The 230,686-nt window shown below is 45.6% G+C and carries 192 protein-coding genes, 3 tRNA genes, 1 pseudogene and 1 riboswitch (2 of these 197 cut by a window edge); of the genes and pseudogenes, 106 read left to right on the forward strand and 90 right to left on the reverse strand.

The window, feature by feature from the left end:
• The 3 genes in view from ASG33_RS01100 to ASG33_RS01110 are tightly spaced (each overlapping or abutting the next) and all read left to right on the forward strand, a layout consistent with a single transcriptional unit that may run on beyond the window.
• Window positions 1–2,747, forward strand: the 3' portion of a protein-coding gene (locus ASG33_RS01100; protein WP_056279435.1) for a Z1 domain-containing protein. The gene continues 19 nt to the left of window position 1, outside the view; the window shows 2,747 of its 2,766 coding nt (coding positions 20–2,766); its start codon lies beyond the left edge, outside the window; it ends in the stop codon at window positions 2,745–2,747.
• Entirely contained in the window at window positions 2,737–3,753 is a 1,017-nt protein-coding gene (locus tag ASG33_RS01105) for a PD-(D/E)XK motif protein (RefSeq protein ID WP_162242715.1), read from the forward strand. The genes ASG33_RS01100 and ASG33_RS01105 overlap by 11 nt, the downstream gene beginning before the upstream one ends.
• Entirely contained in the window at window positions 3,750–5,792 is a 2,043-nt protein-coding gene (locus ASG33_RS01110; RefSeq protein WP_056279439.1) for an AIPR family protein, read from the forward strand. Before ASG33_RS01105 ends, ASG33_RS01110 begins: the two co-directional genes overlap by 4 nt.
• A gap of 44 nt (window positions 5,793–5,836) precedes the next feature.
• Here the strand turns inward: ASG33_RS01110 and ASG33_RS01115 are convergent, their stop codons facing one another.
• Window positions 5,837–7,648 carry a hypothetical protein gene (locus tag ASG33_RS01115; protein WP_056279441.1) on the reverse strand — a complete coding sequence of 604 codons (1,812 nt, stop codon included), beginning with the start codon at window positions 7,646–7,648 and terminating at the stop codon, window positions 5,837–5,839.
• A gap of 607 nt (window positions 7,649–8,255) precedes the next feature.
• On the opposite strand from ASG33_RS01115, the gene ASG33_RS01120 reads away from it, so the two are divergent.
• Both ASG33_RS01120 and ASG33_RS01125 read left to right on the forward strand, forming a co-directional pair.
• On the forward strand, window positions 8,256–9,296 hold the full coding sequence (locus ASG33_RS01120; protein WP_056279443.1) for an IS110 family transposase: 1,041 nt from the start codon (window positions 8,256–8,258) through the stop codon (window positions 9,294–9,296).
• Between the two features lie 974 nt (window positions 9,297–10,270).
• Window positions 10,271–11,443: a phage integrase central domain-containing protein gene (locus ASG33_RS01125; protein WP_229238523.1), complete on the forward strand. Its 1,173-nt coding sequence runs from the start codon at window positions 10,271–10,273 to the stop codon at window positions 11,441–11,443.
• 175 nt (window positions 11,444–11,618) lie between these two features.
• Here ASG33_RS01125 and ASG33_RS01130 read toward each other — a convergent pair whose 3' ends face one another.
• Window positions 11,619–14,051: an AAA family ATPase gene (locus ASG33_RS01130; RefSeq protein WP_162242716.1), complete on the reverse strand. Its 2,433-nt coding sequence runs from the start codon at window positions 14,049–14,051 to the stop codon at window positions 11,619–11,621.
• Window positions 14,052–14,487: 436 nt separating this feature from the next.
• Between ASG33_RS01130 and ASG33_RS01135 the strand changes: the two genes are divergently transcribed.
• From ASG33_RS01135 to ASG33_RS01150, 4 genes are all read left to right on the forward strand, one after another.
• Window positions 14,488–14,682 carry a helix-turn-helix domain-containing protein gene (locus ASG33_RS01135; RefSeq protein ID WP_056283095.1) on the forward strand — a complete coding sequence of 65 codons (195 nt, stop codon included), beginning with the start codon at window positions 14,488–14,490 and terminating at the stop codon, window positions 14,680–14,682.
• Between the two features lie 42 nt (window positions 14,683–14,724).
• Window positions 14,725–15,651: a toprim domain-containing protein gene (locus tag ASG33_RS01140; protein ID WP_056279451.1), complete on the forward strand. Its 927-nt coding sequence runs from the start codon at window positions 14,725–14,727 to the stop codon at window positions 15,649–15,651.
• 297 nt (window positions 15,652–15,948) lie between these two features.
• Entirely contained in the window at window positions 15,949–16,785 is an 837-nt protein-coding gene (locus tag ASG33_RS01145; protein WP_200942711.1) for an ArdC family protein, read from the forward strand.
• Window positions 16,786–17,016: 231 nt separating this feature from the next.
• A complete protein-coding gene (locus ASG33_RS01150; protein WP_056279453.1) occupies window positions 17,017–17,220 on the forward strand; it encodes a hypothetical protein in 204 nt (67 codons plus the stop codon).
• Window positions 17,221–17,255: 35 nt separating this feature from the next.
• On the opposite strand, the gene ASG33_RS01155 is transcribed toward ASG33_RS01150, so the two are convergent.
• Window positions 17,256–17,660 (reverse strand): hypothetical protein, encoded by a 405-nt coding sequence (locus ASG33_RS01155; RefSeq protein ID WP_157474504.1) that lies wholly within the window; start codon window positions 17,658–17,660, stop codon window positions 17,256–17,258.
• The gene (mobF, locus tag ASG33_RS01160; RefSeq protein ID WP_082489134.1) at window positions 17,644–20,376 is read right to left on the reverse strand and encodes a MobF family relaxase; all 2,733 of its coding nucleotides are present in this window, start codon (window positions 20,374–20,376) and stop codon (window positions 17,644–17,646) included. The genes ASG33_RS01155 and mobF overlap by 17 nt, the downstream gene beginning before the upstream one ends.
• A 340-nt stretch (window positions 20,377–20,716) precedes the next feature.
• Between mobF and ASG33_RS25680 the strand changes: the two genes are divergently transcribed.
• On the forward strand, window positions 20,717–20,863 hold the full coding sequence (locus tag ASG33_RS25680) for a hypothetical protein (protein ID WP_157474507.1): 147 nt from the start codon (window positions 20,717–20,719) through the stop codon (window positions 20,861–20,863).
• Window positions 20,864–21,101: 238 nt separating this feature from the next.
• Here ASG33_RS25680 and ASG33_RS01165 read toward each other — a convergent pair whose 3' ends face one another.
• The 3 genes from ASG33_RS01165 to ASG33_RS01175 form a co-directional block, all read right to left on the reverse strand.
• Window positions 21,102–21,386, reverse strand: a complete 285-nt coding sequence (locus tag ASG33_RS01165; RefSeq protein WP_157474510.1) for a hypothetical protein — start codon at window positions 21,384–21,386, stop codon at window positions 21,102–21,104.
• On the reverse strand, window positions 21,373–21,642 hold the full coding sequence (locus ASG33_RS01170; RefSeq protein WP_056279461.1) for a helix-turn-helix domain-containing protein: 270 nt from the start codon (window positions 21,640–21,642) through the stop codon (window positions 21,373–21,375). The genes ASG33_RS01165 and ASG33_RS01170 overlap by 14 nt, the downstream gene beginning before the upstream one ends.
• Window positions 21,643–21,732: 90 nt before the next feature.
• Window positions 21,733–23,004: a site-specific integrase gene (locus tag ASG33_RS01175; RefSeq protein ID WP_056279463.1), complete on the reverse strand. Its 1,272-nt coding sequence runs from the start codon at window positions 23,002–23,004 to the stop codon at window positions 21,733–21,735.
• A 155-nt stretch (window positions 23,005–23,159) separates the two neighbouring features.
• Between ASG33_RS01175 and ASG33_RS01180 the strand changes: the two genes are divergently transcribed.
• Window positions 23,160–23,227 (forward strand) — tRNA-Phe (locus tag ASG33_RS01180).
• A gap of 444 nt (window positions 23,228–23,671) precedes the next feature.
• On the opposite strand, the gene ASG33_RS01185 is transcribed toward ASG33_RS01180, so the two are convergent.
• The 3 genes from ASG33_RS01185 to ASG33_RS01195 all read right to left on the reverse strand — a co-directional run bounded on the left by ASG33_RS01185 (window position 23,672) and on the right by ASG33_RS01195 (window position 27,199).
• Window positions 23,672–25,726 carry a M48 family metalloprotease gene (locus tag ASG33_RS01185; RefSeq protein WP_056279465.1) on the reverse strand — a complete coding sequence of 685 codons (2,055 nt, stop codon included), beginning with the start codon at window positions 25,724–25,726 and terminating at the stop codon, window positions 23,672–23,674.
• A gap of 95 nt (window positions 25,727–25,821) precedes the next feature.
• A complete protein-coding gene (locus ASG33_RS01190) occupies window positions 25,822–26,394 on the reverse strand; it encodes a hypothetical protein (RefSeq protein WP_056279467.1) in 573 nt (190 codons plus the stop codon).
• On the reverse strand, window positions 26,384–27,199 hold the full coding sequence (locus tag ASG33_RS01195) for a hypothetical protein (protein WP_056279469.1): 816 nt from the start codon (window positions 27,197–27,199) through the stop codon (window positions 26,384–26,386). Before ASG33_RS01195 ends, ASG33_RS01190 begins: the two co-directional genes overlap by 11 nt.
• Window positions 27,200–27,352: 153 nt before the next feature.
• Here ASG33_RS01195 and ubiE point away from each other — a divergent pair, with 153 nt between their 5' ends.
• The 4 genes from ubiE (at window position 27,353) to ASG33_RS01215 (ending at window position 30,253) form a co-directional block, all read left to right on the forward strand.
• The gene (gene ubiE / locus ASG33_RS01200; RefSeq protein WP_056279471.1) at window positions 27,353–28,075 is read left to right on the forward strand and encodes a bifunctional demethylmenaquinone methyltransferase/2-methoxy-6-polyprenyl-1,4-benzoquinol methylase UbiE; all 723 of its coding nucleotides are present in this window, start codon (window positions 27,353–27,355) and stop codon (window positions 28,073–28,075) included.
• On the forward strand, window positions 28,024–28,758 hold the full coding sequence (locus ASG33_RS01205; RefSeq protein ID WP_056279473.1) for a porin family protein: 735 nt from the start codon (window positions 28,024–28,026) through the stop codon (window positions 28,756–28,758). The genes ubiE and ASG33_RS01205 overlap by 52 nt, the downstream gene beginning before the upstream one ends.
• Before the next feature lie 107 nt (window positions 28,759–28,865).
• Window positions 28,866–28,940, forward strand: a tRNA-Val gene (locus ASG33_RS01210).
• A 263-nt stretch (window positions 28,941–29,203) separates the two neighbouring features.
• On the forward strand, window positions 29,204–30,253 hold the full coding sequence (locus ASG33_RS01215) for an acyltransferase (RefSeq protein WP_056279475.1): 1,050 nt from the start codon (window positions 29,204–29,206) through the stop codon (window positions 30,251–30,253).
• Window positions 30,254–30,423: 170 nt separating this feature from the next.
• Here the strand turns inward: ASG33_RS01215 and ASG33_RS01220 are convergent, their stop codons facing one another.
• The gene (locus tag ASG33_RS01220) at window positions 30,424–31,329 is read right to left on the reverse strand and encodes a sugar phosphate isomerase/epimerase (protein ID WP_229238524.1); all 906 of its coding nucleotides are present in this window, start codon (window positions 31,327–31,329) and stop codon (window positions 30,424–30,426) included.
• Between the two features lie 11 nt (window positions 31,330–31,340).
• Window positions 31,341–32,498 carry a Gfo/Idh/MocA family protein gene (locus ASG33_RS01225; protein WP_056279478.1) on the reverse strand — a complete coding sequence of 386 codons (1,158 nt, stop codon included), beginning with the start codon at window positions 32,496–32,498 and terminating at the stop codon, window positions 31,341–31,343.
• Window positions 32,499–32,568: 70 nt separating this feature from the next.
• Here ASG33_RS01225 and ASG33_RS01230 point away from each other — a divergent pair, with 70 nt between their 5' ends.
• From ASG33_RS01230 to ASG33_RS01265, 7 genes are all read left to right on the forward strand, one after another.
• The gene (locus ASG33_RS01230) at window positions 32,569–34,671 is read left to right on the forward strand and encodes a bi-domain-containing oxidoreductase (RefSeq protein WP_056279480.1); all 2,103 of its coding nucleotides are present in this window, start codon (window positions 32,569–32,571) and stop codon (window positions 34,669–34,671) included.
• A 188-nt stretch (window positions 34,672–34,859) separates the two neighbouring features.
• Window positions 34,860–36,569: an alginate lyase family protein gene (locus ASG33_RS01235; RefSeq protein ID WP_162242717.1), complete on the forward strand. Its 1,710-nt coding sequence runs from the start codon at window positions 34,860–34,862 to the stop codon at window positions 36,567–36,569.
• Window positions 36,570–36,572: 3 nt separating this feature from the next.
• Window positions 36,573–37,817, forward strand: a complete 1,245-nt coding sequence (locus ASG33_RS01240) for a glycosyltransferase family 4 protein (protein WP_056279484.1) — start codon at window positions 36,573–36,575, stop codon at window positions 37,815–37,817.
• A gap of 277 nt (window positions 37,818–38,094) precedes the next feature.
• The coding region (locus ASG33_RS01245) for a 4Fe-4S binding protein (protein WP_229238603.1) at window positions 38,095–39,053 on the forward strand (959 nt) is incomplete at its 3' end.
• A 552-nt stretch (window positions 39,054–39,605) separates the two neighbouring features.
• Entirely contained in the window at window positions 39,606–40,127 is a 522-nt protein-coding gene (locus ASG33_RS01255; protein ID WP_056279490.1) for an NADH-quinone oxidoreductase subunit J, read from the forward strand.
• Window positions 40,124–40,435, forward strand: a complete 312-nt coding sequence (gene nuoK, locus ASG33_RS01260; RefSeq protein WP_056279492.1) for an NADH-quinone oxidoreductase subunit NuoK — start codon at window positions 40,124–40,126, stop codon at window positions 40,433–40,435. The genes ASG33_RS01255 and nuoK overlap by 4 nt, the downstream gene beginning before the upstream one ends.
• A gap of 38 nt (window positions 40,436–40,473) precedes the next feature.
• Window positions 40,474–40,920, forward strand: coding sequence for a DMT family transporter (locus tag ASG33_RS01265; RefSeq protein WP_056283106.1), 447 nt, complete (start codon window positions 40,474–40,476; stop codon window positions 40,918–40,920).
• Between the two features lie 53 nt (window positions 40,921–40,973).
• On the opposite strand, the gene ASG33_RS01270 is transcribed toward ASG33_RS01265, so the two are convergent.
• Together ASG33_RS01270 and ASG33_RS01275 are read right to left on the reverse strand one after the other, a co-directional pair.
• A complete protein-coding gene (locus ASG33_RS01270) occupies window positions 40,974–41,489 on the reverse strand; it encodes a DUF6265 family protein (RefSeq protein WP_229238525.1) in 516 nt (171 codons plus the stop codon).
• A gap of 102 nt (window positions 41,490–41,591) precedes the next feature.
• Window positions 41,592–43,484 carry an amidophosphoribosyltransferase gene (locus ASG33_RS01275; RefSeq protein ID WP_056279494.1) on the reverse strand — a complete coding sequence of 631 codons (1,893 nt, stop codon included), beginning with the start codon at window positions 43,482–43,484 and terminating at the stop codon, window positions 41,592–41,594.
• A 297-nt stretch (window positions 43,485–43,781) separates the two neighbouring features.
• On the opposite strand from ASG33_RS01275, the gene recO reads away from it, so the two are divergent.
• Together recO and ASG33_RS01285 are read left to right on the forward strand one after the other, a co-directional pair.
• On the forward strand, window positions 43,782–44,477 hold the full coding sequence (gene recO, locus ASG33_RS01280) for a DNA repair protein RecO (protein ID WP_056279496.1): 696 nt from the start codon (window positions 43,782–43,784) through the stop codon (window positions 44,475–44,477).
• Between the two features lie 73 nt (window positions 44,478–44,550).
• Window positions 44,551–45,270 carry a hypothetical protein gene (locus ASG33_RS01285; RefSeq protein ID WP_056279498.1) on the forward strand — a complete coding sequence of 240 codons (720 nt, stop codon included), beginning with the start codon at window positions 44,551–44,553 and terminating at the stop codon, window positions 45,268–45,270.
• A 351-nt stretch (window positions 45,271–45,621) separates the two neighbouring features.
• Here the strand turns inward: ASG33_RS01285 and lptB are convergent, their stop codons facing one another.
• Window positions 45,622–46,353: an LPS export ABC transporter ATP-binding protein gene (gene lptB / locus ASG33_RS01290; protein ID WP_056279500.1), complete on the reverse strand. Its 732-nt coding sequence runs from the start codon at window positions 46,351–46,353 to the stop codon at window positions 45,622–45,624.
• A gap of 10 nt (window positions 46,354–46,363) precedes the next feature.
• Window positions 46,364–48,094, reverse strand: coding sequence for a single-stranded-DNA-specific exonuclease RecJ (recJ, locus tag ASG33_RS01295; protein WP_056279503.1), 1,731 nt, complete (start codon window positions 48,092–48,094; stop codon window positions 46,364–46,366).
• Between the two features lie 115 nt (window positions 48,095–48,209).
• Between recJ and ruvX the strand changes: the two genes are divergently transcribed.
• The 3 genes from ruvX to ASG33_RS01310 are packed head-to-tail and all read left to right on the forward strand — an operon-like array spanning window position 48,210 to window position 50,071.
• Complete coding sequence (ruvX, locus tag ASG33_RS01300) at window positions 48,210–48,647, forward strand: Holliday junction resolvase RuvX (protein WP_056279505.1); 438 nt, start codon at window positions 48,210–48,212, stop codon at window positions 48,645–48,647.
• 12 nt (window positions 48,648–48,659) lie between these two features.
• Window positions 48,660–49,241, forward strand: a complete 582-nt coding sequence (def, locus tag ASG33_RS01305; RefSeq protein ID WP_056279506.1) for a peptide deformylase — start codon at window positions 48,660–48,662, stop codon at window positions 49,239–49,241.
• A gap of 38 nt (window positions 49,242–49,279) precedes the next feature.
• Window positions 49,280–50,071, forward strand: coding sequence for an amidohydrolase (locus ASG33_RS01310; RefSeq protein WP_056279508.1), 792 nt, complete (start codon window positions 49,280–49,282; stop codon window positions 50,069–50,071).
• A 6-nt stretch (window positions 50,072–50,077) separates the two neighbouring features.
• Here the strand turns inward: ASG33_RS01310 and gatC are convergent, their stop codons facing one another.
• Complete coding sequence (gatC, locus tag ASG33_RS01315; protein ID WP_056279510.1) at window positions 50,078–50,365, reverse strand: Asp-tRNA(Asn)/Glu-tRNA(Gln) amidotransferase subunit GatC; 288 nt, start codon at window positions 50,363–50,365, stop codon at window positions 50,078–50,080.
• Between the two features lie 625 nt (window positions 50,366–50,990).
• Between gatC and ASG33_RS01320 the strand changes: the two genes are divergently transcribed.
• The 6 genes from ASG33_RS01320 to ASG33_RS01350 all read left to right on the forward strand — a co-directional run bounded on the left by ASG33_RS01320 (window position 50,991) and on the right by ASG33_RS01350 (window position 57,002).
• Entirely contained in the window at window positions 50,991–51,830 is an 840-nt protein-coding gene (locus ASG33_RS01320) for a MotA/TolQ/ExbB proton channel family protein (RefSeq protein ID WP_056279512.1), read from the forward strand.
• A 64-nt stretch (window positions 51,831–51,894) separates the two neighbouring features.
• On the forward strand, window positions 51,895–52,509 hold the full coding sequence (locus ASG33_RS01325; protein WP_056279515.1) for a biopolymer transporter ExbD: 615 nt from the start codon (window positions 51,895–51,897) through the stop codon (window positions 52,507–52,509).
• A gap of 37 nt (window positions 52,510–52,546) precedes the next feature.
• The gene (locus ASG33_RS01330) at window positions 52,547–53,128 is read left to right on the forward strand and encodes a biopolymer transporter ExbD (RefSeq protein WP_056279516.1); all 582 of its coding nucleotides are present in this window, start codon (window positions 52,547–52,549) and stop codon (window positions 53,126–53,128) included.
• A 31-nt stretch (window positions 53,129–53,159) separates the two neighbouring features.
• A complete protein-coding gene (locus ASG33_RS01335) occupies window positions 53,160–53,984 on the forward strand; it encodes an energy transducer TonB (protein WP_056279518.1) in 825 nt (274 codons plus the stop codon).
• A gap of 221 nt (window positions 53,985–54,205) precedes the next feature.
• Complete coding sequence (locus ASG33_RS01345) at window positions 54,206–55,162, forward strand: substrate-binding domain-containing protein (protein ID WP_056279523.1); 957 nt, start codon at window positions 54,206–54,208, stop codon at window positions 55,160–55,162.
• 76 nt (window positions 55,163–55,238) lie between these two features.
• The gene (locus ASG33_RS01350) at window positions 55,239–57,002 is read left to right on the forward strand and encodes a tetratricopeptide repeat protein (RefSeq protein ID WP_056279525.1); all 1,764 of its coding nucleotides are present in this window, start codon (window positions 55,239–55,241) and stop codon (window positions 57,000–57,002) included.
• A 73-nt stretch (window positions 57,003–57,075) separates the two neighbouring features.
• Here the strand turns inward: ASG33_RS01350 and ASG33_RS26000 are convergent, their stop codons facing one another.
• A complete protein-coding gene (locus ASG33_RS26000; protein WP_031528945.1) occupies window positions 57,076–57,279 on the reverse strand; it encodes a hypothetical protein in 204 nt (67 codons plus the stop codon).
• A gap of 185 nt (window positions 57,280–57,464) precedes the next feature.
• On the opposite strand from ASG33_RS26000, the gene ASG33_RS01360 reads away from it, so the two are divergent.
• Both ASG33_RS01360 and aroC read left to right on the forward strand, forming a co-directional pair.
• Window positions 57,465–58,766, forward strand: a complete 1,302-nt coding sequence (locus ASG33_RS01360) for a BatD family protein (RefSeq protein WP_229238526.1) — start codon at window positions 57,465–57,467, stop codon at window positions 58,764–58,766.
• Between the two features lie 3 nt (window positions 58,767–58,769).
• Complete coding sequence (aroC, locus tag ASG33_RS01365) at window positions 58,770–59,849, forward strand: chorismate synthase (protein WP_056279529.1); 1,080 nt, start codon at window positions 58,770–58,772, stop codon at window positions 59,847–59,849.
• Between the two features lie 383 nt (window positions 59,850–60,232).
• On the opposite strand, the gene ASG33_RS01370 is transcribed toward aroC, so the two are convergent.
• Together ASG33_RS01370 and ASG33_RS01375 are read right to left on the reverse strand one after the other, a co-directional pair.
• Window positions 60,233–61,576, reverse strand: a complete 1,344-nt coding sequence (locus ASG33_RS01370; RefSeq protein ID WP_056279531.1) for a Gfo/Idh/MocA family protein — start codon at window positions 61,574–61,576, stop codon at window positions 60,233–60,235.
• 27 nt (window positions 61,577–61,603) lie between these two features.
• Window positions 61,604–62,590, reverse strand: a complete 987-nt coding sequence (locus ASG33_RS01375) for a formylglycine-generating enzyme family protein (RefSeq protein ID WP_056279533.1) — start codon at window positions 62,588–62,590, stop codon at window positions 61,604–61,606.
• Between the two features lie 139 nt (window positions 62,591–62,729).
• On the opposite strand from ASG33_RS01375, the gene ASG33_RS01380 reads away from it, so the two are divergent.
• Together ASG33_RS01380 and ASG33_RS01385 are read left to right on the forward strand one after the other, a co-directional pair.
• Complete coding sequence (locus tag ASG33_RS01380; RefSeq protein ID WP_056279534.1) at window positions 62,730–64,613, forward strand: ABC-F family ATP-binding cassette domain-containing protein; 1,884 nt, start codon at window positions 62,730–62,732, stop codon at window positions 64,611–64,613.
• A 51-nt stretch (window positions 64,614–64,664) separates the two neighbouring features.
• Window positions 64,665–65,300, forward strand: a complete 636-nt coding sequence (locus tag ASG33_RS01385; RefSeq protein WP_056279537.1) for a DedA family protein — start codon at window positions 64,665–64,667, stop codon at window positions 65,298–65,300.
• Here ASG33_RS01385 and ASG33_RS01390 read toward each other — a convergent pair.
• The gene (locus tag ASG33_RS01390) at window positions 65,297–65,818 is read right to left on the reverse strand and encodes a gamma carbonic anhydrase family protein (RefSeq protein ID WP_056283111.1); all 522 of its coding nucleotides are present in this window, start codon (window positions 65,816–65,818) and stop codon (window positions 65,297–65,299) included. The two genes, ASG33_RS01385 and ASG33_RS01390, sit on opposite strands and share 4 nt — an antisense overlap.
• Window positions 65,819–65,969: 151 nt before the next feature.
• Between ASG33_RS01390 and ASG33_RS01395 the strand changes: the two genes are divergently transcribed.
• Complete coding sequence (locus ASG33_RS01395) at window positions 65,970–66,530, forward strand: YqgE/AlgH family protein (protein ID WP_056279539.1); 561 nt, start codon at window positions 65,970–65,972, stop codon at window positions 66,528–66,530.
• On the opposite strand, the gene ASG33_RS01400 is transcribed toward ASG33_RS01395, so the two are convergent.
• Window positions 66,527–66,748, reverse strand: a complete 222-nt coding sequence (locus ASG33_RS01400; RefSeq protein ID WP_229238527.1) for a hypothetical protein — start codon at window positions 66,746–66,748, stop codon at window positions 66,527–66,529. The genes ASG33_RS01395 and ASG33_RS01400 overlap by 4 nt on opposite strands.
• Before the next feature lie 157 nt (window positions 66,749–66,905).
• On the opposite strand from ASG33_RS01400, the gene ASG33_RS01405 reads away from it, so the two are divergent.
• The 3 genes from ASG33_RS01405 to gcvP all read left to right on the forward strand — a co-directional run bounded on the left by ASG33_RS01405 (window position 66,906) and on the right by gcvP (window position 71,487).
• Window positions 66,906–68,162 (forward strand): metallophosphoesterase, encoded by a 1,257-nt coding sequence (locus tag ASG33_RS01405; protein ID WP_056279541.1) that lies wholly within the window; start codon window positions 66,906–66,908, stop codon window positions 68,160–68,162.
• A gap of 94 nt (window positions 68,163–68,256) precedes the next feature.
• The gene (locus ASG33_RS01410) at window positions 68,257–68,460 is read left to right on the forward strand and encodes a hypothetical protein (RefSeq protein WP_056279543.1); all 204 of its coding nucleotides are present in this window, start codon (window positions 68,257–68,259) and stop codon (window positions 68,458–68,460) included.
• A gap of 132 nt (window positions 68,461–68,592) precedes the next feature.
• Window positions 68,593–71,487 (forward strand): aminomethyl-transferring glycine dehydrogenase, encoded by a 2,895-nt coding sequence (gcvP, locus tag ASG33_RS01415; protein ID WP_056279545.1) that lies wholly within the window; start codon window positions 68,593–68,595, stop codon window positions 71,485–71,487.
• 72 nt (window positions 71,488–71,559) lie between these two features.
• Here the strand turns inward: gcvP and ASG33_RS01420 are convergent, their stop codons facing one another.
• The 15 genes from ASG33_RS01420 to ASG33_RS01495 all read right to left on the reverse strand — a co-directional run bounded on the left by ASG33_RS01420 (window position 71,560) and on the right by ASG33_RS01495 (window position 87,873).
• Entirely contained in the window at window positions 71,560–72,078 is a 519-nt protein-coding gene (locus ASG33_RS01420) for an NADH-quinone oxidoreductase subunit J (RefSeq protein WP_056279547.1), read from the reverse strand.
• A 33-nt stretch (window positions 72,079–72,111) separates the two neighbouring features.
• Entirely contained in the window at window positions 72,112–72,705 is a 594-nt protein-coding gene (locus ASG33_RS01425) for an NADH-quinone oxidoreductase subunit I (RefSeq protein ID WP_056279550.1), read from the reverse strand.
• Window positions 72,706–72,723: 18 nt separating this feature from the next.
• Window positions 72,724–73,803, reverse strand: a complete 1,080-nt coding sequence (nuoH, locus tag ASG33_RS01430) for an NADH-quinone oxidoreductase subunit NuoH (protein WP_056279552.1) — start codon at window positions 73,801–73,803, stop codon at window positions 72,724–72,726.
• A gap of 27 nt (window positions 73,804–73,830) precedes the next feature.
• Window positions 73,831–74,946 carry a 2Fe-2S iron-sulfur cluster-binding protein gene (locus ASG33_RS01435; RefSeq protein ID WP_056279553.1) on the reverse strand — a complete coding sequence of 372 codons (1,116 nt, stop codon included), beginning with the start codon at window positions 74,944–74,946 and terminating at the stop codon, window positions 73,831–73,833.
• Window positions 74,947–74,978: 32 nt separating this feature from the next.
• The gene (gene nuoF / locus ASG33_RS01440; RefSeq protein WP_056279555.1) at window positions 74,979–76,319 is read right to left on the reverse strand and encodes an NADH-quinone oxidoreductase subunit NuoF; all 1,341 of its coding nucleotides are present in this window, start codon (window positions 76,317–76,319) and stop codon (window positions 74,979–74,981) included.
• 27 nt (window positions 76,320–76,346) lie between these two features.
• On the reverse strand, window positions 76,347–76,844 hold the full coding sequence (nuoE, locus tag ASG33_RS01445; RefSeq protein ID WP_031528927.1) for an NAD(P)H-dependent oxidoreductase subunit E: 498 nt from the start codon (window positions 76,842–76,844) through the stop codon (window positions 76,347–76,349).
• Window positions 76,845–76,873: 29 nt separating this feature from the next.
• Window positions 76,874–78,100 (reverse strand): NADH dehydrogenase (quinone) subunit D, encoded by a 1,227-nt coding sequence (nuoD, locus tag ASG33_RS01450; protein ID WP_056279557.1) that lies wholly within the window; start codon window positions 78,098–78,100, stop codon window positions 76,874–76,876.
• Between the two features lie 18 nt (window positions 78,101–78,118).
• On the reverse strand, window positions 78,119–78,619 hold the full coding sequence (locus ASG33_RS01455) for an NADH-quinone oxidoreductase subunit C (protein ID WP_056279559.1): 501 nt from the start codon (window positions 78,617–78,619) through the stop codon (window positions 78,119–78,121).
• 5 nt (window positions 78,620–78,624) lie between these two features.
• Window positions 78,625–79,167 (reverse strand): NADH-quinone oxidoreductase subunit B, encoded by a 543-nt coding sequence (locus ASG33_RS01460; protein WP_056279561.1) that lies wholly within the window; start codon window positions 79,165–79,167, stop codon window positions 78,625–78,627.
• Window positions 79,168–79,193: 26 nt separating this feature from the next.
• Window positions 79,194–79,568 carry an NADH-quinone oxidoreductase subunit A gene (locus ASG33_RS01465; RefSeq protein WP_056279563.1) on the reverse strand — a complete coding sequence of 125 codons (375 nt, stop codon included), beginning with the start codon at window positions 79,566–79,568 and terminating at the stop codon, window positions 79,194–79,196.
• Window positions 79,569–79,762: 194 nt separating this feature from the next.
• A complete protein-coding gene (locus tag ASG33_RS01475) occupies window positions 79,763–81,898 on the reverse strand; it encodes a sialate O-acetylesterase (RefSeq protein ID WP_056279567.1) in 2,136 nt (711 codons plus the stop codon).
• 161 nt (window positions 81,899–82,059) lie between these two features.
• A complete protein-coding gene (locus ASG33_RS01480) occupies window positions 82,060–85,236 on the reverse strand; it encodes a sialate O-acetylesterase (protein ID WP_056279569.1) in 3,177 nt (1,058 codons plus the stop codon).
• Between the two features lie 75 nt (window positions 85,237–85,311).
• Window positions 85,312–86,319, reverse strand: coding sequence for a GTPase ObgE (gene obgE, locus ASG33_RS01485; protein ID WP_056279571.1), 1,008 nt, complete (start codon window positions 86,317–86,319; stop codon window positions 85,312–85,314).
• Between the two features lie 27 nt (window positions 86,320–86,346).
• On the reverse strand, window positions 86,347–86,922 hold the full coding sequence (locus tag ASG33_RS01490; RefSeq protein ID WP_056283117.1) for an adenylate kinase: 576 nt from the start codon (window positions 86,920–86,922) through the stop codon (window positions 86,347–86,349).
• Between the two features lie 150 nt (window positions 86,923–87,072).
• Entirely contained in the window at window positions 87,073–87,873 is an 801-nt protein-coding gene (locus tag ASG33_RS01495; protein WP_229238528.1) for a T9SS C-terminal target domain-containing protein, read from the reverse strand.
• Window positions 87,874–88,044: 171 nt separating this feature from the next.
• Here ASG33_RS01495 and ASG33_RS01500 point away from each other — a divergent pair, with 171 nt between their 5' ends.
• The 4 genes from ASG33_RS01500 (at window position 88,045) to ASG33_RS01515 (ending at window position 94,841) form a co-directional block, all read left to right on the forward strand.
• Window positions 88,045–89,862, forward strand: coding sequence for a HAMP domain-containing sensor histidine kinase (locus ASG33_RS01500; protein ID WP_056279573.1), 1,818 nt, complete (start codon window positions 88,045–88,047; stop codon window positions 89,860–89,862).
• 75 nt (window positions 89,863–89,937) lie between these two features.
• Window positions 89,938–92,580: a valine--tRNA ligase gene (locus ASG33_RS01505; protein WP_056279576.1), complete on the forward strand. Its 2,643-nt coding sequence runs from the start codon at window positions 89,938–89,940 to the stop codon at window positions 92,578–92,580.
• Window positions 92,581–92,691: 111 nt separating this feature from the next.
• Window positions 92,692–94,029, forward strand: a complete 1,338-nt coding sequence (locus ASG33_RS01510) for a DEAD/DEAH box helicase (protein ID WP_056279578.1) — start codon at window positions 92,692–92,694, stop codon at window positions 94,027–94,029.
• A 68-nt stretch (window positions 94,030–94,097) separates the two neighbouring features.
• Complete coding sequence (locus ASG33_RS01515) at window positions 94,098–94,841, forward strand: M48 family metallopeptidase (RefSeq protein WP_056279580.1); 744 nt, start codon at window positions 94,098–94,100, stop codon at window positions 94,839–94,841.
• Between the two features lie 75 nt (window positions 94,842–94,916).
• Here ASG33_RS01515 and ASG33_RS01520 read toward each other — a convergent pair whose 3' ends face one another.
• Window positions 94,917–95,993: a YncE family protein gene (locus ASG33_RS01520; RefSeq protein WP_229238529.1), complete on the reverse strand. Its 1,077-nt coding sequence runs from the start codon at window positions 95,991–95,993 to the stop codon at window positions 94,917–94,919.
• A 34-nt stretch (window positions 95,994–96,027) separates the two neighbouring features.
• Window positions 96,028–97,974, reverse strand: a complete 1,947-nt coding sequence (locus ASG33_RS01525; protein ID WP_229238530.1) for a TonB-dependent siderophore receptor — start codon at window positions 97,972–97,974, stop codon at window positions 96,028–96,030.
• A gap of 59 nt (window positions 97,975–98,033) precedes the next feature.
• A riboswitch (cobalamin riboswitch) is annotated at window positions 98,034–98,235 on the reverse strand.
• Window positions 98,236–98,297: 62 nt separating this feature from the next.
• On the opposite strand from ASG33_RS01525, the gene ASG33_RS01530 reads away from it, so the two are divergent.
• Both ASG33_RS01530 and ASG33_RS01535 read left to right on the forward strand, forming a co-directional pair.
• Window positions 98,298–99,221 (forward strand): DMT family transporter, encoded by a 924-nt coding sequence (locus ASG33_RS01530; RefSeq protein WP_229238531.1) that lies wholly within the window; start codon window positions 98,298–98,300, stop codon window positions 99,219–99,221.
• Between the two features lie 43 nt (window positions 99,222–99,264).
• Window positions 99,265–99,825 carry a DUF255 domain-containing protein gene (locus ASG33_RS01535; protein ID WP_056279584.1) on the forward strand — a complete coding sequence of 187 codons (561 nt, stop codon included), beginning with the start codon at window positions 99,265–99,267 and terminating at the stop codon, window positions 99,823–99,825.
• A 3-nt stretch (window positions 99,826–99,828) separates the two neighbouring features.
• Here ASG33_RS01535 and prfA read toward each other — a convergent pair whose 3' ends face one another.
• Window positions 99,829–100,902, reverse strand: coding sequence for a peptide chain release factor 1 (prfA, locus tag ASG33_RS01540; protein WP_056279586.1), 1,074 nt, complete (start codon window positions 100,900–100,902; stop codon window positions 99,829–99,831).
• Between the two features lie 117 nt (window positions 100,903–101,019).
• Here prfA and ASG33_RS01545 point away from each other — a divergent pair, with 117 nt between their 5' ends.
• Entirely contained in the window at window positions 101,020–101,601 is a 582-nt protein-coding gene (locus ASG33_RS01545; protein WP_056279588.1) for a hypothetical protein, read from the forward strand.
• A gap of 84 nt (window positions 101,602–101,685) precedes the next feature.
• On the opposite strand, the gene ASG33_RS01550 is transcribed toward ASG33_RS01545, so the two are convergent.
• Together ASG33_RS01550 and ASG33_RS01555 are read right to left on the reverse strand one after the other, a co-directional pair.
• Complete coding sequence (locus tag ASG33_RS01550; protein WP_056279590.1) at window positions 101,686–102,561, reverse strand: aldo/keto reductase family oxidoreductase; 876 nt, start codon at window positions 102,559–102,561, stop codon at window positions 101,686–101,688.
• 31 nt (window positions 102,562–102,592) lie between these two features.
• Window positions 102,593–102,952 (reverse strand): hypothetical protein, encoded by a 360-nt coding sequence (locus ASG33_RS01555; protein WP_056283125.1) that lies wholly within the window; start codon window positions 102,950–102,952, stop codon window positions 102,593–102,595.
• A gap of 233 nt (window positions 102,953–103,185) precedes the next feature.
• Here ASG33_RS01555 and ASG33_RS01560 point away from each other — a divergent pair, with 233 nt between their 5' ends.
• Window positions 103,186–103,521 carry a single-stranded DNA-binding protein gene (locus ASG33_RS01560; RefSeq protein ID WP_056279592.1) on the forward strand — a complete coding sequence of 112 codons (336 nt, stop codon included), beginning with the start codon at window positions 103,186–103,188 and terminating at the stop codon, window positions 103,519–103,521.
• A gap of 58 nt (window positions 103,522–103,579) precedes the next feature.
• On the opposite strand, the gene ASG33_RS01565 is transcribed toward ASG33_RS01560, so the two are convergent.
• Window positions 103,580–105,064, reverse strand: a complete 1,485-nt coding sequence (locus ASG33_RS01565; protein ID WP_056279594.1) for a xylulokinase — start codon at window positions 105,062–105,064, stop codon at window positions 103,580–103,582.
• A gap of 318 nt (window positions 105,065–105,382) precedes the next feature.
• Here ASG33_RS01565 and ASG33_RS01570 point away from each other — a divergent pair, with 318 nt between their 5' ends.
• The 3 genes from ASG33_RS01570 to ASG33_RS01580 all read left to right on the forward strand — a co-directional run bounded on the left by ASG33_RS01570 (window position 105,383) and on the right by ASG33_RS01580 (window position 108,358).
• Window positions 105,383–106,846 (forward strand): M28 family peptidase, encoded by a 1,464-nt coding sequence (locus ASG33_RS01570; RefSeq protein WP_056279596.1) that lies wholly within the window; start codon window positions 105,383–105,385, stop codon window positions 106,844–106,846.
• A gap of 10 nt (window positions 106,847–106,856) precedes the next feature.
• Window positions 106,857–107,666, forward strand: coding sequence for a 4-(cytidine 5'-diphospho)-2-C-methyl-D-erythritol kinase (ispE, locus tag ASG33_RS01575; protein ID WP_056279598.1), 810 nt, complete (start codon window positions 106,857–106,859; stop codon window positions 107,664–107,666).
• Between the two features lie 80 nt (window positions 107,667–107,746).
• A complete protein-coding gene (locus ASG33_RS01580) occupies window positions 107,747–108,358 on the forward strand; it encodes a hypothetical protein (protein WP_056279600.1) in 612 nt (203 codons plus the stop codon).
• On the opposite strand, the gene ASG33_RS01585 is transcribed toward ASG33_RS01580, so the two are convergent.
• From ASG33_RS01585 to ettA, 5 genes are all read right to left on the reverse strand, one after another.
• The gene (locus tag ASG33_RS01585) at window positions 108,352–109,569 is read right to left on the reverse strand and encodes a TCR/Tet family MFS transporter (RefSeq protein ID WP_056279602.1); all 1,218 of its coding nucleotides are present in this window, start codon (window positions 109,567–109,569) and stop codon (window positions 108,352–108,354) included. The genes ASG33_RS01580 and ASG33_RS01585 overlap by 7 nt on opposite strands.
• Before the next feature lie 51 nt (window positions 109,570–109,620).
• Entirely contained in the window at window positions 109,621–111,207 is a 1,587-nt protein-coding gene (locus ASG33_RS01590; RefSeq protein ID WP_056279604.1) for an OmpA family protein, read from the reverse strand.
• A gap of 14 nt (window positions 111,208–111,221) precedes the next feature.
• The gene (locus ASG33_RS01595) at window positions 111,222–111,818 is read right to left on the reverse strand and encodes a TIGR00730 family Rossman fold protein (RefSeq protein ID WP_056279606.1); all 597 of its coding nucleotides are present in this window, start codon (window positions 111,816–111,818) and stop codon (window positions 111,222–111,224) included.
• 17 nt (window positions 111,819–111,835) lie between these two features.
• Complete coding sequence (gene murC, locus ASG33_RS01600) at window positions 111,836–113,221, reverse strand: UDP-N-acetylmuramate--L-alanine ligase (RefSeq protein WP_056279608.1); 1,386 nt, start codon at window positions 113,219–113,221, stop codon at window positions 111,836–111,838.
• Between the two features lie 158 nt (window positions 113,222–113,379).
• Complete coding sequence (ettA, locus tag ASG33_RS01605) at window positions 113,380–115,047, reverse strand: energy-dependent translational throttle protein EttA (RefSeq protein WP_056283128.1); 1,668 nt, start codon at window positions 115,045–115,047, stop codon at window positions 113,380–113,382.
• Between the two features lie 71 nt (window positions 115,048–115,118).
• On the opposite strand from ettA, the gene ASG33_RS01610 reads away from it, so the two are divergent.
• On the forward strand, window positions 115,119–116,399 hold the full coding sequence (locus ASG33_RS01610) for a DUF349 domain-containing protein (RefSeq protein WP_056279610.1): 1,281 nt from the start codon (window positions 115,119–115,121) through the stop codon (window positions 116,397–116,399).
• 22 nt (window positions 116,400–116,421) lie between these two features.
• On the opposite strand, the gene ASG33_RS01615 is transcribed toward ASG33_RS01610, so the two are convergent.
• On the reverse strand, window positions 116,422–117,441 hold the full coding sequence (locus ASG33_RS01615; protein ID WP_056279612.1) for a LacI family DNA-binding transcriptional regulator: 1,020 nt from the start codon (window positions 117,439–117,441) through the stop codon (window positions 116,422–116,424).
• Window positions 117,442–117,719: 278 nt separating this feature from the next.
• Here ASG33_RS01615 and ASG33_RS01620 point away from each other — a divergent pair, with 278 nt between their 5' ends.
• From ASG33_RS01620 to ASG33_RS01640, 5 genes are all read left to right on the forward strand, one after another.
• Entirely contained in the window at window positions 117,720–118,331 is a 612-nt protein-coding gene (locus tag ASG33_RS01620) for an RNA polymerase sigma-70 factor (protein ID WP_056279613.1), read from the forward strand.
• Between the two features lie 152 nt (window positions 118,332–118,483).
• Window positions 118,484–119,677, forward strand: coding sequence for a mannonate dehydratase (uxuA, locus tag ASG33_RS01625; RefSeq protein WP_056279615.1), 1,194 nt, complete (start codon window positions 118,484–118,486; stop codon window positions 119,675–119,677).
• A gap of 53 nt (window positions 119,678–119,730) precedes the next feature.
• Window positions 119,731–121,155 (forward strand): glucuronate isomerase, encoded by a 1,425-nt coding sequence (gene uxaC / locus ASG33_RS01630; RefSeq protein ID WP_056279616.1) that lies wholly within the window; start codon window positions 119,731–119,733, stop codon window positions 121,153–121,155.
• A gap of 148 nt (window positions 121,156–121,303) precedes the next feature.
• On the forward strand, window positions 121,304–122,299 hold the full coding sequence (locus ASG33_RS01635; protein ID WP_056279619.1) for a sugar kinase: 996 nt from the start codon (window positions 121,304–121,306) through the stop codon (window positions 122,297–122,299).
• 39 nt (window positions 122,300–122,338) lie between these two features.
• Window positions 122,339–123,004, forward strand: a complete 666-nt coding sequence (locus ASG33_RS01640) for a bifunctional 4-hydroxy-2-oxoglutarate aldolase/2-dehydro-3-deoxy-phosphogluconate aldolase (RefSeq protein ID WP_056279621.1) — start codon at window positions 122,339–122,341, stop codon at window positions 123,002–123,004.
• A gap of 70 nt (window positions 123,005–123,074) precedes the next feature.
• On the opposite strand, the gene ASG33_RS01645 is transcribed toward ASG33_RS01640, so the two are convergent.
• From ASG33_RS01645 to ASG33_RS01675, 7 genes are all read right to left on the reverse strand, one after another.
• Window positions 123,075–124,571, reverse strand: coding sequence for a tagaturonate reductase (locus ASG33_RS01645; protein ID WP_056279624.1), 1,497 nt, complete (start codon window positions 124,569–124,571; stop codon window positions 123,075–123,077).
• A 111-nt stretch (window positions 124,572–124,682) separates the two neighbouring features.
• A complete protein-coding gene (lon, locus tag ASG33_RS01650; protein WP_200942712.1) occupies window positions 124,683–127,160 on the reverse strand; it encodes an endopeptidase La in 2,478 nt (825 codons plus the stop codon).
• A 164-nt stretch (window positions 127,161–127,324) separates the two neighbouring features.
• Window positions 127,325–127,888 (reverse strand): DUF6702 family protein, encoded by a 564-nt coding sequence (locus ASG33_RS01655; protein WP_229238533.1) that lies wholly within the window; start codon window positions 127,886–127,888, stop codon window positions 127,325–127,327.
• A complete protein-coding gene (gene rseP / locus ASG33_RS01660) occupies window positions 127,863–129,179 on the reverse strand; it encodes an RIP metalloprotease RseP (protein WP_056279630.1) in 1,317 nt (438 codons plus the stop codon). The genes ASG33_RS01655 and rseP overlap by 26 nt, the downstream gene beginning before the upstream one ends.
• 134 nt (window positions 129,180–129,313) lie before the next feature.
• On the reverse strand, window positions 129,314–131,143 hold the full coding sequence (locus tag ASG33_RS01665) for a MutS-related protein (RefSeq protein ID WP_056279632.1): 1,830 nt from the start codon (window positions 131,141–131,143) through the stop codon (window positions 129,314–129,316).
• Window positions 131,143–132,954 (reverse strand): ABC transporter ATP-binding protein, encoded by a 1,812-nt coding sequence (locus ASG33_RS01670; RefSeq protein ID WP_056279634.1) that lies wholly within the window; start codon window positions 132,952–132,954, stop codon window positions 131,143–131,145. The genes ASG33_RS01665 and ASG33_RS01670 overlap by 1 nt, the downstream gene beginning before the upstream one ends.
• Before the next feature lie 118 nt (window positions 132,955–133,072).
• On the reverse strand, window positions 133,073–134,158 hold the full coding sequence (locus ASG33_RS01675; protein ID WP_056279636.1) for an acyltransferase: 1,086 nt from the start codon (window positions 134,156–134,158) through the stop codon (window positions 133,073–133,075).
• 248 nt (window positions 134,159–134,406) lie between these two features.
• Between ASG33_RS01675 and ASG33_RS01680 the strand changes: the two genes are divergently transcribed.
• The 5 genes from ASG33_RS01680 to ASG33_RS01700 are packed head-to-tail and all read left to right on the forward strand — an operon-like array spanning window position 134,407 to window position 138,502.
• Window positions 134,407–134,976: an RNA polymerase sigma factor gene (locus ASG33_RS01680; RefSeq protein WP_056279638.1), complete on the forward strand. Its 570-nt coding sequence runs from the start codon at window positions 134,407–134,409 to the stop codon at window positions 134,974–134,976.
• Entirely contained in the window at window positions 134,957–136,459 is a 1,503-nt protein-coding gene (locus ASG33_RS01685) for a hypothetical protein (protein WP_056279640.1), read from the forward strand. The genes ASG33_RS01680 and ASG33_RS01685 overlap by 20 nt, the downstream gene beginning before the upstream one ends.
• A gap of 56 nt (window positions 136,460–136,515) precedes the next feature.
• On the forward strand, window positions 136,516–137,016 hold the full coding sequence (locus ASG33_RS01690; protein WP_056279642.1) for a ubiquinol-cytochrome c reductase iron-sulfur subunit: 501 nt from the start codon (window positions 136,516–136,518) through the stop codon (window positions 137,014–137,016).
• Window positions 137,017–137,029: 13 nt separating this feature from the next.
• Window positions 137,030–137,926, forward strand: coding sequence for a DUF5777 family beta-barrel protein (locus tag ASG33_RS01695; protein WP_056279644.1), 897 nt, complete (start codon window positions 137,030–137,032; stop codon window positions 137,924–137,926).
• A 6-nt stretch (window positions 137,927–137,932) separates the two neighbouring features.
• The gene (locus ASG33_RS01700; RefSeq protein WP_082489057.1) at window positions 137,933–138,502 is read left to right on the forward strand and encodes a YceI family protein; all 570 of its coding nucleotides are present in this window, start codon (window positions 137,933–137,935) and stop codon (window positions 138,500–138,502) included.
• Window positions 138,503–138,505: 3 nt separating this feature from the next.
• On the opposite strand, the gene ASG33_RS01705 is transcribed toward ASG33_RS01700, so the two are convergent.
• Complete coding sequence (locus ASG33_RS01705) at window positions 138,506–141,895, reverse strand: glycoside hydrolase family 2 TIM barrel-domain containing protein (protein ID WP_056279648.1); 3,390 nt, start codon at window positions 141,893–141,895, stop codon at window positions 138,506–138,508.
• A 169-nt stretch (window positions 141,896–142,064) separates the two neighbouring features.
• Between ASG33_RS01705 and ASG33_RS01710 the strand changes: the two genes are divergently transcribed.
• The gene (locus tag ASG33_RS01710; RefSeq protein ID WP_056279650.1) at window positions 142,065–142,832 is read left to right on the forward strand and encodes a type III pantothenate kinase; all 768 of its coding nucleotides are present in this window, start codon (window positions 142,065–142,067) and stop codon (window positions 142,830–142,832) included.
• On the opposite strand, the gene ASG33_RS01715 is transcribed toward ASG33_RS01710, so the two are convergent.
• Complete coding sequence (locus ASG33_RS01715) at window positions 142,829–143,221, reverse strand: gamma-glutamylcyclotransferase (RefSeq protein WP_056279652.1); 393 nt, start codon at window positions 143,219–143,221, stop codon at window positions 142,829–142,831. The genes ASG33_RS01710 and ASG33_RS01715 overlap by 4 nt on opposite strands.
• Before the next feature lie 148 nt (window positions 143,222–143,369).
• Here ASG33_RS01715 and ASG33_RS01720 point away from each other — a divergent pair, with 148 nt between their 5' ends.
• The 4 genes from ASG33_RS01720 (at window position 143,370) to ASG33_RS01735 (ending at window position 148,125) form a co-directional block, all read left to right on the forward strand.
• Window positions 143,370–144,830, forward strand: coding sequence for a hypothetical protein (locus ASG33_RS01720; RefSeq protein ID WP_056279654.1), 1,461 nt, complete (start codon window positions 143,370–143,372; stop codon window positions 144,828–144,830).
• Between the two features lie 52 nt (window positions 144,831–144,882).
• The gene (locus tag ASG33_RS01725; RefSeq protein ID WP_056279656.1) at window positions 144,883–146,205 is read left to right on the forward strand and encodes an Nramp family divalent metal transporter; all 1,323 of its coding nucleotides are present in this window, start codon (window positions 144,883–144,885) and stop codon (window positions 146,203–146,205) included.
• A 126-nt stretch (window positions 146,206–146,331) separates the two neighbouring features.
• Window positions 146,332–147,639, forward strand: coding sequence for a Gfo/Idh/MocA family protein (locus ASG33_RS01730; protein ID WP_056279658.1), 1,308 nt, complete (start codon window positions 146,332–146,334; stop codon window positions 147,637–147,639).
• Window positions 147,640–147,756: 117 nt separating this feature from the next.
• A complete protein-coding gene (locus tag ASG33_RS01735) occupies window positions 147,757–148,125 on the forward strand; it encodes a DUF5618 family protein (protein ID WP_056279660.1) in 369 nt (122 codons plus the stop codon).
• Window positions 148,126–148,196: 71 nt separating this feature from the next.
• Here the strand turns inward: ASG33_RS01735 and accC are convergent, their stop codons facing one another.
• The 9 genes from accC to ASG33_RS01775 all read right to left on the reverse strand — a co-directional run bounded on the left by accC (window position 148,197) and on the right by ASG33_RS01775 (window position 155,285).
• Window positions 148,197–149,540: an acetyl-CoA carboxylase biotin carboxylase subunit gene (gene accC, locus ASG33_RS01740; protein WP_056279663.1), complete on the reverse strand. Its 1,344-nt coding sequence runs from the start codon at window positions 149,538–149,540 to the stop codon at window positions 148,197–148,199.
• Window positions 149,541–149,574: 34 nt separating this feature from the next.
• Window positions 149,575–150,063, reverse strand: a complete 489-nt coding sequence (gene accB, locus ASG33_RS01745) for an acetyl-CoA carboxylase biotin carboxyl carrier protein (RefSeq protein WP_056279665.1) — start codon at window positions 150,061–150,063, stop codon at window positions 149,575–149,577.
• A 90-nt stretch (window positions 150,064–150,153) separates the two neighbouring features.
• Window positions 150,154–150,720 (reverse strand): elongation factor P, encoded by a 567-nt coding sequence (efp, locus tag ASG33_RS01750; protein ID WP_056279667.1) that lies wholly within the window; start codon window positions 150,718–150,720, stop codon window positions 150,154–150,156.
• A gap of 40 nt (window positions 150,721–150,760) precedes the next feature.
• Window positions 150,761–151,759, reverse strand: a complete 999-nt coding sequence (locus ASG33_RS01755) for a beta-ketoacyl-ACP synthase III (RefSeq protein ID WP_056279669.1) — start codon at window positions 151,757–151,759, stop codon at window positions 150,761–150,763.
• A gap of 75 nt (window positions 151,760–151,834) precedes the next feature.
• Window positions 151,835–152,773: a phosphate acyltransferase PlsX gene (gene plsX, locus ASG33_RS01760; protein ID WP_056279671.1), complete on the reverse strand. Its 939-nt coding sequence runs from the start codon at window positions 152,771–152,773 to the stop codon at window positions 151,835–151,837.
• A 132-nt stretch (window positions 152,774–152,905) separates the two neighbouring features.
• Window positions 152,906–153,100, reverse strand: a complete 195-nt coding sequence (rpmF, locus tag ASG33_RS25455) for a 50S ribosomal protein L32 (RefSeq protein ID WP_082489058.1) — start codon at window positions 153,098–153,100, stop codon at window positions 152,906–152,908.
• A gap of 174 nt (window positions 153,101–153,274) precedes the next feature.
• Entirely contained in the window at window positions 153,275–153,841 is a 567-nt protein-coding gene (locus ASG33_RS01765) for a DUF177 domain-containing protein (protein ID WP_229238534.1), read from the reverse strand.
• Window positions 153,842–153,898: 57 nt separating this feature from the next.
• Entirely contained in the window at window positions 153,899–154,531 is a 633-nt protein-coding gene (locus ASG33_RS01770) for a NeuD/PglB/VioB family sugar acetyltransferase (protein ID WP_056279673.1), read from the reverse strand.
• Between the two features lie 91 nt (window positions 154,532–154,622).
• Window positions 154,623–155,285, reverse strand: coding sequence for a hypothetical protein (locus ASG33_RS01775; protein WP_056279674.1), 663 nt, complete (start codon window positions 155,283–155,285; stop codon window positions 154,623–154,625).
• Window positions 155,286–155,393: 108 nt separating this feature from the next.
• On the opposite strand from ASG33_RS01775, the gene ASG33_RS01780 reads away from it, so the two are divergent.
• Window positions 155,394–156,872 (forward strand): M61 family metallopeptidase, encoded by a 1,479-nt coding sequence (locus tag ASG33_RS01780; RefSeq protein ID WP_056279677.1) that lies wholly within the window; start codon window positions 155,394–155,396, stop codon window positions 156,870–156,872.
• A 110-nt stretch (window positions 156,873–156,982) separates the two neighbouring features.
• On the opposite strand, the gene ASG33_RS01785 is transcribed toward ASG33_RS01780, so the two are convergent.
• Together ASG33_RS01785 and ASG33_RS01790 are read right to left on the reverse strand one after the other, a co-directional pair.
• On the reverse strand, window positions 156,983–157,891 hold the full coding sequence (locus tag ASG33_RS01785) for a TIGR01777 family oxidoreductase (protein WP_056279679.1): 909 nt from the start codon (window positions 157,889–157,891) through the stop codon (window positions 156,983–156,985).
• A gap of 19 nt (window positions 157,892–157,910) precedes the next feature.
• Window positions 157,911–158,735 carry a 1-acyl-sn-glycerol-3-phosphate acyltransferase gene (locus tag ASG33_RS01790; protein ID WP_056279682.1) on the reverse strand — a complete coding sequence of 275 codons (825 nt, stop codon included), beginning with the start codon at window positions 158,733–158,735 and terminating at the stop codon, window positions 157,911–157,913.
• Window positions 158,736–158,966: 231 nt separating this feature from the next.
• On the opposite strand from ASG33_RS01790, the gene ASG33_RS01795 reads away from it, so the two are divergent.
• The 8 genes from ASG33_RS01795 to ASG33_RS01830 all read left to right on the forward strand — a co-directional run bounded on the left by ASG33_RS01795 (window position 158,967) and on the right by ASG33_RS01830 (window position 169,281).
• The gene (locus ASG33_RS01795; RefSeq protein ID WP_056279684.1) at window positions 158,967–160,427 is read left to right on the forward strand and encodes a M48 family metalloprotease; all 1,461 of its coding nucleotides are present in this window, start codon (window positions 158,967–158,969) and stop codon (window positions 160,425–160,427) included.
• Between the two features lie 552 nt (window positions 160,428–160,979).
• The gene (locus ASG33_RS01800) at window positions 160,980–161,447 is read left to right on the forward strand and encodes a MarR family winged helix-turn-helix transcriptional regulator (protein ID WP_056279685.1); all 468 of its coding nucleotides are present in this window, start codon (window positions 160,980–160,982) and stop codon (window positions 161,445–161,447) included.
• Between the two features lie 83 nt (window positions 161,448–161,530).
• Complete coding sequence (locus ASG33_RS01805; RefSeq protein ID WP_056279687.1) at window positions 161,531–162,862, forward strand: TolC family protein; 1,332 nt, start codon at window positions 161,531–161,533, stop codon at window positions 162,860–162,862.
• Between the two features lie 134 nt (window positions 162,863–162,996).
• Window positions 162,997–164,049, forward strand: coding sequence for an efflux RND transporter periplasmic adaptor subunit (locus ASG33_RS01810; RefSeq protein WP_056279689.1), 1,053 nt, complete (start codon window positions 162,997–162,999; stop codon window positions 164,047–164,049).
• A 25-nt stretch (window positions 164,050–164,074) separates the two neighbouring features.
• Window positions 164,075–167,200: an efflux RND transporter permease subunit gene (locus ASG33_RS01815; protein WP_056279691.1), complete on the forward strand. Its 3,126-nt coding sequence runs from the start codon at window positions 164,075–164,077 to the stop codon at window positions 167,198–167,200.
• Between the two features lie 286 nt (window positions 167,201–167,486).
• Window positions 167,487–168,263 carry a hypothetical protein gene (locus ASG33_RS01820; protein WP_157474516.1) on the forward strand — a complete coding sequence of 259 codons (777 nt, stop codon included), beginning with the start codon at window positions 167,487–167,489 and terminating at the stop codon, window positions 168,261–168,263.
• 278 nt (window positions 168,264–168,541) lie between these two features.
• Window positions 168,542–168,874: a hypothetical protein gene (locus tag ASG33_RS25685; protein ID WP_162242718.1), complete on the forward strand. Its 333-nt coding sequence runs from the start codon at window positions 168,542–168,544 to the stop codon at window positions 168,872–168,874.
• A gap of 110 nt (window positions 168,875–168,984) precedes the next feature.
• Window positions 168,985–169,281 (forward strand): hypothetical protein, encoded by a 297-nt coding sequence (locus tag ASG33_RS01830; RefSeq protein ID WP_162242719.1) that lies wholly within the window; start codon window positions 168,985–168,987, stop codon window positions 169,279–169,281.
• A gap of 194 nt (window positions 169,282–169,475) precedes the next feature.
• Here ASG33_RS01830 and ASG33_RS01835 read toward each other — a convergent pair whose 3' ends face one another.
• Window positions 169,476–171,551, reverse strand: a complete 2,076-nt coding sequence (locus ASG33_RS01835; protein WP_056279699.1) for a protein-disulfide reductase DsbD — start codon at window positions 171,549–171,551, stop codon at window positions 169,476–169,478.
• Window positions 171,552–171,731: 180 nt separating this feature from the next.
• Between ASG33_RS01835 and argB the strand changes: the two genes are divergently transcribed.
• The 3 genes from argB (at window position 171,732) to ASG33_RS01850 (ending at window position 177,693) form a co-directional block, all read left to right on the forward strand.
• Window positions 171,732–172,517 carry an acetylglutamate kinase gene (argB, locus tag ASG33_RS01840; RefSeq protein WP_056279701.1) on the forward strand — a complete coding sequence of 262 codons (786 nt, stop codon included), beginning with the start codon at window positions 171,732–171,734 and terminating at the stop codon, window positions 172,515–172,517.
• Between the two features lie 223 nt (window positions 172,518–172,740).
• Window positions 172,741–176,067 carry a SusC/RagA family TonB-linked outer membrane protein gene (locus tag ASG33_RS01845; RefSeq protein ID WP_056279703.1) on the forward strand — a complete coding sequence of 1,109 codons (3,327 nt, stop codon included), beginning with the start codon at window positions 172,741–172,743 and terminating at the stop codon, window positions 176,065–176,067.
• 21 nt (window positions 176,068–176,088) lie between these two features.
• Window positions 176,089–177,693 (forward strand): SusD/RagB family nutrient-binding outer membrane lipoprotein, encoded by a 1,605-nt coding sequence (locus tag ASG33_RS01850; protein ID WP_056279705.1) that lies wholly within the window; start codon window positions 176,089–176,091, stop codon window positions 177,691–177,693.
• An 88-nt stretch (window positions 177,694–177,781) separates the two neighbouring features.
• On the opposite strand, the gene ASG33_RS01855 is transcribed toward ASG33_RS01850, so the two are convergent.
• Both ASG33_RS01855 and argH read right to left on the reverse strand, forming a co-directional pair.
• On the reverse strand, window positions 177,782–179,359 hold the full coding sequence (locus ASG33_RS01855) for a VCBS repeat-containing protein (RefSeq protein WP_056279706.1): 1,578 nt from the start codon (window positions 179,357–179,359) through the stop codon (window positions 177,782–177,784).
• Between the two features lie 6 nt (window positions 179,360–179,365).
• Entirely contained in the window at window positions 179,366–180,703 is a 1,338-nt protein-coding gene (gene argH, locus ASG33_RS01860; RefSeq protein ID WP_056279709.1) for an argininosuccinate lyase, read from the reverse strand.
• A gap of 173 nt (window positions 180,704–180,876) precedes the next feature.
• Here argH and tnpA point away from each other — a divergent pair, with 173 nt between their 5' ends.
• The gene (tnpA, locus tag ASG33_RS01865) at window positions 180,877–181,305 is read left to right on the forward strand and encodes an IS200/IS605 family transposase (protein WP_056279711.1); all 429 of its coding nucleotides are present in this window, start codon (window positions 180,877–180,879) and stop codon (window positions 181,303–181,305) included.
• 121 nt (window positions 181,306–181,426) lie between these two features.
• On the opposite strand, the gene ASG33_RS01870 is transcribed toward tnpA, so the two are convergent.
• The gene (locus ASG33_RS01870; RefSeq protein WP_056279713.1) at window positions 181,427–181,939 is read right to left on the reverse strand and encodes a C40 family peptidase; all 513 of its coding nucleotides are present in this window, start codon (window positions 181,937–181,939) and stop codon (window positions 181,427–181,429) included.
• 237 nt (window positions 181,940–182,176) lie between these two features.
• Here ASG33_RS01870 and ASG33_RS01875 point away from each other — a divergent pair, with 237 nt between their 5' ends.
• The 6 genes from ASG33_RS01875 to ASG33_RS01900 all read left to right on the forward strand — a co-directional run bounded on the left by ASG33_RS01875 (window position 182,177) and on the right by ASG33_RS01900 (window position 191,843).
• The gene (locus ASG33_RS01875; RefSeq protein WP_200942713.1) at window positions 182,177–183,355 is read left to right on the forward strand and encodes an AIR synthase related protein; all 1,179 of its coding nucleotides are present in this window, start codon (window positions 182,177–182,179) and stop codon (window positions 183,353–183,355) included.
• Between the two features lie 149 nt (window positions 183,356–183,504).
• On the forward strand, window positions 183,505–185,211 hold the full coding sequence (locus tag ASG33_RS01880) for a PQQ-dependent sugar dehydrogenase (protein ID WP_056279716.1): 1,707 nt from the start codon (window positions 183,505–183,507) through the stop codon (window positions 185,209–185,211).
• A gap of 456 nt (window positions 185,212–185,667) precedes the next feature.
• Window positions 185,668–186,807 carry a T9SS type A sorting domain-containing protein gene (locus ASG33_RS01885; RefSeq protein WP_056279718.1) on the forward strand — a complete coding sequence of 380 codons (1,140 nt, stop codon included), beginning with the start codon at window positions 185,668–185,670 and terminating at the stop codon, window positions 186,805–186,807.
• A 97-nt stretch (window positions 186,808–186,904) separates the two neighbouring features.
• A complete protein-coding gene (locus tag ASG33_RS01890) occupies window positions 186,905–188,119 on the forward strand; it encodes a serine hydrolase (RefSeq protein WP_056279721.1) in 1,215 nt (404 codons plus the stop codon).
• A gap of 61 nt (window positions 188,120–188,180) precedes the next feature.
• Window positions 188,181–190,142, forward strand: a complete 1,962-nt coding sequence (gene nuoL / locus ASG33_RS01895; protein ID WP_056279723.1) for an NADH-quinone oxidoreductase subunit L — start codon at window positions 188,181–188,183, stop codon at window positions 190,140–190,142.
• 30 nt (window positions 190,143–190,172) lie between these two features.
• On the forward strand, window positions 190,173–191,843 hold the full coding sequence (locus ASG33_RS01900) for a NuoM family protein (RefSeq protein ID WP_056279725.1): 1,671 nt from the start codon (window positions 190,173–190,175) through the stop codon (window positions 191,841–191,843).
• Between the two features lie 23 nt (window positions 191,844–191,866).
• Here the strand turns inward: ASG33_RS01900 and ASG33_RS01905 are convergent, their stop codons facing one another.
• On the reverse strand, window positions 191,867–192,277 hold the full coding sequence (locus tag ASG33_RS01905; RefSeq protein WP_229238535.1) for a hypothetical protein: 411 nt from the start codon (window positions 192,275–192,277) through the stop codon (window positions 191,867–191,869).
• 266 nt (window positions 192,278–192,543) lie between these two features.
• Between ASG33_RS01905 and ASG33_RS01910 the strand changes: the two genes are divergently transcribed.
• From ASG33_RS01910 to ASG33_RS01945, 8 genes are all read left to right on the forward strand, one after another.
• The gene (locus ASG33_RS01910) at window positions 192,544–193,659 is read left to right on the forward strand and encodes an acyltransferase family protein (RefSeq protein ID WP_056279726.1); all 1,116 of its coding nucleotides are present in this window, start codon (window positions 192,544–192,546) and stop codon (window positions 193,657–193,659) included.
• Window positions 193,660–193,757: 98 nt separating this feature from the next.
• A complete protein-coding gene (locus ASG33_RS01915; protein ID WP_056279728.1) occupies window positions 193,758–194,480 on the forward strand; it encodes an ATP-binding cassette domain-containing protein in 723 nt (240 codons plus the stop codon).
• Window positions 194,481–194,654: 174 nt separating this feature from the next.
• Window positions 194,655–197,714, forward strand: coding sequence for a glycoside hydrolase family 3 N-terminal domain-containing protein (locus tag ASG33_RS01920; RefSeq protein WP_056279730.1), 3,060 nt, complete (start codon window positions 194,655–194,657; stop codon window positions 197,712–197,714).
• Between the two features lie 79 nt (window positions 197,715–197,793).
• On the forward strand, window positions 197,794–201,996 hold the full coding sequence (locus ASG33_RS01925; protein ID WP_056279732.1) for a T9SS type A sorting domain-containing protein: 4,203 nt from the start codon (window positions 197,794–197,796) through the stop codon (window positions 201,994–201,996).
• A gap of 66 nt (window positions 201,997–202,062) precedes the next feature.
• Window positions 202,063–202,515: a nucleoside deaminase gene (locus ASG33_RS01930; RefSeq protein WP_200942714.1), complete on the forward strand. Its 453-nt coding sequence runs from the start codon at window positions 202,063–202,065 to the stop codon at window positions 202,513–202,515.
• A gap of 64 nt (window positions 202,516–202,579) precedes the next feature.
• Window positions 202,580–203,179: a superoxide dismutase gene (locus ASG33_RS01935; RefSeq protein WP_056279734.1), complete on the forward strand. Its 600-nt coding sequence runs from the start codon at window positions 202,580–202,582 to the stop codon at window positions 203,177–203,179.
• 103 nt (window positions 203,180–203,282) lie between these two features.
• A tRNA-His gene (locus tag ASG33_RS01940) sits at window positions 203,283–203,358 on the forward strand.
• Between the two features lie 248 nt (window positions 203,359–203,606).
• The gene (locus tag ASG33_RS01945; protein ID WP_056279735.1) at window positions 203,607–204,806 is read left to right on the forward strand and encodes a site-specific integrase; all 1,200 of its coding nucleotides are present in this window, start codon (window positions 203,607–203,609) and stop codon (window positions 204,804–204,806) included.
• Here ASG33_RS01945 and ASG33_RS01950 read toward each other — a convergent pair.
• Window positions 204,803–205,105, reverse strand: a complete 303-nt coding sequence (locus ASG33_RS01950) for a helix-turn-helix domain-containing protein (RefSeq protein ID WP_056279737.1) — start codon at window positions 205,103–205,105, stop codon at window positions 204,803–204,805. The genes ASG33_RS01945 and ASG33_RS01950 overlap by 4 nt on opposite strands.
• A gap of 172 nt (window positions 205,106–205,277) precedes the next feature.
• On the opposite strand from ASG33_RS01950, the gene ASG33_RS01955 reads away from it, so the two are divergent.
• Entirely contained in the window at window positions 205,278–205,484 is a 207-nt protein-coding gene (locus ASG33_RS01955; RefSeq protein ID WP_056279739.1) for a helix-turn-helix transcriptional regulator, read from the forward strand.
• A 990-nt stretch (window positions 205,485–206,474) separates the two neighbouring features.
• On the opposite strand, the gene ASG33_RS25690 is transcribed toward ASG33_RS01955, so the two are convergent.
• From ASG33_RS25690 to ASG33_RS01990, 5 genes are all read right to left on the reverse strand, one after another.
• The gene (locus ASG33_RS25690) at window positions 206,475–206,894 is read right to left on the reverse strand and encodes a lipocalin family protein (protein WP_157474522.1); all 420 of its coding nucleotides are present in this window, start codon (window positions 206,892–206,894) and stop codon (window positions 206,475–206,477) included.
• Window positions 206,895–207,194: 300 nt separating this feature from the next.
• Window positions 207,195–207,662 (reverse strand): hypothetical protein, encoded by a 468-nt coding sequence (locus ASG33_RS01975; RefSeq protein WP_056279748.1) that lies wholly within the window; start codon window positions 207,660–207,662, stop codon window positions 207,195–207,197.
• 152 nt (window positions 207,663–207,814) lie between these two features.
• Window positions 207,815–209,290: a DASS family sodium-coupled anion symporter gene (locus tag ASG33_RS01980; protein ID WP_162242720.1), complete on the reverse strand. Its 1,476-nt coding sequence runs from the start codon at window positions 209,288–209,290 to the stop codon at window positions 207,815–207,817.
• Between the two features lie 234 nt (window positions 209,291–209,524).
• On the reverse strand, window positions 209,525–210,214 hold the full coding sequence (locus ASG33_RS01985) for a hypothetical protein (RefSeq protein ID WP_157474525.1): 690 nt from the start codon (window positions 210,212–210,214) through the stop codon (window positions 209,525–209,527).
• Window positions 210,215–210,680: 466 nt separating this feature from the next.
• Complete coding sequence (locus ASG33_RS01990; RefSeq protein WP_229238536.1) at window positions 210,681–211,016, reverse strand: DUF3253 domain-containing protein; 336 nt, start codon at window positions 211,014–211,016, stop codon at window positions 210,681–210,683.
• A gap of 205 nt (window positions 211,017–211,221) precedes the next feature.
• Between ASG33_RS01990 and ASG33_RS01995 the strand changes: the two genes are divergently transcribed.
• From ASG33_RS01995 to ASG33_RS25465, 3 genes are read left to right on the forward strand one after another with little or no spacing between them, the layout of a single operon-like run.
• Entirely contained in the window at window positions 211,222–214,968 is a 3,747-nt protein-coding gene (locus ASG33_RS01995) for a choice-of-anchor Q domain-containing protein (RefSeq protein ID WP_056279752.1), read from the forward strand.
• 10 nt (window positions 214,969–214,978) lie between these two features.
• Window positions 214,979–215,284, forward strand: a complete 306-nt coding sequence (locus ASG33_RS26185) for a tail fiber protein (RefSeq protein ID WP_082489061.1) — start codon at window positions 214,979–214,981, stop codon at window positions 215,282–215,284.
• 35 nt (window positions 215,285–215,319) lie between these two features.
• Window positions 215,320–215,679: a phage tail protein gene (locus tag ASG33_RS25465; RefSeq protein ID WP_082489062.1), complete on the forward strand. Its 360-nt coding sequence runs from the start codon at window positions 215,320–215,322 to the stop codon at window positions 215,677–215,679.
• A 27-nt stretch (window positions 215,680–215,706) separates the two neighbouring features.
• Here the strand turns inward: ASG33_RS25465 and ASG33_RS02010 are convergent, their stop codons facing one another.
• Window positions 215,707–217,344, reverse strand: coding sequence for an ABC-F family ATP-binding cassette domain-containing protein (locus ASG33_RS02010; RefSeq protein WP_056279754.1), 1,638 nt, complete (start codon window positions 217,342–217,344; stop codon window positions 215,707–215,709).
• Window positions 217,345–217,476: 132 nt separating this feature from the next.
• On the opposite strand from ASG33_RS02010, the gene ASG33_RS02015 reads away from it, so the two are divergent.
• The 3 genes from ASG33_RS02015 to ASG33_RS02025 all read left to right on the forward strand — a co-directional run bounded on the left by ASG33_RS02015 (window position 217,477) and on the right by ASG33_RS02025 (window position 219,410).
• On the forward strand, window positions 217,477–217,725 hold the full coding sequence (locus ASG33_RS02015; RefSeq protein WP_056279755.1) for a hypothetical protein: 249 nt from the start codon (window positions 217,477–217,479) through the stop codon (window positions 217,723–217,725).
• Between the two features lie 106 nt (window positions 217,726–217,831).
• A complete protein-coding gene (locus ASG33_RS02020; RefSeq protein WP_200942715.1) occupies window positions 217,832–218,245 on the forward strand; it encodes a nuclear transport factor 2 family protein in 414 nt (137 codons plus the stop codon).
• 136 nt (window positions 218,246–218,381) lie between these two features.
• The gene (locus ASG33_RS02025; RefSeq protein WP_056279757.1) at window positions 218,382–219,410 is read left to right on the forward strand and encodes a toxin-antitoxin system YwqK family antitoxin; all 1,029 of its coding nucleotides are present in this window, start codon (window positions 218,382–218,384) and stop codon (window positions 219,408–219,410) included.
• A gap of 20 nt (window positions 219,411–219,430) precedes the next feature.
• On the opposite strand, the gene ASG33_RS02030 is transcribed toward ASG33_RS02025, so the two are convergent.
• From ASG33_RS02030 to ASG33_RS02040, 3 genes are all read right to left on the reverse strand, one after another.
• Window positions 219,431–219,850 carry a DUF2809 domain-containing protein gene (locus tag ASG33_RS02030; protein ID WP_056279759.1) on the reverse strand — a complete coding sequence of 140 codons (420 nt, stop codon included), beginning with the start codon at window positions 219,848–219,850 and terminating at the stop codon, window positions 219,431–219,433.
• Window positions 219,851–220,807: a hypothetical protein gene (locus ASG33_RS02035; protein WP_056279761.1), complete on the reverse strand. Its 957-nt coding sequence runs from the start codon at window positions 220,805–220,807 to the stop codon at window positions 219,851–219,853.
• A 111-nt stretch (window positions 220,808–220,918) separates the two neighbouring features.
• Window positions 220,919–221,206 carry a hypothetical protein gene (locus ASG33_RS02040; protein ID WP_056279763.1) on the reverse strand — a complete coding sequence of 96 codons (288 nt, stop codon included), beginning with the start codon at window positions 221,204–221,206 and terminating at the stop codon, window positions 220,919–220,921.
• 383 nt (window positions 221,207–221,589) lie between these two features.
• Between ASG33_RS02040 and ASG33_RS02045 the strand changes: the two genes are divergently transcribed.
• A complete protein-coding gene (locus ASG33_RS02045) occupies window positions 221,590–223,269 on the forward strand; it encodes a hypothetical protein (RefSeq protein ID WP_056279765.1) in 1,680 nt (559 codons plus the stop codon).
• A gap of 21 nt (window positions 223,270–223,290) precedes the next feature.
• Here the strand turns inward: ASG33_RS02045 and ASG33_RS26010 are convergent, their stop codons facing one another.
• From ASG33_RS26010 to ASG33_RS02055, 4 genes and pseudogenes are all read right to left on the reverse strand, one after another.
• Window positions 223,291–223,854 (reverse strand): PDDEXK nuclease domain-containing protein, encoded by a 564-nt coding sequence (locus ASG33_RS26010; RefSeq protein ID WP_229238604.1) that lies wholly within the window; start codon window positions 223,852–223,854, stop codon window positions 223,291–223,293.
• A 45-nt stretch (window positions 223,855–223,899) separates the two neighbouring features.
• Window positions 223,900–224,046, reverse strand: a pseudogene (locus ASG33_RS26015) (hypothetical protein); the annotation flags it as partial.
• Window positions 223,983–224,309 carry a DUF1016 N-terminal domain-containing protein gene (locus ASG33_RS26020; protein WP_229238537.1) on the reverse strand — a complete coding sequence of 109 codons (327 nt, stop codon included), beginning with the start codon at window positions 224,307–224,309 and terminating at the stop codon, window positions 223,983–223,985. The pseudogene ASG33_RS26015 and the gene ASG33_RS26020, both read right to left, overlap by 64 nt.
• Window positions 224,310–224,427: 118 nt before the next feature.
• Complete coding sequence (locus ASG33_RS02055; RefSeq protein WP_056279766.1) at window positions 224,428–226,887, reverse strand: ABC transporter permease; 2,460 nt, start codon at window positions 226,885–226,887, stop codon at window positions 224,428–224,430.
• Window positions 226,888–227,093: 206 nt separating this feature from the next.
• On the opposite strand from ASG33_RS02055, the gene ASG33_RS02060 reads away from it, so the two are divergent.
• The 3 genes from ASG33_RS02060 (at window position 227,094) to ASG33_RS02070 (ending at window position 228,909) form a co-directional block, all read left to right on the forward strand.
• Entirely contained in the window at window positions 227,094–227,627 is a 534-nt protein-coding gene (locus tag ASG33_RS02060; protein WP_056279768.1) for an antibiotic biosynthesis monooxygenase, read from the forward strand.
• Between the two features lie 50 nt (window positions 227,628–227,677).
• A complete protein-coding gene (locus ASG33_RS02065) occupies window positions 227,678–228,274 on the forward strand; it encodes a bifunctional 2-polyprenyl-6-hydroxyphenol methylase/3-demethylubiquinol 3-O-methyltransferase UbiG (RefSeq protein WP_056283149.1) in 597 nt (198 codons plus the stop codon).
• An 83-nt stretch (window positions 228,275–228,357) separates the two neighbouring features.
• The gene (locus ASG33_RS02070; protein ID WP_056279771.1) at window positions 228,358–228,909 is read left to right on the forward strand and encodes a dihydrofolate reductase family protein; all 552 of its coding nucleotides are present in this window, start codon (window positions 228,358–228,360) and stop codon (window positions 228,907–228,909) included.
• Here the strand turns inward: ASG33_RS02070 and ASG33_RS02075 are convergent.
• Window positions 228,891–230,054 carry a hypothetical protein gene (locus ASG33_RS02075; RefSeq protein WP_056279773.1) on the reverse strand — a complete coding sequence of 388 codons (1,164 nt, stop codon included), beginning with the start codon at window positions 230,052–230,054 and terminating at the stop codon, window positions 228,891–228,893. The two genes, ASG33_RS02070 and ASG33_RS02075, sit on opposite strands and share 19 nt — an antisense overlap.
• Before the next feature lie 76 nt (window positions 230,055–230,130).
• Window positions 230,131–230,686, reverse strand: the 3' end of a protein-coding gene (locus tag ASG33_RS02080; RefSeq protein ID WP_056279775.1) for an MFS transporter. 704 nt of this gene lie beyond the right edge of the window; 556 of the gene's 1,260 nt are visible here — the last part of the coding sequence; the start codon falls outside the window, past its right edge; its stop codon occupies window positions 230,131–230,133.

Genomic DNA, 230,686 nt, shown 5'->3' on the forward strand with positions numbered 1-230,686 from the left:
AAGTAAAAAAGCATGTGATAATATCCTTACGCGATAAACATGGTGCCAGTACTGAGCAAATAAAACAGCACATCACTGCCGTTTTACAAATGCAGCGCTCACTAGGTCGTAATGATGAGGTAAATGAAGATGGCCTTTTCCGAGATATTCAAGCTCATGTTAATACTTGGCAAGCGGAAGCTTCAGTTTTAAGAGATCCAAAACATATTAGATGGGTAACTGACCGAAAACTTACCATTCAATGGGACTTTTGGAAACGCTACCGCCAATATTTGGAAGAAGAAAAGGGAAGATCGTCTATAGTTACTGCGAGGTTGGACAAGATTACAGATGATATCCTAAGCGATATCGGAAATCCGGCTCAATCTGGGCAATGGGATCGAAGAGGAATGGTAGTAGGAGAAGTGCAATCAGGAAAAACAGCTAATTATACAGGGTTAATATGTAAGGCCGTTGATGCTGGCTATAAACTGATTATCGTTTTAGCTGGAATGACGAACGATCTTAGAAGTCAAACTCAGGCGCGTCTTGATGCCGAGTTTTTGGGATTTGAAAGTGAAGTAGGTAAGTTACATAACAACGGCAGCCGTATTGGCGTAGGACTGATTGATGCACCAGGGCAGCTGATTGCTCATCCACTGACTTATAGTTCAAAAGACGGTGATTTTCTTGCCAACAAGGCAACAAATTTACAGTTGGGTGGAAGCCCGCTACTGCTTGTTGTCAAGAAAAATGCGGCCGTTTTAAAGCGTATACTTACTTGGGTTGAAAGCCAGGGAAAGATCCACCCGGCAACAGGAAAAAGAATTCTTGATGGAGTGCCTTTATTGCTCTTAGACGATGAAGCTGATAATGCATCGGTCAATACAAAAAAGGAAGATGAAGATCCTACCCAAATTAACAAGGCTATTCGTCTGATATTAAATGCCTTTCAACAAAGATCTTATGTTGGCTACACAGCAACGCCGTTTGCGAATATATTCATTCTTCCAGACACAGAAGATAAGTCTAAATATGGCGACGATCTTTTTCCAAGAGGATTTATCTATTCAATTACTCCCCCAACTAATTACATTGGACCTGCACAGCTTTTTGGTCTGTCTGAGGATCTTGAGGGTGGAAATGAAATTAAAGAAGGCCTTCCACTTACCCGGAGTGCAATAGATGCAGAAGTGGTATTTCCTCAGGCACATAAGAAAGATCTTCAAGTAAATAATCTACCGGAGACGTTAATCTGTGCGATTCAATCATTCGTGATAAGTTGCGCTGCACGTCGGGTGCGAGGACAAAAGGATGTTGACAACTCAATGCTGATTCACGTGACGCGATTTAACATGGTTCAGCGTCAAGTAATGGAATTGGTTAGTAATGAGCTTGTTAATATGTTCCGAACTATTGAATACAATACCGGGATGCAGGCTGTAAAACTTTTTGAAGATCTCGAAAATCTCTGGATCGAAGATTACCTACCCACGATAAATGCTGTTGGTAAAGAAAACAATGATCCTCAATTAATTCCTATTGAATGGGAAGATGTTCGCAATGAACTATTAAATGCTATTTCCAAAATTGAAGTAAGAGGGATTAATGGAGACGTTGGGGGTGCTCTGGATTACGCTAATCATCCTAATGGACTTAATGTTATTGCTGTGGGTGGCGATAAGTTATCACGGGGTTTAACACTTGAAGGCCTATCTGTTAGTTACTATATTCGTCCATCCAAGAACTATGACACACTTCTTCAAATGGGCAGATGGTTCGGCTATCGACCCGGGTATGCAGATCTATGTCGACTTTATTCAACTGATGATATTATCGGATGGTATGAGCATATTGCTGTTGCAAATGAAGAACTGCGGCGAGAGTTTAATTTTATGGAACTAAGTCGCCGTACCCCTGAAGATTATGGTTTAAAAGTTAGAACGCACCCTGCGGGTCTCAGTGTAACAGCTGCCAATAAAATCCGTCACGGTAACCGAATGAGGGTGTCGTTTTCAGGGCATCTTTCTCAAACAACTATTTTTCAGAAGATAAATAATGTCTACCAGAATAACTTCAATATAACTGAGAGCTGGATAAAATCTTTATCTGAACCTGCAAGAAGAGAAAACAAGGGAGTAACGTGGACGAATGTAGCAGCAGCTCAAATTATCAAATTTTTAGAAAATTACTCATCACATCCACTGTCGCGTCAAACTGAGAGCGATCTGCTTATAAAATATATTAGGAAGCTTTACGCTCAAGGAGAGCTTGTGAACTGGACTGTGGGTTTAATTTCAAACAGCACTAAGAGAGAAGTAGATAAGGTAGACATTGGAGGTTATAGAGTTGGGCTGCTTCAGCGTACAGACGATACGCCTAATGACAAAGATCTCTATATGTTGAAAAGATCCAACATTCTTAGCCCGGGAGATGAGATGCTGGACCTTACCGAGGAGCAGTCGAGAATTGCACTGGAAGCAAATATCGCAGCGTGGAAAGCAGGCGAAGCTAGAGGCAAGAATGAACCCAAACGTCCAAGTGGCCCTTTCATCCGGAATATACGGGAACCACAAAATGCGTTACTACTTTTATACCCACTTGAAAACCCATTACAGAATGAAGAGCCTTCAGTAGAAACTCCAGTAATAGGTTTCGCAATCAGCTTTCCGAAGAGTAATCTTGGTGAAGCCAGTGCGATTGAATACCAGGTAAATACAAAGTATTGGAGAGATCGCTATGGGGAGGAGGATGAAGATGAAGCTTGACGATTTATGGTCGGAGCTTGAGGCTGAGGCTCGCCAGATAACTGAGGATGGAATCTTAAAGCGCTTACTTAATTCCAATTCTGCATGCACCATGTATGCAGGCGTTCAAAGGCCATCTCTTAATCGGCTTTTTTTAATGCAGGCGCCTCGTATACTGTTTCCGTCAAAAGAGCACATGCCTGAACTTCGTGGTTTTGACTTAAACGTTCACGTAACAGGGGAAGAACCGGAAACTCATGCTACAATCATTCTCAGTGCGAATGACCCTGTATTTAATGAAGTATTTTCTGTCATGCTAGTAAATCTTTATGAAAGCTTGCAGTCATGTTCAAGCGAACGACAAGCCATGCACACTTTTCTTCAAAAATTAGGACAATGGCGGGAATTTTTTGAGAGGAACAGTATCAATGGATTAAGTGAAATGGCACAAAGAGGGTTGTATGGCGAGCTTTATTTTCTGAAAAAATTTATTCTTACAAAAGAAGACTATTTTATTTCGGGAATTTTGGGATGGACGGGCTCGAAAAACAGACAGCACGATTTTCAGTTTGGGGACATCGCACTGGAAGTTAAAACGTGCATTACTAAACAGCATCAAAAAATGCAGATCGCGAATGAACAGCAGTTAGATGAAACTCTCGTAGCATATCTGTATTTATTCCATCTGTCACTGTCTGTCATTGAAAGTCATGTAAATACCTTGCCTGCCATTATCACGGATATACGTGAGATGATACAATCAGTTTATGGTGCGTTATCTCATTTTGAATCTGCCTTAATGGAAAGAGGGTATCTTGATATTCACAACGATCTATATCTGCCGAGAGGGTATGCTGTCAGGGAAGAAAACATTTTTAGAGTAGTTGACGGTTTCCCACGTCTCACAGAAAGAGATTTGCCAATAGGTGTAGGCGATCTTTCATATTCAATTAGTGTGGCGGAATGTAAAAAATTTACAGCGCCATTCGATGAAGTTATAGAACATATACGCAGGAATACGAAATGAGTGATCAGGATCAGCTTAATAACTTCTCAGACCAACTCTTACAGGAAGTTATCGCATCATCAGACAGTGAAGAACATGGTGAATTTCGTGTAAACGAATTTACACGCCTGGTTTCAGAATCTCTAATAGAGGCCGGAGAAATTGATGATATTAATGTTTGTTATTATAAATCTCGAGGCATGCATGTAAATGGCTATAATGTTAGTCAGGATGATACTTGCCTTGATATCTTCATTTCTGTTTTCAATCAACAGTGCCCTCCCGTAACTGTTACAAAAACACAGACCGAAACCGCGTTTCGACAAGCGGAAGGTATGCTTAAAAAGGCGCTGGGGGGACATTATACATCATTGGAGGAATCCTCAGAAGTATATGATATGTTCCTCAGAATACATGGTCTCCGTGACGAACTTGTACAAATTAGGATTTATCTCCTTACTGATGGTATTGTGAATGCAGGTACTTATGTGCCTGAAAGCACCTCAGGAATTACAGCTTCTTTCCACGTATGGGATATAGAAAGACTATATCGTTTCGTCAGTTCAGGAAGAAAGTTTGAAACTATTGAAATAAACTTCGAAGACGAATTTGGCACTACAATTCCATGTTTATCAATGGTCGATCCGCATTCTGACTATCAAGGTTACTTGGCAGTTATTCCTGGTGAGATACTTGCAGGAATTTATGAAAAATACGGCCCTAGACTTCTGGAACGAAATGTTCGTTCGTTTTTGCAGGCCAGAGGCAACGTTAATAAGGGAATCCGAAAAACCATTCTTGAAGAGCCTCATAGATTTTTTGCATACAACAACGGAATATCTGGTACCGCGGACGAAATTGAGTTTGCAGATAACAGTGAGAGTCATGCTCAAATTAGAAAAATTAGAAATCTGCAGATTGTTAACGGTGGACAGACTACTGCATCACTTTACCATACGGCAAAAAAGGACAAAACGGATCTCAAAGGAATTTATGTTCAAGCGAAATTATCTGTTATACCTTTCGAACAGATAGACGAGATTGTTCCTCTAATTTCTCGTTATGCTAACAGCCAGAATAAAGTTAATGATGCTGATTTTGATGCGAATGACCCATTCCATGTCAAAGTGGAAGAGTTTTCTCGGATTGTTTGGGCTCCTGCCATTGATGGCACGAATAGGCAGACAAGGTGGTTTTATGAACGAGCAAGAGGGCAGTATCTTGACGCTAAAAATCGAGAGTTAACGCCAGCCAAAAAGCGCCAATTTGAAGCCACAGCTCCAAACAAACAAAAGTTTACTAAGACGGATTTAGCAAAGTATGAAAATACTTGGATGCAACTCCCGCATATTGTCAGTTTGGGTGCGCAGAAATGTTTTACTCATTTTTCCCTGCATCTAAGGGAGCGAGGTCATGTTAACGTTGATGTTACATATTTTGAGCATCTTATTGCTAAGGCTATATTGTTTAAGAAAGCCGAAAAGGTCATAAGTGATCAAAAATTTGGAGGTTATCGGGCCAATATTGTGACATATACTATTGCATGGCTGTCTCACTATACATCTCAGCTCATTGATTTTGATAAAATTTGGCGTGAGCAGAATATTTCCATCATTCTTCAGGAAGCAATTAAGACCATTTCAATAGAAATACATAAAGCGATCGTCAATCCGCCTAACGCCAGAAATATAACTGAATGGTGCAAGCGAAAAGAATGTTGGGATCTTATAAAACAGCTAAGTGTAGAACTGCCTGTTAAGTTAGATGCAGAATTGATCAACTTGGATCTTGGTAGTAATCTGGTACAAGATAAAGGTATTGATGCTCCTAATAAAGAAGATCAAGCGCTAATATTGCATGTGTCTGGTGTTAAATCAGAAACGTGGTTTGAGATATCAAAATGGGCTAAAGAGACAAGTAATCTTCAAGCTTGGCAACGTAGTTTATCGTTTTCAATCGGCAAGATTTTGGCCAAGTCAGGAAACCTAAGTTACAAGCAAGCTAAACATGGCATTGCTATATTGGAGGAGATAACTAAGTTAGGATTTAAAATTGACTGAACGATTACATCATTGTTTAAATGCCAAAAAACTTGATTTTTTCGTTACAGGGTTTTAAACAAATCCATAAAACTATTTTTTTTCTTTACTAGTTGTCTTGAGCTCACTTCTTTTACAGCATTGAATTTCATGTATGCTGAAAAAGGTTCAGTGTAAAAAGATAACTCGTCCGTATGCTCGTAAATTCCCAAGTCAAATTGCTTTCTGATATTGTTTACCTGTCCATGATAAGAGTTTATACGGTTAGCAAGATAGGCGGTATCATCCCTTAATTCACTGTCAAACGTTATAAGTGTATCAATGTTGATAACAGTTAGAGGTCTTACATTAGATACTTCTAACCCGTTGACTTTCAGTTCCGCTAGGCGACGATTAAAGTCTTTTTGAAGATAATTATTAAACCCGGGAATTTCAAAATCACTTCTGGCAGTAACGAGAATTGGAAATATACTGAGCTTTCTTCTGTTATAGCCAGTATCAAAATGTTTTGGATTTGCTGCAGGATCAATAATTGCTTTAATGTTATTGATTATTTGCTTTAAACCGGCATCTTGGAAGAAAAGACTTTGTAAAGTATTTTCAATATCAGAAAAATTATTAGATGATTTAATTACTCCGGAAACCAAATTATCCTTATTTTCAAATAGAAATATATTGTTTCTATTTCTTACGTAGAAATCAGGCTCTCCTATGTAGTTAAGTTTGTCTCTGATAACTGTACCTGGAAGTTTTACAGTGAAATTCCTATGAAAGATCCTATCTAATGTTTTATAAAGAAGGGTATTTTCTGAGAACTCTGACGTATATATTCTTCTGAATTGACCAAGTAGATATCTTTTTATTTGATCATCTGGTCTTGGGTTGATTATCTGCTCTTCTGGCGTTTTAAGCTCTAGGTAAATGTCTCGAAATTCAAAATACAAGCTATTGTACAACCGTTGTGCGACGAATAATGGCTCCACTGCTAAATATGAACCGTCAGTATCCTTATACAGTGGATTTGCTCGAAGTGTGGCAAAGTCAGGCAAAGACTCTAATGTTGCATCGAAGCTGACAAACTGGTTGAGAAAATTTACTATCCTTACATTATCATCGTTATTCTGTACCCCAATTCTTACCGGAAAAGTTTCGTCTAGGTTTGGATTTGGGCTGATAATAGGTAGGACAAGAGGCAAATACAGGTTTATATAATCTTTGACTGTATCGCACTGGTATTTCTGCAGAAATAATCTTATTAAATTTGGCTCGGCTTTGGCAATGAAGTTAAAAAGCAATAATGCCTTTTTAAACTGAGTTAAAAATACGTCTGCAAGCCAATGTTTGCTCGAACGATTCGTCAATTCAAACTGAGCTAGCCCTTTTGCAAGTACCATCGCAGTAATTTTCTCATAAGCGGGATTTATCCCAGTAACACTTGTTTTTAGAGTCTCATCCAGGATATTTTCATCTCTATTAAATAGCAGGATAAGTTTAAACAGGTCCTGAGTGTTATTATTACCTACTAAATCCTCATCATTATCTTCTTTATTGTAAAAAGTGAACTCGTATAATTTCAGCAATGAGACTTTGTTAAGAATGGACCAATCCCAATGTGCTGTTGTTGGTTCATTTCTTAATCTAGCTTCAAATTGACTTAGAGAAGCTGCGACTTCATTTCTGAATTCTCTATCCTGAGTTGGATGGAATAAGTAATTCAATATTTCATGCGGGCTTTTATCTAAATTTGAATAGTTTGCTATATAAATACATGCCTCTAAAACATACTTTTTTGGCAATCTTCGGAGACAATTCTCTTTTGTGTCATTTTCGCTTACTTCGAAGATGTCGTTGAATTGAAGGAGATAACTGAAGTGCATCGTTTTCTTCTGTGAAGTTGAATTGCTAAGTTGGGAAGTTTCTCGTAAATGGCAATCAATTTATGATCAGTTTTTTAATGTGAGCTATTTCAGTGCTAAAAGTCTAATTCATCAATTTAAATATGATTTGTATGGCTGGTTTCTAAGGTGCCTGCATCCTTCACACTTATAACGTCTTCACCGATTTCAGTTCTTTTAGGGAACGCCAACCGAAATTATAGCTTATACAGCATTAACAGTGACTGGGGGCATAACTGGGGGGCGTTCAGATGAAGACTCAGTTTTAACGATCGTGAATTCAATCGCTTAGGAAGAAAATTGCGATTCGACATCTAAATCGTATATGCATGACATAGTAAGTGCCGACGCGGTTAACACGGTCATCCTTCCTGGGACTTATCTTGAGTTTCAGGAAGCAATTCGATGAAGTTCCGGCTGATAACGAAATGGATCTAGTAAGATAGGATTTAGCGACAATCACATTAACGGTCTCTGCCAAGATATCATTTATAACGGACTGGAATGAACTGCTAATAGTGAAGGCAGGATGTGGTTTAATTGCGATTCATTATTTATTTTAGCTTGTAATTAGCTGATATTTAGGCCTATGAAACGACTACCAAAACTTATTGCCGGTGTCGATATCTCAAAGCACACCTTAGATATAGCTCTGATTTCCGAGCGAAATGAAACGCTATCATATCATATTGCGAACTCAGTGGAGGATTTCCGCAACTTCGTGAAAGGACTAAAAACCCAGTTTAAGCTGAGAAATGCAGATCTGGCTTTCTGTGCCGAGAACATGGGTCTTTATGCCAAGTTCATGACGGACGTACTTCTCAAAATGCATATTCCAATTTATCTGGAGTCACCATTGCAGATCAAACGTTCGTTAGGACTTCAAAGAGGAAAGACTGACAAAAAGGATGCAATACGAATTGCTGACTATGCAAGAAAAAATTTCCCTACCCTCCGCGAATGGACACCTCCTCGACCCTGTATCATTGAGATGCAAAATCTCCTTACCATAAGGAAGCGCCTGTTGAAAGTGAAGATGATCTTGAAGGGTAACCTCAAGATGGAGCGCTACTATCTTGATTCGGTCGCCGCCGACAATCTCGCAGCTCATAGCGTCCGAAGCGTGGATGCAGTTACGCAGGATATTTTAGATGTTGAAAGACGTTTAATAGCGATTGTTAAATCCGATGAACGGCTCAGTCACTTGTTTGACTTGACAACCTCGGTGCGAGGGATCGGCAATGTTATCGGAATTCAGATAATTATACATACCAACGAGTTTAAGGATTTTTCCACCGCACGAAAATTTGCAAGCTTTTGCGGCGTAGCGCCATTTCCTTGGTCATCGGGGATAAGTGTATTAGGAAGAACAAAAGTATCGTTCTACGCCAATAAGGAGCTGAAAGCCTTACTTCATATGGCGGCGATGCTAAACATCAAAAAAACGGATAGCTCGTTGGCGATCTATTATCAGAGAAAAGTAAAAGAAGGCAAAAACAAGATGAGCATCATAAATGCCCTTCGTAATAAACTGATCCATCGGATTTTTTCATGCGTTATCCATGATAAAAAATATGAAGATTGGCCGACATTAAGCGGCCTTTCCCAAAGAATTGCTAGCAAACTGTAAAGGCTGGTTGCCTATCAGATGTCACAGCTTACCTTCGGGAGCAATGATGATGTGATGTGCCTTGAGAAGGACTAGAACGTTTCTACTGATGGTCTTGGCAATTGCTAGTTGCGGGCCGCTTAACATTAAGCTCATTTGATCTACCTAATTTCAAAATGGTTTCTAAACGTAAAGACGGCTAATGCCTATGAAACAGCAATACAAGTTAAGCGGCTTTGCCCAAAGAAATTACTAGCAATCGTTTGAGGCTTTTATGCCTATCAGATGTACAAGCGTACTTTTGGCAGCATTAATGGCAATATTTACCGGCCGAGCATCCAGGGACAACCTATTCTAAGTATTGGACATATTGTTTTGCGGCCGCTTAATTTTCAACATTTATTTTATGCCGACCGATATTAAGCGGCCTAGTCACTGAGGAATTTCTAATGCGCGTTTGAGGCTTCGAGCCTAAGGAAAGTACAAGTCTACCCTCAGGCGCAACGATGAAGTGATGCACCCTAGCCAGAATTAGGCATTACCTGGTTTGAGTTTTGGTGGTTACGGAGTTGCAGGCCGCTTAACAAACATATCTTTTTCACAATAATTAGTCCGTCCAGATCAGATTGTGGCGCAACGGATAAGTTGCACCACAATCTGAGATTTGATACACTGTCTGTACGGACGTTAGGTGTAATTGGGGGCATAGTTGGGGGCACTCAGAGAGATAATCCGTATAATTGACAATGAACTCAATCACTTACAAGGAAAAATGCGATGCGACATCCGGCACCACTCTTTTTTTTACTGACATTATTTGTTCTTACCAGAACGCGAAAAATTCAATTTTCGCAGCAGTTTAACGCTAAACTGACCTTATCAATATATTCCTATCATTCACCCATACTAACACAAAGTGGGGGCATGATTGGGGGCATGAAACTTGTAGCAATGCAGCAGATTTCTAGCTTCGCGAATCAGGGAGGTCGATAATAATGTTATCCAATCTAACCTGTCAGTCAGCAAAACCAAAAACAAAGCCGTACAAAATTTCAGATGGTGAAGGCCTATATCTGGAAGTCACTCCACACGGCACAAAATTTTGGCGATTAAAATACAGGCTTCACGGAAAAGAAAGGCGGATATCGATTGGCGCCTATCCTTCTGTTTCAGTTGCGGAAGCCCGTAATGCGAAAGAAGTAATCAAGAAGGACATACGCGACGGTATTGATCCTGTCTCTAAGCGTTTGCAAACAGCTCAAATGCAGGCTTTGACTGCACAACTCGATTTCAAATCGATGGCCATAGAATGGCATTCAAAGCAAACTTCTCTATGGAAACCAACACACGCCGCGATCGTCAAGCACCGTCTTGAAAAATACGTATTCCCTTCTTTGGCTAAATTTCCGCTTGCAGATATCAAGCCGCTGATAATGCTGAGCTGCCTGCAAAAAATAGAAAAGACTGCTCCCGATCTTTCGCGCCGAATGAAAGCGTTGTGCGGTCACATCTTTAAATACGCCATTGCGACAGGTCGTGCAGATAGTGATCCGACCTACGGGTTAGAGGCGGCCATGCGAAAATTTAAGCGAGGGCACTACGCCTCTATTTCTGTTGATGAGTTTCCTGAATTTCTAGCCTGTCTCAACAACTACGAAAGTAAGGTACACCGTCAAACCTTCATAGCTCTTAAATTACTACTTCTAACGTTTGTCCGTACGTGCGAACTTGTAGAAGCAAAATGGAACGAAATCGATTTTGATAAAGCCATGTGGGTTATACCTGCCGAGCGTATGAAAATGAAGCTTCCGCATGTTGTGCCGCTATCACGACAGGCGTTAGCTATGTTTGGCGAATTAAAGATCTTGCATTCAAATAATGAGTTCATTTTTCCGGGGTACTACGATACCGGGACACATATGTCTAAGAATACCATGCTGGTTGCCATTAAACGAATGGGTTACAGCGGAAAAATGACAGGACATGGATTCCGTTCATTAGCGCTCGGAATACTAAAGGAGAAGCTGGGATATGCGCACGATATTGCAGATCGACAGTTAGCACACGTCCCTAAAAATAGTATTGATCGTGCTTATGATCGAGCAAAATTTTTGCCGCAACGTGTAAGAATGATGCAGGATTATGCAGATTACATTGACCATAGCTAAGCAATCCGACTATCGCGCAATCAATAAGTTAGGCGTGAACTTCTCAACCGTTCTTTAGACGATAAACATTGTTTATTTTACAAAAAAACCAGTGTTAACCCAACGTTTCGGAAGCTGTCACCGCCAGAAGCTCATATTACGCTGCTATAAGAGAATAACAATGAAACGGTCACCCTTAAAGGTCATATTTTTTTATCATGGTTTCTAACCGACTCACATGCGGACTAATCTGTTGTTGAACAGGAGTTGCATATCCGACCTGTGTATGATGCGCAGGATCAGCAAAACTAATTGTGTCTTTCAACCCTGCATGTTCTTGTTGTGTTGTTCCTGGGATGGATTGAAAAAGTGCAAGTAATGGTTTAGCTGATGAGGTGTCCAGCGTGGACGGCACTGGTGCTGAATTAACTTTCTCATACAAACGGCGTATTAGTGCTTCTGCCAGTACTCTAATGCGATCCACTGCAAACTTCCTATTATCCTCGTTTCCTTTCATCGCATCTTTTATTTGGGAGAGCTTTTGAGCCATCTCAACTTGTTCTGTCAAAATAGGTCCCGTCTGCTCATACTTTTCAAAATGATAGACTCTAGTGGAACGGTGCTGATTGAGGGCATTAAGGCGCTCACTTATTTTCTTGGCATGGGATAAGATTATGACTTGCTTGTTATGGTCATCCAAAAGGTGAGGTACAATGTCGCTCATAAAGGATTCGGCATGAGCATCATCCATCGATTGGACAGGATCATCTAGAACTATAAAGCCAAACGGCGACACATTGCTATTTGCTCGCATCAAGAAAGTCGCCAATCCAAGACAATTGAGCTGACACTCGCTTAGCATCGAAGCTGCGTGCATAATTTTACCAAAACTGGATGCATGTAATTTAAGATTATCATTTCCTGGCTCCATTTTATGAAAGCCGACTTGCGCTCCAATATTTAGGCGATCATATAAATCTTTGACAATTGTGCCACGTTCATCCAAAAGTGATGTTTGCTCAGCCAGGATTTTACTCTCAACTTGACGAATTATATTCTGAGTATCGACGAGCAATTGGTTGTATCGAGTTATGAGTTTTATATAATTTATATTTTTTAGGCTCTTTCCAACAGAATCTATTTTGGCAATCTCTGTGTCTGATGCAATTATCTCCTGGAGTACAAGGTCAAATTGTAACCATGAGTTGATATAAGTTTTGTATGCGGTATTTACAGTTGAAGATGTAGTTTCGAACTGCAAGTTGAAGCTATTCAAGCTTTCAACCACTGTTAATACCCTCTGCGGGTCGGTGACTGCAACAGCTAAATCTGTGAGTGAATTTGTTATTTGTTCGAGTAAAGAATTTATTGTTGATTTTGCATTAACCCAATCATCATGAACTATTAGGAAATCCTGTAAAGCCAGTGATTGGCTTGGGAATAACGATACTAGCTTTGTTCTTTCATCAGGTGTTAGACCATTAATGCCAAGCCGTCCTATGTCGGATATAAGTCGTGTAGTTAAAGTAGATAAGCTGGAAATTGAAGAATTTAGTGCGGAATGTGCTGCAGTAGCCTCAGAAGATGCTTTGATCCTTCCATTTAATTCTTCCTGTTTAGACTTTGTCAGAGTATCTTGTTCACAAAGAGGACAGATTTCATCACTTGCAAAGCCTAGTCCCATTCGCCAAAAATTAAGTAGAGCAATATTGAAGGCTTTGACGCTCGCTTTCAAAACTTCTTGTATTTTGCCAATGGTATTTAGTAGCTCGACTTGCAGTTTACTAGCAGTGTCCCTGTACTGGCTAAAAGACTGCTCGTAATTTTGCAGTGGTTTTACAGTACTTGTATTAAGGACATTGTTTGCAATCGACTGACGTTTTGTTCGCAATGCAATTAAAGCGTTTTCAACATCAGGAGATTGTGTTTTTGACAAAGCGTTTGCGGCGGCCAACAGCGTTTTAATGTCAGTTGTAGATGATACCTGCATTGGACTCTGCTGCCATCGCTTGGCAAGATCTCTCGTTTCGTCAATTTGAGCTAAGCCACTAACAAAACCAGACAGTTCCTTGCGAGCTAAGATTACAGTATTCGGCGGTGTTCGCTGTAGTGACGATCTCGCACTTTCCAATGAACTCTTGAGATCAACTAATTCATCTAGTCCAAGCGCTGCGCAAACTGCATCTCTTCGATCCTTTGGACTTGAATGAATGATTGATTGTAGTCCATTTTGAGCAATGATAGGGTAGACCGCTTCAACCGGTGATAAACCGATGGAAGCAAACAGTGCTGGAATTCCGTCTACAAAGGTTATACTTGTTTCATTGGCTTCAAGTTTGCGCCTCAGCTTATAATCATTGCCTTGATAACTGACAGTTGCTTCAACATAGACATCGTCAATTGCATGAACATTCTTATAACTATCGGCGTGCTCTCTTTTACTATTTTTATCCCCTCGTTCACGTCTTTTTGTTGAACCATAGAAAAGCCATTCAATGGCCTCAGATATGCTCGTTTTGCCAAAGCCATTTGGTCCAAAAAAAAGTAGCAGATCTCCGTCGAAATTTATTGGTGAGGAACTTGATCCAAAACCTCGAAAATTGTGGATGCTAAGTTCACGAAGCCGCATCTGTGTCATTCTCGGTTAGTGATTTCTCCATTACTTCTCTTAATAAAGTTGGATAATCAGACTGGGAAAACGATTTGTCTCGCAATGAGTCAGCAAACCTCTCAAAAAGTAACTTAGATAATGGCGTTGATGCACTGGCAACAAGTTCGTCAATATAGGGTAAGGGTTTCATTTACTTCCAGGAGGTTAATAAGGTTGCATGTTACCAATATTCGGTCGAAATGCAAAGGTGATTTGATTATTCGGTGACTTTAGAGGCTTTTTCTTGGAAATAGGCAAAAATTTGAACTGAGGCCTCAAAGAGATTGCGCCTATTGTTTGTTATTAATCCTTCTTAACGTTTATCGTTTTCTGTTGGTAATAGGAATATATTCAGTGTATGATGTATATATTCCTATTAAGGGTTTTATGGGGTCACAACCGACAGGAGAATACAATGATCAAAACGCACTTAATCGAAACTTTGCTTGATCGAAAAGCAGCAGCACGCTACTTGGCCGTTTCACCAGGGACACTCGCCGTTTGGGATTGCACTAAACGCTACGATTTAAAGCCGATCAAAGTAGGGCGAGCCGTCCGTTATCGAAAGTCCGATTTGGATAAATTCTTAGACGATCGCTTGGTTCGCTAACCAACTCTGCGTTTCAAACAGCTACATTTTTAGGAGAATGACATGAACATCGATCATGCCAAAGCCATCTCTATGCCTGAAATTCTAGCGAGGCTAGACAGGCATCCGAGACGGATCAGTAGTGATAAGGCACTATATCTCTCACCACTCCGCAAGGAAAAGACACCGAGTTTTTGGGTCTATCTTAAAACTAATCGCTGGTACGACTACGGAGAGGCTGCTGGGGGAGATTTAATCGATTTTGTGCGCCTCTATCTGAAAGCCAACAAGGAGGACTATACAACCCCAGATGCATTACGCTGGATTAAAAATATGGCGACGAATGATATAATTATTCGGCCAATTCAGTTTCTGGATAAGCATGAAATCACCGATCCACAACTTGTCGTCAAATCGGCTAAACCGATCGAACATTTGGCGTTGATCCGATACTTAGGTCAGCGGAAAATTGACCTCAATCTTGCCAAGGAGCGTCTCCAAGAAGTTCAGGTCGAAAACAAGTCGACCGGTAAATTTTTCTTTGCGCTTGGGTTTAAGAATGAAGATGGGGGATACGAATTACGCAACCCATTCTTTAAAGGAAGCACCAAACCAAAGACCATAACTTTTGTTAGGGGGGCTAATCCACTGTCGCAACGCATACATGTGTTTGAAGGTTTCATGGATTATCTTTCCGCCGTCAGCCGACTTGGTAAAGACTATCTGGACGGTGACAGCATCATTCTCAATTCAATTTCCTGCTTATCCAAGGCCTTCCCATACATTCGCAATTACGGCTATCGCGTCGCTTATAGCTGGATGGACAATGACAAATCAGGAACGAACGCATCACGATTGCTAGCTGAATTCTTAAATACTCAACAGGACATTCAGCATATCCGCATGAATAATCTTTATGCACCACACAAAGACGTCAATGAATGGCATGTGGCGATGTCATCACATACCAAACCAATCATTCACCGATGAGTTTTGCGTCAGTGTTAATTCTCTCCGGAATCAGGGTTTAAGTCGCTGATGATATCCAGTGCCACTCACTGCACTAACAAGAATTTTCGCCTGGCTACGCCATTCCCCGCCCAACCAAAATTCTTGCCGTTTGTTCGCTTTTGCACCGGATGATTCCATCACCGAACCCTGACACCGGAGAAAATTAGAAAACTTCGAATTCTAAACTTACCATTTTGAATCATTGAAAAGGAGCATGCTTTGATCCAAGAGCCACAAATCCAAACTGACATCTATTCTCGTGTGACTAATAAAATCATGTCTGATCTTGAACAAGGAAACCTGACCTGGCGTCAACCCTGGAATTCACAGAACATGTCTGCAACGGTCAATCTGCCGCTTCGCTGGAATAATATCCCATATACAGGCATTAACACCATTCTGCTCTGGGCAACTGCTGCTGAAAAAAGCTATCCCTTGTCCCACTGGATGACGTTCAATCAGGCATTGGATATGAAAGGTTCAGTTATCAAAGGTGAGAAGGGAACCCAGATTGTCTATGCCGACCACTTAATCAGAGAAGAAGAGGGCAAGGATGGACAAACTGAGACCAGAAAGATCCCCTTCCTCAAAACCTACACTGTTTTCAACGCATCCCAAATAAATGGCTTGCCTGATCAGTTCTATGCTATACCAGAACCAAAATCGAACAATCGTCCGCAACGTATCGCCGAACTGGAAGAATTCTTTGCCAACACCAAAGCTGATATCTATACCGGACGCGAAGCATCTTATTCTCAACTATCCGACCGTATTCAAATGCCGCCCGTAGAGAGCTTCAATACGATTAAAGATTACTACGCAATTTTAGCGCATGAAGTAACTCACTGGACAAAACACCCAACCAGATTGAACCGGGATCTGGGACGTAAGCAATTTGGTGATGAAGGATATGCGAAAGAGGAACTAGTTGCAGAAATTGGAGCTTGCTTTCTGGCAGCATATCTTGGTTTTGAACCAATGCCAGAAGAACGTCATGCTGCTTATATTCAACATTGGCTTAAAGCATTGAAAGATGACAAACGGTTAATCTTTTCAGCTGCATCCCACGCGCAAAAGGCAGTTGAATTTGTCCGTAGCCTTCAACCTTCATAGGTGTAAGACTTGTTGGATATCTTTCGATAAATGATTTCAGTTTAGATCAAATCTGCTTTGTTTGGTCTGTCGATATATGCTGTCAGCATAGCGGAACGCCCGTGCTGGCGCTTATCCCTGATTTTTATTGCATAAAAATCATCTTCGACTCCGCTTCGCTCCGGGGAGCTGTCACGTTCTTATCCGCTATTTTTGCTTCCATCATCAACAACAAAACAAAGGAGATTATTGATGACAACTGAAAACCAAACCGAAAAGAAATTCCCAACTCACACTGTTTATTACTTAACAGATAAGAAGGGTTCTGATCAAAAAGACTGGAATAAAGCCGGTGCTGCATGGATACATGCGGACAATGACGGTATGAACCTGTCTTTAAATATCATGGGTCAACATATCCCTTTGGTTATTCGTAAAGCCAAACCAAGAGAATAATATCACTGCCGGGCAAAGCAATTTGCCCGGCTTCCTTAATTTTCTTGTTTCTCAATTTCAATTTTTACTACAATGCTTTCTTCTACCATTTCTTGTGGAATGTATCTTTCTTCAATCGCCGTAATGGTTTTTGGCACATGATCGAGCAGTTGCGCAAACAACGTTTCTAACCGATATCCTTCGAGTACAACATCCTGCGATGAAAAACCTAACCGGATTTTGTTCATCTCATCCCCAGGGATAAAGTCGGCAGATATAAGATACGCATAGTTGAAGAATGACTGACCTCCATCGGGCCAGACAAAGCATAAATTCCGTGCATTCCCAAATGAATGGATTGGCGGATCGCCATTAACCGGAATCTCTTCCAGTTCCGTCCCCGCGCTGGCCAGATTGTTCTCCCGCATCTGCTCGAAGCGTGATTTAAATCCCTGGTTCATAATCTATGCCTTTGGTTATTGGCTTGGATTTTTTGGAGGTGACTGGCGCTTTGAATTTCGGCTTTTGCAAATTTCGTCGAACGTTGTCACTGGCGAGTTCCTCAACCTGTTTCCGTTTACGCATCAATTCCAAGGCAGATTGTCTGTCACCAATCCGCTGTGCGTAGGAGAGCAGCTCTTCCTTGTCGTCAGTATAAATACGGGCACGGTCACGTCCACGCGAAACGGAGACGTAGAGCTGTTTGGCATCCGTTGCCGGAAACGTTGCAGCCGGTTGAGATATGAATACTTCATCAACTGTCTTACCCTGGCTGGCATGTGACGTAATGCAATAAGCATGGGCAACATGCCCAAAATCCTTGTTGATCTTGTATGTGGCTTTGCTGATAGTGTTTATTAATTCAATGTCACCGCTCTTTTTAACCGATGACACTTGCAGCAGCTGACCATTATTTAGCCTTTTCGTTTGATCATCAAAACCATTGCGTGTTATCCGCACAAGGTCGCCTCTAGCCAGGTCAAGCGATTTTTCCCGGTAAACATCGTAGAATGCGCTTTTGTTGGTCGGTAGCAATTGCGTTTCATTTTTACTACTGCGGATCAAAATATGGCGATCATTGCACTCCTCGACTTTCCAGCGGCTGCCGCGCTGGATGCCTTCCATATTCTGATTAAACTGGATAACATTGCCAACATTGATATTACGCCAGTCACTTCTTTCAGCTTCCGTGAGGTTTCGGTTTACTAGGCGTGTTGCCGTGATTTCTTTCTTTCCCAATACGCCAGCGTTTCGGAGGGCGTGCCGAATATCACCTGTGACTTCTTCGCTTTGGTGGTGGGTAGGAGAGATAATGAGAGCAGTCTTTCCCTTCTTTACCGTGTTAGTGAAATCTTTTACCAGCGCCTCATTGGGCTTCAGAGGGTCAATGTCTTGAATAGCTTCCATCCCGATAAGCTTCTCAAAGGCACCTTTCACATCGCCATTAGAAAGGTCTTCAACGGCCTTACGATAATTTTCATTTCGCTGTCGGTATATCTTGTTCACTTCGGCGGTTTTGATCTGGCCAACCGTATTAAGGATGCGCAACGCGTCACCGCGAATAACCGCTGAATGCTGTCTTGTATCACCACCAAGGATCAATCGGGCGTTTTGCCGGATTGACAACTCCAGCAAGGCTGTCATGTCCTGGGTGCCTAATAACCCGGCTTCGTCCACCCATAGCACTTGCCCGGCAAGTTCCTCCTGCATCTTTTGGTCAATTAATAACTTCGATACAGTTTCGGCACCTAGGAAGCCTTCGTCTTTCAGAACGCCTCGTGAGGCTTGCGAAGTAGGGGCGACAACTGTGACTGTCTTGCCAGCACTCTCGATGTGTTTGACAGCTTCCTGCATCAAGGTGGTTTTGCCAGAACCAGCGGCGCCACGAATGATTGAAACACGATTAGTGGTTGTCAGAACATATGAAACAGCCGCTGCTTGCTGGCCGTCCAGCTTAAGTTCCGGTGCTTTGATACACAAAGGGGTTAGTCTGCCTTGTCCCGATCTGGCTAACTTCACCATATAATGCTCTTCGGCTAGCACAGCCTCAGTCGTTAGTAAGGTTTGATCGTGATCTTTGACACCGATAATGCGGCTGTCATTGCTCAGAATGGTTGTTACAGCATCGAGGCTAATTGCCCTGTCGCCGATGCCTTGGCGATAGGCGCTTTCTAGCAACCGCCGGTCGCGTATGACTGATGCCCGTTCAAACCCATGCAAAATGGCATGGTCAACGCAATCTTTGGCATGCTTGGCTTCTTTGAGCTTTTCGGGTGCATAACGGATAGACCGCTCTGATTTGCCGTCTTCCTCTGATCCGAGTTCTTTAATCTGCCGCTTCCAGTCAGTTTTGAGCTCATCCATACCAACACCTTTTTGCTTTTTGGCGCGGGTGCGGGCACCCAGCGCACCGAGCTCATCTATATCTGTGACGGCCTTTTCCTTAGCAATCCGGCCGATCTCATCTGTCCGCTTTGAAAACAGGTTGATGACACGTTCGGGTACATTTTCGATTTCAAATGATTTTTCGGTACGCACGATGCCATAGCAAAGATCAATCAATTGGTCAGATAGATATTTATGAAAACGCGCCTGGTAGTAGGGCATGTCCCGCTTGATATCCCGGAACTGTCCGGCCTTTACCTTCTGTTCCTGTTCATCCCAAGTCTGGTTGAAGACAAAGCAATGGGCGTGAACGTGCGGGTCGGGAAAGTGTCCTTTAACTGGACGTGCGGTCTGATGGACAAAATCTGCCCATAGAAGCTCACCTGTCAGCCTGTCGTCATCTCGGCCGCCCTTGCGCACCCTCGTTTTGGCATCGGCTTCTATGTCCTTCATTGTGGCCTTAACGCTTGCCTCAAATGCTTTCAGTAGATGGTCATCCTTGGATAGGGCATGGAGGATGGACACTGATTTGGGACAATGGAAATTAATGTCATAGCCGGTAGTGCGCTCCTTCTTCGTTCGCGGAGTTAAATGCTCACCTGTGAACGGATGGACGTTTTCGCAGAGGGCGAAAAACGTCTCTTTCGTCGCTCTCCCGGCCAATCCCAATCGTTTTGCAAGTTTGCCCTGAATATGGCCATTCAACTCTTGATCATTAACGTAATAATCTGCTTTTGAAAGCGATTGCGAGAAATAGGCCTTCGCTTGGGCTGCGCTGTTGCTTTGGATCATTCGTATCATACCAATGATCTTACAGGAGGAGTTATATCACGGTCGTCTGTTTCTAAATGGCGTAAGAAAAAACCATCTTCATTAAACATCACCGTTAAAGATGCTGTGTTGACGAGATCGTATGAGCTGTGCAGGAGAAAAATTTAATCCGTTAAACAAACTTGTATCAGACGTCTTCCCTAAGCACAGCTTAGTGCGTCCAAAATAGAAAGGATTTTAAAATTGCAACACAGGTATCTTGAAATGCCGGAGAGGTTCGTTGATGAAGAGGATGAATTACTTGACCTGCAAAAAGTAAAAAATAATAGCGACTATATATTTGCACTAAAAAATATTCCCAATGACCGACGCGGCTCTAAAACTGGTAAAAGCTTACATGAAGCTCCCGGAAGAGATAAAGCTGGAATTCCTTAAAGAGTTGAGAAAGCTAGAAGCTATGGATGAGGAGGTAAAAAAGGACTACGAAAGGATATTGAAGTCGCTATGAATTCGATCCCGGGGTCATAATTTGATTTTTCTGCCAGATCATCTGCCTTCTTATTTGCGTAAAACTAAATAATATTTTATCGGCTTGTTTTATCAATACCATAACAGGAATAAGTGGAATTTTTGTCAAGGGTTTCGAGGCACGAGGAACTTGCGCAGCCCTTTACAATAATGAAGCGTTGACTACCTTTGTGTTGACCTAACAAGTCGCGCAAGCAAAGTGAGAATGCTTACTGTTGTCACAGTTCGTGGTCCGTTTGACGGTTTTTATCATCCAGCTTTGGAGTGATCCTCATCTTTTCCTCCCATTCCTTCAATTCATCACGCACAAGCTGCTGTTCCAGCTCATACTGTTTTTGGCCGTCAATCAGTGCTTTAACGTAGCTATTTGATATGTCGTCGGGTTTGGCGGCTATGATCGCTGCCGCCAATTCGGGTTCAACTTTGGATATAAAGTATCCCTGGTTAAATCCTTTAATGTACTCTGCTGTTGGATCTTCTTCTTCCATACTAGAATGTGTCACGTGAGTGGCGGTTTAGATATTGTTCAATTGAATCAGCATCGTAAAGAATAATCTTCTTCTCGGGTTGGGTAAATCGAATACTACCTTCGTCCCTGAGTTTCTGAAGGGTGGTTTTAGATGTGATCCGAAGCTTCTGCATTGCCTCGCTGCCTGATATCCATTTATCGGGCACACTCGATTGCTTTGACAGGACGCGTTCAACAACTTTTTCAATGAGTGCGTAAAACGCTGTATCATTGATACAGATAACTTCCATTTATTTGAGTTATTTCTGGTTACGTAATCAAACAAGTTAGAAAAAGCTGCCGTAATTTGAAAACAGCGCTATTTGATCAAAATATATAGGCTAGGATGCTTTCTCAGTTTTAATGGCTTTGCTCGCAGACGCTTTCTTCTTATTTGCCTTAGCCTTGCCGGGATTTAACACGGCGTCCAAGGCATCATCTGCGTCCTTATTGATAAATGCAGATTGATATCCCACCGTTGTTACGATGCTTGCATGCCGATAAAGCTTTTGCAGCATTTGGATATTCACTTTATCGCCAGCTTCCGTTGCAAATGAGTGACGGGCTATGTGCATTGTCAACGTTTTATCAATTTTGGCAACGGGGGCAACATCCTTTTTCAGGCACTTATCAATAGCGCTTGTTTTAAAAGCAATAGTCCTTTTAAAGACAAACTGGTCATTTGTATCGACACCTTTCAATTCAGGGAATACGAAATCATTATTGCTGGTCTTGAAAGGAAGATATTGTTCGAGGATTTTACTTGCTCTCTCAGGGACTTTCAAAGTTCCCGCCTTGTCATTCTTGCCCATCACGTAGAATAGCCGTCCGTCCTGAAAGTCGTTCCAACGTAGTCTTAGCACGTCTGAAACACGCATACCTGCGAAATAAAATGAGAAAAGCCATAAGTTACGGCAGTGGTTTGGGCGGTCAGGCAGCGTGACGGTTTCCAGTCTTTTAATCTCGTCCACATTCAAACCGATCTTTCCTGATTCCGGAAATTTGATAATCATTTTTCCCTTACCGAACGGAGAGTGCTCAGCTTTAATGATCTTGTCCTTTCGCGCAAAGCTGAATACCGAGCGCACCATTGACAGGTGATTCATTGCTGATCTTTCAGAAAGCTTCAAAGTGTTCTTTACATATGTTTTAAAGCCTTCAAGCGTTGAAACCTCGATTTCCTGGAATGGAACATCCCTTTTGAGATATTCTTTGAAATGTTTTACCCTTGGCTTGTCCGCTGTATACTGGTTGTACTTTCCTGCGTTTTTCAGGCCAGTAAGGTATAATTCGGCCTGAATGAAGAAAGTGGCGGCCTTTGCTTTTTTGGTACTCTTCTTGATGAAATTTGCTGTAACTTCTTGCTTATCTGTTTCTAGTTCAATGGCTTTTTCTCTTAGCTCAGATATCCGCTTGGCTATAAGAGCATTAAGGCGCACGGAATTAGGATAATTTTTGCGAACAAGTCCCTGGGCAGCATCCCATTGTTCTGATGTGGCGCTGTAACCAACCGGTTCGTAATTTGTCTTTCTATCCTTGGTTATTCGGATACAGATTGGGTAAGTGCCATCCTTCTTTTTGTCGGGCTTAATGACCGCTTTAATCGTTGCCATAGATTTTTTGTCTAACCGGTTCGCTTACAAATATAGGAAATTATATCGTAAACTATTGGTAAACAAAACGCGGTTTCATATGAATACAGATGAATTCACATCAAACCAAGGTCACTTTATATCGCTCATTATGAGATGATTATATTTCTGTCTGCGATTTGCTGTTAGGGTGAGCAAAGGACTGAAAATCCTTGTGTCGGCGGTTCGATTCCGTCCATCACCACAACTTAAAGCCGCTACGAGCAATCGCAGCGGCTTTTTTGTTAATATGCGATTGATACAGGGTTTGAAGTTTAGTAATGTTTTGTCCGGATCACGGGCGCATTTCGTTCTGCTTTTTTCGTGATTTACTTTTGATACAGATATTAAACTGCAAACACAACCCGCCCGTACATGAACTTAAAATCATCCTCCTCCAAGACAGGTCTGCCTGCACCGCGATTGTATTGAATCGACGAAGAGATTGTGCGCATTACCACATATGTTACCAACTCAGCTGGGACAGAGTTAATGTTGTAGAGGACCGTAAAGTTCTCAGATGCACAATCTGTTAAATGTTACATGCAAGATATTCGGAAACTTCGGCGGGTAAGATTGTGTCAGGATGCTTAGAAGAAGACAGGATTTGGTTAGATCAGCCTCAATCGAGAATGGGATGGAAAATGCATCACATCACTATTAGTGACGCCTGAAAATCCATTAAACGCTTTTTTGCATCGAAATGGGATTCTAGTAGCGCAGATTGGTAGTTACTGATGACGGAAAACAGAACCTCCACTTCATCCGATTTATATGTCTGATCGTAAAAATATGTATAATTCCCATCCGAATAACTTTTGAGGATCGCCCGAATTTCATCAGTCAGGTTGTGCTGAAAAATATCTTCTTCAAGCATTGATCTAACGTCCTTTTTAAATTCTACTTCAACTTCCTGGACTATTTTCAGATTCTCTTTTATCGTTTCGAAAGCGGTAGTCTGAAACATGAAGTTAGTGGCATTAACCATTTTTCCATACACTTGAAAACGGTTATCTAATGCAGCATCGATTTGAAAGAATGTTCGGTATAGTGAATTTAACTCCTCGTGACTACCTTGATTGTCAGCTAATTTTAAAAAGTAGTTATATATATATTTATCATTTCGGGAGATTGTGAGTCGCATTTCCTGCGATTTCTTTTCCAGTCTTTCTATCAATTCCTGACATTCAGAAAGCGTATATTTTGTGCCATCATAATCAAACGATTTAATCGAATAATTTCCTTCCGAAATCTGTCTGATCAGGTTAATATCACTTTCCAGGCTTGTAAATTCATAAACATATTCTACTATATCATTCCCAAATAAATCACCTAAAGCTGGTACCAATTCGTGTTTGACTTCTTCATTACTCAGAAGGTCAATAGGTGTTGGGTTTTTACTGTTGAAATAAGAATTATATATTTCGCTAAAAGAATTTTTCTGATGCTCTTTTATAAAGTCGTGAATAAATTGTTCTTTCGACTGGATTGTTGCTGGTGAATTATATTCTTCTGGAGAAAATATTTTTTCGGTTAGTTTACTTTCTAAAACTTCAATATTTCGGAAAATCTCAGAAGCTGGTTTAGTATCATTTTGAAGAGTTTTAAGGTTTAATCTTTCCAGTTGTTTAACCCTGTCTTCCGTACTTGGGTGTGACGCCCATTGATTTGTAATTACCAGTTTTGACTTGTTATACCTGTTAAGATGGGCCAAGCTGACCTGAGGAAGATTGTTTTCAATGGGCAATTGGCTTTTCTCAGCCAGGAAATTCATCACAAAAGCTTGCTGCGGATATATATTATTCGTCATCTCCAAATCGCTGACTTTTCTCTGATAATGTTGAAGAACAGCTTGATATGATTGGTCTGCAAGATCCATGCGCAGCAATGATGTAATAAGGGGGCGAGAGCCGGTCACATTAGCAGCAACTTCATCGGCATGAAATTCCATTTCCCGGGAAAGGCTCATGTAGCTTAGGTTGACAATGTTGTATACCTTTTGCAAAATCCATTGAAAGCCTCTGATAATTTTGACAGCAATAGCTACGAATATGGCGAAATAGGTGCTTTTTTCTGCCCATTTCTGAGCCATATTGTCGTAAGATTCATTATCATACAACATATTGTAAATGACCTGATTCGTATTATAAACATAACTTCCGACTTTCATGGTCCGTTGAGAAAAGTGGCCAAACTCATGGGCAAGAATAGCACGCAACTCAATTACAGAAACCGTGTTTATAAGACCAAGACCGATTTGAAGGTTTTTTCTAACCGGCAAAAACATACTCCAAAAACTTGAATCATAGAATACGGCAGCATTTACATCAGCTGACAGGTAAATCTTTTTTGGGAAGTCGGTATCCACTTCCTTAACAATTTCTTCGATCATCAAAAACAACTGAGGTTCCTGATCTCTCGTAATTTCGGTGAGATGCGTAAGGTCTGTCTTGTGTTTTTTAAAGATAAATTTTACCAGAAAGATAAGGATCAGGATACCCATACTTACCAAGCCGATGGCTAGCATAACCGTGTATCCATGAAAGCCGGAAGATACCAATGCATATCCGGCAAGTCCACAAAGAAGTGTTAACGTTATCGCAAAACAAATAAGAACGAAATAGGTGATGATAAAAAGTAGAATAGCACCAACAGCTTTAATTGTCATTTTTTTGAAATCCTCTGATACGGATATCTGCTTCATGTTTGTAGAGAGAGGTTATAATCGGTAAAATATTAGTTTAGTCTCCAAATGAAAAAAAGTGCGCTTTTTACTATTGATACTCAACCGTATTTTGTTCAACCTCCCAAAATTCGCTTATCAGTAACCGCCTCCCGGTGCGCTTCCAGGAATTCACAAAATGATTTTACCTGCATTTCTTGCAATGAAAGATCGAGCGCGTGATCGTATTCTTCCTGGTAAACCTGCTTGAAGTCGGTGATGATGTAGCGCAGGCTGCGTACTCCTTTGGCGCGTAATGCAGGCAGGTAAAAGTTCTGGTGGTTTTGTCCGTACTGGCCTGGTTTGTAGTTGCTTGTAGTTTTAATATCAGCCGCAAACATCTTGCCCAAAACATCCACATACCCGTAAAGCAGCACATTGTTCAGCTGGTACTCGCAGTAAAATTGGGTGCGGAGCATAGGTCTGGGAAGCAATGCGCGCACCTGGGAAAGTATCTCAGCGTCAAACATTTCCTCGTCTGTTCCTTTGATCACGGCTTCTTCAAACGAAACCCCTTTCCGCTGTGCTTCCGTTTGCGGCACGGGAACGCGGTTGATTCTGTTAATCAGCTCCTGTTCAGTGAGGTGCCCTTTTTCAAAGCGGTCAAAACAATTAAGAATAGAGGGATATAGCTTGTAGTTAATTGCCATTTTTAATGCGTTGCTTCTTTTTACCCGGTTTGCCGAAGTGGTAAGTAAGTGAAATTCCCAGAAAACTGAATTTATCATCCGGCGTGTCGCTGTAAGACTCGCTTTCCTCCGGATTGATCAGCCTCCGTCCCGATGTGGCGTCCATTTTGTCTGTTCTCACAAAATAAAAACGGTAATCGGCGCTTATTTTCAATGCAGGAAACAATGCAAATTCCAAAGAAGTGCCCAGCGGCAGCATACCTTCCCGTGTCTTTTTAATGCCCATAGGTCCGCTGGCTGGCCCCCAGCGTAGAAATAACGGATTCCGGGCACTCAGCTTGCTGTTGGTAAACCGTAGCAAATCTCCACTATCCAGGTCAAATGCATTGGCGCTGAAATACAGCTGCCCAATGCCGCCGTAGACAATTAAATGCAACGATCCGGGCTCAAAGGTGCTGAACTGCTCTGTAATATCCCATTTAGCCAGGAGTTCGATCGCGTTATATTCATTGACAAAATATGAGTTGAAAAACTCCGATTGTTCCCCACCAACTTTTCCCGCACTAAAATCCATTTCAACAGAAAATTCTTTGGTGAATGCTTTTCCGATGTGGACACCCAGCACACTTCGCATATCCTGCCCATTCAGCTCGCCGAAAAACTGCGTAAGTCCGCCGCTTACCCCAATGAAAATGTCGTTTTTCTGCTTTCTATCGTAACTTTTCCTTCCGCTTATTCCATTGGTAGAGTAGGGGTGTAAAGGTTTTTGCGCGTAAGCAGCCAGCTGCTGAAAGCATAAAGCCAGGATTAGATATAAATGCCGCATAGAAATGGTTTTGAAAGTGGAAAAACGCCGTCCCCATTTAGACGTCGGTTTACGCTTTTCGTCAGCCAGTTACCGTAAATACAGCCCGTTCGTCAACGCGAAACCGTAATTATCTGTTAGTTTTGTTCATAGTTGCATTTATCAGAAAAGAAAATGAGTGTAGTACCTTACAAGGACAAGGAGGGCAGCAAAAGAGAGCAGGTTGCCGAAATGTTCGACAACATCTCGCCGAAATACGATTTGCTTAACCACGTACTGAGTGCGGGCGTGGATATATATTGGAGAAAAAGGGCGATTAAGCTGTTGAGAAAACAGCAGCCAAAAGTGATACTGGACATTGCTACCGGCACCGGCGACTTCGCCATTGAAGCTCTTTCGCTGAATCCTGAGCGTATCATCGGGGTGGATATCTCGGAAGGGATGCTCGCCGTGGGGCGCGAAAAAATTGCTAAACTCGGTAAGCAGAATGTGATTACACTGCAGAAAGGCGACTCGGAAAGTTTGGCTTTTGAAAACAATTATTTCGACGCCATTATCGTTTCGTTTGGAGTACGCAATTTTCAGAATTTGCTGGCCGGGTTGACAGAAATGAACCGCGTGATGAAGCCGGGAGGAAATTGTGTGGTAGTAGAGTTTTCCAAACCGCGCAGCTTTCCTTTTAAGCAGTTTTATAATTTTTATTTCAAATACATATTACCAATCATAGGAAAGACCGTCTCAAAGGATAGTTCGGCTTACACATATCTGCCCGAATCGGTTCAGGCGTTTCCCGACGGAGAAGCTTTCCTGGAAATTTATAGAAAAGCAGGTTTTACTAATACCAAATGCATATCACTTACCTTCGGGATTTGTTCAATTTACATCGGGCAAAAGTAATATTAGGAATGCTCGTGCTGCTGATAGCGGCGCAGGACTGCATGGCGCAGGGTATTGGATACAGGCGAAAGCACCTGGAATATTACGACGATAAGCCCATTCACTATGGTATTTTGTTTGCCGTGCCGTTCACCCGCTTTAATATCAGGCACAATGATGATTTTTTGCAAAAAGATTCTGCATTTGTCATCCAGTCGCCTACGCAGGCATCCTTCCGCATGGGGTTCACCGTTAATGCGTTTCTGACAGATCATTTTGACCTTCGTACAACTCCATCGGTCTCTTTGTATGAGCGACAGGTTAAGTTCAGTTATCCAAATGCAGCAGACAGAGTAGAAAAGCGCGAATCAACCTGGATAGAAGTCCCATTGCTTTTGAAATACAAATCACTTCGCAGGGTAAACTCACGCATGTATATGCTCGCGGGGGTGACTTTTGGAGTTGAAACCAATGTCAAAAGAAATCGCGGAGGCGGCTCGGCAAAGCTGGATACAAAATCCACTGACTTCTCGATTGATTATGGAGTGGGTTATGAGCAGTTCTTTGAGTTCTTCAAATTCGCCCCGGAACTCCGTTTCTCGCATGGATTGACGAATATGTTACAGCCTTCAAAAAATTCTGTGGGATCGGGGATCAGCAAGATGTCAACTCACACAGTCACGCTTTATTTGAACTTTGAGTAGGTATATTGATTTTCAGTTGCTTGTAAATTTTTTTAATTTTTTTTCTAAAAAAGTTTGCAGACCTAGATTTAGTCGCACATATTTGCACTCCCAAACGACGGGAAAAAGGGAGTTTAGCTCAGTTGGTTCAGAGCATCTGCCTTACAAGCAGAGGGTCGGGGGTTCGAATCCCTCAACTCCCACGATTACAAAAAGGCGCTAGCAATAGCGCCTTTTTTTGTGTCTTGATTTCTGCATTTGCAACATCAGGGCCACATCTCCGCTTTGGTAATTCGCCCGATTACTTCTTCTCTCTCTCTCCACATCCTGAAACCTCAAAGTCAGGTCAGCCCCACCTGCATTTCACTTGTACAATCACCTGGACTTTTATGTAGTAATAGGTTTTGTAACTGATATTCAACTTATTTGATAACTTTGAAAAAAGAACCTCCATCAACAATAATGTATGCATAAATATCTACACTCGTTAGACTATCTGAGAGGTCTGGCAGCGCTTTCCGTATGCCTTTTTCACTTTACAGATAAAACCGATTTTTTGTCTGACACCAATGTGTTAAAGACGCTTTTCAAACACGGTCATTACGGCGTAGAAATCTTCTTTATCATATCCGGGCTTGTGATTCCGTATTCCATGGCGAAAGCCTCTTATACTTTTAGCCAGGCCTGGACTTTCCTGAAAAAGCGAATTATCAGGATCGAGCCGCCTTATCTGATTTGCGTTCTGCTGGCAGTATTTCTAAATTACCTGACTACCGCAACGTCCTTTTATGTTGGGAAAGCATTTTCAATCGACTATGCACAACTATTCGCCCATCTCGGTTATTTGAATGCCTTTATCGGCAAAGATTGGCTTAATCCGGTTTTCTGGACGCTGGCTATCGAGTTTCAGTATTACATTGTCATTGCATTGATCTTTCCATTGATCAGCAGCCGGATACCCGTGGTTTGGATTACTACATTAATCCTATTCAATTGCTTATCGTTTTATTTTGACAGAAACTACCTTTTTAACTTTTCCGTGTTTTTCAGTACCGGTATTGTAATCTACCGTTTACTTGTTGACAAGCTGACACTGAAAAACTTTGCGACTTGCATTGCAGTACTGATTGCATTTGGCTTTTACAGATATAGCTACCTCGAAGTGCTGGTAATCCTATCTACATCGATCCTAATTTTAGCACCACTTCGCCCGTCCTTACTCAGCTCTTTTTTCGGCAACATTTCTTATTCGCTTTATTTACTTCATTTCCCAATCGGTTTAAGGGTTGTTAATCTCACACAGCGCTTTGTGGATAATGAACTACTCAGGAGTGCTGCGGTTGTTGCAGCACTCCTGCTATCGATCTATGTCGCTTATATTTATTTCAGAGTAATTGAAAAGCCTTGTAAAGAAGCGTCTCAACGCATTAAATATCAAAAAGGGAAATCTATGAGCCCGGAGCAGGAGCTGGTAGAGTCAGCTATACCAGCAGAGGTATACGTTGCAAAGGTGTAAACTCATACCGACAAGCAGTGAATTCTTGGAAAAATTAATCACCTGAGGCACAATCCCGGGCTTACAGCCGAAAAACACATTGTAAGTTGCCGAGTTATTAATCACTCTGAAAACAATCGGCTGCTCTTTTTCATAGGTCTTCGCAAACCAGTGATCCAGCCACCCAGCTTCTACTTACGGTAGCTTTTCAAACCTTCCTGATCGCCAAGCTCACCTAATAGCTTTTTCAGTCCTTCTATATTCACCTTCAATCCGTCTTCTGCATCCGGGGCGAATTCTTCGTTGATAATGCCTATCGGACCGTTGTAGCTGCTTTCCCTGATGATCTGCATCATTTCCAGCTCCGCGTCGCCCTGGCCAACAGGTACTACTTTCACCGGGTTACCTGTTTTTAAGCCCGCCAGGTTAATTGCCAGTAAATGCGGCAGTATCCTGGGGTAAAAGGTTGGAAATGTTTCCAGATCAGCTTCTGCGTGGTGGAAGTTGTAAACAATCCCGATGTTCGGTTTATTGACATACCTGATCAATTGTAGCTGATTTTCGGGATCTCCGTACCAGCCTCCGTGGTTATACACGCCCACTTTGCAGCCAATCTCCGCCGCTTTGTCGGCTATATAGGCAAGTGGCTTCGCATGAGCCTCGATCTTTTCTTGCTGCGACATTTTATCCAGATCCTTGATGCCCGCAATCATGCACCAGATTTCTGTTTTGACCTGATGCCTTTTCAGCACTTCCAGAATGATCGGCAAAGTCTTATCGTTTTCCGGGTCCGGACCTGAATACAGCCAGAATGCCTGCAATTTGATATGGTGGCTTTTCAGCGACTCTATTTCCTTATCAAATTCTGGAATATGCTTCTCCCGCCAATCGTAAGCGAGCATTGTAATGCCAAGTTTATTGAGCATTTCTGATCGCTCGACAGGGCCGCGATTTTTGCTGTCAAATGGTACAATGCACCAGGCAATCAGGTTGTCTTTCCTGTAAATGCTCTTTTGGGCATACGCCGAACTCGTCAGCAATGCAATCAGAAGAATGCATTTAGCCGAAATTGAAATGCTTTGTTTGTACCCATTCATGTTCAGAAATTTTATAGATGAACTTGCTGACCCATTTCCGCCGACTGAATTCCCGCTTCCAATACCCGCATAATTTTCAACCCATCGGAGAAGTCGGGCTTAATCTCAGTTTTTTCGTCCACAGCTTTCAGGAAATCGACTACTGCGTGTACAAATGCATGTTCGTAGCCAATAATATGCCCCGCAGGCCACCAGTTACCTACATAGGGATGTGCAGATTCGGTTACAAGTATGTTCCGGAATCCTTGCGCAGTTTCATCGTCAGCAAGCGAGAAGTATTGCAGTTCATTCATTTTTTCCAAATCAAATACAAGACTTCCCTCGCTGCCATAGATTTCAAATGACAAACGATTTTTTCTCCCCGTCGCCAGTCTTGTCGCCTCGAATGAGCCCACAGCGCCATTTTTGAATCTTACCATCATCAAAGCGGCGTCTTCTACTGTTACCTCTCCCTTTTCAGTTGCATTGGCTTCTGCCGACAGGTTACCAGATGTTCCTTCATTTGCAAGCGGCCGTTCTTTGATGAAATTGGCTGTAAGGCAGGAAACCGAAGTGATATCACCTACGAGGAAATGCGCCAGGTCTACTGCATGCGAGTTAAGGTCCCATTGCGGTCCAGCCTGCGCGATTTCTTTTTGCAGCTGCCAGGTTAATGGAAAATTCGGGTCTACGATCCAGTCCTGCTGATAGCAGCACCGCCAGTGAAAAATCCGCCCGATTTTACCGGCTTCAATCATTTTCTTTGCTTGCGCTACTGCGGGTACGCGTCTGTAATTGTGGTTGAGATAATGCACAACTTTGTTGTCTTCGCACGCTTTCAGCATTTCTTCGGCTTGCCGGCTGCTCATTGAAAGGGGCTTTTCGCAAAATATGTGTTTGCCTGCCCTGGCTGCGGCAAGTGCAATTTCGTAGTGGAGGTTTTGAGGCAATGCAATGTCAATAATATCAATGTCGTCGCGCTCGATCAGCTTCTTCCAATCCGTCTCAGTCTCTTCCCAGCCCCATTTCTCTGCAAATTCCGTAACCGACGGCTGGTTTCTTCCGCATGCAGCTTTGAGGATAGGTTTCACGGAAATGTCAAAAAACTGAGGGGCTTTGAGCCACGCGTTGCTGTGTGCCCGGCCCATGAACTTATAACCAATAATACCGATATTGAGCGCTCTTGTCATTGCTAAAAAGGTCTGTTTACGAATTAAATGTGAGGCTGAAATTTAGGTAATAATTAACACACTATACACGATGAAACAACTTGCGCTTCACCTGCGCACGGGTAAAGTAATGCTTCACGAAGTCCCCGCGCCGCTTGTCCGCAAAGGATGCGTGCTGATCAGGACGCGAAAAAGCCTTGTTTCGGCAGGTACTGAAAAAATGCTTGTCAGTTTCGGCAAGGCCGGTTTGTTGTCAAAAGCAATGCGTGAGCCCGGGAAATTCAGACTGGCCTTGGCCAAAATCAAATCAGAAGGCATTACCAATGCAATCTCGCTGATCTCAAATCAACTCAGCCAGCTGATACCGCTCGGCTATGCGCAGGCGGGCGAAGTGATTGCAGTAGGTGCGGGTGTTGAGGGATTTTGTATAGGCGACCGGGTTGTAAGTAACGGCTGCCATGCCGAGGTGGTATGTGTGCCGGTAAACCTGGTCGCCAGAATTCCCGCGAATGTATCTGATGAAGAGGCTGCATTCACGGTTCTGGCTGCTGTGGGTCTGCAGTCAATCCGACTCCTGGCGCCGACATTAGGTGAGACAATCGTTGTTATGGGCCTTGGGTTGATCGGCTTACTTACAGCGGAGCTGCTGCGGATCAATGGTTGTCAGGTTATCTGCATTGAGCCGGATCAGCGAAGGCGGGAGCTTGCGGCGAAACGGGGTTTTAAGGTTTTTGACAATAGCCTTGCAGATCCTGAATCAGGTTTGTCTGCATTGAATGAGGGGCACGGCGCGGATGGTATCATCATTGCAACAGCGGGAAAGTCTGGCTTCATTATCAGCGAGGCAGCGCGCATTGCGCGGAAAAGGGGCAGGATTGTACTGGTAGGCACAGCCGGGCTGGATCTGGAAAGAAGTGAGTTTTACAAAAAAGAGTTGAGCTTTCAGGTTTCCTGCTCTTACGGACCTGGCCGTTATGATCAGATGTATGAAGAAGAAGGCATTGATTACCCTTTTCCCTATGTCCGCTGGACTGAAAACAGGAATTTTCAAGCGGTACTGCAACTCTTGCAAGAGGGAAGATTAGAAGTAAAATCATTGATTTCGGCGACGATCGCGTTGCAGGAGACTCCGGCTTTTTACAATCAGGAGGAGAAAGGAAATGTGGCTACACTTATCAATTATCCCACTCGCACAACTGAGGGGCGACAGGGAGATCTGAAAACTTTCAAATGCAAATCTTCCATTCCCATCATCGGCATAATCGGTGCGGGCAATTTCGTCAGAATGACGCTCTTGCCCAATCTAAAAGGAGCGGCCGTTAAATACATTGCAAGTGCTGGTGGGCTTAACGCTTATAATCTGGCCAGGCAATATAAAATCGCTCGTCCGGTATCAGACTACCATCAGATTTTAGATGATCCCGAAATCGATCTGGTGATTATTGCAACCCGGCATAATCAGCATGGAAAACTGGTCATAGAAGCATTAGAAGCAGGTAAACAGGTATTTGTTGAAAAGCCACTAACTATTTACCCGGAAGAGCTCGACGGGATTATTGAAGCGCAGCACAACGCGCGAATGCAACTTTCCATCGGATTTAACCGCCGGTACTCGCCGTATGTAAGCAAAATGCGCGAATTGCTGGCGGGTGCTCAGATGAATGTGACCGTCACGGTAAATGCAGGCAGCCTGCCTGCTGACTCCTGGTTGAAAGATCCGGCAATTGGTGGCGGAAGAATACTGGGAGAAGCCTGCCATTTTATTGATCTGGTTACTTGTCTTACACAGAGTCGCGTGACGGCTGTATGCAGTAATGCCATGCGAAACCAGACGGGGCAGGCTGATGAAAATGTAAGCATTCTGCTCGGGTATCTGAATGGATCGGCAGGAGTAGTTAACTATTTTTCTAACGGCAGCAGTAAGTATCAGAAGGAGCGGGTGGAAGTATTTTCCGGCGGTTGCACGTTAGTACTCGATGATTTCAAATTCCTGGTTGGTTATGGTTTTAAAAATTTCAATAAGCTGAGTGTAGGTAAGGACAAAGGCCATAAACGGCAATTTTCGCAATTCAGCCAGGATAAAAAAAACATAAATCTAGCCGAAATCAGCATAGCAGAAGTTGTGAATACGACGCGGGCCACATTTGCAGCAGTGGAGAGCTTGAAAACTGGCCATTGGATTGAAGTAAGATGAAAATACTACGCAACTTTCTTCACTATAAGCATTTTCTCCTAGAAATGGGGTTTAGCTACGTAGCTTTTCGTACTATCTACGAAATTTGCCGTAAGTTAAAAATTTTGCGGTGGCGTTTTCCTGATCAATACGTACTGGAGTCCTCTATCTCTCTGGTAGATTGGCGGCGATCAAATGTGCGCTTTTTTGTGCCGGTTAAAGCTGAAATGCCGCATACACACCATCGGATCTTAAAAGAAAGAGTAAACAGAATTGCGCAGGGGAAGCAGCTATTTTTCTCTAATGAATGGATCAGAGTAGATGATTGGCATACCAATCCCAAGACTCGGTTCAGGTACCCGAAAAATCAGCATTGGACGGGAATTGCAACCTTGTCTCCCGCAGCCGGAGATATCAAATATGTTTGGGAAAAGGCGAGATTCAGCTTTTTATACGACTTGATCCGCTTTGATTTTTACTCCGCAGTAAGCCAGTCGGATCAGGTTTTCTCCTGCATGGAAGATTGGATTGATCATAATCCTGTTAACCGCGGCCCGCACTGGGTTTGTAGTCAGGAAATTTCACTACGCGTGCTCAACTGGATCTTTGCGCTGCATTACTACCAGCATTCGCCAGCGTTGACTCCGGCTATTTTCAGTAAGATCATTTCTAGTATCTACGCCCAAATGCGGCGCGTATCCACCCATTTCAAGTATTCGCGGGTTATTCTGCACAATAATCACACACTTACCGAGGCAGTCGCATTGTATTCTGTTGGTTTACTGTTTCCCTTTTTCCCGGAAAGCAATACCTGGCGGCGGCAAGGTAAAAGGGAATTTGAAGCTGAAATTGCCTCTCAGATTTTTGAAGACGGGACTTACATTCAGTTTTCAATGAACTACCACCGCGTAGCAGTACAACTGCTGACCTGGGCGTTGCATTTAGGGGAGTTGAATAGCGATCGATTTAATAATGAAACTTACCGGAAAGCCCGGAAAACTGTTGCGTTTCTCCAAATGTGTCAGGATGAAAAAAGTGGACAACTGGCTAATCTGGGTAACAACGACGGTGCCCTGTTTTTTCCATTAACCGAATGCCATTTTCGCGATTTCCGTCCGCAGTTACATGCATTGGCAGCACTTTTAAATATGCCCGATCAATACGGCAGTGGCAGCTGGGATGAAGAGGCACATTGGTTTGGCATTGTTCGGCCGAAAGCGGAGCACAAATCTTCCTCTGTTATATCTCCTGGTGTGAAAGACTTCAAAGTTGGAGGTTATTATGTAGTCCGCGACGATCAAACTGTTACTTTACTTCGCTGTGCTGCTTATCGGAACCGCCCATTTCAGGCTGACAACCTTCATCTTGACATTTGGGTTGGAGGGAGGAACATTCTTCGTGATGCCGGGAGTTACTCTTACAATACGGAAGCAAACTGGGCGGGCTATTTCGCGGGCTCCGCTTCGCATAATACGGTTACGCTTGGGGAATGTGATCAAATGCAGAAAGGTCCGGGATTTACATGGTCTCATTGGGTGCGGGATGCAAATGGATCGGCTTTCTGTTGTGATGAAGAGGCTGTTTTGGAAGGACAATTCACAGGATTTACTTTTCTGGAAAAACCTGTTATCCACCGTAGGCGGGTGTCAAAGGCGATCGGCAGGCTGCATTGGATTGTTGAAGACTGGCTTGAAAACGTACCCGACAATAGGGTATTAAAACAGCATTGGCATCCGGACAATACATTTTTCGAAAATTACCGGATTACTGCGATTGATCACGAAAGCAAGTGCATTGTTCCCGAAAAGCTACCCGGCTACTTCTCCGAATATTACGGCAGCAAAACAGAATGCATTGCGCTGGTTTTTCCATTTAGCGGCAGCTACATCCGAACAGAAATCTCGCACATTAGCTTATAAAGTATGCATATCTTGTTGATACACCAGTTCTTTCTCAGAGACAATGAAGGGGGCGGGTCAAGGTGGAATGAAATGAGCAGGATATGGATCGGGCAGGGCCACCAGGTGACGGTACTTGCGGGAAATGTGCATTATATGAACTCAGAAAATGCGGCGGGAGAGAGGTGGTTTACTGATACTACCAATGCGGTTGGCGTGCGGGTAATTCGTTGTTTTGTTTCTGAAAAGTACCATTCCGGCTTCTCTGGCAGGTTAATAGGATACTTCTCCTTTGTCTTCTCAGCAATTTTTGGCGGCATTTTCTACGCGAGAGAGAGGTATGATGCAGTTTTGGTAACTTCTCCGCCGCTCTTCATTGGTTTTTCGGGCTGGCTGCTGGCTCGATTAAAAAGGATTTCATTCATTTTGGAGATCAGAGATTTGTGGCCTGAATCGGCGATAGGCGCCGGACTTCTTACGAGCAAGCGCTTGATCAAGGTTTCTTATGCTTTTGAGCAATTCTTATATAAGAGGGCTAAAATAATCAATGTACTTACTCCTGCATTCCGGGAGGTGTTAATCAATCAAAAGAATGTAGAAAGGGAGAGAATTTGCTTTATTCCAAATGCAGCCGACTTTTCATTGTCGGAGAAGATTAATTCAAACTTTGACAATGTTGCATTCAGGCAAAAGTTGGGGCTCAAAGATGCTTTTGTGCTGATTTATGTAGGCGCACACGGCGTTGCAAATGCGCTGATGCAGCTCATAGATGCGGCAGAGTTGCTTACCGATACCCACGCGCATTTCCTGCTGATAGGCGACGGCGCTGAAAAGCAGATGCTGATGAATGAGGTTGCAAGAAGAAGTTTGAAGAATGTGACTTTTGTTTCTCAAGTTTCAAAAGAGAAGGTATTTGAATACATTCTGGCGGCAGATGCAGGCTTGTCTGTATTAAAGCGTGCGGAAATTTTCAAGACTGTTTATAGTAACAAAACCTTCGATTACTTTTCTTGCAAAAAAACGGTGCTGATTGGTATTGACGGAATATCAAGGGAATTGGTTGAGCAGGCCGATGCGGGCACATTTGTTGAACCCGAGTGTCCGGAAGATCTTGCAGCAAAGGTGCGGTTTTATCTTAAAAACCCGGAACTTGCTGAGCAACAGGGAAACAATGGTTATTTATATGCCAGACAGCATTTCGACAGAACGCAACTGGCTGACAAATACCTCTCCCTTATTCAAAAATTGATTGAAGCGAATGATAGTTAAATGGCTGAATTGGCGATTTTTACATTCAAATGAGTGAACCGAAATCGTAATCAGCAAGTTGTATAAAGGTCTGTTTTCATTCACTTACTCTATCTTTGCAATAGGGTAGAATCCCAAAATCAAAAACGACTTGTCGACTTACTTTAAAAATATATCAGAAGGAATTACAACCACAATGACGGGATTGCGGCTGACGCTGCGGCATTTGTGGGGGGCGAGAAACAGGAGAAAGCTGGTTGATATCCGTTCTGATGATTTTTATAGTCAGAATGACGGGATGGTCACCATTCAGTATCCTCTTGAAACCATTCCAATTCCTGACAATGGGCGGTACCGGCTTCACAATGAAATAGACGATTGCATTGTCTGTGATAAATGTGTGAAAGTGTGCCCGGTCGATTGCATTGAAATTGAGCCTATCCGGGCTGTGGAAGAGGTTGGGCGCGCTTCCGACGGTTCGCCGATCCGACTGTATGCGGCTAAGTTTGACATTGATATGGCCAAATGTTGCTATTGCGGCCTTTGTACAACGGTTTGCCCTACGGAGTGTCTTACGATGACCAAAACGTTTGATTACAGTGAGTTTGATGTGCGGGATATGGTTTACAATTATTCCAATCTCACACCTGAGCAGGCCGACGAGAAACGTGCGCTTTTGGAACAGTTTCAAAAGGAAAAAGAAGCTGCAAAAGCTGCCAAACCGGTGGAGGCAAAACAGCCAACAGAGCCCACAGCACCACGTCCTGCATTCAAACCTACGATCAAGCCTAAACCACAAGTTGAAGAGAAGCCGGCAGAAGCAGCTGAGAATGCGAAAGAGTCGAAGCCAGCACGGCCGGTTTTCAAACCTAAAAAGCCTGTCGATAATAGTACAGCTACGGAGAATCCTGCTGCTGAACCCGTAGCGACACCAGATCCAAAACCTGCTTTTCGTCCTACACTAAAGCCGAAAGTAGTTCCTCAGGAAAACAGCGAAAAGCCGGTCTCAGAAACACCTGCGGAAGCTCCGGTACCAGCGAAACCTGCATTTAAACCCACAATGAAGCCAAAAGCTGTTGCTGACGAGAATGTGGAGAAGCCAGTTTCAGAAACACCCGCAGAAGCTCCGGCGCCAGCGAAGCCTGCATTTAAACCAACCATGAAGCCGAAGGCTGTTGCTGACGAAAATGTGGAAAAGCCGGTTTCTGAAACGCCTGCAGAAGCTCCGGTACCAGCGAAACCTGCATTTAAACCAACNACCATGAAGCCGAAGGCTGTTGCTGACGAAAATGTGGAAAAGCCGGTTTCTGAAACGCCTGCAGAAGCTCCGGTACCAGCGAAACCTGCATTTAAACCCACAATGAAGCCAAAAGCTGTTGCTGACGAAAAAGTAGAAAAGCCGGTTTCTGAAACACCCGCGGAAGCTCCGGCGCCAGCGAAACCTGCATTTAAACCAACCATGAAGCCGAAGGCTGTTGCTGACGAAAATGTGGAAAAGCCGGTTTCTGAAACGCCTGCAGAAGCTCCGGTACCAGCGAANTGCATTTAAACCAACCATGAAGCCGAAGGCTGTTGCTGACGAAAATGTGGAAAAGCCGGTTTCTGAAACGCCTGCAGAAGCTCCGGTACCAGCGAAACCTGCATTTAAACCAACCATGAAGCCGAAGGTTGTTGCGGACGAAAATGTGGAAAAGCCGGTTTCGGAAACGCCTGCGGGAGCTCCGGCACCAGCGAAGCCTGCATTCAGACCAACAATGAAACCTAAGCCGCCAAAAGAGTAGGTGCTGGTGATTTTTATATAATAATAACATGGAAGCAGCAGCATTTTACGCCTTTTCCCTTATTGCGATTTTGGCCGCGCTCTTTATTCTTTTTTCGAAGAACCTGATTTACGGCGCATTTGCGCTTTTTCTGGCATTCCTCGGAGTAGGTGCATTGTTTGTTCTTGCAGGCGCAGATTTTCTGGGCGTTTCGCAAATCATGATCTATGTGGGAGGAATTCTGGTGCTGCTGATCTTTGGTATCATGCTCACGCAAAAGGCTGTCAAAAACAGTGATCCTACCAGACATAACCGAGTTGAGGTACCAATATCCCGTAAAGTTGCGGGAGTAATTGCAGGTGTTGGCTGTGGATTGGTTTTACTTAGGATTATCTTCTCGGCCAACTTCAGAATGGCAGGCGAAGCTGTCGAAAACCGATCCACGATTAAAACTATCGGGGTGGAATTGATGACGAGCCATTTGTTACCTTTTGAAATTACGGCTATTTTGCTGCTGGTAGCGCTTGTTGGCGCCGCATATCTCGCTATGAACCGAAATCCTGCCAAATGACTTCCATCACAATCTACCATTACCTGATCGTAGGTGCGATTCTGTTCTCGGCCGGGCTGGGCATTGCTGTTACCAAGCGCCATTTTATCGGAATGCTCCTGGGTATTGAGTTAATGCTCAATGCAGTTAATGTTAATCTGGTGGCATTCAGCCGGTACGATGGGGAGCGTTTGAGTGGACAATTGTTTGCATTGTTCGTCATGGTAGTTGCTGCTGCGGAGGTAACGGTAGCACTCGCAATCATTCTGCGCGTGTACGGTCATTACAAAACCGTTGATCCCGACGATCTGGATGAGCTGCAACAATAGGTCGCTTGCTTAATAATATGTTTATCAAAACCTCGAAAATGAACTGGATTTTTCTGATCCTGGCATTCCTGATCGGCATTTCGAATGCGGTACAATCCGGTGTGAATGTGCAGTTGCGCGAGTCTATCAACAATCCGATCCTGGCGGCCATTATTTCATTTTTTGGAGGATTGGTAGTCCTGCTCATCGCCTACGCCTGCTTCAATCAAAACCCCGTTCCTTCATTCAGCGAGATCAAACAGGTTCCATGGACACGATTTATGGGCGGTGTACTGGGTGCCTTTTATGTATTGACGGTGATTATGATCATTCGTCATATTGGTTCCGCAAATATGATCTGCCTTGTGGTAGCCGGGCAAATGGCGGCGGTAATGACAATCGATCACTTTGGTTTGCAGGGCTTCGTTGTTCACCAGATTTCAATGCCCAGGATACTGGGAGCAGTTTTACTCGTTGCGGGCGTTTACCTGATCATCAAAAACTAAAAAAGGTGACAGCTGCGGGGCAACTATCACCTTTTTTATAGCTGTAAAGCTATTTATGGAATGCGGTTGAAAACAAAAAGGTCAACAAACTCCCATTTATTGTTCTCCATTTTTCCTCTCTGGATTACCAGCTGATTTTGTGAACGTCTTTCGTAAATGATCCTTACAGAAACGTCATCTTTCTCAAACAAAGCCTGGTTCTTTTTTGCTTCGATAAAGTTGTAGGTGTCCGACACATTCTTCTCTTCCAGTGCAATCAGACCGGGTTTGAAATGCTTCACTCTCGCAATCGGCCCTTTATCGCCTTGTTCAAATGCAAATACTTCGTACAAAGCAGGCTTATCATCCTTGATCATACGGATATAGCCCATAATGTTGTTGCCGGCAGGGGCTGTCCATGAAGCTTCGATGGGTCCGCCATTGTAAGTACCAAGCCAGTGACCTTCAAGAAAAGCAATGTCGTTTAAGGTTCCTGTGGTTGTTTGTGCTTTGGAGAATGTGCTCACGAGCGAGAGCGCAATTAGAAAAGAGAAGATCTTTACAGATCTGGTCAGGTTGAAATTCATCATTGGTTACAGGTTTATTTTAGCAGGCAATTTAGGCGAATGCGGCGTTTAAAAAAAATAAGCCGCCTTGTTTCCAAAGCGGCTTATTAGTAATGTGTTTATGAATTAATATGCTCTTTCCAGCTTTCCTTCGTAAGAATTGGCAAATGCTTTGTTTACCACCTTATTACCGCCTTGGGTTGGGTAGTTTCCGGTAAAGTACCAGTCTCCCAGGTGATCAGGGCAGGCTTTGTGCAGGTTTTCAACTGTTTGGAAAACTACTGAAAGCTCTGCATTCAAATCTTTCGGACGAATGCTTTCGGCGATTTTCTGAGATATTTCCTCGTCTGTAAAAGGCTCGTAAAGTGCTTTTACAAAGTTGGTGTGATATGGATTTTTAGTCGCAATGGAAGTTACACTCCGTGTGTAAACATCTTCCAGAAGATATTCGAGATCTCTTTCTTCCAACAGTTTGAGAACGGCACGGAATGCGACAAAGTCTTTCATTTTCGACATATCGATTCCGTAACAATCAGGGAAACGGATCTGCGGTGCTGAGGATGCGACTACTATTTTCTTTGGTTTCAAACGGTCAAGCATGGTTAATATGCTCTTTTCCAATGTTGTTCCACGTACAATGGAGTCGTCTATGATCACAACCGTGTCCACATTCTTACGAACTACCTCAAATGTGGTATCGTAAACGCTGGATACCATATCGTCTCTCAGTGCGTCGGCGGTAATGAAAGTTCTTGATTTTACATCTTTTGTTACCAGCTTCTCGATCCTCGGACGGAATGAGAGTACTTTTTCCAGGTCTTCTTCAAAAAGAATTCCCTCCATGATCGCCTGCTTGCGTTTTTTCGCAAGATATTCTTCCAAACCTTCAATCATTCCGAGGAATGCAGTTTCGGCGGTGTTGGGAATGTAGGAGAAAATGGTGTTTTCAAGATCATAATTGATCTCCTTCAATATTTGCGGTATCAGCAATTTACCAAGCTGCTTGCGCTCGTAATAAATATTCGGATCGGTTCCTCTTGAGAAATAAATCCGCTCAAAGCTGCACGACCGTTTTTCCAGACGTGGCAGGATCGGGAATTCATTGTACTCTCCGTTTTTGTCAATAATTAATGCAGATCCCGGTGTGATTTCGGTAATCTGATCGTAGTCTACATTGAAGGCAGCTTTAATAGCCTGCTTTTCGGAGGCTACAACAACAACTTCATCATCAGCATAATAGAATGCGGGACGGATACCGGCAGGATCGCGGATCACGAATGATGCGCCATAGCCTGTCAATCCGCACATCGCATAACCTCCGTCGAAATCGCGGCACGAGCGATATAATACGCGCTGCAGATCTATGTTGTCTTCTATTACATCGGAAAGTGTCGGATTTTCATAGATTCCTTTGAACCTTTCGAACACGCGCTGGTTTTCTTCATCCAGAAAATGTCCTATTTTCTCCATTACGGTAACGGTGTCCACTTTTTCTTTCGGATGCTGGCCAAGTGAGACCAGTTTTCCAAAAAGCTCGTCAACATTTGTCATGTTGAAGTTCCCGGCCATCACGAGGTTGCGGCTTCTCCAGTTGCTTTGACGAAGCATCGGGTGACAGTTTTCAACCTCATTGGTACCGTGCGTACCGTAACGAAGATGTCCCAGCCACACTTCTCCGGTAAATGCAAGATTCTCCTGAAGCCATTTGGCATCCATGGAGCGGTCTCTGTGATTCTTAAGACCTTTGCGAAATTTCTTGTGGATTTTGGAGAAAATATCCGTAAGTGGCTGAGGTTCTACGGATCTGTATCTGCTAATGTATCTTTTCCCGGGCGGTACTTCGATTTTAATGTTGGCTACTCCGGCTCCGTCTTGTCCCCGGTTTACCTGTTTTTCCATCATCACCGAAAGCTTGTGTACGGCGTACAGGGGCGTTTCGTATTTGTCGATGTAGTATTGATAGGGCTTTCTAAGACGGATAAGTGCTATGCCGCACTCATGCTTAATGGCGTCGCTCATAGGAAGAGGAATGCTTTACAAATATGAATGTTTGCAGCTACGCAAAGCGTATTACCTTAATGTTAACTTGAACGAATTTAAACCTTGGTTTAGTTCGCTTCTTCTTACAAAGGTACAAATCCTTTAGCTCAAAAAATTTCAAACATCGGCGATTTTTAGAGAGTTATTAACCCCTTCAAAACGGCGAACGGTTTATCACAATAACAACGGCAGATATTTATATTGGTGCGCCGCTGCGGCTGAGATGGAAACCTATCTAACAGAAAGATAAGTATTTTTGGTCAAAAAGAATCCGGTATGCTTCATAAAACCCGAGGAATTGCACTGAGCTACATTCGCTACCGGGAATCTTCCATTATCTCGAAGATCTATACGGAGGCATTTGGGATACAGACCTACATAGTGAACGGTGTAAGAAGTTCGAAGTCAAAGTCTAATAAAATTGCTTTGTTCCAGCCACTTACACTTTTGGATATGGTGGTGTATCATAAAAGCAAGGAGGATACTATTCACAGGTTGTCGGAGCTGAAATGCTATGCCCCGTTTCACAGTATCCCATTTGATGTGATCAAGTCGAGTCTTGCCTTGTTTGTTACTGAAATTCTTGGGAAAACTTTAAGAGAGGAAGAGCGGAATGAATTTTTGTTCCATTATATCGAAGAATCGGTTCTTTTTCTCGACAATGCGGAGGGTAGCTTTGAAAACTTCCACATTCAGTTCCTGTTGCAGCTCGCATCTTTTCTGGGATTTGGAATCGAAACAATCGAGGACCTGGAAAATGAGCTGAAAGAAAACAATTACCCGCATTCGGCTGATACGGCTGAGCATGCGGCTTCCGAGCATTTACTGTATTCAACCTTTGGCACGCGCATTGTATTGGACAGAAGTCGTCGGCTAAAAATTCTTGAGAAGCTTATTTTCTTTTACAAAATACATTTGGACGGACTTGGCGAAATCAAGTCGCTGGAAGTTCTGAAAGAAATCCTGAGATAGTGTAATCGCGGCTCAGGTGTAGACTTGGCATAATTTTGATGACGTATATACTACCAACAAATCCAGTCAAAAAATGAGACATATACTTACAACCACCCTGGCTTTGATTTCAATGATTGCTTTTGGGCAGGATAGCCTGTCGCAGGTACCCAAAGGCGCGTGGAAGTCACAGGAACCAACCGGAAGCGCATCGACTCTCATTGTCGCAGATAATTATATGGTAATTGCCTCTTACAGTGTAGGTAATAAATACTTCGAGCGCACCGAAGGCGGACCATTCACGATGAGCGGCGACCAGATGACCTACACACCTGAATTCAATTCGGCAGATACGGCCAAGATCGGGATTCCTATTGTTTTTACGGTCACTGTGAAAGACGATATCCTGACATTGAAATATGAGGAGGCGATGGTATGGATGCGTGTTGACGATGCCACGAATGTTCCTATGGCTGGCGCGTGGCATATCACCGAACGGGCAAATGGCGCGCAGGGAGAACTTGTGAAAATTCATCAGGAGGGAACGCGTAAAACCTTAAAACTGCTATCTGCAACGAGGTTCCAATGGTTTGCGATTGATCCTGCGGTAAAAGGTTTTTATGCAACCGGTGGTGGAACCTATACAGCCAAGAATGGTAAATACACCGAAAAGATCCAGTTCTTCTCGAAAGACAATAATCGGGTAGGGAGCTCATTGAGCTTCGATTTCAAGCTTGATAATGGAAGGTGGGACCACAGCGGGAAAAGCAGCGAAGGAAAACCTATTCATGAGATCTGGGAAAAAATTAAATAGCCAAATGAACTTATTTAGATTTGTTCAAAATAATTAAGCGTAAAAATTTGAATCATTCTAAATAGCTCTTACATTTGTCCGGGTTATAACTGTCAATGGGATGAGCGTTTTTGTTTTAAATGAATGCAGTATGGTGTCGGAGCAGAGTGATTTGTGGATGAAATCAATGATAGGAGAGTCTGAATGCGTCTTTAAAAAGTGCTGTGAGAAGTATAAGAAGAAAGGAAAGCACTGCAAAAAATGCCCCAAGAAATGATGAACAGTTAGCCTGACAGCTTGTAATACAGTTCATGGTGAATAATTATAAGAGAGGGAATGCCTGGTAGCGTTCCCTTTTCTATTTTCCGCCTGTCAGACTTTGCGCTTCAATTCAAAATGCTGGCCCAGGTAAACCCGTCGCACTACTTCATCTTCGGCAAGTTCTTCTGCCGTTCCCTGCTTCAAAATCTTGCCTTCAAATAGTAGATAAGCACGGTCCGTGATGGAAAGTGTCTCATTTACATTGTGATCAGTAATGAGGATACCGATGTTCTTATGTTTCAATCTGGCAACTATGCTCTGAATATCTTCCACGGCAATGGGGTCAACTCCCGCAAACGGTTCATCTAACAGAATAAACTTGGGATCTACGGCAAGTGAGCGGGCAATTTCGGTTCGCCTTCTTTCTCCACCCGACAATACCATTCCTTTGCTCTTTCGCACGTGCCCCAGGTGAAATTCTTCAATGAGCTCTTCAACTTTCAACTTCTGGTCATTGCGCGACAAATCAGTCATTTCGAGTACCGCCTTGATATTTTCCTCCACGGTAAGAGTCCGGAAAACGGAAGCTTCCTGCGCCAGATAACCCAGCCCGAGCCGTGCCCTCTTGTACATTGGCAGACTTGTAATGTCCTTATCATCAAGATATACTTTCCCGCTGTTGGGTTTAACCAGCCCCACCGCCATATAAAAGGAGGTAGTCTTGCCAGCACCATTTGGTCCGAGCAATCCTACGATTTCGCCTTGTTCTACCTGATAGCTTACATTATTATTGACGAGTCGCGCGCCATATTTTTTAACCAGGTTCTCGGTTTTCAGTATCATGTCCGTCAATTCAGATTACTGCATCGTTTTCGTGCAGCTTAATGTCTTTCAAAGAGAGTTGTAACGTTTTTTTGTCGCGAAAGTTATTTTCTTCCAGCGAATAGCAGATAGAAAACGGCTTACCCGAGACAAGATCCGGATAAAACTGGGCCAGCCCAAAACCGACTGCGGTATAAACCTGGGAATTGCCTTGTTTTACATCAAACTTGATGTGTTTTTCTTTCATAATGCTCGGTCTGCCTGCCAGAGTCACTAATCTGGATTCAAAAACGGGTGTCATATTCCCTGGACCGAACGGGCCCATTTGCCGGATGATATTGTAGAATTTCGGGGAGATCGCTTCAAGATGGAGCAATGTATCGATATTGATCATAGGCACCATTTGATCCGGAAGGATCCTGCTGCTCACAATTTCATTAAAGCGCGATCTGAATGCTTCCAGGTTGTGCAGCGGCAGGGTAAGTCCGGCGGCGAAAGTATGTCCGCCGTATTGTTCAAGCAGGTCTGCACATTCTTCTATCGCCTCGTACACATCAAAACCCGGCACTGACCTGGCTGATCCTGCAGCTTTTCCATGTGAATGGGTTAATATGATCGTAGGGCGGTGATATTTTTCAATGCAGCGGCTTGCTACGATCCCAATCACACCTTTGTGCCAGTCTTCCTTGTAGAGCACGGTGCTTTTGGCTGTGGAAAACCAATCGTCGTTTTCAATCATATAAAGAGCCTGCTCCGTAATGCTGGAATCGAATGTACGCCGCTCTGTATTATGCTTGTTGATTTCCATTGCAAATTCCATTGCCTCTTCATCCTGTTCGGAGAGAAGCAATCTTACCGCCTCTTTCGCGTGCTTGATCCGGCCGGCAGCATTGATCCGCGGACTCAATCCGAATACCACATTTGTGATATCCAAATGCCCGCTCATTCCAGAAACCTGGATCAGTGCTTTGATGCCAGTTCTGGGGGATGCATTGAGCCTTTTTAAACCATAAAATGCCAGTACCCTGTTTTCTCCGGTAATTGGCACGATATCAGCGGCAATGCTGACAACGAGCAAGTCCAGGTATTCAAACAACAATTCAATATCAATGTGCTGCTTTATACAAAAAGCCTGCAAAAGCTTAAAACCGACGCCGCAGCCGGTCAGTTCTTTGTAGGGATATTCGCAATCTTCTCTTTTTGGATCAAGTACAGCCACTGCTTTGGGCAGTTCCGCGCCGGGCCGATGGTGGTCACAAATAATGAAGTCAATGCCTTTTTCCGTAGCTGCTTCAACCTTATCAACTGATTTTACACCGCAGTCGAGAGTAACTATCAAAGAAAATCCATGCTCGCTTGCCCATTCAATGCTTTGCCACGAAACTCCGTAACCTTCTTCATAGCGATCGGGAATGTAGTAGTCAAGGTTTGAATAAAACCTTTTCAGAAAACCATAGAACAATGCTACCGAGGTGGTTCCGTCTACGTCATAATCTCCGTAAACCAAAATCTTCTCGCCGCGGTCAATCGCTTCGATGAGCCTTTCGACTGCCAGATCCATATCCTTCATCAGAAATGGATCGTGAATATGGGTAAGTTCAGGTCTGAAAAAGTTTCGGGATTGCTCAAAATCGAGTATGCCCCGGCGCACCAGTAAGGATGCCAGCGAAGGGTTCAGGTTCAGGGCAGCGGCAAGTTCTGCAACAGTCTGCTGCTGCTCAGATGTAAATTCAGGATGGTGTATCCAACGCTTGTCAATCATGCCGCAAATATAACTGGATTCTGTGACCCCTTTTCAAATCGGATTATCCGTTCGTACATCGGGAAAAGCTAGTTGAAAGGTCTTATCTTTGCAACCTGTTAACAATCTTTAAGAAATGGCGCGATTACTTGCAATTGATTATGGATCCAAACGCAGCGGAATAGCCGTAACAGATCCATTGCAGATCATCGCGACGGCGCTGGATACGGTACCTACGCACGATTTGAGAACCTTCCTGAAAAAATATACTTCACAGGAGCAAGTCGAGGCGTTTATAGTAGGTATGCCCAAAAAAATGGATAATACCGATAGTGAAAATGCCGCCAGGGTTCAGGCTTTTATTAAGTTGATCCAAAAAGACTTTCCTGAAATACCTGTTCATACGCACGATGAAAGATTTACCTCTTCCATGGCGCTGCAATCCATGATTTCAGCCGGATCCAAGAAGAGTGACAGGAGAGAGAAAGGAAATATAGATAAGGTAAGTGCCACTATCATTCTTCAGTCGTTTATGGAGAGCAGGGGCAATGCAAGAAATTTTAGTAGTCAATAAAGTTAAAAACCAATGATTTACCCGATTGTAGCTTACGGTGACCCGATTTTAAGAAAGCCAACCAGATTTATCGAGAAAGATGAAATGGACTTGAAGAAGCTTTCGGAAGATATGTTCGAAACAATGCATTCTGCGAATGGAGTTGGATTGGCTGCGCCGCAGATTGGTTTGAACGTGAGGGTTTTCGTAGTAGATGCAACCCCTTTTGCAGAGAAGGAAGATGAGGATGACGAGCCAGATTTGTCACTCGCTGATTTCAAGAAAACCTTCATTAATCCCGAAATCCTCGAAGAAACCGGAAAAGAATGGGCCTTTGAAGAAGGCTGTCTGAGCATTCCGGGAATACGCGGTGATGTGTACCGCCCTGAAACCGTGCGCATCAGATACCGTGATATCGAGTGGAATGAATATGAAGAAGTATATTCAGGTATGGCCGCGAGGGTAATACAGCATGAATACGATCACCTGCTTGGTAAGTTGTTTGTCGACTATCTTCCCACTCTGAAAAGACAGTTTATCAAAAAGAAACTGACCGACATTTCCAAAGGCAATGTGGACGCGGATTACAGAATGCGCTTTCCCGGACGTCGGTAGGTACATATATATATAGCCACTCTTAGCAGCAAGGTATTATGGCCGAGATTCATTCAGATTTGTTATCAGTAGCACTGGTCCAGACAAACTTGTACTGGGAGGATGTTACGGCGAATCTGGCTTCGCTCGAAGAAAAAATCGCCGTGATCCCCGAAACGGTAGATGTGATTGTGTTACCTGAAATGTTTAATACAGGTTTCACGATGAATACTGCTGTCGCAGAACCCGTCAATCTGACCACTACGCGATGGATGAAGCAGGTTGCGGCCCAGACTAATGCGTTGCTGATCGGAAGTTTTGCGGTGAATGAGGGCGGAAAATTTTATAACCGGGTATTTTGTGTAAAGCCTGACGGTTCGTTTGTTTACAGCGACAAGCGCCATCTTTTTACAATGGGGAAGGAAAACCTCTCTTATAAGGCAGGAAATACAAGGCTTACATTAACCTGGAAAGGCTGGAAGATTACACCGCTTATCTGTTATGATCTCCGGTTTCCGGTCTGGAGCAGAAACAATGTCGCGGATCCCTTTGATGTACTTATATATGTAGCAAATTGGCCAGCTAAGAGGGCGCACGCCTGGAATACTTTGTTGAAAGCACGGGCTATCGAGAACCAAAGCTACGTTGTAGGCGTGAACAGGGTAGGGGAAGATGCAAATGGTTTACAGTACCAGGGAGACTCTGTTGCGCTGGATTATCTGGGAGAGCCAGCCTGTATGCTCGGCGACAGGGAAGTGATCAAGGTCGTACATTTTTCAAAGAATGAGCTCCAAACTTACCGGAATGCTTTCCCTGCATTATCCGACGCCGATCCTTTTACCCTGCATTAACCAGGATTATTCAATCACTTTCGGCACCATAATATAGCGCTCATTTTTGAGGGGCGCATTTGCTAGAGCATCTTCTCTGGTCAGCGTATTAGCAGCTTCGTCGCTGCGCCAGTTATTCACTTCATCAAGAATGTGGGTCAGCGGCTCCACTCCCTCGGTATCAATCTCATTGAGCTGATCCATCCAGTTTAATACCGAATCCATACTCTTTAATGTCGCTTCCTCTTCTTCAGGACGTATTTCGAGGCGGGCCAGGTGGGCTACCTTGTAAAGTGCGTCGCGATCGATTTTCATGATATTATGAATTTGTTAAGTTGCTGTGGTACCTACTGGCAGAAAGTCAAAATTACCTCATTTTTGCCAAACCGCTACTGTGGCAGGATAATTAGGCATGTTTTTAGCTGACGGATTTGCTGAAAAATTCAGCTTCGGGTGATGTTGATTTTTGTCAATAATGACACAAACGGTGTCAACTCTGAAATGATAGTTTAAAAATTGTTGTTAAGACACTTAGTAGGGGAAAAATAATATTTGCTTTTCTAAGTTATTCTTGAAATATTTTGAAATGCAAAATGCTGGTTTAAAAAACATGTATGAAGACTTTCGCGCAAAGAGTACAATTAAGTTATGATGTTGAAAGATCGATATTTTGTTCTTAATCAGTACTAAACTCAGATTTTTTAAGAAAATAGTGAGCAATGCGATCTTTAAAATATTCAATTTTTCAGCATTCAGTTGAAATCAGGAATAAAAAATCTGACCAAAAGCTTGCTTTTTTTTAAAAGGAAAACTCATACTTTTGTAGATGTCGATAACTGAAAAAAGCAATCGAAATTTTATTTTACCAAAACCAGTTTTTACCAAAAATTTTATTTAATTCACAACCAAAATCTCAATTTAACCTTTAAAAGTAAGTCTGATGGAAAAGAAAGCTACAAGTCCGGCACCTGCTCCAAAGCCTGCTGCGGCGGCAACAAAAGGCAAAGGCGGTTTAAACCCGGCATTGGTAATCCCTCTACTATTTGCGATTGCATTATGCGTGTACATTTTCGTTCTGGGAGCTCCCGAACACTTTAAAGATGGTGATCACGAAAAAGGTCCAATCGATGGTGATTACTACGGAATCGTTTACAAAGGAGGTCCTATCGTACCAATTTTGATGACCTGTTTCCTAATCGTATTAACATTTACAATCGAGCGTTTGATCACATTGAACAAAGCAAGCGGATCAGGCAGCATCGATTCATTCGTTCGTAAGGTGAGAAGCCTTTTGGACAAAAACCAAATCGAAGAAGCAATCAGAGAATGCGATAAACAAAAAGGCTCTGTTGGTAACGTAATCAAAGCAGGTCTTTTGAAATACAGACAGCTTACTACTGAAACTGGCTTGGATAAAGAGCAAAAATTGGCGGCTCTTCAGAAAGAAATCGAAGAAGCTACTACGCTTGAACTTCCAATGCTTCAGAAAAACCTTACGATTATTGCAACACTTGCGGGTGCATCTACTCTTCTTGCACTTCTTGGAACGGTAATCGGTATGATCAAAGCGTTCGCGGCTCTTGGTACATCAGGTTCACCTGACTCAGCGGCTCTTGCGACTGGTATCTCTGAGGCCCTTATCAATACTGCATTAGGTATCGGTACTTCGGCGATTGCTACTATTTCATACGCTTACCTGAACAGCCGTGTTGACGATCTTACTTACAGCATTGACGAAATTGGCATGAGCCTTCAGTCAAACTTTGCTGCACATTATTGATAGGTTAATGAACTATTTGATAGTGAAGTTTCGTTAATATAAAAAAAACTTATATATTTGATTTATGGCAAAGGTAAGACCTAAGAAGCACGCCCCGCATACCGATATGACGGCGATGACTGATGTAGCGTTCTTACTATTGACCTTCTTCATTATGACGGCGACTTTTAAGTCGAACGATGCTGAGATTACCACTCCATCTTCGATTTCTCAGATCAAAGTTCCGGATGATGATATCATGGTCATTAGTATTGACAAAGCAGGTAAAGTGTTCTTTGGCGTGGATGCCCAGCCCACGAGAGCGGCAATGTTGGAAAACATTGGACAATCAAAAGGGATTACATTCACAGATACTGAAAAGGCTAAGTTCGCGGTACAGTCTAGTTTTGGATTTCCTTTGAATCAATTGAAACCCTGGCTGAACATGCCGAAGGATCAAATGACCCAAGTTAAACAACCTGGTATCCCTGTTGACTCAACAGGTGCCAGCGAATTGGCTGACTGGGTTTATGCGGCCCGTAAAGCTAACAGTCAGCTTCGTATCGCTCTGAAAGGAGATAACCTGGCGAAGTTCCCTGTGTTCAAGGATGTACTGGCTAATTTACAGTCACAGAACATTAACAAGTTCAACCTGATTACAGGTAGTGAGCAAGCGCCTGCCGGCTACACAAACGATTAGGGTGTTATTAAGTAATTCATTTTAATTAAAGCAAGAAATGGCAGCAATTGAAGAATCGGGTGGTGGTGGCAAAGGCGACGGTAAGGTTCGGGGTAAGAAAATGTCTACTCGCGTAGACATGACACCAATGGTGGACTTGGGATTTTTGCTTATCACGTTTTTCATGCTTGCAACAACAATGTCGAAACCTACATCGATGTCGTTGGCAGTACCCGATAAAACTGACAAGGAAGATCAGGAAAAGACCGAACCTTTAAAAGCATCAAAAGTTTTGACCCTTTTCATGGGTGCTAATGATGATGTGTATTATCTGGATGGAGTAGCTGCTGATGATGATAAGGCGCAAGCGTCTTTGAAAACAACACGTTACGGATTTGATTTAAGAAGTGTAATTTTTGCTTCTCAGAAACGTATCAATGCTGCGAACCCGAAGGATGAGAAAGGAAACGATGCTTTCGTGGTGGTAATTAAGCCAACGCCAGTTTCAACATACAAGAATATGGTTGACGTACTGGATGAAATGGCAATTACGAAATCCAAAAGGTATGCGCTTGTGGAAACTTTGACGGATTCTGAAAAGAAGCTGTTGGGTGACAAGATTGTTCCGAAAGACCAATAATTTTTAACTAACCTATTAACTAATACGCGCCATGGCAGAACTAGGCCCGAATGCAACACTGGATGATATAGTGTTCGCTGATCGTAATAAGGCGTACGGTGCATTTGAACTTCGTAAAGGCTATCGTGCTGACGTTACGAAGGCCACTCTGATCGGAGCTGCACTTTTTGTTCTTGCAATGTTTACTCCGTCTATCATCAATAGATTGACAGCAGGGCAGGAAGAAGAAGAAGTAATGGTTGAAGTGGATTTAATGAAAATACCACCGCCGCCAATTGACCCGGCAGAACCACCACCGCCACCACCGCCGCCAGTAGAGCAGCCTAAGGTGAACACGGTGAAGTTCTTACCTCCCGAGGTTAAAAAGGATGAAGAAGTTCCTGAAGAGGTACCACCACCAACAGTGGAAGAGATTAAAGAAGCTGTTGTTGCTGACAAGACCATCGAAGGAGATCCTAACGCGAACGAGATCATTGTAGCTCCGGAAGCGGTTGCAGCCCCAAGTAAGGGTACGGTAGTTGAAGCGGCACCTGAGCCTGAAAAGGTTTTTACAGTGGTTGAGCAGCAACCTGAGTTTCCAGGAGGTACTACTGAGATGTACAAGTATTTAAGTAAAAACATTAAATACCCAAGTGCAGCATCTCGTGCGAACGTTTCCGGAAGGGTTTTCATGTCATTCGTTGTAAATACGGATGGAAGTATCCAGGATGTGTCAGTGTTAAAAGGATTGGGTTTTGGTTGCGATGAAGAAGCTATCCGTGTTGTGAAAGCAATGCCGAAGTGGAAACCAGGTAAGCAATCAGGACGTGCAGTTCGTGTTAAATATAACCTGCCGATCAATTTCCAACTGGAGTAACTCATGAGGGAAAAACCATTGCATGAGAAGATCGGTGATCTGACCTCTGTGTTGATGGCTTTGACATACATAGGAGGAGGGGTCTTTTTGATCCTCTCCTCCTTGTCTTTTAGGTTGTTACCAGTTGGAAGCGTACCCAGATACGCGTTTGCTGGCACACTTATTTTGTATGGTGCTTACAGAGGATACAGGGTCTGGCGTAGAAGAAATCAGGAAGAACTATGAGATTCAGGTTATTAGGGCTTGCAGTATTAGGTATTAGCGGAGTATTCGGTTTGCTGAATTGCGGGTCTGGAAATGGTAATCTGGACAACCCGAGACAGGGTACAATCACCGTTGCTTCTGATGAATCTTTCAAGCCGCTGGTTAACTCGCTTACTAATGCTTATGAAGGGATTTATCCTAACACGCATTTTAAGATCGACTATAAGCCGGAGCAAGAGGCAATCAGGCAGTTACTGAACGATAGCGCACGTATTATCTTTGCTACCAGACAGCTGAATGAGAAGGAGTTAGAAATTATTAAACGTCAAAAAGGCAGCCAAAAGTATCAGCATATCGCTACGGATGGTCTGGCATTGGTTGTCAGCAAATCTAATTCCGACAGCCTGATCACAATGGCCGAAGTGCAGGCCATTATGGAAGGAAAGATTAAGGATTGGGCTCAATTGAAGGATGGTAATCAGCAAGGTTTGATTACACTCGTTTTTGATAATGCCAACGCAAGTAACCTCAATTATATTCTTGAGAAGTTTAAGGTCAGGGATATCAGAAATTTGAGGATTATTTCAGCAGGTTCCAACGAGAAGGTAATTGAGGACGTTAGAAAAAATCCATTACATCTCGGATTTATTGGTGTGAACTGGATCAGCGATGGGCATTCATTGGCATCTGAGGAACTGTCTAAAGGCATTCATGTGTTAGGAGTCTCCAAGAAAACAAATCCGGATTCTTTGTCGGATTACATACAACCGTTTCAAAGTGGGTTGGAATTTAAAAGATATCCCTTGCATAGGGACCTATATATCATCAGTCGCGAAGGCTACTCAGGTTTAGGTGGTGGATTGATGACTTATATAGCCAGGGACGTAGGAGGATTGATTATTCAGAAGATGGGATTGCTTCCTACAGTACCTTACCCGCGTGAACTCGAGGTCACTACCGGGGCAAACTTTTAAAGTAAACAATTTTAATAGATTTGGATTTGTTATTGAAAAAGCCAAATTTTTTATCACTATTTTAACCGGGTAAAAAATGAACAGAAACATGAAAGTGAAATTAGTAGCACTAGTATTTGGATTATTGGCGTTTGTGCAATTACATGCGCAAACGGTGCAGGATGGCTTGGCATTGATACACGGAGAACGTTACAATGAAGCAGGCGAAGTATTTAAAAAGCTTGCTGAGGGCACTCCTTCCGGCGATAACCAATATTATCTGGGATATTATTATGTTATAACTAACCAGTTGGATGAGGCGCAGAAAGCGTTTGAAAAAGGTTTGCAGGTTGACGACAAATCTTATTTGAACAAAGTTGGTCTTGGTACCGTAGCGCTTGGAAAAGGCGACAGAGCTAAGGCGAAGGAGCTTTTCGACGAAGCAGAAAAGAAGAAGAAAAAAGATGCTGAGGTTCTTTACCGCATAGGTGAAGCTTACACTTTGTTCGAAAAACAAAATGATCCTGCGGAAGCAATCAGATTGTTGGATGAAGCTGTAAAAAGAGACAAGAACTTGGCTGATGCTTACATAGCAAAAGGTGATGCATTAATGTTGCGTAATGAAGGTGGTAATGCAGTTACAGCCTATGAATATGCATTGACTGCAAAGCCTAACTATGCAGTAGCTCACAACCGCATTGGTCAAATTTACCTGCGTGGTAAAAACTACAACCTGGCTCTTGAAAACTATAAGAAGGCAATTGAAGCCGATGCGAACTTCGCACCTGCTTACAAGGATCTTGCTGAGTTGTACTTCTTCGCTCAGAAATACAAACAAGCGGCTGAGAACTTCGATATGTACATTCAGAAAAGCGGTACTACTGACCCTGAGATGAAATTGCGTGCTGCTCAGTTTGCATTTACTGCTGATGACTATGCAAAGTCACTGCAATTGCTGGAAGAGATTAAAGGTAAAATCAACAACCCTATTACATTGCGTATGTACGGTTGGTCTTACTTTAAGCAAAACGATCCAGACAAAGCAATTGAGAACCTGAACGAGTTCATGAAAGTTGCTCCGGATAAGATCATCGGCGATGATTATAAATATCTGGGACGTGCTTACAACCAGAAAAATGGTGGCGAGAAAGGCTACGATTCAACTGGTGTGCTTTACATTCTAAAAGGTGCTGATATGGATACCAGTAAGGCAGAAGCTGCTACTACCTATAAAGAGGTTGCTGCGCTTTACTATGCTGCTAAGGATTATCCAAATGCTGCTTCTGCGTATGAAAAAGGTATTGCCCTTGATACGTCAAAAGCTAGTGCGAACGACTACTATTATACAGGTTTGGCTAACTTCCAGAGAGCTTCAAGCTTCGTTGTACCAACTGCTGCTGACTCGAATTATGCTGACAGCGCGAGAATTGCAATGGATAAGAAGAACCTGTATCTGAAAGCGGATTCGATCTTTGCTATTGTTACCCAGAAGTTGCCAGAATGGCCATATGGATATTACTGGAGAGCTAGTACGCTGTACAATGCATACGACAGACAAGAAAATATCGACAAAGGTATTTCAGCTCCCTATTATGCCAAGCTGGCCGAACTGGCTGAGAAAGATCCTGATCCATCCAAGTATAAATCTTATTTAAGACTTGCATATGGTTACCTGGCGTTTTACAGTCAAACTACCCAAAAAGATCCGGCAAAAGCGAAGGAATATTGGGAGAAGCTTTTGAAAGTTGACCCTGATAATGCGTCGGCTAAGGAGGCACTGGGCCTTGCTGTTGCAACTCCTGAGGCTGGACAAGCAGCAGGTAAGACTAAGACTGCTACTGCAACTCCAAAGAAGAAATAATCAAGTGAGTTATAAAAAGAACAGCCGCCCGGATTTTCCAGGCGGCTGTTCTTTTTATAAAAACTACAAAAAACTACGAAGGTGTAACCCGTGCAAAGCAGGTATTCAGAACAGGAAGATGCACAGAGGCATAATGATCATAGCACCACTGCTTTAAACGCTTAACCTCAGCCGGCATCAACATACGAATCGCTTTTTTAAGCTCTTTCTCGAACAATCTGCGATCGAAGCTCACTTTTTGCAGAATAATTTTAATGTATTCAAGCATCGAGGCCATATGATTACTTAATTTTGTGGTTTAGGGAGGAGGAAAATGCATTCCGACATAGCAATTGCTAATAAAGATAACGAAATATTTTAATGAGATTATATGCGTTATTGAATATTTTTTTGTGTTATTCTTTTATCTCCTTTGCTCAGGTTCAAAATAGCGATGCTACTGTTGAACTTGGTCCTAAGAACTTGACACTCAATCAGCCATTCACTATTTCTGTGGTTCTGAGGGATGCAGAAACAAGACCGGCGGTACTCTTCCCGGACATTCGTGATCTGGAAAAAAGAAGCAAATCGGCAACAAGCTCAATCAGTACTGTTGATGGTAAAAAAATAGTTATCCAGACGATTACGCAGGAATATTACGCTTCAAAGGCCGGCAGCTATCTCATTCCTGAATTTACATTAAACATCAATGGGCAGAGACTGAGATCCGATGAAACGATGGCGGTATTTTCGGCTTCTGAAGATGTGGATGATAATGCAACAAAGCCCGTTGCAGATGTTTCTGAAGCTGAAATCGAGAATTACAATGAAGCCGTGTTCCTGGCTGTGCAAACCGACAAGAAACGGGTTTTCATACGGGAGGGCTTTGCATTAAAGATATCGCTTTATATAGCCGAGAATGCGCCGGTGGATATGGAGTTCTACCGGTTTAATGAACAGTTTCAATCTATTTTGAAAACACTGCGTCCAGCTAATTGCTGGGAAGAAAATGTTGGGATCGAAGAGATTGTTAAGAGAAGAATCACGATCAAGGGTAAGCGATATACTGAATACAATATGTACCAGGCAAGGCTCTTCCCTATCACTACTGAGAAAATCGTTTTTCCGAAAATCCGGCTTGATATGCTGGTGTCGGACAATACCGCGGCCGTAAATGTTGATAAAAAGGTCGTAAAAACCTTTCGTTCAAAAGCGGTAACCGTAGAAGTGAAGCAACTGCCGGAACATCCATTGAGAGACCAGGTTGCTGTTGGGCAGTATAGTTTAAGGGAGTCACTATCAGCTGCGCTGGTGTATCCGGGCGAGAGCATTCGATATATGTTCAAGGTGGAAGGTGTGGGAAACATTGCTGCCTTGCCCACCCCATTGGTCCTGAGCAACTCCAATCTGGACATTTATCCGCCAGAGGTAAGTCAGGTGATCAAGAGAAGTTATCAGAATGTAATTGGAGAAAAGACTTTCGACTACTTTGTTGTGCCCCGGAAAGATGGTACATTTCCGCTCGGGAGGTATTTTCAATGGATATACTTCAACTCGCATCTTGCCAAATATGATACTCTGCGTTCTGCTAAGTCTTTGGAAGTAAAAGGAGAAGATTACAAGATTGCGAACCTCTCCCTGTCAGGTTCATCGGGCTTGTACGACAATATAGAAAGCCTCGACAGCAGTAAGCAGGGAACCGATTACAAGAAAATATTAAAGGAAGTAACCAATGCGATCGTCATCATTTTGCTGGCTACGCTGATATGGGTTTTTAGAAAATAAACAATGGGAAGTACTTACGGAAAGATATTCAAAATAGCCACGTTTGGCGAGTCACATGGAGTCGGTATAGGTGTAATTATTGAGGGCTGCCCGGCCGGATTGGAGTTCGATTCTGATTTTATCCAAAGCGAATTGACGCGGCGCAAGCCAGGACAGTCCCGGATCACAACCCAGCGTAAGGAAGCCGACGAATTTGAGGTTCTTTCAGGGGTTTTTGAGGGCAAAACAACCGGCACTCCAATTGCATTGATCATCCGCAATGAAGATCAGCGTAGCAAGGATTATTCTCACATCGCCACACAATACAGACCATCACACGCGGATTACACTTACCAGGAGAAATATGGAGTAAGAGACTATCGCGGCGGCGGAAGGAGCTCGGCGCGTGAAACAGCCGCAAGGGTCGCAGCTGGTGCAGTTGCAAAGCTGTTTCTGGCGAAAATGAACATCAAGATAACCGGATACGTATCGCAGGTTGGACAGATGAAGCTCGATAAAGCCTATCATGAGCTGGATCTTTCGCTGGCAGAAGAAAATGCAGTGCGCTGTCCTGACCCGGAAATGGCCGCTAAAATGTTTGATTATATCGATAATGTGCGAAAGTCAGGCGACTCAATTGGCGGAATAGTAAGCTGTGTAGTTACGGGTACTCCGGTGGGATTGGGTGAGCCGGTCTTTGATAAGCTGCATGCAGAGCTCGGAAAGGCAATGCTAAGTATCAATGCAGTAAAAGGCTTTGAATATGGAAGCGGGTTCGACGGTGTTAAACTACTCGGATCGCAGCATAACGACGCCTTTTTTGTAGACGAAAATGAAAAGGTACACACCAGAACAAATCACTCCGGCGGCGTGCAGGGAGGTATTTCCAATGGGCAGGATATTTATTTCAATGTAGCTTTCAAGCCTGTTGCCACGATCATGCAGGATCAGGAAAGTGTAGACCAGGATGGAAATGTGGTCATCGTGCAGGGAAAAGGCCGTCACGATCCATGCGTTGTTCCCCGTGCAGTACCGATTGTGGAAGCAATGGCGGCGTTGGTCCTGGCCGATTTTTACCTCAGGAACAAATCGAGTAAAATTTAGCTTAGAGGCGGTGTTTTCTGCGTCGTTGGTTGAGGCTTAGCACAAGCCAGATTGTTCCCAGGAATTCAATTAAAAGGCCGGCAAGGATAATGGGATTACTAACGTGCTTTTGAGAAGTGTTAAGGAATACACCGGTAAGTACTACGATCATACCGGTAAGTAGAATAAGTGCAGCGTTTCCTAATCCAAGTTTCACTGACTATTTGTTTCGTTCCACAATAAGATCGTAGAAGATCTCTTACCGAATGTAAAAAATTGTTTCGGTAAATGCTATTTGATCTGTGAAGTTTTTATTGATTTTACTACTGCAAAATAGCAGCTGACTTAAACAAAAAATGGCTCCTTGCGAGCCATTTTTTGTTTTGTAATATTTAGAATAAAGATCAGATAACCTGACTTTTACCAGGAATTGCAACTGGATAAAGGCCATCTGCACCTGGCATGATCTTCGGAGAAGCGTCCCAGGCAAGTTTGTCAGGGAACAAATTGATGTCTGAATTAAGCGCTTCATCCCACTTCACCATTTTACCGGAGTAAGTAGCCATTCTACCCATAATTGCAGTCATTGTACTTTTCGCGCCATTTTCTGCGTCAGCAAATTTGTATTCACCTTTCGCGATAGCAGCAAACAATTCGTCGTGTTCTACTTGATACGGGTTCTTATCAGCTTTGCCGTCATGCTGATAGATAACACCGCTTTTATAATCTTTCAAAGCTGTTCTCTTGCCGTCAAAGCTGTCGATCCGGCCTTTCGTTCCCACGAATGCTTCGTCAACGCGGTTCCAGGTTCCTTCAAACTGGCGGCACTGGCTTGAAATAACCGTTCCGTCAGCATAAACCAGATCCAATGTATGGTGATCGTAAATTTCACCGTAGGCTTTACCAGTACGAACCTGACGTCCGCCTGTTCCCTGAATTTCAACAGGGTAACCTTTTTTCACCCAGTTGGCAACATCAATATTGTGAACGTGCTGCTCTGAAATGTGGTCGCCGCATAGCCAGTTGAAGTAGTACCAGTTTCTCATTTGGTACTCCATTTCAGTCTGGTTTGGCTGGCGCTCCTTCATCCAGGGGCTGCTTCCAACCCAGTATACCTGGCCGCCTACGATATCACCGATTGCTCCGTCGTGAATCCTTTTGATTGCCTCAATATAATTGGCCTGATAGTGACGCTGCAGACCAACCACTACATTCAACTTTTTCTTCTTAGCCTGCTCAGCAATTTCCAGCACTTTGCGGATACCTGGTGCATCGGTGGCAACCGGCTTCTCCATAAATATATGCTTGTCATTCTTCACAGCCTCTTCGAAGTGCGACGGACGGAAACCCGGAGGTGTTGCCAGGATCACCACGTCTACATCTTTCAATGCGATTGCTTTTTTGAATGCGTCAAAACCAACGAATTTGCGGTCGTCAGGAACGTTAACCTTCGTAGCGGTATCAACAGCTTTGCCTGCTGCATCTTTGTATTTCTTTGCAGTAAGGTTTTTGTATGCATCATCCAGACGGTCTTTAAATGCATCGGCCATTGCCACGATCTGCACGTTCTGAGATGTGCTCAATGCCTGTGCAGCAGCTCCAGTTCCTCTTCCTCCGCAGCCAATCAGTGCCACTCTGATTGTTTCGTTTACAGAACTATTGAAGCCGTATCCTGTCAGAGGATTCAATATCGCACCGCCGGCGATCAGGCCCGATGCTTTTAAGAAATTACGTCTGTTTTGTTCCATTATGCAAAAATTAAGAGTTATAGTTGATCAATAGTCTTCAATTAATTTAGGGCTGTAATAAGCTTTAATTTCTTCCGGAGAAGGTGTTTTCAGAGGTCTTACCACTCTGAACCCAACGAAAGAAGCGCTGGTCAGCCACCATTCGCTTTTTGGCAATTGCGGGTCGAGTATCTTCCAGTCAGCCTTAGAAGGAATTCTTGCAGCACTTCTCAGTTCCGAAGGCTCATCATCCCATGATCCGCCACGTACAGAATTCGGGTAAAGCTCAGTAACCGGCGCGTATTTTTCACCAGCTGGCTTTTTAGCATAATAATCAGGGATATACTGATCCAGCGTCCATTCCATTACATTTCCATGCATATCGTGTAACCCGAATGCATTCGGTTTTTTCTGACCTACCTTTTTGTAAGCAGCGTCGCTGTTGCCACGGAACCATGCATATTCTCCCAGCTTAGAAGCGTCGTCACCGAAAGAGTAAGCAGTTTTAGAACCTGCGCGGCAGGCATATTCCCATTCAGCCTCAGTCGGCAAACGATAGAAAACACCTGTTTTTTCATAAAGCCATTTGCAAAAGTGAATAGCCGCATACTGCGTCATGTTTATCGCCGGGTAACCTTCGCGGCCCATACCAAATGACATATCCACATAAGGAGGACTCGGGCGGGTACTTGCATCTGTTTTTTGAACTGATTTTTCAGGATCCGGGTGGCGGGCTGCCATTTCTTTCTCCATATTTTTGAAAGAATACAAATCGTAGATATCCCAGATCACTTCAAATTTTCCCATCCAGAAAGGTTCGATCTTCACCTTATGCTGGGGACCTTCGTCGGCTTTGTGGCCTTTTTCGCTGGCCGGGCTTCCCATCATGAACTCGCCGCCGGGAATAGCGACCATTTCATATACCTTTGGGCTACCTCCGATTTTTTGTGTGTAATTCTTAAAATTAGCGTCTTGGGCTAGTGCGTTGAAGGAAAATAGGAGCGTTGAGATTAAGAAAAGAGATTGTTTAGACATAATAATAAAACGAGTCGGTTGGAACCATCTAACTGAATATAAGTGGCAATATTAGCCTATTTACCCTATGAAAACGAATTTTTTCTAAGTTGTTTGATATCTGTTCTAACTTTGCAGACATTGAATTTTAGCTTTAATCATGAATTATCTTTCAGCAGAAAATATAGCAAAGTCATTTGCTGACAAATGGCTTTTCAGAAATATCAGTTTTGGAATCAGCCGCGGCGATAAAGTCGCATTGATCGGGAAAAACGGAACAGGGAAAACAACATTTCTCAATATTCTCACAGGTAAGATACCGCCGGACGAAGGCGAGGTGAGTTTCAGAAAGGACATTCGCATTGGGTATCTTGACCAAAGTCCTGCATTCGACGAAAGTCTGCCTGTGCTGGAAGTGATTTTTTCTTCCAACAATCCGGTAGCCCAAGTGGTGAAACGGTATGAACACGCCATTGAAACCGACAACCACGACGAACTTGCCGAGGTAATGGAGGATATGGACAAGTACAATGCGTGGGACTTTGAATACCGTACAAAGGAAGTTCTCGGCAGACTGGGCATCCATCATACAGATACTTTGTACGGCGCACTTTCAGGAGGCCAGCGTAAGAGAGTTGCAATGGCGAAGGTTTTGCTTGAAGATCCCGACTTGTTGATCCTCGATGAACCTACCAACCACCTTGACCTGGACACGGTAGAGTGGCTTGAAAATTACCTGAATACGTCGAATACTACTTTGCTGGTAGTAACTCACGACAGGTACTTCCTGGATACTGTTTGTAATCAAATGCTGGAACTGGACCACGGTTCAGCTTATCCGTATAAGGGTAACTACTCTTATTTCCTTGAGAAGAAAGCAGAAAGAGAGGAAATGGAGGCTGCGGGCATTGATAAAGCGAGAAACCTGATGCGCAAAGAGCTTGACTGGATCAGGCGACAGCCAAAGGCGCGGGGTACCAAAGCAAAATACCGCGTCGATGCTTTTGAGGAGCTGAAAGAAAAAGCCAGTCAGAAGAAATTTGATACGAAAATGGAGCTGAATGTCCGCACTTCGCGTCTGGGAAGTAAGATTATCGAGCTTGAAAAGGTAAGTAAAGGATTTGGCGATCGGCAGTTGATCAAGGATTTTGAATATACTTTCCGCAAAGGAGACAGGATCGGGATTGTTGGTAAGAATGGAATGGGCAAGTCGACGCTCCTGAATATGATCACCGGCGAGCTGTCTCCAGATCAGGGTTCGATTGTGAAAGGGGAAACCGTACAGTTCGGCTATTACAAGCAGTCTGACCTGGTTTTTAATGAAAATCAGCGGGTAATAGATATCGTGAAAGATGTGGCCGAGGTAGTGCAGCTGGGTACCGGCGAATCGGTCACCGTTAGTAAGCTGCTCGAAGCATTCCTTTTTTCCCCTTCCAAGCAATATGATTTTATCTCAAAACTGAGCGGAGGTGAAAAACGGAGGCTGCAGCTTTTGTTGATCCTGATCAAGCAACCCAACTTCCTGATCCTCGATGAGCCAACCAACGATCTGGACATTGCGAGCCTGAATGTACTCGAAGATTTTCTGATGAACTTCCCTGGCTGTCTGATGATCGTATCCCACGACCGGTATTTTCTGGACAGACTGGTTGAGCACATATTTGTTTTTGAAGGTGAGGGTAAAATCAGCGACTTTCCCGGAAACTATACCGAACTGCGGGATTACCAGGATGAGCAGGAAGCAGAGAAAAAGAGTGCAGGTTCCAAGCCCGCGCCGGTTGCAGCTCCTGAGCCGGTTCAGGAAGTTACGCCCGCTGCTAATATCACAGCCAAAAAAAAGCTGAGCTACAAAGAGCAAAAGGAAATGGAGCAGCTTGAAGCTGATATAGCTAAAATGGAAAAGCAGAAAGCGGTTCTGGTGGAAAAACTGAACACCGGCGGCTCGCACGATGAGCTGGCAAGCTGGTCGAAAGAAATCGAGACATTAACCGAAAGTCAGGCTGACAAGGAAATGCGCTGGCTCGAACTATCGGAAAATGCTTAAATTTGAACAGCTCCATAGTTAGTATGGAGCTTGTTCCTTTATCCTGACATTATGAATTCAATTACCGAATTTTTCCAATATATACTCAACTCCGAGGAGATCATCCGTACCGGCGGTTTGCTGGTTATCACATTCATCGTGTTTGCCGAGAATGGATTGTTCTTCGCATTCTTCCTTCCCGGCGATTACCTGGTCTTCCTGGCTGGCGTATTCTGCGGTACAGGAATTCTGGATGTGCCGATCGGAATTTTGCTGTTGTGCATGTTTACGGCCGCAGTACTGGGCTCCTTGCTCGGATATATTTTTGGTAAATATTTCGGTGATATGTTTGAAAACAGGCCCGATTCCTTCTTTTTCAAGAAAAAACACATTGAAACCACACGCAACTACTTTGAACGGTATGGAAGCCGCACGCTGATCATCAGCCGGTTTTTACCTGTTGTCAGAACTTTCGCTCCTATTCTTGCGGGTTTAGTCAAAATGCCTTTTGTGTCATTCCTGATCAACAATGTTGCCGGTGGTGCCATTTGGATCGGTTCTTTGACTGGCGGCGGATATCTCTTCGGAGAGCGTTTCCCCTGGATCGTTGATTACGTGCAGTACATTATCCTTTTCTTCCTCGCGATCACGACGTTTACAGTTATCAAAGGTTATCTGAATGCAAGAAAGGAAATGGGAGAAGGCTAATCTTCCGTTTCTTTGAACCAGCCCGAGTAAGTAATGTAGTTGTTGGCAGTTCTGTCGATAGCCGCACTCAGTTCAGGAGAAACATCTTTCAGGTACCTGGCCGGATTTCCTGCGTAAATGGTGCCGGGAGGGATTTTGGTGCCCTGGGTCACAATTGCTCCGGCTGCCACGATAGAGCCTGTTCCTACTACCGCTCCGTCCATTACAATGGCTCCCATTCCGATCAGCACATGGTCTTCGATTGTACAGCCGTGCACAATTGCATTATGCGCAACAGACACGTAGTTGCCGATCGTGGTGGAAAAGCGCTGGTAAGTACAGTGGATAACCGCGCCGTCCTGCACATTGGAATGGTGCCCGATCCGGATGCTGTTCACATCCCCCCGGATGACGGCATTGAACCAGACAGTACAGTTTTCTCCCATTTCCACATCACCCACAATTGTTGCATTTTCAGCAAACCAGCAGTTTTCGCCGAATTGCGGCTGATACCCCTGCACGGATTTAATTAAAGCCATAATCTTGTTTTCGTTGGTTTTTGCAATGCAATGGTATGCTTTTTGGTTTGCAGGAAAAATTGCCGGAAACCTATTCAATTTTGATTGTTTCGGGGTTAATGTTACCAAAAAATAAAATATATTCGTTCAGCATAAAAAGTTTCGTCAGAATATGTCTACAAGCATGAATGTCTCGAAAGGAAGCCTGCTAATTGCCAAACCGTTTTTGGGCGATCCAAATTTTGAGAGAGGTGTGATCCTGATGTGTGAACACAACGATCACGGCAGCTTTGGTTTTGTGCTGAATCAAACTACGGAGCTATTTCTCGGCGATGTGCTTGAAGAAACGATTTACCAGGATATCACACTGCATCTCGGAGGTCCCGTAGAAAAGAACACGCTTCATTTCATTCACAGGCGCCCCGACCTGATCAGCGGCGGTGCTGAAATCATGAATGATGTGTACTGGGGCGGCGATTTTACAACGGTGAAAACACTGCTCAACCTCAATACCCTCAACCAGGAAGATATCCGCTTCTTTATCGGCTACTCGGGCTGGGGAGAAGGGCAGCTCGCAGAGGAGCTCAGCCAGGATTCCTGGATTATTACCCATACCAACTCTGATTTCCTTTTTACAACTCCGCCGGGCAACTTCTGGCGCGAGATCCTGCGGAATATGGGCGGCGAGTACCGTTCCATTGCGCATTATCCCATTGATCCGCGCCTGAATTAGTTAGGTTGGTCCAATCCTTTTACCGATTCGTAGTCAGATTTGATGCGGGCGACTTCTTTCGTCAGAAAGAACTGTAATTCTTCATTGAAGACTTTCTTTTCATCTTCCGGCAGGGCGTTATAGAGCTCTTTCAGCTCCTGATTAATCTGTGCGCGCTCCTCGGCTGTGCCTGCGTTCATTGATCTGATATGAAATCTTTTGAAATCGAAATTTCCCATTGTATTTATATGTATTTGAAAACCATTAAACAGGCGATTTTTGCCTTTAAAAGGATGGTGAAAACCTCTGCTGTACAAACCTCAACAATCTCCCGAGATAACCGAACGAGAAAACAAGGTCAAACGTTTACATGCAATATGAAAACGATCATTTAAAATGCCCAGAACAGTCTTTTTTTTATTGCTGACTTTTATTCTGATAGCAATAGATTTCTACGTCTGGCAAGGTTTACGATTTGCTACCCGCAATTTATCCCAGGTTTCCCAAAGGTGGATCGGAGGTATTTACTGGGGTTTCACGCTTATCACCTTGCTGGCTTACATTGCCATGCAGCTTTTGCCGCCCGACTATTTCAAAGGTACTACGCGGACCTTCGTCGTTGCTTTTATCGCAATTCCTTATTTGTCCAAATTACTGGCAGTCCTGATCCTGCTGGTTGATGATGTGCGCCGCTTCTTTCAGTGGATTGTGAGTTTCGTTTACCCTGGCGCTGCTACTCCGTCTCCGGAAACAGGCGAGCCTACTATCCCGAGATCACAGTTTCTGGCGACGACTGCGGTAGTAGCCGGAACAGGCTTAATGGGTACTTTTGCATTCGGGATACTATCGGGAGCGCACGATTACCGGGTGCGCAGGGTAAAGGTTCCATTGAAGAACCTTCCAGGTGTTTTTCACGGAATGAAAATTGCACAATTGTCAGATATTCATTCAGGGAGCTTTTTCAACAAGACAGCTGTCAAGGGAGGCGTTGAAATGTTGTTAAAAGAAAAACCGGATATCGCTTTTTTTACAGGTGATCTGGTCAATGACAGGGCTTTGGAGGTGCAAGATTATATCTCCATTTTCGATAAGGTAAGAGCGCCGCTCGGCGTCCATTCCATTCTCGGGAATCATGATTACGGCGACTACTACCAGTGGCCCGACCTGAAAGCGAAAACCAATAACCTTGCTGATCTGCAAAGAGCGCATAAGCTGCTGGGGTGGAACCTGATGCTCGACGAGCATCGTCCAATCCGTGTAGATGGTGAAGAAATTGGCCTGATTGGTATTCAGAACTGGGGTGCCGGCAATTTTGCCAAATATGGCGATCTCGCCAAAGCCTATCAGAATACAGGTGATTACCCTGTTAAAATCCTGCTTTCCCACGATCCAAGTCACTGGGATCAGCAGGTACTTCCCAAGTACAAGGATATTGACCTCGCATTGGCAGGGCACACGCACGGAATGCAGTTTGGCGTGGAAATTGGTAAATTGAAGTGGAGCCCGGTGCAGTACAGGTACAAACGCTGGGCAGGATTGTATAAGGAAGATGAGCAATACCTGTATGTAAACCGTGGTTTCGGTTACCTGGGTTACCCGGGAAGGGTAGGTATCCTGCCGGAAATTACTATCTTAGAACTGGTAAAAGCCTGAGTGCCGGAAATAAACGATTTATAATCAGATGCTATACAGGTTTTTGCATTCAGCGCGTTGAATATTAGATATTGTTTTCACTGCTCCCATAATCATGAAGAAAATCATTCCCTGCATACTGGTACTTGGCCTGACACTTGGCTTTTCCGGCATTGAACAACTCCAAGCAAAGCCTGTTACTTCCAAGATGGAGCTAATGGGAAAGAAGAAAAAATACAAGGGTTATAAGAAGCCCAAGTCGAAAAAAATACTTGGTATTTTCAAACGCAAAACGGATTGCGGCTGCCCGAATCATTGATTTGCAAGGGCGCTACAAATTTGTACATAATCAAGAGTAAGCATTGAGATCATTCTCCAAAAGTTTGGTCGGATTTGCTTACTTTTGTGTTTTAAAACTAGTAATCACGAACGTTTTTTGGTCCAAAACTGAATGAAAATTAACCTTCGAAATCAAGATAAATTTGAAAACCGGCATCACGGGAAAGATGTGCAGGAATTGCAGGAGATGCTGAGTACGATAGGCGCCGCGTCATTGGACGAACTGATAGATCAAACACTTCCCTCAGCGATACGTTTACAAAAGCCGCTTAATCTTCCTAAACCAAAGTCAGAACAGGAGTTTCTGGAAGGGATCAGAAGAACGGCAAGCAAGAATGCGGTCCTGAAATCTTATATCGGCACAGGCTACTACGATACAATTACGCCTAAAGTGATTTTGCGTAACATTCTGGAAAATCCAGCCTGGTACACTGCCTATACACCTTATCAGGCTGAAATCGCGCAAGGTCGGCTTGAAATGCTGCTGAACTTTCAGACAGTAATAACTGATCTGACCGGAATGGAGATTGCGAATGCATCATTACTCGATGAAGCAACAGCAGCTGCCGAAGCAATGACAATGCTGCACAGCCTGCGCGCCGGCAGCCGGAAGAAGGCAAATACATTCTTTGTTTCAGAACTTTGTCACCCGCAAACCATTGACCTGATTTATACCAGGGCAAGGCCAATCGGCATTGAAGTGGTTGTGGGAAATCACGCTACTGTTGATTTGACAGACGAGAACATATATGCCGTTTTGGTACAATACCCAGCCACAAATGGGGATGTAATCGACTATACAGATTTTATCGCAGCAGCGCACGAACTCAACATTTCAGTAGCAGTTGCTGCCGACTTGCTGTCGCTCGCATTGTTGAAATCGCCCGGGGAAATGGGAGCGGATGTGGTGGTAGGTTCATCACAACGGTTTGGTGTTCCAATGGGCTATGGCGGTCCGCATGCGGCATTTTTTGCTACGAAAGAATCATTTAAGAGAAATATCCCAGGCCGCATTATCGGAGTTTCGGTAGACGGAGAAGGTAACCGCGCATTGAGAATGGCGCTGCAAACACGTGAGCAGCACATTCGCCGTGAAAAAGCGACTTCTAACATTTGTACTGCCCAGGTTCTTTTGGCGGTAATTGCCGGAGCTTATTCCGTGTATCATGGACCAGAAGGTATCAGGTCAATTGCTGCCCGCATTCACGGACTGGCAAAGCTTTTTGTTGATACCATCAAGAAATTCAATTACGAAGTAGTAACAGAAGAGTTTTTCGATACGGTTACCATCAAAACGCCATTAACGAGAAAAGTACGTGAGCAGGCTTTGAAATGGGGGATTAACCTTCGTTACAATAAAGACGAAAGTATCACGATTGCATTCGACGAAGCAAAGTCTTTTGATGATGTGATCGCATTGCTGAATGTATTCGCAGAAGTCTCGGGCTTTCAAGGAGAAATGGTAATAGATGAAGAATTCGAATTTGCCTTTCCTGAAAATCTTGCGCGTGTTTCTGAATACCTGACGCACCCTGTTTTCAACACGCACCATACCGAGCATGAAATGCTGCGTTACCTGAAATCATTGGAAAACAAAGACCTTTCTTTGGTGCATTCGATGATTTCGCTGGGCAGCTGTACCATGAAGCTGAATGCAACATCAGAGATGATTCCGCTTACATGGCCTGAATTCGGACAAATACATCCATTAGCACCCACCAATCAGGTAGGCGGCTACGCACAGCTGGTGAGCGAGCTCAATACCTGGCTATGTGAGATTACGGGCTTTGCAGCAATGTCTTTCCAGCCAAATTCAGGTGCACAGGGAGAATATGCGGGCTTAATGGCGATTCGTGCTTACCACGCCAGCCGTGGCGATCATCACCGGAATGTGGCCCTGATACCTTCTTCGGCACACGGAACAAATCCAGCTTCTGCTGTAATGGCCGGGATGAAAGTGGTGGTTACCAAATGTGACGAAAGAGGAAATATCGACGTGGCTGACCTGCGTGCGAAAGCCGAGCAGTATAGCAATGATTTATCCTGTCTAATGGTCACTTATCCTTCTACGCACGGTGTTTATGAGGAAAGTATCATTGAAATCTGCGAAATGATCCATTCATTTGGCGGGCAGGTTTATATGGACGGAGCTAATATGAACGCCCAGGTTGGTCTGACAAGTCCGGCCAGCATAGGTGCTGATGTTTGCCATTTGAATTTGCATAAAACCTTTTGCATTCCCCACGGTGGCGGTGGCCCAGGTGTAGGTCCGATCGGCGTGGCAGAGCATTTGATGCCTTTCTTACCGGGTCACGTTAATTTCAATGTACAAGGTGAGCATCTTCCCGACGGCGAAGCAGGAGCTGTGTCCGCAGCACCTTATGGAAGCGCAAGCATTCTGACCATTTCTTACGCATACATCGCGATGATGGGTGGAGAAGGGTTAACCAATGCGACAAAATATGCGATCCTCAATGCCAACTACATTAAAGAACGTTTGAGCGGGCATTACGAAGTGCTGTATACAGGTACAAACGGACGCTGTGCGCATGAAATGATATTGGATTGCCGCTCGTTCAAAGCAGCTGGTGTAGAGGCCGAGGATCTGGCAAAACGCTTGATGGACTACGGCTTCCACGCACCGACCCTTTCATTCCCTGTCGCCGGAACGCTGATGATAGAACCAACAGAGTCAGAATCAAAAGCAGAGCTGGACCGTTTCTGTGATGCGATGATCGCGATCCGGAAAGAGATACAGGAAATAGAAGAAGGCACAGCAGATCGTACAGACAATGTTTTGAAGAATGCACCACATACTTCCAGAGTATTGCTCAGCGAAGAATGGAATCGTTCTTACAGCAGAGAGAAGGCTGCATTCCCACTTCCATACCTTCATTTTAACAAATTCTGGCCAAGTGTGAGCCGCGTTGACAGTGCTTACGGTGATCGTAACCTGATCTGCTCATGTATCCCTGTGGAGGCTTATACAGATGCAGAAGTTAACTAATTATAAGAACATAAAAGCATAAAGGGGAGACGCTCAGTGCGTCTCCCCTTTATGCTTAAGTCTATATCAGGATCAGAAATGTCTCTCTCCAATCTCGCGTTTTCCCAGCATTACCGCTCCAACCATAGCAACCAGCAGCAAAATTGAAGCCAGCTCGAATGGAAGAAGGTAATCACGGAACAACATATGCCCGAGGTTTTCAATCATTCCCACCTGAGAATCGAAATTTTCAGGATTAAAAGCAGGTATAGCCGTTTTGCGGTACGCCCCGAACAAGATTACAAAAACGGTCCCGCCAACGATTGTGGCAGCTACTTTGGTCAGGTTTGTCTTCGATTCCTCATGGTCCTGTTTCATATTAAGGAACATGATTACAAACAGGAAGAGTACCATGATCGCGCCCGCGTAAACAATGATGTTCACCGCGGCCAGAAATTGCGCATTCAACAGAATGTAGTGCCCTGAGAGTGTAAAGAATGTGAGGATCAGGTAAAGAACGCTGTGGATCGGGTTACGTGACACTACCACCATTACCGCGCTCAGAATGGTCAGAAACGACAGGAAATAGAAAAAAGAAACAGATGGATTCATAATATGTAACTGCTGAACAGCCTGGATAATGGATCAGGGTATAGCTCGTGGAACAACGTTTGTAACTTCGCCTGCGGCTCTCTTTGCATCAATTGCGCGGGCTTCTTCTTTGGTCCAGGCTTCTCTGGTATACCGGTTAGTCATATCCTCAACCAAAAGATCTTTACCCCAGATTACCTGATCTCTTTCAGTAAATACGGGTACAAACTCGTCGTGACGCAAATAAACAGCCTGTTTCGGGCAAGCCTCTTCACAAAGACCGCAGAAAATGCAGCGAAGCATATTCACTTCGTACACAGCTGCGTACTTTTCTTCACGATACAGATTTTCTTCGCCTTTTTCTCTCTCAGCAGCAACCATTTGAATGGCCTCTGCCGGACAAGCTACCGCGCACAAGCCGCACGCAGTGCAGCGCTCACGACCGTCTTCGTCTCTCTTTAAAATATGTCTGCCCCTGAATACAGGCCCGAGGTATCTCTTTACTTCCGGGTATTCAATTGTAACTTTCTTAGCAAAAAAGTGCTTGATGGTGATACCCAAACCCGTCACAATGGCCGGAATATAGGCGCGTTCCATCAATGTCATTTCTTTATTGCTAACCTGCTTGGAGCGATTTGTCAACTGCATAGCAATGTAATTTTTATATTAATTCAACCAGGCGGTAATTACCGGCTTTAAAAAGAGCACAGCCGCGCCTGTGATAATGATGTTGAAAATAGCCAGCGGAATCAGCTTTTTCCATCCCAGGTTCATCAATTGATCATAACGGAAACGAGGGATTGTCCAGCGTACCCACATATAGAAGAATATGAAGAACAATGCTTTTCCGAAGAATACTGCAGTACCGATCAATGTGGCAATGTTGTGCCCGGTTTCCGAACCTAATGCGCTCGTAAGCTGGCTGTAAACCCAGTCCATTCCGGGATAATTGTACCCACCAAAATATAGTACGGAGATAATTGCTGAGGAAACAAACATGTTGATATACTCGGCAAACAGGTAGAAACCCAGCTTCATACTTCCGTATTCGGTATGGTATCCTCCTACCAGCTCAGTTTCGCATTCAGGTAAGTCAAATGGAACGCGGTTACATTCAGCAAATGAACAGGTGATAAAAATAAGGAAGCCGAGCGGCTGATAAAAGATATTCCAGTTCATTCCATGCTGCTGCGCCACGATTTCTCCAAGTGACAGCGAGCTGCTCATCATCAGAATGGCGATCAGCGAAAGGCCCATTGCTACTTCATAGCTGATGTTCTGAGAAGCCGCGCGTATAGCGCCCAGTAGTGAAAATTTATTATTGGAAGCCCAGCCTCCAACCATGATCCCGTACACTCCCAATGCAACAACACCGAAAACATAGAGAATACCAATGTTGGACTCAACACCTTGCAAAACCACTTCATGTCCGTTGATGCGGAAAGTACTTCCAAAAGGAATTACGGCGCTCGCCAGCAATGCAGTGAGCATAGCCAAACTTGGACCTGCGATAAACAGCCATTTGTTGGCCAAAGCAGGAATAAAATCTTCTTTAAAAAACATCTTACCCGCATCGGCAAGCGGCTGTAACAAGCCTCCCCAGCCGGCGCGGTTAGGTCCCATCCTGTCCTGGATAAAGCCTGCAACCTTACGTTCAGCCCAGGTCGAGTACATCGCGATCACCAGGGTAAGTACGAAAACAACGAAAATCGTTGCTGTCTTAACTAGAAATTCAGTTAAATCCATTTATTATCAGCAATTATAATCAGCTTGTTAGTTGTTCTTTGCCAGCAACGAACGATGGTTCGCCTTCTCGTTATTCTCAATACTTTGTTGACGGATCGTTTCTTCGTCAGTCACATAAGCACGGTCGTCATCAACTGGTTTGTATTGTGAAGCCGCTAGTTTCAATGCAAAATCAGGTTTTTTAACCAGGTCAGCGCGGTATTTATTAGCTGAAATCACTGAGCTGCGTTTCACTTTTGTTGGTCCTTCCAATACCCAGTCGCTTGTTTGTTTTTTATCAAAACGGCAGGTATTGCAAATGAAATCGTTGACTTCTCCCCATGTATTCTTGCGGGCAGTTACGCGGAGCACTTCATCGCCACGATACCAGAGTGTCACTTTTCCACAGCATTTATCACAGTCACGATGCGCATCTTCCGGTTTAGTAAACCATACCCTTTGTTTAAAGCGAAAAGTTTTGTCGGTCAATGCACCTACAGGACAAACGTCAATAACATTTCCTGAGAAATCGTTGTCAATCGCTTTCTCAATGTAGGTACTGATTTCGGAAGCATCTCCGCGGTTCATCACGCCGTGAACACGTTTGTTCGTGATCTGGTCGGCTGTGTAAACACAGCGATAGCACAGAATGCAGCGTGTCATGTGCAGCTGCACATAAGGACCGATATCTATTTTGTCAAAAGTCCGTCTTTCTTCCTCATACCTCGTTTTTACAGAACCGTGCTCAAATGCGAAATCCTGCAAATGACATTCTCCGGCCTGGTCACAGATAGGGCAGTCGAGCGGGTGGTTAATCAAAAGAAACTCTACGATGCTCTTGCGCGTATCCAGTACACCCTGATTAGTTGTATTTTCAACCACCATTCCTTCCTGTACCTGTGTAATGCACGATGGTACCAGTTTAGGCATCGGACGAGGATCTTTGGCAGATCCCTGTGCAACCTTCACCAGACAAGCGCGGCATTTTCCACCCGAAGCATTAAGCGGTTTATAATAGCACATTGCCGGCGGAACCAGTGAAGCCTGACTTTCATCAGCCTCCGCGATTTTTCGTGCCGCCTGCATGATAGTAGTACCTGGCTCTACTTCGACCTCAATTCCGTCGAAAGTAATCTTTATCAATTGGGGTTTTATTTCTTCCATGCGAAACAATGTTCAAAAATCTCAATCAGCGGTTACGCCAGTTCCATTTCACCGCGGTAAACGGCGCCGGGCTGAGTAGCTTCATGCGGGTTTGTTATATGCCAGACAAATTCGTCGCGGAAGTGACGTATCGCACTAGCCACCGGCCATGCTGCTGCGTCTCCGAGCGGACAAATTGTATTTCCTTCAATTTTTTTAGATATATCCACCAGCAGATCAACGTCGTGCATACTGCCATGGCCGTGTTCAATGCGATGTAAAACTTTCTCCATCCAACCGGTACCTTCACGGCACGGGCTGCATTGGCCACAAGATTCGTGGTGGTAAAAACGGGAGAAGTTCCAGGTATTTCTGACAATGCAGGCTGTTTCGTCGAAAACGATAAATCCACCTGAACCGAGCATGGTACCTGTTGCAAAACCGCCGTCGGAAAGAGATTCATAGCTCATCAGCCTGTCCTCTCCATTCGCTGTTTTCATGATCAAATGGGCAGGCAGAATGGGAACAGAAGAACCACCAGCTACCAATGCTTTCAAATGATGACCTTTCCTGATACCGCCGCAGTATTCGTCGGAATTAAGGAATTCCTCAACACTCACACCCAGCTCGATTTCATAAACACCCGGCTTTTGAATGTGCCCGGAAGCAGAAATCAGCTTTGTACCGGTACTGCGACCTACACCAATTGCTGCATAAACATCACCGCCATTGTTGATAATCCATGGCATGTTAGAGATTGACTCTACGTTATTTACAACAGTCGGGCTTTGGTATAAACCTTTTACAGCGGGGAATGGCGGTTTGTTACGTGGATTTCCGCGCTTGCCTTCCAGAGATTCCAGCAATGCAGTTTCTTCACCACAGATATATGCGCCTCCGCCTGGTTGAACAACCAGTTCCAGGTCATAGCCTGAACCCAGGATGTTTTTGCCAAGAAAACCCTGCGCCTTGGCTTCTTCAATTGCTTTTTCAAGAATGCGGATCACGTACATCAATTCACCACGTACGTAGATAAATGACTTGTTCGCACCAAGGGCAAAGCTTGATATGATCATTCCCTCGATCAATAAGTGAGGGATCGATTTCATCAGGTGGTGATCCTTGAATGTGCCTGGCTCTGATTCATCTGCATTGCAGACCAGATAGCGGGGTACTCCTTCCGGTTTTGCCAGAAAGCCCCATTTCATACCCATCGGAAATCCTGCTCCACCTCTTCCTCTTACACCGGATTTCTTCGCCTCTTCCACAACCTCCTCTGGCGTCATGGTCTTAATAGCCTTTTCAACGGCAGTATATCCACCTTGTTTCCGATATACATCGAAGGTTTCTATACCAGGTACATTGATGTGCTCCGTTAATATTTTCTTAGCCATTTCAGGATACTATTTTAAGCCGAAAGCCTATTTGCTTAAATCTTCAATAATTTGATCAACCTTCTCATTCGTAAGGTTCATATAAAACTGCTCGCGGATCTGGAAAACCGGTCCCCAGCCACAAGCGGCAAGGCATTCAACTTCCTTTAAAGTAAAAAGTCCGTCAGCAGTTGTTTGTCCGGCTTCTACACCGAGTTTTTGTTTCAAATACCCGTAAACATCTTCCCCTCCCATTAAGCAGCAGGGGCCTGTCCGGCAGTATTCAATAACATGCTTTCCGACAGGATCGAGGTGGTACATCGTGTAAAACGTCGCTACCTCATATACTTCGACAGGTTCTATGCTCAAAATGCCGGCAACGTAATCCATTACCTCACTGCTCAGCCAACCCCACTGCTCCTGTGCCACGTGCAAAACAGGCAAAAGGGCCGACTTTTGGCGGCCTTCCGGATAACGTGCAATGATTTCTTTTACTTTTTCAAGCCGCTCTGGGGTAAAGGCTACGAAATTGGGTGTTTCGGTCATTTCTTAAATGTAATCTGTTTTAGAAAAACTCAGGCGTCCAGCTCGCCGGCTATCACATTGAGGCTACTCATGGTTAAAATGGCGTCGGAAAGTGTACTTCCCTTGCACATTTCAGGATAAGCCTGGTAGTAGATAAAGCTTGGTCTGCGGAAGTGTAAACGATAGGGAGCTCTTCCGCCATCGCTGATCAGGTAAAAACCTAATTCTCCATTTCCACCTTCCACAGCATGGTAAACCTCGCCAGCCGGTGCATCGATTTCACCCATCACAATTTTGAAGTGATAGATCAATGCCTCCATATTTCTGTACACTTCGTTTTTAGGAGGAAGATAGTATTCAGGGGCATCCGCGTAGTACGGACCTTCCGGCAAGTTGTTAATTGCTTGTTCTACAATTTTCAAACTCTGCCACATTTCTTCATTCCGGACCATATAACGGTCAAAAGTATCTCCGGACTGGCCAATAGGTACTTCAAAATCGAAATCCTGGTAAGAAGAGTAGGGGTTCATTACACGCACATCATAGTCTACACCCGCAGCACGCAGGTTAGGACCAGTGAAGCCGTATGACAAAGCCCTTTCTGCTGAAATAGGACCGACGTTAATGGTTCGGTCCATGAATATCCGGTTACGGTTCAGCAGCTTTTCGAGCTCGCGCAACACAGCCGGGAATGATTTGATAAACTCGTGAATTTTACGGATAGCTGTATTGGAAAGGTCTCTTTCCATACCGCCTAGTCGGCCCATATTTGTGGTAAGACGGGCTCCGCATACTTCTTCGTAAATCTCGTAAACTTCCTCGCGCTTCTGCATTACATACAGGAAGCCGGTAAAAGCACCTGTATCAACACCAAGAATACTGTTGCAAATGATGTGGTCCGTGATCCTGGCCAGTTCCATCATGATCACGCGGATGTATTGTGCCCGCTTAGGCACTTCGACGCCCAACAACTTTTCGACCGTCATGTGCCACCCCAGGTTATTGATTGGGGAAGAGCAATAGTTCATGCGGTCAGTAAGCGTGGTGATCTGGTAAAATGGCCTCCGTTCGGCTATTTTCTCGAATGCACGGTGTATATATCCGATCGTCTGCTCGCCCGAAACGATTTTTTCTCCATCCATTTTCAGGATATTCTGGAAAATACCGTGTGTCGCCGGGTGAGTAGGGCCGAGGTTAAGGGTGGTTAATTCTTCAACCAGTTCAGGCAGCTCGGTTTGAGAAGGGACGTTATGGGGTAATAATTCAATATCTGCCATATTTTACTCAGTATAAGGTCAACGGCCGAAAAGGGCATCAGTTTTGTCTTCACGCGTGGCATCTTCCATCGGGAACTCTTTCCGCATTGGAAAATAATCCATTTCTTCAATATTCAGGATCCTGATCAGGTTAGGATGCCCATCGAACAGAATACCGAAAAAGTCATAAGTCTCACGCTCCATCCAGTTGGCGCATGCAAAAAGCCCGGTCGCAGTAGGAATGTGCAGATCTGATTCAGCTAATGAAACTTTAATCCTGATACGGAAATTATGCACAAAGCTGTGCATGTGGTAGACTACCTGGAACTCCTTGTTCTTATTCTCAGGATAATGTATCCCTGTAAGATCGGTCAGGAATATAACCTGGTAGTTTTTATGGTCCCGGAGAAACTCCAATATCGGCAAAATCTCCTCGCGGGTCGTAGAAAGTGTCAGAAGCCCGTATGGTTCTTCAAAATCAAAAACCTGGTCACCAAATTTTTCCAAAAGCGCCTCAGCAACTTCCTGGTTAGTCAGCATATGGGTTATTGAATGTTATAAGATGCTAATAATTCCTGGTATTCGTCGGTATTGCGGCGGCGCAGCTTTTCATTCTGTGCCAGGTACTGGATCTGCATCAATCCGTCAATGATCTGCTCTGGCCGCGGCGGACAGCCCGGCACATACACATCGACAGGGATAATCCGGTCAATTCCCTGCAATACGCTGTAAGTATCAAAAATACCCCCGCTGGAAGCGCAGGCACCAACTGCCATTACCCAGCGCGGCTCTGCCATCTGCAGGTATACCTGCTTCACTACAGGCGCCATTTTCTTGGCGATTGTTCCCATCACCATCAGCAAGTCAGCCTGACGGGGTGAAAAGCTCGGTCTTTCCGAACCGAACCGGGAAATATCATAATGCGCACCCATTGTTGCCATGAACTCAATGCCGCAGCAAGAGGTAGCAAACGGCAAAGGCCACAGCGAATAGCTGCGGGCCAAACCAATAGCTTCATCAAATGATGTTGCAAAAAAACCGGAACCACTATGCCCCTGCGGAGCCTCCACAATCGTTACTTCTTTCATAATTTCCTGTATATCAAAGGTTCAGGCTACTCTTCCCAGTTCAGTACTCCCTTACGGATCACGTAATAGAAACCGGACAGTAGTAAAGCCATAAACAATAACATTTCAATGAAACCAAACATTCCAAGTCCCTTAAAATTAACGGCCCATGGATACATAAAAATTACTTCCACATCAAACAAAACGAAAAGAATTGCTACAAGGAAGTACTTTACTGAGATAGGAGTACGGGCATCACCTACCGACTCGATACCGCATTCAAATGGATCATCTTTCAGTTTGCTTTTACGGCTGGGACCAATCATGTGAGTTACGATCATCGTTCCACCGATGAAAGCCGCCGCCAGGAAAAACTGGACCAGAATGGGAAGATAATCCGATGGGAGATAAGTGTTTTTCATTGCACGAGTGCTATACCAAAATCTTTAAAAATCCTGAAAAAAACGAGGCAGGGTTGTATCCTGTCGTTTATCTCAAAATTAGCCTTTGCAAGTTTATCAATCAAATTCTTGAGTTTTTCTTTTGTCTAATTAGGATCATACTAAATAAGCCCCGTGTTGGCGGGGCTTATTTAATCAATATCGGCAAGAAATACTTATCTGATTACAATCTGCTTGGTTAAGCTTTGTCCCTGACCCGTAACGCGGAGGATATACTTGCCGGTTGGCAGATACCCAAGATTAACCTGCATCCGGCTATCCAGCAATTTCGGGCTGGTTGTTTTGATCACGCGGCCATGAAGGTCGAATATAGTGACAACTGCCTCGGCAATGTTGTCACGGGATTCGATGTAGATGTAGTTACCCTCGCTTGGGTTCGGGTAAATTACCACATCGTTTTGTTCGTTTGTTTTAAATTCCTGCGAAGCAGTATCTGAATAGCAGGTAATCCGGTTGTTGTCATTGATCGAGAACACGACCTGTGCTCTTGTTGAATAAACACCTGTTTTAACGATCTTAATAATATCTGCAATTGTGTCGGTTTCCGTCTCAGGCCTTCTCCATGCAAATTGCTCGTTCAACCCTGTTTCGCTGATGCTGGCAGTAATGCTGAATGGACCGGAAGCTGAGATAACCGGTTTCGAAATCTTTGGTCTGATAATAAGCGAAGAATTGGCTGAATTTTCAGAAACACATCCGAATATGTTTGCGCCGCGAACAAAGTATTCACCGCCCTCGGCAATTTTGGCCGTCGGGCCGGTTGCCAGCGGCGTTGTTGAACCTTGCTTGAACCAGCTGTATATATCACTGCCTTCTGCTACCGAGAATTGGAAAGATGAATCGGCACAAGCTTGTTGTTGTCCCTGTTGTAAAATACTAGGGCGGGAAGGTCTGGCTTCATGGTCCAGAACTACAACAGAGGAAAGAAGCGAGTTGCCTGCCGCATCTTTAACAGTAGCCCGGTATGTGCCGGCTGCTGAAACAGTAATGCTGCTGCTCTTTTCTCCGGTGCTCCATTCGTAAGACTGGAAGCCCGTAGGAAGCGATATTCTTACTGCATTGTTTTCGGTAACGCAGGCGGCTTCAACCGTTGGGACCGGAGCAGGCGCACTTGGTGTTACAGTAGCGAAAAAGTTTCCGTCAAGAGTCTCGTTCCAGGCATTTGCAAGAATAGTCAATGCTTCTACACCAACGAAGTGGATACCATCTGGTCTGTTAGGAACAAGCGGATCGGTTTCGGGACCAGGATAAGTCGGGTTGAAATCGGTTGCGAGTACTGCATTTTGTGCAGCGATAATCTGTGGATATACCTTCGAAGGCACTCTGCTGTCCAGTGAAGCACGGCTGGTTCTGGCAATTACCCAGGTAATGCGCTTGTTTGTATCGCTGCTCAGCTGATTGATGATCATCTGCAGGTTAGCCTGATAGAATGACGCCGTAGTTCCGAAAGCGCCGTCTGTTTCACCCTGCATCCAGAGAATGGCTCGTACGCCATATTGATTGGCATAGTTACGGGCAGCAACACGAAGGTTGGCATATGGCATTTGCGGAGCGTAATGATAACCATAATAGCTGTCTGTTGGCAATCCCTGAGAACTGCGCGCCCAGTTTTCCACAGCCGTACCTTCCCAGGCTGTATTGATGAACATAACCGGCATATTCAGCTTTTGCACAAGCAAGTCGCCCAGAATTCCCCAGCACCACGGCGTTTGTCCGCGCGGAGACATGGTTTTAAGACCTGTTGTCAGTTTTGAAAAAACAGGCGGAACCGGATCGGTAAGCAAGTCTTTGTACATTCCCAATTCATCGTTCTCGTAATTGGAAACATAGATCACACGGTCGTCATTGGCTCCGGGGCCCGGATATTCTCTCAATCCTTGTGCATTAGACTGGCCTGCAATAATAAAAACCTCTCCGACGCCGAATCGGGAAACAACGTCCCTGCCGACGATTTTACCATCTGAAGAACCTCTTACTTCCAATGTGTACCAACCCTGAAAAAGGGTTATAGTACCTGAAAAAGTACCTCCCTTGGAAGCTACTTCAAGATCTTTCCAAGGTGCGTCAACTCCTTGTCCCTGAACAACAGGCACAGCGCGTACCTCTATTTTGTCCATTGGAACGGTAAACGTACCGGTAACTGAAACTTGACGCTGGCCAGTAATATCTCTCTGATAAACTGACTGGAGTGAGGGAGAAGTGATTCTGATCTGAGAAAATGCTGCCGACGTAATGATACAGATCAACAGCAGTGCCTTTGCCACTACCTGAAGGATAATTCTATAATGCATTGGGAATTCTTATACGGGTAAAGTTTCTATCTCCGGACAATCTGGGTTTATTGGATTATTCTAACGTATTCAAACGCAAAACGGTCACAAATGTAAATGATTATTTTGGCTAAAATATAACCACTTGCTTTTTTTGATCAGCCGCTTACCCTAAACGTGATTTACTGCACTATTATCAGTTTTTGAGTTGCGGTAAAACTGGAAGAAACTATACGGACGATATAAATACCACTGGAAAGTCCCGATAAATTGAAGAAGTGCTGGCGATCGAACTTCGCTACCCTGAAATTCTTGTGGATTACACCTCTGCTGTCGATAATCTGTACTTCTGCATTAACGACGTTTGTAAGTGTCTCAACAGTAAGCCTGCCTGTCGCATTTGGATTTGGAAATGCCACAAAACCCGGATTTTTGGTATCAACATAGAATGTAAACGGAGCCGAGAAGTCGGAGAAGCAGGTGAGCGTGGGGCTGTAAACAATGGTATTGTTAACCACATAACTGCCTGACCGGATTGCTTTCAAAGTCGCGCTGTTTTCAGTTAACGTGATTTCGTTAAGCTTCCAAACGTGATCACCTTCATTCAGGTTATTTTCTGCAAACAATGTAAATGGCCCGATCTGCCTGATCTCCGGCGCACTTGGCGAAGGTTTTACCTCAATAGCAACAGCAGCCGAATAAGGCGAATAGCAACCCTGCTCATCTTTTACCCTAGCCGCATAGCTGCCCGACTTGAAAACCGATATCTCAGGACCTTGTTCCTCGTTGTTCCAAAAGAATAAACTCCCATTCCTTGCCTGTAATGTAATGGTATCACCATCGCAGAAAGTAGTTGCACTAAGTGCCTGTACAATCGGCGAAGGGGGTAATGCAAGCGTGTTCGTAGTGATCTGGTTACTTGGATCCGAGTAGCATTGGAATTCATTGATCGTCTGAACGGAATAGGTACCAGCTTGAGTCACCTTTAAAGTTTGTGTTGCAGCTCCATTGCTCCACAGAAATCCTGCGGCTTGTGTCGATTGCAGGTTTACACTCAGGTCCGCGCAGAAGGTAGTCGGACCGTCGGCTTTGATCATCGGAGTCGGCGGTAGGGGATTTTTTACGACCCGCACAACTGCGGATACCGGTGACACGCACCCTTTTTCATCCTTTGCAGCGATAGTGAAGTTGCCGGATTCCCGGATTTCGATGTCACGTCCATTTTCACCGTTGCTCCACAAGTATGAGAATGCCTCGCTGCTTCTTAGCGTGGTAAAATCGCGTTCACAGAAAGTAGTTGGTCGGAGTGCTGTGATCTGAGGGGTACCCGGCAGCGGATTTACTTTTACTGATACTGCATCGGAAGTAGATTCACACCCATTGGCGTCGCGTTGTTTTAATGTAAAATTCCCGGTTGTTGTAACAGAAATGGACTTCGTTGTTGCCTCGGTACTCCAGATGTTTCCGGTTTCGTAGCTGGATGTTAATGCTACGTTTCCACCTGCACAGAATTCAGTGTCGCCGCTCACAGCAATAGCAGGCTTTGCAGGCAGCGGATTTACTTTCACGTCAACTGCGTCAGAAGCAGGGGAGTAGCAGCCTACTTCGTCCAATGCGCGCACCGTATATGCACCTGATGATCTGACAACAATACTGGATTCCTGACCTCCATTAGACCAAACGTTCTTTTCTTTCGAGTCGGAAGTTAGTTTTACCTCGCCGCCGTCACAGAAGGTAATTGCGCCGGAAGCAGCAATCTTAGGTTTCGCTGGCAGTGGCGAGTTCAGGACTTTCATATTGATTTTATCCGAAGATGCTTCGCAGCCGTACACATTTGTGGTGGTCACAAAATAATCGCCCCCCGTCGTCACGTTCAGTCGGTCACCCGTTGATCCGTTGTTCCATCTTATATTTTCGGAGGTGCTGGAAACCAGAACTGCTGTGTTGCCAAGGCAAACCGGGTTACTGCCTTCAATTGAAATTGTCGGCTGGTTTGGCTGAATGCTTTCATAAACGCGGATTTCGGGAGAGTAAATGAAGTTTCCGCGACCGTCTCTCGCATACGCACGGTAACTGCCATTTCCCACCTGGATACTATTGGAATTCTGACCGTTGTTCCAGTTAAAGGAATTGAGATTGTCATTCTCAATAGTCAGTGTAATATTCCCATTCCCCGCACAGGAACTGTTAATACGCATTGGGCTCTCACCCTTATACGGTTCCGAGTTAGCAAAGAAGTTATCATTCAGCTGCTGAGTCCAGGCGTCTGCAAGTTGGGAGAGGCCTTCGTTCATGAAGTGCACACCCTCACCATCAATGCGGGGAATCTGGATCTGGTCAGTAGAAGGTCCTTCAAATACCTGGTTTACGTTGTTGATTACCCTGCGCTGGCCTTCAATTACCCTTTGATCTATTCCGTTCCTGTTGTTGTAAGATGTGAGTGAAACCACCCATGATATATTGTGCCCGGATTCATTTCTTATACTTTCAATAACCGTTTTAAGATCGTTTGCATAATTGTCTGTGGAGGTATTTATATCATTGTCAGCTTCTCCTTGCAACCATAAAATTCCTCTCAATCCTGTTATCGGGGCATACCGTTGCACAACTGAGCGCATATTGCCGTAAGGCATTCCGCTGGGCTCTATGGGGACGCCTGTATAAACAGAGTAACCAGTTCCGTTGATACTTTCCCGCCATGTTTTCACTGCAGTACCATACCAGCCTGCATTATAAAAAAGGATCGGCACATTGAGGCGGGCAGCCAGATTGTCACCCAGCTTGCCCCAGCACCAGGCCGAGAAGCCGCGGGGAGCAATTTCAGAATCGGCACCCAAATGTTCAAAATGCGGATAGGGTAAATCTTCGTAAAGCCTAGGAGCATCTGTGTTGTTGTACCTGATACAATTTACGCGGTCATCCTGAGCACCTTGTGCACCCATATTCTGATAACCCTGTGAATTTGATTGTCCTGCAATAAGGAAAACTTCTCCCACGCCAACGTGGTCAACCCGCGATGAACCGACAATCTGATCGCCCTTCCAGGCTCTTACTTCCAGATTGTACCAGCCGCCTCTCACATCATCCAGCCTGCCTGAGTAGAAGCCGCCTTTGGGATCGGACTTAATGGGTTTCCAATCCACAGGGGAGCCTTGTCCTTCGTTTCTCGGGGTGAGCTTTGCTTCAATTCTATCAACAACTTTTGTATAACTTCCTGAGATGTAAATAGTCGCCAAATTGTTTTTATCACGTTGAAAGACCAGGCGGTCTGACGGATAATCGATGCTTATTTGTCCGAAAGTATTGAATGATAAAAGGCTGATTCCTACCCAGATAATGTATGGTAGATAGTGTTTCATAGTGGCTGTATATTCTATTACGTAACTAACCGGACACACAAGATGCGTCAGTTGGTTGCTTGTTTCAAGAAATTATTATTTTACGGAAAACGGCGAATTGATCAGCTCCCATATTTTGTCTTTCAATTGTTCAATTCCTTCTTGGGTTATTGCTGAAATTAAAATTGCGGGGATGTTTTGAGGGAGTTGGTGTTTCAGACCGGCTTTTTCTTGGTCTGTCAGGACGTCAGTCTTAGAAACGGCGAGGATACGATTTTTGTCTAGGAGGGAGGGGTTATAAATCTTTAGTTCTTGTAGCAAGGTCTGATATTCAGCGTTAATATCCTCGCTGTCAGCAGGTACCAGGAACAGTAGAATGGAGTTTCTTTCAATGTGGCGAAGGAAGCGTAATCCCAGACCTTTGCCCTGCGAAGCGCCTTCGATAATACCCGGAATGTCGGCCATTACAAAGGATTTATAGTCGCGGTAGGACACTACACCAAGGTTAGGGACAAGCGTAGTAAAGGGATAATCGGCAATTTCAGGCTTTGCGGCAGAAACAACCGAAAGCAATGTCGATTTTCCTGCATTAGGAAAGCCTACCAGACCTACGTCGGCAAGCACTTTAAGTTCGAGAATAATCCACGCTTCAAGGCCGGGTTCTCCGGGTTGAGCGTGCTGGGGAGTCTGGTTGGTAGCGGATTTGAAATGGTCATTCCCCATTCCGCCGCGCCCGCCCCTGAGCAGGATTACTTCCTGTCCATCTTCGGTGATCTCAAACAGCTCTTCACCGGTCTCGCCGTTTTTGGCGATAGTCCCAAGCGGAACTTCGAGGATGATATCTTTACCAATTGCGCCTGTTCTTCTTCCACCTTCACCACCTTTTCCGTCAAAAGCTTTAACGTGCTTGGTGTATTTCAGGTGGAGTAATGTCCAGAGCTGTGCATTTCCTTTCAGGATCACATGGCCGCCGCGACCGCCGTCGCCGCCGTCGGGACCTCCTTTTTCAACGTGTTTTTCACGCCGGAAATGAAGAGAACCAGCTCCACCTGCGCCCGATCGGGCATTTATTTTTACGTAGTCGATGAAGTTGGAGGAGGCCATGTGTAGTATAGTGTAAATTCAGAACGGTTACTGCAGACTTGAAATGCTGGCAGTGATCTCACTGAAAATGTGCTCGATCTCACCAATTCCGTCTATGGCTACAAACTTACCTTGTTCCTGGTAGTAATCGGCCACAGGTCTTGTTTTATTATTGTATTCCTGGATGCGCTTGCTGATCAGCTCTACATTCTGATCATCCGGACGACCCGAGGTTTTGCCTCTGTTCAGGAGGCGGGCAAGCAGCTCATCGTCACTTACGGACAATGCGACCATCACAGAAATGCTTTCATTGTAAGTAGCCAGCAGCTGATCAAGTGCCTCTGCCTGCTTTACAGTCCGCGGAAATCCGTCGAAAATAAACCCCGCAGCATCTTTATGTTCTTTCAGTTTATTATCGATCATTCCAATCACCACTTCATCCGGAACCAGAATCCCTTGGTCCATTAATGTCTTGGCCCTCAGCCCCAATTCAGATCCCGCCTGTATTTCGGAACGGAGTAAATCGCCGGTTGAAAGGTGGATCAGATTGTACTTGGCAATGATTTTTTCACTCTGGGTACCTTTGCCCGCACCGGGAGGGCCAAACAGTATAAGATTCAGCATATTGCTCTGGAAATTGATGTCGCAGTCTGTGGTGATTTTCGGCAAATTTACAATTCTTACTAAATGTCAGCCTAATTGTCCAATAAATTTTACAAATAAAAAATCCCCTCAATGTTTATTTTGAGGGGATTACAGGGGTAATCTACCAATTCAGGGAATCACAATCCGCTTTACGGCACCGTCTTCATTTTGTACAACCGTGACAAACAGCGTACCCTTCGTGTTCTTTTTCAGCTCTACCTGGCCCACAAATTCACCTTCAAAATCTTTGATCTCCTTGCTGCCAACTTCTTTGCCCCTGGTGTCTGTTACAGTTACTTTTACATCGCCTTTTACAGGTACGTCAAAGCGGAGGTTGATTGTTCCATTATCAGGATTATTGCCGTAAACCTGCAATGCGCGCACGCTGGCCGGTTTGGCAGATCCCTTCTCCCAAACGCTGCCCATGCTTTTTCCGAAATCTTCCATATCACGCATAAAAACCTTTGCTTTCGGACCAATCTCCCTTTCTAAATTCCGGAAATTGTTTCGGAATTTTTCTGAGTCAAAATCGTAGGAAAAGTTATTGTCCCAGTTAAATGCCAGCGGTTCCCGGTCGTCGCGGTAGTCTATAATTGTTTTCCTGCGCTTCTTTGTAATCGTGTTATCGGCTCCGTCGTCCATTGTAATGGAGATCGTCTGCTTTTTCTTGTTATCTACATTCAGAGAGTCGAGTACCTTTTCAACAAACCTGTCCTTTTCTTCCCGGGTCATCGCGCCAACTTCATAGTCTTTTTCAATTTTCTTCATTTTACCATTTTCATCTTCGGTAACCTGAATGTGAATACGCGACTTTCTGCCTTTTTCTTCCTGCTTTCGGTCGTCGTCAGACTGTGCGTACAGGTTATTCGCAGCCAGCGCGGAAATTACCAGCATAGCAAGGGTAAGCTTTTGCATAAAAACAGCTTTCATAGGTTGCATTTGGTTATGTGTATGAATGGATTATACTCGTATAAGGAGCAGGATCTGGCCGTTGTTAAATAATGTTAAAAGCAAATGCGGCAGAACCTGATACCTTAAATTTGTTACAGCAAGAATGTCGGTGAAGTGGAGGGAGGTGTTGCACCGGCGAAATGAAATTTTATGACAAAGCGGAAAATTCAGATAATAGTTGGTTTGATGTGCATTGCATTGATTGGCCTCATCGGTTTTCAGTGGTACTGGATCCGGGAAGCTATCGCGATCCGCAATGACCAGTTTAACCAGAAAGTGTCGGAGTCGGTGCAGGAAGTAGTACACCGGCTGGAAAAGCAGGAAATGATGTATCTCCTGCAAAGGAGGATCGAAGCAGAGCAGCAGAAAAGCAAGCTCGACCGCATCGCGCAGCTCAGGAATATGCCGATGAAGCGCGTCACCCCACAAACCACTCAGCCGCGACCGGAGCAAACCAGGGTTGTACAGCCCAAGCTGGAAATAGCGATCGGACCCAATGGGGAAGAAATCCATTACCAGATTATCACCGAAGCGGTACCTACCGACGTGCTGAGTCCCAACTTCCGCATTATGGTGGATCATCAGCAGCGCATTATGGAGGAGTTTTTCCAGGCGCAGCAATATGGTATGGCGGGTATAGACGAATTTATGCGCCGCCGGCTGGATGATGAAAAAAGGCTGGGAAATGCATTCAGGAGCGTTTATGATCCCGAAGCTTCAAGAAACGGCGTAAAATCACATGCAAACCGGGATTCGGTATCGGGTTCCATTGCAAACCGGAAAGTCGCTTTGCCCAGCAGTAAATCCGGGCGCAGGTCGGGCGTTGTGATGAATGTAGCTGAGCCTGACCGGGCTGAGTTGCTGAAAGAAGTAATGAAGGATTTTATCTATACCAAAAGACCTATTGAACAACGCGTCAACCGCTTTTTGCTGGATACTCTGCTCAAAAAGCAACTCGTGCAGAACGGAATCAGTTTGCCTTATGAATTTGCAGTGCGCGGACAGGCAGGCGATAGCCTGATCTTTTCCACTGCCAGCCTGCGGCCGGGTGAATGGGAGCAGAAATCTTATAAGGCATCCCTTTTTCCAAGTGAAACGCTCAATGCACAAAGTGCTTTATATGTGTTTTTCCCGGATCAGCAGCGGTATATCCTGAGCAATATGGGCGTGATGTTTGGCGGGTCAGGTATTCTGATCCTGGTAATACTCGCTTGTTTTTACATGGCTGTTACCACAATCCTTCGCCAGAAAAAGCTTTCGGATATTAAAAACGACTTCATCAATAACATGACGCACGAGTTCAAAACGCCGATTTCGACGATCGCACTGGCTGCGGAAATGGCGCATGAGAACTCGGCCAGACAACCTCAGGAAGGTAACTCCCGGCTGGACAGGTACCTGGGCATTATTCGGGAGGAGAACAAGCGATTGGGGACACACGTGGAGAAGGTACTGCAAATGGCGTTGCTCGACAAAGGTCACGTCAAGCTGAAAATCAGCGAAGCTAATATGCACGACCTGATCGGAAAAGCATTGAATGGACAGAGCGTACAGATAGAGCAGCAGGATGGAGACGTAGATCTTGATTTTGAAGCAACCGAGGAGATTGTGGCGGCTGACGAAGTACACATTTCCAACATCCTGAACAACCTGATCGACAATGCGATCAAATACTCGCCCGAAAAGCTGCATATCGCCATCAGGACTTGGAATGAAAATGAAGGTATTGCCATTTCGATAGCCGACAAGGGAATAGGAATGACCTGCGAGCAGCAGCAGCGCATTTTCGACACATTCTACCGGGTACCTACCGGGAATGTGCACGACGTAAAGGGTTTTGGGCTGGGATTAAGTTATGTCAAGAAAATGGTTGAGGCGCACGAAGGCACTGTTAAAGTCCAGAGCAAACCCGGCGAAGGCAGTGTATTTACGGTCTGGCTGCCACTAACCAAAGCGGTGATTTCTTAGAAATATCAGCCGCAAATCCTAACTTGCCTGCTTTTTATGAGCAATCGCCAGTTTAGGTAAATTTCTGACTACACAATGATTTCCAAAACATACGCTCCCCAGGAAATTGAGGACAAATGGTATTCTTATTGGATAGATAACCGTTTTTTCAACTCAAAACCCAATCCTGACAAAGAGCCTTACACGATCGTAATCCCCCCTCCCAATGTGACAGGCGTACTGCACATGGGCCACATGCTTAATAATACGATTCAGGATATCCTTATCCGGAAAGCCAGAATGGAAGGCAAAGAAGCTTGCTGGGTGCCGGGTACCGACCATGCTTCTATTGCCACCGAAGCCAAGGTAGTGGCAATGCTCAAAGAAAAAGGGATTAACAAACAGGACCTTACGCGCGAGGAGTTTCTTGAATATTGCTGGGAATGGACCCACAAATATGGCGGGATTATTCTCAAACAACTCCGTAAGCTTGGCGCTTCCTGCGACTGGGAGCGTACGCGTTTCACAATGGAGCCGGACCTGTACGATTCGGTGATCGACGTTTTCATTGACTTATATAATAAAGGTGATATTTACCGGGGCCACCGGATGGTTAACTGGGACCCGCAGGCGCGGACTACCGTTTCCGACGAGGAGGTGATCATGAAGGAGGTGAACCAGAAGCTGGTTTACTTGCGGTATCCTTTGGTTTTGGAGAATGGAGGAGGGAGTATGGAGGAAGGAGTTACAGTTGCTACTACCCGGCCGGAGACGATCATGGCGGATGTGGGGATTTGCGTGAACCCCAATGACGAGCGGTATCAGCATTTGATTGGTAAAAAGGTTCTAATCCCTTTGATCAATCGCGCAATCCCGGTTATTGCAGATGAATATGTAGAGATGGAGTTTGGTACAGGCGCATTAAAAGTGACGCCGGCGCACGATACCAACGATTACGAGCTTGGGAAAAAGCATAACCTGCCAATCATTGATTTGCTCAATGAAGATGGTACACTGAATGAAAAGGCGCAGATATTGGTAGGTGAAGACCGTTTTGCAGCGCGTAAAAAGATCATTAAACTCCTCGAAGAATCGGGTAACCTCGTTAAAACGGAGGAATATAAATCCAATGTAGGTCACTCGGAGCGTACCAATTCAGTGATCGAGCCGCGGCTTTCGGAGCAATGGTTTTTGAAGATGGAGAAAATCAGCAAGCCTGCATTCGAGAATGTAATGAACGATACAGTTCAGCTGCTGCCGCCTAAATTTAAAAATACTTACCGCCACTGGATGGAGAATGTGCGTGACTGGAACATCAGCCGCCAGCTCTGGTGGGGCCACCGCATTCCGGCTTATTATCTGAATGACGGGACGGTCATTATTGCCAAGTCCAAAAGAGAAGCTTTGCGAAAAGCGCAGCACGAGTACCAGCTTTTTGCATTGACAGAAGAAGACATTACCCAGGATCCCGACGTACTCGATACCTGGTTTTCATCGTGGCTGTGGCCGATATCTGTTTTCAATGGAATTAAAGAACCTGAGAATGAAGAGGTAAATTACTATTACCCGACGAATGATCTCGTTACTGCACCTGAAATCCTGTTTTTCTGGGTTGCGCGTATGATCATCGCAGGTTATGAATACCGTGGTCAGTATCCATTCAAAAATGTGTATCTCACTGGTATTGTACGGGATAAGCTTGGTCGCAAAATGTCCAAGTCACTCGGTAACTCGCCCGATCCGATTGACCTGGTCGAACAATATGGTGCAGATAGTATCCGTACCGGGATGCTTTTCAGCTCGCAGGCAGGAAATGACTTGCCTTATGATGAAAAGCTGGTGGAGCAGGGCAGGAACTTTGGTAATAAGATCTGGAACGCATTCAGGCTTGTAAAAGGCTGGACAGTTGATACTCAGATCGCAAGTCCGGAAGGCTCGTTACTGGCGGTTCGCTGGTTCGACAGCAAGCTGAACCAGACTCTGGCAGAGGTACACGATCATTTCTCGAAATTTCGTATTTCCGATGCGCTGAATTCGGTTTACAAATTGATCTGGGATGATTTCTGTGCGCAGTATCTGGAAATGATCAAGCCGGGTTTCGAACAGCCGATCGACGCGGAGACATATAATGCAACGCTTGAATTCTTCGATCATTTAATGCGGATCCTGCATCCATTTATGCCTTTTATTTCGGAAGAAATATGGCAGAATATCATTGAGCGGGCACAAAACGATTCTATTTGCATTGCTCCTTATCCGCAGGCAAAGGAAAGTGATCAGGCGCTGCTCACGGACTTTGAGATACTTTTCGAGCTGGTATCGTCTGTGCGTAATATCAGGAATACCAAAGGAATCAGTCCTAAAATTGAGCTGCCATTATCAATCCGTACCGACGCCGCAGAACGCTATAACCGTCTGGAAAGTCTTATCCGGAAGCTCGCCAATGTAGAGGCGATCAACTATGTGACCGGTGAAGGCGAAGGGACTTCATTCAGGGTAAAATCGGATGAATTCTATGTGAATCTGGCAGACGAGGTTGACCCGGAATCAGAACGGGAAAATCTGCAGAAAGAACTGGAATACACGCAGGGATTTCTTGATGCTGTATTAAAGAAACTTTCCAATGAGCGTTTTGTCCAGAATGCAAAAGGAGATATCGTTGAAAAAGAGCGGCAAAAGCAGGCTGACGCAGAAGCAAAAATTGAAACTTTAAAAGAAGCGCTGGCCAGGTTAGGTTAAGGCTTGATAAAATCAGGGAAGCACGGTGTGAAAGCGCCGTGCTTTTTTTGTTGGCCGGAGTAGTAAGTGGCTTAAAGGTCACTACTGTATTAGTTTTCGTAACTTTGCAGAATGCAGACTACGCAAAACAAATTTGAGCAGTTCAAGCTCAACCGCCAATTACTGAATGCAATTGAAGAAGCGGGCTACACAGAACCGACGCCCATTCAGGAGCAGGCGATCCCGCTTGCATTGGCAGGACAGGATATTTTAGGCATCGCACAAACGGGCACCGGAAAAACGGCCGCCTATACATTGCCACTTTTAATGCGGATCAAGTTCGCGCAGGGTGAACATCCGCGTGCATTGATTATGGCGCCAACGCGGGAACTCGCCATGCAGATCTCTGAGGCAATTCATGCATTGTCCAAGTATACGGATGTACGCACCGTGGTTTTATACGGAGGAGTTGGTCCTAAAACGCAGATCGAGAATTTGCGAAAGGGCGTTGATATCATCGTTGCGACGCCCGGGCGGTTTATGGACCTGTATTTCCAGGAAGAGATCGTAGTGAAGCACCTGAATGTGATGGTACTTGATGAAGCAGATAAAATGATGGATATGGGCTTTATGCCGCAGATCAGAAAGCTGCTGGAAATCATCCCGACAAAGCGCCAGAACATGCTTTTCTCGGCCACTTTTTCCGAGAAAGTGGAGCGTCTATCCCATGAATTCCTTGAATTTCCAACACGTATAGAAGTTACACCGCAAGCAACTACGGCGGAAATGGTGTCGCAGACTTTGTACGAAGTGCCTAATTTCCGCACAAAAATCAACCTGCTTTCTTACTTCCTGAAAACCAGGGAGGATTTCAACCGCGTACTTGTATTTACGAGAAGTAGGGAAGTGGCCGGGTTGGTACATGACAATCTGCTCAACCGGGTTGTAAGAGAAAATGAAATGAAAGTGATTCACGCCAACAAAGGGCAGAACACACGTATCAATGCAATGGAAGCATTTCGCGCCGGTTCTGTGCGCGTCATGGTAGCTACGGACGTGGTAGCGCGGGGGATTGATATTACGGAGGTAAGCCACGTGATCAATTTCGATGTTCCGCTTATTTATGAAGATTATGTGCACAGGATCGGCCGCACTGGCCGCGCTAATAAGATAGGGGAGGCGATTACATTTATGACAATGGCGGACGAATACCACATCCGCAAGATCGAGCAGATCATCCGGATGGAGATCCCGCGAGAGGAATTGCCGGAGGATTTGGAAATTGCGTCAACCCCAATTCCTGAACGACAGGATATGCTCCGGGAAATGGATAATCAGCGTCGGAGAGAAGATCCTACCTTTCTCGGCGCCTTTCATGAGAAGAAAAAAGTTTTCCACAGCAAGCCCAAAGATTTGTCAAAAAACGGGCAAAAACGCAAAGGTTCTATGGGAAGAAGTAAACGTAAATAATGCAATACATTCCCGATAAAACCGTTTAACTTGGACAATAGAAAACCTGTTTCTCTATTTAGTTTCATATGAAAGAATCTGTTTTTGTTTGGCTTGCGGTGCTTATACCTGTCTTCGGCCTTGCGCAAAACACGCATCTTGCAAGCGCCGGCGCTGCCAGCTCGGGTACGAACACGGCGCAGAAAAAACCTCTTGAATTAAAAGAAAGACGTATTCTTCCGCTGTTTGGTGAGGTAAGTAAAACTTCCGAGCAGATCGACGAAGAAATTAAATTCCTGAGTGAATGCGACAAATCCTTTTCGAGCCGCACTGAGGCGAGCAGCTTTTTCGCTGCGCGCGCGTGGGAATATTTGCAGGAGGGTTCACTTGATACTGCCTGCTACCGTTTCAATCTAGCACAGCTTCTGAATGACAAGAATGTGGAGGCTTACTGGGGCCTGGGAGTAGTGTCTTATCAGCGTGAAAACTGGGTAGATGCAAAGCGGATGCTGAGTAAGGGAGTTAGCTTGCAGGGCGACAATGTGCCTTTGCTGGTGGATCTTTCTACTGTTGATCTAAAACTTTATGCAATTACCAGCCGGAAAGAAGAGCTGGATGAAGCAGCCGAGCTTTTGAAACATGCCACTGCGGTGGACTCCACTTACGCACTTGGACAGTATAATTTGTCGCTTTTGCATTATAACCTTAATGAGCTAGACAAGTCTTGGGAGCATTTACATAAAGGCAGAGTGCTGGATTTATCACAAATGAATTTCGAATTTGTGGAACTGCTGAAAGCCAAAATGCCAGATCCGCAAGGTTTCTTCAAATAGTTATCAAGATATATGATGCAAAAAAGCGCCCCTGAATGTTCAGAGGCGCTTTTTTTGTTGTTATATGAAATGAGCTTACTGGAAGAAAAATCCTGTTGGGGCAACATTTACTTTCACAGAATCAACTACCGAGCCGTCGGCGCGGTAGCGGATCGCGTAACCTGCCTGCGCGTACGATGGTGTTACACCTGCATAGATTAAACCTTGCGCAGGGTCCACTGCAAGTCCGGTGAACATTCTTCTGATGAGCGGAGTCGCAAGGCTGATCTGCGTATCATTGATCCCAAATTTGTAGGTTTCTCCGTGTGAAACGAAGTTGGCGTCAAAGTAGGACAATGTGAAAACAATGGATTTCAGATCATTGGTCAATGCAAAATTGCCTGCTATTTTGTTTGCATCAGTTCCTATCGGCAAAGTTGTCTCCACCGCGTAGGAAGTCGGATCAATTTTCATTGTTTTGATACCGGCACCTACCCAAAGCTTGCCGTTTGCATCCAAACCGATCGGTGTCGGTGTAGCGTCCAGGGCAATTGTTTTGGTGACTGTTTCTGCATTCGTATCAATAACATACAAAGTTTTGCCTTCGCCATAGGAAACTGTTCCCACGAACAGTTTACCTGTTGTAAATACCAGATTTTCCGGTCCGCCGGCAATAGGGATTTTCTTTGTTACTTTTCTTGTAGTAATGTCAACCACAGCAATATAACCGGAGCTATAATCGCTCGTATAAGATCCCCAGCAGGATACATAGGCGCGGTTTCCTGCAACCACAACTTCCCTCGGATTCTCAATATCCGGCGCGCCGATGGTGCCTTGTTTTTGAAAAGTATAAGCATTAACAAATTCAATCTTGTCCATTCCTGCATTGGAATTGTCAACCAGAATCACACCGTACTCACCCGTAGCTGCGTAACCTTGTACACCGCCGGTCAGCGCGGAGCCATTTACTTTGGAGAAAATATCGGCTTCGGCAGTGGTATTTTCGCGTTTCAAAAATGAAATAGCGCCATTATTCTGACTGAAGTTACCTTCGTTCACCACGAAAACGCCTTTCGCAAAATCCCCCTTCGGCTCGGGATCACTTTGATTACATGACGATACTGCTGCTGAGAATGCGATGAAGTAAAGTACTCTTGATAATCGTTGTTTCATCTTAATTGGATTTATATATAACTGTATTGCAAATTTAAAACTCGTCTTGTCGTACCCGCGCCTGTTTTGTTTTTGAATCAAATGCCGCAATGAGGTTGATCGCGAAGCTTCTGCCAGGCAATGCATTGTTTTGTACGCTCAGGTAAAACGTATTTGTTACATTGTTGATCTGCCCCTGCACCCGCAAATATACTTTCCCAAATGAAACGGAAGTTTCCGCCAGCAGATGCAACAGCGCGTACTCTTTCAAAAAAGTGGAATTGTCGAAAGTAGTGTACCGTTTGCCCGCAAATTGCAATTGGCCTGTCAGCTTTGTGTTGCGGTACTGTGCAAATGTACTCAGCCCGGCAGTATAAAGCGGCACGAAACGTAGCTGCTTTCCAATCACATCAACAGAGTATGCGTCGTAAGCTCTTTCCTGAATGCTTTTATTATAAGCATAAGTAATGTTCGTTCCAAGTTGCGTTACATCTATACTCCCGCGCCAGCCTGCCTGTATTTCCACGCCGCGGGCAAGTACCTGTTGTAAGTTTTCGATGCGATAATTTTTTACAGGATTCCAGTAAGTCCAGTCTTTGATCCGGTTGTGATAAGCTGTTACCGAAACATCCAGCTGGCTCTTGGGAGAAATAACGAAGGCCTGTTCTATGCCGGCTTCCTTGTTCCAGCCATTCTCAGGCCTGATATTCGGGTCACCCAGTACTTTCCAGTAACGTTCATTCAAGGTAGGTACACGGTAGCTTCTGGCAACCGAGCTTTTTATTTTCAGCTTATATCCGGGCAGTTCAATCAACTGGTATTCAGCGCCCAGTGAGGGGGTAAAAGGCGGGTTGTACCCTGTTACCAGCGCCTGGCGGAGATTCACGGACACGACCAGCGGTGCATTGACCTGCCAGCGGGTGAGGAGAAAGAAGTCGCCGCGGTTTTCTGTGATAACCGGCGTTTCGTAGCCAGGTACTCTGGTCCGGTAATGCGTCCATTCAGCTCCCGCCTTCATGGATATGTTGCTTCCGTTTTGATTCAGGATAAAGTCGAAATCCTTTTCAATGCGGTTGGAAAATTTATCAGTTACAGCATGGTCGAGCTGGCGATAATTGCCTTTCGCATAATCGATGATATCCCGCACCCAGGCCGCACGTGCTGTAAAATCCCCGACACTGTATCTAAGCATCGCCCGGTAAGCTTTGGTTAATGTGAGCTCGCGACCAGCTGTATCAGCCGGTGAGGTGGTCAGTTTGTTGCTGGTAATCCAGGCATGCGCAGAGATTTCCTGATTGTTTTTGCCACTAATAAAAATATCCTGAACCAGACCGCGCTGGAATGCTTCGGAAGGCAGCAATGCATATTCCCTCCGTTGTCGATAGGGAAATTGGTTGTTCATCCGATTGTCGTAAAGACTCGTTTTTCCCGAAATCCGCCAGTTGTTCCGTAGCGCGGACCCATAGCGGGCAGCAACCTGGGTCTGGTGATTGTGAAAGCTTTCGACCTGCTGTCCCAATAAAACTTTAAACCCATTCTCTCCCGCAGCACTGTTCAGCAAAATGCTGCCGCCTACTGCATCGGTTCCAACAATGCTCGCAGCTGAACCATATTGAATGGAAAGTGCATCGAAGCCAGCGACAGGTATGGTCGAAAAATCGGTTTGGCCCAAAGTGGGAGAGTTGATATTCAGGCCATTCCAGAGTACAGCCGTGTGATTGGCGGAGGTTCCGCGGAAGAAAGCAGTGGTAAGTTGTCCCGGTCCATATTTGTTAAAAGAAACCGGTGTTTGAATTGCCAGCAGATCACTGATATTCTGAAATTGAAAGGCGAGCAGACTGGCTGAATCAATCCGCTGCACTTTCAGTCCGCTCATGAACTTTTCGGGTACGAAACCCTTGATATTAACCGGCTGCAAAGAGATCGAGTCCGTTTGGGCGTGGGTTATGGCCGGAAGAAAAGTCCCTGCCGCAATAACTGCCGTAATCAAAATCCGCTTCACAAAAATCACCTGGGTATTCTCTGGATAGTAACAGGCTCGCTGCTTTTCCTCCGAAAGCGGTGTAGCACGAATGATCTGGCAGGTCTCCTGGCTCGCCTTTTGGCCCGGTGCCTTCCCGTTTTTCAACAGTGGCTTCGAAGATCGGGTCAATGGAACAGACTTACAGTTGCGGGGACAGCTTCCGGTTTTAACGGAATTCCCTATTAAGCCACGAAAAGCAACATGGAAATTGCTACGGGCACCAAACGGTCGCAAAGGTAGCTAATTGCATTCGTTTTACGACCGAATGCCCAATCGCTTATCTTTGTCCCAAAATCTATAAGGTGGCCTCTTCTGCACACATTCCTGGCAACGCATCCCGTAAAGGCATTTACCTTATGCTTGGAGCGGCATTTTTCTTTTCATTGACTTCTGCATTATCCAAGTGGCTGGGCCGTGATTTCCATATTGTTCAGCTGGTGTTTTTCCGGAATATAGTTGGTGTGGTGTTCGTGCTCAGCAGTATCCGGCAGCGGCCGCTCGTTCAGCAGGGCGGGAAGCTGGGCTTGCTGATTTTCAGGGGAGTTGTAGGTACGCTGTCACTATACATGCTTTTTTATGCCATTCAAACGCTCGGACTCGGACGGGCTTCTACCTACCAGTATACTTACCCGATTTTCCTGGCATTACTTTCCTGGTTATTGATTGGAGAAACCCTGAATGGAGGAGAGTGGGCTGCTATTTTCATTGGCTTCACAGGTATCCTGCTTGTGTTCAGGCCGGATCTTTCCATCTCGTTGCGGGACAATGCGCTGGGCTTGGGGAATGCACTTTTAACAGCAATTTCCTATCTGTCAATCCGGCAGCTCGGGCTGGTTTATGATACCCGCGCCATCATTTTGTCATTTATGCTCAGTGGGATCGTAATGCCCATTATCTCCATGCTGGTAGGTACTTACTATCCTGTCGAACACCTCGATTTTCTGATCGGGACATTTAAATGGCCTGATAACATGTGGCAGTGGCTGGGATTTCTGGCACTCGGACTAACTGCTTTGGCAGGTCAGAAAATGCTGACACAATCTTTCACATTCGACAAAGCAGGCCGGGTGGCGGCAATTGGTTATTCCAATATTCTCTTTTCAGTCCTGATCGGGTTTTTGATGGGAGAAGCAATTCCTTCTGTCCCGATGCTGGCTGGTATGCTGCTGATTGTTGCGGGGGGCATTCTTATTTCATTTGCCAAATCCAAAGTCGCAGTGAAATAAACCGCTAGTAATTCTTGTTCTTTGGTCAGAAAATAAGACTTGTATGAAAAACCTCATTTTAAACTGCCTGATCGTTGCAGCTGTGGCATTTATGTCAACTGGTTTTAAATCCGATATGGAGAAAAAAGATGCAGCGCAGATCCAATGGATGACGATTGAAGAGGCTTATGCAAAAATCCAGAAAGAGCCGCGGAAGATCATGATCGATCTTTATACTGATTGGTGTGGTTGGTGTAAAGTAATGGACCGGGAAACTTTCAAGAACAAGGCCGTTGTCGAGTACGTCAACAAGACTTACTATGCTGTGAAGCTCGATGCAGAGCAAAAAGCAACGATTACATTAGGAGATAAGAAATTTCAATTTCTGCCGCAGGGCAGCAAGGGAATCAATGAGATTGCATTGGCACTGACCAACAATCAGCCAAGTTACCCCACAACCGTTTTCCTGGACGATAAATTCAACATGATCCAGCCGCTCGCAGGTTACCTTAAATCCAAGGAATTCCACGAGGTAATCACCTTCATCGGCGGCGATTTTTACAAAAAAGAAGAGTTCGACAGCTACAAAGCCAAAACTTACAAGGAGAAGTATCAGGTTAAGTAGGGTCTAAACCACTTCGCCTTCCTGCATTCTTTCTGCATTTTCGGCAATTCTCAATCTTTCGATAAATTCAGCTATATCGCCTTCCATGACAGCAGGCAAATTGTAAACCGTATATCCAATGCGGTGATCGGTAATGCGGCTCTGAGGATAGTTATATGTCCGGATCTTGTCAGAGCGGTCGCCGCTTCCTACCATTGATTTGCGTTGCGAACTGATTGCGTCGTTATGCTCTTTAAGCTTGATCTCATACAGGCGCGAACGAAGTACACTCAATGCGCGGTCTTTATTTTTAAGCTGCGAACGTTCGTCCTGGCAGCTTACAACCAGACCAGAGGGAATGTGAGTCAAGCGAACCGCTGAGTAAGTCGTGTTCACCGATTGTCCACCTGCGCCGGACGATTGAAAAGTATCTACACGCACATCATTCATATTGATCTGCACGTCAACCTCCTCAGCTTCGGGAAGCACAGCCACAGAAGCAGCCGATGTATGGATCCTGCCCTGAGATTCCGTTTGAGGAACGCGCTGCACGCGGTGTACACCCGATTCAAACTTCATCTTGCCATACACATCCTCGCCTTCTACCTTACAGATAATCTCTTTGTAGCCGCCATTGGTACCTTCTGTAAAATCCATGATTGAGGAGCGCCAGCCCATTTTTTCGAAAAAGCGCTGATACATCCGGAACAAATCGCCTGCGAAAATAGCAGCCTCGTCACCACCAGTACCACCGCGGATTTCCAGGATGATGTTCCGGCTGTCATTCGGATCTTTCGGAATCAGTAATTCTTTAATAACCTGCTCCAACTCTTCCAGTTTGGGAGTGAGCTCATCGAGCTCTTCTTTCGCCATTTCGCGCAGTTCTTCGTCTTTCTCGGTCGCGATAAGCTCCTTGGTGCCGGCGATATCTTTCTGGATTTTTTGATAAAGCTCATAATGCTCCACGATTCTGCCAAGATCCTTGTACTCCTTGCTTAACTTGGAATACCGGCTGGAATCAGATACGATTTCCGGTTGAATAATCTGTTGGGAAACCTCTTCGAAGCGTTCTTTTATGGCTGCTAACTTATCGATCATCTTTATTGAATATCTTTGGCACGCTGTATTTGGGGCACAAAGATACGCATTTTAGCTGGAATGAACCGTTGAGACAGTGGTCACTGCATCAGGCAAATACAAAAGATCAGAAGTTTTATGAAAAAGGCTGTATACATTTTAATGGTAACGATGCTGGTCGCTGCCTGTAATTCAAGTAACAGGATCGAGCAAACCAGCGAGCTGAAAAGCGAGATGAAATCGGTTGAGATCAAGCGCGTAACGAATACGCAGCTGGTTTATTCAGCCAATGAATGGGGTAAGAAAATAGCTCAAATCACGGAAAAGTCACTGCAGAAAGAGCTGGAAAAAGATCCGGCAAAAGGAAAGCAATTGTGCGGGGCTCTGGACCAGATTCCTGTCGTGGCTGCTTTACAGAAGGAGTATGGGGTGAAGATCGAACTGCTGGGCGCAAGTGATTTGAATAATTCGAAACTTGATCCGAAGGAGCGGGAGTTGCTCGGTGCCTACCTGTACAGTGCGAAAAACAAAGCCAATGCGGGAGACAATCTGCAAAGACTGGGCGATACATTAATGGTTTATAATGCGCCGGTAGCGACCGAAAGCCTGGTATGTAAAAGCTGCGCAGATAACCCTGATCAGCCTTTTGCGGTTTGGAGATTACTTTTCAACAAAAAAGACATCATCCGGAAACTGGATGCGAAACAGCTGAAAAAATAGAAGCGTACTGGTGACGGGCAAAAGAAAAATGGGTAAGCAGCGGCGACAAATGGCGCGCTTTGCTTACCCGATAGCTTTTAACAATTATTTTCCGGAAGCGTGGTAGATCTCATACCAATCTTCCCGGCTCAGCTTGATATCCGATGCACTTGCAGCGTTTCTGATCCGCGCCTCCGAGAGCGAGCCTATAATGGGCAGCGTTCCCAGCTTCATTAACCAGGCTACTGCAGTTTGTTCAATATTTGCATTGTATTTACGGCCGATTTCTTCCAGTTTCGCCCTCAAACGCACTGCCTTTTCTTCGGTACCGTTCAAAATCTTTCCTCCGGCAAGTGGTGCCCAGGCCAGCGGCTTGCTAAAACTCTGTTTAATGAAATCAATGCGTCCGTCTTCTATCGCCGACGTATTCATCAGGTTCAGCTCGATGTGGTTGGTCACAATCGGAATGCGAAGGTAGGATGCGAGCAGCTGGTGCTGAAAAACGGTGAAGTTGGCAACACCAATGTGCTTCGTCTTGCCCGACTTGACTATCTCCGCCAATGCCGTCGCAGTTTCTTCCGGATCTGAAAGAAAGTCACTTTGATGCAGGAGAAAAATGTCCAGATAATCAGTACGTAACCTTTTTAAAGAACCATTGATACTTTCAACGATATGGTCGCGGGAAGTGTCGTAATACTTCGAATACTTATTCCCGGAATGCCTGATGCCGCATTTGCTGAATAGGACAATTTCTTCACGTTTAAAAGATTTATTGTGAATGATTTTGCCGAAATGTTCTTCGATTGTCTGATCTCCGTAAATATCCGCGTGGTCAAAAGTATTGATACCCAGTTCCAGACAGAGGTTAACTGTTTTTTCGATTTGTGAGGTAGTCGCAGTACCTTCATCCGCCCATCTCCAGAAGCCGTAAATCGCTTCTGATACTTTTGGACCGGAGTCGCTCAGGCTTACTTTTTTCATTCCGGGGATATTTGATTCGGTGCAAAAATATTTATTTCTCGAGACGTTTGTCTTTCACGATCAGATAAAAATCGTTTTCGAGTTCAAGATAGCCATAATCATAAACGAAATGGTAAATGCTGCCTTTCAGGGTGGGACGAATACTTGTGATCAGGTTGAAGTCAAAACCTTTGCTCAGCAATGCACTTTTGGTAGTCTTTGATTTATCCTCCGGGCAAAATTCTTCCAGGATCCTCCTGTTTTTCCGGAGCTGGTTGTTCATATTTCTTACAACATTGTAAGCATCTGAATTGAGCCGGTTGTTGTAGCTGTTCCGGCACATATCGGAGCAGAATTTCTTATCTACTCTCCCCATTAACGGTTTTTCGCATTCAAGGCAATTCTTCATCATTCCATATTTTGCTAAGATCCCGGAAGGATCTTTTACAGTGTGCATACCTCTCTGAATGCAATATAGTAAAATTCATTTGACACCAATAAACGCCCTTTTCCGCTTGCAAATGGCTGCAAATGTTTTCATATGCTTATAAATGATTAACAACCGAATCAATTTCCAGCTCACAAACATCTTTGCATTGTCGCTGGGTCGACAGTAGATACTATTCAATTCTAAACATCATTATCATGAACTCAGTAAAATTGGTCGGTAACGTAGGACGTGAAATCAATGTAAAGGATTTTGACGGAGGGAAAATGGCCACCTTTTCGCTTGCCACTAACGAGGTATATACGAACAGGAACAAGGAGGAAGTTAAAACAACGGCCTGGCATTCCATTGTAGCCTGGGGACCGCTGGCGCAAAAGTGTGAATTGTTGCTGGAAAAAGGAAAAATGGTAACTGTGGAAGGCAAGATAAACTACCGGCAGTACCAGAATAAAGATGATCACACTGTGAAGGTTGCCGAGATAGTGGCCTTCAAAATTGAAGAATATGTAAAAAGCACAGAGGTAACTGCCTGAAATCGATCACGAAAAAAGTTTGCTGGTCTCGCCGTTATAGGTGAGACCAGCAAGTATATCAAAGGCTTGCTTCCAGTGCCTCTTTCCATTTAGCGTAAGCATCTTTGGTAGCGGCGCTGTGCTCGGCATCAGGTTCTATGGTTTGTAATGCGCTAAGGCCATTGAAAGCGTCTGCGCGGTTCTTGTAATAGCCAAGGCCAAAACCAGCAGCACGGGCAGCTCCCTGCGCGCCATCTGTATTGTATAACTCTACGGTCGCCCCTGAGACGTTGGCGAAAGTTTCGCGGAATACCGGACTTAGGAACATATTGGCTTCTCCCGCACGTATATTTTTGAGAGAAACACCCACGGTTTCCATGATCTCCATTCCATAGTACAATGCAAAAACAATTCCTTCCTGGGAAGCACGCGTATAATGCGGCAATCCGTGGCGACTGAATTGCAAACCTTTGAATGTACTTCCCGGATCCTGGTTTTCAAGCATACGTTCCGCGCCGTTGCCAAATGGAAGACAGTACAGTCCGTCTGATCCGATAGGTGCCTCGGATGCAAGCTGATTCATTTGCGGGTAGCTGATATTTCCCTGGAAAAGGGAGTTCCTGAGCCAGCCATTCAAGCTGCCGGTACCATTTACGCAAAGAAGAACACCGTAGCGGTCAACTTCCGAAATGGGGTTTACATGCAGGAAGGTATTTACCCTTGATTTCGGATCAAATTTGATTTGCTCGCTTACACCGTAAACAACGCCCGAAGTGCCCGCCGTAGCAGCCACTTCGCCGGGTTCCAGTACATTGAGCGAGAATGCATTATTAGGTTGGTCGCCCGCCCTGTAAGTCACAGGGGTGCCTGCTTTAAGGCCAAGTGCCTCTGCTGCCGCGGCGGTAATGTGCCCCTGATCAGAGAATGTAGGCAGAACACTGGGGATAAGACCGGCATCAAAGCCGAAGTGATTAAACAGGAAGTCGGCGGGACGTTTGTTAACAAAATCCCAGAATATACCTTCGGAAAGACCTGATGGCGTTGTCACAACTTCCCCCGTCATTCGCATTGCCAGATAGTCACCGGGAAGCATGAACTTGTAGACTTTCGCGTAAACATCAGGCTCATTCTGCTTCACCCAGCCGAGTTTTGCTGCTGTAAAATTGCCCGGAGAGTTCAGCAAATGCGGCAGCACGTATTCTTCTCCCAGTTCCTGCATGGCGGTATTGCCCACTTCAACCGCCCGGCTGTCACACCAGATAATGGATGGACGGAGTACGTTTAGATTTTCATCAACCACAACCAGACCATGCATCTGATACGAAATCCCGATCGCGGCAACTTCGTCCGGCTTGATTCCAGCCTTTTTGACAACTGCCTGCGAAGCAAGACACGCATTTTTCCACCAGTTTTCCGGCTGCTGTTCTGCAAAGCCAGGCTTGGGAGCGTCGATTGTCATTTCACGCTCCGGAAAAAACGCGGACGCTGCTACTGCGCCGGTATCTGCATGGACCAAACATGCTTTAACAGAAGAACTGCCTAAATCGAATCCCAGGAAATACATTATGTTACGAGTATTTATTGATTGCTAAATGCTGACCAGCTATGCTATAACTGCTGAAAAGTACAAAAATGTTCACTTAAAATCACAAAGCAATGTCATTAAGTGTAATGTTTACAATTAAAGTTCAGTCCGCATGATAAATGTCATTTTTTCAATACGTTGGAAAAAATCCCGTGTAGAAAAAATTCTCTATATTGAACTCGCATATGAAACCAGACCGAGCAAATTGTAGTTTGATTTGTGTTTATCTTGCATAAGCTCAAATATCGGGTGGATATTTGTATTCTAATCAGTTGGATACATCCTTTATCAGGAACTATGAAAAAAATTGTACGGATCTTTTTGGTGAGCAGTTGTATCGTGTCGTTGCTCGGATTAAGTCCGGGTGAGAAGAAGTGGGATAAGTCTTTTGCGAAGATTGACAATGAAGTCAGAAAGAACAGCAAAGCGTATGTCACACTTGAAAATGCTACCAAAACAATCGGTCATCGCCTGACAGGCAGCGCCAACGGGGAAAAGGCAGAGGAATACGCATTTAAGCTCCTGAAAAGCTACGGCTTTACAGACGTCAAATACCAGCCTTTTGAAGTAGAAGCATGGATGCGTGACACGGTTACGCTGTCCATTGCACCTGGAAGTTCAGATAATTTCAGGGACGTACCAGTGGTTTCGCTGGCGCATTCTCCTGTTGAAGCCAACCTGCAGGGTGAAATCGTGGATGTAGGTAATGGTTTGGAAGAGGACTTTGAGGCAGTAAAAGACAAAGTGAAAGGCAAAGTAGCACTTGCCAATATCAATCTCGTAGGCGTCACTGGTAAAAAGAACCTCCACCGTTCGGAAAAAACAGCACTCGCTATTAAGTACGGAGCTACCGGCGTAATCATGGTCAACGGCGCACCCGGAAAGATCCTGCTTACAGGAACAGCTTCCGTTACAGGTGCAATTATATCTATCCCGGCAGTCTGCATATCCAGTGAAAGCGGCTTTGAAGTACGTAAATGGTTGAAAGAAGAAGGACCGCTGGAAGCGCACATTGAAATGCACAACACCTCCAAGCAGATCAAAGCCCGCAATGTAATTGCAACGCTTAAAGGGAAATCGGATGACCGCGTTATCATTGGCGGGCATTTGGACTCCTGGGATCTTGCTACCGGAGCGATCGACAATGGAATTGGCTCCTTTGCAGTAATGGATATTGCACGGACTTTCAAAGCTTTGAAGGTTAAGCCGGAAAGAACAATTCAGTTTGTTCTGTTTATGGGCGAAGAGCAGGGACTACTCGGTTCGAAACATTTTGTAAGCGAGCTTAAAAAATCGGGAGATATCAACAAGGTCACTTACATGATGAATCTTGATATGACCAATGATCCCAAGGGAGTGAATGCCTTTGGGCGTGATGAGATGAGCGAGTTTTTTGCGAATGTGGGCAATGCGATCCATTCAGTAGACTCGAATTTCAAGAACGAAATTATCAATCGCGCAGGATTGCATAGTGACCATCAGCCGTTTATGCTGGAAGGTGTGCCTATTGCAGGCTTGTCGGGACATCTGGATCCGAATGTGCTGCAATGTTATCATGCGGATTGTGATGACTTCAGTCTGGTGAACAAAGAGCAGCTGGAAACTACAGTTCGCATTGGAGCTATGTACTTATTTGCACTTTCCAGCGCCGATCAAATCGCAGTTAAAAAGTTATCAGATCAAAAAACGCGCGATTTCCTGATTTCACAGGGTTTGAAAGAAGAACTGGTGATTGGTCAGGAATGGCGCTGGGAGCACTAAACGAATTGAAATGCTTGTTTTCCCAAATGCGAAGATTAACATCGGCTTGAATATTGTTGAAAAGCGGGCCGATGGTTTTCATAACATTGAATCCTGTTTTTACCCTGTCGGCTGGAAAGATGCATTGGAAATTACGCGGACAGAATCCTTTTCAGTGGAATTTGACGGTATCTCGATACCCGGCAGCGAAGCGGATAATATCTGCGTAAAAGCATATCAGCAACTTGCCGCGGATTTTGATTTACCGCCTGTTAAGATCCATTTGCTGAAAGCTATTCCTATCGGGGCAGGTTTAGGGGGAGGCTCGGCAGATGCGGCTTTCACTATCAAGGCATTAAATGCGTTTTTTGATCTGAATATTTCTTTTGAAAAACAACTTTCATACGCACGTAGATTAGGCAGTGACTGTGCTTTTTTCATTCTCAATCAGCCAGCGTACTGTTTTGGTAAAGGTGACGAGTTCGAGCACATCGACATTGATCTCAAAGGGAAGTGGATTGTGCTTGTGAATCCCGGAATTCATATCTCTACAGTGGAGGCGTATTCGGGAATAAAGCCGCAAAAGAGTGAAGCAGATCTTAGAGCGTTGCTTGGCAGGCCGATAGAAACGTGGAAAGATCTTGTTAAAAATGATTTTGAAGCAACGCTTTTTCCTAAATACACTCTTTTAAAGGAAATTAAAGAAGAATTGTATAAACACGGTGCACAATATGCATCAATGAGTGGCTCAGGATCTACCATATTCGGGATTTTTGAGCAGGAAGCAGATCTGGCCGGTCAATTCAGTCAGTTCAAGGTATGGCAGGGAACTATGGGTTAATAATTCTTTGTAAATATGTGTAACAACCTTTCGCCAGCGTTATAATTCAACAGAATGTAAGACTGAAAATCGACCAGAAGATGAGCCCAAAACCTACCACGAAACTGAGGGAAAGTCCCTTCACAAAGCGCCGCGAACCACTCGGGTTTATGCTTTGGCTGTGTGTAGCAGGAAGCTCGCTGCTCTTCCTGTCGATATTCGTTATCTTCTTTATAAATCTTCGTCAGGAGGCCGGGCAGCTCGATTCACTGCCGGATATGTTCTGGCTTAGTACATTGGTAATCCTTTTCAGCAGTATCACCCTTCATGAGGCAAACCTGGCGTTCGCAAACGAAAGGTTCCTGCATTACCGAGTCTTTCTTTGCGCGACGATGTTCCTGGGTTTTATGTTCATCGCATTGCAGGTAGGCGGCTGGTTCGAGATGGTCAATACTCAGATTTTCAGCAATCTTAGCAATTCGAAAGGCTTCATTTATCTTCTCACAGGTTTACACCTCCTGCACATGCTGTGCGGAGTAGGATACCTGGTGTATTTATTCAGGAAAGCAGTTAAGAACCGGGCTTATGTTGACGCGTTTGTCTACAGTGTCAACCCGCCAAACCGGCTGCGGATCAAGCTATTTACCAGGTACTGGCATTTTACCGGCGCACTCTGGCTGATTGTCTTTGTAGTCCTGATCCTTCTTTATTGATCAAAATTCTTTTTGAGACTATTCCGGGCCAGGAATGTAGCCAACAAGGTGAGGATTGCGGCCATGATCATCGGAGCACCAGGTAAGTAGACTGGCGCAGACGATTTAGTGAAAGCCGCAAAAAGGTTTGTCATCAGTGGCGGTCCAATGATAGAGGTCAGACTTTGAAGGCTTGTCAATGCACCTTGTATTTCACCCTGTTCATTCGCCGCTACCTGTGTTGATATAATGCCCTGCAAAGAAGGACCGGCAATTCCGCCGAAGATATAGGGTACTGTGAATACGTACATCATCCAGCCTTCTGTGGCAAATGCATATAGCAGAAAGCCGATCGCGTAAAGCAGCAAACCCAGGTACACTCCGCGTTTCTGGCCGAGTTTTGGAATAATAAGCCTGATAAGGTATCCCTGTACCAATGCGCTCAGCACACCGACTACACCAAGTGAGTAACCAATTTCAGCTTCACCCCATTTAAATTTTTCAATCACGTAGAACGACCAATTGCTGTGCACAGCATGCATGGCGATGTACATCAGACCCAGCGAAAAGATCAATCCATAAATGACCGGGTAGCGTTTCAGATTTTTCAATGATCCGATCGGATTCGCCCTGGTCCATTCGAACTTCCGCCTGTTTTCGGGCTTCAATGATTCTGGTAAAATGAAGTACCCGTAGAGCCAGTTAATAAATGAGAATCCCGCTGCTGCCATAAATGGAACCCGCGTGCCAAACTGCCCCAGTAAACCTCCCAAAACGGGCCCAATGATAAAGCCGAGACCAAATGCAGCCCCGAGCAAGCCGAAGTTTTGTGCTCGTTTTTCAGGCGTACTCACGTCCGCGATGTAGGCAGCACCAGTAGTAAAACTGGCGCCCAAAATTCCCGCAATAATGCGCCCCACATACAACCAGCCCAACGAAGGTGCGAAAGCAAGGAAGATGTAATCAATCCCAAAACCAAAAAGAGAGGCCAGCAAGACAGGCCGCCTGCCAAACTGATCGCTGATGCCGCCGATAATGGGTGCACAAAGAAATTGCATGGCCGCATAAGCAAACAGAAGCCAGCCTCCGTCACGTGAAGCCTGGCTGATTGTGTCGCCGGTCAGTTCACTGATCAGCTTGGGCATAACCGGAATAATGATTCCGAGCCCGATTACGTCAATAAGAAGTGTAACGAAAATGAAACCTATCGCGGGGGAACGGTTTGCAGACATGATAATGCAGTTTAGGTCTTTGGTACCTTAAAATTTTAATGCCTGCAATGACTATTTCGTCAAAATCTTGAACTCTACCCTGCGGTTGAGCTGCTGACCTTCGGGTGTGTCGTTTTTCGCAACAGGCACAGTCTCGCCGTAGCCCTTGCTCGCAACGCGGTCTGGTTCTATGCCTTTGCCAATCAGGTATTCACGTACCGTATCGGCCCGCTCCTGCGACAATTGCAGGTTGAATGCAGCACTACCCGTATTATCCGTGTGTCCGCCGAGTTCAATGGTAAGTGTCTTGTTTTCTACCATGGACAGAGAAATCCTGTCGAGCTCGGGATAAGATTCCTTGTTCAATGTAGATTTCCCGGTAGCGAAGAAAATATTGTTTAGCCTTACGATCTGGCCTTCTTCAATCGGGATCAGCTTCAAAGACTTGTTTGCAATTTCCCGGAAATTCTTCCCGGATCCATTGGTTGTAGAATCTGTCAGATCGACATTCTCACCTTCTGCTATAAAGTTTGGTGCAACAGCCCGCATGCTGTATTTGTATCCGTACGGAAGTACAATCTTGTATTCGCCCGTAGTCGGGTTGGTAGTTGCGGTACCTACTTCTTCTCCGTCCGCCAGATTTTCATACACGATTGTGGCTTCAACAGGCTTGCCCGTTTTGGAATCGATCACTTTTCCGCTGATCATCACAACCGGGTCAGCTGCCGGGATATTTGCAATGGGAGCTTCGGAAGTTGTGTCGCCAGGTGTTGTTTTAGGCCGGAGGTCAAATCTTACAACATCGCCTTTCCCCTCGGTATCTTTAAAGGAAACCATATATGCATAGTCGCCGAGCGCTGAAATGGTGTAGTAAGCATCATAACCGTCGGTATTAATGGCAGGTCCGAGATTGACAGGCCGGCTCCATCTTTTCCAGGATTTGTCGATCCGTTTGCTGTAATAAATATCATTGCTTCCCTGCCCGCCCTTGCGATCGCTCGAAAAATAAAGTGTGACGCCGTCGGGTGCGAGAAAGGGTGTAGTTTCAGTGAATTCGTCCGTGTTAATTTCAGGTCCCAGATCCATCGGCTTGGTCCATGTACCGTTTTTCTGCTTAAAACTGACGTACATGTTATCGACTTTGCTGTTCTTTTTTTCGCTGAAAGACATAACCAGCGTTTTGCCATCTGTGGACAGATAACCGCAGTCAAACTGGCCTTTGCTGATCTTGGCATACCCAGGAATTTCGATCTTATTCGGTGCCGACCAGCCTCGTGCCGTTTTTTTGCTTGTCGAAAATCCCCGGGTCTCGTAGACGCCGTTTTTGTAAGCGCCTTTTAACAAAAGCGTATTTCCGTCGGGAGTAATGCTGTATAACGAGTTGTAATCCTCCTTGTTCAATGGAGAAGGAAGCCGCCGCGCCTGTGTCCATTTGTCATTTTTCAATTCAGAATACCAGATATCCTGACTGCCTTTTGCTCCGTGCGTATTTTGCGGGTGACTTACCCTCGAAAAGTAAATAGTTTTTCCATCAGGAGAGATAATGGGGCTGATCTCGTTGTATTCTGTATTTACAGTTTTTCCAAGATTTTCCAGTTGCCCGAAAGCACTGAGAGATATCAGGCATACAAAAAGGTACAAAATCGAAATACGAATCATGCAGGGGAGGCTAACTAGTTGTTATCTACATATAACGAGCTATCAAGAGGCTTATTTTCCGGATTTTCGCGTCGGAATATCTCCATTTTCTCCAATAGTTCGGCAGAGTTATTAGCAACTACCAGCAACTGTTGATTCTGCGGATGTAAAAAGCCTTCTTCAACCATTTTGTCCAGTTGAAGCAGCAGCAAATCGTAGTATCCATTTACATTGAGCAGACCAATGGGTCCGTGGAAAATCCGGAGCTGCGCCCAGGTTAGTATCTCGAACAATTCATCGAAAGTGCCATAACCCCCCGGCATCGCAATCACACCATCTGAAAGCGAAACCATCTTGGCTTTCCGCTCGTGCATGGTATCTACGAAATGCAGCTCCGAGAGTGTTTTATGGGCATTTTCAAGTTTGGAGAGAAAGTTGGGAATGATCCCCGTGACAAAACCGCCGTGGTCCATTGCACCGTCGGCGACCCGGCCCATTAAGCCCATATTGCCACCGCCGTATATCAGTTTGATGTTTCGTTTAGCCAGCTCGTGCCCGAGTTCGTAGGCATTTTCGGCATAAACAGGTTTTTTTCCTGGGTTTGAACCGCAATAAACTACAATGGATTGCATAGTGTCAGTGTTGTGGGTTATACTTCAAGAACCGCATTGCTCAATGCTTTCAAATCTAAGTCGCCGAATGTACCTGAGCTCATCAGGAGCAGGTTTGCATTTCGCCAGGTCAGCGATTTCAGGAATGTTTCCAGCTGACTGGCATCAGTGAAAATCTTCAAATCATCCCTTTTGAATGCAGCGCGGATATCTTCTTCCGAAAGCGCTTCAAGCCGCTTGTGTTCTACCGTTTGAGGATTGTAATAAATAACTGCAACATCGGCTGCTTTCAGCTTTCTTCTGTATTGAGTCAGAAATGCTTTGTTCAGGCTGCTGAAAGTGTGCAGCTCGGCACAGGCTACCAGCTGCCGGTTAGGAAACTGCTCTTTCAATGCGGCAGTAGTTGCTTCTACTTTGGAAGGCGCGTGCGCAAAGTCGCGGTAAACGCTCATCGACTCGGAGCTACCCAGCAGTTCAAGTCGCTTGGATGCGCCTTTGAATGTTTGAATGGCGTTGTAAAATTCTTCATCGGTCACGCCCAGCCGCTCGCAGACAGCTTTCGCGCCACTGATGTTTTTCATATTATGGTTACCAAAAATCAAGACCGGCACTTCACCCTGCTCTGCGGTAAGCAGGATTGTTTTACCATTCTCAATCTTGTTAGGGTGTACATTATAAGGGATATTCGCAACATCCGGCCGCTCTTTTTGTCCGATCACATTGAGCATATCATCGGTTTCATCAAAAATGATTGCGCCCGCCTTTGGCAGAGAATCCGCTAGAAGCTCGAATTGCTTCACGTAAGACTCCCAGGTTGGAAATACATTGAAATGGTCCCACGCAATGCCGCTGATTAATGCGATATGCGGCTGATAATGCATGAATTTCGGGGTAGGATCGAGTGGGGAGGTAAAGTATTCATCACCTTCGACAATGATCACCGGCGCATTTTCGGATAGCTTCACCATATTATCGAAACCTTCGATCTGCGCGCCTACCAGGTAGTTAAAAATGCGGTTATTGTATTTTAAAACGTGCAGAACCATGGAGGTAGTGGTGGTTTTGCCGTGACTTCCGGCAATAACCACGCGCTGCTTGCTCTGGCTTTGCTCAAAGATGTATTCAGGATAGGAGTACACTTTGATCCCCAGCTCTCGCGCACGGGCAAGCTCAGGGTTGTCCTGCCGGGCATGCATTCCCAGAATAACTGATTGAAGATCAGAAGTTATTTTCTCAGGGAACCAGCCTGTAACAGCAGGCAAAAGATCGTATTGGGCAAGCCTGCTGGCCGAAGGTTCATATATCTCATCGTCTGATCCCGTAACGATATATCCTTTCAGGTGAAGCTCGATGGCAAGATTATGCATGACGCTGCCACCTATTGAGATGAAGTGTATTTTAGGCAAGGACGAATTTGGACTCATTGATTGGGAAAACTGATTTGTCCGAAAGTTAGCAAGAATTGATATTGGGGCAAATAACGTTTCGACCGCCGGGCGGCCCCGTCCGCTCAACGTGACAACACGCCAAAACAGACCGCGTTGTCACATTTAGCGGACGGGGCCGCCCGGCGGTCGAAATGTTAAGCCAGTTTTTTGTACTTAATGCGCTTTGGTGTGGCGTCTCCGCCTAGTCTTTTGCGCCTGTTTTCTTCATATTCAGAGAAGTTTCCCTCAAACCAATACACCTGCGAGTCGCCTTCAAACGCAAGTATGTGCGTGGCAACGCGGTCGAGGAACCACCGGTCGTGGGAAATGATTACTGCGCAACCCGCGAAATTTTCCAGACCTTCCTCCAATGCGCGTAATGTGTTTACGTCCAAATCATTGGTCGGCTCATCGAGCAGCAGCAGGTTACCGCCTTCTTTGAGCGTCATGGCAAGGTGTACCCGGTTTCTTTCTCCACCAGACAAGTTGCCCACTTTCTTTTCCTGATCGCCGCCGCCGAAGTTAAAGCGACTTACGTACGCACGTGCATTCGACTGTTTGCCGCCGATCATAATCCAGTCATTTCCGTCGGCAATGCTTTGATATACTGTTTTAACAGGGTCAAGATTATCGTGTTCCTGATCAACATAAGCCAGCTCCACAGTCTCGCCCACATCGAAGTGGCCTGTAAGTGGTTTCAGCTGTCCGGTGATGAGTTTGAAAAGCGTTGTTTTACCAGCACCGTTTGGCCCGATAATACCAACAATTCCATTTGGAGGTAAGGCAAAATTGAGGTTTTCGTAAAGCAGCTTGTCGCCAAAGCCCATTGAAACATTATGTGCCTCGATCACTTTGTTACCCAGCCTTGGTCCGGCAGGTATGAAGATCTCCAATTTCTCTTCTTTCTCGCGTCCTTCCTCTCCAAGCAATCTCTCGTATGCGCCCAAACGTGCTTTCGACTTAGCCTGACGGCCTTTTGCGCCCATTCTAACCCACTCCAACTCACGTTGCAGCGTTTTCTGGCGTTTTGATTCTGTTTTCTCTTCTTTTTTCAGTCGCTCCTGCTTTTGTTCCAGCCACGAAGAATAATTGCCTTTCCACGGAATTCCCTCGCCGCGATCCAGTTCCAGGATCCAGCCGGCTACATTGTCGAGGAAGTACCTGTCGTGGGTTACCGCAATGACAGTACCTTTATATTGTCTTAAATGCTCTTCAAGCCAGAGTACCGACTCGGCGTCAAGGTGGTTGGTTGGTTCATCCAGCAAAAGCACGTCGGGTTGGCGGAGCAGGAGCCGGCACAATGCTACCCTGCGTTTTTCACCACCCGAAAGTGTCGATACCAGCGCATCCGAAGGTGGGCAGCGCAATGCATCCATTGCAATTTCAAGACGGTTATCAAGGTTCCACGCGTCAGCTGCGTCTAGTTTTTCCTGAACCTCACCTTGTCTTTCAAGTAATTTGTCAAAGTCTGCATCTTCCTCACCGAAGGCTTCATTGATCTGGTCAAACTCTTTTAAAAGATCGACAATCTCTTGAACACCTTCTTCAACAACTTCTCTGACGGTTTTGGTTGGGTCTAGTTTCGGCTCCTGTTCAAGCATTCCGACGGAGTAACCGGGCGAGAAAACGACGTCTCCCTGGATGTCTTTATCGATTCCGGCAATAACCCGCAGCAGCGTTGATTTCCCTGAACCATTTAATCCAAGAACCCCGATTTTTGCACCATAAAAAAAGGATAAATAGATATTTTTAATAATATGCCTGTTGGGAGGAATGATTTTGTTGACCCCAGACATTGAGAAAATAATGGTTTCGTTACTCATTTTTTGTTTAATTTGTGCGTAACAAATATCGTTATATATCCCTACACTTAGCAGATAAAAAAATTGGAAGAATGGAAAATGCCACATTGAATGATGAATACGGCTACGTTAAGGACAGCAAAGTATTTTTAAAGGGGTATTTAGATTTCCCCGACCGGCAAATTGGAGAAGTTAAAAGGACAGAGCAGGAGGCGATAGATTATTTTAAAAATCGGTTTAATATCGTCCTGAACAAAGTCGAGCAACTGGAGAAGGAAATAGATGAAGCCCTCAACAAAGGCTCTTATCTGACCAAACTGATCCAGCTGCAACGTAAGCTGAAAGGTTTTGACGCACTCGGGGATTTTGTCCCTCTGCTGCAGCGACTGGAAGAGAAAGAGGAGTACCTGAAAGGCTTGATCGAAGTTAACCAGCTCAAAAATCTTGAAATAAAACGTGCACTGATCGAGGATGTCAGAGTGGCTGCCGCTATTGAAGACTATGCTGCCGCAACCGATCAGATACAAGAAATAAAAGCAAAATGGATCCGTACGGGGCCGGTTGAAAAAGAGTATCAGGAGGAAGTGGAAAGCACATTCCAGCAGATACTTGACGATTTCTTCCAGCGCCGCCGTGACTATTTCGACGAACAGAATAAGATTAACCAGCAACGCATTGAAGAGTACGAAAAGCTGATTAAGATTACGAAAACACTCAGCTACTCACGTGATCTGGACGATGCTTATGCCAAGGCGCGCGATGTGCGCAATGCGTGGAATAATGTAGGAGAAGTACCGCCGAAGCGCTTTTTCAAAGTGAACAAGGCTTACAGGCACTTCCTGAAATTGTTTTATGATAAATACAATCTTGCAAAAGGCATTGAACCGAAAGTACGCGTAGACCCGCGGATTGTGGAACAACAAAAGCTGCTGGCACAAGCCGAAACACTGCTGCGCTCACAGGATATCGTTGAAGCATCGCAGGAAGCGAAAGTGCTGCTTAGCAAGTGGAAAGAGATCAAAATACCATTCAAGCTGGCCGACAAAGAGCTTGCGGAGCGTTTCAGAATGGTTTGCGATAAAATATTTGAGTTAAGCTACCTGGCGCGCGTGATCAGCAGAAAGTACCCTGCATTTGAACTGAAAAGTCAGGAAGAACAACTTCGCACCAAGTATAGGGAGCTGGAATGGCTTGCAAAACGTGAAAAGAGCGATCTTGAATTTGCAATCCTTGAATTCGACAGAACAGCTACCGGCGATCCTGAGCTAGATAAGCAGGCAGCTGGCCGAATCAATATCCAGAAGCGTAAGGTTCAGATGAAAGAACGCATTCTGGCTGAATTTGACAGGAAGTTGAAAACCATTACCGGGTGACGTTCACAGGTTAACGATACGATCACTTCATAGAAGATTTGTTGATCACCAAATTAGAAGGCAATACCCTGGTCTCGAATTCGGCCGGGGTATTTTTGCTTTCTATCAAATCCAGTAACAAAGAAGTGGCCTGCTGCCCCATTTCGAAGGAGGGCTGGGTAATGGAGCTCACCGGCGGATCGAGCAGCGACGACATGGCCAGGTCACAAAAGCCTACCACTGCTACATCGTCGGGCATGCGGTAGCCGAGCTGCCGCAATGCGGAATGCACGCCCATTGTAATACGGTCACTTGCGCCGAAAATAGCGTCGGGCCTTTCGCGAAGCGCCATTAACTGATAGGTACGCTCGGTACCGCCTGCCTGGGTAATCTCGCTATGCAGTACCCATTCTTCCTGAAAATCAATTCCATGTTTGCGCAATGCATCTTTGTAGCCTTCCAAACGGAACCGTGTAATGGAAACGGGCTTCGGGCCGGCTATATGCGCGATCCGGCGACAGCCCTGACTGATCAGATGTTCCGTGGCTTCGAATGCGCCTTTGTAATCGTCTACTCTTACTTTATGCGTTTGCATTGCCTCACTTACCCGGTCAAAAAACACGACCGGAATACCCTGTTCCTGCAGGGAGACGAAATGATCAATATTCTCAGACTGACTTGAAATCGCAACCACCAGTCCGTCGACCCTCCTGGAAGCAATGTGCCTGGAAGCAGAACGCTCTCTTTCTAAAAGTTCGTGGCTCTGATAAATCATGGTATGATACCCGCGGCTGTAAGCAATATCCTCAACACCGCCGATAGCCGAAGAGTAAAAACGGTTGGCAATATCCGGCACGATCACCCCGATCGTTTGTGTACGGTTTTTCAGCAGGCTGATTGCAATAGGGTTGGGGTAATAGTTGAGCTGCTCAGCCAGGTTGATGACTTTCTTCTTGGTTTCCTCGCTGATTTCGCTGCTATCCCTTAATGCGCGCGACACTGTCGATTTGGAAATATTCAGTTGTCGTGCAATCTCTTTGATGGTAATGGAAACCTTTTTCATGGAGGATATGGGAATAATGCAATCTTACTAAAAAACCTGTGAAATGCACCAAAGTCGGATGGTTGCACAATTTACCGCATTACAGCAGAAGTTCCGGGAAAAATTCCGGGAACGGGAACGGTTCCGGGAACGGTTGCGTGAAATAATTGCTTTTTTTCAAGATTTATTTTTGTGTATCACTGAATCAATGGTTAAACTCGGTTCACTGTTGACGAAGATCAGCTACTGCACACCACTACCAATCACGGAAATTTTCTAAACCAACCCAGCCTGAATACATGGAAGCAAAATCGTTTACCTGTAAAACATCTTCTGCTACAAATCAGAAAAATTTGTTGGAGAACCTGTTCGGCAAAGTAGTGGCGAACGGCGACTACCATGCTTTCCGCGAGCTCTTCAACCACCATTACAGATCACTTTGCAACTACGCCATGCGTGTAGTAATCACCCGCGAAATCGCCGAAGAAGTTGTTTCGGATGTGTTTGTGAAACTTTGGAAAAATCGCGAGCAGATCGAAGTGCATACTTCTTTTCAGGCTTACATTTACCGCGCTGTACGCAACCAGGCGCTGGATTATCTCAAATTGAGGATACACCGGCAGAATGAGCGGGAATCGCTGGATTCCGTGCAATGGAACATGACCCACGCTGACCACTTTTCTCCCTGCGAGGAATTGTCGTTCAACGAGTTTTACGAGCACGTGGAAGATTGCATTCAGGCACTGCCAAGACAATGCCAGCTGATTTTCCGGCTGAGCCGCGAAGAAGGGCTACGTTATCGTGACATAGCCGAAAAACTCGCCATCTCGGTCAAAACAGTTGAAACTCAGATGAGCCGCGCATTGAAAGTACTAAGAGAGCGCGTTCCTGAGCACAGGTTGGTAGCTTAGAAACTTCGGCTGTCGGCTTCCGGCAATCGGCTTTTCTTATTTTGAGATATCATTAATAATTACTTGTTGCTGACAGATCATTCTGAAAGCTTGTATAACTAAAACTGCTAAAAGCCGACGGCCGAGAGCCGAAAGCCGATAGCCCCTTAAAAATGTCCCTAGAACAAACTTGGCGGTGGTTTGGGCCTAATGATCCTGTTTCTTTGCAGGATATCAGACAGGCAGGCGCCACCGGAATCGTAACAGCATTGCACCACATCCCCAACGGTCAGATTTGGGAGGTAGATGAAATTTTAGCAAGAAAAGAAATGATCGGGCAGGCCGGGCTTACCTGGTCTGTAGTCGAAAGTGTGCCTGTGCATGAGGCTATCAAAACGCGTACGGGAGATTTTGAAAAGTATATTCTCAATTATCAGCAAAGTCTCCGCAACCTTGGGGCATGCGGTATTGACACGGTCTGCTACAACTTCATGCCGATCCTCGACTGGACAAGAACGGACCTGGACGCGCCTATGAAAGACGGATCGACAGGATTACGGTTTGATGCCGCGCAGTTTGCTGCCTTTGATCTTTATCTGCTAAACAGGCCGGAAGCGCAGGAACTGTATACCGACGAGCAGAAATCAAAAGCGAAAAGCTGGCTTGATGCTGCCAGGGAAGAAGACGTGCAGCGATTGGTCCGGAATATAATCGCGGGATTACCGGGTTCCGAAGAGAGTTTTACAATCGAAGAGTTCCGGAAAGTGCTTGACACTTACAAGAAAATCGGCGATCTGGAATTGAGAACGCATTTGTACCAGTTTATTCAGGCAATAGGTCCCGTAGCAGCAGAAGCGGGTATCAGACTGGCCATTCACCCTGACGATCCTCCGTATCCTATTTTGGGTTTGCCGCGCGTGGTAAGTACTGAAACCGACGCGATGATGCTGCTGGAAGCTTACGATAACCAGGCAAACGGCATTTGTTTTTGCACGGGATCGTATGGTGTTCGGGCGGATAACGACCTGGCAGGAATGGTGGAAAGACTGGGAAGCAAGATTCATTTCATTCATTTGCGCGCGACGCGGAGAGAACGCGACGGGAGCTTTTACGAAGCCGATCACCTGGACGGCGACGTAGATATGTACAGTGTCATGAAGGGGCTTGTTTTGGAACAAAAAAGGAGAAAAGAAGAAGGGAGAACTGACCTCCGCATGCCTTTTCGACCAGATCACGGACACCGCATGCTCGATGACCTGACAACCGGAAAGCGTACTAATCCCGGATATACAGCAATCGGCCGCTTGCGTGGGCTCGCGGAACTACGTGGACTGGAATACGGAATTGAAAGAGGGTTGAATAATTGAACCTCCCGAACCCCCAAAGGGGGCAGGGGGTATAAGAGAAAAAGCTCACTAAGATGACAACAATCGCTACCGCACAAAAGACATTCATCAGCGAAGATTTTCTCCTTCGCTCAGAAACAGCGCGTGTTCTTTACCATGAATATGCGAAGGAAATGCCGATCATAGATTATCACTGCCATTTGCCGCCCGACCAGATCGCAGCGGACAGGCAATTCGATAATCTTACGCAGATATGGTTGTATGGCGATCATTACAAATGGCGGGCAATGCGGGCTAATGGTATTAATGAACGCTACTGTACAGGTGAGGCAAGCGATTGGGAAAAGTTTGAGCAGTGGGGCGCTACGGTACCTTATACGATGCGGAACCCGCTCTACCACTGGACCCACCTTGAATTGCTCAGGTACTTCGATGTGGATATCCTGCTCAATAAGGATACTGCCCGGGAAATTTATGAAGAGTGCTCTGCCAAATTGAAGCAGCCTGATTTTTCAGTAAAAAGCCTGCTTAATAAAATGAATGTGAAGGTAATCTGTACCACGGATGATCCGACAGATTCTCTTGAATATCACAAGCTGATAGAAAAAAGCGGGTTTAATATCAAGGTACTTCCAACCTTCCGGCCGGACAAGGCGATGCTCCTGATCGATAGTCCGGAAGATTTCAATGCTTATCTGGAGAAACTGGCGGCAAGTTCCGGGAAGTCGTCAATCTCAGATTATAACGATCTTTTGGCGGCGCTTCAAAACCGTCACGATTTCTTTGCTTCTATGGGCGGGCGGCTTTCAGATCATGGACTGGAACATATTTACGCGAGCTTCGACGAGGAGGCAGCTAAAAATGCATTCAATGTAACCAGGTCGGGGCAGCTCGCAAGCGAGGCGGATCGTATTGCATTCAAGTCAATGTTACTTTTTGATCTTGCCAAAATGGACCATGCAAAGTCGTGGACGCAGCAATTTCATTTAGGTGCATTGCGGAACAACAATGCACGAATGCTACGGGAACTTGGACCTGATACCGGCTGGGATTCTATCGGAGATTATAGCCAGGCGCAGGCGCTATCGAAGTTCCTGAACAAGCTGGATTCTACCGATCAACTTGCTAAAACAGTACTTTACAACCTCAATCCGGCAGATAACGAAGTGCTGGCCACAATGACGGGCAACTACAATGATGGTACCGTAGCGGGCAAAATGCAATTCGGTTCGGGCTGGTGGTTTCTGGACCAGAAAGACGGAATGGAGCGGCAAATGAATGCATTATCGAACATGGGACTACTCAGCCGCTTTGTTGGAATGCTGACTGATTCTCGCAGCTTCTTGTCTTACCCGCGTCACGAATATTTCAGAAGGATATTGTGTAACCTGATCGGGAACGATGTGGACAATGGTGAGTTGCCAAATGATATTCCGTGGCTGGGTAAAATGGTACAGGATATCTCGTATCACAATGCCAGCAGGTATTTTGATTTTTGAAAAAAAACTAGATTCTCATAAAATGTAATTAGATAGCCCAGACTCTTAGTTGTGGGCTATTTTGATGTTAAGTGTTATTTTTGATCAATTCTTAACCTTTACCAACGCCTCTTCAAAGCTGATTTGTACGAAAGGCATTATCTAAAATATGGCTCAAATAGTTTCTTTCGGTGAAGTCCTGATGCGGCTCTCCACTCCCGGTTTCTCCCGTTTTGAACAGGCACGGCAACTTAACGTTACCTATGCAGGCGGCGAGGCGAATGTTTCAACGGCACTTGCTTACTGGGGACATCATACTGCTCACGTAACCCGTTTTCCTGATTCTCCAATTGGTCGGGCTGCGGCGCAGTACCTGCAATTTCACGGTGTTGATATTTCACATATCATCTACGGCGGGCCGAGAATGGCAGTATACTTTCTTGAAATGGGAGCTGCATTGCGCGGAAGTCAGATCGTGTATGATCGCGCGAATTCCTCATTGGCGGAAATCGATCCGAAAGAAATTGATTGGGAAAGTATCCTGAAAGATGCCAAATGGTTCCACTGGGCAGGGATTACACCTGCATTGTCACAAGGCGCAGCAGATGCATTGCTGGACGGGATCAAAGTTGCCAGAAAGTACGGACTGACCGTTTCAGGAGATATATTCTATCGGGCGAATCTGTGGAAGTACGGCAAAAAGCCATCAGACATTTTGCCGGAGCTTACTGCGGGAACTGACATCGTGATTGCAAACAAGGAGAATATTAAAGAGATTTTCGGCATTGAAGGAAACGATTTCCGGGAGTCCTGCGTCAACTTACAGAAGGCTTATCCGCAGGTTAGCACAGTTGTCGATACAAAAAGAACCTCTATAAGTGCCTCCCACAATCTGCTGCGGGCTTATTTGTGGAATGGAAGCGAACTCCTGGAAACAGAGGATATCGAGATTAACCCGATTATTGACAGGGTAGGAGGCGGAGATGCTTTTATTGCCGGTCTGATTCACGGATTGATCACTTTCAACGATCAGCAAAAAGCATTGGAGTTCGGAGTTGCAGCGTCCGCATTGAAGCATACGATAGAAGGAGATGCATTGATCTCGACGATTGACGAAGTGGAAGCGATCAGGCAGGGTGAAACTTCGGGTAGAATTAAAAGATAAAAATCAGGTACCCGGTAACGCGGGGTCACAAGCATTATTATGGATAAAGAAACAACACTGGTACTATTGAACGAAGTGGGTATTGTGCCCCTGTTCTATCATGCCGATATAGAAGTTGCCAAGGAGATTGTTAATGCAAGCTACCGTGGCGGCGCGAGAGCAATTGAATTTACAAATCGCGGGGAGAACGCATTTACCGTTTTCAAGGAACTGCTGGCATATACGAAGGAAAGCTTGCCAGGACTTTCCCTTGGAATTGGTACCATTTATGATGCTGAGACTGCTCAGAAATTCATAGATGCGGGGACAGATTTCATTGTAACACCTTGTCTCAACCCGGCAGTTGGGAGTGCCTGCGCACAGGCGAATATACCCTGGATTCCGGGCGTGGCTACGCTTACAGAGATATATAATGCGCAGCAGGCGGGTGCAGAGGTAGTTAAGTTGTTTCCGGGAGATGTTGTAGGATCCGCATTTGTAAGGGCTATTCGTGGACCAATGCCAAAAGTGAAGATTATGGTAACCGGCGGAGTGCAGCCGACACGCGAAAGTATTAGCGAGTGGTTTGGCGCTGGCGTATATGCAGTCGGCCTGGGTTCCAACCTGTTTCCAAAGGACATTGTTGCAGAAGGAAACTATCCCTGGATCGAGCAAAAAGTAGCCGAAAGTATCGCGCTCGTCAAAGAATTCCGTCAGAACAGCTAGGAGCTTTTGGCATAATAAAACTTCTCAGGCGGACCAGAAATCAGCACTCCGGTCCGCCTGGAACTAACTCCTAATTCTTCGGAATAATTGTCAGTACTTCTGCATTCTCAGCCATGTTTTCCTTTACTGCATTGGCGAAGCCGGGGAGCAATGTCAGGTCAGTATCCCATAACTCAATATCGCTCATTACCTGTTCGGCAAGGTCCACCGGTGAAGCGGCATTCCTCCATTTCTCGTCAAAATAAGCGGCAGAGTCGCAACGGATCGAGTAAGGGCGTCCATCCAGATCTCCGTAATAGTTGCCGTCTTTATGCACCACCGGTTTCATGAATTTCAGAAAAGCGGCAAAGCCTTTTGCAAATAGCAGCGGCGGCTGGTCTGAATGCTTGTAGTGTTCCAGCAGAGTAGGAACGTTACGCATTTTCATCTTCGCCGTGTATTGTACGGTAATATCAATCAGCTGGTGCCTGATAAATGGGTTGCGGAAACGATCCAGTACCTGGCTTCCAAAATCCCTTGCGCGTGCCGGGTCTACCGGGTAAGGTATTGCAGGGGCAAGCTCATTAAGCATCAGGTTTGTTACAAAACTGGCAGTTTCTGGTGTCTCCATATTCTCACGCACAGTTTCCAGTCCATGCAAATAGCAGAGTCCCGCAGACAATGTATGCGTACCATTCAGCAGGCGCAGCTTCAACTCGCGATGCAGATCGATATCATGTTCAATCACGACCCCGCTGTCTGCTTCCGCGAAACTGAGCACGGAGCGGATATATGCATCGCCTTCAATCGCCCATAGGCTGTACACTTCTGATATAATCATCAGATCATCTTGAAAACCAAGCTTTCCTGAAAGTTCTTCTATACTCTCTGCATCAGGTTTACCGGGAACAATACGGTCTACAAGCGAGCTGCAAAAATGGTTTGCATTTTCGAGCCAGCTGATGAATGCATCTTCAAGCTGGTGACGCGAAGCTTGCTCCATTACAATCGAGCGTAATTTTGGCCCGTTTCCTACAATTAACTCCGTAGGTACAATCACCATTCCCGATTCTTCTGACCCGCCGAAAGTTTTAAAGCGCTCATACAAATACGCGGTTAACTTACCTGGGAATGAAGCAGGAGGTGAGGCAAAAATATCGTCATCGGTCAGCTGAATGCCCACCTCCGTGGTATTGGATATCACAATTCGTATTGCGGGATCAGCAGCGCATTTTAATATGTCGGCCCATTCCGTACTGGCGCTCAGGGTCCGGCTGATTGAAGCATTAATGACGGTTTCGTCCACCTGCCGCCCGTTGTCGATCCCGCGAATGCTATGCGAGTACAGGTTTTGTTGTTGTTTAAATGCGTCTGTTCCGCCGCTTCCGGTGGACTTTACAACCACAATCCTTCCATTGAAAATCGCTTTCTGATTAGCCTTATTTACGAAATAATCGGGCAAGCCACGCAAAAGCACGCCTGTGCCAAACTGGATGATTTTTTCGGGCAAAGCAAGCAGCTGCCGGTGATTTGGCAGCAGGTCAGGACGTTGATCCAGGAGTTCGGGTGAAAGTTGCGGTAAAGACATTTTTAAAGAAATAAGTACATTAATGTGACGCCAATTACAAATGGTAACCCCTAACAAAAAAGAGGCGCCATCAAGCGCCTCTTCAATTATCTATATCCTAAAAAACCGAGCCTAAGCATCAATGGTAACAAAGCCACTTTCTTCCTTTTCTTTCTTCTCGTCAGGGAAAACAAACTTGATCGGATTTTTAACCTTCTCAGGCAGCAATGCAATCGCAAGTACTTCGTCGATCGTGTCAACATAATGGAACGACAGGTCCTTAATGTAGTTCGCCGGTACTTCTTCTACATCCTTCCGGTTTTTAAGACAAAGAATGATCTCCTTAACGCCCGCTCTGCGCGCTGCGAGTATCTTTTCTTTCACTCCTCCTACCGGAAGCACTTTCCCGCGCAACGTGATCTCACCGGTCATAGCGATATAAGGCTTAACCCGGCGCTGCGTGAAAATGGACGCCATTGAAGTTACCATCGTCACCCCGGCCGAAGGTCCGTCTTTCGGAACAGCTCCTGCCGGAACGTGTACGTGAAGATCGTACTGGTTGAAGATCCGGTAATCAATGTCGAGCCTGTCTGCATTCGCTTTCAGGTAAGACAATGCAGCTACCGCTGATTCCTTCATTACATCGCCCAGTTGACCGGACAAGGTAAGGTTGCCTTTTCCACGGCTCAGGCTTGTTTCAATAAAAAGGATCTCGCCACCCACCGAAGTCCAGGCGAGGCCGGTTACTACGCCGGCAAAATCATTGTCCTGATAAAGATCTTTGTCAAATATTTCCGGACCCAGGAATTTTTCAACATGGTCAGCGCGGAGGGTTTTCGGATATTCCTGCTCCATTGCCACCGACTTAGCAATTTTCCGCACGACGGTACCTACTTTCTGTTCAAGGTTCCGCACTCCTGATTCCCTCGTATATCCTTCGGCAATGCGTAGCAATGCAGTATCGTCAATTTTCAGGTCGCCCGATTTTAGCCCGTGGTCTTTACGCTGCTTCGGAACGAGGTAGCGTTTTGCAATCTGCAATTTTTCTTCAATTGTGTAGCCCGTCATTTCAATAATCTCCATCCGGTCACGCAATGCAGGGTGGATCGTATCCAGCGAGTTGGCTGTCGCTACGAACAATACTTTGGAAAGATCGTATTCAACTTCCAGGTAGTTGTCGGTAAAAGAAGAGTTTTGCTCAGGATCAAGCACTTCCAGCAATGCAGAAGAAGGATCGCCTCGGTAATCGGAGCTTACTTTATCTATTTCATCCAGGATAAAGACCGGATTTGCTGAACCTGCTTTTTTAATGTTTTGGATGATCTTACCTGGCATTGCGCCGATGTAAGTCTTTCTGTGTCCGCGGATCTCGGCTTCATCATGTACCCCACCCAGCGCCATTCTGATGTATTCACGGTTCAATGCTTTTGCAATGGACTTACCCAAAGAGGTTTTACCAACTCCCGGAGGTCCGTACAAGCAGAGGATAGGCGCTTTCAGATTACCTTTAAGCTTCAAAACCGCGAGGTACTCAATAATTCGTTCTTTGACTTTTTCTAACCCGAAATGATCCGCATCAAGTACTTTCTGTGCGCGTACCAGATCGAAATTGTCTTTGGTATATTGTCCCCAGGGTAGATCCACCAGCGTCTCCAGGTAGTTCATTGTTACCGGGTACTCAGGCGCCATCGGGTTAATCCGCTGGAGTTTGTTCAGTTCTTTGTCAAAATGAATGCGAACCTGATCAGACCATTTTTTCTGGCTGGCTTTCAGGCGTATTTCGTCGAGATCACGCTCGGGACTATCCATTCCAAGCTCATCGTGCAATACTTTGATCTGCTGGCGAAGGAAATAATCGCGCTGCTGCTGGTCGATGTCTGAGCTGGCTTTTGTCTGAATTTCCCTTTTCAGTTCCAGCATTTCAATTTCCCGCATCATATACTGAAGCAGGAGTGTGGCCTGCTTGTGACCGTTTCTTTCTTCAAGGAGCTTTTGCTTGTCAGCAACCTCCACGTTGATGTTGGAAGAAAGGAAATGGATCAGGAAAATAGGGCTTTCGATATTGTCCAATGCAATGCGCGCCTCCTGAGGGATCTCAGGGTTCAGCCGCATGATCTTGTGTGCTCCGTCGCGCAGCGACTGTAGCAGCGCCTTCGACTCTTTCTTGGTAGGACCCACAAACGAATCCTCAATCGCACGCACTTCCGCTGTGAGATAAGGCTCTTCATGAATGATATTCTTGATTTCGAAACGCTGCCTTCCCTGTACGATAATCGTCACATTTCCATCGGGCAACGTGATCATTTTCAGGATCTGGGCAACTGTACCAATGTTGTAAAGATCTTCCGCGGTAGGATCTTCCTTGTTAGGAATAGCCTGCGTCACGGCACCAAGTATGCGCTGATTGATATCAGAATTACGATATATCTTTTTAACCAGACGGATCGCTTTTTGGCGCACTACGGTCACAGGAATAACCATTCCCGGGAAGAGTACAGTCTGTCTGATTGGTAAAATGGCAAGTTCATTCGGAAGTTCAAAAGGCTCATCGGAACCGTCGGGTCCGCCAAGTGGAACAATTTCGAGGCTATCCATGTCGGAATCAGACATTAGTAGCCGACTATATAAGTCAGAAGGTTCAAATTTCATAGGCATTCTGTCAAAATGACAGATAATCTTTTCCCAATATATAAATAAGGCCTTTCAAAAGAAAGGGAATAATAAAACAAAATAGCTATGCCAATTGGTGCTTGTCAGGTCGGTTTTGGCGGTTTTTAAAGTGCTTGTACGGTCTGGCCCTTTTTGAAAAGAAAGGTTTTTTTCTCCGATGCAAGCTTCAAATTCGTCATATTCACCTGATCGTCGAACACCTCCATCAGTGTGCTGTTTTGTAGACGGTAACCTTCGGTTTTTCCCTGAAACGGAATTTCCAGATAGATCCAGGTAGCGTCGTCCTCCTGCTCTTTTCCCACGTAATGCATAGCCACAGGATTTTTACCCGCATCTGTTAGTACAAAGCCTTTTCGGATGTACTTCTCAACCAGCGGATCATTCTTGTCATTGTCTTTTACAACAAAGCGCTGGTTCCCGTTGCTCAGGGATAATCCTTTTTCAAGATCATCGGTAAAGATCCTGATGCTTACCTCAAAGGATTTTTGAGCAGGATTGAACTGCATGTGCGTTACCGAAACGTGGTACTCATGCTTCGAGGCAAAGGAGGTGAGAAGGAGGAAGGAGGAAAGGGAGAAAAGGAGGAAGGAGGCGGGAACACTCAATCCCTTCCTCCATCCTCCCTTTCGTCCTTTCTCCCCTTTAAAAAACAGCTTTCCAAACATCATTAAAGATCGCAAATGCCATCAGGCCGAGCAGTAATACCATACCTACTTTCTGTGCATTTTCGAGGAATGCGTCGGAAGGTTTACGGCCGGAAATGAGTTCGTAAGATAGTATAACCGCGTGGCCACCGTCAAGAGCGGGGATCGGGAGTGCATTCATGAATGCAAGTACCATAGAAAGCAAGCCGGTAAGGTACCAGAAGCGGCTCCAGTCCCAGATCCCGCCGAACATACGCGCGATACCGATAGGGCCGCTCAATGCTTTTGAAGCGGACACTTCACCGCGGAAGATTTTACCAAAACCTTTAATATTATCAAAAACTACATTGAATGCATCTTTGGTACCCACGGATATCGCTTCACCAAGTGTGTATTCAACTGTTGTATATTTCAAAAGACTGTTTCTGTAAAATCCGATTGTTCCATCTTCTGAAACATTCATTGGAATGCTTTTCTGTGCACCGTCTCTCTGAACAACTATGGTAACCTGCTTTCCTTTTACCTTGTTCAGCTCGTCCTGCATCTGGTGGAAAAACTGGATCGGTTTTCCATTCAGCGAAAGTACTTTGTCTCCTGTTTGCAGACCAGCTTTCTCAGCAGGCAAGCCAGGGATCAGTTCTCCGATCGTAAACGGTTCCTGTGCACGAATGAAATTTCCCTTTTCTTTCGGGTCCGAGAGTTTTTCGATGAAATTATTAGGTATTTCAACTACTACTTCCTTTCCGTCGCGATTGACTGTGTAAGAACTGTTGCTGCCCAGAAAAACTTCCGAGCTCACGATTTCACTGAAATTCGTAAAAGGTTTTCCATTCACCTTTACGATCTTATCACCAGTCTTCAACCCGATCTCTTGTGCAAGCTCACCTGCAACAACACCATATTTATTTACTTCCGAGCTCGACAGGAACTGGTCTCCCTCACGGTAAGCGATCAGGATAAAAATGAAAATTCCGACAACCACATTCACGATAATACCTCCCAGCATCACGATCAGGCGCTGCCAGGCTGGCTTAGAGCGGAATTCCCAGGGTTGTGGCTCCTGGTTCATTGTAGCGGTATCCATCGACTCGTCGATCATACCTGATATTTTCACAAAACCTCCCAAAGGAATAGCGCCTATTCCATATTCTGTTTCGCCGCGCTGGATGCTGAAAATTTTAGGAGGAAAACCAATGAAGTATTTTTCAACCCGCATTCCAAACATTTTGGCCGCGGCCATATGTCCCCATTCGTGTAGTCCTACCAAGATGGACAAGCCCAGGATGAGCTGTCCGGCCATTATTAATACTTCCATTCAGGTTTTTTCGTAATCGTTATTGGTAATTTATTTATTAAGCTTATCCAGGCGGATATTACGCTCCCGCATTAGAAACGTAAATGTAATCAGTAAAGTTACGTAAAAGCTTTGATAAGGATAAAAATGGCCCCTTACTCTGATGCAGCGGTATTTTTGTCTGGGACCGCTATTTCTATCCCCATCATCCGCATCAATTCGGAGGCATTGAAACTCCGGCAAATTCCCTTGTAAAGCCGATAGTCAAAATGCAGTTTGCCTTCTTCTACGTCGGAGCGGAAATGGAAATTATGCACGTACCCCTCTGTTTCTCCCCACTGGCCCAGTTCCAAATCATGCGTGGAAACCAGTCCTGATGCATTTTTACCGTGCAATTGTCTGATCAGCGCCTCTGCGCCGCGATGCCGGTCTGCTGAATTGGTACCTTTCAGGATTTCATCGAGAAGATAGAAAACGGGCGCTGCGTTTTCACCGGATAGTTCAAGAAGTAACCTGAGCCTTTTCAATTCTGCGTAGAAAGAGGAGGTACTTTCTTCCAGCGAATCCTGGGTGCGCATGCTGCTAAAAACACGTAGCGGCGAGCAGGAGAATGCAGTTGCACTGATCACTGCGCCAATCTGCGCCAGGACCAGGTTAAGCCCGATTGTGCGGAGGAATGTACTTTTTCCAGACATATTTGATCCTGTCACCAGCATCGTTGAGCCAGTTCCGGTTAATTCGAAATCATTGCTCACGCGCTTTTCCGCGGGAATAAGCGGGTGGCCCATGGCTGTTGTACGGACAGAAACTGCTGCATGTTCAGTCACTTCGGGTACAACATATTCAGGATTTGCAAATGCATGCCCCGCCAGTGAGTTCATCGCTTCGGCATCTGCGAGCACATCGAGCCAGTGCCACATTTTTGATTGGTTGGCCTGCTTCCATTTTTCCAGACCAGCCAGGCAATGCACGTCCCATAAGGAAGGTATACCTACAACGAGGCTGAAAAAAGGATTGTTGCGGTAGTCGAGCCGCTCGAACAATGCGCCGGCACGGTGCAGCGATTGGGAAGAGTCTTGTATCAACGCTTTTCTCTGCATCCACCAACCGGAAGTGTAAGGCGCAGATTCTGCTATTTTCAACAGATCTGCATAGGCAACCAATGTTTTGCCAAGCGTGGTTGTCTTGTTTGTAGTAATCTGGATTACAGCCTGGAATTGTTTCAAAATATAGAAATGGACTCCATAGCAGGCCAGTACTGTCCAAATTGGAATTATTTGCGAAACAGCCAGAATAATTACCAACAGCGTTACCACGGGGAACCACCGCATTTTCAAAAGCGTCGCAAGTTTGGGATCAAGGGTTTCTGTAGACCAGGCGCGGAATGCACCTACCTGCGCGGCTGCATGTTCGTGGAGCAATGCAGTCGCTTCCCAGGTTTGCATCAGCTCGGGGTGTTTTTTGAAGTCGGCCGAGGCTTGTTGGCGCGCCAGTATATCTGCGGTAGTCGCGTGATTTTTGAGCCAGTTTGAAAGTCTTTTACTACCCTCGGAAGTGCGTGTGCGGTTCAGTAGTTTGTAAAGGGAATACTCGCCGAAAATATCCAGGTCCGAAAGGAAAGCATGCTGCTTTTCGGTGTACTGCATGCCGTTGTCAGTGCGTTTGAAGCGTAGTGAAAGTCTTTCCCGTTCGTCTTCATTCACAGTTTGCAGGTTCTTGTGAAAATCGCGCGTCTGCTTAGCCTGCTGGTGTTTTCGCATGAGAAACAAAAACGCAAAAACGAGTACGGCAATCGCAAGTGCCCAGACTGCTTCACCTGACCGGATCATTAACCAGACAAAAAGAATGATAGTCACGAACACAGCCAGCCGGGCAAAGGAAAGTTCGTTAGACTTTTGCTGAGCGGCGGCTTCTGCTACACGGGCATCTCTGAGCCTGGCCTCGAAAAAAGCTGCGGGCGGGTCTTGTGCGGTGGTATTTTCCATTAATTGCTTTGGGCAGTTTCAAACTGCAATTTGATCAGATTGGCGTACAATCCGTTATCCAGCAGCGATAATTCATTGTGCGAGCCAGATTCGGCGATCATTCCTTCGCGGATCACATAGATCATATCCACTTTGCGGATAGTGGCCAGCCGGTGCGCAATTACAATCGTGGTACGATCTTTCATCAACTCGTCCAATGCAACCTGTACCAGCTTTTCAGACTCTGCGTCGAGAGAGCTGGTTGCTTCATCAAGGATCAGGATTTTCGGGTTTTTCAAAATGGCGCGTGCAATTGCAATTCGCTGGCGTTGTCCGCCTGAAAGCTTGATACCCCTTTCGCCCACCACAGTTTCAAACTTTTCCGGAAACGATTCAATGAAGTCGAGCGCATAGGCGCGCCTGGCAGCATCGTAAATCTCTTCCCTGGTGGCATCAGGCTTTCCGTAGGAGATGTTTTCGTAAATAGTACCGCCAAAAAGCATCACTTCCTGAGGTACGATCGCGATGTTTTTGCGCAGCTCAGAAATCCCGAACTCCGACAATGCTTTTCCGTCAATCATAATCCGCCCCGATTGATAGTTATAAAAGCGCATCAGCAGCTGGACAATAGTAGACTTGCCCGCGCCGCTGTATCCTACGAGCGCGATTTTTTCGCCTGCATGAATGCGGAGCGATATTCCTCTCAGTACAGGCAGATCGGGCCGGGAAGGGTAGGAGAAGTGGATATTATCATACAAAATATCCCCGCGGACAACACTGGTGCCTGCATTCCTGGCCCCGTCAATGGTAATCTCAGGCTCTTCTTCCAGGATCTCAAAGATACGCTCCGATGCACCGATTGTCTTGTTAACCTGCGCATACAGATCGCCCATTCCGCCAATAGAAGCGCCGATGAATGTGGTATACAGTATAAACGTAAACAGATCAGACAATCCGAACTCTCCTGCCTGCACCAATCCGGCCCCGTACCAGATTACGGCCACAATGCCGCCGAACAATGCAAAAATGATAAATGATACAAACCCGCCGCGAAAGCTGGCCGCGTAAAGAGACAGCTTTACAACTCTTTGCAGGATAGTACCATAGCGCGAAACTTCCAGGGGTTCGTTTGTAAATGCTTTAACAACGTGAATGGACTGCAACGTTTCTTCCACCACCACATTTGCTGCGGCAAGTTCATCCTGCGCCTTTCTGGAAAGCTGCCGCATTCGTCGGCCAAAGAAAACCGACGCAACTACCAGTACAGGAAAAGTCGCAAGCATGAAAAGTGTTAGTTTCCAGGAGGTATAGAAAAGGATCGCCATGCCGACTACGAGCGTGGCAATTTGCCGGAAGATCTCGGCCAGCGTGAATGAGAGCAATCCCTGTAATTGGGATACATCGGCAGTAATGCGGCTTGTCAGCTCGCCTACGCGCCGGGATTCCAGGAATGTGAGCGGAAGTGTGATGATTTTGCTGAAAACATCCAGGCGAATGTTTGTCATCGCCATTTCACTCACTTTGGTAAAAAGGTAAATCCTGAAATAGGAAAACACAGCCTGGCAGACCAGAATGACGAACAGGAACATCGTGATCTGGTTGATCGTGTAAGGCGATTTACCTTCGATCACTTCGATAATGCTGCCTACGAGTTTTGGAAATGCAAGGGAAGTGCCTGTTGATAATGCAAGAAAAATAAGCCCGATAAAAAACATCCCGCGGTAGGGCCGGAGGTATTTGAAGAGACTTACTGTGGTTTTTAGACCCGCCCAGCTGATTTTCCGGATTGAAAAGAAAGAAGTGGGTGTATTGGTTTGCTCATTTGTAGCCATCGGAATCGGACATATTGCGTGAGCGCCGCAGTGGTACTCACCAGGATATGCATTTGGATATCAGGCAGCAAAAGTAATTAATAAATCAATGGCTGCTGTGCCGCAAAAAAAGCTGCTGTTAATGGACCACAAGGTCCTGGTCCTGCTGGCGATATACCGGCTTGCGCATCTGCTCGTACCAGTTTCTGACCAGCTCGTAGCAGGGAACCTCTATAAACCGGGTTACCAGGTGCGCCACCAAAATGCATAAGCCTACTGTCAGCACAAGAGCGGGATAAATGTTCAATCCAAGGTTGGTAGTTAGCTTTGAAATAATCTGCAATCCCACATATTGGTGAATGAGATACAGACAATAAGAGATCTTCCCAAGGAAGAACAGCGGACGCTGATTGATGAATTTCAGATTACCGGTCAGGAAAAGTGCGAAGATGATGTGAAACAATGTAATCGCGATGCAGTGCCCCAGAAATGAGATGTGGTATTGCGAGGTGCCGCCCTTATCATGCAGATAAAACGCCGCCGCTACACTGAAAACCATCAGTAGCAGATTCTGCCTGATGTTCTTGCCGCCATTCAGTCTAAAAAACAGGATTCCCGAGAAGAACAGCGGAAAGTGGTTCAGCAATTGGACCTTTTTGATCGCAAATGCATAAAAGCTGAGGTAGTATGCGCTGAAAAAATGAAATGCAATAATCGCAACGATCGTGAGTGCGCCAATTTTTTCCACACTTTTAAGCTTGTGTGAAATGAACACCGCAAGGATCCACAGATAGAATACAAGCTCCACTAATAAGGTCCAGTACGACCCGTCGAGGTCTTCCATACCGAAATAAGCAGCCGCCATGGTAGCATTTGCAAGTATGCGCGTGGGATTGATATTAAGTGGCTCTACAAGTACCGCGACGAAAGCGGTAATCAGCATACAGTACCAGAATGCGGGGTACAAACGTGCAAAACGTTTTACCACGAAATCCTGCCACTTTTTCGTATTTTCAATGGATTGAAAAATAACAAAGCCGCTGATCATGAAGAAAATATCAACCGCGGTAACGCCGTAGCTGAATTCCCAGCCCAGTAGCTGCTTGTTATTGTTGATCGAAAAGTGAAAAATGACAATACTTAGCGCCGCAAGCCCCCGTAATGAATCCAGTTCCGCAAACCGGTGTTTTTTGACCGTATTAAGGCCAGGAGTATAGTTAAACATAAACGCACGTCTCCCTGTGGAGCAGATTAAATATTGGGGAATATTTTACGCTGTTATATGAATTTACGCTGTTATACGAAAATGGTAAAAATTCCGGTGTTTTACAAAGGGGTCAGTGCTGAAAACTCGTGTTTATTTTTCTTGTAAGAGTATTTATATCAAATAGTTACAAACTTTTTTGAAATTCTCCTACAAGTAAAGCAACCCTGTCGTCTGTTCGCCCGTATTAGGGATAAAAAGCAAATAGCATGCCCGAGTATAACTCCGCCGTTCTTCATGAACTACTCGCCGGCTGTTTACAGAGAAACCGCCGAAGTCAGGAGCTGTTATATAAACAGTTCTACGGCTACGCCATGAGCATTTGTTTGCGCTATACACGCAGCCGGGAGGAGGCCAAAGAGATACTTAACGACTCTTTTTTTAAGGTTTTTACCAAGCTGGAAAGCTTTGATACGGAACGTTCATTCAAGACGTGGTTGAGCAGGATCATTATTAATACAGCACTTGACCATTACCGTCAGGAAATTCGGAGGGATGTATTTGAAAATGTGGAATTTGCGGAGAATGTGTCCGTAGATGAAACAGTTATCAGCCGCCTTTCTCACGAAGAGCTTATGGGTTTGATCCAGAAACTTACACCCTCCTACCGGGTTGTTTTCAGCTTATCGGTCATTGACGGCTATACACACGAAGAAATTGCAGAACAGCTGGGCATTTCGGTTGGGGCGTCAAAATCAAATTTGTCGCGTGCAAGAGAAAAACTAAGAGAAATGTTATCCAAAATCAATATTGACGATTATGATAGAGTTACCAGATGACGAACTGGACAAACTCTTCAGAAAGTCATCAGAAGAGTTTGATCCGCAGTATGATCCGGAAGATTGGAATAATCTAAGGAAGAAGCTTGACCAGCAGGATGGGCAGACGAGTGGATCATGGTTGAGAAAGTGGTGGCCGCTTGGCTTATTGCTGTTGCTGATCCCGGCAGGAATTGTGGGATACCTGTGGCGTGACAATGGAGCTCAGAGCGGAGATGCGAAGTTTGTAAATGTGGTACAGGATAGCGTAACAAGGAATTTGCCTGAAAAATCGGAACCGGCAGCAGCAATGCAACCGCCACTTACAAATGCAGATACATTAGCAGCAGCTCACACCAATGCAAATGCTGCTGAAACAGATAAAGAAGAAGTAAACGTTGAGAAAGGTACTGAGACAGAATTGAACAAAAATGCGAACAGGGTAGCGACAGGAAATCCTGAAAATACATTTGGTAAGCCACTCTCTCGATCAGATTTGAAAACTGCTGATGTAAAAAGCAGTCCATTATTGCCCCGGAGCCGATCTAAGGCAGGCGGAGTGTACTTAGAGCCTAACCGCTCAAAGACGGGAGGAGGCGACGGGGCTCTTATTTTATCAGAAACCGCATTAACCCAAAGAAAGAGAACGGGTGCGGATAATGGCGCTACCAACATCGCGGGCGAAGGCGCGCAAAGTGCGGCTGCAAAGCGAAATGTGAGCACCTTGTCGACGGATGAACAGGTAAATGCAGCCGGCAACGACAATGCCGGGGAGCGAATGCGGGTTGCTGCGGTCATGCTCGGAAACAGGCAGCCAAGCTGGAACAGTAAGCATTTGCAGCGGGAAGTAACCTTTGAAATGCCAGAAAAAGCACCGGCTCGTGTAGAGGAAAAGGAGGTAGTGCCGCAGGCAAAATGGGCGGTAAGATTTGGCTATTCGCCTGATTTGAGCACGGTTGGCGGTGAAAAGCTTACCAAGCCGGGAACCGCAGTATCAATGCTGGCTGAGCTGTCTGTGCTGCCCAGGCTCTTTGTTCAGACAGGGGCAGTGTGGAGCAGGAAAGACTACCGCGCTAATGCCGGCGACTACATTCTTAATCCCAAGTGGGGCTACTATACCAAGCCGGAGAGTATTGAGGGCGTTTGTAAAGTGCTGGAAGTTCCTTTGAACCTGAGATACGACATTGTTTCCGGCAGAAGGTCAAGGATTTTTGCCGGATCAGGCCTGTCATCTTACTATATGCGGGGCGAGAAGTATAAGTACAACTACGAGTATCCGAATGACCCGCACATCAAGTATAACGGGTGGCAAGGGAAAACAGGCTGGTACCTTTTCAGTCACCTGAATGCTTCTGCCGGATATGAATATAGGATGACAGATAAGCTCTCTCTTGTTGCCGAACCTTATGCAAGAATGCCGCTGAAAAGAGTGGGCTATGGGAAAGTGAACCTGTTCACTGCCGGCGCATGGATTTCAGTTCGCTATGTACCTGCATTCAGGTAAACCCGGAATTACCGATACCAAATCATAACTGCTAATTTAAATTTTAACTGTTCACCATGGAGACTACAAACCAAGAGAAAATGAAGCGGGGAGAGTTTTTGAGGAGTCTGGGACTGAGTACCTCAACGCTGATGGCATTTTATTGCATTGGTACAACAATGACAGCCTGCGGGTCGAGCAGCGAAGATGATCCCGCGCCGGTGGATCCGGTAGTTGACCCAAGCGGAATTTCCGGGAATACAACGGGCAATGCGATCAACTTCACGATTGATCTGACCAAAGTGAGCAACCTGAAAACGAAAGGCAAGTTCGAGATCATCGGAGATACCATCGTGGCATTTACCGAGGCGGGCACTTACGTGGCACTCGCAAGGAGATGCACGCACGAGGGTACCAATGTACAATACCGCCTGTCGCAAAATGACTTCTGGTGCCCGAATCACCAGTCTGAATTTTCAACAACCGGAGCTGTGGAGAACGGCCCTGCCACAACGGCACTCAAAACTTACAAGACCAGCCTGTCGACCGACGGCAACACTGTTACAGTTACCGCATAACATTCCTGATTTTATGAAAATGCTCCGCTTTGTACTACCGTTGGTGGTTTGTACAACAAACCTCTATGCTCAGGATGATCTGCTGAACGAACTTTCCAAACAGGATAGTGCGCAGCGGGTACCCGTCACGGCTACTTTCAAATCGACCCGCGTTGTGAATGGACACTCGGTGGAAACGATGAAAAAGAAGCACCTCGACTTCCGGATCTCACACCGTTTTGGCCGGCTGAACTCAGGCGCTTACCAATTTTTTGGTCTTGATCAGGCCACGATGCGAATGGGATTTGAATACGGCGTAACCGACGACTTCATGATCGGAGTGGGCCGCAGTACTTCCCAGAAGGTGTATGATTTTTTTGGAAAATATAAGTTGTTGAAGCAAAGTTCAGGCGCGCATTCCATTCCGGTTTCGGTTACTATTTTCGGAGGTACCGGCGTGGCAACTGTCAATAAGGAGCTCGAATTTCAGGATAAACTGTATTACTCCGCCCAGGTGCTGATCGCCCGCAAGTTTGGGGAAAGACTTTCGCTTCAACTATCACCCACTTATTTATTCAGAAACAAACCTGAAATAGCCGGCGATGAAAAGTTGCTGCTGGCTGTGGGGATAGGAGGCAGGTTCAAGCTTTCGAAACGCGTTTCGCTCAATGGAGAATACTTTTACACGGCCCGTGAGAAGAACACACGTGCTGCGCCTTACTATGATTCTATGTCTTTCGGAGTGGATATCGAGACGGGCGGACACGTTTTCCAGCTTCACTTTACCAACTCGCTCGGTATGATCGAAAAGCAGTTCATTGGTGAAACGACAGGTTCCTGGGGCAAGGGTGATATTCATTACGGGTTCAATATCTCGCGGACTTTCAGTTTTGATAAAAACAATAGAAGGTCGAAATCAACTGATCAATAACAAACTATGAAACAGCACATATTATGCGCGGTGTTCCTGACCGTGCTCGGGATCGCTATGTCATTCCCAAAGGCTTTTGCACAGGGAGGTAAGTTCTCGACTTCGGCTGGAAACACCCGTTTTTCATCGGAAACTCCTTTGGAAAACATCAATGCGGATAACAAGAAATGCCAGGCTATTTTGAATACGGCGAATGGAGAAATGGCGATCCGGATGAACATGCGCGACTTCGTTTTCCCTAATAAACTTATGCAGGAACACTTCAATGAGAATTACATTGAATCCGAAAAATACCCAACTGCTACATTCACAGGGAAAATCGATAATGCACCAGATTACGCCAAAAACGGCCAGTATGATGTTTCAGCGACTGGCAAGTTTACAGTGCACGGAGTTACCAAAGAGCGGACTTTGAAGGGTAAAATGAAAGTGGATGGAGATAAAATCACCATTACTTCCAATTTCGAAGTCCCGCTTACGGATCACAAAATCGAAGTCCCGCAGGTGGTTTTTGTCAAGATTGCGCAGGTAATCCAGGTGAAGACGGAGTACGTTTTAACAGCCGCTAAAAAGTGAAAGTTATCTTCTGCGTCGCTGGCGGGAAGATTTCTTTTTCCTGACCGGCGATTTCCGCACAGGCGCTTTTCTGACAATCGGTTTTTGAACCGGCTCTGCAATTTCCTCTTCTTCCAATTCCTCTTCGCTGGCAACCGGCGCATTCCCTGGTTCAGTAGTCGCTGTTGCATTGCTGCGTGATGTTTTTGAAGTGAACGGAAGCTGGGAGCTGAGGATCTGGTCGATATTGGAAGTGCTGTTGATCGCTTTCAGCCGGAAATTGTACGAATAGGTTTTGGCCGGAAGCAGGTAAGCTTCGTGTACCCTGGGCGACCAGCTGTCGTCGCCACCTAATCCCATTTGCGCAAGATCGATGTTTACGGTCGTGGAAGTGCCGCGCGCCAGAACAGCGGCGCGCTTTTTGGCTGCAAGCAAATCCTTGTCCGTATAGTCATGTACGTTGAAGTTGAAAGCCGAGTCGCTGGCCGCAAGTAAGCCGGTACCTTCTGCATTCACCACGGTTGCCCAGCGCACATTTGTTTTGTTTCCATTCTCCTGTGGGGTAATGTACGGAAAATGCTGATCGGCAACCGAGCCTGTGTATATACCTACTTTCCCGCTTGTTTTCCGGTCTGCATAAGTTTCGTGAGGACCGTTTCCATACCATTGGGTTTTGTTAAAAGCGGCGGGCATTTGCAGCTGAAATCCGACTTTAGCCAGCGGCGGCCACTCGCCCGTTGGCGTGAATGTGTTCTGTACGTAAATGTCCCCGGAGGTATATACAATGTACTCCGAACTCACCGCCATTTCTCCTTTGAGGCTTTTCAGTTTTTGGGTAAGGGTAACGCGGTAAGCTTGTGAAGTAAGGCGCTGGGTTTTGATATCGGCGGACGTAATTTCCAATGTATCCAACCCTGCATTGCGCCAGCGGCTGGCATAGCTTTCAGCGCCGCCGCCTTCGTCATTATCAGTGGGTACCCGCCAGAAATCAGGGAAAGGCCCCGCTTCCAGCATTTCCTCTTTTTTGTTTTTGAAAGAAATAATGCGGCCTGCATTCTTATCGAACGTAACCGAAAAATCGTCGCCGCTCAACTGAACGCGACCAGCGCTCAGCTGCACCACGCGCAATGGTCTTTCTCCATACAAATTCAGAACGGGAAGCTCCGGAGCTGGTTTCACAACAGGTACCTGGTGCCAGGCCACTTCATGGCCTTTCGCAGCCCAGAGCGCAGTATCCTTCAACCTCACACTCAGATTCAGAAAGTATTCGCTGTTTGGCTTTGGTGTGGCCGGCAGTTCGAATGGGATATTGATCTGCTGTTTCTGTCCCCCGGGGATATTCAGATTCGCTATCGTCCCGCCTTTTCCTATCGCCTTTCCATTCTCCTGTAAAGACCATACTAACTCGTAGCCGGCAAGTGACTGGAAATCGTATTTGTTTGCGATCGTCACCTGCGTTTGCCCGGGCCGCAAAGTGTCGGGTATTTCAAACTTAATATACTGATATACCTTTTTCACCTCACTTAATTCCGGCTGCGGGGTTCTGTCCGGATTCATCAGTCCGTCGCCTGCATTGGCGCCGTCGATGTAGTTGAAATAATCCCAGTAAACAGTTCCGTCAGGTCTTTTCAGCTGTAAACCCTGATCAACCCAATCCCAGATAAAGCCTCCCTGCATAGTTGGCGACTTCTCAATCAGATTCCAGTATTCGCTCAGGTTACCAATGCTGTTGCCCATTCCATGCGCGTATTCACACACAATAAGCGGCCGGGTCTTGTCTTTTTTGACCAGCTCCGTCATATCCTGAGTCGACGGATACATGACCGAAATAATATCAAAGCTGCTCAGTGTAGTGGGTTTGTAATCCTTTCTGCCTTCGTAATGAATAGGGCGCGTAGGATCGGCAAGGCGGATAAAGTCAGCCATTGATACAAAATTCTGCCCCATTCCCGATTCATTCCCCAGCGACCAGATGATGATCGAGGGGTGGTTTTTATCCCTTTCCACCATTGCATTTCCGCGCGCCAGAAATGCTGATTTCCATTGCGGGTTATCGTCGAGAATAATGTTCTGCCGCCAAAGTTCGTGGCTTTCAATATTGGCTTCGTCAATTACATACAATCCGTATTGATCGCAGAGATCGTACCATTCAGAAACATTGGGGTAATGCGAAGTGCGCACTGCATTGATATTGTGCTGCTTCATCAAAGTAATGTCCCTGATCATCGACTCGTGGCTGATCACGCGGCCGGTTTCAGGATCAAATTCGTGGCGGTTAACACCTTTGATCGTAATCGCTTTTCCATTGACCAGTAATTGTCCGCCCTTGATTTTCACATCCCGGAATCCCACGCGCTGACTTGCCGTTTCAAGTACCTTTCCGTCCGAATTCATCAGCTGCACGGTGAGGGTATATAGGTAAGGCGTCTCAGCGCTCCATTTAATGGGCGCAGCTACCGGTACATCCACCCGCACAGCACCCTCTTTGCCGGTTTCCAGGGTACCTACCATCTGGCTTACCGGCGTCGTAACAACCGATTTATTAGCATCGTACAGGGTGAATAATACCTGGTGTGCGTGGATTGCCTGTTCGCTGTAATTTTTAACATAGGCACTTAATTTCAGCGTTGCGTTTTCGTGGTTCGCGTCCAGGGTTGTTCTAACCGAATAGTCGGTGAGGATTACTTTTGGTAAAATCAATAAGTTGACGTCACGGAAAATACCTGAAAGGCGCCAGTAGTCCTGATCTTCGAGGTAACTTCCGTCCGACCAATTGATTACCTCTACGGCCAGGTGGTTGAGTCCGGGTTTTACATCTTCTGTTACGTCAAATTCAAACGGCGTCATACCGTCTTCGTGGTAACCGATTGCAACGCCATTCAGCCACACATAGCAAGCCGACTGTACGCCGCCGAATTGCAGGAATATCTGCTTATCCTTATGATCTGCCGCAACCGTGAACGTAGTCCGGTACATACCTACCGCATTGGTATCAGCCGTAATGCGCGGCGGAGTTGCTTTAAATGGATGTTTGATATTGGAAAAAATCGGGCGATCGTATTTACGGCCCTCCAGCGCGCCCACTACCTGCCAGTTGGACGGAACGGGGATATTATCCCAGCTGGCATCAGACATCTTTGGATCAAAGAAATTAAGCTGTGCTTTCGAAGGATGTGACGCCCATTTGAACTTCCAGGTACCATTCAGTGACTGGACAAACGGTGATTTCTTGCTCATCGTCAACGCACTCTTTTCATCTGGGTAAGGCGTGAAGTCGGCGTGGGGCTTTTCTGTATTAATGCTGATCACCTGCGGATCCTGCCATTCCGGAATTGCCTGAGCGCTTGCTTCGGATAAAAAGCAGGTATTTAGAAGGAGGATTATACAGGTGCAAAAGCGGGTATAAAAAGACATGTTTATCCAGGTAGATATAGGTATGTGCTTGCCGGGTCCGGCCAGTTTGATCGATTCTTTTTTTGATAAAATTATAGATAATCAAAAAGAAACAGATGTTAAAGCTGGGAATGATCTGGTTTTATTTGAATAATGTCTTTATTTGCTCCGACACGTAAATGATCTTTTCATGCTGTTAGCGGTAGATGTCGGCAACACCGACACGGTTTTCGGACTTTATCAATTTGGCTCCTGGGAGCATCTCTGGCGAATGCGGTCGCTGCCGCAGGAAAGTGAGTCGCATTATGAATCCAGGCTGCGGCTGCATTTCCTGGAAGCGGGACTCTGGTTTGGCGATATGGAAACGGTAGTGCTGAGCAGCGTTGTGCCCGCATTAACGCCCGTAATTTTGAAAATGCTGCGGTCACTGTTTGGAGAGGATATCATTGTAGTCGGTCCGGACATTTATCCTGATCTTGAAATACAAATCGACCACCCGCACGAGATAGGGGCAGACCTGATCGCCAATGCAGTGGCTGTAAGATCACGGTACCAGCAAAATTGTGTCGTCGTGGATTTTGGCACTGCGCTCACATTTACTACCGTGTCCAAAGACAGCAAGATCCTGGGCGTAGCCATTTTGCCCGGTCTTGTCACAGCAGTGAAAGCGCTGTTTGCAAACACAGCCCAACTGCCCGAAGTACCGCTTGTGCTTCCTTCCACGGCGATTGGGAAAAACACTACCGAGGCGATCCAGGCAGGTATATTATTGGGTTATGAGGGATTGGTAAAGTCTTTGATCAGCCGCATTCGTGAAGAACTTGGCGGTGAATGCATTGCCGTGGCAACAGGCGGGCTTTCGTCCATTATCGAAACCCTGAAAGATGAATTTGTTGAAATTGACAATAAGCTTACGCTCGACGGGCTGCGTGTGATTGGCGAAAAAGTGAGGGGCTAGGCTTTGAAAATGCCTGTTTCTATTAACCTTAAATCTTGTACGGATTGGTTGTAGATGTACGTCCAGCATTCAAGACAGTTTCCATTCGGCAAATGCACAGGTATCTTTATTCTGAGGTATAAACTTGCCGCTTCGTTTTCCAAAACATCTTCATATTCGTCGAGCTCACGCAGTATCTCCGGCGATGTCAGCTGGAAAATTTCCCCATAAACTTTCGATGTACTGTCAGGCGTGAAAATTGCGCCGGGATACCACTCCACCTGGTATAAAAGTCCATAAAAAAAGCCTTCATCAATGAACAGCGAATGTGCGTGCAGCATTTGCGCAACCGGATTTTTGAACCCGTTTTTCAAAGTTCCGTAAGTAAACAGATAGGGTAGCTCTTCCATTGATTTGTGACTTAAAATCGTCTGTTTTTGGCAATAAATTTTAGAACTTTTCCATTTTGAATATATACGCGAACCAAATGTAGTTACATATCGAGTGTATTTTTTTTATATTTACATGTAAGCCGTTCATCTAATTCATATAAAAGTTATGTACGAAAAAAATCTTGGTACAAAACAAAAAGCGTTAAGAATCAATCTTGATCGCAGGATTTATGGCTCTTTTGCGGAGATCGGGGCAGGGCAGGAAACAGCAGCATATTTTTTTAAGGCAGGAGGCGCATCGGGGACAGTTGCCAAAACGATGTCAGCCTATGATATGACTTTCAGCGATGCAATTTACGGTACGGAAGAGGGTGGAAGATATGTGGTAGAATCGCGATTGATGAAAATGCTGAATCGCGAATATAATCTTGTAGAAAAGCGACTTTCTGAGAAACGTGGCGCTGACAGCCAGTTCTTTGCATTTGCTAACACAGTTGTTGCATTGAACTTCCAGAAGACCAACGAGTCGCACGGCTGGATCGGTCTGCAGTTTCAGCTAACGCCCATGGGGCCCACCAACTATGTTGTTATCCACGTCCGCATGCGCGACGATGAAAATATACTTCAGCAGCAGGCACTCGGAATTATCGGAGTGAACCTGATGTATGGCTGCTTCTTTTATTATAAATCTCCTGAAACACTGCTGCTTTCACTGATGGACGATCTGACAACGGATCGCATTGAAATAGATATGGTACGTTTCAGCGGGCCGGACTTTGCGAAGGTTGATAACCGGCTGATGAGTCTGCGGCTTGTAAAAAACGGGTTTACGGACGCTGCATTGTTCGGTAGCGACGGCGGTGTTTTGCAGCCCTCGGAAGCTTTGTACAAAAAGCACATTCTGATGATGCGCGGCCGGTTACGTCCGATCACCAATGTGCATATCGACCTGATCAGCAATGGACAAAAGCAGTTTCTCGCCGAGCCTGATGTGGACGAGTCCAAGGTTGTACTGATATCCGAGCTCACGCTGCACAACCTGAAAGCCGGCGACCGGGATATCGACGAAAAGGATTTTCTTGACAGGGTGGATATTTTGTGTTCGTTGGGGCACATGGTAATGATATCAAACCACCACGAATATTACAGGCTGGTGGCTTATCTTTCCAGACTTACCAAGCTGAAAGCCGGCTTGCTGCTAGGTAGTCCGAGCTTGCAGGATATTTTTGAGGAGAAGCATTATGAATTCCTCCCGGGCGGCATTCTCGAATCTTTTGCCACGCTGTTCAGCCGCAAAGTGAAGCTGTTTATTTACCCCACATTACAGCCCGACGGATCGGTTTACAGTTGCGAAAACTTCGTGGTACCTGCGCATTTGCAACCTCTTTTCCAGTATCTGATCATCAATGATAAAATTGAGGATATCCGGAACTACAATAAGGAGCACATGCACATTACTACGGACAGTGTACTTGAAAAGATCAAGCGCGGCGAGCCCGGCTGGGAAAAGCTCGTTCCTGAGAATGTAGCGCATATCATCAAAGAGAAATCACTTTTCGGGCTGCCGAATGAGGATAACTACATAGATACCGTCAAACAGATCCACCAGGCTGTGGGTAATTTGTGACAATGAAGTAACTAACTTCAAAATCAGGCTTTTGGCTAAAAGCATTTTTGCAATGGCCAAAATCCTGAATCCTCCCACTACATTCTTTGGCAGGCTCCGCTATCTCGGGCCTGGTTTTATCCTGTCCGCCGCCATCGTTGGCTCCGGCGAGCTTATCGCCACTACTGCATTAGGGGCAAAGGCAGGCTTTGTCATGTTCTGGATTATCATTCTCAGTTGTTTGGCAAAGGTTGCCTTACAGCTCGAATTCGGTAAGAACGCAATCTATTCAGGCACTTTCATCATGCATAACTTCAACCAGCTGCCTGGATTGAGGCTTGGAAAGGCACATTGGAGTATCTGGCTGTGGCTCTCGCTGCAAGGCTTGAAACTGTTACAGGTAGGTGGCATTGTAGGTGGAGTTGCGATTGTGCTGCACATGGCGTGGCCTGGTATACCTGTTAATGCGTGGGCGGTGATCTCTGTTCTGCTAACCTCTTTTTGGGTGTACAAAGGGAATTATAGCGTAGTTGAAAAAGGCTCGCTGGTAATGATTATGCTATTTACCTCCGTCATACTGATCTCCCTCTTCCTATTACAGGATACGCAATACGCCATTAAATGGCCGGATATCCAAAGCGGACTTGAATTCACACTTCCCGCAGGAATGGTCGCAGCTGCATTCGGTGCATTCGGCATTACGGGAGTCGGCGGCGACGAAATTATGTACTACAACTATTGGTGCATTGAAAAAGGCTACGCAGCTTATTCCGGTCCAAACGACAACAGCAGGGAATGGAGCGAGCGGGCAAAAGGCTGGTTTGATGTCATGTATCTGGATGCTGTTTTGTCGATGGTCGTATATACCATCGTCACTGCGGCTTTTTACTTGCTGGGAGCAGCAGTTTTGCACAGTCAGGGTAATGTTCCGGAAGGATATAAGATGGTTGAAACATTGTCCGGGATATTCACTGAGACACTGGGCCCCTGGGCTAAGAACCTCTTTTTGGTCGGCGCATTCTTTGTCTTGTACTCAACCCTTTTTACTGCAACTGCCAGCTGGGCGCGTGTTTGGGGTGACGCTTTCGGACAACTGGGCTGGATAAAATTTGATACTGAAGCCAGTCAGCGTAAAACAATTGGTATTCTATCCTGGGCTTTGCCTGTTGTCTGGTGCGTGTTATTTCTATTTTTTCAATCGCCTGTCATGATGGTAACACTGGGCGGCATTGCTACCTCTGTTTTGCTGCTGCTTATTGTTTACGTATCCCTCGTGTTCCGATTCCGTGATTTGCCGGGTGCATTAAAGCCCTCGCTGCTGTACGATGCTTTTTTCTGGGTCAGTGTGGTTTCTATTCTGACGGTAAGTGCATATGGGATCATACAAATCATGTAAAGTAATAGTACCAAAGTAGCAATCAATCGTACTTCTCATTAGCATTAATCCAAAAAGCAATTGCGCATTTATTGATCTTTTGTAGTCAGAAATATTATAAGGTAATCTGGTCTTAAACTCTTGAATATGAAAAACGAAAATGAAGTTTCCAGGAGGGATTTTATCAAGAATTCAACAGGTGCGGCTGTTGCATTATCGATCCCTTACATTGTGCCGGCAAGTGCATTCGGTGCAAATGACCGTGTGAGAGTAGCTGTTTTGGGTGTTAATGGAAGAGGAAAGAGCCACATAGCCGGTTTCAACGACCTGGCCAATGTGGAGGTAGCTACTTTGTGTGATCCTGACAACAATGTTGTGCAGCTGAGAGCCAAGGAATTTGCAGAAAAGACGGGTAAGAAGGTCAAGACAGAAAATGACCTGCGGAAGGTTTTTGAAGATAAATCCATTGATGCAGTAAGTATCGCGACGCCCAATCACTGGCACGCACTGGCTGCTATATGGGCCTGCCAGGCCGGGAAGGATGTATATGTGGAAAAGCCGGGTTCGCACAATCTTCATGAGGGGCGCAAACTGGTAGAAGCCGCGCATAAGTACAAACGTGTTGTGCAGCACGGAGTTCAGCTGCGCAGTTCGGTGGCATTGCAGGAAGCTGTAAAACACTTGCGCGACGGGTTGATCGGGAAAGTATATATGGCGAGAGGGCTGGTTTACAAATGGCGGCCGGATATTGGTGATAAAGGAACTGAGGCGATTCCCGCGGGATTAAACTACGATTTGTGGACAGGACCTGCCGAAATGAAGCCGTTTTCAAAAAACTACGTGCATTATGACTGGCACTGGCATTGGAACTATGGGAATGGAGATATTGGCAATCAGGGAATCCACGAAACGGATATGTGCATGTGGGGACTGGGGGTAGATACATTTCCCGAAAAAATCACCTCTTCCGGAGGCAAGTTTTTGTGGAACGATGCGAAGGAAACACCCGAGCTGCTGACTTCATCTTTCGTTTATCCGAAAGAGAAAAAGATGATCGAGTTTGAAGTACGTCCCTGGATGACAAACGATGAAGGCGGCGCGGGGATCGGCAATATCTTCTATGGATCTGAGGGTTACATGGTTGTGAAAGGCTACGATTATTATGAGACATTTTTGGGAAAAGAGAAGAAGCCCGGACCGACCCGCAAAGCAGGTGGAGATCATTACAAGAACTTCATTGACGCTGTGGTAGCGAAAGACCGGAAACTGTTGAATGCCCCTGTGGAGACGGCTCACTTATCATCCGGGCTCGCACACTTGGGAAACATTGCCTACCGAACAGGAAAAGCGTTGACCTTTGATCCAAAAACCGAGAAGTTCATTGGAGACGAAGACGCTAACAAGCTGCTGACGAGGAATTACCGCGCACCTTATTCGCTGCCAGCGGTGGTTTGAAATCTCAATGTATTTTCCGGTGGATAATCGATAAATGGTCCAAGATCATGTATTCTGATTTAAGTTTTATAATTGACTAACTTGCATTTACATGAACTTTAAACCGGAAGTACACACATGCAGCATCAGGAAATCGACAGGTACCTTTCAAATGCGAAGGAGATATTAACTACAAAGGCAAGGAAAGAAGGGAGCGAGTACCACGATATCAAATACGTTCAAATGGCATCGGGAACAGCCTACAATGCGGCATTGATGATCGCGGATGAATATCTGAAACGTAAAGAAGGGAGTAAATTTGTCAAGCCGAAAAGCATTGAAGATTACAGATGCAGGCTGAGGAAATATAACAAAACACTGCTCTCGTATCTGAATGAAGCCTACGATACGCTTCATCTCGCAGGATACTACCACGGAACTCCTTCTGTGAGGACGATCAGGGAAGGTATGGATGCAGCTTACAAGATGCTGGCAATAATCAGTTAAGACTACGCTATTAAAGCAAAACGCCGGCCAAGGGAACTTAGCCGGCGTTTTGCTTTGTATTGTATTCAGTTTCAAAGCGACTTAAAGTCGAATGTTTCAAGGTATTTCGTAGTGAAATTCCCTGATTTGAAACCCGGATCGTCCATCAATTTGATATGGAATGGGATAGTCGTTTTTATTCCTTCTATCACAAACTCCTGCAATGCTCGCTTCATACGGGTAAGTACTTCTTCACGTGACTGCCCGCTGACGATCAGCTTGGCGATCATTGAATCGTAGTTTGGAGGAATGGTGTAGCCGCTGTAAACGTGGCTGTCAATCCTCACCCCGTGACCACCTGGAAAATGTAAGTTCGTGATTTTTCCCGGCGCTGGTCTGAACCCGTTTGCAGGATCTTCTGCATTGATGCGGCACTCCATTGCGTATAGCTTCGGAGTATAGTTTTGTCCTGAAATCGGGTAACCTGCGGCAACTTTGATCTGCTCTTTGATCAGGTCGAAATCAGTTACTTCCTCTGTAATCGGGTGCTCTACCTGGATACGGGTATTCATTTCCATAAAATAGAAATCACCGTGCTTGTCGACCAGGAACTCGATTGTTCCAGCACCTTCATATCCGATTGCCTGTGCGCCCTTGATCGCAGCGGCTCCCATTTGTTCACGCAATTCAGGCGTAATAATAGGCGACGGAGTTTCTTCCACCAGCTTTTGGTGGCGACGTTGAATAGAACAATCACGCTCGGATAAGTGACAAACCTTACCGAACTGATCTCCGATTATCTGAATTTCAATGTGTCGGGGCTCTTCAACGAATTTTTCGAGATACAAGCCGTCGTTTCCAAATGCAGCTGCGGATTCTGTACGTGCATCGTTCCAGGCTTTCTCGAATTCATCGGGCTTGTTGATAATCCGCATCCCTCGTCCGCCGCCACCGGCAGTAGCTTTAATGATAACCGGATATCCGATCCCTTCTGCAAGCTTTTTACCTTGTTCAATCGATTCCAGCAAACCTTCGGATCCGGGAACAACAGGTACGCCGGCCTGGATCATGGTTGCTTTTGCAGTGGCTTTATCGCCCATACCATTGATCTGGGCGGCTGTTGCACCGATGAACTTGATGCCATAATCCGCACATATCTGCGAGAATTCGGCATTTTCAGATAAGAATCCGTAGCCCGGGTGAATTGCGTCAGCACCGGTTACTTCGGCAGCAGATATGATATTTTGAATGCTCAGATACGACTGACGACTTGGGGGAGGACCAATACAAACGGCCTCGTCAGCAAATCTTACATGGAGGCTGTCCCTGTCAGCAGTAGAGTAAACAGCTACCGTTTTAATGCCCATTTCACGGCAGGTCCTGATAACCCGCAGGGCTATTTCGCCCCGGTTGGCAATGAGTATCTTTTTAAACATAAAATCAATTTGGTTTTGCAGACCGTCTCTCGCCTTAGGCGGGCTCTACAATAAATAGAGGTTGGTCGAATTCAACAGGCGTAGCGTTTTCAACAAGAACTTTCACGATTTTACCTGAAATTTCAGATTCAATTTCGTTAAAAAGCTTCATTGCTTCAATCACACAAACGACTTTGCCTGGTTTGATTTCATCGCCGATACTTACAAATGCGGGGGTATCAGGGCTGGATGCGCGGTAGAATGTACCGATCATCGGGGACTTAATTGTTATCAGATTGGAAGAGCCGGACTCTGCCTGAGCAGTTGGTTCAGTCTGTGCAGAATGCGTTACTGCAGTTGTAGGTACCGGAGGCGCAGTTGTAGGAGCGGCAGTTACTGCGGCAGGCACAGAAGTAGGCGATGCTGCAGGAGCCGAACCGTAACGTTTTACCTTGATCTTAAGATCGGTAGTTTCAATATTCACTTCATCAAGTCCCGACTGGGCAATGAAGTCAATCAATTTCTGGATTTCTCTGGTTTCCATTTATTCAAATTTAAACTGTGGTGATCTCAACCTCAAAGGCTTGATAATAAGCAACTCGCAAAGGCCATTTACCTCACAGATTTCAAAAAGTTATGATTTTACTCTTTCTACGTAATCGTAAGTACGGGTGTCCACTTTGATCTTCTGGCCTTCCTCAATAAAAAGTGGTACCATGATCCGGGCTCCTGTTTCGACTTCAATTGCTTTCTTCGGCGAGTTGGCAGTATCGCCTTTCAGGCCGGGTTCTGAGTAAGTTACTACCAGCTCGACAAACGGAGGCAGCTCGCAAAGTAAAGCAACGTCGTTTTCTGTGTTGATGAGGATTTCGACCTCCTGGCCTTCTTTCATCAAATCCGCATTTGTAACCAGCTTCTCATCGATCAAAACCTGGTCAAATGTTTCAGCATTCATGAAGTTATATCCAACCTCATCTTTATATAAATACTGGAATTTATGTCTTTCAACACGTACCGGTGTAATACCCGCGCCGGAAGAGAAGGTGTTATCCAGTACTTTTCCGGTAGTAAGGCTTTTCAACTTGGTGCGGACAAATGCATTGCCTTTCCCTGGCTTCACATGTTGAAATTCAATCACCTGGAAAAGATCATGGTTGAAATCTATCACCAATCCGTTGCGCAAATCTGCAGTAGTTGCCATATAATCAAAAATTAATATTAAAGTCTGTATTCGGGGTAACCTATTTCGGATCGTAAGCCCATTTCAGATAAATCGAGCCCCAGGTAAAACCGCCGCCAAATGCAGCGAGAATAAGATTGTCCCCTTTTTTGAGTTGTGATTCGTAGTCCCAGAGACAGAGCGGGATTGTAGCAGCAGTGGTGTTACCGTACTTCTGGATATTCACCATCACTTTCTCCATTCCTACACCCATTCTGTTAGCTGTGGCTTCGATAATGCGCCTGTTGGCCTGGTGTGGTACCAGCCAGTTTACATCGGGACCTTTCAAGCCGTTGCGGTCCATGATCTCAGCTGAAACGTCAGCCATGTTTGTAACGGCAAACTTGAATACCTGTGCACCGTCCTGAAAAACAAAATGCTGGCGTTTTTCAATAGTTTCGTGAGTAGGCGGAAAGCGGCTTCCTCCTGCTTTTTGGTTCAGGTATGGATACCCTGCACCATCGGACCGGATGATTGAATCCTTAATGCCATTACCTTCTGAATTGGGTTCCAGCAAGACAGCGCCCGCACCGTCACCAAACAAGATGCAAGTCTTCCTGTCGGTATAATCCACGATTGCGGACATTTTATCAGTACCAACAACGATGACCTTTTTATATTTTCCGGTCTCAATGAATTGCGAGCCGAGTGTCAATGCATATAAAAATCCGGAGCACGCGGCCTGAATATCGAAGCTTCCTACATTGCGGATGCCCACCATATCGCAGATCAGGTTAGCTGTGCAGGGGAATATGAAATCAGGGGTAGTTGTAGCGCAGATTAACAGATCAATTTCTGCGGGTGCGGTGCCTGTTTTTGCCAACAAACCTCTCACAGCCTCAGCACCCATATGTGAACTTCCCAAGCCTTCTCCTTTCAGAATACGCCTTTCTTTAATACCCGTTCGACTTACAATCCATTCATCGTTCGTCGCAACCATTGTTTCCAACTCGGCATTCGTCAAAATATAATCAGGCACATACCCTTGTATTCCTGTTATAGAGGCTTTTATATGGGTCATGATAAATTAACTATTCAAAATCCGAATAGGTTTTGGTAAAAAGGACAGTTGCTGTTTAATCATAGGTGGTTCCGACTAACTCAGTGCTTGTGAAATATGCAAATATGCTTTGGACTTAACCTGTTTGTAAGCCCAGCCAACCATGTTCTTGATTGCCAGCGGAGACGAAATTCCATGAGCGATCATGACATTTCCGTTAACACCTATGATAGGACTGCCTCCGATTGATTCGTAGTTCGTCTGGTCGATAAAATCATCCTGAAATCCTCTTTTTTTGGAGATTTCGTACAGAGATTCACCCAGTTTAAACAATATATTGCCGGTGAAGCCATCAGTTACGATGACGTCGGCTTTGTTTGTGAAGAGATCTTTCCCTTCTATGTTTCCTATAAAATTAATGCGCTTGTTTTGTTGAAGGAGGGGGTAGGTCGCCTGAGATGTGAGCGAGCCTTTTTGTTCTTCTTCGCCGATGTTCATTAAAGCAACCCTCGGGCGCTCTATCTGAAAGGTGTACTGCGCAAATATGGAGCCGATTTCACCAAACTGAGCCAGTACTTCGGGTTTACAATCTGCATTGGCACCGATATCAAGCATAATGGAATGGCCGCCACCTACCTGCGGTACAAAGCCGGCAATAGCGGGTCTTAAGATTCCTTCAATTGACTTAATGCTAAAAAGGGCGCCAACGTGCATAGCTCCCGTATTCCCTGCACTGCAGAAAATGTCAACTTCTTTTTCCTTCAGAAGCTTGAATCCAACTCCGATGCTGGAATTGGGTTTTTGAGAAAGGGCTTTCGTAGGATGCTCGCCCATTTCAATCACATCTTCTGCGTGAACAACGTCAACATTAGAAGGGGTGAAATTGTGTTGATTGAATATCTCCCAAATCACATTTTCACGTCCGATTAAAACGATTCGCGCCTCGGATGGTAGCTCAGAAGAGGCTTGGATAACCCCTTCAACAATTGCATGTGGAGCTAAATCTCCCCCCATAGCATCTACCGCAATTTTCATTTACACGCTGTTATTTTAGACAAATAAGTTAGAACTCGAAGGTGTAAATTTAGCAGATGTGCCGTAGTAAAAAAGAATTTCGCAACAACTTTTATAGGGCTGCTGCGAAATTGATATGTTCACCGACTGATACTAAACTGTTTTAGTATAGTTTTCAACTACAACTTTTCCTCTGTAAACAAGGTTGCCTTCGTGAACGTGGGCGCGGTGTAGTTGGTGGATTTCTCCTGTTGTTGAATCTGTGCCAAGCTGCTTTCCGGTAAGGAAGTCATGCGCTCTGCGTGTATCGCGACGTGTAGTGGAATGTCTCCGCTTAGGATGTGCCATGATGCTTTATTTCTAATTGTTTTTGTTTTCTTTTTAAACTCCGTCGGCTGAAGCCGACGGTCATTGACTATAATCTATTTCCGTAGGCCTTAGCCAACAGATCCGGGTATTTTACATTGATCGCATCCATTTCCGTTCGGCTTTAGCCAACGGATAACGGGGCGCAGGGGACTATTATTCGCCTTTTAGCTTTTTCAGGGCTTCCCAGCGCGGATCTACGGGTCCTTCTTCTTCCGGCTGCTCATCGGTGTTTTCGGCAGATGAGTAAACCAATATCGCTTCTTCGTCATCATCTTCCAGGTTCAGATCGTCATCTTCGGTCCGCAGACTCGGATGTATTTTCTTGGTTGGAAGAGACAACGCTATAAAATCAAATATATAGCGGGCAACGTTGATCCTGTTAGTGTTCCTGTTGATGATCTCGATCTCTTCGGTAAGCTCTTCATTGTGGTCGCCGAACTTTAATATAATGCGTTCGTCGAAATGAATGGGCTCTTCGAATGTTTCAAGACTTCTGTCACAGGTCAATGTAACTGCGCCTTCCGTGTGGAACTGAAGCTGGATCATAGTGGCTGATTTATTCAAAACAACGTGTGTTTTGAAGTGCCCTTGCTCGATCAGATCCTGTTCCAGGTCTTCGAAAAAAGCGTTTCCGGACTCCATATCATAGTCATACTGTTTGTCCTCCAAACCGTAAATGTCTATGTTGTATTTACTTAGCTCTTTCACTTTTTCTCTCAAAAAGGAGTGCAAAGGTAATGTGTTTGGTTTTAATAAAAAAGATGTGACTGAATTTTGTCAAATCTTCCTTGCAGGATTTCCAAAGTAGGTTGCACCAGCAGGCACGTTTTCTACTACTACTGATCCTGCGCCTATTCTCGCATTCTTGCCTACTTCAATTCCTGCCACTATCACTGCACCGGAACCAATGAATGCGCCATCACCTAAAAGTACCCGGTCATTGATGATAGCACCAGTACCAATCGTAACAAAGTCGCCGACGCGCACTGAGGTATCCAGCAACGCGCCCGTCTGGATGAGGCAATGGTGCCCGACAACCGTTTTTGCCCCGATAGTAACTTTTGCTCCGATGAGATTGCCGTGACCAATTGCCGACATTCCGGAAATTATAGCTGTGTCGTGAACTGCATTCACGGGCATTACCTTGTACTCTTCGGTCAATGTTTCTACAAGCCTTTCTCTTACCACTTTATCTCCAATGGCGACGAAGGCTTCACATTTGGATCCGAGAATACTCAGATAACCTGTATCGTCTGTGGAACCGATTACGTTGACATCGCCAAATTCCTTACCATGCAATTCCGTGGTATCGTCGAGTAGTCCGTAAACGAGTACGTTATTTCTTTTAAAAATATCCAGCGCCTGTACTCCCAGGTCGCCTGCACCAAATATTAAAACAGGATTTTCCATAATTGTGGTTTGTATAAAAGAAAAAAGTCTCCATTTGCGCGAAGAGTTCAAATGAAGACAAAAAATCAAGCCACTTTCTTCGGCTTGTATATCAAAGTAAAGTAATGCGGAAAACCAGCGGGCTGCCGTAAGGAGATAAATTGGTAATGGCAGCAGCAGGTCCGGCAGAGTTATCTACCTGATTGTAATAATTCAGATTATATAATAAGGTAAAGTGAACCGCCTTGGCAATGCGGCCGCCTGTTGGTACGGAGTAGGCAGCGCCCAGCATGGGAGATACGATCCATTGCCTTTTCTGATAATTTCCTACCACATTCAAAGGTTCCAGTTCCGCGATCAGGTTCACGGGCTTGATTACATTGTACATAAAGAAGCCCTTTCCACCATAGTAGCTATAAGAATCGAAGTAGCGTTGTTTGAAAAACATATATGTCACTCCGACACCGGCGACCAGCTTTTCCGTCAGTTCGTAACCAACCATCGGCGAAAGGTTGATGTTCGTGAATGTGCCGAGGCTCAATCCGAAGCCGCCACCCGCGCGCAGCCTGTCCTTAAATGGAAGCTGTTTGAAATCAACTTCTTTTCTCTTTTCCGCAAGCCGGTTTGTGTCAGTAGGCGTATAATCCTTTCGTTGATTGGGAGCTTCCTTTCTCAGTGAATCCGGGCGATAGTATTCGTCGTTTTGCGCATATAAATTGACGCTGGTCAGGATAAGTAACAGAAGTGTGCAGCTCAGGAGGATTTTGCTTTTCATCTTAAAATCATTTATTTTATCGTATTGTTAACTGGTAACGACCCAGCATTTGTTTTTGGTTTATCAGATTATTCCCGCCCAGGACCCTCTTATATTACTGTAACCTTTATGCATTACCACATTTCCGTCGCAGAGCCCCAGTCACACCTTATTCTTATTACCTATACTATCCCGGAAATAGACAGTGATGTTATTGAGATACAGCTACCTGCGTGGCGGCCCGGTAGATATGAGCTTCAAAATTTTGCCAAAAATATTCAATTTATTGAAGCTATTTCAGCCGGCGGAGATAAACTGCCTATTCATAAAGTAACCAAAGATCGCTGGCAGGTTGGAACAGCCGGCCAGAAAGAAGTTAGAATACACTATTCGTATTACGCAATAAGTCAGAATGCGGGTACCAGTTATATTGACGAGGAGCTTTGGTACCTCAATTTTATCAACTTTTGCATGTATACCGAAGGCCGGATTTCCGAGCCTTACGAAGTGTATCTCGACCTGCCCGCAGGATATACGATTGCGTGCGGGTTACCTTCCTCCGGACCAAATACCCTGGCAGCACGCGACTTCTATCAACTGGTTGACAGTCCGCTGCTCGCTTCCGAAACTTTGCAGAAATGTGAGTACTACGTGCGTGGCGTGCATTTCAAGATATGGATGCATGGAAACCTGAAACCCAACTGGCGGCGCATTGAACGGGATTTCAGGCGCTTTTCACGCGAGCAGATCGCGACAATGGGAGAGTTTCCCGAAGAGGACTACCATTTTCTTAACCTCATCCTGCCAACCGCATTTTACCATGGCGTAGAGCACCAGAACTCGACGATGATCGTACTTGGTCCTGACGATGAAGGTGAAGGGTTGTATTCTGATTTGCTTGGCGTAAGTTCCCACGAGCTGTTTCACGCCTGGAATGTCATCCGGATCCGGCCAAAGGAGTTGTTACCTTACGATTTTACCAAAGAAAATTACTTTCAAACCTGCTTTGTCGCCGAAGGCTGCACTACCTATTATGGCGATCTTTTTCTGAAACGCGCCGGTGTTTTCACCGACGAGACTTATGTAAAAGAGTTGCAGGTATATATGAAAAGACACTTCGAGAACAGCGCAAATGCATCTCAGTCGCTGGCTGAATCTTCCTTTGACCTTTGGCTCGACGGCTACGAAAAAGGAATACCCAACCGTAAGGTTTCCGTTTACCATAAAGGTGCGTTAGTTGCATTGATCCTCGATTTGTATTTACGCAGGAAAACCAATCACGGCCAATCTCTCGACGATGTCATGCGGTTGCTCTGGCTACGTTTCGGAAAACCATTCACAGGCTATTCCGTTGAAGATTACATCGCGATCGTGGAAGAAGTAGCCGGCGAAACAATGGAGTGGTACTGGAAAGAATGCATTTTCACCAACGAGCCGCTTGAAACCCGCCTTAATGAGGCACTTTCTTTTGTGGGGTTACAAATGTCTGTTTTCAGCAATGGAAATATTCAGCTGAATGTAATGGACGATTTCCGCGGCAAATTGCAAAGAGATAAGTGGCTGGCAACAGCGCAGGTTTTGACGGCGCAGGAGGAAGAGGAGGAGTAATTTTTTAGCTGTCGGCTGTCAGCAATCGGCCGTCGGCTTGTTTGTTGCTTGTAAAAGCGAAGCCATACTAAGTAAGAAAAAGCTGAAAGCCGACGGCCGACAGCCGAAGTTCACTTTAAAATTTCCTCCAGGCTTCCCCGCAAATCAGGGTACTGATATTTGAAATCGGTCTCTTCTTTGATCCTTTTGCTGATCAGGTAGCTGCTTCCCAGTACTACATTCGCCATTTCGCCAAAAACGAGGCGCAATGCAAATGCAGGTACATGGGGCGCCCATTGAGGCTTATTCAGTACTTTGCAGATCACTTTCGTAAATTCTTCATTGGTGACTGCATCCGTAATGGCATTGTAAGCTCCCTGCCAGTTCTCATTTTCGAGCGCTTCAATGTACATATTACAAAGATCGTCGACGTGGATCCAGCTGATCCATTGTTTTCCTGAGCCAAGTGGCGCGCCGAAGCCGAATCGGGCAGGTGCAGCGATTTGTTTCAATGCGCCGCCCTCATTACTTAATACAATGCCTGTACGCAGCTTTACCGTTCTTATTCCAAGTTCTGTTATCTTATCTGCTGCTTTTTCCCACTCAATGGTAACATAGGACAAGAAATCATTTCCCGGCGGGAAGTCTTCGGTATTTTTCACATCACCGCTATCCTCGCCATAGTAGCTGCTGCCCGACGCGGATGCGAATGCAGCGGGACGAATGTTTTTCTCCTTTAATTTCTCTGCAATCAAATGAATGGTATCAACCCGGCTTGAAATAATTAATTTCTTCTGTTCGTCAGTCCAGCGCTTTTCGGCTACCCCGGTACCTGCCAGGTGAATCAGGAAATGCGTATTTTCCAATGCGCCCTCTTCAATGTAGTTTTTCGAGATATCCCATTGAAATACCTTCACAGATGGAATTGCTTTCTTACTCCGGCTGAGGTATGCCACTTCATAGCCTTTTGCGAGCAGAAGCTGTGTTAACCGTCTTCCGATCAGGCCGGAGCCGCCTGTGATCAATACTTTTTTTCCCATGTAATGGATGTGTAAAAATCTATACCGGCTGGCTGTCCGGAGTGGCTAATCCATCTTTTGGTGCTTCCTGCTCAATCGCTTTCGTGACACGATCTACCATTTCTTCGACTGATTCATCAGGCAAAAAGTGCATTGGTGCTTTGAAATGAACAGTAAGACGCGTATTACGCTTTTTAAACCGCAGCCCTTTTTTATCAAAAGCCCGTCGGAAACCATTAATCACAACAGGTACCACGATCGGCTGATGTTCTTTGATGAGGTGGGCGGTACCCTTACGTACAGGGGCATACGGTTTGGTAGTCCCCTGCGGAAAACTCACTACCCAGCCGTGGCTCAGCCCCATTCCGATACGGTCCTGTGCTGAGTTATCCAGCTGTCTTTTCACATTTTCTCCATTCGCCCGCCACGATCTTTCAATGGTAATGGCGCCGCCCATGCTGAATAATTTGGGTAGAATCCCTTCTTTCATTGTTTCCGACGCCGCTACATAATAGCATCTTGCCCGAGGGGAAAAGAGATAAAACGGTGGCCGGATCGTATCCTTGTAGCCCCATTTGACAGCACAAAAAATATGAAAGAACGCAATTACATCTGCGAAATAGGTCTGATGGTTAGACAGGAAAAGTACACCGTGATCAGGCAGGTCAAGCAGCTGATCGCCTCCGATTATTTCTATTTTATTGACAGCTGTATATCTGTAGTAAGTAAACCAGCCCAGAATAAAAATCAGCAACCTCTTAAATATGAGATAGTTGCCGAACGGATCTTTTTCGAAAATTCCAAAAAAGTCAAACCTGACGAGCCAGCGCGGCAGGAGACTGAATGTTGTCTTTTTCAAATTCATAGTGTCAGGGAAATGTACTTCAAAGGCGACGGGCTTTTTGGATTGATTGATCAACAACTATTATACCACCGGGGCGTAATTTAGGGAATAAGCGGAGTTAATGGGAAATATATTTAATTGCAGCCGCAACGGTCCTGCGAGCCGGAAGAATTGGCATGATTCTTTCAGATCTTCAGAGTCTCAAACGTTTTTGGACCGACCCCTTTAATAACAATCATTTTTCGAGTTTGTATGAAAATGAAATTTCAATTTCACATTCTGCTTGGTCTTGCAGCAGCAGGCCTGTTTACCGGATGTTCTAAAAATCCTGTTACAGGAAAAAAGGAAATCATATTCATGTCCAAAGAAAAGGAGATCGCGCTCGGCGCTGAATCACACCCTTCTATTGTGGCTACAATGGGTATTTACGACGATAAAAACCTGCAATCCTTTATCAATGAGAAAGGAAAAGCAATGGCAAATATCTCCCACAGACCAGATTTACCTTATCAATTCTTCATTGTTGACTCGCCGGTTGTAAATGCATTTGCTGTGCCTGGCGGTTACGTATACTTCACAAGGGGTATCATGGCGCACTTCAATAATGAAGCAGAATTTGCAGGGGTACTTGGTCATGAAATCGGCCATATTACGGCGCGCCACTCGGCCCGGCAGCAAACATCCCAGATCTTCGGGCAAGTAGGTTTGCTGGCAGGTATGGTATTGTCGGAAACGGTTCGCGGGCTGGCAGAGCAAACGCAGCAGGCTTTGGGTTTGCTGCTTTTAAGTTACAGCCGCGAGCATGAAACGGAGTCGGATAAAATTGGTGTGGAGTATTCGAGTAAAATCGGATATGATGCCAAGGAAATGGCTGATTTCTTCGGGACCTTGAAAAAGATCAGTGAAAAAGCCGGGCAAACGATCCCGACTTTCCAGTCAACCCACCCCGATCCGGGCGACAGGAGGAATAAGGTAGACAAGCTGGCAACACAATACCAGGCGGAGCACCCTGGCAAGTACAATGTCAACCGCGATGCTTACCTGCGTAAAATCGAAGGGATTATATATGGTACCGATCCTAAACAGGGTTTTGTGGAAAACAATCAGTTTTACCATCCCGAGCTGAGGTTCCAGTTTCCGGTACCAAGCGGCTGGCAGTATGAAAACTCTCCTGCACAATTTCAAATGGCGTCCAAAGATGGCAAGTCGATGATGCTTTTTGCGATGGCAGAAGGTAAGTCACTCGAAGAAGCAGCTCAGGCTGTGGTGAAGAATTACAGTCTACAGGTTTCTGAAAATAACAAAACTACGATTAACGGTAACCCCGCCATTGCGATGATCTCCCAGCAGGTCGCGCAAGCGCAATCGGGGCAGGCAGCAGCCAGTTCCATTCAGGTGGCAACCTGGCTGATCCAGTATGGAGGAAACGTTTATGTGATCCATGGTGTGGCGGCCCCGGCCAACTTTGCCGGTAACCTCGGTACATTCAGGAATGTAGCACAAGGCTTCAAATCAGTAACCGACCAGAACATCCTGAATCGTCAGCCTGAGCGTATCCGCATCAAAACCGTCCAACGCGACGGATCTTTGAAGGATGCATTGAAGGACAACAATCAGCCCGACAACAAAATGGACGAACTAGCCATCATCAACGGAATGGGCCTTTCAGATAAAGTAACCAAAGGAATGCTGATTAAAACGCTGGGGAGGTAATACGAACAATCGACCAAAAAAATGCCGTCAGGCATAAAACATCGGTAGTAGAAAGGTAAGGCCCGTACGGTAATAATGCCGCCAGGCATGTTATATTGGTAAAAATCGGTGCAAAATCCAACGTGAATTTGCACCGATTTTGCGTAAATGTGTTGTCGTCGCATCCCTACGGGATTTGGCGTTTCGGTTTGATCGTACATTTCTACCATGTTTTGCCGCTCTGCGGCTTTTAGCGATTACGCTTGTTTGATGTTGCTTCACTACAGATTGGCACCTCGTTGTACCCGTTTTTTACCGATGTTTTGCCGCTCTGCGGCTTTTAGCGATTACGCTTGTTTAATGTTGCTTCACTACAGATTGGCGCCTCGTTGTACCCGTTTTTACCGATGTTTTGCCACTCTGCGGCTTTTTTGCTGGATGCGGCTATTCAGTTATTCATTCCTTTTGCCTTCAATGATTATTTTAACCACTTACCATTTGATTTTGCCTTTCAAAAAACTTTTCTTCTCAACATTTGGTTGATATATCAACACAATTTACATTTGCACCATCATGAGCACGGTACTAAACAAATTTTTCTGTTTGAGAGAGGATATGAAGAATTCCCTGCAGTTTAAGCTGGGGATCGTTACAAAGGTTGTATTTAGGAAAATGAATGCGCAGTTGGTTCAGGAAGGAATTCCGGTACTTGCCGAGCAGCTGCCGATATTAATGGTTGTATATTTCCAGGAACATGCGATGACGCAGCAGGACATTGCAAATGTGCTGCAAAAAGACAAAGCGGGCATTCAGCGTTCTGTGCAGACGTTGCATAAAGACGGGTTTCTGAAAATTGAAAGTGATATAGAGGACAAAAGAAAGAATATGGTAACGCTCACTGCAAGTGGAAAATTCGTATGCGAGCGCATTCAGGCTTTGGTTATTGCATTTGACAACCAGGTAATGGAGCATTTCACCGAGGACGAACGCAAGACATTCATGGGGTTTTTAGACAGAGTTACGGCAGTCATAGAAAAATAAAAAAATTTATATAAATAGTTGATATGTCACCAGTAGAGGTGTCAACTAATTAGGGTTAGCCACAAAAGTCAAACAAGAAGAAAATGAAACGAGCATGGATTATTGCAATCCTCACAATAGCAGCAACTTCGGGGAATACCTGGGCGCAAACCCAGCTGAGCCTGAAAGATTGCATTGCCTACGGGATAAAGAATAACGGGAATGTAAAGATTGCCCAGTACCAGGAGAACATAGCGGTGCAGCAGGGTAGGGAAGCGTTGGCGGGTTATCTGCCACAGGTAGTTGGAAATGGTGCATTGGATGATAACATCAAGCTGCAATCTACGGTGTTGCCGGGCGCGCTCTTTGGTGGGGAAGACCGGCGTGTGGCCTTGGGTACCAAGTACTCGACGAACGTTTCGGCCCAGGCAGATCAGGTGATTTTTGACCGTCAGCTACTCGTTGGTTTGAAAGCAAACAAGCCAAACGTTGAGAATGCGGAACTGAATTCCCGCAAAACCAAGGAGAATATCATTTACAACGTGACGAATGCTTATTACCAGGTATTCATAACGCAGGCGCAGATTGATCTTTTAAGGGACAATCTTGAAAAAACGCAGCAGATACTCGGGACTTTGCAGTTGCAGCTAGATAATGGCGTAATCAAGAAAGTGGATTATGACCGTACACAAGTGAGCTTGAATAACATCAAATCCCAGCTTACACTGGCGGAAAGTAACCTGATTTTATCTCAGAACCAGTTGAAATTCCAAATGGGAATGCCGCTGGGCGAACAATTGGTGCTGACTGACAATCCATTGAGCCAGCCTTTCAAATTAGTGGAGCCGGACAAACTGGATGTAGCTAATCTGACCGACTTCAAAATCCAGAATATTAATATGGAATTGCAGGCGATCGAAAAGGAGCGGATCAAAGCCGGATATCTTCCCAAGCTTTCTGTTTATGGAAGATATGGTATTCAGTCTCTTGGACAGAATCTGGGTGAATCGTGGGGTAACTGGTTTAGTTTCGGTGCAATTGGCGTTAAGCTTTCCATTCCGATTTTTGACAGTTTCAGAAGAGACGCGCAATACAAGCAGGCTGATCTGAATCTTTTGACACAAAACGAACAGCTGAAACTGAATGTGCAGAATTACGAGCTTCAAAATCACAATGCAACAACCCAGCTTCAAAAAGCGAAGCTGAACCTGACAAACGACGAAAGCAATGTGACTTTGGCCAAAGAAGTGTACGATGTGACGACACTTCAATATAAAGAAGGTACCGTAACACTTTCGGACTTGTTGAATGCAGAAACTTCCTATAAAGAAGCCCAGAGTAACTACATCAATTCAATGCTGAGCTACTACCAGGCCAAGCTCGGACTTGAACAATCGCAGGGTAGTTTAAATGACTTTTATACAGCGTTGCCGTAAGGATCATTGATGGTCATTTACGGTTATTAGGTCATTTATAGTCATTGGGTCATTAATAGAAAATAAGAAAACATTCACTCATTCATTCAGTCATTCAATCATCGCACCGGCGACCCGGTCAAAATTAAACTTCCATGAAAAGGAAAATAATAATAGCAAGCTCCATTCTGATAATCGGACTCTTAATCGGGTTTCGTTTGGTAGCGAACAAGTCCAAGATGGACGCGAAGAAAGTAATGCCGGATAACAAAAATGTGACTATTCCGGTGACTGCGGTGGCAGTAAAGGAAGGCAGTACAAGTCAGGACCTGGTGCGTACAGGTAGTCTGATTCCATTCAAAGAAGCCGAGATTATGGCGACTTCGGCGGGTAAGGTCTTGTCGGTTAAATACGACCTGGGTACCTACGTTTCGCAAGGTGCTACGCTTGTGAAAGTGGACAGCAAACTGAAAGAGCTTTCCCTGGAAGCGACAGAGTTGAATATCAATAAACTGAAAAAGGATACCGAACGCTATTCAAAGCTTCTGGCAGGAAACGCAGCGACTGAGATTCAGGTAAATGATACCAAATACAATTACGAAAATGCATTGAACCAGGCTGAGCAGATCAAGCAGCAGATCAATGATGCTTCCATTGCAGCGCCGATCAGCGGCCGCGTGATCAAAAAGAACATTGAGCCGGGCGAGTTTGTAAACGTGGGTACTTCATTAGGAACGATCCTCGACGTTTCGCGCCTGAAAGTGCAGGTGATGATCTCGGAAAATGATGTTTATAAATTGAAAGAAGGTCAGCACGTGGAAGTGAGTACAAGCATTTTTCCTGATAAAAAAATCGACGGCGTGATCTCGTACATCGCTCCGCAAGGCGACGAATCGCACAACTATCCGGTTGAGATTGTTATCAAAAACTCAAATCAGCTGCGTGCCGGAACATTCGTAACCGTGGAATTCAAGCAAAAAAGCAGCCAGAATGCATTGTTGATTCCTAGAAGTGCATTGGTCGAAAGTGTGCGTAACCCGTACGTGTACACTGTCGAAAATGGTGTTGCCAAGCAGCGTAAGATTGCAGTAGGACGTGAAGTAGGGGATAATATCGAAGTTTTGTCAGGATTGAAATCAGGCGAAACGGTGATTACAACTGGCCAGATCAACCTCAGCGAAGGTGCCGCGGTTAACGTCACTAAATAGTTTTCATCAGTAAACGAATAACAAAATGTCAATCACCGAAGTAGCAGTAAAAAGACCGCTCTTCATCATAGTAGTATTCACGGTGTTGATACTATTTGGTGTGATCAGCTATAAACAATTGTCCTATAACCTTTTACCGAAGTTTGAGGCCAATGTTGTCAGTGTAATGACGACGTACCGCGGTGCCGCTGCGGACGAAGTCGAAACTAACGTTACCAAACACATCGAAGACGCAGTTTCAGCGATTGAAGGTTTGGACCAGATCAACTCAACTTCTCAGGAAGGCGTTTCTTCTGTGATTATCCAGTTGAAACAAGGTATCAGCGTCGATTTGGCACAACAGGAAGCGCAGCGTAAAGTAGAGCAGGTGATTTCACTTCTGCCCGACGATGCCGACCGCCCCGTGATCAACAAGTTCTCAACCGATGAAATCCCGGTGTTGAGAATGGGGGTTACCGCCAACCTTTCACCCTCCGCATTGTATGATTTGATCGATGAGAAGCTGAAACCACAGCTATCCAACGTGACTGGCGTGGGTCAGGTGACGATCATCGGTGGTACCGAGCGCCAGATCCAGGTGAATATCAGTCAGGATAAATTGAAAGCTTATCGCCTGTCCATTGCTCAGGTTTCCAATGCGATCAACAATGCAAATACTTCGTTCCCAGCCGGTCAGGTGAAAACGCAGGAAGATCAGCTTTCCATTCGTTTTGACGCAAAACTGACAACGGTTGAAAATCTGCGCAATGTAATTGTGGGCCGTAACAGCACTGGCGGACAGGTTTTCCTGAAAGATATTGCCGAAGTGTATGACGGAACTGCCGACGCAACTGCGGTAAACCATATCAATGGTCGCCCCTCAGTTGCTTTGCAAATCCAGAAACAATCCGATGCCAATGCAGTGGACGTAAGCAAGTTGACCCGCGAACGTTTGACGACTTTGGAAAAACAGTACGCTTCCGCTGGTCTGAAATTCAACATTGCATCTGACCAGTCGATTTATACATTGGCCTCAGCTGATGCAGTTGTGTTTGACCTTGGACTTGCCGTTTTGATCGTGTCCATTGTGATGTTACTGTTCCTGCATAGTGTCCGGAGCTCGATGTTTATCCTCGTGGCCCTGCCTTCATCCATGATCCCTACTTTCATTTTAATGAGCGTTTTAGGATTCTCACTCAATTTGATGACGTTAATGGCGCTTTCGCTTGTGGTAGGTATCCTGGTCGACGACTCGATTGTGGTTTTGGAAAACATCAACCGCCACATGGAAATGGGTAAGAGCCGCTGGCAGGCTGCATTGGACGGACGTGCAGAAATCGGTTTCACGGCGCTTGCGATCACTTTGGTGGACGTTGTGGTATTCGTGCCGCTTGCATTGACTTCCGGTTTGATCGGTAACATTCTGAGAGAATTCTCGCTCGTGGTCGTGTTCTCGACATTGATGAGTTTGTTTGTCTCGTTTACCCTTACCCCGCTTCTCGCTTCGCGTTTTGGTAAAATAGAGATTTTGGATAAAAACACACTCTGGGGCAAGCTGAACCTTGGTTTTGAGCGGTTTTTGGATCGGATCAAAGACGAGTACGGACGTATTCTGACCTGGGTTTTGGGTCATAAAAGATACATTTTCATTCTTTCGCTTTTGCTCATTGTAGGCTCCATTGCATTGGTTCCTGCCGGCTTTATTGGTGCCGCTTTCATGCAGCAAAGTGACCGCGGCGAGCTGAATGTTTCCATTGAACTTGCGCCGACAGCGTCAGTTTACCAGACCAATCAGGTAGCTCAGAAAGTTGAAAAGCTGCTTTTGGGAAGAAAAGAAGTAACCAAAGTCTTCACCAATGTAGGTTACAGCAGCACTGGTTTGGGGACGACATCCAATAGTAACATTGCCGATTTGACGGTGCAATTGGTTGATAAAGCTGAACGTCCGATGTCAGCAGAGGATTTTGGTACAGAGATTCAGAAGGAAATTCTTCGGATACCAGGTGTAAAAGTGACTGTGGCACCTACCTCGATTACGGGTAATGCCAACCAGGCGCCGATCCAGGTGGCTGTAAAAGGGACCGATATGGCGACAATCCGTAAGACAGCCGCGCAGGTGAAAGAAGTGGTAGCTTCCATTCCGGGCACTGCCAACGTGGATTATTCTGTTGATGATCCGAAACCGGAGGTGGGTGTGTCACTGGATCGCGAGAAAATGTCGCAGCTCGGTATCAATGCAGCAGAAGTTGGAGCTGCCTTGCAGACTGCATTCCGCGGAGATGACCGTTCAAAATTTAAAGAAAATGGCAAGGAATACGATATCATGGTGACGCTAGACCAGTTTAACCGTTCCAAAGCCGACGATATCCGCCATTTGACATTTGTTAACAGTACAGGACAAACATTCGAATTATCGCAGTTTGCAACGGTAAAAGAAGGAATGGGCGAAAGCGTATTGCAACGGATCGACCGTTTGTCTTCGATCACTATCAATTCACAGGTGATAGGTCGCCCATCCGGTTCGATCGGTGCAGATATTCAGGCTAAAATGGCGAGTGTGAAACTGCCGGAAGGCGTTTTCATCGAATATCGTGGTGACCTGAAAAACCAGGCGGATGCATTCGGAAGTCTTGGTTTGGCGCTTGTACTCGGTATTGTGCTGATTTACCTGATCATGGTCGCACTTTACGAAAGTACCATTTATCCTTTCGTTGTATTGTTCTCAATCCCGGTTGCATTGGTCGGTGCATTGACGGCATTGGCTCTGACAATGGAAAGTTTGACAATCTTCTCGATCGTGGGTATGATTATGCTTCTCGGTCTGGTAGCTAAGAATGCGATTTTGATCGTCGATTTTACCAATCAGCTGAAAGAAGAAGGTCACGCATTGAAAGACGCCCTGATCGAAGCAGGTAAAGAACGTCTCCGCCCGATCCTGATGACAACTATCGCGATGATCGCGGGTATGTTACCAATCGCGCTGGCGTCCGGCGACGGAGCCGAGGTGAAAAATGGGATGGCGTGGGTAATTATCGGTGGTTTGACCAGCTCATTATTGCTGACGCTGTTCCTGGTTCCGAGCGTGTACTACGTTGTTGACAGGGTGAAAGAGCGCCTTGCCAACCGTAAGAAGAAAAAGCACCAGAACGAAGAGTTGCTGCTGGAAGCGTAGACTTTGTGTCTGCAAACTGGAAGCTCAAAAGCTTATTAGTAAGTACCTTCCTTTATAAACACAAAGATCTCCGCAAGGAGATCTTTGTGTTTACGGGCAGTGCACAACATCAGGAAGATAAGTAGAAATAGGTTTAAAACTCGTCAATACATACTTCCACATCGGAAGGTTGGCTTTCCCGCAAAATAATCCTGCTCCTCCTCGCAGTCACTAAATGCGTTTTCATTTAGACAAGCTTCTTCTTTTGTACGAGATAAATAAATGTTCAACTACAAAATCTAAAAAGATGAAGCTAACAAAACTATTTCCGGTAGCTATGAGCATGGCCTGCGCCATAATGCTAAGCAGTTGCTCAAAAGAAGACGCACAAACACCTCAGCCGCTCGTTGAAAGCGCGAATGGACACTCGAGTGCTAAGACGAATGCAGGGGAGGTGGTAGAGTCTCCGTATTTTCCTGCAACAACGGGGGTAAAGGGTTTTGAAAAATATCCAACAGGCTGGACTAAATTGGTTGGGCCAAACCCTTCAATACCTGCGGGCTCGTCTTCACTTACATCGCTTTGGGGACTTGAGAATTGGAGTAACTCAGTAAATCCGCAGTGGATAAAGCCACTACTGCCCGCTACCGGGAATCCAGTCGAAAGCTCTTTTATCACTGTAAAAAGTTTCGCCGAAACTTCTGCAGAGACGAACGATAAATCTGGTGCACTTACTACGATTAAAAACTTAAAGCCAGGTAAAATGTATACAATAACATTTTATGTAGCAACTACGACTGTTGCCGGGCTATCAGGTAATGGCGAAACATCTGTTGCAGCAGCCTCTGCTGAAATCAAAATGTTAAATGTTAACAGTGGAATGACTACAACGAAAATCAACTTTGGAGGATTACAAGCAACATGGGTGAAAAAGACAATTACATTCACAGCCCAGGCTGATAATGCCAAGTTTGTTTTCTCAGGTTTGACGCCACTTGGAAATGTGTATTCCTATATTCACCTCTTTGTTGATAGGAACTCTATTGTAGAATTTATCCCTTTCCAGCCTATGGTTGTGCAATAGGTTATGTATAGTCTAGGTAAAAACCGTCTCATTGCATGAGGCGGTTTTTATGTTTACTGGCTAATGGTAAGTAAACATGCAGCTATGACAGGGGTATAAGAATTCGCAGATTACATTTTAGAAGATCCATTTCCACGAACTATCTCGAACCGCAATCCCGCAATAATTACAATTCAGTGATTACAATTTTCTTCTTTAAACCTCCTGATTGCCGAAGAATAACCCCGACCCGCCCGGTACTCACTATTAAGTGTACAATCGTTGTTCAACACATTGCTTTGCAGCAAGTACAAAATGTATGTTCAACTTTAAATTTTTTTCAAATGAATTTAGTACAAAAATTACCTATTGGTTTGGGCTTGGCTTGCATGATGATGCTGAGCAGTTGCTCGAAAGAAGATGTGCAAGTGGCGGAGCCGCACGAAGCTTCTATGGCGGCGGTTTCAGAAGCCAGTCTAAAAGTTCGTGGTCCTGTATTGCCGTCAAGTCAAGGAACAGTTACCGGTAATGCGAACTCTAACTCTGGATCGCTGCCAGGGTGGTCTGCGCTTCATGTATTAGGAGTGTCAAACTTCAAGTACCTTCTAGGTGATCCATCATTCCCTGGGTAACTCCTTTGCCGTTAGTGGTTCCCGGTCCATCCACTTTCGTAACACTCAAGACAGATAAGAATGATTCAAATTGGTCTATTGCGGCGATGGAAGGTTTAATTGCAGGTAAAATGTACACAGTAACATTTAACCTATCTACGTCAAAACCTATTGGAGAGCAGGAGCGATATGCGGAGACCGCCGAAGTTTACGTAGACGGTTTAGATGCTCAAAATTTGAAGAAAGTAATCCATTTTGCTGGAAAGGAAGGGCAGTGGATAACAGAAAGTATTACTTTTATAGCAAAGAAAGATAAGCATGGCTTCAATGTTTTCACTCCTGGCCTTAGCAACGGCACAGCAACTTTCAACTTAAAGACATATGTTAACATTCTTGTCGGGCAAAATGCTTTAAAACAATGGCCGTAAAAAAATAGGCATAAAAAAACCACCTGGGGATCCTAGGTGGTTTTTTATGCCTCCAAAGAAAAACTTACCGCCTCTCCCACGAATTTATCTTACGATCTTGCCCGAAGTTTGACAATTTCTAATTACCAGTCATAAGACGGAGCTAGCTTTGAGAGTGATTTTGTTCACAATTTCTATCAACCCCGAGTGCATTCCTACTTCCCAAACGCCGCCTTCCCACTATCCAGAAACGCTGCAAAATTCGCTGCATTCAAATCGTAATTCTTAGGCTTCACGAGCAGGTTGCCTTCGTGATCTACCAGGCAGTAGTGTGGCTGGGCGTTGTTGTTGTATTTTACAATTTGCAGGTCTGCGTTTTGTGCACCGATTGTCTTTTTGACTTTATTGTCATACTTGGAAGTATACCATTGCGATTCAGGTAATTCTGTTTTGTCGTCCACATACAAAGCAACAATCACATAATCATTCCGAAGCCTTTGCAGCACCGCAGGATCAACCCAAACACGGGCTTCCATTTCACGACAATTCACACAACCGTGTCCCGTAAAATCAATGAAAACAGGCTTGTTAACTTTTTTGGCATAAGCCAATGCTTCCTGATAATCGAAAAACCCATTGAGCTCATGCGGTAAATGGAAGAGATCGGAATACTTTCCGGCGATTTCGCTGCTGTTGCCTGCTGCGGCGGTACCCGCACTTCTTTTACTCAAATCAAAATCCAGAGACGACTGCGGAGGCAGATAACCAGCCAGCGCTTTCAGTGGCGCGCCCCACATTCCTGGCAACATGTAAATCACAAAAGTGAATGTAATAATGCTCAGCAACAGCCGCGGTACGCTCACTTTTTCCAAAAGGGAATCATGCGGCGTTCTGATCTTTCCAAGAAGATAAAAACCCAGCATCGCGAAAATCACGATCCAGAATGCGAGATAGATTTCTCTGTCCAGCAAGCCCCAGTGGTAAACCTGATCGGCGATACTGAAAAACTTCAGTGCAAGCGCCAGTTCCAGAAAGCCTAGACAAACTTTCACGGTATTCAGCCAGCCGCCCGATTTAGGGAGCGATTTTAGCCACTGCGGAAATAAGGCAAATGAAGTAAATGGAATCGCAAATGCAGCGGAGAATGCCGCCATTCCGATAATTGGCTTCACTACTTCGCCGCCCGCTGAGGCTACGAGCAAGCTACCCACGATCGGGCCGGTACAGGAAAATGAAACCAGTACCAATGTAAATGCCATGAAGAAAACGCCCGCATATCCACCCTGATCAGCCTTCTGGTCCATTTTATTCACAAACCCACTCGGAAGTACGATCTCAAATAGTCCCAGAAAAGAGAGACCGAAAACGATGAATATCCCGAAAAACAGCAGGTTAGGCAGCCAGTGCGTACTTAAAAAGTTAGCAAATGCGGGTCCGTTCAGGCGCGATACAACGGTACCTATTAATGTATAAATGAGTACAATCGAGATTCCGTACATAAAAGCTTTCACCTTGCCTTTTTCCTGATTGGTGAAATAGCTTACCGTCATTGGAATAATCGGGAATACGCAGGGAGTAAGCAATGCGACAAGCCCCGACAGGAACGCAGCTAGTGCAAATGCCCACAAAGAACCGTCGGCGGCAGTGTCCTCGGTATTTGCAGCAGCAGCAACGGGAGCTTTTTCAGTCAGTGTTGAAGAGCTGCTATCAACAGTTGCAGGTGCCGGAGCAGCGGCAGCATTTTCAGTAGAATCAGCTGAGGCTACGTTACTTTCCGCAGGAGTACTTTCCGGTGCGACTGTGCTACCAGCTGCCGCGACCTTCAAGCCTTTGAATTCGAAATCCTCTCCGCCCGGGATACAAAGCCCGGTTACGTGACTGCAGGTCTGGTATTCAGAAGTACCTTTGATTACCGGATTGTCGGCCAGAATTTTGATAGTTTGCTTGAAAACCGCTTTTCCTTCAAAGTATTTTACATTTCCATTCCATACCTCTTCAAACTTCGTCTTCGGATTCTGCGGTTTAAGCTTGCCGACCACTTCAAAAGTATTGTTCTTCTCAAAAGTGAAAGTGGTGAGCATTGGTCCCAGGTCAGGATCAAAGTCGGACGAATACATATACCAGTCTTTGTCGATCGTTGCAGTGAAAACAAGATCGACGGTCTCCCCCTTTTTTACATCAGGCTTCGAAAAAGAGTAGCTCCATTGGGCTTTGGCTTTCTGGATCTGCGCAGAGGCAGCAATGGAAACAAGAAGAAAAAAGCTTAAAAAGAGGAAAATACTGCGTTTCATATCGTTTTGACGGACTGATATTCGGTGAAAGGGCATTATCTATTGAGTTAATAGAGTAAGTGCCGGGTCTTAATTGAACGTAATTTTGCCAAAAAAATTCATCAATCGAAATTCCGTTTCGCCCCGCTGCTGTTTCTGTTACCTTTGTGCCCGCAATACCGAATCGTAAAATCAGTCAGTATGTCCCAGTCCCTATATATTGTAAAAATCGGCGGCAACGTAATCGATAATCCTGACGCCTGCTCACGCTTTTTAAATGCATTTGCTCAGCTTGATACTTTGAAAATTCTGGTCCATGGTGGCGGAAAGGTGGCCACGCAGGTTGCAGCCAAATTGCAGATTGAAACCGAAATGGTGGAAGGCCGGAGAATTACCGACAAGCCTATGCTCGACGTGGTGACAATGGTATATGGCGGGTTGGTCAACAAAAACCTGGTGGCGCAGTTACAGTCGCTCGGCTGCAATGCAATCGGACTTACCGGTGCCGACGGTGGGATTATCCGGTCTGTAAAGCGACCTGTGAAAACGATTGATTACGGATTTGTCGGAGATATTGAATCGGTCAATGCAGGTCAGATCGCCGCGTTGCTCAATAGCAGCCTCGTTCCGCTGATCGCCCCGCTTACTTATAGTTCAGAGGGGCTACTCCTCAATACCAATGCAGATACAATGGCGTCGGCCACGGCTGTGGCGCTGGGCGGGAGTTATGATGTAAACCTTATCTATTGTTTCGAGAAGAAGGGTGTATTATCTAACCCGGACAATGACGAATCGGTGATCCCGCAGCTGAATCCCGAAACTTACGCAACCTATAAAGCTTCCGGCGCAATCAACAAAGGCATGATCCCCAAGCTGGACAATGCATTTGCCGCATTGAATGCAGGCGTAAAGCAGGTCACGATCTGCCACGCTGATGAACTGCTGAATGCAACGCGGTCTTCCGCAGGTACTTCAATAACATTATAGACATTTTGCATCTGCCTCTTCAAGGCTACTGCTTATCGATTGTAATCGTAGGTAGTAGCCTTCTTTTATTCTGCCAATAATCTTCATAGCCATATTTAATTTCTACATTATTTATCTTTCCAGTACCTAATTAGTAATTTTTTTTAAGAAGATTCGCCTTAATTAAAAATTAAATATTAAAATTGTGTTAATTTTAATCCTCAACTAATACGCAATTCAAACTATGCGAAAAAATTTACTTCGGCTTTTCGTCATGTTCTTGATGGTAAGCAGCCCGGTAATCGCTCAAACGATCACGGGGACAGTTAAATCCGGAACAGATGGCACCACTTTGCCGGGCGTTTCGGTTCTTGTAAAAGGTACTACCAATGGTACCACCTCAGATGCGTCGGGAAATTTCTCTATTGCGGCAACTTCTGAAAACACTTTGGTTTTCTCCTACATTGGCTACAAAACCATTGAAGCTCCGGTCGGTAGCAAAACTGTACTTGATGTAGTCCTGTTAGAAGACGCTAATCAGCTTGGTGAAGTAGTAGTAACAGCACTTGGTATCTCCAAAGAGCAGCGTGCACTGGGTTACGCTACTGCTATAGTTAACAACGAGGCCCTGATCAAAACTGCTTCGCCAAACTTCGCGACAGCACTTTACGGAAAAGCGCCGGGTGTTACGATCAATGCAACACCGGGTGGTGCTACTTCGGGTGTAAGTATTAACATCCGTGGTTTCAGCTCTATCACAGGTAATACGCAGCCTCTGATCGTTTTGGATGGTATTCCAATTCGTAATGGAGAAGCACGTAACGGCGATTTCTGGGCTGACCAGCGTTTGCGCGGAAATGGTCTTCTTGACCTGAACCCAGCCGATATCGAAAACATTTCGGTTTTGAAAGGCGCTTCTGCTGCTGCACTTTATGGTTCAGAAGCTGTAAACGGGGTTTTACTTGTTACTACTAAAACCGGTAAAGGCAAAAAAGGGCTTGGTGTTGATTTCAATGCAAGCTACAATGTTGATAAAATCGCTTACCTGCCCCGTTACCAGGATGTAAGAGGCCCTGGTTATCCATTGAACTACAACAATGGTGGTCAGGATGCAGCAGGTTTCATTTACTATGATGTAGATGGAGACGGTGTGAAAGAAACAAGAGGCTTGCTTGGCGCGACTGTTAACTTCGGTCCTAAATTCGACGGACAGCCGGTAATGGCCTGGGATGGAAAAATCAGACCTTACTCTCCTTCAGGAAACAGCTACGCAGATTTGTTCGAAAATGCGAGCAGTTCCAACATTAACCTTTCGATCTCGAAAGCGACTGATAACGCAAACATCCGTTTCTCGTTTACCCGTCAGGATAACGGAATGATCAGCTACAAGTCTAAAAACAGCAAGAACATCGCTAACCTGAATGCGAGCTTCAACCTGAACAAAAAGCTGAAAACGGATTTGATGGTTAACTACGTTAATCAATATACTTACAACAGACCGTTCAAAGTGGATCGTATGATCAACAACTTTACCGGTATGATGAACCGTTTTGAGTCGGCTGACTGGTACAATGACAGATATCAGACTAGCCTGGGCTACAAATTCGTGACTGGTGCAGGAACGCAAAGCCTTACTCCAAACGAGAACATCATTTACAATGGTTTCAAATCAGATATCGCTGATTACGTTTGGAATACAAGAAAAAACCAGTATTACGAATACTCTGACCGGGTAATTGCAAGTATCACCCAGCACTGGGACATTCTTGAAAACCTGAAACTGAGAGGTCGTATCGCAACTGACTGGACCAGCGAAAGAATGGAAAACCGTGAATACAGCTCAGTTCCGCTTGCTTTCGGTTACTCAGGTAACTTTGGAATGGACAACAACCTTTACAATAACGTATATGGTGACCTTCTCTTGACTTATACCAAGAAAATCGGCGAAGACATCACATTATCTGCATTGGGAGGCTATACAGCAAACAGAACGCTAAACACGTTTATCCAAAGATCTACCAACGGTGGATTGAGCACAGAGAACTTCTTTGACCTTTCGGCAAGTGTGAACGTTGCAAATGGTAAGCAAACCAGAAGCAGATACCTGCGCGATGCTTACATGGGAACGCTTAACTTCGACTACAAGAACCTTCTGTTCGTGGAAGGAACAATCAGAAGAGACCGCACATCTTCATTGGCGCCGGGTAACAATGCATTCGTTTATCCATCTGTTAATGCCAGCTTCGTGTTTTCTGACGCATTCGATCTTCCAAGATTCTTTAGCTATGGTAAGCTGAGAGGTTCTTTCGGTATCGTGGGTAACTATCCTGAGATCTACCGTGCAAACGTGGCATTCAACCAGGGTAACCTGAGCGTTCAGCAAAGAGGCGGTGCTTCTGTTCTTTACACAACAATGAGCGCTGAGCGTGGTAACGACAGAATTCGTCCTGAGCAAAAGCGCGAATTTGAATTCGGTTTGGAAACCAAATTGTTCCAAAACCGTATCGGATTGGATATTGCTTACTACAACGCACAGATCGTAGACCAGATCCTTCCATTGAACATCGCAGCGACTACCGGTGCAAGAACTATTCTTGCCAACATCGGAACATTGAGAAACCAGGGTGTGGAGGTTGCATTTAACGTGAGCCCGATCAGAGCTACCAACCTGAACGATTTCAACTGGGATCTTACTTTGAACCTGGCAAGAAACGTAAACAAAGTAGAGAAACTGGCAAATAACTCAACCGAGTTGCTGCACGCTGACTACGACGGAAATGCTGCTCAGGTAAGATCAATTGTTGGTCAGCCGATGGGAGACATTTTCGCGCATGGTATTCTTAAAAACGAGCAGGGTCAAGGTATAGTTGGACCAAACGGTCTGTACCAATTGGATGGAGACAACTGGATTAAAGTAGGTAATGCAATGCCGAAACTGACTGGTGGTTTGCTGAACACTTTCAGCTACAAAAACTTCACAGTTGACGCGGTGATCGATTTCAGAGTAGGTGGCCACATTATGCCTACCGGTATCAACTGGATGACGTCAAGAGGTTTGACCAAAGAGAGTCTTAACTTCATGGACAAAGAGCACGGCGGTCTTTCTTACTACGTGGATGCGAACGGAAAAGGTGTTCAGACATCAGAATCAGCAGGCCCTGCCGGACAGCCAGTTTACCACGATGGTATGTTAATGGAAGGTGTAACTTCATCCGGAGAAGCTAACACAAATGTTGTTTCTCAGGCTACTTACTACAATGCGACTTACAACTGGGGAGGTCCTCAGTACGGTAATGCACGTTACGAGTTGTATGTTCAGGAGAACACCTACTTCAAAATGCGTGAGCTTTCACTTGCTTACCGCCTGCCTTCCAACATTGGAAGAAAACTGGGTGCACAGAACATCTCACTATCTGTTTTCGGACGTAACCTTTTCTTCCTTTACAGAACTGTGAAAGACCTGGATGCGGAGCAAACCAACATCAGTTCAAGATGGTATGAAAACATCAGCAATGCAGGTAGCAATCCATCTTTCCGTACAATGGGTGTAATGCTGAGAGCCAGCTTCTAATTTCTAAAATTGATTATGACAATGAAACAAATATCATCATTCATATTGGCAGGACTTATGCTGGTGGCGGCGTCCTGTAAAGAATCCGAGTTTACTGAAAGGTATGCGGATCCTGCAAAAATCTCCGAAACAACCATTGAGAAGCAGTATACCGGTATTATGTATACAAACCGGGAGTATGTATTGCCAGGTTACGGAAACTACTTTGTTACCCTGCGTACTACCCTGAACCGTTACAACCAGGCAGTAGGCTGGCCTTTTGAATCGGGTAACTACGTACCAGGTTCAGCTGGTGTACAGGAGGTTTGGTTTAACTACTACAATACCCTGGCACAATACCGGGAGCTTGAAAAGGTGTACGCCAGCAAATCAGCTGACGAGCAGGCTAACAAAAAGATCTTTATGCTGACTGCAAAAGTTTATTTGTACGACTATACGCAGCGTGTTGTAGATCTTTTCGGAGCGATACCTTTTACAGAAGCAGGTATGCTCAGCGCCAACAACGGAGATTATGCAGCATCGAACGCGAAGTTTGATTCACCAGAATCTATCTACACGATCATGCTGGACGATCTGAAATCAATTGCAACCGAACTGAACGGTATCACGCTGAATGCAGGATATCAGAAATCCTTCCAAACTTCGGATTTCATCAACAAGGGAAGCATTGATATGTGGAAGCGTTATACCAACTCACTTCGCCTTCGCATGTTGAACCGTGTTTCTGCTGCTGCTGACTTCAAGGGACGTGCAACTACTGAAATGGGAGAGATTCTGGGTAATACCACAACTTTCCCGATCGTAGAGAACAATGAGCAAAACATTCAGATCAATGTTTATGATGTGAATACCGATATCAATTCAAAAGGCTTCCAGGATGGTATCGCATCTGGCGGCGGAGACTGGTTTGGTAACACTGCCAGCAAGAAGATGATTGACCACATGAATACCAATGCAGATCCACGCTTGAAAATTATTTTCGAACCTGGCCAGAATGCGAAAGGTGTTTATGCAGGTATTGACCCGCTTGCAACTTCTTCGGTACAAACTACCATGTATCAGAATGGATTGGTGTCGATCTACAACCGTTTTACGCTGAGCCACAACCAGTTTTTCCCTGGTGTGATCATCAATGCGGCACAAGTGAACCTGATCAAAGCTGAATACTATCTGAATAACGGAAATGACGCTTTGGCAAAAACAGCTTACGAAACTGCCATCGCACAGTCGGTAGACTTCTACAATGATATCCTGGCCATAACCAATGCAACAGGGATTACCAATGCGGCTATTCCTACACCTGCAACCAATGCGCAGATTACAGCTTACATCGCAGGAAATGGTGTGAACTGGTCCAAAGCGACTACTCCTGCTGAAAAGCTGGGTCTGATCGCTACTCAAAAGTGGCTGCACTTCAACATTGTTCAGGCTTACGAAAACTGGGCAGAAGTACGCAGATTGGATATGCCAACGTTACAGTTCCAGGTTGATAATGCCAATAACCAGACAACTCCGCCTGTAAGATGGACTTACCCTGGCAATGAGGTTACTTACAACCCTACAAACTATGCGTCGGTAAGAGACAGCGACAAGCTGACTCAGAGACTCTTCTGGGATGTGAAATAACGATTAGAATAAGAATTAGATTTAGTTAAAAGCAAAAAGAGGCAGGCCGGTTGGCTTGCCTCTTTTTTGTTCGCTACTTCTGTTTTTACTACTTATCGTTTTTACGATTGGTTAACACCAGCAGCTGAGGAAATGACACAGTGCCGCGCGCCATAAGCTTGCTCACTTCTCCGATCGTATGAAAATAGGAGCCTAGTACAATGTCGATATCTCCGTCTTTATCAAAATCGCCTGCTTCCATTGTCAGCCATTTTCCTGCACCTGCCAGCGGCGTAGATGAAGCTTTAAAGTTCATTTTACCTTCATTGGAGAGGTACACGAATCCATGCGCGGGATTTTCCAGGTCAGTGTAAAATGAGGTAGCTGCAATGTCAATATCCCCATCGTTATCGAAATCTCTGGCAACAGCCTTGCTTGCACCGTAAAGTGGATAAAACCAGGCAAGTTTGAAATTATCTTTTCCGTCATTCAGGTAAAGCCTCACGCCGTGGTAATTCTTAGGCACGTTTGAAAGGTCCCAGTTGTCTCCATTGGTAAGCAGGATATCCTGAAACCCGTCTTTATTGAAATCTGCCAGTTCGAAGTAGCTCATGCCATACGAAGGGGGGAATTGCAGCAGCACCTTTTCCCTGAATTTTCCATTCCCAAGATTGTAGAAGATCGAAATTTCCTCCCTGGCCTGCGCCATCAATGCAATTACGTCAGGTTTTTTGTCTTTGTTAAAGTTAACAATCTGCGCACGCCTTGCACCGGGCAGTTCTTTTAAGATATGTTCTTTATTTGGGTCAAAACCATCCAGCCAGAGCAGCTTTCCCGAATGGTTTCCAAATCCGCAGATCAATGCATCATCTTTCCCGTCCATGTTAAGGTCCCCGCTTGTAAACTGAACGGGCCGCGGCAAAGCCTGGATATTCACCAGTGACTGCGGCGGTACCGGCGTTTTGGAAACCGACATCAATCTGCCTTCCCGCCGCTCTGACGGAGCAAAAACACCAATTGTCAGCAGCCTCGGTGGGGCATTTTTCGGGAAATCAATATCAGTAGGAGCAGAGTCTATCCAAAAGTTTTCTTTCAGCTGCATTACGTTATTTAACACAAATAAAGCTTGCTGATCATCGCCAACGTACAATTGAGCAGTGCGCGGATCGAATTTAAGGAGTGTGGTTTTCGGTACTGCATTGTCTGACACAGTCAGGTACTGTCCCCGGAACAAGGGAAGTGAATCAGAAATGGACAGGTTATCAGCTTGCGTGAGCGGCTCGGCGGGCGCTTCGTGCCGGTAGTAAGCTACAATTTTATCCCAATCAGCTTGCTGGATCAATGGCGTATCCGGATAAATGGACAGCTTGCGGATTGCCTGCTCCTCCTCGGGAAGCAGGTCGGCGAATGGATCTTTACCGGGAAACCGCAGCCCGAGCCGCTGTCCCATATTGGGAAGCACGCTGCTTACCCAAGTATTTTTATCCAGTAATGCAGGTTCAGGAAAAAGGTGACAACGCGCACAATAAGCTTTCGCCAATTGCCTTCCTTCTGCAACAGAATCGACTTGCTGATTCTTGCTAAAAACAACAGAATGCCCGCCGGGAGACTTCCAGGCCACGTTAATGGACAGACAAACAATCCAAATAAAAAAAGAAACGAGCAATCCTCTTTTTTGGATAAGCATTGGCTTTTATTGTCCTACCAGTTGATCCAGCGCCGCTTGTACTTTGTCATAACCAAAAGCAGCAAGTTCTTTCTGCATTCTTTGTGCAATCTCGGCAGTTTGTAAATTTCCGATGCTGCCTTCGTGCGTATGTTTCAGTTCGCGGGGTGGATTGTAAGTGCCTTCGGCGATCTCAGTACCTACCTGCCGGTAAGCATCGCGGAATGGAACGCCGCTGATCACCAATTCATTCACGCGTTCCACGCTGAACAGCAGGTCGTACTTCGGATCAGCGAGCAGGTTTTCTTTCACTTTCATGTTTTGGAGCATAAAAGCAGCTATATCGAGGCAGTCCAGAATCTCGTCAAATGCAGGCATTAAAATCTCTTTCAGGAGCTGCATATCGCGGTGGTAGCCTGATGGAAGATTGCTCAAAACCATTGTTATTTCCATCGGAAGTGCTTTCATCCGATTGGTTTTGGCACGAAGCAGCTCGGCTACGTCCGGGTTTTTCTTGTGTGGCATAATGCTGCTGCCCGTCGTGAGATCGTCCGGCAAAACGATGAAACCGAAGTTCTGGCTGTTGTAAAGGCAAACATCCATAGCAAGCCGGGATATGGTTGCTGCGAGAGACGAAATAGCGGTCAATGCAGCTTGTTCGGTACGTCCACGGCTCATTTGCGCATATACTACATTATGATGCATTCCCTCAAAACCCAGTAAGTCGGTAGTTAGCTGGCGATTGAGCGGAAAAGAAGATCCGTAACCAGCTCCCGAACCAAGCGGGTTGCGATTGGCCAGGCGATACGCTGCATTCAACTGAATCATATCATCGATCAAACCCTCCGCATACGCGCCAAACCAAAGTCCGAAGGAAGAGGGCATTGCGATCTGCAAATGGGTATAACCCGGTAAAAGGTCATTTTTGTGCTGTTCTGATTTTTGGATCAAAACATTAAAGAGCTTTTCCGTTGCCTGTACCACTTCAAACAAGCGCGAACGTGTAAAAAGCTTCATATCCACCAGCACCTGGTCATTCCGGGAGCGCCCGCTATGAATCTTTTTGCCGGTATCCCCCAGCTTTCTGGTTAGTAGCAGCTCCACCTGCGAATGCACATCTTCGACGCCGTCTTCAATCTCAAATTCGCCCTTTTGGATCTCTGCATAAATATTTTTCAGCTCTTCTTTCAGTGCTTTCAGATCGTCGCTGGTCAGTAAGCCGATAGTTTCGAGCATGGTCGCATGTGCAATGTTTCCAAGCACATCAAACTCTGCCAGATGCAAATCCATCTCGCGGTCTTTACCAACTGTAAACTTTTCTATTTTCTCAGAAGTGACTGTATTTTCCTTTTGCCAGAGTTTCAAAACGGATGTGGTTAGCTGATTTGACGAGAACAATTCTTCAAATTTACTCCCAATCCAGTTTATACTGCAACAACAGCCCGTCGAATTGAGATTATAGTTTTTCAGCTGAGCGGAAGGGTAGCGTTACTTTTCTAGCAGGTTGTCGTCAAATGATTTTACTAATTGTCATTTGTATGAGCTGGACGAGCATCTGGGTTCACATTGTTTTTGCAACTAAATACCGGAATCATTACCTGCATGACGGGATACGAAAAAAGGTGTTTTTTCATATAAAAGAGAATGCTGAAAAGAAGGGCATTTACATCGACGTTGTGAATGGTTACTACGATCACGCACATTGTCTGGTGTGTCTCGGGCGGGAGCAGTCTGTTAGTAAGGTGGTGCAGTTAATCAAAGGAGAATCTGCCTGCTGGATCAATCAGAATAAATTGACCGCTAATAAGTTTACCTGGCAGGATGATTACTGGGCAGTCAGCGTGAGCGAAAAGCACGTCGCCAGGGTGAGAAATTACATCCTGAACCAGGAAGCGCATCACAGCAAACAAACTTTTATAGAAGAAATCAACCGCTTCGCCAAAAAATATAATTGGCCATCAATCTAGATTCCGTCGGCTGAAGCCGACGGCTAGGGATTTTTTTTGGGCAGCATAGCTGCTTCCAAAGAAATCTATGGCCGCTCGCTTCAGCGAACGGAAAACGAGAATTAGGAAACGGGAAACAGTTTCACTGCGCCGACAAAATGCGCTTCACGGCAACGAAACGCTTGTGGTAATAGGATGCGTTTAGCAGGTCATAGCGAATGCCGCCTTTAAATGCAGAGTGGATGAATTTGACATAACCCGGCGAAACTTCCGTGATAATGCCCACGTGGCCAATGCGTTTGCTCTTGGTACTCTCACCTTTAAAGAAGATCAGGTCTCCGGGCTTTGCATTATCCAGATCAATAATTTCACCATGCTCAGCCTGGGCTGCGCTGGAATGAGGAAGCGTTACATTCAGCTTGTCAAAACAGTATCGAACAAAGCCGGAACAATCAAAGCCTTTCCGGGAAGTGCCGCCAGAGCGGTAGGGAATATGCAGGTGCTTGGCAGCAAAGGAGACAAGGGATTCAACACTGCCGAGCGAGTCGGACTTGGTTTCATTGGTAGGTAAACTCTTGCCAAAAGAACGGTTATCAACAGCATTAAGAAGCAATAACCCGGCAAAAAGGAGAACAAAACGCTTAACAATTGTCATGAAGGGTAGTAGGATAGCAACTCTTAACTCTCAAACAATAGGTTCTATCGTTTTCGATCTTTGAAACGATATATTGTAAATCTAAACGCTTCTTTTTGAGTATCCTATATTAATTTTAACTAAAAAATTAGAATAATTTGTAAGTTGCTGATTTCAATGAGTTAAGGCGGAAGTCATTAAAGTAAAGCTTTAAAGGGCTTTTTGCCTACTTTTGTGGCAGAAAGGAACTGACCGATAATGACCCAGCAAATCAAAAATACCGACCGTTACCTGCAACGCGGTGTCTCGGCTTCGAAAGAAGATGTACATAAGGCTATCGAGAAAATCGACAAAGGAATTTTTCCAAAAGCTTTTTGCAAAATAGTACCCGACACCCTCGCCGGTGATCCGGATTATTGCACCATCATGCATGCAGACGGCGCCGGGACCAAAACTTCCCTGGCCTATCTGTATTGGAAAGAAACCGGCGATATCTCTGTTTGGAAAGGAATTGCGCAGGATGCGATCGTTATGAATACAGATGATCTGCTGTGCGTGGGCGCCACCGGACCAATGCTTTATTCTTCCACGATCGACAGGAACAAGAACCGCATTCCCGGCGAAGTAATCGCTGAAATAATCAATGGCGCCGAAGAGGTGCTCGAAATGCTGCGGAGTTACGGAGTGGAGATTTACAGCACGGGCGGCGAAACAGCCGATGTGGGCGATCTCGTCAGAACAGTTACGGTTAACAGTACCGTAATCGCCAGGATGCGCCGGGACCAGGTGGTAGATAATGCAAATATCCGCCCCGGCGACGTGATCGTTGGTTTTGCATCGTACGGTCAGGCAAGCTATGAAGAGCAGTACAATGGTGGAATGGGAAGCAACGGACTGACTTCTGCCCGGCACGATATACTCGGTAAATACCTCAAAAAATACTCGGAAAGCTTTGATCCCGAAGTGAATGAAGAGCTGATTTACAGCGGTAGTAAAAACCTCACCGATCCAGTGGAAGGTACGCCGCTGAATGTAGGTCAGCTGATTCTTTCCCCCACACGCACCTACGCGCCGCTCGCCAAGGCACTGCTCGATGAGATCAGGCCACAGATCCATGGCATGGTACATTGCAGTGGCGGAGCACAAACCAAGATTCTACACTTTGTTGATAACCTGCACATCATCAAGGATAATCTGCTCCCCATTCCTCCGTTGTTCCGCATGATCCGCGAGGAAAGCGGTACCAGCTGGGAGGAAATGTACAAGGTATTCAATATGGGACACAGGCTTGAAATTTACCTTCCCGAGCAATATGCAAACCAGGCGATTGCATTGGCAGAGTCATTTGGAATCCCGGCGCAGATCGTCGGTAGAGTGGAAGAGGCAGCTTCCCGGAAGCTAACCATACAAAGCGAGTTCGGGACATTCACCTATTAGCAGATTATAAGTGTAGAGGCAGAGCCTTCCGATAAATCCGGGAGGCTCTTTTTTTGTGCCAGACCATTTTTCCAGGGTACAAAATTTGTAGTATAAGTTCATATTTTATAGAAGTATTGTTACAATTTTCATTAACTAAACGACGGATTATGAAAAGACTTAAACAATTGAACTTCAAGCTGCTCACTGCATTCTGCCTGTCACTTCTAACATTTGCAAATGCTTTTGCGCAGATTCCAGACATTCGGATCGATGTTGAGAATCCGGATATTGCAAATCTGGAAGAAGCTATGCAGCTCACGCACGCGGGCGACGGCTCCAACCGGATCTTTATCGCGGAGCGCGCAGGACTTATCAAGGTTTTTTTGCCGGCAGCGCCTACCACGCCGGTTACGTTTTTAAACATGAACAGCCCATCGCCCCGCGTCGGAGTAGAAGGTGAAGGGGGCTTGTTGAGTATCACTTTTCACCCCAACTTTGAATCTAATGGATACCTGTACACCTACTTTACTGATCTGGCAGGCGACCTGGTGATCGGGCGATACACGGCAGCTGGCAATGCGGCTGCGCCAGGTACTTTCTTCGAGATCCTAAAAATCCCGCATCCTGTCAACAGTAACCATAATGGCGGCGCAATCCACTTCGGGCCCGACGGCTTCCTTTACGCATCAATTGGCGACGGCGGCGGCCAAAACGACCCATCCAACAACGGTCAGAACCTGAACAGTCTGCTTGGCAAGATTTTGCGGATTGATGTGAATGTGCCCGGCGGCGTAGAGCAGGCTTACCAGATACCTGGTGATAATCCTGTTGCCGGAAGTCCTGTTTTCGCCTCCGGTCTGCGAAACCCTTTCAGGTGGAGTTTCGACAGACTTACCGGCGATGCCTGGATCGGCGATGTGGGGCAGGGTGCAAAGGAGGAAATTAACTTCCGCGCAGAGGGAACTTTGGGAGGCTCCAACTTTGGCTGGCGGTGCTATGAAGGCGATATTCCCACTCCCAACATCGACCGCACCGGCTGTCTTCCCGCATCCAACTACGTCGCGCCCATTTACACCTACGTCAATGGAGCCGCCCGGGGTAACTCGGTGATCGGCGGGCGGGTGTACCGTGGAACCAGGTCGCTGCTGATGCAAGGCTGGTACATCGGGACAGACTATTCTTCTGGCGAAATCCACAAAATCCTGCGCAGCCAATCTTACACGGGTTATCAGGAAGGCGCATTGGCCGGAACGAGGGAGATAGGAGAGGATGAAGCGGGTGAGATTTACGCCGTAAAAGCCGACGCCGTTTTCAGGATTTTTGCAGATGAACCGCTGCCTGTAAAGCTGGCCAATTTTGAAGGTTTCAAAGGAAACGAGGGCATTAAGCTTACCTGGAACACCACAATGGAAGAGCGTTTCAAGGGTTTCGAAGTAGAGTTTAGTATGAATGCGAGAAACTTTGAAACCGTCGGCAATGTACCTGCTGAAAATGCCGCGAACGGTACTCGCTACGTATTTTCACATTTGACCAAAAACACCGGAAACCTTTACTACCGGCTGAAAATGATCGAAGCTGATGATAGTTACGAGCATTCGAAGATCATTACCGTAAAAACGGATGAGTCCGCTCCGGTAAGCACTTACGCGCGGCCGACGATCATCAGTAACAATGAGCTTAACCTGGTGCTCGACCGCTCATTCCAGTCGGTCGAGCTGGTGAATGCAAACGGGCAGGTGTTCTTGAAAGAGGAAATCTCGGGTAAGAGCGGAGCGGTAACCATTCCCATTCACGAAGCTGCCTCCGGCCTTTACATTGTCAGATTGGAAAATGAAAACGGGGTTGTTCACGAAAAGGTATTGATCACTGAATGACCACCCGAACCGATTGCTGGCCAAGCTGCTGATTTACCACCAAATAAAATGGAAGCAAATCCGGTAAGAACATCCAGCATGCACAGTTGTATGATTGGTCATCCGCATTTATAAATATGCTTTTTTAGCGGAATAAAGCAATCTGCATACATTCAGCTCCGCGAAGCTGCATACTCCTGATCGGCTCCTGTTTTTCAAAAGTGAGTCGGTTAATGATAGTTTAAAAAACAGAAACACCTTGTTCACACGGCGAACAAGGTGTTTTCATTATACAACCCTAAAACCCAATTTGATTCTTGTGCTAACATTAAGTACAAATATATGGAATATATCCATTAAAAAGGAATAATTCCATAAATTAAACTGTGTCTCTTGCCGAATGTACCTGTTACCATTTTGTGGAATTACCGTAATGATTAAGTAAATACTGTAAATCTTACTTAATCATACTGGCTGATGAAAACACATTTCATGTTCACATTGAGGTACTTAATGATAATGCTTTTGATCTGGCCACCGCTTTCACCGACTGCATGTGCGCAAGAGGCTTTCCAGATAAAATGGTCGATGGACTACACGCAGGCGGGGACTTCGAGCCACGCCAACTTTACTCCCGTGAATGCGACTTTGCTGGGAGGGGCCAATGCATACACGTTGCCGACGGTTTACAGTCCCGGAGGTGCGATTGGCACAGGTTATATCACGCGGCCGTGGCCCACCAGCTTTACGACGGCCCGGTCAATGGAGTTTGCATTCTCGGCCAATTCCTTCAAATACAGCATTACCTCTTTCTCATTTCGCCTGCGCCGCTCTGGTACTGGCCCCAGTCAGATCAAAGTACGTTGCTCGGCCGACCATTTTACCAATGATATCGATGCTTTTCTGATCAGCAACTTAAATCAGTTTAATACCTATGTTGTGCCGGTCAACTTTCCGTTTTTGTCTGACAATACCTTCTCCTTTCGTATTTATGCCTACAATGCACCGAGTATTCACGGTGTACTCTGGTTTGATGAAATCATTGTTAACGGGCTGGTGCACCCGATTATCCTGCCGGTTAGCCTGACTTATTTTAAAGCAACAACCGCCGAAGATCATGTAGATCTGCATTGGGAAACAGCCTCCGAGCACAACAGCAGCATTTTTGTGGTTGAGAAAAGTGTTGATCTGATCCGTTTTAAAGAAGTGGGTGAGGTTCCTGCTGCGGGTGAATCGGAGGGGCGCAGGGTTTATCACTTTAAAGATGAATTACCGGCTGCCGGAGCGAGCTACTATCGTCTTCGCCTGGTTGATAAGGATGGAAGCTTCGCACTCTCCCAGACAGTCGATGTTATGATCGAAACCAGGAGCAGCACATTCATGCAGATCATGCCCAATCCGGCTGATCCCGAAAAAATCATAATAAGCGGAATACCGGAAGATCCGCAGGCGCTTGTACTTACTTCATCTGCCGGGATCAGGATTGCATTTGAATATCAGAAAACAGCAAATAACACGCTCGTTTTGCGGCCGTTAACCCGTCTTGATCCCGGTTTATACTTCCTGATTTATCAGAAAAATATTGGGAAAGAACATGTTAAAATACTAGTTCGGTAAAAGATTCTATGCTTAATTTGTGTATATAAAGCATAAAAGATGGTGCATAGCCATTTACAATTCACAACGTTCTGAATAATTTAAAGGCCCGCAGCCAATGTTGAAAAAAGTGCAGCCGAAGGTTTGGTGGACAGCTCTCGCTGTCGTGGTGGTTCTGTTGATTTCCTGGGGTTTGGTAAGAAGGAACGAGCCGGAAACAGAAGAAGAAGTAGCTGTACGTGCCAAAGCAATGTCGGGCCTTGATCCGGTAATAATCAAAAAACCGGATGCGGCCACAGCTGAGAAGATCACCAAGATCGAGGATATTTTCAGGCGGAAAAAACGGGCCGGTTTTAATGGAAATGTATTGATAGTTCAAAAAGGTGAAATCCTTTACCAGGACTCTTTTGGTTTTGGCAACATCAGGGAAAAAGATACACTTACCAGCGCGTCCAGATTTCAGCTGGCGTCACTTTCAAAGCCATTTACCGCGGTAGCAGTATTGAAGCTGATCCAGGAAGGGAGAGTAAGTCTGGACGATTCCGTTCAGCGTTTTTTTCCTGACTTCCCTTATCACGGTGTCAAAGTTGATATGCTGCTGAGTCACCGGAGCGGGTTGCCCAACTACATTTATTCTTTTACAGACAGTATCCGCCACGGCCGCAAGTATCCCGATAACCTGGATATCATGGACTGGTATGCCAAAGTAAAGCCCACACCCACACCTTACAACCGCCCCGGGCGCTCATTCAACTATTGTAACACCAATTACTGCGTACTCGCGGCTATCGCCGAAAAAGTGACGGGCGAACCTTTTGGTAAATACCTCAACGATCAGATTTTTACCCCCCTGGGAATGATCAATACCTTCCTGGTGACAGATACCTCCGCCACCGCGAGGAAGTTCAGAACAGCAGGGCACCAGTTTGGCCGCCGTCTTGACAAGGATTATTACGACGAAGTGGTAGGGGACAAGGGGCTATATTCCACTACGGGCGATATTTACAGGTTTTACAATGGGCTGACCAAAGGTTTGCTGATTGACAAGAAGCTGCTGGACGAAGCATTCAAGCCACGCAGCTTCGAGCGCGCGGGTATCCGCAACTATGGTTACGGTTTCCGGATGCACATCACGAAAGACAACAAACCCCGCTTTATCTATCACGGCGGCTGGTGGAAAGGCTACAATACCATGCTCTGGGTTTCTCCCGAAGATGAAGCTGTGATCATAGTTCTTGGTAATTCCTACAACCGCTCGACTTACGATCTCAAAGAGTTGCTGGAAGTAATCCACGGCTCCGGTAAAATCGAAGACATCGAGAAAGACATCTAGCATTGTTTGAATTCGGCCACGAATTCAGGATATTTGCCGAAATCAACCAGTTCCCAGCCTTATGCCCGATTCTGCGTATTTTTTGCCGGCTTACCTGCTGCTGGGAGTACCTTTTCTGGGGTTTCTTTCGCTTTGGCTGGGCGGTAAAAAGCTGAATAACGCGGCTGGCTACCTTGGTGCCGCAGCTACATTGACTGGCTTGATAATCAGCTTCTATTATGCTGATCCCGATGCAGTTCACATTGTCAGGTTCAACTGGCTGGTGATTGGAAATACCTCCATTGAACTCGCATTCCGCTTCGACTTCCTTACCTGCATCATGCTCGCCATTGTGCATTTTGTCGCACTGCTGGTTCAGCTGTATTCCATTTCCTACATGCACGGTGACCGTAACCTGCACAGGTATTACGCTTTCCTGCAACTTTTCCTTTTTTCAATGGTAGGGATTGTGCTGGGCGGGAGCTTGCTGGTGATGTATATTTTCTGGGAGCTCGTAGGCTTGTCTTCCTATCTGCTGATTGGTTTCTGGTATTTTAAAAAGCGGCCGGTGTGGGCAGCGCAAAAGGCATTTGTACTGAACAGAATAGGAGATGCAGCCTTTTTGACGGGTATTTTAATGCTATTCTACTATACTGGTTCTACCGACTTTGAGGTACTTCCCACCGCCATTGCCGACCTTTCGCCTGGGCTGCTGACCGTAATCGGACTTTGTCTTTTTGGCGGTTGTGTTGGTAAATCGGCGCAATTCCCGCTCTCGGGCTGGCTGCCCGACGCCATGGAAGGGCCCACTCCCGTTTCTGCATTGATTCACGCAGCTACCATGGTTGCAGCGGGGATTTTCCTGATGGCGAGAATTTCTTTCATGCTCACTTTTAAAGCAGAAGTGGTTATTCTGATCATCGGAACGATCACCATGCTGATCGGCGCAGTGAAGGCGCTCAATGAATGGGATATCAAGCGGGTGCTGGCTTACAGTACCATGTCGCAGCTGGGCCTGATGGTCGTGGCGATCGGTTTTGGTAGCTGGCAAACTGCGATGTTCCACCTTGCCACACACGCATTCTTTAAAGCCGGATTGTTTCTCTCTGCCGGATCCGTTATCCACGCAGTCACTCCCTCAGAAACAGATACCGTATTTGACGCGCAAAATATGCGGACTATGGGTGGTTTGAGAAGAAGCCTGCCGATCACATTCATATGCTTTTCTGTTTGTGCGGCGGCGCTGGCAGGATTGCCTTTTTTCTCCGGGTTTTTATCAAAAGATGCGATTATTACCGAAGGATTTCTCTGGGCCAAACTGGCTGGTCCGGTTGGATATATATTCCCGTTGATCGTCATTTTCTCGGCCGGGCTCACTGCCTATTACATGACCCGTCAGGTTTGGCTGGTGTTTTTTGGTGAGAAAAGATATACAGCATCAGCGGCTGTCCACCCGCACGAATCTCCTGCTTTGATGTGGCCGCCGATGCTATTGCTGTCGGTACTATCCTTGTTTATCTGGTTTTCTTGGAATCCTTTCGATGCAAACGGTTGGTTCCTGCATTTCCTTCAACCGGAGCATTCAGCGCATTTAAGCTGGGTTCCGTTTGTGGCCAGCGCCACTACTTTCCTGTTCATTTTCCTGGCTTACCGCGAAACAAAAGCCGCCAATCCATTCCGTTTGGAATCAAATAGGTGGGAAACGGAAACCGAAAAAAAATTCGCATTCAACTGGCTCCGGGACTACTCGCAGGAGCGCTACTTTATTATACCCTTTGAGTTTGTTACCAATACATTCAAAAGGTTTGAAAAGAACATTATCGACTCGGTTGTTGATTGGATAGCAAAAGGTAGTGTAGTAGCTGCGCACGTGATCAGCTGGATTGACAGGAATGTGGTAGATGGCGGGGTTAACCTCACTGTGTTTTCGATCCGCTCAGCCGGGAATGCGGCCCGGAGTCTGCAAAACGGCAGGATCCAATCGTATTACCTCGTGACTGTGGCAGGCTTATTTTTTCTGATATTGTGGCTCGTACTGGCTTGATAGCGCCGGCGGAGCTTTAACTCAATTTTGATGATTGACCATATACTTTCCTTACTCATTGCAATTCCGCTCCTGGGCGCCGCTGCTGTGGCTGTGTGGCCAACGCAGAATACCAGCCATTTCCGAATCATCGCATTGGTCGCGCTGCTGCTGGAAGTGGTCGTTGCCGTAGTCCTGTACATCAGTTTTGACAATCAGAATCCCGGGTTTCAACTTTCCGAGACAAAAGACTGGATCACGCTGCCTATCGGTTCCCTTGGGATCGTGTCCATTGATTATGCGCTTGCGGTTGACGGGATCAGCTTTCCATTGGTTTTGCTGGCAGTGATCGTTCTGCTGGTTGGAGTGATCAGTTCCTGGAATATTGCACAAAAAACACGCGCTTACTTCGCACTTTACCTGTTGTTGTCAGGCAGTGTGATAGGCTGCTTCCTGGCGCAGGATTTCTTTCTCTTTTACCTGTTTTTTGAATTCATGCTGCTGCCGATGTACTTCCTGATCGGATTATGGGGCGGCCCGCGGCGGGAATATGCTGCGCTTAAATTCTTCATTTACACATTCTTCGGTTCTCTGCTGATCCTGATCGTGATGATCGGGCTCTATCTGTCCGTCATCGATCCGCTGGAAACTGCACGGATGGTCGGCATAATGGGAGCCGATGATGTAATTCATCCTGACCTGATTCCCCAGATCCAGCAGTGGCTGATCGACGGAAAAATTGCGCCTGAGCAAATCGTACATACATTCCGCTTCCAGTTTCTGGGCGATCCCGGCAATTACCTGCCCGGTTCGCTGCTGCATCTGGCTTCCCAATATTACATCGGCGACATTCCACTCCGCTTGCTCGCATTCTGGTTCCTCTTCATCGGTTTCGCTGTCAAGCTGCCGGTAGTACCTGTTCATACCTGGCTGCCCGACGCGCACGTAGAAGCGCCCACGCCCATTTCGGTAGTACTTGCTGGAATCCTGCTGAAAATAGGGGGATACGGGTTTATCAGGATCGTCGATGGGTTTTTTCCATTGGAAGCACAGTACAGCGCCATTCCGCTTGGTATCCTGGGCATGATCTCGATCGTTTATGGCGGCTTTAATGCATTGGGTCAAACGGACCTGAAAAAGATGATCGCTTATTCTTCGGTCTCGCACATGGGGTTTGTGCTGCTCGGCATTGCTGCATTTACAGCCGAGGGAATCAATGGCGCCATTTACCAGATGGTAAGTCACGGTGTACTTTCGGCAATGCTCTTTTTACTGGCCGGCGTGGTTTATGACCGTACGCACGACCGTAAGATTGACAATTACCGCGGGCTGATCGGCGTTATGCCGCATTATACAATTATCACCGGCATCGCATTCTTCGCGTCGCTCGGCTTGCCTGGCTTTTCGGGTTTTGTAGGGGAGCTATTTACATTGATGGGCGCATTCCAGTCCGACCTGCTGCCTGCCTGGATTCCGGCACTATCGACCTTGGGGATTGTACTGGCAGCAGGCTACTTTTTGTGGACTTACCAGCGCATGTTCTTCGGCTCGTTCTGGTATCAGAACGGAAACAATTCCGTTCTGACCGATCTTACAGCAAGGGAAAAAGGCTTGCTGCTGCCGCTGGTGGTAATGACGATCCTGATCGGGATTCTGCCCGGGATCGTGTTTGATATGACCGGACCGACCATTGAAGCCTGGCTCGAAACAGTTACCCGGTAATAGTATAATTCCGGGTTGAAAGGTTATTTGCCAAACAGCTGATCCAGGCTGAACCTGCCTTTCTTTGATAATGCTTCGAGTCGCTGCTGTTGCTCCGGTGTGAGTACTTCAATCATCTCATTTCGTTTTTCCTGCGCCAGCATTTTCTTGTCTCGGCGTTTTGTGTCATCGCGTCTCGACAGCTTTCTTTCCATTCGGGCGTATCTGCGGTCAATTTTCTTCAACTGCTTTTGTTGCCTCTTACTTAGTTCAAGCTCGCTTGCAAAGCGGTCCAGGTTCTTTTCGAGCCGCTTGTTGTTGAGCTTGCTATTTGTTACTTCGTCGCCGGTACGTATGCTTTCTTTTTTACCAAAAACTTGTGCGTGTAAAGGAGTAACGTAGCCCGCCGACCAAACTGACAATGCAATAAGACAAAGCAAAAAGACTTTTTTCATGAGCAAATAACGGATTAGAATGTTGCAGCTAATAACGACAGCATGCATTCGGGAAATATAAAAATTCGATTTTTGATGTGTTAAGGCGCAGGTATCGTTCAGCTCGCAGGCTGGTTATGGCAGGAATTTCCCAATCCGATCGAAATAAATATGTTTTGTAACAGAGTATAGGTGGTATTATTTAACATCTTTACAGTAAACATTATTAGTTTTATTTCAAAGTTCACCTCTTTGACCAAATTTTATTTCCTTCTTCTTTAATTAAAATGAAAGAGAGTACTCCTCCGCAAAGACTTTTGTCCCTGGACACATTGCGCGGTTTTGACATGTTCTGGATATCAGGCGGCGAAGAGATTTTTCATGTACTGGCGAAAGTAACAGGCTGGTCATGGGCTGTTTTCCTGGCGCATCAGTTTACACACCCCGATTGGAACGGGTTCCGCGCGTACGATCTGATCTTCCCGACCTTCCTTTTTATGGCTGGAGTATCGACACCGTTTTCACTGGGCAGCAGGCTCGAAAAAGGGGTACCTGCAAAAGAGCTCCTGCGCAAAGTAGTGCAGCGGGGACTATTGCTGGTTTTACTCGGAATCATTTATAACAATGGCATTTTTCAGACCGAATGGGAAAATATGCGGTACCCGAGCGTGCTTGCGCGCATTGGTTTGGCCGGTATGTTCGCCCAGATCATTTATTTATATACAGATAAAAAAGCAAGGTGGATCTGGTTTGCAAGCTTGCTGATCGGCTACTATCTTTTCATGATGTTTTACCCGGTACCTGCCTGTGGTGCAGGATTGATGACAATGGAATGCAACCCGGCCAGCTACTTCGACAGAATGCTGATCCCGGGCAGGCTGCACCTGACGATTCATGATCCGGAGGGACTTGTTTCGACTATTCCTGCCATTGCAACGGGTTTAATGGGTATTTTCGCGGGCGAGCTGCTAAGAACAAGTGAAGAAACGATGAGCAAGAACACCAAAGTTAGCTATCTTGTTTTCGCAGGAATTATCAGTTTGCTTATTTGTGTGGTCTGGGATTACTTTTTCCCCATTAACAAGAATTTGTGGACAAGCTCGTTCGTGCTTTGCGCCGGCGGTTTCAGCGTGTTGCTGCTCGCATTGTTTTACTGGATTGTAGATGTACTGAACTATCGCCGCTGGACTTTGTTTTTTGTCGTAATCGGCATGAATTCGATTGTGATCTACATGGTAGGCAGGTTTATCTCATTCGGCTACACAGCAGAAGCGCTGTTCGGCGGTATCCTTAGCTACTTCTCCGAACCGGTTGAAGCAGTAGGAGAGATTATCGCCTTCATTGCAGTTCAATGGGCATTTATGTATTTATTGTTCAGGAATAAGTTGTTTTTGAAAGTATAGGGAAAGGGAGGAAGGATGAAAGGGAGGAAGGAGGAAAGGTGTAGGAAATGGCTTTGTCACCCTGAGCAGACTATTCACTCATTCAAAATTGAAAAAAAATGTCAATCCAGGTAACGAATCTCAGCAAAGTGTACGGGAGCCAGCGGGCTGTTGATGGGATTTCCTTCTCTTTGAAAAAGGGGGAGATCGTGGGTTTTCTTGGTCCTAACGGGGCAGGGAAGTCTACTACTATGAAGATATTGACAGGATACCTGAAACCTTCCGACGGGATTGCGAAGGTTTCGGATTATGATGTGGTGAGCCAGCCCATGCCCGCGCGCCGATCAATCGGTTACCTGCCTGAGCATAACCCGCTGTACCTGGATATGTATGTGACCGAACTGCTGCTTTTTTCGGGGAAGCTTTACGGAATGCACGGAGCCGCATTGAATGCGCGGGTGGAAGAAGTGGTAGCGATGTGCGGACTGGAAGCAGAAAAACGCAAGAAGATCGGGCAGCTATCCAAAGGTTACCGCCAGCGCGTGGGGCTTGCACAATCCTTTTTGCACGATCCCCAGGTACTTATCCTCGACGAACCTACCACGGGTCTTGACCCTAATCAGTTACAGGAGATCAGGGAGGTGATCAGAACGGCGGGGCAGGACAAAACAGTACTTTTTTCAACCCATATCATGCAGGAAGTAGAGGCGCTTTGCGACCGCGTGATCATCATCAATAAGGGTAAGGTTGTCAATGACAGCTCGTTGGAAGCGTTGCGGCAAAGCGGGAGCTCGCTGGAAGAAACGTTCCGGAACCTTACACAAACCACTGGAAATCACTAGATAGTTGCTTTAACGATAATCGGGAAAGCAATTATTAGAATTGCATTAAAACGCGATGTTTGTTGCATTTATTGAGATCTAAAATTGTTATTATTGTAACTATCGAAAAACTACAATGTCGTTTTTGAAGTCAGATAACCTAACATTCCCTCTTTAAAGTCAGTGATTTCAGGTATGAAGAAATGGTTTTTAGACCGGTTTCGTGTTGTAATAAGCATTGTCATTCTCGTTTTTCTAAGCACAATGGTTTCCGTTGCATGGAAATTCATGGGTGCCCGGAAAACCAATGCTGTCGCTGCTCCCGAAAAGCTTGAAAAAACTGCTGCCAAAGCGCCGAAAAGGAGAGCCGATCCTGTTTTGGTCCTGCCCGAAAACGAATGGGTAGACAGTACGCTGCGCTCGATGAGCACCGAAGAAAAGATCGGACAGCTGCTGATGGTTGCTACATTCTCCAACCGCGACGAATCTCATTATAAATATATTGACAAGCTGATAGACGAGTACCACCTCGGCGGATTGATATTCTTCCAGGGCGGACCCGTTGCGCAGGCTTCTCTGACCAACAGGTACCAGTCACATTCAAAAATTCCATTGTTCATTGGTATTGATGGAGAATGGGGCCTGGGAATGCGCCTGGACAGCACAATTTCTTTCCCTAAACAAATGGTACTCGGCTCGATCCAGAACGATGAGCTGATCTATTTAATGGGCCGCGACATTGCCAAGCAATGCCGCAGAATGGGTATCCATATCAATTTTGCGCCTGTATCCGACATTAACAACAATCCCGCCAACCCGGTGATCGGTATCCGCTCTTTTGGCGAGGACAGGGAGAATGTAACCCGCAAGGCGATTGCCTACATGAAAGGTTTGCAGCACAACCAGGTCATCGCAACAGCCAAGCATTTCCCTGGCCACGGCGATACAGATGCAGATTCGCATTTTACATTGCCTGTACTCAACCACTCTGCCGAACAATTGCAGGAGACGGATATTTATCCTTACCGCGCCATGATCGCGGACAGTTTAATGGGTGTGCTGAGCGGACATTTGAATATTCCTGCGCTTGATAACAACTCAAACCAGGCGAGTTCACTTTCTGAAAAGGTGATTACAGGGTTGTTGAGAAAAGACCTGGGTTTCCGCGGGCTGGTTTTTACCGATGCAATGAACATGAAAGGTGTTCTGAAAAACGGCAAAGCAGCGGACGTAAACCTGAAAGCACTTGTCGCAGGAAACGATATTCTTCTTTACCCTGAAAACATCGCGGAAACGATCACGAGGATCAAAGATGCGATTAACCAGAAAGTAATCAGCGAGAAGATCATCGACGATAAGGTTAAGCGCGTATTACAGGCCAAGTATTGGGCAGGATTAAGCAATTATACACCGGTTGACATTAATAATCTGTACGCCGATCTCAACAAGGAAAGCAGCAAAGAGCTTTACCGCGCATTGAGCGAAGCGGCTGTTACGGTTGTTAAAAACGATAATCATATTCTTCCGATCGGATCTGTGCTGGATAACGGGATCGCGTCGGTAAGTATTGGAGAAGGCAGCAGCGTGGCATTTCAGAAAATGCTCTCAACTTACAAGCCGATGCGCTCTTATTCTTTCTACGATAGTCAGGCTTCGCAGGAGCAGATCAGTGAAATGCTGAATTACCTCAATCCTTATCATACGGTGGTGGTCGACATTCACGGCATTTCCTCCAATCCGGCAAAAAATTACGGCGTCACCAAAAGCATGACCGACTTTGTTAGTCAGCTGAAACAGCAAAACAAGAAGGTAATCCTCTGCATTTTTGGTACACCTTACAGTATAGACTTCTTCCCGGAAACGGATGCATTGGTTTGTGCCAATCAGGATGGAAAAGACCAGCAGGAGATCGTTCCGCAGATCATTTTCGGTGCATTGAGCTCAAAAGGCACGCTGCCAGTTTCAGTACTTGCCTACAAAGCGGGTACGGGTGTTTTTACCACGGCCATTAACCGCATTGCATTTGGTACGCCGGAGAGTGTGGGAATGGACGCGGCTTCTTTAAAAAGAATCGATGAAATCGCTACTGCTGCATTGAATGACCACATTTTTCCCGGCTGCGAAGTGCTGGTGGCGAGAAAAGGCAAGATCGTTTATGACAAACAGTTTGGCGGGCTGAATTACCGGGCCGGCGAGAGAGTGACGTCCGAGACCATTTATGATCTGGCTTCATTGACTAAGGTGTCGGCCACATTGCAGGCTATTATGCTGCTTTATGACCGCAAGCAGATCAATCTGGATGAAAAAGCTTCGGCTTACCTGCCTGAACTGGTGGGTACCAACAAGCAAAATTTCACGATCAGGGAGCTGTTGCTGCACCGCTCTGGTCTCGTATCCTTTTATCCGCCGCTTTGGGACCGTACCAAAACCAATGGGGGAGGCTTGCTGCCGGAGTATTATAGTTCCAAAGCAGATACCGCCTATTATCTGCAGGTAGCGCCTAAATTGTTTGCAAAACCTGCATTACGCGATTCGGTTTGGAAATGGGTGATCGAATCTCCGATGAACAACCGCCGCGAGCGCTCGGGCAGCTACGGTTATCTGTATAGCGACCTGGGTTTTCTGACACTTCAGAAAATCGTGGAGCGCGTTACCGGCCAGCCGCTGGATATATTCGTGGCGGCCAATATTTACGAGCCGCTGGGACTGGGTTACCTTGGCTTCAATCCACTTCGTCGCTTCTCGGAAAAGCAGATTGCGCCGACAGAACAGGATTATCGGTTCCGCGGGCAGTTATTGCAAGGGACAGTTCACGATCAAATGGCGGCGATCATGGGCGGGGTGGCTGGGCACGCTGGCTTGTTTGGTACCGCGCGTGACCTGGCGGTTTTGTTTCAAATGAACCTCTGGAAAGGCAGCTACGCAGGCAAGCGGTATTTCGAACAGGCAACAGTCCCGCTTTTTTCAAGGGTTTATGATGAATCCTATCACCGCGGATTGGGCTGGGATAAAGCCCCGCTTGATGGGAACAGTTCCTATGTTTCGCCCCTCGCATCTGTCAATTCATTTGGCCACACCGGCTTTACGGGAACAATGGTTTGGGTGGATCCGGAAGAGGATCTGCTGTTCGTTTTTTTGTCAAACAGAGTCAATCCTGATCCTGAAAATACGGGAATAACGACGCATCGGACCCGCCGGAAAATCCAGGATGTGGTATACCGTTCGTTGCTGGAAAGGAAAAGTCAGCTTCCTTAAAGTGGTGGAAGTGTATTTGAAAAATATCTCTAACTTTACCAATTAAAAAAGGTTAGCGGAAAGATATTCAGATTGATACATGAAAAAACCATTTACCCTTCAAAGTGCCCTATTCACGTTTTTAGCCACATTTTTCTACGCGGCAACAGCTTTTGGACAAACCACAATCACAACAGGAGTACTAAGCCCGACCACTGTTTGCGCAGGTGGGGAAGTCTCCGTTCCATTCACAATTACAGGTACTGCATTACCCCTCACAAGCTACGTTGCGCAGCTTTCTGACGAAACAGGTGCGTTCGGTGCGAGTCCTGAAACGATTGGTTCTGCAACAGCCAGTCCGATCACTGCAACGATAAAGGCTGACGCAAAGCCGGGTGCAGCTTACAAGATCAGGGTAGTCTCCATTCTGGCGCTTGTTCCGGTTACCGAGGGTACCGAAAGTGCTGCATTGAAAATCAATGCAATTCCTGCTGCACCTGCTGTAACATCTCCGGTGGCATTAACGCAGGGTAAAAAAGCGACTGCATTGGAAGCAACTGGTACGGGCCTGCTGTGGTATGCAGCAGCTACCGGAGGCACCGGCGCAGCTATGGCCCCGGTGCCTAATACGGATGCGGCAGGAGCACAAAGCTTTTTCGTAAGCCAGACAGCCGGCGGCTGTGAAAGTCCGCGTGCTGAAATTGTTGTGAATGTAACAGCCTGTACACCGCCTGCAAAGCCGAATGTTGCCAATGTAAGTTATACAGTTGGCGACAAAGCAGACGCACTTACTGCAACACCCGCATCCGGATTACTTTGGTATACAAACGCAACCGGCGGAACAGGAGAGGCCACTGCGCCAACTCCCACTACTACTGCTGCCGGAACACAGAAGTTTTATGTTTCCCGCACAGTTGACGGATGCGAAAGTGACAGAGCTGAAATCGTTGTAACTGTTTCAGCTTGTACACCGCCTGCGGCTCCCGGGGTTTCTAATAAGACTTACGAAGTGGGTGACAATGCTCCGGTACTTACGGCGGTTGGTACAAATTTGAAATGGTACTCGGCTGCTACGGGTGGAACTGCATTACCATCRGCTCCSAAACCWKCAACTACYACRCCAGGCACAACGAGCTATTATGTTTCACAAACCAATGCAAGCGGTTGTGAAAGTGAAAGGGCTGAAATTGTTGTGACTGTAACAAATTGCACGCCTCCTGCTGCTCCCGGGGTTACTAATAAGACCTACGAAGTGGGAGATAATGCGCCGGTACTTACAGCCGTTGGTACAAATTTGAAATGGTACTCGGCTGCTACGGGTGGAAAAATTGTTGTGACGGTAACAAATTGCACGCCTCCTGCTGCTCCCGGGGTTACTAATAAGACCTACGAAGTGGGAGATAATGCGCCGGTACTTACAGCCGTTGGTACAAATTTGAAATGGTACTCTGCTGCTACTGGCGGAAGTGCATTGCCGTCAGCTCCAAAACCTTCAACTACCACACCCGGCACAACGAGCTATTATGTTTCACAAACTAATGCAAGCGGTTGTGAAAGCGAAAGGGCTCAAATTGTTGTGACGGTAACAAATTGCACGCCTCCTGCTGCTCCCGGGGTTACTAATAAGACCTACGAAGTACCAGGCACAACGAGCTATTATGTTTCACAAACCAATGCAAGCGGTTGTGAAAGCGAAAGGGCTCAAATTGTTGTGACGGTAACAAATTGCACGCCTCCTGCTGCTCCCGGGGTTACTAATAAGACCTACGAAGTAGGAGATAATGCGCCGGTACTTACAGCTGTTGGTACAAACTTGAAATGGTACTCGGCTGCTACGGGTGGAACTGCATTGCCAACGGCTCCCAAACCAGCGACTACTAGCCCTGGGAAGACAAGCTATTTTGTGTCACAAACTAACGCGAAAGGTTGCGAGAGCGAGAGAGCAGCAATTGTTGTAACTGTAAATTGTAAAACTTTCGTAGGACCTGCGGTTATATCACCACTATCCATTTGCCAAGCTCCAACGAATGCGACCGCGTTAAAAGCGACTGCGCTGGCTAACCATTCACTGCTGTGGTACACCTCAGCAACAGGTGGTGTTGGCGCACCTGATGCACCGATACCTTCTAATAGTGAAGCGAAGTCCTATTCCTATTTTGTCAGCCAAGTCAATCAAACAACAAATTGCGAAAGTGCACGTGTTGAGATTGTTGTTAATGTAAGAGAAGCTGCGAAGCCAACTGTCGTTACTCCGGTGGAATATTGCGTGGGTGAGACATCAACGGCTCTCACTCCATCTGGTTCGACTTTCAAGTGGTATACTGCGGCTACTGGCGGAACTGGGACTACCACCGCGCCAAAGCCAGTGACAACTGCACCGACAACAACACCGACAGCGTATTATGTTACACAATCTACGACGTACGGCCCCTTAGTGTGTGAAAGTTCACGTGTCAAAATTGATGTTGTAGTGAATGCAAGACCTGCTACGTTACAGACTTTATCAGAAGCTATCTGTCAGGAACGTGAGGACAAAACTTATTCTTTCCCTACAAAGGCCTTAGACGGAAATACATTAAAGTGGTATAGCGCGAGCACTGGTGGAACCGCTACAACTAGTACACCTACTGTTAATCTAAAAACTTCGGGAGAAACAACCTTTTACGTTACTCAAGTGAACGATAAAAAGTGTGAAAGCACAACTCGGGTCGCTCAGAAAGTACGCGTAAAACCACTTCCGGCGGTACCAACAGTAACTACTCCAACACTCGAATACTGTCAGTTTATCAAAGCAGATCCGTTGAAAGCTACTCCAATGGCCAATGCGACGCTAAGCTGGTTTGGTACCAATGCAACAGGCGGCGATCCTAGTACTACCGCGCCGGTTCCTTCCACTGCCGAGGGAGGTACCACTTCCTATTATGTGGGACAAACGCTGGAAGGTTGTTTGGGAGATCGGGCGAAAATTGAAGTTAAAGTAAACACAACACCAAAGCCAACTACTGATACATACCTTGAATACTGCCAGGGTGCAACTGCGCCGATTCTGGATGCAACAGGAACAATATTGAAATGGTACCGGACCGTTGACGGCGAGTGGCAGGGTTTCCCATTCACGCCATTTACAGATAAGGTTCAGGATTACTCATTTTATGTAACCCAAACAGGTGTTGAAAACAAATGTGAAAGTCCGAAAGAAGAGATCAAGATCCACATTAAATCACTGCCTTCTGCAACGATCACGGGTACTTCTACCATTGACCTGGGTGAGACTGCCACTGTAAATATCAAATTCACCGGCGAGGGACCGTGGAGCTACATCTTGTCTGACGGTTCCAAGGGCAATACTGATCAGGCGAACATCCAGGTGCCAGTGAAACCAAGCACCACCACGGTTTACCTGTTGACAGAAGTTGCCAATGCATGCGGAAAAGGCACACCGATCGGACAAGCAGTTGTTAATGTAAAGATTCCTACGATCAGCTCAGGTAATCCTTCGGTATCGGAGGCTTGTGCCGGTAAAACATTCAATGTGCCTTTCCAGCAATCCGGTGATTTCCCGGCTGAGAATACATTCAAGGTTCAGATCGCGACGGAAAATGGCGATAGCAAATTCTACACAATTCCTTCTGTTGCGACGAGCAATTCAGTGACAGCAACGTTGCCGGATACAACAAAAGGCGGACGCTACTTTTTACGGGTGATCAGTTCGGGCACAAACCCCGCATTTTTGGTAAAAGGAAGCGTAAGTGCGATCACGATCATGGCGAGTCCGCTGCCGGTTGCGACACTATCCGGTGCACAGACTATCCTAATAGGCGAGAGCGCTACATTGAAAGTGGAAACCACCGGCAACGCGCCGTGGACTTTTACGCTGAGTACCGGAACAAAAGATACACTGATCACAGCCAATACAACGCCATTTACCTTTAAAATAGCCCCAACTGCTACGGTTACCTACAACATTACGAAGGTGACCAACAGCTGCGGAACAGGTACAGGAGCAGGTTCGGCGCGGGTGCAGGTGGACCCGATCCTGGGAGTTGAGCCACAGCAGCCTTCGAACTGGGTGAAAGTGTACCCGACATTGATCCAGTATTCGGTGACCGTGGAAGTTTCGGGTAACATCAAACCCAAGCAGGCGCGCGTGGAAGTTATTGATTTGAATGGAAGGTCGAGAGCAATCCAGCAGATCGAGCAAAAAACCACAGAGGTGAACTTCGCAAACTATCCTTCGGGATTGTATTTACTGAGAATTCAAAACGGAAACCTCAGTACAGTTCAGCGGGTGATGAAACCTTGATTTTGGATAAATAATTAAAACCGGGACATTCATTGAAAAAATGGATGTCCCATTTTTTTGTACGATATGGATATACAGGCTGATATACTCGACAACTATTTTATGGCCGAGGCAATGCGAATGGCGGAGAAGGCCTACGACGAAGGGGAAATCCCGGTGGGCGCAATAGTGGTGCTGGGAGAGCGCGTTATTGGCAAAGGCTATAACCAGACAGAGCGCCTCAATGATGTGACCGCACACGCAGAAATGATCGCGATTACGGCCGCAGCAGACCACCTCGGATCGAAATACCTTTCGGATTGTACCTTATATGTGACACTTGAACCTTGCGTGATGTGCGCGGGGGCACTGTACTGGTCTCAGATGAAGCGGGTAGTAATTGGAGCAAGCGACGAAAAGCGTGGATTTTTGAAGCTGGGAAAACCTGTTTTACACCCTAAAACGCAATTGACAAGCGGAATTCTCGCATCGGAATCCCAGGAGCTATTACTCAAATTTTTTAGGCAATTAAGAACATAAAGCATTTTTATGCTGTTAGTCTTCTAGTGCAACATTAATATTTAATCATTAAACTACACTGAAAATGGCTTTTACACTTGATCCCTTACCTTACGCAAACAATGCATTGGAACCACATTTCGATGCGTTGACCATGGAAATTCACCACGACCGTCACCACCAGGCATACGTTACGAACCTGAATGCAGCCGTAGCAGGCACTGAACTGGAAGGCAAAAGCATAGAAGAAATTATCTCGAATATCAGCAAAGCTCCGGCACCTGTACGCAACAATGGCGGTGGTCACTGGAACCACGCGTTTTTCTGGAAATCACTTTCTCCAAATGGCGGCGGCGAACCAACTGGTAAATTGGCGGAAGCAATCAATGCAAAATTCGGATCATTTGCCGCTTTCAAAGACGAGTTCAAAAAAGCAGCTACGGGCCGTTTTGGTTCAGGCTGGGCTTGGTTGATCAAATCAGGCGACGGCGTAGCAATCACTTCGACTCCCAACCAGGATAACCCATTGATGGACATTGCCGAAGTAAAAGGCACACCAATTATTGGTCTGGACGTGTGGGAACACGCATACTACCTGAAATACCAAAACAAGCGTCCTGACTACATCGACGCATACTGGAACGTTGTAGACTGGAAGGCCGCTGACGCACTTTACTCAGCGTAATTAATCGCCTGATATATAGGCAAAGGGTTTGCAGCTGGTAAATTTTTCGATAAAATCTCTTGCAAGCTGTAAACCTTTTGCTACTTTTGTCTCCTCGAAAAACGGAGGTTGTAGCTCAGTCGGTTAGAGCGCTAGATTGTGGTTCTAGAGGTCGCGGGTTCGAGACCCGTCTCCCTCCCTTGAAATAAGTTCAAAGTCAAGCAAAATGCCTGTAAATCAATGATTTGCGGGCATTTTTGTTTTTCAGACTATATCAAAAAATGCAAAAATTCCCATGTTTTCCAGCGTCATTCGTGTAGTTCAACGCTTGACGAAAAAAGACGCTGGAAAATGCCCGTAAGTTTCTGATGGACAACCTGTTTACGCCGTAAACATCTTGTTTGGAAAGGCCGGTAACGCGATATTTAACCACTTAAATGTTAGCGTCATGTTGGAAAAAACTTTCGGCCTGTTTTTCTATTTGAAACACGCCAAGTACCAAAAGGAGGGTTTACGTTATGTTTACCTCAGAATTACGGTGGACGGCAAGTCTGTCGAAATGTCCACAAAACAGCTTTGGAGCCCTACCAGATGGAACGCAGATGCGGGTAGAGCCACCGGCCAAAAAGAAGACACCCGCACGCTCAATGCCTATCTGGACATGCTGAGCTCAAAAGTATTTCAAGCGAAGAAGATTCTGATCGAGGATGACAACCAATTAACAGCCGAAGCATTGAAGAATGTTCTGCTTGGTAAGAGCAATGAGACTCGCACTATCCTTGAAGTGTTCCAGCGCCATAATGAGCAGATGGAAGCACTGGTCGGCCAAGAGTTCGCTCCACTCACCTTGAAGCGCTATAAGACCGCCAAGGAGCATACTGCTTCCTTCATCAAGTGGAAGTACAAGAAGGATGATATGGCGATCAGGGATTTGAATTATGAATTTATTACTGAATTCAATTTCTGGCTTCGCAGTGCGCGAGGCTGCAACCATAATTCTGCGATCAAATACATGAGCAATCTGAAAAAGGTTGTGCTAATCTGTGTCAATAATAAGTGGTTGAAAAAAGATCCGTTTCAAGGCTTCAAGCTGACTAAGAAGGAGGTCGTTAAGAATCCGCTGTCCAGGGACGAGTTGAAACGACTTACTGAGAAAGTCTTTGAAGTTGAACGAATCAGTCAAGTGCGGGACATCTTTTTATTCTGCTGCTACACCGGTCTTGCTTATGTTGATGTGAAGCAATTGAAGACGACGGATATCGTTGTCGGCATGGACGGCGAGCCTTGGATCGATACCACCCGCCAGAAAACGGATGCGCCTACACGTATTCCGCTACTGGATACCGCGCTGGAAATTATTGACAAGTATAAGGATCATCCTCAGTGCTGTGCGGCGGGCATTGTGCTGCCCGTTCTGAGCAATCAGAAGATGAATGCCTATTTGAAGGAGATTGCTAATCTGTGTGGCATTTCCAAGACGCTGACTTTTCACATTGCGAGGCATACGTTTGCTACTACAGTGACGCTGAGTAATAAGGTGCCGATTGAGACGGTTTCTAAAATGCTAGGGCATCGGTCTTTGAAGCAGACTATGATCTATGCGAAGATATTGGATGTGAAGATTAGTGAGGATATGCTGAGCGGCTAACTACTTTGCTTACCAAGCAACTTCAAATCCTGCAACTTTCTTCCCAGCTCGTCATCTGCTGCCAGTTTTAGGAAATCTTCATGCAGATTTAGGACTCTCAAAACATTGAAATATGCTCCGATAGAAACACTTGGATTGCCTTTTTCAATGTGATACAGTGTGGTACGGTCGATCCCGGCCCGCTCAGATACTTGAATGGTCGTAAGTTTCCGTCGCTTACGAGCCAGTTTTATATTCTCGCCTAACTGCTCAAACATCTTCAAAAATTTCGGCAAGATAATGTGCTTCTTCGTTTTCATCTGTTGGCTATTACAAACAAGTTGCCAAATTATGTTGAAAATAGTCAACATAATGGATTTGTTATTGGCGTAACGGATACTCTATATCGTAAAGATAACACAAGAAAATTTATACCCGATATGGTATAATTGATAGAACTATCTTATTTTTATACCATAACGGGTATATAGCATGTCTACTTTTTCAGCATTCTTAAAAGAAAGGCGTAAGGCAGTTGGACTTACACAGGAAGAACTTGCTTTTAAAGCAGGTGTCGGTTTACGATTTGTTCGCGACTTAGAACAAGGCAAGAAAACGCTTCGACTTGATAAGGTCAATCAAGTTCTGTGGCTATTTGGAAAGGAAGTTGGTGTAGTTGATGAAAAAGCTGATGCATGACAATGGAACAATATGAGAACCTGTTGATAGAATCCATTTACTATGCCGAGACCTCCGTTTTGGCAACGATTAATGCCGATTTTACATATATCGAGGGGGCTCCCTGGTACGAGCTTTATCAGTATAAATATGATCAAAGCTTTTGGAGATTAGACAGATTCGATAAGCTGCAAGAGCAGTTTTTCCTCAAACTTCCTACTAGGGTTGATTGGACAAACTATAATTCACAAGACTTGCAAATCGAGTTATTAGTAAAAACCAGAGGGCTTACAACTATACCGTGTATATGGCAGGGCTGTGCAAAACCGACTCTTCAAGGACTCGCCTTTTGCGAAAGACACGCTTACGTTGAAATGGGAATCAGAAAGTAAGTTTGTAATTGAGTACACATCGTACATACAGCAAACCCATTGTCAAAGAATTCTAAAGTTCTTATTTTTACCTCAGTAAAATCGCAATTACCACCGCCAAAAACCACAGGCATTTTCCAACCTTTGAACACCTGAAAACCACCCGAAAACGCTCTCAAAAACCAGCGAAAATCACCCCTAAACACCTCAATTTTCGCTAAAAGAATTATACATAACAAATATACTGTTGTACTATATGTATAAAAAATAGTGAGTCTTTCGTGTAGTTTACCTCAAATACAGGAGACAATACCTTGATTACGAGCCGATTAAAGGCAAAGTTCGAGACCCGTCTCCCTCCCAAGTTTTAAAGGTACTGATTTTTTAGGGCCATTTTTGAGGCCGACTGGACAAGTCCAATACTATTATTCGGCAGATCTTTGCTTCTTACGTTTCGGCGGTTTACAAGTTTTACAAAAATCCGCTGATTTCCTTCTTTACCTGCTTGTGAAGCGAATCCAGTTTTACTTGGTCTCTGCCAAAATCTGTTGCCTGTTGGGTAGTGGTGCTACGTTCAATGTATTTTTTTTCCAGGGTATCATAAATGGGTTGGTAAAAATTGACCCCACATCTACTGTAATCATTTTCTTGTGTCAATGAATTCATAACTTTCAGTATTCATTTCAACATTGATCTGTTTTGAAATAAACTTTATACGATTGTTATCCAGTACCTCATATTTGTAAATATCTGTTTCACCGGAATCATCATGAAATTCGTAAAATTTACCATTTTTTACCCACCAGTTTCCCTTTTCAGTATGTTCATCAGATTCGCCTTTAATAATGGTTTTAAAATTAAGTAAGAAGGTGCCATCACTATTTCTCGTCATTTCCCATATTTTTTGAGCTCCTTCAATTTGTTGATCTTGCTCTGATCCCGTCCAAACTCCTACAAGTCTATTGTCAATTTTTTTTCCAGGAGATGTTGTCGTCAAACCATTAGAGCAAGAAGCTAAGATTAATAACAGTAAAGTAAATTTTATGTAATCTGTTTTCATATTTGGTTTATGTATTGTTTCGATTTTTATTTTTAGTTAGGTGATTTGATGGAAATTATTCGGCTATAATCCTTAACTACTTTCGTAAGTTGAAGATTTGCTATACTTTCATCCGCTTCCACTCCAAAAAAGCATCAATCCGCTTAAAATACTCGGTCGCAACTTCGCTAAAAAGTGGAAAACGGGCCTATACAAATCCTCTCACAAAGTCAAATGTAATGATGCCTGATCCAGAATAGTATTCGAGAAATATACCAAATGCCAGTGATTTGGATAATCGCATTAGCCCTTTTTTGCGGTTCAACAAATACTTTCGTTTACCCCTCGTATCCACGCTTCTGCTTCTCCGGAATCGGTAAAAAAGTGCTCACACTCGCTGCTGTACAGCGATTCGTATTTCTCCATTTTTGTAACATCCTGATGGCAATGTGCCGCTGCGATGCATTGAATATTCCTGTTCCTGGTGATGACCAACTTTTCGGCCTCCTCGGGAAACATTGCTACGTAACCGACTTTCCAGCCGTACCGCGCGAGCGTGAGCGGAATAATGCTGCGAAAGTACTTGTGCGCATCCAGGTCCACCGCATTAAAACCATGCAGGTTTACGAAAATCTTGAAAACGCCCGACTCAGCCACCTGATCCAGCGCGGCATATAATGTTTGTTCCCAATGTAACACATCCTGCTTTGCTACGTCGCCACTGATTTGTGTAATAATGAGCTGTTGATCAGCGTACCAGTCGCTGCGTATGATCGTCTTACCCGCCATATTATCTAGTGATTAATGAACCATTTTGGTATGATAATTCGGGTAATGGCCATTTTGTTCTGACCGTCGACAGAAGGCTGTGAACTGTCGACGAAACGAAAAAGTACTGTTAATGATAGGCCTGCAATTTGCAATTGATAACCCCCCGGCCTCTATCCCCAAACAAACACCCGGATAATCAACGATGCAACTGTGATAATCACAATGCCTGCGATGTTGAGCAATAGCCCTGCATTGCGCATATCAGCCACACGGAGCCGTCCGCTTCCAAACACGATCGTATTAGGCGGGGTTGCTACCGGCAGCATAAACCCTAGCGACGCTGCCAGCGTGGCCGGCACCATCAACATCAGCGGGGGCATGCCAGTTACTTTCTGAATGGCTATTAAAATAGGCAGTACCAATTGGATGCATGCCACATTTGAAGCTAGTTCACTAATGACACAAATGATCACGCACATGCCAGCGATAACAAAAAGCGGGGACGCATCCTTTAAAAACAGCAGTTCCTGCGCCAGCCAGGTACTTAGCCCCGACTGGTCGCAGCCTTTTGCCAAAGCAAAACCACTGCCCAGCAAGAGAATAATGCCTATTGGAAGTTTCTTCCCTTCTTCCCAGCTCAGCAGCATTTTTCCTTTCTCATTTTTTGACGGGATAAGAAACAGCAAAATTGCCATTACAATCGCCACCGTACTGTCCGTAATAAACGATGCCTGTGTTCCCAAAAGTCGGCCCCAGCCTTTTAAATGAAAAGATCCGAAATCAATATCCCTTCTACTAAACCACAGGTATGCGGTAATGACAAAAACCGCGAATACGACCTTTTCTTCAAAAGCCATCTTTCCCAATTGCCGCAGGGAAACAACGAAGTAACTGCGGTCGAATACAACATTTTTTGCATGGCGGAGAAATGTGAACTTAAGGATAAAAAACGCCGCCGCCAATAGCATTAATGCAACAGGAAAAGCAAGGACAAACCAACTGAAAAAGTTCATGTCGCCGGCATCTTTGTAAGCATCCAAGTATATTTTGTAGAAAGCAAGATTAGTGGCCGTGCCCACCAATGTAGACATGCCGCCGATGGAGGCCGAATAGGCAAGCCCCAGCAGCATTACCTTGGCGATCGCATTTTTTTGAGCAACAGATATATCGTGTTTTTCCACCTGAACGATAATGCCCAGCACCGCAGAGAGCATCATCATGACGGTAGCCGTATTGGACACCCACATGGAAATAAAAAAAGTAGCGACCATCACGGCCCCAAGCATGGTGGCCGGGTTGGCGCCGAGTTTCGATAAAATGGACAATGCAATCCGCTGGTGAAGGTTCCACCTCTCAATAGCGAAAGCCAGCAGCACGCCTCCTATGAACAAAAAAATAGTTTGATCCATATATTGCGCCGCCACCGTTTGCGAATCGGCTATGCCCAGTGTCGGCATCAGTATAAAAGGCAGCAAGGCTGTCACTGCCAGGTCAGTAGCCTCGGTAAGCCACCAAATGGCGACCCACAATGTCACCGCGGCCATACTGGTAACCTCGGGATGCCCGGGGTTTAGGTCAGCAAAAAATAGAACAAGAAAAAACGCAGCCGGTCCAGCTAGTAGCGCAGCAATTTGGGAGGGTTTCAAAGAGCTTCTGTTAAGGTAGTTACATATGTAAATATTGCGATAAAGTTGCAAAAAACTACTATATGCATGAACCCTGCTTGCTACGTAAGCGCTTAGTTAATATCAGGATAGATTCGCAGAAGTTTCAACCAAGAACGATAACTAATATACGTTTCGGTTAATATTAATTAGGTCTAACCGCTGAGGAGTGTGTCTACTCAGTCGGTTAGAGCGCCGAGGTGTTGGTGACCTCAACTAGTCGGCATCCTCGTCTTCCACCACATCAGCGTGGGCTTCTGCCTCGTAGCTATCCGCGTACTTGATGTCGCCGAGCCAATATTCTGAGCTTACAATGTCATAGGTAACAGCGGTTTTACTTCTGGAAACAAGGTTCAACTGCCAGAGAATATCCTTTGCTTCTTCAAAACGTTCGCCCTCTAATTGATCCGGAAAAAGGCGCTTTACCAAACTCCTGTCCGACATTCCTGCTGCCAGGATCCTGAGGATCGGAGCTTCGGGGTCTTTGTCAAAAATAGTTACATCGCCCTCAATCTCTATGGAGAACCTGACCGCCTCGGCACGCGGGAACTTGCCGTTAAAGGCTTCGTAAAGCAATTGGGTCGATCGGAAAAGATCGGGATGCAGATGCAGCTCGGGGTATTCTTCCCAAAGTTTTTCAGTCAGTATCTCGTGTGACAGATTCTGGATCTGGCCGTCTGTAAGGCGATCAGCAATTGTATAATCCAAAACGATTTTGGCAGCTTCTTCGGGCTCAAAGTCCGTCAATGACATCATACACATTTCTTTCAGCTCGGAATCCTTGATTTCGGCGGGATTATCGTAATCCATAGCATTCAGGAGATTGATCAGATCGGTTTTTTCCCAAGATCCCGGCAACTTCTGTATTTGTGAGAAAGACAATACTTTTACTTTAAACTGGCTCATTTTGTTGCGAATAGAATTTTGAAAGCCCGCTCCCGGAAAATCGGAAGCAAGCGACAGGGACAATCGTCTCCATGTCAGTTTCTTTGATCTGTAGCATAATCGTGCCGCGGGCAGCGTGGTGATAAAAACCAGGTTCGTAAGGAACACTTACAATTTGGTGTAGGCGAGTCCGGTAATCCTTCAACCTAATCCCGAACCAGACGCACTGAAAGTCCGGCGGGAATTGCGTCTTCCCAGCGGAATGCTTTCTTTAAATTCTTTTTATTGCTACTCGGAGGACCGCCGTAATGAAAGTTCCACGCCCAGGCGCTGCCAATTTACTGGATGTCGACGTCCAGAATATACCGAGAAAGCTGATCGTTTTATACGTTTGTCCATCACGCGGGTCAGTGAAGGTCCCGGTGGATTGGGCGATTCCCAATTGTGTAAAAAAGCTCATCAAAGCCAGTAAACGTACATGTTGCAATTAGTTAATTTTTGATATCTTAATGCGCACCGGCCCTTTCATATGCTCCACGTCAACAGGTACTCCCTTTTGCGTTATCACTACGCTGCCTTTTTTATGCAGATCAGTCGCTACTTCGCGTACATCCTGCATATGATTTCGCCAGTTGTCAGGAAATAGCATGCGTGCAATTTCGGACGGACAGGTACTTTTCTCAGCGCCGCGATGTGTTGCAGTGGATAAAATGGTGGTTGCTATTTCCTCGTAATGCTGCATGTTTTTACAATTAACTTCCATATCGATCAAAGGCTTTTTTGTATTGATCTGAGATCGCTTCAAATGAATTTTAAATAGCATTCCAACTAGTTTGATATTCAAATACTTTCACCGAAAATAATAGTAACGTATAGCAGGAATTTGCCATTGCGCACCGCCGCTGCTTTCTCTTCTTTTGTCTTACACAAAATCCGGTAGCTGTAGGGATCGAATACGGCTTTGACCACTTTTTAAAGCAAGTCGCCCGCCTGATACCTGGATTTACTCAATGTCTAAGTCTCAACAAATGAAGAAACTCTACACTTCCGTCGGCGGCGCGCTTTTCCTGTTTTTTTGTACGTTACTAACAATCCAACCCCTGCACAAAGAAGCATTCTGCGCCGTGCAGCTGCCGCAAAAACCCGCGGGTAATTTAGAGCAGAATGATGTTTTCAAGCAGATGACGGCTGGCTGGTCACAAAGGAAGACAAGCCGCGCAGCTTCACAACCGTCAGACAGTCTTTCAAGAAGCTTGTTTAAAAAGATGCTTGCCGCACCCGGCAGGCGGAGCCCGGTGAAGCGTGAGGCTCCGAAAAGAACATACAGGGCGCAGGACGCAGCGCGAAAATCGGCGTCGGCGGCAGTGCCTCCCATTGTGTATGTAAATAGTAACGCAGGTGGAGACAATAGTGGCACCAGCTGGGAAAATCCATTCTGGGATTTGGCGCAAGCCCTTAAATATGCGCATGATAATTCCGGTGTGGAGCAAATCTGGGTCGCTAACGGAACCTATTACCCGGATTATGATAGCAATTATGAATTTCAATACGACGAAGACGCAGTAAACCGCACATTCCTGTTGCCGCCGGATATCAAGATTTACGGCGGATTCAGGGGCAATGAACAATCACCTGCTGAGCGCGAACTCAACATTGCAGAAGGTAACCAGGTAGCAGATTTTGAAAGTGATGAGGAAATTGTCACTGTTCTCGACGGACGTAATACATCCTATCACGTGGTCACTTATGCCGGTGAGGCAGGCGACGCAATCCTGGACGGATTTATCATCAGGGGTGGAAATGCAAATGGTGAATCGAGCGCTTCCATTAATGGACGCAGTATTCCGCGGAATGTCGGAGGAGGGATTGTCGCCATTTATTCATCACCATCCTTGCGCAATTTGCTGATTACGGGCAACTATGCGACTGACGGCAGTGGTATTTATGCTTCTGGGTCCAGTTTGGCTTTAACGAATGCGATCGTCAGTGCCAATCCGGTAAACGGACAGGGTGCTGTTTATCTTTTGAATTCTTCTGCCATTTTTACCAATACTACTATTTCGGCAATCGCAGGACAGACCAGCGCCGCCGTGGTGCTTGAAGGCGCGGCCCCGAAAATCCGCAATACGATCATCAGCGCCAGTCTCAGTACTTCGGGCGTTGCGGTAGAAGTGGGTGAGGGAACAGTTCCCTATTTTTCCAACAGCATCGTTCCCGGAAGTGGCGGAAGTGGGTCCTGGAATGCGGCATATGGAAAAGATCAGGGCGGTAACCTCGACGTAGATCCCGGTTTTTTTGACGAAAGCAAGGGCGTTTTGGGATTGAGGCCGGGCAGCCCGGCTGTCAACAAAGGCAATAATCTCTTTCTTCAATCCGGCCAGATACCCAATCTGTCAACCATTACAACCGATCCTCGCGGAACCCCGCGCATTACAAAAAGTACCGTAGATATCGGCGCGCTGGAAAGTGTGTACGAAACCTTATCAACCACACTTATACCAAACGAAAATGGAATATTGTTTGTAAAAAAGGGTGGTTCTGGGTCGAAAAACGGAAGCGACTGGAACAATGCAGCCGCCGAAGTAGCCGACGCCATTGTTGCTTCCTATATCAAGGATATCAAGCAGATATGGGTTGCCGGGGGCACTTATCATCCACTTTACCGTCCTGATAATCTGTCAAATGCGGATCCGAAAAGCCCTTTGAACAGCTTCCTGCTGACAGGTGAGATTCAGTTATACGGTGGGTTTAAAGGAACTGAATCTTCGCTGGCAGATCGGGACCTCCGGCTTAAAGAAAATGCCAGTATTTTGAGCGGCGATTTCAATCAGGATGACAATTTTGATTTTATGGACTTCTATAACAATGGAGCCAGGAATGAATTCAGCGAAAACGCCCACCATGTGATTTATGGACTGTTCCTGAACTCGGATCATCTATTGGATGGATTTACGATTGAAGGGGCGAATAATATGTCTTCCAGTGAGGATGAAACGACTCTTATACTTGAAACAGCAGTTCCCACCGCCTTTGGTGCAGGCATTTTTATCTACCAGACGCGAAAGCCGGTTTATTTAGAAAATCTGATTATCAGGAACAATCTCGGAAATATAGGCGGAGGGTGTATGGGGTTTCTTGCCGGTTCGTTGTTCATGAATTGTCTTATCTACCACAATTATGATAAAGGATACGGGAGTGGCATATTGGACGGGTTTAATACGGAGGGAATTGCAATATTAAGTACGACCGTGACGCAGAACCTGTCAGAATCGAATTTTAATGGGCTTGGTGTTGTGGTAATCGACGGAATAGGTACGGGGATATTCAACAGTATTATAGCTAAAAATATCGCTCGGGGTGCCGATGGACCATACCAGCGCAGCCTTTCGATTGACGGCGCATTGGTTGCTATTACCAATAGTATTGTGGAGGGGACCGGAGGAAGTGCAAACTGGCTGTTTAGCGATGACGACGAATACCATGACAATGGCGGGAACCTGGATACAGATCCGCAGTTTGCTGACATGGATGGAGGTGACTTTTCACTAGCTGCATGCAGCAGGGCGATTGATGCAGGGGATGTAAGTCCGTATCCTTCGAATATCCTTCCAAAGACAGATCTGGGCGGCAACAGCAGGGTATTCAACGATCAAATCGATATTGGCGCATTCGAGTTTCAAGGTGTGAGGCCGCCAAATGCAGATGCATTGGCTGGTAATGCAAAAACCAGTTCTTTTACATTGGACGAAGAAATTATGGCGCCACATACTTTCACCGCAGCAGGCGCCACTTGTGACGCAGACCTTCTGACATTGATGCCAGACAATGTAAGTGGCGAGGTAACGGCCACTGTGTGGGTTGATGCGCAGGTGAATTCATACGGCGGCGCAGTGTATCTCCAGAGGCATTTTGATATCACTCCTTCCGAAAACCCGGCGTCTTCATCGGGGCGCGTAACTGTTTACTTCACCCAGGCAGAATTTGATGCGCTGAATGCAAAGCTATCCCCGCCCGACTATTTACCGACAGGACAGCCGGAAGGCGAAGACGAGAGAAAGGCTAATCTCAGGATTTACCAGTTTCACGGATCTAGCTCCGACGGCAGCGGAAGCCCTGCGTCGTATACAGACTCGCGGATTGTTATCGACCCGGATGACAATGATATTACATGGAATGCGAAGCTTAATCGCTGGGAAGTAACCTTTTCAGTTGAAGGATTTAGTGGCTTTTTTGGGGGCACAGTTGGTCAGAATCCATTGCCTGTCAAACTGATCAGTTTTGAAGGAAGACAGACGGATGATCAGCAAATAAAGCTCGACTGGAAGGTTGCCGAGCAGGAAAACATTCAGATATATGAGATCGAGTACAGTGCAAATGGCAAAAATTTTGCCAAGATCGGAGAGGTAAATGCAAATATCCTGACGAACACAGCATACAGCTACACAGACTCACTCACGCATGCCGGCGACCGGGCTTACTACCGCCTGAAAATCCTCGAATTTGACGGAAAAACAGGGTATAGCAAATTAATTTCCCTGAAACTTTCGCACAATGCCGGGATCGTCGCTTATCCGGTCCCAGCCAAAAATGAGCTCTGGATAGACTGGAAAAAGACCAATGCACAATCCGCCGAATTCATCGATTCCAACGGGAGGATTTTAAAGACAATTAAGAAATCGTCCGGAGTCCAGAAAGTGGATATATCAGGCTTGCCGGGCGGCTTGTTCTTCTTGAAAACAGAGGGGAATGCGGTTTTGAAAGTGGTTAAAGAGTAGGGGACTCGTGATGAACTATCCTTATGTGGGAGAAATCAAAATGTTCGCAGGGAAATCCGCTCCCGAAGGCTGGATGTTCTGCGATGGAACGCTGCTTTCCATTGCTGAAAACCATTTTCTTTTCAACCTGCTCGGAACTACTTATGGCGGCGACGGCCGGGAAACATTCGGTTTGCCCGATCTCCGCGGTCGCCTGCCAATCCATCAGGACGAAGGCCCGGGAAATGGAGAAAGGCCATTTAGCAGCGATGAGCCCTATTTGTACGTCAATTACATCATTTCACTTTACGGGATCTATTCCCCCAAAAGCCAGTAATAAAAACGTCTTTCCAGTAACATTACAGTCTCAAAATGGAAGAGCCTTTTATAGCTGAAATCAAATTCATCTCTTCCCGAGTCGCACCGGAAGGCTGGGCCTGGTGCGACGGCCGGGAAATGCGTATCGCGGAGCATCCCGCCTTGTTTGAACTGTTGGGCACGACATTCGGCGGCGACGGTCATGCCACATTCGCGCTCCCCAACCTGGCAGGCCGCAAACCCGTGCAGATCGAATTGCATTGCTTGAACCTCGCATTGGTCAATGCATCCTCGCGCCCGCTTGGTCTGGAAAGAAACGTGCAGCCACCTTATGACCAGCAAAAGTATGGATCTACCTGTTTTTGCATTGCTTTGAAAGGCAAGTTACCAGTGAGTCCGGGAGGACCTTGTTGAAACGAAGGATTGACCCATTGATATCGGCTACTTCGCCAGCTGCAAATCCGCAATGCTCTTGATCCGGTTTCTTTCCAAAAACGCATCGATCGTTTCGAAATGCTCGATCACACGTTTGTCTTTGAATTCGAAAACCTTTTGAGATAAGCCTTGTAAAAAGTCCCTGTCGTGGGAAACGAGCACCAATGTGCCGTCAAAGTTCCGGAGTGCTTCTTTTAAAACATCCTTTGACTTCAAATCAAGGTGGTTCGTAGGCTCATCGAGAATCAGCAGGTTTACTGGTTCCAAAAGCAGCTTCACCATCGCAAGCCGCGTTTTTTCTCCTCCTGATAATACGCTTACTTTTTTATCGATATCCTCTCCCTGAAACATGAATGCGCCCAGGATATTTTTGATCTGGGTCCGTACATCACCTTCTGCGACTTCGTCTACGGTTTGGAAAATGGTCAGGTTCGGATCCAGCAATGCGGCCTGGTTTTGTGCGAAGTAGCCGACTTTAACATTATGCCCCAGCTGGCAGGTACCTTCTACATCGATCTGCCCCATAATGGCTTTGATCATCGTCGATTTACCCTCTCCATTTCGTCCTACAAAAGACACTTTTTCACCTCTGGAAATCGTCATGCTCGCGTTTTTGAACACCACCTGATCACCGTAGGATTTGGAAACATCTTTCACAGTTACGGGATAATCGCCTGATCGTGGCGAAGGCGGGAAACGTAATTTCAGCGCTGAATTATCGATTTCGTCGATTTCAATAATTTCCAGTTTTTCCAGCATGCGTTCGCGGGAAGATACCTGGTTGGTTTTGGAGTAAGTCCCGCGGAAGCGTTCGATGAATTGCATGTTGTCCGCAATCATTTTTTGCTGCTCCTGATATGCCTTGATCTGGTGAGAGCGGCGTTCTTCACGCAATACCAGGTAATGCGAATAGTTGGCTTTGTAGTCAAAAATCCGTCCCATTGTCACTTCAATGGTGCGGTTGGTAATGTTGTCGATAAAGGCACGGTCGTGGGAAATGACCATTACTGCATTTGATTTATTCACCAGAAAATCTTCCAGCCACATCACAGATTCAATGTCAATGTGGTTGGTAGGCTCATCGAGCAGGATCAAGTCTGGCTTTTGCAAAAGGATTTTTGCGAGCTCAATGCGCATCCGCCAGCCACCGCTGAATTCCTTGGTCTGCCGCTGAAAATCTTCGGGCCGGAAGCCCAGTCCTTTCAATGCTTTCTCTACCTCTGCGTCATAATTGACTTCTTCGAGCTGGTAATATTTTTCACCGATTTCGGTCACCTTTTCAATGATCGCCATGTACTCGTCGCTGTCGTAATCAGTGCGGGTTTCGAGCGCGTGATTGAGTTGTTCCATTTCGGTCCGCATTTCAAACACCTGCTTGAATGCTTTGGCCGCTTCCTCGAAAACAGTACAGTTGTCTTCGGTCAATAAATGTTGTGGCAAATACGCGATTACAGCGTCCTTGGGTGCGCGAACGTGGCCGCGATTGGCTTTTTGTTCGCCGGCAATGATCTTCATCATCGTAGATTTCCCTGCTCCATTCTTACCCATCAGGGCAATTTTATCGGTAGGATTAATTGCGAAAGAAACCTCGCTAAAAAGCGTAGAACCGCTAAATTCAACGGCCAAATTCTCAACTGTAATCATCGTCTCATTTTTTGAAGCCGCAAAGGTACGATGATAGGATTATTGACCAACTGCATTGAATTAATTGTTATTTAAGGATGTTTTTTAAACAGGAATATGATGTTTCTTTTAAATAAACAGCGATCTTAAAATATGGACTTACGCACGACATTATCAGTAAATGAGAGCTTCATGGAAATGCTGACAGATATCAAAAACCGTGGAGCAAAAGCAGAAATGATCCTGGATATCAATGGGCTGGAACGGGCTGAGGGAGTGATAGAGGAAATCCACGCTGATGATCCGAACCCTTACATTGTACTAAGAGACGGGACGAAGATTGTAGAAAAAACAATCGCTGCCCTTAATGGCATGTTCCGGCCGGAGTATTCTGGGTGTTAGCAGCTGTGATTGGTAGTTAACTTTATTGCACTGGATCCGGAGAACCTTGCAGAGCTGGTCCATGCAATTACAAAAGGTGCGGCGAGGACACAAAAAACCTTCACTTATGGATACCCTATTCGCAGAGATATTACAGGAAAACCACGTCGCGGCCTGGAACGAAAGAGATCGTGAAAAGAGAGATATACTTTTGAAAACGATCTACGCAGACGACATTAAAATGTACGATCAGGATACTGTTTTCCAGAGCCTGGCCGAAGTTTCAGATTTCATCGGAAAACTTTACGCGCAAGATCCCGATTTTCTTTTCAGTGCAGCGCAGCCCATGAACTTCACGCAAAATGGAGCGCGTTTGTATGGACATATTGGTACAAAAGAAAAGCCGGATATAATGCAGAGTATGGATTTCTTCATCATTGAAAATGGCAAGCCGCGCATTTGTACGTTATGCTGGAGCCTGCGGTTCACTGAGTTTCTAATCAATTTTTACTTGTACCAAAAAACAAACTGGCCTCATTGAATTAGCGCCTTCCATCGGCGTTAATGTGAAACTCGATGTATCGTTTAGTTTTTGGTAAAAGAATTCCGAAAGTACCATGTTAAAAAACTGCTGCATATCCCTGACTCTAATCTTTTTCAGCCTGCATACAAGCTTAATGGCATGTAGTTGCATCAATGATTTCAAACGAATTAAGTCCGTTGAGGATTTAAAAGACTACGAGTTTGTTGCGCTGGTAAAGGTCACTTCTGAAACCATTAATCCGCCCGCGGATTCAACTCCTTTTCGGAACGCGATGCTGGGTTTCAGTATTATAGAGAAATTTAAGGGGAAGGACATTGCGAATGTGATTGAAAGCAACGTGCAATCGTCTTGTGACATGGGTATTGAGGTCGGGGACGAATGGGTGATATTTGCAAAAACAGATAACGGTAAGCTGAAAATCTCCGCTTGCGACCGGGATGTCCGGTACCGGGACAAGGCGGGCGTTCGCGACTGGCATTACAAACGCGGCATTCAGGAACTGGAAGATTTGAGGCAATTATACAGTCGCAGCCAAAAGCAGCAGCGCGATGGAATAAGCCGCGCGTATTATCCCGACGGCAAAGTTGAAGTAGAAGAAACATACCAGAATAACCTTAAAAATGGCATTCAGACGGTATATCACCCGAGCGGAAAGATATGGGGCAGGCAAAATTTTGTGAACGATTCTTTGCAGGGGAAGTCTGAATGGTATTATCCTTCAGGCCAGTTGAAGGGGCAAGCCTTCTACCGAAAAGGTTTTCTGATCAACATGTCGCGATTCTATTACGATACCACGATCACCGGTCGGGAGAAAGAATTCCTGATTAGGGAATTTTACAAAACGGAGGATTCGCTTCGCAAGGCGCACAGCCGTGTTCAGGTTTGGATGGAGGCACTTTACGATTACGATGGAAAGATCGTGTTGTCGCGGGAATATTCGAGAGCGGGTGTAATACAGCACGAAAACATTTATCACCTGGAAGATAAAAATTATACATCCGTGTTTTACCACGAAAACGGGCAGGTTCAGAATATCCAGCACCACAAAGGCGACAAGGAACGAGGCCACTATCATGAATACGACTGGGACGGTAACCCTACCAGGTCCTGGGATTATGACGAAAATGGAAAGCAGATTAATCTGCATATTCCCAGGCGTTGAGGGGTCGCATTGTGCTGGTTTCAGGCAAGTTTCTTTACCGGCTTAATTATTAAAATCTCCACCATCATCCCAATTCCAACTCCCACACCATAACAAACCAAATCGCTCCAGACGAATGTAAAACCGAGTACCAACCCGCCCAGCGGCATATTTCGGATCGCATCAATCCACGGCTCGTGGTACAGCTGACTGAGTTCAATACACACCGAAAATCCAAGCGCCGCAGCAGCCACCTGCCACGTAGGCCACTTGCGAAAAACGAATGCAAAGCCAAAAAACACCATTATCGCCCACAATGCATCGCCGACATACAGCTTAACGAATGCATACTGCCCGAGCAGGCGGCGTGACAAAAAGCCGACGAGCATGACGCTGGCTGTGAGGAAGCTGTAAAGTATGCGATTTCGGTAAAAGACCCGTGAAGAAGTGTTGTCTTCCATTTAGCTGGTAGGTATAATGAGCCGCCCGTGCTTTGCAGGATCAAACTTTTCGTATTTGTACTTAATCACATACTTCCGGTTGCTCCATCCATATTCATTGTTAATGAAGTTCTTTCTATATAAGTTAACCACTTCACTATCTCGGCGCGACAGCTTGGTTGTGTCCACTTCCCGCTTATTTCGCATATCGGTCGAGTATAAATGCCGCTCTTCGGTTAGCCGATTTTGTGCATTATAATAGTACCAAATAGTATCCGGACCCGCGGCTAAGTAGAATGTGCCAAGGTACATACTGTCAAACCACGCAAGTTTTAATCTTCCCTTCGGGTCGTAGGCAAACCTTTGTGAATAATGATTGACCGTATCCGGGTGTGTAGCATCAGGCCCACGAAGTACATAGAGCTGGTAATGGCGCACCAATTGACTTTTCATGTTCCGTTCCCAATGATCAATATTTACTAAGGGAGTATCAATCTCGGTCAGTTGAGGTTCCAGCTTGGTTAGTGTATCTCCGCTCGCAGTATACTTGAAATGTCGCTTGTAAGAACTTTGGTTAGAGCCTGCTGTTGATTCGGGCAATGAAGCCGTCGCGTGGTATTCCAGTATCAGCCTGCCGTTTGCGTCAAAATCACGGCGCACGGTATCAATGGATACATAACCGGGTGTTGAGCTCTCGCCATGTGAATAGTAGATGCTTTTCTTCCTCTGATCGCCTTCATAATAATGCAGTTCTTTCGAAGACGACTGTCCAAAAGTAAATGCCTCTATGACCCGGCCCCGATGGTCATAAAAAACCGTCTCAATGTGGTTACCATCCCGCCATTTAGTACGTAAATGAGCAATTTGATTAATAGGCGACTGCAATCGAGGAATAGATTCATCAAGAAAATATTGTTCAGACCGGCCGCATGCGTGCAGTGCGAGGCTTACGATAACCAGGAGTAAGAGTCTTTTCATGTGAATGCAAGATTTGAAAGACTTCGTACTAAACCAAAAAGATGAGCCGATTTAATGCTCGGCGGATGATCTAAAACCAAAAAAGGACTGTCGCCAACAGTCCTCCAGTTCCTAAATTTCCGCTCCCATCTTCTGAAACCCTTCCACCAGTAAGTTCACATCAAAAAGCGCCGACTTTTCGGCCGTATCAAACGGAACATCCGAATGATAAAGCGCCAGATCATGCACCATTTTAAGCGACTGCGCCAGCTCCTTGCAGCCCTGACATTCGATGAGGTACCAGAATTCGGCTTGTGAATCTGTCAGCGGAGTGCTGGTGTTTGATGCGTGACGTGCATCGTGCGTTGGGTTGACTGAATCTGCATTCGAGTCAACTCCTTTTCCATTAGACGTTTGCATTGTGAAAATGGATTGGATGAAAAGAAAGGAGAAGTCACCGCAAACGTCTACAAAGCGAACTTTGGCAGGTCGAGGGACTTTCACCCCTTTGCTTCTCCAGTGCCATTTCTGGCCTGCGTTTTGGTTGTTTGTTCATATAAATTTTGTAAACGTTTGCGGGGCAAATATAGGAGAAAGATTTAAACGAAATAGTACTTCCTAAGAGCTGTGGGAAGATAATGCGGATCAGAGCGACAATACTCAAACATCCGCTTTCCAAAAGTAATAAGCCTATCATCGGTAGATGACTTTAACAAGAGCATGTTGTGATCAAAGTACTTTGAAACAGCGTATCTTGTATTCCCAAAAACGTATCAAAGCGTTGAAATAAACTGCTTATTATAATGAACTTATCTGACCAATACATACTAATCCGGACCTATACGGATGAGATGGGAGAAAGTTTACCAGAGGACGATTTGATATTTGTTAGGCAATACCCCACTGATTATCTCATACTCTGCCTTTCTAAAATAAATGCATTGCTATATCAGGAACCAAGGATAGAGCATCACACTGCTGCAGTGCTAGATGTCATATTTCCGGGCAAGGATCATACAAAACTTTCATCAGCTACAAATCTTAAAGGTGGAGCTTACTTTGCATCGCCCGCAATTAGTCAATTAATTAAAGCTTGTTTGGGAAATTTTGTAGAAGTTGACGCCAAGCTTGCTTTTTATAATATTCAATTTGGCAGCGATCTGTTTAAGACCATACTAATCTTCAATGAAAGATATTTTCTAACTAATCCACGAACTCAGCTAGATACCTTTGCAGGTATTTTTAAATTAGATATCCAGCAGCAACATTACATAAGATCGGATTTTTTCAAAATATTTTCTATGATTAGATTCGCCTTCATCGCAAAGTTTTTAAGTGACAGTCAAGATTTCAGAAAATCATGCACTGAATTCTGCGAATACTATGAGATAGCTAATCCTTGGCTATTTGGTAGGTTTTTCTTGGATATTTTTAGGATTATATCATCCAAGGAGCAATTAGGGAATCACATACTAAACGTCGAAGGAATGCCCGCAAAGTTATTGTCAGAGTTTACAATGAATATGTCAACACTAAGTAGGAAGAAAGACATATCAGTTAATATGGATATAATTCCAAAGCCCTTTTATCGCATTGGTTCGGATGTCATAATAATAGATTATAATTTTTTCCAATACCCTATTGACCAAGGATTGTTTTATCTCCTATATAAACGAACTTCCTTAAAGAATGATCGTATGTTTGCTTCATACGATACATTTCAGGGATACATAGGGCTAATGTATTTTGAAAAATATTTAGTAAAAGAATACTTAACTCAAACATTTTATCGACAAAATCAAATTATTGTTAGTACAGAAAAGTATCAAGATTTTATTATAAAGTCGTCGAATAATTGTGTTTTAATAATTGAAGTTAAAAATACGAAGATTCATGCAAAAACATTGGAAGACATGGATTTTGTTGCATTCCAATCCGTTATCGATGAGAATTTACTTTCGGCAAAAGGTACAGATTCGAAAAATAAAGGTGTGCCGCAGCTGGTAGTTCAGATTAACAACTTGATTGAGGATGGCTCAGAACTCACAAAAAAACTGAAAATTAAACCTAATACCCAGTTAAGAATTTTCCCTATGATAATATATTCAGAAAGTGTTTTTGATGTTAGCGGTGTTAACTACTATGTAAATCAGAAATCCAGTTCAATGCTCTCGGGCATTGATACAAAAAAGCACATAGTCAAGCCAGTGACGTTACTTAACGTAAATATTTTAATTGACTACTTTGCACTTTTCAAAAAGAGCCCCTCACAGCTTACAAATTTGATTTCAGATTATTTTTCATTTGCACGAAAGAACAGGAAAAAGTATGACGTCGAGAATCATATGCATCATTATTACGTTTCAAACAAATCTTTTTCTGCTTACCTAAAACATCGGTCGTTAGGAGATCAATGGAAACTGAATTTTACTGAAATGAAAAAGGATTTTAATCTAGACATTCCTCCGATGAATCAGTTATAGAGACAAATAGCCGAAATAGGTCTACGAATTGAACTCGTCTAATATCAACCTCTGCAACTCAGCCTGCGGCAACAAAAGCTGATACTCCGCCACGCCAATCGGTTTGTTAATATCTTGCAAAGCTATTTCGACATCAAGATGATCCTTATCTGCGCAAAGGAGAATGCCGATGGAAGGATTTTCATTCTCACTTTTTTCCAGACGGTCGAGCAAGGAAAGATATAGATTCATTTTCCCTACGTATTCCGCCTTGAAACTGCCGATTTTTAATTCAATCGCCACGAGTGAACGCAGGCCGCGGTGGAAGAAGAGCATATCTACAAAATATTCCTTGCCATTGTATTCAAGCCTGTATTGGTTGCCAATGAAACTAAATCCTCTGCCCAGTTCCAGTATAAACGCTCGGATTTTGGCAATCAGCCTGTTTTCCAGCTCTAACTCTTTCATGGGCTCTGTTACACCCAGGAATCCGAGATTGTACGTGCTTCTGAAAACTTCGTTGGCATAGTCGGCGTGCGCCTCGGGCAGCGTCTGATTGAAATTGTGTGTTTTAAGTTGCTTTTGCGCCTGACTATAAGTGTCCATTTTAATGGCATTCAGCAACAAATCTCTCGACCATCCTTTGCTCGCGGCTTCACTGGCATAGAATTCTGCGGCTTGGAGAGATTGTAATTTATCGAGAAGGAGCAAATTATGTCCCCACGGCAAAACTGCTACGGCTTGTAGCAGTTTTGTTCTGCCTGATAATAGCGCACATACAAGCGTTTCATATTCCACAAATTCCGCGGGGACAACCCCATATCCGGAAATTCGTTTTTCAGATCAGTAGATAATTGATTGACAACTCCACTGCCATAACCTTCTTCCAGCTGCCTTTCCGAAAGCAACTTTCCTAAATTCCAATAAACAGATTGTCTGCTGCTATTAACCTGACGTGCGAGGTGTATACGCGCCGCCCGAATCTGGCTGATTGCCTGGTCAAGTATTTCCTTGTAGTCTGCTTCGTTAAAGCTAAGTGGGCTTACTTTGTCTTTGTTCATAAATGCTAGTGTGAATAGAATTAATCTCGTTTGTGCCTAGTGAGCGATGTAAGTTATTCGAAATTTTTGAACAACTGCATTCGAGCACTATAAGGCGACGCTATCCAAAATGCCCCCTTCAATCCCCCTTCAAATTTTCCAAAGGATTCACCAGCGAAGCCTTCACCGACTGGTAGCTCACCGTCAGCACCGCGATTACAATTGCCAACAATGCGGCCAGGGCGAAAACCCACCATTCAAGATTCACGTGATAGGCGTATTCCTGCAGCCATTGGTTCACCGACCACCAGGCCAGCGGGAAGGCGATCAGGTTGGAGATCAGTACCAGTTTCAGGAAATCTTTGGAAAGGAGCGTGGCGAGGCTGAATGAGGAGGCGCCGAGTACTTTTCGGATCCCGATTTCTTTGACGCGCTGCTCGGCGGAATAGGTAGCGAGGCCGAACAGTCCGAGGCAGGCGATGAAAATGGCGGCGAGGGCGGTCCAGATCATCAGCGTCTGGCGGCGGGAGTCTTCCATGTAAAACCGGGCGAGCTGCTCGTCCAGGAAGTGGTATTTAAATGGTTCGTCCGCGTCGGCGCGGAGCAAAACGGACTTCAACTTGTCCAGCGTGGCCGGAATGTTGGCCGGTTCGATTCGGGCAGTATAGTAATCAATGGGGTGAACAGGATTTCGATTATAACCCAAAACCAGCGGAGCGATTTTTTCCTTCAATGATTGGAAATGGAAGTCTTTAACAATGCCCACCACCTTTGCCTTAAATGGCGTTCCGTTAGAAAAGACAGCTTCAAAATCAGTGCCATTCGACGAAGCGACGGGTATTTCGACAAACTGACCGGCGGGGTTGGTGATGTTCAGCAGCCTGGCGGCGGTTTCGTTGAGCAGTACCGAAGACGAGTCGGAAAGGTTATCGAAGTTGCGGCCCTGTGCCAGTTTTATGTCAAAAGTGTTCAGGAAATCCCTGTCTGCCCCGAAAAAGTAAGCCACCTCCGGCTCGGTGCGGTTGCCCTGGGCATTGACCTTTACGCGCTGGTACATTTTCCATTCGCCGGGCACCCGGGAAGTGAGCGACACGCTTTTCACAGTCGGTATCGCGGCCATTTCGGCTTTGATCGCTTCGGAAGCGCTTCTGGCCTTGCCCGTGTTGACGTCGATCACCACGAGCAAATCCTTGTTAAAGCCAAGGTTAGTGTTGTTCATGAACTTCACCTGACGATAAAGCACGATCGTCCCGATAATGAGCACGATCGAAACCGTAAATTGAAACACAACCAATCCTTTCCGTAATCCCAAACTGCCGCTTTGGTTGATTTTCATGCCTTTTAATAAAGCCACCGGCTTGAAACCCGAGAGCAGCAGGGCCGGGTAACTGCCCGAAATAAGGCCGATCAACACTGTCGCGCTGACGGCCAACAACCAGACACGATAGTTGGTGGATAAATCGAAGGAAAGCTGTTTTTCTACAAAATTGTTAAATGGCGGCAGCAGCAGGTTTAGAAAAAGAACAGCCAATACAAACGCCAGACTGGTAATTAACAAGGCTTCAAACAGAAACTGATAAACCAGATTATGCCGTACTGCACCGATCGACTTACGCACACCGATTTCCTTAGCCCGGTTGGACGCCCGGGCGGTGGAAAGGTTCATGTAGTTAATGCCAGCGATGAACAGCACAAACAGCGACACAAATGAAAACATCCTCACATATCCCAGATTTCCCTTCGGTATCGGCTCGACATTCGAGTTTCTGGCGCCGTCGACGATGTTTTCCGAATGCAGGTGCATGTCTTTCAAAGCCTGCAAGCTGAAATGCAGCCGCGTACCTTGTTCGGGTTTGAAGTTGGCGAGGACCATATTGGTCATCTTAGCGGCGGCAGTTTCCGGCATCGCGCCGTTTCTCAGTAAAGCATAAACAGAAAAACCGTTGGATAACCAGTCGGTGGCGGCTATATTCTTGAACTCGTCCGAGTTGGTATTTTCGGAAATAAGACTGTTGAATGTAAAGCTGGAATTTTTAGGATGATTTTTCAGAATACCGGTGATCCTGTGCGGCGTGTCGAGGTAACTCCATTGAAGCTGTTTGCCCAGTACCTGCGTGCTCCCGAAAAGCCGCGTTGCCAGTTCTTCATTGATAACAATCGAATTCGGCTCTTTCAATGCGGTTCTTTTATCACCGGAAATCAATGGAAAATCAAATATTTCAAGAAAGTTTTCATCGGCTATGGTAATCGTTTCCTGAAAGTTGACCGGGTTCTGCGGGTTCACCAGGTTCGCTCTCCCGATTCGGCTCATGCGCGTTGTGTTTTCCACTTCGGGAATACTTTGCTTGGACACTTCCGCGAGTTTAAAGCTGGCCGCTGCGATGGTGGTCTCTTCACCTTTCACATTCTTGTGTTCAACAACCTGGTAAATGCGATTCGCATGGGTATGCTGCTGATCGAACGTCAGTTCATCGAACAAATAGAGGCCGATGAGCAGGAAGCAGGTAAGGCCAAACGTGAGGCCGGCTACATTCAGAACGGTGTAAAGCCTGTTCCGGACAAGCGTGCGGAGAGCGACGGTGAAGTAGTTTTTGATCATTGTTCGCGCGATAAGATTACCGCGAAGCTGAACAAATGTGTACCACTGAAAAAAGCTGCGAAAGCGTCCAAATTTGCGCTATCGGCTGTCCGGCAAGGAACATAGGCTGTTCGATAATGGACATTGCTGTGCGCCATTGTACTCTCACGATCTGATTCATTTCTTTGTGTTTATTTTTACGTATTAATCAAAACAAAACGCCACCTATGCCCATTCACGTCGCCATTACCCGTAAAGTTCTTCCCGGAAAAGAACAGGAATTCAAAGATGCACTCCGACGGTTCCTGGGTGATTCGTTTTTGCATGGCGGTGTGCATGGCGCATCCATGATGACGGCGCTTCCGGGCAGCGAAAGCCGGGAAGTTGGGATTCTGCGCACTTTTGCGGATGAAGCCGAGCGGGATGCTTTTTACAATTCGCAGCTATTCAGAGATTGGGAAGCTTATGCATCGACACTGACGGAAGAGCCGGTGTACCGCGAGCTTACCGGACTGGAAGCCTGGTTTCGTTCACCGGTTCCCCCGCCAAGGTGGAAAATGGCGGTAGCTACGCTTTGCGGCGTGTTTCCTACCAGTCTGTTGCTGTTTTACACCATTGGTCAATACATCCAGGGACTTCACCCGGTGCTCAGGACTTTGATCATTGCCGCGTGTATGGTGGGCTTGCTGACGTGGGTGGTGATGCCACAGGTGACGAAGTTGCTTAAACCGTGGCTTTCCGGAAGCTCACAGAAAAAATGAAGCTGGTAATCAGTATCTATCGAAGTTCGAATCTTGAATACAATAACCATATGCACAAAGCAAACGGCTACGAAGAAAACGCTGCCACCTTCATCAACAACCGCGCCCGGGCCGACAATACTACAGGTACCTCATCTGTCCGTCACTGGGCCAAAACTTTGCCTGCTGATGCCACAGTATTGGATGTTGGATGCGGGCCGGGGTTGCCCATCACCAATGTATTGGTGGACGAAGGTTTGAATGTCTATGCGCTGGATGCGTCGCCTTCTTTGGTGCAGGCTTTCAAACAAAACTTTCCGCACGTTCCCATTGCTTGCGAAGCGTTGGAAGATTCTTCATTTTTCAGCCGGCAGTTCGATGCGATCCTTGCATGGGGATTGCTGTTTTTATTGCCAGAGGAAATTCAGGAAGTAGCAATCCGGAAAATGGCGGACGCGCTGCAAATGGGCGGAAAACTTTTGTTCACCGCGCCAGCCCAGAAGGCGCGCTGGGAGGATGTGATTACATTGCAAGAATCTGTTTCGCTTGGCTCGGAAAAGTATAAGGAGTTGCTGACAGCAGTGGGACTTACGGTGATAGAAGAGTTTGAGGATGAAGGTGAGAACCACTATTATTCGGCTGTCAAAACCACTAAGAATTTGGCCTGATAAGCCCTGACTTTTGTCCCGGATCACCTCCCTGGTTTACATAGTCAACCCCTACTTTTGACCTACACCAAAACCAACAAACCATGAGAACGCTATCATTCAGCATGAATGTCACCATCGACGGATATTGCGATCATACGCTGGGCATTCCGAGCGCGGAGTTACATGATTATTTCACACACCTGATGGACGATGTGGATCTATTGTTTTTCGGGCGGGTCATGTATGAGCTGATGTTTCCCTATTGGTCTGATGTGGCGAAAAATCAAACCGGTTCTGCGGACGAAATACGGTTTGGTGAAAAAATCACAGCCATTGAAAAAGTGGTGATTTCAAAAACATTAGAATCCGCCGATTATAACACGCGCATCATCCGCTCGAACCCCGTGGAAGAGCTTTTGAAACTAAGAGAACTTCCCGGACAGAAGATTTCAGTAGATAGTGTAAGTCTGCTTCCGGATTTGATTGCGGCGGGGTTGATTGATGAATTCAATATCGTTGTTCACCCCGTCATAGCGGGAAAGGGCCGGCGGCTGCTCGATACTGATTTGCTCGGCGACAAGCTTGTTTTAAAATTGGTGAATACCATTCAATTTCAAAACGGATGCGTGGCGCATCAATATGCGCGGGCCTGATCTTTCACGACCATTACGCGGCTGCTGAACACATAATCCGCATCTTTTCGATCCGCATAAGACTGTTGCATCAGTTCTTTTCTGCGGATTACTTTTCCTTTAAAAATCACTTTTCCGTTTTGCTTAATCGTGATCTGTTTGTCCAGATTCATCATGTTGTCATTCAGGTGAATGTATAAGGTATCGGTATCATTGCGCTGAATGTCAATTTCCTGGCCTTGGTAAGATGCAAAAATGGTATGGCCTTTCACGGCAGAGCTCTGCGGAACAGAGAGCCAGTAAAAATGTTTCCGTACTGCATCATCCTGAACCCAGTTTATCTTCTGCGGATAAGGATTGCGCTTGAATTTCGCCATCCACGCCACGCTGATCGTATCCTGCTGCTTCATCCAATGTGGCATCCCGGCCATTAAATGCGCATCATGCACGAAGCCGGCTTTGTCGGTCGATTGGAGTGAGTCGAGGCGGTTGGACCATTCGGTTAATAATGCATTTCTGTTGTAAGCAGCATCTTTTTCGCCCACGGCCAGGAAGAATGGAACGTTCCGCAGGTTCAGAATCGCCGCGTCGCCCGGGTGCCCAGCCATCATCGCTGCTGCGGCCCAATGGTCTGCCATACGTGGCGCGAGCTGATATACCCCGTCACCACCAGCCGAATAGCCCATGATATATACCTTATTCGGATTAACACCTTCCATTATTACAGCATCCAGAATAGCTTTTTCGAGCAGACCATCTACCGGCTCCTGGTGCCACATATTCCAGGTATTCGATGGTGCGCGCGGCACAAAATAGACGCCCTCGGCCGGTTTATAGAGTCTTTGCTGATTTTTATACTGCTGATCATTCATAGAAGCAGGCCCATTGCCGCCGCCATGCAGGGAAATGAACATAGCACGACCATCCGCCGGCTTTTCACCAAAAACTTTTACCGTAAACAACAGGCTATCGGTACCAATCTGAATTTTACCACTGTCCCAATCTGCCTTGGCGGTTGACTGGTATTTTGTTTTGTAATCCAAAATCACCTTTTCCGCCTCAGCAGCAGCTTCTTTTGCTGATATACCTTTGGAAGCTGGCTGAGCGAATGTGACTGAAAAAAGTAAAGAAAACAGAAGAACAGGGGCTGCTTTGAAAAGAAACATATTGGGAGTAAAATGTCAAATTAAAGTTGAAATCGGGCTGAAAGGTACGAAGTTTCAGGTTTTACAATATCCAGGTTCAAACCTGCGGAATTTCCGCATTTAAGCTATTTGTAGGTACTACGCGCTGTTTTGGCTTATTCTTTTTCAGATATCTTACATGCATGATGCCAATGAGCAATGCCAAAATTCCCTGTCCGAGCACGGTGGCCTGCACGCCGATGTGCTGAGAAAGATAGCTGACAATCAGGCTGCCGATGGGGACACCACCCGAGTAGGCCATCACAAAAATGCTGATCACCCGGCCGCGCATGGCTGGGGCCACCAGGGTTTGAATCAGCGTATTACTGATCGTGGTTTGCGACATCATCCCGAATGCGCCAATCGCAATGAACACAAGCGCGAGCGCGTACAGACTGGTGTAAGAAAAGAGGATCAGTCCCGTACCGAAAACGAATGTGTTGATCGCGAGTATCCGGCTAAGGTTGGTTCCGGGCGGCAAAGTCGCCAGGAAAAACGCCCCGCATAATGCGCCGAAACCAATGGCACTGTCGAGCAGACCGAATGTGGAGGCGGTGCCCCGGAAAATGTCTTTTGCGTAAATGGGCATCAGGCTGGTGAAAGGAAGTACCAGC

This window comes from Dyadobacter sp. Leaf189, assembly GCF_001424405.1.
Taxonomy (GTDB): domain Bacteria; phylum Bacteroidota; class Bacteroidia; order Cytophagales; family Spirosomataceae; genus Dyadobacter.

Bases quoted from the DNA above. Each gene is read 5' to 3' on its own strand.
- ASG33_RS01105 (WP_162242715.1), top strand. From the start codon at position 2,737: ATGAAGCTTGACGATTTATGGTCGGAGCTTGAGGCTGAGGCTCGCCAG.
- ASG33_RS01110 (WP_056279439.1), top strand. From the start codon at position 3,750: ATGAGTGATCAGGATCAGCTTAATAACTTCTCAGACCAACTCTTACAG.
- ASG33_RS01115 (WP_056279441.1), bottom strand. From the start codon at position 7,648: ATGCACTTCAGTTATCTCCTTCAATTCAACGACATCTTCGAAGTAAGC.
- ASG33_RS01120 (WP_056279443.1), top strand. From the start codon at position 8,256: ATGAAACGACTACCAAAACTTATTGCCGGTGTCGATATCTCAAAGCAC.
- ASG33_RS01125 (WP_229238523.1), top strand. From the start codon at position 10,271: ATGTTATCCAATCTAACCTGTCAGTCAGCAAAACCAAAAACAAAGCCG.
- ASG33_RS01130 (WP_162242716.1), bottom strand. From the start codon at position 14,051: ATGCGGCTTCGTGAACTTAGCATCCACAATTTTCGAGGTTTTGGATCA.
- ASG33_RS01135 (WP_056283095.1), top strand. From the start codon at position 14,488: ATGATCAAAACGCACTTAATCGAAACTTTGCTTGATCGAAAAGCAGCA.
- ASG33_RS01140 (WP_056279451.1), top strand. From the start codon at position 14,725: ATGAACATCGATCATGCCAAAGCCATCTCTATGCCTGAAATTCTAGCG.
- ASG33_RS01145 (WP_200942711.1), top strand. From the start codon at position 15,949: ATGTCTGATCTTGAACAAGGAAACCTGACCTGGCGTCAACCCTGGAAT.
- ASG33_RS01150 (WP_056279453.1), top strand. From the start codon at position 17,017: ATGACAACTGAAAACCAAACCGAAAAGAAATTCCCAACTCACACTGTT.
- ASG33_RS01155 (WP_157474504.1), bottom strand. From the start codon at position 17,660: ATGAACCAGGGATTTAAATCACGCTTCGAGCAGATGCGGGAGAACAAT.
- mobF (WP_082489134.1), bottom strand. From the start codon at position 20,376: ATGATCCAAAGCAACAGCGCAGCCCAAGCGAAGGCCTATTTCTCGCAA.
- ASG33_RS25680 (WP_157474507.1), top strand. From the start codon at position 20,717: ATGACCGACGCGGCTCTAAAACTGGTAAAAGCTTACATGAAGCTCCCG.
- ASG33_RS01170 (WP_056279461.1), bottom strand. From the start codon at position 21,642: ATGGAAGTTATCTGTATCAATGATACAGCGTTTTACGCACTCATTGAA.
- ASG33_RS01175 (WP_056279463.1), bottom strand. From the start codon at position 23,004: ATGGCAACGATTAAAGCGGTCATTAAGCCCGACAAAAAGAAGGATGGC.
- ASG33_RS01185 (WP_056279465.1), bottom strand. From the start codon at position 25,726: ATGAAGCAGATATCCGTATCAGAGGATTTCAAAAAAATGACAATTAAA.
- ASG33_RS01190 (WP_056279467.1), bottom strand. From the start codon at position 26,394: ATGGCAATTAACTACAAGCTATATCCCTCTATTCTTAATTGTTTTGAC.
- ASG33_RS01195 (WP_056279469.1), bottom strand. From the start codon at position 27,199: ATGCGGCATTTATATCTAATCCTGGCTTTATGCTTTCAGCAGCTGGCT.
- ubiE (WP_056279471.1), top strand. From the start codon at position 27,353: ATGAGTGTAGTACCTTACAAGGACAAGGAGGGCAGCAAAAGAGAGCAG.
- ASG33_RS01205 (WP_056279473.1), top strand. From the start codon at position 28,024: ATGCATATCACTTACCTTCGGGATTTGTTCAATTTACATCGGGCAAAA.
- ASG33_RS01215 (WP_056279475.1), top strand. From the start codon at position 29,204: ATGCATAAATATCTACACTCGTTAGACTATCTGAGAGGTCTGGCAGCG.
- ASG33_RS01220 (WP_229238524.1), bottom strand. From the start codon at position 31,329: ATGAATGGGTACAAACAAAGCATTTCAATTTCGGCTAAATGCATTCTT.
- ASG33_RS01225 (WP_056279478.1), bottom strand. From the start codon at position 32,498: ATGACAAGAGCGCTCAATATCGGTATTATTGGTTATAAGTTCATGGGC.
- ASG33_RS01230 (WP_056279480.1), top strand. From the start codon at position 32,569: ATGAAACAACTTGCGCTTCACCTGCGCACGGGTAAAGTAATGCTTCAC.
- ASG33_RS01240 (WP_056279484.1), top strand. From the start codon at position 36,573: ATGCATATCTTGTTGATACACCAGTTCTTTCTCAGAGACAATGAAGGG.
- ASG33_RS01255 (WP_056279490.1), top strand. From the start codon at position 39,606: ATGGAAGCAGCAGCATTTTACGCCTTTTCCCTTATTGCGATTTTGGCC.
- nuoK (WP_056279492.1), top strand. From the start codon at position 40,124: ATGACTTCCATCACAATCTACCATTACCTGATCGTAGGTGCGATTCTG.
- ASG33_RS01265 (WP_056283106.1), top strand. From the start codon at position 40,474: ATGAACTGGATTTTTCTGATCCTGGCATTCCTGATCGGCATTTCGAAT.
- ASG33_RS01270 (WP_229238525.1), bottom strand. From the start codon at position 41,489: ATGATGAATTTCAACCTGACCAGATCTGTAAAGATCTTCTCTTTTCTA.
- ASG33_RS01275 (WP_056279494.1), bottom strand. From the start codon at position 43,484: ATGAGCGACGCCATTAAGCATGAGTGCGGCATAGCACTTATCCGTCTT.
- recO (WP_056279496.1), top strand. From the start codon at position 43,782: ATGCTTCATAAAACCCGAGGAATTGCACTGAGCTACATTCGCTACCGG.
- ASG33_RS01285 (WP_056279498.1), top strand. From the start codon at position 44,551: ATGAGACATATACTTACAACCACCCTGGCTTTGATTTCAATGATTGCT.
- lptB (WP_056279500.1), bottom strand. From the start codon at position 46,353: ATGATACTGAAAACCGAGAACCTGGTTAAAAAATATGGCGCGCGACTC.
- recJ (WP_056279503.1), bottom strand. From the start codon at position 48,094: ATGATTGACAAGCGTTGGATACACCATCCTGAATTTACATCTGAGCAG.
- ruvX (WP_056279505.1), top strand. From the start codon at position 48,210: ATGGCGCGATTACTTGCAATTGATTATGGATCCAAACGCAGCGGAATA.
- def (WP_056279506.1), top strand. From the start codon at position 48,660: ATGATTTACCCGATTGTAGCTTACGGTGACCCGATTTTAAGAAAGCCA.
- ASG33_RS01310 (WP_056279508.1), top strand. From the start codon at position 49,280: ATGGCCGAGATTCATTCAGATTTGTTATCAGTAGCACTGGTCCAGACA.
- gatC (WP_056279510.1), bottom strand. From the start codon at position 50,365: ATGAAAATCGATCGCGACGCACTTTACAAGGTAGCCCACCTGGCCCGC.
- ASG33_RS01320 (WP_056279512.1), top strand. From the start codon at position 50,991: ATGGAAAAGAAAGCTACAAGTCCGGCACCTGCTCCAAAGCCTGCTGCG.
- ASG33_RS01325 (WP_056279515.1), top strand. From the start codon at position 51,895: ATGGCAAAGGTAAGACCTAAGAAGCACGCCCCGCATACCGATATGACG.
- ASG33_RS01330 (WP_056279516.1), top strand. From the start codon at position 52,547: ATGGCAGCAATTGAAGAATCGGGTGGTGGTGGCAAAGGCGACGGTAAG.
- ASG33_RS01335 (WP_056279518.1), top strand. From the start codon at position 53,160: ATGGCAGAACTAGGCCCGAATGCAACACTGGATGATATAGTGTTCGCT.
- ASG33_RS01345 (WP_056279523.1), top strand. From the start codon at position 54,206: ATGAGATTCAGGTTATTAGGGCTTGCAGTATTAGGTATTAGCGGAGTA.
- ASG33_RS01350 (WP_056279525.1), top strand. From the start codon at position 55,239: ATGAACAGAAACATGAAAGTGAAATTAGTAGCACTAGTATTTGGATTA.
- ASG33_RS26000 (WP_031528945.1), bottom strand. From the start codon at position 57,279: ATGGCCTCGATGCTTGAATACATTAAAATTATTCTGCAAAAAGTGAGC.
- aroC (WP_056279529.1), top strand. From the start codon at position 58,770: ATGGGAAGTACTTACGGAAAGATATTCAAAATAGCCACGTTTGGCGAG.
- ASG33_RS01370 (WP_056279531.1), bottom strand. From the start codon at position 61,576: ATGGAACAAAACAGACGTAATTTCTTAAAAGCATCGGGCCTGATCGCC.
- ASG33_RS01375 (WP_056279533.1), bottom strand. From the start codon at position 62,590: ATGTCTAAACAATCTCTTTTCTTAATCTCAACGCTCCTATTTTCCTTC.
- ASG33_RS01380 (WP_056279534.1), top strand. From the start codon at position 62,730: ATGAATTATCTTTCAGCAGAAAATATAGCAAAGTCATTTGCTGACAAA.
- ASG33_RS01385 (WP_056279537.1), top strand. From the start codon at position 64,665: ATGAATTCAATTACCGAATTTTTCCAATATATACTCAACTCCGAGGAG.
- ASG33_RS01390 (WP_056283111.1), bottom strand. From the start codon at position 65,818: ATGGCTTTAATTAAATCCGTGCAGGGGTATCAGCCGCAATTCGGCGAA.
- ASG33_RS01395 (WP_056279539.1), top strand. From the start codon at position 65,970: ATGTCTACAAGCATGAATGTCTCGAAAGGAAGCCTGCTAATTGCCAAA.
- ASG33_RS01400 (WP_229238527.1), bottom strand. From the start codon at position 66,748: ATGGGAAATTTCGATTTCAAAAGATTTCATATCAGATCAATGAACGCA.
- ASG33_RS01405 (WP_056279541.1), top strand. From the start codon at position 66,906: ATGCCCAGAACAGTCTTTTTTTTATTGCTGACTTTTATTCTGATAGCA.
- ASG33_RS01410 (WP_056279543.1), top strand. From the start codon at position 68,257: ATGAAGAAAATCATTCCCTGCATACTGGTACTTGGCCTGACACTTGGC.
- gcvP (WP_056279545.1), top strand. From the start codon at position 68,593: ATGAAAATTAACCTTCGAAATCAAGATAAATTTGAAAACCGGCATCAC.
- ASG33_RS01420 (WP_056279547.1), bottom strand. From the start codon at position 72,078: ATGAATCCATCTGTTTCTTTTTTCTATTTCCTGTCGTTTCTGACCATT.
- ASG33_RS01425 (WP_056279550.1), bottom strand. From the start codon at position 72,705: ATGCAGTTGACAAATCGCTCCAAGCAGGTTAGCAATAAAGAAATGACA.
- nuoH (WP_056279552.1), bottom strand. From the start codon at position 73,803: ATGGATTTAACTGAATTTCTAGTTAAGACAGCAACGATTTTCGTTGTT.
- ASG33_RS01435 (WP_056279553.1), bottom strand. From the start codon at position 74,946: ATGGAAGAAATAAAACCCCAATTGATAAAGATTACTTTCGACGGAATT.
- nuoF (WP_056279555.1), bottom strand. From the start codon at position 76,319: ATGGCTAAGAAAATATTAACGGAGCACATCAATGTACCTGGTATAGAA.
- nuoE (WP_031528927.1), bottom strand. From the start codon at position 76,844: ATGACCGAAACACCCAATTTCGTAGCCTTTACCCCAGAGCGGCTTGAA.
- nuoD (WP_056279557.1), bottom strand. From the start codon at position 78,100: ATGGCAGATATTGAATTATTACCCCATAACGTCCCTTCTCAAACCGAG.
- ASG33_RS01455 (WP_056279559.1), bottom strand. From the start codon at position 78,619: ATGCTGACTAACCAGGAAGTTGCTGAGGCGCTTTTGGAAAAATTTGGT.
- ASG33_RS01460 (WP_056279561.1), bottom strand. From the start codon at position 79,167: ATGAAAGAAGTAACGATTGTGGAGGCTCCGCAGGGGCATAGTGGTTCC.
- ASG33_RS01465 (WP_056279563.1), bottom strand. From the start codon at position 79,568: ATGAAAAACACTTATCTCCCATCGGATTATCTTCCCATTCTGGTCCAG.
- ASG33_RS01475 (WP_056279567.1), bottom strand. From the start codon at position 81,898: ATGCATTATAGAATTATCCTTCAGGTAGTGGCAAAGGCACTGCTGTTG.
- ASG33_RS01480 (WP_056279569.1), bottom strand. From the start codon at position 85,236: ATGAAACACTATCTACCATACATTATCTGGGTAGGAATCAGCCTTTTA.
- obgE (WP_056279571.1), bottom strand. From the start codon at position 86,319: ATGGCCTCCTCCAACTTCATCGACTACGTAAAAATAAATGCCCGATCG.
- ASG33_RS01490 (WP_056283117.1), bottom strand. From the start codon at position 86,922: ATGCTGAATCTTATACTGTTTGGCCCTCCCGGTGCGGGCAAAGGTACC.
- ASG33_RS01495 (WP_229238528.1), bottom strand. From the start codon at position 87,873: ATGAAAGCTGTTTTTATGCAAAAGCTTACCCTTGCTATGCTGGTAATT.
- ASG33_RS01500 (WP_056279573.1), top strand. From the start codon at position 88,045: ATGACAAAGCGGAAAATTCAGATAATAGTTGGTTTGATGTGCATTGCA.
- ASG33_RS01505 (WP_056279576.1), top strand. From the start codon at position 89,938: ATGATTTCCAAAACATACGCTCCCCAGGAAATTGAGGACAAATGGTAT.
- ASG33_RS01510 (WP_056279578.1), top strand. From the start codon at position 92,692: ATGCAGACTACGCAAAACAAATTTGAGCAGTTCAAGCTCAACCGCCAA.
- ASG33_RS01515 (WP_056279580.1), top strand. From the start codon at position 94,098: ATGAAAGAATCTGTTTTTGTTTGGCTTGCGGTGCTTATACCTGTCTTC.
- ASG33_RS01520 (WP_229238529.1), bottom strand. From the start codon at position 95,993: ATGAAACAACGATTATCAAGAGTACTTTACTTCATCGCATTCTCAGCA.
- ASG33_RS01535 (WP_056279584.1), top strand. From the start codon at position 99,265: ATGAAAAACCTCATTTTAAACTGCCTGATCGTTGCAGCTGTGGCATTT.
- prfA (WP_056279586.1), bottom strand. From the start codon at position 100,902: ATGATCGATAAGTTAGCAGCCATAAAAGAACGCTTCGAAGAGGTTTCC.
- ASG33_RS01545 (WP_056279588.1), top strand. From the start codon at position 101,020: ATGAAAAAGGCTGTATACATTTTAATGGTAACGATGCTGGTCGCTGCC.
- ASG33_RS01550 (WP_056279590.1), bottom strand. From the start codon at position 102,561: ATGAAAAAAGTAAGCCTGAGCGACTCCGGTCCAAAAGTATCAGAAGCG.
- ASG33_RS01555 (WP_056283125.1), bottom strand. From the start codon at position 102,952: ATGATGAAGAATTGCCTTGAATGCGAAAAACCGTTAATGGGGAGAGTA.
- ASG33_RS01560 (WP_056279592.1), top strand. From the start codon at position 103,186: ATGAACTCAGTAAAATTGGTCGGTAACGTAGGACGTGAAATCAATGTA.
- ASG33_RS01565 (WP_056279594.1), bottom strand. From the start codon at position 105,064: ATGTATTTCCTGGGATTCGATTTAGGCAGTTCTTCTGTTAAAGCATGT.
- ASG33_RS01570 (WP_056279596.1), top strand. From the start codon at position 105,383: ATGAAAAAAATTGTACGGATCTTTTTGGTGAGCAGTTGTATCGTGTCG.
- ispE (WP_056279598.1), top strand. From the start codon at position 106,857: ATGCTTGTTTTCCCAAATGCGAAGATTAACATCGGCTTGAATATTGTT.
- ASG33_RS01580 (WP_056279600.1), top strand. From the start codon at position 107,747: ATGAGCCCAAAACCTACCACGAAACTGAGGGAAAGTCCCTTCACAAAG.
- ASG33_RS01585 (WP_056279602.1), bottom strand. From the start codon at position 109,569: ATGTCTGCAAACCGTTCCCCCGCGATAGGTTTCATTTTCGTTACACTT.
- ASG33_RS01590 (WP_056279604.1), bottom strand. From the start codon at position 111,207: ATGATTCGTATTTCGATTTTGTACCTTTTTGTATGCCTGATATCTCTC.
- ASG33_RS01595 (WP_056279606.1), bottom strand. From the start codon at position 111,818: ATGCAATCCATTGTAGTTTATTGCGGTTCAAACCCAGGAAAAAAACCT.
- murC (WP_056279608.1), bottom strand. From the start codon at position 113,221: ATGAGTCCAAATTCGTCCTTGCCTAAAATACACTTCATCTCAATAGGT.
- ettA (WP_056283128.1), bottom strand. From the start codon at position 115,047: ATGAGTAACGAAACCATTATTTTCTCAATGTCTGGGGTCAACAAAATC.
- ASG33_RS01610 (WP_056279610.1), top strand. From the start codon at position 115,119: ATGGAAAATGCCACATTGAATGATGAATACGGCTACGTTAAGGACAGC.
- ASG33_RS01615 (WP_056279612.1), bottom strand. From the start codon at position 117,441: ATGAAAAAGGTTTCCATTACCATCAAAGAGATTGCACGACAACTGAAT.
- ASG33_RS01620 (WP_056279613.1), top strand. From the start codon at position 117,720: ATGGAAGCAAAATCGTTTACCTGTAAAACATCTTCTGCTACAAATCAG.
- uxuA (WP_056279615.1), top strand. From the start codon at position 118,484: ATGTCCCTAGAACAAACTTGGCGGTGGTTTGGGCCTAATGATCCTGTT.
- uxaC (WP_056279616.1), top strand. From the start codon at position 119,731: ATGACAACAATCGCTACCGCACAAAAGACATTCATCAGCGAAGATTTT.
- ASG33_RS01635 (WP_056279619.1), top strand. From the start codon at position 121,304: ATGGCTCAAATAGTTTCTTTCGGTGAAGTCCTGATGCGGCTCTCCACT.
- ASG33_RS01640 (WP_056279621.1), top strand. From the start codon at position 122,339: ATGGATAAAGAAACAACACTGGTACTATTGAACGAAGTGGGTATTGTG.
- ASG33_RS01645 (WP_056279624.1), bottom strand. From the start codon at position 124,571: ATGTCTTTACCGCAACTTTCACCCGAACTCCTGGATCAACGTCCTGAC.
- lon (WP_200942712.1), bottom strand. From the start codon at position 127,160: ATGTCTGATTCCGACATGGATAGCCTCGAAATTGTTCCACTTGGCGGA.
- ASG33_RS01655 (WP_229238533.1), bottom strand. From the start codon at position 127,888: ATGATGTTTGGAAAGCTGTTTTTTAAAGGGGAGAAAGGACGAAAGGGA.
- rseP (WP_056279630.1), bottom strand. From the start codon at position 129,179: ATGGAAGTATTAATAATGGCCGGACAGCTCATCCTGGGCTTGTCCATC.
- ASG33_RS01665 (WP_056279632.1), bottom strand. From the start codon at position 131,143: ATGGAAAATACCACCGCACAAGACCCGCCCGCAGCTTTTTTCGAGGCC.
- ASG33_RS01670 (WP_056279634.1), bottom strand. From the start codon at position 132,954: ATGGCTACAAATGAGCAAACCAATACACCCACTTCTTTCTTTTCAATC.
- ASG33_RS01675 (WP_056279636.1), bottom strand. From the start codon at position 134,158: ATGTTTAACTATACTCCTGGCCTTAATACGGTCAAAAAACACCGGTTT.
- ASG33_RS01680 (WP_056279638.1), top strand. From the start codon at position 134,407: ATGCCCGAGTATAACTCCGCCGTTCTTCATGAACTACTCGCCGGCTGT.
- ASG33_RS01685 (WP_056279640.1), top strand. From the start codon at position 134,957: ATGATAGAGTTACCAGATGACGAACTGGACAAACTCTTCAGAAAGTCA.
- ASG33_RS01690 (WP_056279642.1), top strand. From the start codon at position 136,516: ATGGAGACTACAAACCAAGAGAAAATGAAGCGGGGAGAGTTTTTGAGG.
- ASG33_RS01695 (WP_056279644.1), top strand. From the start codon at position 137,030: ATGAAAATGCTCCGCTTTGTACTACCGTTGGTGGTTTGTACAACAAAC.
- ASG33_RS01700 (WP_082489057.1), top strand. From the start codon at position 137,933: ATGAAACAGCACATATTATGCGCGGTGTTCCTGACCGTGCTCGGGATC.
- ASG33_RS01705 (WP_056279648.1), bottom strand. From the start codon at position 141,895: ATGTCTTTTTATACCCGCTTTTGCACCTGTATAATCCTCCTTCTAAAT.
- ASG33_RS01710 (WP_056279650.1), top strand. From the start codon at position 142,065: ATGCTGTTAGCGGTAGATGTCGGCAACACCGACACGGTTTTCGGACTT.
- ASG33_RS01715 (WP_056279652.1), bottom strand. From the start codon at position 143,221: ATGGAAGAGCTACCCTATCTGTTTACTTACGGAACTTTGAAAAACGGG.
- ASG33_RS01720 (WP_056279654.1), top strand. From the start codon at position 143,370: ATGTACGAAAAAAATCTTGGTACAAAACAAAAAGCGTTAAGAATCAAT.
- ASG33_RS01725 (WP_056279656.1), top strand. From the start codon at position 144,883: ATGGCCAAAATCCTGAATCCTCCCACTACATTCTTTGGCAGGCTCCGC.
- ASG33_RS01730 (WP_056279658.1), top strand. From the start codon at position 146,332: ATGAAAAACGAAAATGAAGTTTCCAGGAGGGATTTTATCAAGAATTCA.
- ASG33_RS01735 (WP_056279660.1), top strand. From the start codon at position 147,757: ATGCAGCATCAGGAAATCGACAGGTACCTTTCAAATGCGAAGGAGATA.
- accC (WP_056279663.1), bottom strand. From the start codon at position 149,540: ATGTTTAAAAAGATACTCATTGCCAACCGGGGCGAAATAGCCCTGCGG.
- accB (WP_056279665.1), bottom strand. From the start codon at position 150,063: ATGGAAACCAGAGAAATCCAGAAATTGATTGACTTCATTGCCCAGTCG.
- efp (WP_056279667.1), bottom strand. From the start codon at position 150,720: ATGGCAACTACTGCAGATTTGCGCAACGGATTGGTGATAGATTTCAAC.
- ASG33_RS01755 (WP_056279669.1), bottom strand. From the start codon at position 151,759: ATGACCCATATAAAAGCCTCTATAACAGGAATACAAGGGTATGTGCCT.
- plsX (WP_056279671.1), bottom strand. From the start codon at position 152,773: ATGAAAATTGCGGTAGATGCTATGGGGGGAGATTTAGCTCCACATGCA.
- rpmF (WP_082489058.1), bottom strand. From the start codon at position 153,100: ATGGCACATCCTAAGCGGAGACATTCCACTACACGTCGCGATACACGC.
- ASG33_RS01770 (WP_056279673.1), bottom strand. From the start codon at position 154,531: ATGGAAAATCCTGTTTTAATATTTGGTGCAGGCGACCTGGGAGTACAG.
- ASG33_RS01775 (WP_056279674.1), bottom strand. From the start codon at position 155,285: ATGAAAAGCAAAATCCTCCTGAGCTGCACACTTCTGTTACTTATCCTG.
- ASG33_RS01780 (WP_056279677.1), top strand. From the start codon at position 155,394: ATGCATTACCACATTTCCGTCGCAGAGCCCCAGTCACACCTTATTCTT.
- ASG33_RS01785 (WP_056279679.1), bottom strand. From the start codon at position 157,891: ATGGGAAAAAAAGTATTGATCACAGGCGGCTCCGGCCTGATCGGAAGA.
- ASG33_RS01790 (WP_056279682.1), bottom strand. From the start codon at position 158,735: ATGAATTTGAAAAAGACAACATTCAGTCTCCTGCCGCGCTGGCTCGTC.
- ASG33_RS01795 (WP_056279684.1), top strand. From the start codon at position 158,967: ATGAAAATGAAATTTCAATTTCACATTCTGCTTGGTCTTGCAGCAGCA.
- ASG33_RS01800 (WP_056279685.1), top strand. From the start codon at position 160,980: ATGAGCACGGTACTAAACAAATTTTTCTGTTTGAGAGAGGATATGAAG.
- ASG33_RS01805 (WP_056279687.1), top strand. From the start codon at position 161,531: ATGAAACGAGCATGGATTATTGCAATCCTCACAATAGCAGCAACTTCG.
- ASG33_RS01810 (WP_056279689.1), top strand. From the start codon at position 162,997: ATGAAAAGGAAAATAATAATAGCAAGCTCCATTCTGATAATCGGACTC.
- ASG33_RS01815 (WP_056279691.1), top strand. From the start codon at position 164,075: ATGTCAATCACCGAAGTAGCAGTAAAAAGACCGCTCTTCATCATAGTA.
- ASG33_RS01820 (WP_157474516.1), top strand. From the start codon at position 167,487: ATGAAGCTAACAAAACTATTTCCGGTAGCTATGAGCATGGCCTGCGCC.
- ASG33_RS01830 (WP_162242719.1), top strand. From the start codon at position 168,985: ATGTACACAGTAACATTTAACCTATCTACGTCAAAACCTATTGGAGAG.
- ASG33_RS01835 (WP_056279699.1), bottom strand. From the start codon at position 171,551: ATGAAACGCAGTATTTTCCTCTTTTTAAGCTTTTTTCTTCTTGTTTCC.
- argB (WP_056279701.1), top strand. From the start codon at position 171,732: ATGTCCCAGTCCCTATATATTGTAAAAATCGGCGGCAACGTAATCGAT.
- ASG33_RS01845 (WP_056279703.1), top strand. From the start codon at position 172,741: ATGCGAAAAAATTTACTTCGGCTTTTCGTCATGTTCTTGATGGTAAGC.
- ASG33_RS01850 (WP_056279705.1), top strand. From the start codon at position 176,089: ATGAAACAAATATCATCATTCATATTGGCAGGACTTATGCTGGTGGCG.
- ASG33_RS01855 (WP_056279706.1), bottom strand. From the start codon at position 179,359: ATGCTTATCCAAAAAAGAGGATTGCTCGTTTCTTTTTTTATTTGGATT.
- tnpA (WP_056279711.1), top strand. From the start codon at position 180,877: ATGAGCTGGACGAGCATCTGGGTTCACATTGTTTTTGCAACTAAATAC.
- ASG33_RS01870 (WP_056279713.1), bottom strand. From the start codon at position 181,939: ATGACAATTGTTAAGCGTTTTGTTCTCCTTTTTGCCGGGTTATTGCTT.
- ASG33_RS01875 (WP_200942713.1), top strand. From the start codon at position 182,177: ATGACCCAGCAAATCAAAAATACCGACCGTTACCTGCAACGCGGTGTC.
- ASG33_RS01880 (WP_056279716.1), top strand. From the start codon at position 183,505: ATGAAAAGACTTAAACAATTGAACTTCAAGCTGCTCACTGCATTCTGC.
- ASG33_RS01885 (WP_056279718.1), top strand. From the start codon at position 185,668: ATGAAAACACATTTCATGTTCACATTGAGGTACTTAATGATAATGCTT.
- ASG33_RS01890 (WP_056279721.1), top strand. From the start codon at position 186,905: ATGTTGAAAAAAGTGCAGCCGAAGGTTTGGTGGACAGCTCTCGCTGTC.
- nuoL (WP_056279723.1), top strand. From the start codon at position 188,181: ATGCCCGATTCTGCGTATTTTTTGCCGGCTTACCTGCTGCTGGGAGTA.
- ASG33_RS01900 (WP_056279725.1), top strand. From the start codon at position 190,173: ATGATTGACCATATACTTTCCTTACTCATTGCAATTCCGCTCCTGGGC.
- ASG33_RS01905 (WP_229238535.1), bottom strand. From the start codon at position 192,277: ATGAAAAAAGTCTTTTTGCTTTGTCTTATTGCATTGTCAGTTTGGTCG.
- ASG33_RS01910 (WP_056279726.1), top strand. From the start codon at position 192,544: ATGAAAGAGAGTACTCCTCCGCAAAGACTTTTGTCCCTGGACACATTG.
- ASG33_RS01915 (WP_056279728.1), top strand. From the start codon at position 193,758: ATGTCAATCCAGGTAACGAATCTCAGCAAAGTGTACGGGAGCCAGCGG.
- ASG33_RS01920 (WP_056279730.1), top strand. From the start codon at position 194,655: ATGAAGAAATGGTTTTTAGACCGGTTTCGTGTTGTAATAAGCATTGTC.
- ASG33_RS01930 (WP_200942714.1), top strand. From the start codon at position 202,063: ATGGATATACAGGCTGATATACTCGACAACTATTTTATGGCCGAGGCA.
- ASG33_RS01935 (WP_056279734.1), top strand. From the start codon at position 202,580: ATGGCTTTTACACTTGATCCCTTACCTTACGCAAACAATGCATTGGAA.
- ASG33_RS01945 (WP_056279735.1), top strand. From the start codon at position 203,607: ATGTTGGAAAAAACTTTCGGCCTGTTTTTCTATTTGAAACACGCCAAG.
- ASG33_RS01950 (WP_056279737.1), bottom strand. From the start codon at position 205,105: ATGAAAACGAAGAAGCACATTATCTTGCCGAAATTTTTGAAGATGTTT.
- ASG33_RS01955 (WP_056279739.1), top strand. From the start codon at position 205,278: ATGTCTACTTTTTCAGCATTCTTAAAAGAAAGGCGTAAGGCAGTTGGA.
- ASG33_RS25690 (WP_157474522.1), bottom strand. From the start codon at position 206,894: ATGAAAACAGATTACATAAAATTTACTTTACTGTTATTAATCTTAGCT.
- ASG33_RS01975 (WP_056279748.1), bottom strand. From the start codon at position 207,662: ATGGCGGGTAAGACGATCATACGCAGCGACTGGTACGCTGATCAACAG.
- ASG33_RS01985 (WP_157474525.1), bottom strand. From the start codon at position 210,214: ATGAGCCAGTTTAAAGTAAAAGTATTGTCTTTCTCACAAATACAGAAG.
- ASG33_RS01990 (WP_229238536.1), bottom strand. From the start codon at position 211,016: ATGCTATTTAAAATTCATTTGAAGCGATCTCAGATCAATACAAAAAAG.
- ASG33_RS01995 (WP_056279752.1), top strand. From the start codon at position 211,222: ATGAAGAAACTCTACACTTCCGTCGGCGGCGCGCTTTTCCTGTTTTTT.
- ASG33_RS26185 (WP_082489061.1), top strand. From the start codon at position 214,979: ATGAACTATCCTTATGTGGGAGAAATCAAAATGTTCGCAGGGAAATCC.
- ASG33_RS25465 (WP_082489062.1), top strand. From the start codon at position 215,320: ATGGAAGAGCCTTTTATAGCTGAAATCAAATTCATCTCTTCCCGAGTC.
- ASG33_RS02010 (WP_056279754.1), bottom strand. From the start codon at position 217,344: ATGATTACAGTTGAGAATTTGGCCGTTGAATTTAGCGGTTCTACGCTT.
- ASG33_RS02015 (WP_056279755.1), top strand. From the start codon at position 217,477: ATGGACTTACGCACGACATTATCAGTAAATGAGAGCTTCATGGAAATG.
- ASG33_RS02020 (WP_200942715.1), top strand. From the start codon at position 217,832: ATGGATACCCTATTCGCAGAGATATTACAGGAAAACCACGTCGCGGCC.
- ASG33_RS02025 (WP_056279757.1), top strand. From the start codon at position 218,382: ATGGCATGTAGTTGCATCAATGATTTCAAACGAATTAAGTCCGTTGAG.
- ASG33_RS02030 (WP_056279759.1), bottom strand. From the start codon at position 219,850: ATGGAAGACAACACTTCTTCACGGGTCTTTTACCGAAATCGCATACTT.
- ASG33_RS02035 (WP_056279761.1), bottom strand. From the start codon at position 220,807: ATGAAAAGACTCTTACTCCTGGTTATCGTAAGCCTCGCACTGCACGCA.
- ASG33_RS02040 (WP_056279763.1), bottom strand. From the start codon at position 221,206: ATGCAAACGTCTAATGGAAAAGGAGTTGACTCGAATGCAGATTCAGTC.
- ASG33_RS02045 (WP_056279765.1), top strand. From the start codon at position 221,590: ATGAACTTATCTGACCAATACATACTAATCCGGACCTATACGGATGAG.
- ASG33_RS26010 (WP_229238604.1), bottom strand. From the start codon at position 223,854: ATGGACACTTATAGTCAGGCGCAAAAGCAACTTAAAACACACAATTTC.
- ASG33_RS26020 (WP_229238537.1), bottom strand. From the start codon at position 224,309: ATGAACAAAGACAAAGTAAGCCCACTTAGCTTTAACGAAGCAGACTAC.
- ASG33_RS02055 (WP_056279766.1), bottom strand. From the start codon at position 226,887: ATGATCAAAAACTACTTCACCGTCGCTCTCCGCACGCTTGTCCGGAAC.
- ASG33_RS02060 (WP_056279768.1), top strand. From the start codon at position 227,094: ATGCCCATTCACGTCGCCATTACCCGTAAAGTTCTTCCCGGAAAAGAA.
- ASG33_RS02065 (WP_056283149.1), top strand. From the start codon at position 227,678: ATGCACAAAGCAAACGGCTACGAAGAAAACGCTGCCACCTTCATCAAC.
- ASG33_RS02070 (WP_056279771.1), top strand. From the start codon at position 228,358: ATGAGAACGCTATCATTCAGCATGAATGTCACCATCGACGGATATTGC.
- ASG33_RS02075 (WP_056279773.1), bottom strand. From the start codon at position 230,054: ATGTTTCTTTTCAAAGCAGCCCCTGTTCTTCTGTTTTCTTTACTTTTT.